The following is a 226,117-nucleotide window of genomic DNA, read 5'->3' on the forward strand; positions in this document are numbered from 1 at the left end:
TGATGAAGGTCGGCTTCATGCTGTCCCTGGCACTGGGCGTGGTGCTGATGGTGGCGGTGACCGTCCTGTGGCTCGTGCTCGACGGCCTGGGCGTCTTCGCCTCGGTCGGCGACACGGTCAAGGAGGCGACCCAGTCGGAATCGAGCGCCGGTTTCGACCTCCAGCACTTCCTCTCCCTGAAGAACACGCTCTTCTTCAGCGGCATCGTGGCCATCGTCGACGTCATCCTGGTGACCGCGTTGGCGACCCTCGGAGCCTTCCTCTACAACCTCACGGCGTCCTTCACGGGTGGCATCGAGGTCACCCTGGCCGAGGAGGACTAACGATTTTGGCGGCAGGCAAGCGGTGCGGTACGCTCTCTGAGCACGCACGCGGGCCTATAGCTCAGACGGTTAGAGCGCTTCCCTGATAAGGAAGAGGCCACAGGTTCAAGTCCTGTTAGGCCCACAGATGAAGTGCCAGATCAAGAGCCCCTTCCCCATGATCGGGAAGGGGCTCTTGATCGTTTGAGGGGATTGCGTGACCCGCGCGCCGAAACCCCGGTGTGCCACCCCGGGCCCCGGCACACCGGGGCCCGGGGCCGTGGGTCGTCTTCCGTAGGGGCCCCCGTCGGGCGGGACGTCGGCCTTCAGGCTGCGGAGTTCGCGGGAATCGCCCTTGAGGTCATCAGAGAGGGCGACGGGCTCTGACTGCTCTGGGAACCTTCGATGGCCTCGAAGATGTCGGAGTCGGTCTCCTGCTGCCAATCAGGCAGATCCGACCAGTCCGCGACGTAGCCCGGCTTCGGGTCCTCGAAGTGCTTGAACATCTGAGCCGTCCAGCAGGTTGCGACGAAGCGTCCCTTCTGTTCGCGCGTCAATCTGGCCGCGTGCCGGCACTCACTTCCAGGAACTGACGGACCTGGTCGAAGACGGCGCCCGCAGCTTCGCGTTCCCACTCTGGGGTGCCGTCCCAAGGAGTCACGTACCCCGGCTTCGGTTCGCCCGGGAAGCACTTGTGAACGCTTGAGATCCACGTCTCGCGGAACAGTCGTGCCCCATGGTGCTCCGACATGCCTACCCCTCTCGTTACGCCATGTTCAGTGCGATGATCTCGGCTTGCAGGTCGGCAATGCGACCGTCGTGAGCCGGTTGACCGAACTCTCCCAACAGCCCTTGGAGCCTACGGGCGACGTATCCGGACGAGGACTCACGGGCGAGTTGAAGAGCTTCCCGACCGTAGGTCACCACTTGGTCCGGGTCTCGGCGCTTCGCACCGATCGCTGCAAGGTCCGTCAGTACGGCCGCGCGTCGCCGAAAGGATTGCCCTGGTGCGAGCGCGCCTTGAGCCAAGGCGCCGACCAGGACGTTCTCCGCTCGGTCGAGGTGCCCGAGTTGTACGTAGCGGGCACCGCGTTCCTCTGCGAGCCGGGAGCCATCGAACCGAAGCCAACCGCCGTTGTGGCCGGGGCCGTCGAGTTCGGCCACTTGCTCCGCGTTGTCGAGCGCGGGGAGCCGGCTTCGAGGTCGACACGGAACTGTGGGCGGTCTCCGAGGCTGGTGACTGTTCACAGTGCCACCAGGGATGCAGCGACAGTCCGTGAGCAAGTGAGGGTGCTCCGGGGTCGGGTCGTTGCCCGGCCCCGGGGCAGCCCCGTGAAGGTAAGGAGAGGCATGCGCCGGCAATGGGCGGAACTTCCACGGGATGCCCGTGACGCGATCGAACGACAGATCGGCCTTGTTCGTTCGGTCGCCACGCCCGATCTCGGGGTGTCGTCGGAGTTCACGGCGATTTTGACCACCGACTGCGAAAGGGTCTTCTGCAAGGGCATTCGGGCGGACGGGCAGCGGGCGTGGATGCACCGCAACGAGGCCGCGGTGTCTCCTCACGTTCCCGCGGAGTGGTCTCCGCCGCTTCTGTGGGAACTGGTGGTCGCGGGATGGCTGTTGCTCGGGTTCGAGTACGTGCCGGGATCGCATCCCGACCTGTCGCCGAACTCCGCCGATCTCGGCCCCGTGGCGGAGACCGTGGCGGCGTTGGCGGACGTGCTCACTCCCTGCCCTGCCGCGGCGCGGTACCAACTGGGTGACCGGTGGGGTGGCGCTCTCGGGTGGGCCGCCTTGTACGGCAACGCCCCGGACGACCTGGACCCGTGGGCGCGGCGGCAGATCGCGACTCTCGCCACGTGGGAACGGACGGCCTGGTTGAGCGGGGACACGCTGGCGCACGTCGACCTCAACCCCGGGAACATGCTCGTGACCGACGGGCGCGTACGGGTGGTCGATTGGGCATGGTCCGCCCGCGGCCCCGCGTGGGTGGATGCGGCCTACCTCGTCGTGCGACTCGTACACAAGGGCCACGCCCCCGAGTCCGCCGAGGCGTGGGCGCGGCAGGTGCCGGCGTTCGCGAAGGCCCCGGAGCCCGTCCTCACCGCGTTCGCCGCGAAGCTCGCCGGCATGTGGGAGTTCACCGCGCGCAGCCCCAAGGCCAGACCGCACGCCCGAGCACTCGCCGACGCCGCGCGGGTGTGGGTCGCGCACCGACTCCAGTAGCCCGGCCGAAGGCGGTTCGTCCGCGAACTTCGGACATGAAAAGTGCCCCGGCAGTCGATTCCAGCGACGTCCGGGGCTGCCCTCAGAACCCGAGCGAGCCTCAGGAGCTGACGACATGACGAACCCTATTACCCGCTTTTGTGGGGGCCCTGCGCCTGCTCACCCCCGCACCGACCGGCAAGCGCGCCATCCGCGCCGATCGAGCCCACCAATCGTTCAGCCTCGGAAAGCCGACGCGGAGTCCGCGATGGACCGAGTGGCGCGACTTCGTACCCGCAGCCGCGACGGCCCCGATCGACGAGGCGCCCATGGAGGACTCGGCAACGGTCGTCCGGCCGTACCTGATGACGCCGGAGGAAATCGCCGAGTGGCGGCAGCGAGGCACCGATGCAGACCGGCAGCGTGAACGACGCGACATGCCGGCCGAAACCGTAAGCCGCCCCATCCGAGACTGGACCAACGCCGCGCGGACCCCTTGGGTCGTCGCGTGATGCTCGCGCCCTCATACACATGCTGCGACTGCGAGACCGAGACACCCGATGCGCGACTCATCCGGGTTCTCGACACGTGCGAGCACTCGGACCCCATATGGCGCCTGTACGGCTGCGGGAACCGTTTCCCGCATCTGGAGGACGTTGCTCACCTCTCGGGTGCCGAGGGTGACCCGCAGCCGCCGGTGACGCTGTCGCCCTAGCTGCTAGATGCGGTCGAGGAGTGTGCGGAGCCGCAGTCCCACTGCGTTGACGACGTCCTGCGGATACCAGGGGCGCCATTCGCCGAAGTAGAACCAGTCGTCATGCGGACCGGGCACGTCGAGAACCCTGAGATATCCCGGGGTGTACACGACTTCGCCAAAGGGTTTCGCGGCCCAGCGTGTTCGGACCGTGTCGCAGGCAAGCTCCATCGTCTCGCGAGTGACCTTCCACGCCTCAGACGAGGGGAACTTCACCGGGCGCAGGAGCAGCACGACGTCGGCGCCGTCGAGTCGGGGCGCGAGTCCCTCGGCCCATGCTGCTGCGGATTCGCCGATCCGCGGCAAGGCACGGGCATCGATGTTGATTTCGTCGCACCGCAACCCGAGACGGCGGACACTCTCGGCGAGCCACGTCCGCATCCGGTCACCCGGGAAGTGCGGCCGTGTGCCGAGCGAGACCAGCGCAACCAAGGGACGGTCTCCGGACGAAGAAGAACTGGCTTCGCGCTGCCTGCCACCACGCCACGGCCATCGTCTCCTGAGCATGAGCGAGGATGCTACAGCCGCTGGCCCGTGGCGTCCTGCGGGATAAAGCCGCTCCGACGCGGCGCCGCCGAGGCGGGGTGACAACTTGCTGCCGTCGTGGGGATTCAGCGGGTACGGCAGCTCGATCGAGGTGCGCCGGCGAAGCGATCTTCTCCCCTATATACGGAGGGGAAATTTAGGGGCGGGGAACCGGGCGGAATGCGTCGGAACGCGTCGCAGTCCGGGGCATCAAGCCTTGTGAGAGACGGGGCGTGTGGGGTGCCCCAGGTCAGAGGGGCTCGTGATTGTCCTCCGTCGGGGGAAGCGGGCCGCGAGTCGAGTGCGTCGGTCGCCGCCGAACACCAAGGGCGAGCCGTTCCGGCGGGCTCCGCGTTGGCGCCGGTGTGGGCCGACCGGTCGCGGGCCGCGACATCATGTGGCTTACGAGGGGCCCTTGGTCGGCTACCGACCTGTTATTGTCGAGCGCAACCCCGACCGCGGTGCCCCAGGCCTGCGGTGAGGTGCACGAACGTCACTCGCAGGACGGAGAGGCCACGCTGATGAAGAAGCTGATCCTGGTGGCTTTGGCTGCTGTAGGCGGCCTGTTGGTCTACCGGCAGATCCAGGCGGATCGGGCCGAGCAGGATCTGTGGACCGAGGCGACGGACGCGGTTCCGGCGGGCACTGCCACCCGCTGAGCAGATCTTGCAGGAGAGCCTGCAGAAGTTTGAACCCACCCGTGTGGATGGACGTTTCACGTGAAACGTCCATCCACACGGGTGAGGTGTTGTACACGCCGATCCCGATTACCGGTAATCTGGACCAGCAAATCGCGGGGCCTTAGCTCAGCTGGTAGAGCGCTGCCTTTGCAAGGCAGATGTCAGGGGTTCGACTCCCCTAGGCTCCACCCTCCGCGACACGACGAAGGGCCCGCCGCACCCGATGGTGCGGCGGGCCCTTCGTCGTGTCGCGTCCGATCGCGTCAGTCGGTCTTCGGCTTCTTGCCCGGCGTGGTCGAGCGGAACTCGTCCTCGGGCTTGACCTCGTTGTCGAGCGACTGTGCGGGCTGGGGTGTGGTCGCCGCGCCCTGGAGCGTCGGGTCGGGCTCGTCGGTCAGCCATTCGGGCTGCGCGTTGCGGCGCCGCCACCACGTCCAGGCGGCGTAGCCGGCGCCGGCCGCGAGGGTGAGCGTCAGGAGCTTGCGCCGCTGTCCCCTGCGCTTGCGCTTGCGGGTGACCTCGGCGATCTCGTCCGCGGTCACCTCGCCCTTGATGACGGCCAGCGCGGCACCGGCCCGGGAGAGGGCCTCGTCGCGGACCGGCTCCGCCGCGATCCGGGCCTGGTCGACCACCAGGTACACGCGCGGAACGACGTCGTGGCGAACGCGGTGCCGGGCCGTCTCCATGGCGTGTTCCACGTGCGGCGCGGCGCTGTCCATGGCGTGCACCAAGGCGGGGACCACGCGTTCGCGGGTGGTCACGATCGCCCGGTCGCGGGCCGCTCCCGCGTACAGGACGGCCGCTTCCTTGGCGTGGGCGGCATGTGGGGCGAGCCGCTCCCTGGTCTTGCCGGTCGCCTCACGTACCGGATCCATGCGGGTCACGACATCCTCCTACTCGCCGGGTTCATCCGCTATGTGTTCCCGACGATCCCGGGATCATGCGCCGCGCGTTCGCCCGCGATCCGTACGGTGGAGTGTCGGCGCGAGCGGTCTCGTGGCAGGAGCCGCCCGCGGCATGCGAGGATTTCGAGGATTCAAGAAGAAGACCGTCCGTGTAACCGTATGGAAGGCGCATTCGTGGCCGAGGATCTTTTCGCCACCATCAAGACCAACCACGGGGACATCCGTATCCGGTTGTTCCCGAACCACGCACCGAAGACGGTCGCCAACTTCGTGGAGCTGTCCCAGGGGCAGCGTGAGTGGGTCCACCCGGGCTCGGGTCAGAAGACCACCGCGCGCCTGTACGACGGCACGGTGTTCCACCGCGTCATTTCCGGCTTCATGATCCAGGGCGGTGACCCGCTGGGCACCGGCACCGGCGGCCCCGGCTACCGCTTCGCCGACGAGTTCCACCCGGACCTCGGCTTCTCGAAGCCCTACCTGCTGGCGATGGCCAACGCGGGACCGGCGACCAACGGGTCGCAGTTCTTCATCACCGTGGGCGCGACGCCGCACCTGAACTTCAAGCACACGATCTTCGGCGAGGTCGCCGACGCGGACGGCCGCAAGGTCGTCGACGCGATCGCCGGCACCCAGACCGACATGCGTGACCGTCCCTCCTCCGACGTCGTGATCAACAGCGTCGAGGTCGAGACCCTCAAGTCCTGAACCTGAGTACGACGCGGGCCGGGACCTTCGGGTCCCGGCCCGCGTCGCGTGGCAGAAGGTGAGCATGAGCCCCGACGAGCAGCCTCCGGGCCCCCCTCGGTCCGACCCGACCGGTCCGTCCGTGTGCTACCGGCATCCCGATCGTGAGTCGAACATCCGCTGTACGCGCTGTGAGCGGCCCGTATGCGGTGATTGCATGGTGAGTGCGTCCGTCGGCTTCCAGTGCCCGGATTGCGTGCGTCAGGGCAGTCGTCAGGTGCGCGAGGCGCGTACCGTGGCCGGCGGTCGGGTCGCGCCCGCGAACGCGATCGTCACCAAGACCCTGATCGGGCTCAACATCGCGGTCTTCCTGTCGGCCCTGGTGATCGGCGACGATTTCGTCCGGCGGATGTTCCTGGTCGGCCGGTTCTTCGGCGAGGGCGAGTGGCAGGGCGTCGCCGAGGGCGAGTGGTACCGCCTGTTCAGCGCGACGTTCCTGCACCAGGAGTTCTGGCACATCGGGCTCAACATGGTCGGCCTGTGGATGCTGGGACCGTCGTTGGAGGCCGCGCTCGGCCGGATCCGGTTCATCGCGCTGTATCTGGTGTCCGCGCTCGGCGGCAGTGCGCTCTCGTACCTGATCATGGCGCCGAACGGCGCGTCGCTTGGTGCGTCGGGAGCGATCTTCGGCCTGTTCGGGGCGCTGATCGTGCTCGGCCGCCGGCTGGACTACGACCTGCGACCGCTGGTCGTCCTGCTGGTGCTGAACCTCATGATCACGTTCTTGAACATGGGCACGATCGACTGGCGCGCGCACATCGGCGGCTTGGCCGCGGGGACGCTCGCCGCGCTCGGGCTGGTCTACGCACCGCAGCGGAATCGGACCTTGATCCAGGTGGCGAGCCTGCTCGCGGTCTCCGCGGTCATCCTGGTGATGGTGCTGGTCCGCACGGCACAGATCGTCTAGAACCACCGGAACGGATTACCCGGGCTCGATCACTCAGTGAATCATCCTAATGACCTAGAGTGATGAATCCGGGATGTGAGCCGTTACCCACATCCCGGGCACTCGTTGGACCATTGCGGGTTATCCACAGAATCCACGTGGTTATCCCCACTGTGGATAACTCTGTGGAGTCTTCCCTGGGAGCTCGCTGAGCTGCGCGAACGCGCTACTTCCACTGTGTGGAGACGCCGAAGCCGGCGGCGATGAAGCCGAAGCCGACCACGATGTTCCAGTTCTTCAGGGACTCGACCGGGAAGCGCATGTCGGTCACGTAGAAGACGACGATCCACAGCAGGCCGATTGCGAAGAGGGCCAGCATGAACGGCGCCACCCAGCGGCGCGAGTCCAGCTTTATGGTCGTCTTCTTGGGCGGCGGCGGAGTGAAGTCGTCCTTCTTACGGATCCGGGACTTCGGCACGAGAGTCTCTCCTGTCGATGTAGCCGGACGAGTGGGTGCGCAGCACACGCGACACGATCCGGTTGATGTGTCGGTTAGCGTAGTCGCTGTCAGGTCCGGAAGGAGGCTACGGCGACGTGCGTATCTTCGCCATGCGGCCGTCCGGGATGACTTGGCGTGCGATCGTACCCCGGTTGTCCGCTCTTGTGGTGTTCGCCCTGGCCGGTCTCCTCTTTTGGATCAGTGCCGACACGTCGCACGGCACCAATCTGCGCAGCGATGCCCAGATGTTGCGGTTGTCCGACGTCATCCGGGACCAGGGGCGGCGCAACGAGAGCGCGCAGCAGGACTTGTCCAAGCTCCAGAAGGACGTGGACGGACTCGTCCAGGAACAGGCCAACGACCCGCAGGCGCGCGGTCGGATGGACGCGGTCGCCGAGCCGGCCGGGATCACCCCGGTCTCCGGCGAGGGGCTGACCGTCACTCTGACGGACGCACCACCGGACGCGAAATCTCGCGTCCCCGGGGTGCGCGAGCCGACCGCGGACGACCTCGTGGTGCATCAGCAGGACATCCAGGGTGTGGTGAACGCGCTGTGGGCCGGCGGTGCGCGCGCGATCCAGATCATGGACCAGCGAATCGTGGCCACGTCCGCCGTGCGGTGTGTCGGCAACACGCTGATCCTGCACGGCCGGGTCTACTCGCCGCCGTACGTCATCTCCGCGGTCGGCGACACGGGCGCGTTGCGGCGCGCCCTCGACGAGAGTGAAAGCGTGTCCAACTACACGGATTACGTCGAGGCCTTCGGGCTCGGCTGGAAGGTCGAGGACAAGAAGCGCCTCGACGCACCCGGGTACGCCGGTCCGCTCGGCCTGGAGTATGCGAAAGTCTCCGGGACGTGACCGGCACCGGTGAACCGAGGGGAGTCTGACGACTGTGTTGCGGACCACGATGCGGGGCCTCGGGGAGGTCTTCATCACGCTGGGCATCGTCATTCTGCTGTTCGTCGTATATCAGCTCTACTGGACGGGCATCCTTGCCGACCAGGCGCGTGCCGACGAGATGCGCAAGCTCGAGGAGGCCCGCAAGCGACTGGTGGCCTCGCAGCCCAAGGACCAGCCCGTGTCGCAGAACCCGGCCAAGCAGCCGCCGTACGAGGACGGTGAGCCGTTCGGCACCATGTACGTGCCGCGGTTCGGCAGTGGTTGGTACAAGACCATCCGCCCCGGCACCACGCCGAAGGAACTCCAAAAGGGTCTCGGCTGGTACAAGGGCAGCGCGCAGGCCGGAGACGACGGCAACTTCGCGATCGCGGGACACCGCAAGACCTACGGTGACCCCTTCCTGAACGTGCCCAAGCTCCAGGTCGGCGACAAGGTCGTGATCGAGGGCGTGTCGGAGTGGTTCGTCTACTCGATCGACAAGCCGGTCAGTCTCTCCGGGGAGAAGGCGGTCCTGAAGACCATCCCCGAGGATGTGCACGTGCTGGACCCGGTTCCGGAGAAGGCCTACACAACGCCGGGAAAGTACATCACCCTGACCACCTGCGAACCTGAGTTCGGCAGCACGCACCGGCTGATCGTGTGGGGCCACCTGGAGTCGCGTACTCCGCTGGCGGCCGGCAAGCCCGCGGCGCTGCAGGGATGAGCGAGTCGAGCCGCGCCGGCGGCGAGCGAGAGAGGGCTTGGGCCTGATGTACGGGTGGATCTGGCGCACGCTGCCGGGCAACGTGTGGGTGAAGCTGTTGCTTTCCGTGCTCCTGGTGGTGGCGATCGTGTACGCGTTGTTCACGTGGGTCTTCCCATGGGCGGAACCCCTGCTGCCGTTCAGTGATGTGACGGTTGATCAGGAGAACGTCACGAACCCGAACCCCGGTGTGGGCGGTGCGCCGCAGCCGGCGGGTGCGGGCGGCGGCACGTCGCCCTCGGCCCTGCCCTCGGGAAGGCTGCCCGGATGAGCGCGCGCATTCTCGTCGTGGACAACTACGACAGCTTCGTCTTCAACCTCGTCCAGTACCTGTACCAACTGGGCGCGACCTGCGAGGTCCGGCGCAACGACGCCGTGACGGTCGAGGAGGCCGAGGAGTTCGACGGCGTGTTGCTGTCCCCCGGCCCGGGCACGCCCGAGGCGGCCGGCATCTGCATGGAGATGGTTCGGCGCGAGGGCGGGCGGGTGCCGGTCTTCGGGGTCTGCTTGGGGATGCAGTCCATCGCGGCGGCCCACGGCGCTACCGTTGGCCGGGCGCCCGAGCTCCTGCACGGCAAGACCAGTCCCGTGGTGCATGAGGGGGCGGGCGTCTTCGCCGGCCTGCCGTCGCCCTTCACCGCGACGCGCTACCACTCGCTCGCGGTGGATCCGGACACGATTCCGGCCGAACTGGAGGTGACCGCATGGACCGAGACCGGCGTGATCATGGGCCTGCGGCACCGCGACCGACCGGTCGAAGGCGTGCAGTTCCACCCGGAGTCGGTGCTGACGGAGTACGGCCACCGGATGCTGGCGAACTGGCTGGTGGCATGCGGCGACACGGACGCCCCGGCGCGGTCGACGGGCCTGGCGCCGGTCGTGGGGCGCACGCCGATCCCGGCCTGACCGACGGCTCGATACCCGACGGCGGGTACGGATCCGGCGAGCTCGCCCCGTACGTGCCCGGAGAGTACGCGGCCGACCTCGTCGAGCCCGGATTCGCGGCGCCGCCCACAGCGGTGCTCCCGGCTGTTCCGGACTCCGCTCCCGCTCCCCTTCCCGCGCCCGCTCTCCCTCCCGCGCCCGCTCTCCCTCCCGTTCCCGCGCCCGGCGGCCGTGCGGCTCGTCGGCGCGCGGCCCAGGCGGCCCAGGCCGGGACCCGGGAGACGGGGCCCGGGGCGGCCGTCGAGCCCTTCCGGGGCACGCCCGCCGAGGTGCTCCCCGCGTCGGGGGACACGCCGGACGCGTGGTTTCGCCCCGAGGGGCCGCCGGCCGTCGAGGCCGGGGCCGTGCGGACCCGAGCCATCGAGCCACCGACCGGCCGGCGGCGGGCGATCGAGGCCGGGGGAGCGGTGCGGGCGCCAGTGGCGCGGGCGCGAGCGGTGTGGGCGCGAGTGGTGTGGGCGCGAGCGGTACGGCCGAGATCGCGGTCGTGCCGGGCGGTCGCGCGGCGCGCCGCAAGGCGCAGCAGAAGAAGGGCGGCCGGCCCCCGACGCGGGCCGCCGCGGGCCCCGAACTGCCCGAGAACGCGGGTCGGGCCGCGCGTCGACGGGCGGCCAAGCCGTCGCTCGGTTCGCGCGTGCTCACGGCCAGTGCCCGGCTCGTGGGCGAACTCGCGATGACGGTGGGCGTATTGCTCGTCCTGTACGTCATCTACCTGACCTGGTGGACCAACATCGTGGCGGCGGAGAAGGCCCGCGACGAGGCGAAGGACATACAGCACAGCTGGGAGGCCCCGGGGCAGGTCGTCGATCCGCGCAACCCCGGACAGTTCGTCCTCCCGAACAGGGGCTTCGCGCTCCTGTACATCCCCAGGATCGGCATGGAGCGGCAGGCGGTGGCCGAGGGTACCGATCGGGCCAAGGTGCTCAACAACGGCCTTGTGGGCCACTACACGGACCCTGCGACGGCAATGCCGTGGGACGCCCAGGGCAACTTCGCGCTCGCGGCGCACCGCAACGGACACGGTGAGCCGTTCCGGTTCGTCAACAAGCTCAAGCCCGGCGACAAGATCGTCGTGGAGACGGCCACGACGTACTTCACGTACACCGTCGACGCGGACCTGCCGCAGACCTCGCCGCAGCACATCGAGGTGATCGATCCGATCCCCGACAAGGGCCCGTACAAGAAGCCCGGCCGCTACATCACGCTGACCACGTGCACGCCGGACGGCGCGTCCACGTACCGGCTCATCGTCTGGGGGCACCTGGAGGAGGAGCGGCCGCGGAGCCAGGGCAAACCGGACGCGCTGCTCGGCGGCAAGTGACGACGCATCACATTCCAGTCTCCGAGGGCTGACCGAACTTCTTGGCTGTGCCAAGCTGTCGGCTCATGGGCGTTGTGCGCAAGACGATTCGAGTCGGGGCGGAGCTGCTCCTGACCCTCGGTCTGGTCGGCCTGCTGCTGTGTGTACACCAGCTTTACTGGACCAACTTCGAGGCCAGGGCCGAGGCCAAGAGCGAAGTGGCGCAGCTGCGCAAGGACTGGACCAAGGCGTCGGAGCCCCAAACGCCGGAACCCGAGCCGCCCGCGGCGCTCCCGCCGAGCGATGTGCAGCAGGGCGCCACCGATGTGAGCCTCGACGGCGGGAAGGACGGCCAGGCGGTCCCCGGCTCGCGCGGCAGCATCCGCGGCCGGACGATCGCGATCCTGTGGATCCCCCGGCTCGGCGCGAACTGGTACCAGCCGATCATCGAGGGATCGAGCCTGGAGTCGCTGTCGAAGGGCGTCGGCCACTACACGTACCCGCCGTACGTCGGGCCCGGCCAACAGGGCAACTTCGCGCTCGCAGGGCACCGCAACGGGCACGGCGAGCCGTTCCGGTACCTCAACAAGCTGCACCCGGGCGACAAGGTGGTCGTGGAGACCAAGACCCAGTGGCTCACCTACACGATCGTCAAGGGCCCGTACATCACCAAGCCGTCCAACGGCTCGGTGCTCACCGCCCGGCCGCCCGGCCTGGACGTGCCCGCCGGGAAGAGCCTGATCACCCTGACGACGTGCGATCCGGAGTTCACGTCGAAGAACCGGATGATCTATTGGGGCACCCTCACCACCACCGACCCCAAGCAGGGCGACACCAAGCCGGCCGCCCTGCGTCGCTAGCCGGGAACACGCGCGGCCGCCCAACCATCTTCGAAATGTTGATCAAGGCTTCGCACCCGGCATAGCCTCATGAAATGGTGCGAAGTGAGGAGAATGACGTAGTCGGCTATCTGGCCGGGATGCCCGAGGGACGCAGGGAAGCCCTGACCAGGCTGCGGCAGCTGTGCCGAGCGGAGCTGACGGGCTTCGACGAGGTCATGGCGTACGGGATGCCGGTGTATGAGCGGGACGGCACCGCCGAGATCGCGTTCGCCGGCCAGAAGCACTACATCTCCTTCTACCTCATGCGCAGCGACGTCCGCGAGGCCTTCGAGGAACGGCTGGCAGGCCAGGACATGGGCAAGGGCTGCCTGCGATTCCGCAGGCCGGAGAGCATCGACTTCGACCTCCTGCGAGATCTGCTCAAGGCCACCGCGGCCCGCCCGGGCAAGGTCTGCTGACGACACGTCATCGCCGCCGCGGGTCACCCGCGGCGCCGGCGAGGTGGACAGCGTCTGCCGGACGGTCGCGCAGCAGCCGCCGGACGCCCTCGCACGTGCGATACGGCGCCTGGAACTGCGATACGAGGCCGCCTCGTGCATCGGCGCCTCGCTGGACGCCACCCGCACGGCCCGGTGCGCCTGCGGCTGATCCGTGACCGCGTGCTCGTGTGCGAGGTCTCGGATCCCAGCAACACGCAGCCGCGGATGCGCCGCGCCCGGACCACGGACGAGGGCGGCCGAGGCCTGTTCCTGGTGGCCCAGCTCACCGCCCGCTGGGGCAGCCGCTACGGCCTGTCCGGGAAAACCATCTGGACCGAGCAACCCCTGGCCGCCCGAGCGGTGACGCCGACGCCCGCCTCCAGCCGCAGCGGGCGCTGAGCGGGCCGGATGCCAGTGACGTACTCACGGTGTCCGACCTGCCGTTGGCCGCCCGGTGTACAGCCGGCGATTGCCCGGGCGGGACACCTTCGTCCCAGAGTCGCGCTTTGCCATTGCAGCAACAATAGTTGCGGTCCCGGGCGCGGTGGTCGCAGCCTGATGCTCGGCCAAAGGCCGTCGACAACAATCAGGAGGCCACACGATGACCACCCACGAAGGCGTCGGATCCGCACTGAGCGCGGACGGCAACGGGTCGCTGGGCAGCCGCGTCCACCACGTTCGAGCCGGCGAGTTGGATGGCCATGCCGCCATCAGTGGCGGCACGGTCGGCTCGAAGAAGCTCTGGATGGGCCTGGTGGAGAACGCGCCGTTGAGCGCAACGGACAACCACCATCACGGCGAGTCGGAGGCGGGGATCTACGTGGTCAGCGGCCACCCCGTGTTCGTTTTCCACGATGGCATACAGGAGGTACGGATCTCCGCCGATCCTGGCGACTTCCTGCTTGTCCCCCCGTTCGTCCCGCATCGCGAGGAGAATCCCGACCCGAACGAGCCCGTGGTCGTCGTGATCGCACGGACCACGCAAGAGCCGATCAAGGTCTCCGTGCCCGAGCTGTACCAAGTCGAGGAGACAGGCACGCGGTAGGAAGAAGACGTGGACCGACTGATCGGGTGAAGCACCCGCGCCCCGTTCCAGACGCTCCCGTCGAATTCCTACCCTGTGGATGATCGGTGTCGGCTCCACCGTCACTCAGAGGGAGCCCGACGCAGCGACCCCGGAAGCCCGACCGGTGCGACCGGGGTCGCGCGGCCATTGGTGCGAAGCGCAGGGATCCGGACCAGGTCGTGGCCTACGGTCGCGAAGCTCTTCGGCTCGCCCGTGAGGCTTGGGTGCCGGACGCGGTGAGGTGGAAGCGGTGTCACGTGGGGGGCCGTTCCGGGGGTGGGCGCTTCGACATCGCCCGTAAGGGTGGACTTGGCTTGAACCGGTGGACGACTGGTTTGTGTGTCGTGGCCGTGGAGATATCACCGGATGCTCACCACTGCGGACGCCGCCTCGCGGTCCGCTTCCCTGGTCCATGGAGGCTGTTCATGCCCGATGTCACGGGTCCGTACGCACCCGGCACTCCCTGCTGGACGGACCTCATGGTGCCCGATCAGCAGGCGGCCCTCGACTTCTACCGTGACCTCTTCGGTTGGCAGGGCGAGGTCGGGGCGCCCGAGACCGGCGGGTACGCGGTCTGCTCGCTGAACGGGAAGCCGGTGGCGGGCATCATGTCCGCGATGACACCGGATGGCGGGCCGACGCCACCGCCGGCATGGACCACCTATCTGGCGACCGCCGACGTGGACGCCACCGAGAAGAAGGTCGTGGGTGCGGGCGGCTCGGTGCACATGCCGGGGATGGACGTGCTCACGCTCGGCCGGATGTCCGTCGTCTCCGACCCCACCGGCGCGGTGGTCGGGCTGTGGCAGGCCAGGGACTTCCCCGGCGCGGGCGTCGTCAACGAGCCCGGCGCGGTCATCTGGAACGAGCTCGGCACCAGCGACGCCGACGCCGCCTCCACCTTCCTCTCCGCCGCCCTGGGCATCCGGGCGGAACCCATGGAGGGCGCGGACGGCTACTACGCGCTCAACGTCGACGGGCGGGCCGTCGGCGGGATGCAGGGGCTCGACCCGCTCCCCACGGGCACGCCCTCGCACTGGACTACGTACTTCGCGGTCGACGACACCGACAGCACGGTCGACGCGCTGATCCGGGCCGGAGGCAATGTCCTCAAGCCGCCGTTCGACATGATGGCCGGCCGGATGGCCGTCGTGCAGGACCCGCAGGGCGGCACGTTCGCCGTCATCAACGCGGCCGGACCCACATCCGGCTGACCTGGGCTCGCGACTGCACGCGGCGCGGTCGACGCGACGTGGTCGCGCGGTCGCGCGGTCGACGCGGGAGACCGGCTCGGGCAGCCGCGATCGAGGCGATCGAAGATTCGTCGGACCGAAAAGGGCCGAGGCCCCGGGAGCGTGTGATCCCGGGGCCTCGGCCCTTCGTGTGTTTCGGCGCGGTCAGTTGTCCAGGTCGCCGCGGCCGCCGCGGAGGTCGCCGCCCACGATGGTGCCGCCGCCCCGGGGGCCGCCGCTGGCGGGCGGGGTCCCGCTCGGCGAGCCGGTGTTGCCGCCGGGGGTGCCGTTGCTCGGCGGGGGTGTCGTCGTGACCGGCTGTGGGCCCTTGGACACCGTCAGGTTGATGGTGTTGCCCTCGGTGACCGTCTTGCCCGGGTCGGTGCTCTGCTTGATCACCTCGCCGGCCGGCTTGTCGGCGCTGAAGGCGTCGACCTTGCTGACCTTGAGTTCGAGGTTCATCAGGATGGCCTGCGCGTCCGCGTACGACTTGCCGACGACGTTCGGCATCTCGTGCTGCGGCTTGCCGCTCGCGATGTTGAGGGTGACCTTGTCACCCTCCTTCGCCGCGGTGCCGGACTCCGGGTTCGTCGAGCACACGGTGTCGCGCGCACACGTCAGCGTCTGGCTGCGGTTCACCTCGACGCCCAGGCCCGCGTCCTTGAGCTTGGCGGTGGCGGCCTCCTCGGTCAGACCCTTGAGGCCGGTGGGGACGGTGGTCTTCTTCGGACCGCCGAACAACCAGACCTCGATCGTGACGCCCTTCTCCGAGTCCGCCTTGGGGCCGGGGGTCTGCTTGCAGATGGTCCCCTCGACCCGGGTCTGACTCTCCGGACACTGCGTCGGGTCGTCGTTCTGGTGGATCTTGAAGCCCGCGTTCGACACGGCGACGTTGGCCTCGGTCATCGTCTTGCCGATCAACGACGGAGCCTGCGCCGACTTGTCCTCGTCGCCGCCCATCAACGCCTTGCCGACGAAGAACGCCGCGACCAGGACCGCGATGCACGCGAGCGCCAGCAGCGCCCACGCGCCGCCCCGCGAGCGGCGCGGCTCGTCGGGGTAGCGATCGTTGTCGTCCAGCTCGTACTGGCCCGTCCCGGGCGCGCGGCCGTGCGCCGGGATGACCTGGGTGGCCCCGCCCGCCGCGGTCGGCGGCAGGTACTGCGTCGCAGGGTCGGCGCCCATCGGGGCGGCCATCACGCTCGGCGCGCCCACCGGGAGCCCGTGCAGGGCCCGCTCGATGTCGGCGCGCATCTCGTCGGCGCTCTGGTACCGGTTGTCCGGGTTCTTCGCGAGCGACTTGAGCGCGATCGCGTCGATGGTCGGCGAGACCTCGGGGTCGAACGTGCTCGGCGGCAGCGGGTCCTCGCGGACGTGCTGGTAGGCCACCGCGACCGGCGAGTCGCCGACGAACGGCGGCCGCTCGGTGAGCAGCTCGTACATCAGGCAGCCGGCCGAGTAAAGGTCGGTCCGGGCGTCCACGGTCTCGCCCCGGGCCTGCTCGGGCGAGAGGTATTGCGCGGTGCCGATCACGGCCGCGGTCTGCGTCATCGTCATGCCGTTGTCGGCCATGGCGCGCGCGATGCCGAAGTCCATCACCTTGACCGTGCCCTGCCGCGTCAGCATGACGTTGGCGGGCTTGATGTCGCGGTGGATGATGCCGTTGCGGTGGCTGTACTCCAGCGCCTGGAGCACGCCGGCCGTCATCTCCAGCGCACGCTCCGGCAGCAGCCGGCGGCCGGAGTGCAGCAGTTCGCGCAGCGTCGAGCCGTCGACGTACTCCATGACGATGTACGGGATCGAGATCCCGTCGATGTAGTCCTCACCGGTGTCGTAGACCGCGACGATCGCCGGGTGGTTCAGCGAGGCAGCGGACTGCGCCTCGCGTCGGAACCGGGCTTGGAACGTAGGGTCACGGGCGAGATCGGCGCGCAGTGTCTTGACCGCGACACTGCGTCCCAGGCGTATGTCACGGCCCATGTACACCTCGGCCATGCCACCACGGCCGAGGACCGCGCCGATCTCGTACCGGTCGCCGAGGCGACGCGGCTCTTCCATAACTTCCAGCCCTTCCCTTACCGGTCCACGGCCTTCGGTCTTCGGCCGGCCGGGACCGAGGCGGTTGCCCGACCGGTCCGGCGCGTTCTCCGACACGGTACCGGGGTGATGGCCCGAGGGGCCGTCACACCCCGTTCCCGAGGGCACGTCGATATCTGATTGCAGTAGTGATCGCGCTGACTATTGGTGTGATCGTGGGCCATGGCTCACTTCTTGACCACGGCTTCCATGATGGCTTTGGCGATGGGACCGGCAATCCTGCCACCGGCGATGTCGCTGCGGTCGATCTCGGTGTCCGGCTCGACCACGACGGCGACGGCGACCTTCTTGCCGTCGAGTTCCGCGTACGAGACGAACCACGCGTACGGCTTCTTGCCGTTGTTGAAGCCCTGCTGCGCGGTCCCGGTCTTGCCGCCGACCTGGACGCCCTGAATCGCCGCCGGCTTGCCGGTGCCGTCGTCGACGACGCCCTGCATCATCTCCTTCATCTGCGCCGCGACCTCGGACGAGATGGCCTGGCTGGCCAGGGCCGGCTGGGTCTTCTCGATCACCGAGAGGTTCTGGGCCTTCAGCTCGTCCACGAGGTAGGGCTTCATGACCTTGCCGTTGTTGGCGATCGCGGCGGCGACCATGGCCATCTCCATCGGCGTCGCCGCCACGCTCTCCTGGCCGATCGAGGAGCGCATCAGCTGCCCGCCGTCCTTCGTCCCGGGGAACAGGCTGGCCTCGACGCGGCTCGGGATGTTGAGCGCGGTGTCCGCGCCGGTGCCCTTGCCGAAGTTGTTGAAGCCGAACTTCTCGGCCTGCTCCTTCAGCTTGTCCGCGCCGACGTCGACGCCGAGCTGGGCGAAGACCGTGTTGCAGGACAGCTCGAGCGCCTTCTTCGTGGTCGCGCCGATGCAGTCCGGGTGGTTCTTCTCGCTCAGGCCGAGGTTGGACGAGGGGTAGAACAGGGTGTCGCCGTTGAGCGGGACCTTGGGCGCCTCGTTCGGCTTGGCCTTGCCCTCGGACAGCGCGGCCGCCGCCGTGATGAGCTTGAAGGTCGACCCGGGCGGATAGGTGGACCGGATCGCCCGGTTGTCCATCGGCTTCCTCGGGTCGAAGACGTCGTCCTTCTCGTCCTTGTTGAAGGTCAGGGCGTCCCAGGCGTCCGAAACCTTCTTGTTGTCGTTCTGCGCCAGGACGTTCGGGTCGTAGGACGGCGTGCTGACCATCGCCAGCACCTTGCCCGTGTCGGGGTCGAGCGCGACGGCGGCGCCGGTCTTGTCCTTGAGCGCGTTGTACGCGGCTTCCTGGGCCTTCGCGTTGATCGTCAGTGCGACGTTGCCGCCGCGGCTGCCCTTGTTGGTCACGGTGTCGAGGACCTTGCGGACGAACAGCCGGTTGTCCTTGCCGCTGAGGATGTCGTCGTTGAGGTTCTCCAGGAGGCTGCTCCCGAAGAACGGCGACAGATAACCGGTGACCGGGGCGTACATCTCTCCGGCAAGGTACGTGCGCAGGTACTCGTACTGCTTGTCGTCGGTCTTCTCGGAGCCGGTGATCGGCTTCCCCTCGACCAGGAAGTCGCCGCGCGGGTGCGAGTACTTCTCGTACTGCGCCCGCCTGTTGTGCGAGTTGTTCGCGTAGTCGTCCGCCTTGACGACCTGGACCCAGTTGGAGCGCAGCATCAGTGCCGCGATCAGGATCAGACAGAAGACGGAGACCCGCCTCAAAGGCTTGTTCACGGTATGTCCCTCCCCTGTACGAGCGTCGGCGCCGTCACGAGTGTCCGCCCGAGCCTTGGCCCGGCGGGCCGTACGGCGCGCCACCGCCCGGATTCGGCGGGGGTACGAATGGTCTGGGTGGCAAGCCGGCCCCACCGGAAGCGGGCGGTCCGCCCGGTCCGGGTGGACCGGGTACGCCCGGTACGCCGCCGGCCACGGTCAGCGCCTCGGGCGAGGCGGACTCGCTCTCGCGCTCCGGGTTCGGCGCATCCGAGCCGCCGGCCGGGGTGCGATCCGGGGCGACCGACTGCGGGCCGCGCCGCGGCGCGACGCCCTCGCTCGGGTCGAAGGCGCCCGTCGACGGGGCGGGCCTGCGGGCGGTGTCGCTGACCCTGATCAGGATCGCGACCAGGGCCCAGTTGGTGATGACGGACGACCCGCCCTGGGCCAGGAACGGCAGCGTCATGCCGGTGAGCGGGATCAGACCCGTCACACCACCGGCCACGATGAAGACCTGGAGCGCGAGGACCACGGACAGGCCGGCCGCGAGCAGCTTGCCGAACGGGTCGCGGGCGGCCAGCGCGGTGCGCAGGCCGCGTTCGATCAGGAGCGCGTACACCATGAACAGCGCCATCATCCCGGCCAGGCCGAGTTCCTCACCGACCGTGGTGAGGATGAAGTCGCTTCGGGCGGCGAACATGATCTCGGTGGGGTGGCCCTGGTTGAGGCCGGTCCCGAGCAGGCCGCCGGTGCCGTAGCCGAACAGCGCCTGGGCCAGCTGCTCGGACTGGACCGTGCCGGTGCCGTTGTAGGCGGCCAGCGGATCCAGCCAGGCCGCCACGCGGTCGTGCACGTGCGGCTCGAAGGTGCCCACGACGGCCGCCCCGCCGACGGCCATGATCACGCCGAACAGCAGCCAGCTGGTGCGTTCGGTGGCGACGTAGAGCATCACGACGAAGACGCCGAAGAACAGCAGCGAGGTACCGAGGTCGCGCTCGACCACCAGGATCATGATGCTGAGCGCCCACACCACGATGATCGGACCCATGTCCCGACCGCGGGGCAGGTAGATCCCCATCACCTTGCGGCTCGCCAGCGCGAGCGCGTCGCGCTTGGCCATCAGGTAGCCCGCGAAGAAGATCGTGAGCACGATCTTGGTGAACTCGCCGGGCTGGATCGAGAACGGGCCGAGCCGGATCCAGATCTTCGCGCCGTACGTGTCGCCGGGGAACGGGATCGGCGAGACCAGCAGGACGAGCGCCAACGCCATGAAGGAGTACGTGTAGCGCTGCAGGAGGCGGTGGTCCTTGAGCACGACCACGACGAGGCCGAACAGTCCGACGCCGATCGCCGAATACATCAGCTGCGACGGCGCGGCGGCCGAGCCCTTGATGTTGTTCGGCAACCCGATCCCCTTGATCAGGTCGATGTCGAGCCGATTGATCAGCATCAGGCCCATGCCGTTGAGGAACGTCGCCAACGGCAGCAGCAACGGGTCGGCGTACGGCGCGAACTTGCGCACCAGCAGGTGCGCGATGCCCGCGAAGACACCGAGCCCGAGGCCGTACTTGACGATGTTGCCCAGCGGCAGTTCGCCGTCCCCCGCCAGTCCCACGTTGGCATAAGCCAGCACCGGAACCAGGACCGCGAAGCCGAGCATCATCAGCTCGGTGTTGCGGCGGTTCGGGGCGGCTTGGGGGGTGATCGTCGTGTTGCTCACGGCGCTCCCCTCAGTTCGTTCCGGTGGTTCCGGCCGGTCGCGGATAACACTGCTTGGCGAGCTCGGCATCGTCGGCGGACAGCGCCGGCGCCGCCGGGGTCTCCTGGGTGACCGGTGGCGGCGAACTCGGTGGCGCCGAGCTCGCGGGCGTGCTCGGGCCCGCCGTCGAAATGCCGCGACCCTTTCCGCCCGGTTCGGTGGGCGGTGCGCTCGAGCGCCCGCTGCGGGACGCGGCGGTGGGCTGGCGCTTGCCGGTCGGGGCGCTGGTCTGCGACGCGGAGGGCCCCTGGTTCTGCTGCGGGATGGTGTCCACGCTGCCTGCGGGTTGCCCGGCGGGGGTGCCCGTCGCCTTCTTGGCGTCCTCGGCCGCGTACGCCGTGGCGCACACGTCGGACTGGTGCTTGAGCCGGTCGATCGTGTGTCGCGCCTCGTCGAGGTTCGCGGTGTCGATCGTGCTCTTGACCGCGTCGCTGTTGGTCTCGCCGATCATGGTGAGCTTCACGTTGTCGAAGCTCTGGTAGGTGCTCGCCAGGTTCAGGCCCAGGATCTTCGAGTCGATGCCCCGGTAGATCGCCACGTGGTCGCCCTTGTCGGCCACGAAGTACTGGGTCTGCGTCCAGTAGTACGCGCCGCCCAGGCCGGCCATGAGCACCGCCACGCCGCCCCAGATCGGCAGCGTCTTGCGCAGCGTGGACTTCGGCTTGGGCTTGCGCCGGCTGCCGGGCTCGGAGACCAGGGCCTCGGTCTCGTACTCGCCGGCCGTGAGCTCACGGGCCCGCGACGCAGGTGTGGTGGGCAGCGTCGTCGTGTCGTCGACGACGGTGGCGACCGCGCCGACCACGATCGGGCTGTCGGACGGCTGTTCGCCCGGGTCCACGACATCGGCGACGATGCACGTGATGTTGTCCGGGCCACCGCCGCGCAGCGCGAGCTGGATCAGCTCCTGGACGGCGTCGCCGGGGTTGCCGTAGGTGAGGAGGGTGCCCTCCATCGTCTCCCGGCTGACCACCCCCGACAGGCCGTCGCTACAGATCAGATAGCGGTCCCCGGGGCGGGCCTCGCGGACCGAGAGATCCGGTTCGACGTGACCGCGTCCGTCCAGGGCACGCATCAGCAGCGAGCGCTGCGGATGGTGGTCGGCTTCCTCCTCGGTGATGCGGCCCTCGTCGACGAGGCGCTGCACCCACGTGTGGTCCTGGGTGATCTGTTCCAGGGATCCGTCACGCAGGAGATAGGCACGGGAGTCGCCGATGTGGGCGAGGCCGAGTCGGCTCCCCGTCCACAACAGCGCCGTCAACGTGGTCCCCATGCCCTCGAGCTGGGGATCGTCGTCGACCATCACACGCAGTCGGTCGTTGGCGCGATCGACCGCCGAACGCAGGGCGTCCAGCAGGTCGGCTCCGGGCACGTCCTCGTCGAGTTCGACGATGGTGGACAGGACTTCGGAGCTGGCGACTTCGCCCGCTGCCTGCCCGCCCATGCCGTCGGCGACCGCGAGCAGGCGAGGTCCGGCATAGCCGGAATCCTCGTTGCCCTCTCGGATCATGCCCTTGTGGGATCCGGCGGCGAAGCGGAGAGAGAGGCTCATTCAGGCTACCTGCGCAGCTCGATAACGGTCTTGCCGATGCGGATCGGCGCACCGAGCGGCACGGGGGTCGGACCGGTCAGGCGCGTACGGTCCAAATAGGTACCGTTCGTCGACCCGAGGTCTTCGACCACCCAGCTGCCGTCGGGCGCAGGGTAGATGCGGGCATGCCGACTCGACGCGTAGTCGTCGTCGAGCACGATGGTGGAGTCGTGCGCACGACCGATGGTGATCTGCTGATCCGTCAGATTTATCGTCGTGCCGGTCAGCGAGCCCTCGGTGATGAAGAGCTTGCTCGGATTGTTGCGCTGGCCGCGGCGGGGCCGCGCCTGTTGCCGCTGCGGAGGCGGGGCCGACTGCGCCTGTTGCGGCGGAGCGGCACCTCCTCCAGCGGCGGCGGGCGCGGCGGTTCGGCGCCGCGCCGGTCGTTGGGTCACGCGAGTACCGAAGAGGTCGCTACGAATCACCTGTACGGCGACGATCACGAACAACCACAGCACAGCGAGGAAACCCAACCGCATAACGGTGAGGGTCAGCTCAGACATGCGCCCGTTGTCACCCCTCGGCTTGGCGGAACACGACAGTGGTGCTGCCGAGCACGATGCGCGATCCGTCGCGCAGGCCGGCACGCTGGCAATGCTGGCCGTCGACAACGATTCCGTTCGTCGAACCGAGGTCCGTGATCGACGCCGGGGCGCCGATTCGGATCTCGGCGTGGTGCCGCGAGACGCTCGGGTCGTCCACGCGAACTTCCACATCGGTGCTACGGCCCAACTTCACGACCGGGGCGGTGAGCTCGTGACGCACCCCGTTGACCTCCAGCCAGGTACGCAGCCGTGGTGCCGGCGGCGGATTCTGGCCGTAGGGAGCCTGCTGCTCCCCCGGCTGCTGCCGGGGAGGCGTCGGCATTCCCGGGGTCCCCGGCGGGCCGAAGGGTGGTGGCCCGGGCACCCCGGACGGGGGTTGCCCGCCGGGAGGACCGTATCCATAACCCTGTGCCGGCTGCGCCGGTTGCGGCCCCCCACCCGGGAAGGGTGGTTGCGGGGGCTGCGGTTGTTCATGGTGCGACTGACTGCCCGCGAGTGCCTGACTGCGCACACGGTACAGACCGGTGTCCAGATCGTCGGCATGCTCGAAGTGGACCTCGACCGGTCCGATGAAGGAGTAGCGCTGTTGTTGCGCGTAGTCCCGCACCACGGTCGCCAGCTCGCCGCCGAGTTGTTGTACGTACGGACTGAGGCGCTCGTAGTCGTGTTGACCTAGCTCGACGACGAAGTCGTTCGGGACCATCGTTCGGTCACGGTTCCAGATCGTCGCGTTGTTGTCGCACTCGCGCTTGAGCGCGCTCGCGATCTCGACGGGCTGGACATCCGACTTGAACGCCTTGGCGAAGGCGCCGTTGACCAGGCCCTCGAGCCGCTGCTCGAACTTTTTCAGGGGACCCATGGGCACCTCCTTCCGTACGCGATCGGCCGGTCCGGTCCTACAGTCTGCTCACTGATCGTATCCACGCGTGGGAAACGGGCGCGGTTCCCTACCGTGGCCACTGTAAGGAGTGTTGGCTTTCACAGGGATTCCTACACCCTGTTGCCCCCTCAGTGGCTCGCTTGCAGTAGTTGTGCCGCGACCGTGTGCGTGGATGGTGTCGAAGCCCGTTCACCGTACGGTGCAGGGCAAGCATGCCGGAGAGGCGGGGGTCGTGGGGATGCCGGCCCGGAAAGATGAACCGTTGGTTGCACAGGGTGTCCATACGGATGCTCATGGTGTGAGGGGTGGGGCCCACGGGTAAGGATTCGTATCGGGCCTTGGGCCCGTGCTAATCTTTGATTGCTCGCGCGGGTGGCGGAATAGGCAGACGCGCTGGATTCAGGTTCCAGTGCCCGAAAGGGCGTGGGGGTTCAACTCCCCCCTCGCGCACCGAGCAAAGGCCCCAGGTCATCGACCTGGGGCCTTTCTGCTGTCCCGGTTCGGTCCGTGCCGCGGGCCGGTGTGCCGCGGTCTGTAGGTCTGTGTGTCGTGCGCTGTGTCCGGAGAGGATCGGTACATGTCGGGGACTTGGGTGGGGCGGGATTTTGTGGTCCCGGGGTTTCGGAACAGGTCGGACGAGGCGTCGAAGGCGCTCGGCAAGGGGCTGCGGGACCGGGTCTCGCGGGCCGAGCACGCGGTGTTCGAGCCCGCGCCGAACCGGCCCGACGTGGTGGAGAGCGTCGAGCGCGCCAACGCCGGTCGGCTCGAACACCTGGTGCCGCTGCGGATCGGGCGGATGGCCGCGTCGCCGTTCGCGTTCCTGCGCGGTTCGGCCGGGCTGATGGCGGCGGATCTGGCCGCGGCGCCGGTCACCGGAGCGATCGCGCAGATATGCGGTGACGCGCACGCGGGGAACTTCGGGGTGTTCGGCACCGCCGAAGGGCGTCTGGTGATGGACGTCAACGACTTCGACGAGACCGTGCAGGGCCCGTGGGAGTGGGACCTCAAGCGGCTCGCCGCCTCGCTCGTGGTGGCCGGTCGGGTCGGCGGTCTGGACGCGGACGCGTGCCGGGTCGCGGCCTATGACGCCGCGGGGTCGTACCGCCGGACGATGGCCCTGCTCGCGAAGCTGCCGGTACTGCAGGCATGGGACGCGATCGCCGACGAGTCGCTGGTGGCGCACGCGGACGCGGCGGACCTGTCGGGGCTGTTGAAGCAGGTCTCGGCGAAGGCTCGGCGCAACACGAGCGCGCGGTTCGCGGCCAAGGCGACCCGGCGGCGGTCGGACGGCACCTGGCACTTCGTCCCGGAACCGCCGGTGCTGACGGCGGTGGACGACGAGGTCGCACGTTCGGTGGCCGGCGGGCTCGCGGGCTACGTGGCCACGCTCTCGCCCGAGCGGCGTCCGCTGCTCGCGCGGTTCGCGGTGGAGGACGTGGCGTTCCGGGTGGTCGGGACCGGCAGTGTCGGATCGCGGGCCTACGTCGTGCTGTTGCTGGGCAACGGTGACGAGCCGCTCGTGCTCCAGGTGAAGGAGGCCCGGCCGTCCGCGCTCGCGCCCTATCTGCCGCCGGCACGGGTCGAGCACGAGGGGCGGCGGATCGTGCTCGGGCAGAAGTGGATGCAGGCCGGGACGGATTCGCTGCTCGGGTGGACCTCGATCGGCGAGCGGCCGTTCATGGTCCGACGGTTTCGGAACATGAAGGGCAGCATCGACCCGAGTGTGCTGGCCGCGCACGAGATAGACGACTACGCGCGGATGACCGGCGCGCTGCTGGCGCGTGCGCACAGTCATTCCGTGGACCCCAAGGTGCTCGCGGGGTATTGCGGCAAGAGCGACCGGCTCGACGACGCGCTCGCGCGGTTCGCGGTGCGCTACGCGGATCGCACCGAGGCCGACTACGCGCAACTGCTCGCGGCCGTGAAATCGGGTCGACTGCCCGCCGAGACCGGGATCTGACCCGGGCTCAGCGCGGAACGCGGAACAGCGGCCCCAGGAGGGCGGCTGCCGGGACGCCGGCGGGCAGGTCGGACACCTGCCCGTCGCCGACCTCGACGACCCGCCACACGCCGTCCTGACGCTGCGCCAGATCCGTTGTACAGAACGGTGATCCGAGCGCCGTGACGGCCGCACCGACGGCGTCCAGACCGGTCGGGTGGGCCGACTCGGCGGGGGTGTCGGGGTGCGCGGTGGTCAGGACGGGGTCGCCGTCGACCCACCACACGCGGGCCTCGGCGCCGGTGAAGGACTCGAAGGCGCGGTAGACCACGGCGCCCTGTAGTTCGGTGCCCTGGCGCTCGACGAAGGTGCGGACGACGGACGCGGTGTGCGCGGTGTCCGCGACATCGGGCACGAAGCACGCCTCGTGCCACTCGTGCTTGCGCGACTTCACCCAGTCCTTGACGATCGCCGCACCGCTGCCCAAGAGCGCGGGATCGTCCACCGTGTGCGGGGTCAGTGCGCGGAAGTGCTCGTACCAGCCCGGGAGTTCGTGTGCGGCCCGATACCGCTCGGGCGGTGTGGCCAGGCTCGCCCCGCGCGGACGCAGCGCCGCGTCCAGCTCGGCGTATCGCGTCGCGGGGATCATCCAGCCCCGGTAGCGCAGCGGTCCCTGGTCGAGCGGGACGCGCCGTACCGCCTCGTGCGCGTCGCCGCGCACGAGGGCGTCGTGATCCACGCGCGCGACCGGGATGCCGAGCGCGAGCGCGGCCTCCGCCTCGGGGGCGAAGTGGGGGTCGGTACGGCGTGGATTCAGTGGATCCGCGGGGACGAGCAGGCCCGCTGTCGCGCCTTCCCGGTACGGGGACGTCATGGGAAGGACTGTAGGGCGTGGGCATGCCGGATGAAGGGCGGCCCCTTCATCCGGCCGTGCGCCCTATGACTGCTTCATCGACGCGATCGACGCTCGCGTGAATTCGATGAGGTGTTTGCGCCGGTTCTGCTGCGCCTCCTCGGATTCCGAGTCGGCGCCGAGCAGTACCCGCGACATCTGCGGCATCGTCTGTTGCCAGGCGGCGACGCCGATGAGCGAGAACAGCAGCTGGGCGACGTCGGGCGAGGGCTTCACGCCGAGGTGGTCGGCGAACTCCTGAAGTTTGGCGGCATAGCTCGTGACTCGCCGCTCCTCGTCCGGAACCGGGTCGTGCCCGTAGTACAACGCCTCCCACACCAACAGCCGGAGCAGTTCCGGCCGGGCGCAGTAGAAGTCGTAGACCTGGGCGATGTACTCGGCCGGGTCGTCGTTGGGCATCGTGACGACCGTGTTGAGCTCCTGGAGCGACTCCGTCAGCACGTGCTGGAAGAGCTGCTCCTTGTTGCCGAAGTACGCGTAGATGCGCTCCTTGTTCACCCCGGCGCGCAGGGCGATGCGGTCGACGCGGGCGCCGGCGATGCCGTGCTCGGCGAACTCCGCGCGGGCGGCGTCGAGAAGTTTGGCTCGGGTGCGTGCGGTGTCGGGCGGCATGGCTGGATCTTATCCCCTCTAGCCAACTGCTTTGTTGGATCGACTGGCCAGGGACGGCCTGACCATGCTGCCCTACCACATAGGCTGCTGGGGGGTGTTGCGAGTGATTTGATCTTCAAAGTCCGACAGACGCGCCCGCCGACCGGTGCCGCGTGGGAACAGAACAGCACACAAGGGACGTGATGGACGAGGTCAGCGCGCCGACCCCCTGGTCGGACCCCGAAATCGCCGAGTTGGAACAACAGGTCGCCGTGGCGGAGACCGCGCTGCTCGACGACGAAGTGGACGTGACGACGCTTCAGGTCGAGCTGGACAACCTGGCGATCGTGCACCACCGTCGGCTCGGACCGCTGTACGAGCGGCTCGACGAGCTGGACGCCTTGATCGCCGAGGCGATCGCGGCGCACACCGGCGACCCGGCGGACATCCGGCGCGCGGTCGAATTGCGTGGTGTGGTCACGGACATGCCGGACCTGGACTCGCTTCTGGGCGCGCTGGACTCCGCGAACGGCGCGGGCGGCGGCGGTGCGGCGGCGGACGAGCAGGAGCCCGTGCCCGTGCCCGAGGTGCATCGGGTCAGCCCCGGGGCCGAGGCGCGCAAGCTGTTTCGCGAGCTGGCCCGCCGGGCGCACCCGGACCTGGTCCAGGACCCGGAGGAGAAGCAGCGCCGCGGCACCTTCATCGCGCGGGTGAACGCGGCCTACGCGCGCGGCGACGTGGCCGAGCTCCTGTCGTTGGGTACGGAATGGGCCACCTCCCCGGAGGGCGCGACCGGTCCGGACGCGGAGAGCCGGGGGCAGTGGTTGCGCAGTCGGCTCGCGTGGCTCACGCACCGACGCGCGGAACTGGCGACCCAGCGCGAGCAGCTCATGGAGGGCGCGATGGGTCAGCTCCTGCAGCTCGCCCCGGAGGACCCGGACGGCCTGCTCGAGCACCTGGCCGACCAGCTCCTGCACGACATCGCGGAGAAGGAGAAGGTGCTCGGGACCCTCGTGCGGCCCTGATCCGCCCGCGGGTGCCCGCGCGCGGCGATCAGCCCTCCCGGGCCGGCCGGATGGGCGTCGGTCGGCCCGGAAAGGGTTGCTGCACACCCTGCTCGTCGGTCCGGCACACAGCCGTCATTTCGGCCGCGTGTCGAGGGTGACGGGCGGGGTTCGCTCTTTCGAGGCGCGTGCCCGCGGCGCGGATGACCGACAATGTGCGATGAGCGTGGCCGGACGGGTCCCGCACGCCTGACACCTCGGAGATCCGATGCACCTGTCGCCCCCGCCGGCCGTGGCCGCCGCCGCGGTCCCCGACGACGCCTTCGTACTCGATGTACGGGAGGTGGACGAATGGGATGCCGGTCATGTGGCCGGAGCCCGGCACATCCCCATGAACACGCTGATCGAACGCATCGAAGAGGTGCCCCACGACACGCGCGTGTACGTGATGTGCCGAGTCGGTGGCAGGTCCGCCCAGGTGACCCACTACCTGGGCCAGCAGGGCTGGGACGCGATCAACGTCGACGGCGGGATGCTCGCCTGGGAGGCCGCGGGCCGTCCCATGGTGAGCGAGACGGGGACGGCCCCGGCGGTGGTGTGAGCCCCCGCCGAGGCGCTCGGGTCCCGGGCCTCGCCCGGGACACGCCCGGGACGAGCCCTACCGGACCCGCCGCTCCGCGATGAAGACCGCGGTCGCCTCGGCGGTCACCTCTCCGTCGGCGCGGATCTCACCGGTCGCGAAGCTCTTGCGTCCTTCGCGACCGGTCCAGCGCCCGGTCAGCTCCAGCGGCACGCCATAGGGCGTCGCCTTGCGGTAACGGATGTCGAGCCCGGCGGTCAGCCCGGGCGCCCCGGCCGCGGACGCCGCGACGCCGAGCAACTGGTCCAGGATCACCGCCACGATGCCGCCGTGCGCGCGGGCGGGCGGACCGCCGTGCGCCGCGGTCAGCACGCACCGCGCGTGGATCTCCACCACCGCCGGCTCCGCCGTGACGTCGGCCCGTTGCGGCACCTCCTCGAACACCAGCCGGGGCGCCTGCGGGTTGAGTCGCCCCGAGCCCATCTGGGTCAGATGCTCCAGCCTGCCGTCCGGATGCCGGATCAGCGATACCGCCTGCTCGCGCCGGGCCGCGCCGAGCGCCGCGGTCACCGCGGCGATCCGCTCGGCCGCGTCCTTGCGGACCGCCGCGTCGACGTCGGTCAGCACGACGGCCTCGACCAGGTCCCGCACCCGGTCCGCGAGTTCGAGGGCCTCCGGGGTCACGCTGGAGGAATCCGGCAGCGTGCCCGCCATCAACTCGGCGAGGGCGGTGGCCGAGGCCGGCGGCAGCGGCCTGGTGTTCGAGTTCATACCCGTACCTCCGTGACACTTTTCTTGATCTTGCCAAGAATGCGGGCAAAGAATATGACGGTGCATCAGATCTAACGGTCTATCAGATCCGGCGGGCCGGATCTCGGTGAGGGAGTGCGGCATGGTGACGATCGCGGAACTCGTCCACGACCAGTGGGACGACCGGCGGACCGGGCTCTACTTCGAGGATCGGACCTGGACGCACCACGAACTCGCCCGCAACGCCGCCGCCCGGGCCGCGTTGCTGACCGACCTGCTGCCGCGCGGTGCCGAGCCGCACGTGGGGGTCCTGCTCGACAACGTGCCCGAGTTCCCGATGTGGTTGTCCGGCGCGGCGGTGGCCGGTGCCACCCTCGTGGGAGTGAACTCGACGCGTCGGGGCGCGGAGCTGGCACGCGACATCACGCACGCCGAGTGCGGCGTCGTCGTCACCGAACGCGCGCACCTTCCGCTGCTGGCCGGGCTTGACCTGGGGATCCCGGCGGAGCGGATCCTGGTCGTCGACGATCCGGCCTACGACGAGTTGCTGAAGCCGTACGCGGACGCCGTGCTGCCGCCGCTGGTCGCGGACCCGGCGGATCGGCTGCTGATCGTGTTCACGTCCGGATCTACCGGTGCGCCCAAGGGCGTGATCTGCTCGCAGGGGCGACTCGCCGGCGCCGGGACGGCGCTGTCGAACCAGTTCGGCTTCGGGCCGGACGACGTCAACTACATCTGCATGCCGATGTTCCACGGCAACGCGCTGATGGCGAACTGGTCGCCCGCGTTGCGGGCGCGCGGCGCGGTCGCGCTGCGGCGGCGGTTCTCGGCGTCGGCGTTCCTGTCCGACATCCGCCGCTACGACGCGTCGTACTTCACCTACGTGGGCCGGGCGATCTCGTACCTGCTCGCGACGCCCGAGCGGCCCGACGACCGCGACAACCCGCTGCGGGCGGGCTTCGGCACCGAGGCCGGTGCCGTGGACATGGCGCGTTTCGAGGCCCGGTTCGGCTGCGCGTTGACCGAGGGGTACGGCTCGTCGGAGGGCGGGATGAGCGTCAACTGGCGGCCCGGCACACCCGCCGGCGCGGTCGGCCCGTGTCCCGAGGGCGCCGCCGTGCTCGACCCGGCGACCGGCGAGGAGTGCGCGCGCGCCGTGTTCGACGCGGCGGGCCGGCTCGTCAACGGCGACGCCGCGATCGGGGAACTGGTCAACACCGGGCGCAACGGGTTCGAGGGCTACTGGCGCAACGACGAGGCGTCGGCGGCGCGGGCCCGGGGCGGGCAGTACTGGACGGGCGACCACTTCTACCGGGACACGGCCGGCTTCCTCTACTTCGCCGCGCGCTCCGACGACAAACTGCGAGTGGACGGCGAGAACCTCGCGGTGGCCACGATCGAGGGCATCCTCGCGCGGTTCGCGCCGTTCGAGGTGGTCGTCGTGTACGGGGTCCCGGATCCGGTGACCGGCGACCAGGTGATGGCGGCGGCGCAGATCCGGGCGGGGGCCGTGTTCGATCCGGTCGAGTTCGCCGGCTTCATGGCCGGACAGGAGGACCTGGGCACCAAGATGTCGCCGACCTTCGTGCGCGTGGTGGCCGAGGTGCCGACCACCGCGACGAACAAGGTCAACAAGGTGGGTCTGCGGCGGGCCGGATTCCGGGCGGACGGCGAGGTGTGGTGGCGACCCGAGCGCGGCGCCGGCTACCGGCCGCTCGACGACGCGGGGCGCGCGGAGTTGATGGCGCGCTACGTCGCGCACGGCCGCGAGGGCACCTTGGACCTGTGACCCGATCCGCCGGGGTGGTACGGCCCCGTCCCCTGTACGCCCGCACCCCCGTGACGGACATCGCCGGGGGCGGGGCCGCACCGGCGCTCAGGGTAGAACACGTTCTATGGTCACGGAAACCGTCCACACAGGGTGGTTGGTGGTCGTTTCGGTACGTCCGGCGGACCGAACCCGGTAGCGTGCCGGCAGCACGGGTCCCGATGGGGACCCATCGACCACGGGAGAGGCATGCAGTCGCCTGACGACGCGATCCCGGGGCAACGGGTGGATCGGTCGAAGCCCGTGCCCGAGACCGGGGCGGCGGTCGACACCGCCCGTCCCGAAGCGGCGGAGGAATCGGAGCGGTCCGAGCAGCCGGAACGATCGGAACGGTCCGAGCAGCCGGAGCCCGCGGAACGGTCCGAGCCGGTCGAACCGTCCGGGTCCGCGGATCGATCCGAGCCGGCGCGGCGATCCCCCGTGGACGAGCCGGTCCTCGCGGCGATAGCGGGGGACGAGCCCCGGTCGACCGCGGTGCGCGCCGTCTCGGCGGTGATCGCGGTGGCCGCGATCCTGGTGACGCTCGTGCACGTGGCCTTCGTGTTCCTGCACGTCGCCCCGTCGAACGCGCTGTCCCAGGAGTACCAGGACGAGACGAACACCTGGATCTATCCGTACTTCGAGCAGAACTGGGCGCTGTTCGCGCCCAACCCGATGTCGGAGAACTTCCGCGTGCAGGCGCAGTCGCGGGTCCGCAACCCGGACGGCACGATCACCGAGTCGGGCTGGTCCGACCTGACCGGCGACGACCTCGACCACATCCGACACAACCCCTATCCGAGCAAGGCCGACCAGAACCTGATCCGGCGCGCGTGGTCGAGCTACGCCGACAGCCACGACGCCCAGGACGAGAGCGCCACCGGTTCGCGGGGCGCGCTGACCCAGCTCTATCTGCGCCGGATCGTGGTGCGGCGCTTCCAGGACGCGGGCCTGAACCGCAGGCTCGAAGCCGTCCGGGTCCGGGTCGCGACGACCCCGATCGGGAAGCCGAACGCGTCGCCCAAGCCGGAGACCTCGTACCGCATGCTCGGTTGGTGGGAGACGAAGCCCGATGACTTCCGTTGAGCCGAAGCCGTCCGTGACGGGCGGGTACCGCCGTGTGGAGGACGCCGTCGGGCAGTGGATCGTGAACGCCTTCGACGCGTTCACCTTGCGCACCTTCGCGGTGCACCAGGCGGCGCTGCTGCGGATCGGCTACGGCCTGGTCTTCCTGGTCAGCCTGGTGCGCGAGTTCCTCAACCGCCGCGAGATCTGGGGCGACCAGTCGGCGTGGTCGCCGGACATGGCGCGTGAGCTGCTGACCGGCATCGACGGCGTGAGCCTGCTGCTCGCGAACGACTCGCGCTGGTGGTTCGAGGGCACCTACGTCGCGGCGATCGCGGTGAGCGCGTTGTTCGTGCTCGGGTGGCACACCCGGGCGATGAGCGTGCTGTTCGCCGTCATGGTGGTGTCGTTCAACAGCCGCTCCATCCTGATGACCGACGGCGGCGACACGGTCCTGTTGCTGATGGCGATCTATCTCGCGTTCACCGCGTGCGGCCGGGTGTGGTCCCTCGACGCGAGGCGGGCCAGGCGCACCGGTCTGGCCCCCGGGACCGGTCCCGGGCACGAGATCGGAGTGCTCGTCGCGCTCGTCGCGATGGTCACGCTCGCGACCACGTGCCGGTGGGACCGATGGGAGTGGCACCCGCAGTTCTCGTTCACGTTCGTGTGCCAGTGGGTGTGGGCGCCGGGCATCGTGGTCGCGCTGGTCGCGCTGTGGCGGCTGCCGCGCGGGGCCGAGCAGGTGCGGTCCGCCCTGGTCAATGTCGTGCACAACTGCGCGTTGTTCGTGATCGCCGCGGAGGTGTGCTTCATCTACGGCGCGGCCGGGCTGTACAAGGTGCAGGGGTCGTACTGGCAGGACGGCACGGCGATGCACTACGTGCTGAACCTGGAGTACTTCACGCCGTGGCCCGGGCTGAGCCGGCTGCTCGCGGCGAACACCGAGATGGGCGTCCTGGTCGGCTACCTGACCGTGTTCATCCAGGTCGGCTTCGTCTTCATGCTGTTCGCGAAGCGGGTCAAGTACGTCGCGATCGTGGTCCTGCTCGGGATGCACTTCGGGATCGCCATCCTGCTCGGGCTGCCGGCGTTCTCCGCGTCGATGTCGGTGGGCGACGCGCTGTTCCTGCCGACCGCGTTCCTGGTGTGGACCCGCAGCCGGGTCGGCGCCCGTCTCGGCCGCCGATTCCACCGCGAACCGACCACACCCGCACCGCACCCGACCACCGCCCCACCCCCGAGCCCACCTGCCCCGACGCCCGACGAGACCACCCCGACCTTCGCCCACTGACCCGCCGGGGCGGCGGGCCGGCTCGGGCGGGGTGGGTCGTGGTGACGGCGCTCGGGGCTCGGGGTTCTACGCTGCCGGTATGGACGAGCGTGATGTCGAGGCTCTCGCGGTGTGGCGGGAGGCGTTGCCCGGGGCGGTGCTGCTCGACGGGTTTCACGCGGTCAAGCACGCGGTGCGGTTCGGGGCCCGGATCCGGGTCGTGTTGACCAGCGACCGACAAGCCGTGTGCGCGCTCGCCGACGAGCTCGCCGGTGACGTGCGCGCGTATATAGAGGAGACGGCCCGGGACGTGTCCGCGTCGTTGGTGCGCGACCTCGTCCCCCGGGGCAGCCCGACCGGGGTCGTCGCGCTCGCCGAGCCGGGCGAGGGCGAATTCAGGACACCGCGCGCCGCACCGATCGTGCTGTTGGAGAACCCGCGCAACCTCGGCAACGTCGGTGCGGTCGTCCGGCTCGCGGCCGGATTCGGGGTGGCCGGCGTGCTGACCACCGGCGAGCTGGATCCGTGGCATCCCAACGTCGTACGGGGCAGCGCGGGGCTGCACTTCGCGACGACCGTGGCGCGGGTGGCGCTCGACGAGCTGCCGGCCGGGCCGATCTACGTGCTCGACCCCGAGGGGGCCGACCTGCGGACGACCGCGATCCCGGACGACGCGGTCCTCGCGTTCGGCACCGAGCGGCACGGCGTCTCCGCGGAGCTGCGTCGGCGTGCCGACCGGCTCGTCGCGATCCCGATGCGGCCGAGGGTCTCCAGCTACAACCTCGCCACCAGCGTCGGGATGACCCTCTTCCGGTGGTCCATGGCGTCCGCGAACGCCCCCGGGTGAGCGGCTACGACGCGGTGATCCTGGCCGGCGGGGCGGCCCGGCGGCTGGCGGGCGCGGACAAGCCGGGGTTGCTCGTGGGCGGGGTGTCGCTGCTCGACCGGGTGCTCGGCGCGGTGGCCGGGGCCGGGCGGATCGTCGTCGCGGGCCCGACCCGGCCGACCCGACGCGAGGTGGTGTGGGTGCGCGAGGACCCGCCGGGCGGTGGTCCGGTCGCCGGGCTCGCCGCCGCGTTGCCGCGGGTCCGGGCCGACGTCGTGGTGCTGCTCGCGGCCGATCTGCCGTTCGTGACGGCCGGCTTGATCGAACGTCTGGTCGCGGAGGCCGGGCCGGCCGGCGTGGCCGGCGCGGTCGCGGTGGACGCCGACGGACGCGATCAGATCCTGCTCGCGGCGTACCGGACGGACGCCCTCCGGGCCCGGGTCGCGGCGCTCGGCGAGCCGGCCGGCGCACCGCTGCGCCGGGTGGTCGGGCCGCTCGCGCTGCGCCGGATCCCCGCCGATCCCGACGCCGTCTTCGATTGCGACACCTGGGCGGATGTACGCAGCGCGCGATCACGGTCGGGGAGGATGGGAACAGCCCCCAAGAGGAGAGACATGACTGGCCTGGAAGAGTGGACCGAAGCGGTCAAGCAGGAATTGGGCATCGAGCTGGACGTGGACATCGCAGCGGTGCTCGACATGACCCGGGTTGCGGCACACAACGTGCAGCGACCGGCCGCGCCGCTCACGTCCTTCCTCGTCGGATACGCGGCGGCCAGTCGGGGCGGTGGCGCGGCCGCCGTGGCCGAGGCGTTGCGCCAGGCACGGGAACTCGCCGAGCGCCACGTCGACGGCGCCGAGCCGGGCGCCTGATGATCCCTCGGGAGAGCCCCGCCATGACCCGCGTCGAGTCGCCCGAACCGCCCGGACACCCGGCCGTCGGCTGGCCCGAGGCCCGCGCGACCGCCCGCGCGGCCGGGCGACCGCTGCCCGCGGTGTCGCGCACACTGCACCACGCGCGCGACCACGTGCTCGCGCGGCCGATCGTCGCGCTCACCGACCTGCCCTCCTTCGACACCTCGGCGATGGACGGGTGGGCGGTCGCGGGTCCGGGGCCGTGGCGGGTTCGCGGCCGGTTGCTCGCGGGCGACCCGGGCGAGGACATCGGCATGCTGCGCGACGGCGACGCGGTCGAGATCGCCACCGGCGCGCGCGTGCCGCACGGGGCCACCGCCGTGCTGCGCAGCGAGCAGAGCCGGGTCGAGGGCCGCACGCTGTTCGGCGACGTGCACATCCAGCAGGGCACCGACATCCGCGCGTGCGGCCAGGAGTGCCGCCGCGGCGACGAACTGCTGCCCGCCGGCACCACGGTCACCCCCGGGGTCACCGGGCTCGCGGCCGCATCCGGGTACGACGAGCTGGTCGTGATCGATCGCCCGCGGGTGGAACTCCTGGTCCTGGGCGACGAACTGCTCGACGCGGGCCTGCCGCGCGACGGCCGGATCCGGGACGCGCTCGGCCCGCTGATCACGCCCTGGCTGCGCACGCTCGGCGCGGACCTGCTGCGGGTGCGCCGGGTGGGGGACAACCTGGACACGCTGCGCGGCCACGTCACGGCGTCCCGCGCCGATGTCGTGATCACCACGGGCGGCACCGCCGACGGTCCGCGCGATCACGTCCACCGACTGCTCGCCGACCTCGAAGCGGACGTGCTCGTGGACGGCGTCGCGGTCCGCCCGGGGCATCCGATGCTGCTCGCGCACCTGCCCGGCGACCGCCCCGGCGCGGGGCGCTACCTGGTGGGCCTGCCCGGCAATCCGCTCGCCGCGGTCGCGGGCATGCTCACGCTCGCCGTACCGCTGCTGCGCCGGCTCTCCGGCCGCCCGGAACCGCGACCGCGTCGGATCCGGGCCGGCGTCGACATCGCCGGCCACCCGCGCGACACCCGGCTCGTGCCGATGCGCGCGGACCGGCCGCTCGCGTTCTCGGGCCCCGCCATGCTGCGCGGGCTCGCGGTGGCCGACGGCATCGCGGTGGTGCCGCCGGGCGGGGTGCGCGCGGGCGATCGGGTCGAGGTCCTCGGGGCGCCACGATGAAGACCGTGCGCTTTCCCGACGACCGGCCCGCCGACCGGCGCGGCCGTGCACATCCCCAAGGAGCGGCCCGGGCCGCTGATGCAGGTGCTGCGCCGGTTCGGGATGGCGCTCCTGGTGCTGGCCGTGACGATCCTGATCGTCTACCTCGACCGCGCCAACTACCGTGACGCCGTCGACGACAACGTCTCGCTGCTGGACGCGGTCTACTACGCGACGGTGACGCTGTCCACGACCGGCTACGGCGACATCACGCCGGCCGGCGACGGCGCGCGCCTGGGCTGAGCGCGGGCGACCGACTCGTTGTCATCAAGTCGCACAAGGCACGGCCCAAGCCGGGCGACTCATAGTCTGGTGGCATGTACGCGATCACGATTGCCGAACCGGGCGGACCCGAGGTACTGAAGTGGACCGAGGTCCCGGACGAGACACCCGAGCCCGGTGAAGTCCTGGTGGAGGTGGCCGCCTCGGCGGTCAACCGCGCCGACCTGATGCAGCGGCAGGGCTTCTACAACCCGCCTCCCGGCGCGTCCCCTCACCCCGGCCTGGAGGCATCGGGCCGGATCGTCGAGGTCGGCGCGGGCGTCTCCGGCTGGGCGGTCGGCGACCAGGTGTGCGCGCTGCTCGCGGGCGGCGGGTACGCGGAGCGGGTCCGGGTCCCCACCGGCCAGCTGCTGCCGGTGCCCAAGGGGGTCGACCTGGTCTCCGCCGCCGCGCTGCCCGAGGTGGTCTGCACGGTGTGGTCGAACGTGTTCATGGTCGCCCACCTGCGCAAGGGCGAGACCTTCCTGGTGCACGGCGGGTCGAGCGGCATCGGCACGATGGCGATCCAGCTCGCGACGGCCGCCGGGGCGCGGGTGCTGACCACCGCGGGGTCCGCGGCCAAACTGGAGCGCTGCCGCGAGCTGGGCGCCGACGTCGCGATCAACTATCGCGACGAGGACTTCGTCGCCCGGGTCAAGGAGGCCACCGACGGCACGGGCGTCGACGTGATCCTCGACAACATGGGCGCGAAGTACCTGGACCGCAACGTGGACGCGCTCGCGGTCAACGGCCGGCTCGTGGTGATCGGCCTCCAGGGCGGCGCCTGCGGCGAACTCGACCTCAACAAGCTGCTGATGAAGCGGGCCGCGGTGGCCGCGACGTCGTTGCGCGCGCGCCCGGTCGCCGAGAAGTCCGCGATCGTGGCGGCCGTGCGCGAGCACGTGTGGCCGCTGGTCGAGGCGGGCCGGATCAAGCCGGTGATCGACCGGGTCATGCCGGTCGCCGAGGCCGCCGAAGCACATCGCGTGGTCGAGGAGAGCGGGCACATCGGCAAGGTCCTGCTGCGCGTGCGTTGAGGCGCGGACGCGCGGCGGGCGCGGCGGGCGTGCGTCCGCCCGCGTGTGCTGACGGCGTCCGCTCCGCTCCACTCCGGGCGGGCCGGTCGCTGCCGCCGGACGAATGAAAATCGGATGAACGCACCGGCATGGCGAACGTCGATGAACGGGGCTTTTGTCGATTTTCCCTAGGCTGACGGCATGCCTACCCCCGGCGGCTTCGCGCGGCGACTGGCTGCCGGGGGCGTGCTCGCGGCGGCCCTGGCCCTGCCCGGAGCGTCCGCCTCCGCGCTCGCGTCCGCCTCCGCCTTCGCGTTCGCGAGCGCGTCGTCCGAGCGCTCGGGCGAGCCCCCGTCCGACCGCGTCCCCCGGCCCGACGACCGCGACACCGCGTCGGCCGCGCCGCGCGGCCTGGCTCCTGGCGCTCCCAAGCTGCGCCCGGATCCGCCCGTGGACGTGAACGCGCCGCCGGAGCCCGCCCGCCCGCCGAGGCCGGCACCGGGCACGGATCCGCCCACGCAGCAGGAGTGGGACGGACTGCTCGACCGGCTCGCGGCGCACGGCGCGCGCCCGGTGACCGACGAGTCGGGTCAGGCGATCCTGGACGTCGATCGGCAACTCGTGCTGACCGGCGGTGCCGAGGGGCTCGACGCACTCAGGTCATGGGGGGCGGAAGTGGCCCAGGACGGCAAGCCCGGGGTGTACGCCGTGCGCTCCGGCGGGCGCGGCGTCGCCGTGTACGTGTTGGAGCGCGAGCCGGCGGTCGAGTCGCAGGCCTCCGCTCCGGTCACCCCTCCGGCCTTCGATGCGCCGCCCACGCTGCCCCGAACCGGCCCGCCGGTTGCGAATTTGACGCTGATCGCCCTCGGGGGAGCCGGTATCGTCTGCGCCGGTGGACTGCTCGTCCGGTGCTCCCCACCGCCGCGACGACGATAAACGACAGGGCCGACGTCGGTCGGCCACGGCAGACTGTGTGTCTGGCGCATCGCGGATGAAGGGTGCAGGCTCGTCAAGGACGCGGATCGTAATTGTGCGATACCTTCCGGCAACGTCCAACGGGTCCGGGGGGAGGAGGCGTGATGTGGTCGATCCGCAGGTTTCACCGGCGGATACCTCTGGGACCGACGATCATCGCGTTGGCTCTCATCACGCTGCTCGTGCTGACGAATGTGTACGGCCCCGCCGGTGACGTTCAGGCCCGACGCGACGGATCGACACCCTCGCCGGCCGAGATCCCGCCGCAACTGCCCGCGCAGGACCAGAGCACCGAGGCCACGCCCGGACAGGCCGGCGTGACCACACCCGTGCCCGGTGCCTCGCCGGCCCCGGGCGGGCAGACCCTGCCCGGGCCCACGGTGACGGTGACCACCACCGCGACGGTCACCGCCCCGCCCGCCAACGCCTCCGGCCCCGACAACCGGCCCCAGTCCGGGAGTTCCTCGTCCACGCCGAACCAGCCGCCGGGCGGATCCACGGTCGGCGGCACCGGTGGGAACGCGAGCACGCCGCCGCCCACGCCGGGCGGAATGCGGGTGACCGACGTCCGGATCGCGAGCGACCGCGGCAACGGCAGCTACGTCAAGTGCGACGGCCTCGACCAGGTGTACCTCGCCGGGACCGTGCTCGTGGACGGCGGCGTCGGCGACGTGGTCTACCAGTGGGTGTTCGACCGCGTGTTCCGCTGGCCCCAGGACATCCTGCACTTCACCGGTTCGGGGCCGCGACAGCAGACCCTGCAGGTCCCGTGGCGGGTGCCGGCCACGATCGGCGGGGTGAGCGGCACGATCGAGTTGTTGATCTATCAGCCGATCGCCAATGCGCAGACCGAGCGCTATTCGTTCAACTTCGTGTGCAAGCCGCTGCTCTCGCTCTCCTGACTCCCTTGTTTCCGGTGCTTCCGGTGTTTCCGGTGTTTCCGTGTCCTTCGTCGTCTCCGCGGGCCCGTCGGCGCGATCGGTTCGCTCGGCGCCGCTGACTCCCTCGTTCGGCCGAATCGCCCTTGCGCTTTCGAGCATACCGGGTATACATACTCGGTATGTCTATCAAACACGGCCTGCTCGCGCTCCTCGACCAAGGACCGCGATACGGCTACCAACTGCGCAGCGAGTTCGAGGCGCGTACCGGTTCCACCTGGCCGCTCAATGTCGGCCAGGTCTATACGACGCTCGGCCGACTCGACCGGGACGGGCTCGTCGAGCCCGACGGCGAGGACGCCGACGGGCACGTCTTCTATCGGATCACCGAGAGCGGCCGGGTCGAACTGCGCGCCTGGTTCGAGGCGCCCGTCTCGCGTACCAGCCCGCCCCGCGACGAACTCGCGATCAAGCTCGCGATGGCCGTCACCGTGCCGGGCATCGACGTCTCCGCGGTGGTCCAGGGCCAGCGCGCGCACACGTTGCGGGCGCTGCAGGACTACACCCGGCTCAAGACGCGCGCCGGCGAGGACGACATGGCGTGGCAACTCGTGCTGGAGTCGCTGATCTTCCACGCGGAGGCCGAGGTGCGCTGGCTCGACCACTGCGAGGCCCGGCTGGCCCGTCGGGCGGCGGAGCGGGTGCCGGACCCGGTGCCGGAGGCACCCGCACCCACGCGCGGACGCAAGGCACGCCGATGACCACCTCGATCGACGCACGCTCAGGGGGCACCGTGGAACCAGTGTTGGAACTCAAGTCGGTGGGCCGGATCCACGGCAGGGGCGATGTGCGCGTCGAGGCCCTGGCCGGGGTGGACCTGGCGGTGGCACCGGGCGAGATGCTCGCCGTGATGGGGCCGAGCGGATCGGGCAAGTCGACCCTGCTCATGCTCGCGGGCGGGCTCGACAGCCCCACCAGCGGCCAGGTCCTGGTGGAGGGCCAGGTCCTGGGCACGCTCAACCGTCGCAAGATGGCCGCCATGCGTCGACGCAGCGTCGGCTACGTCTTCCAGGACCTCAACCTGGTGCCCGCCCTGACCGCGGCCGAGAACGTCGCGCTGCCGCTCGAACTCGACGGCGCCTCGATCCGCAAGGCGCGGACCGCCGCGCAGGAGGCCCTGACCGAGGTCGGCCTCGCGCACTTCGGCGAGCGCTTCCCCGACGACATGTCCGGTGGTCAGCAACAGCGGGTCGCGATCGCCCGTGCGCTGGTGGGCAAGCGCCGACTGGTGCTTGCCGACGAGCCGACGGGCGCCCTCGACTCGACCACCGGCGAGGCCATCCTGCGCGTCCTGCGCGGGCGTTGCGAGGCGGGCGCGGCGGTCGTCCTGGTCACCCACGAGGCCCGGCACGCGGCGTGGGCGGACCGGATCGTGTTCCTGCGCGACGGCCGGCTCGTGGACGACACGGGTCCCTCGGCCGATGCCGAGTCGCTGCTGTCCAAGGGCGGTACCCGATGAGCCTCGGCCCGTGGCGGGCCGCGCTGCGCATAGCCCGCCGCGACGCGTTGCGGGCCAAGGGCCGCAGCGCGTTGATCGTCGCGATGATCGCGATCCCCGTGCTCGGGATGAGTGCGGCCGACGTGACGTTCCGAAGCGTGCAGCTCGATCCGGACGAGATGGTCTCGCGCGAGCTCGGGCGGGCCGACGCCCGGCTGCAGGACACCGGCTACGGACTGAACGGACGAGCCCATGGGGTGCCGGAGGCGATTCGGCAGACCCCCAACGCCGACGAATGGCAACCGGCCGTCGCGCGGCAGCCGTCGTTCGAGGAGTCGTCCCAGCCCGAGTCCACCGAGCCTTCGGACCCGCCGGCGCCGCGTGATCCGAGCACCCTGGTCCCCGGCGTGACCGAGTGGCTGACCGACCGGTCCGCCTACGCGAACGTGACCACCGCGCACGGGCGGACCGACGTTCCGATCCGCGAGTTCGACTACGCGGCGCCGCTCGCGAAGGGCATGGTCCTGCAACGCAAGGGCCGGGCTCCCCGCGCCCCCGACGAGGTGGTCGTCACCGAGGACCTGCGCCGGGCCGCCGGATACAAGGTGGGTGGACAACTGACCGAGAAGTCCACGGGTCGGACGTTTCGCATCGTGGGCACCGTCGACCTCCCGAACCAACTGAACGACCGGACGGTATTCGCCCGACCGGGCAGCGTGGTCGACGCGATGCTCGCCGCCCCGAACGCGGTCATGCGCACCCCCGCCACCGACCGCGTCCTGGTCCGCGTCCCCGGCGGGATGCCGTGGTCCAAGGTCCTGGAGGCGAACAAGCAGGGCATCGTGGTCAAGTCCGCCGAGGTCCTGAAGAACCCGCCGCCCAAGTCCCAGCAGCAGTTCGAGACGCCGCGGCAGTGGGCCGACTCGCGCGCGCTCCGGCTCGGCGGCATCGGTCTGGGTCTGGGCCTGATGGAGATGATCCTGCTCGCCGGCCCGGCCTTCGCGGTCGGTGCGCGGCGCAGGAGGCGTGAGCTCGGCCTGATCGGGGTCGCGGGCGGCAGCCGTCGGCACGTCGGCGGGATCGTCCTCGGCGGTGGAGTGGTGCTGGGTGCCGTGGGCGCCCTCGTCGGCACGGGGCTCGGCCTCGTGGTCGCGGCCCTGATGCGGTCGTGGTTCGCCGAACGGTCCGGCAAGCTCCTGGGCCACTACGACGTGCGCCCGCTCGAACTGCTCGGCATCGGCGCGGTCGGCGTCGCGGTCGGCGTGGTCGCGGCGCTGATCCCGGCGTACCTCGCGGCCCGTGAGGACATCGCCGCGTCGCTGACCGGGCGGCGCGGGGTCCGGCACGGTTCGCGCGTGCTGCCGATCGTCGGGGTCGCGATCGCCGCGATCGGCGTCGCGATCGCGTTGTACGGCGCGAACCGGGCGGACGACAAGGTGATCATCGCGGGCGTGGTGGCGGCCGAACTCGGCCTCGTCGCTTGTTGCCCGGCGTTGATCGGGATCACCGCGAAACTCGGCCGCTTCCTCCCGCTGAGCCCACGCCTGGCACTGCGTGACGCGGCCCGCAGCCGACCGCGCAGCGCGCCCGCCGTGGCCGCGGTGATGGCCGCCGTCGCGGGTTCGGTCGTGGTCGCCGTCGTGTGGATGAGCCAGAGCGCGGACGAGCGGAACATGTACAACCCCAACGCCCAGGAGAACCACGTCATCGTCGGCTTCCCCGGGCTGCACCCGATGGGTATCACGGGGGAGCAGACGGGCATGACCAAGGCCCAGGCGGCGGACGCCCGGAGAACGCTCGAACGCATTCTGCCCGAGGCGAAGGGCGGTCCGATCGGCATGCTGAAGGGAACGTGCAAGGAGCCGAACAGGTGCGTCGACTACCGGGCGGAGAAGCTCCCCGAGTTCCAGTGCCCGCAGGGCGATCAGCCCGCGGATTTCGAGCGCTGGCGCAACGACCCGAGATGCTTCGGGTCCTCCGGTAGAGGCGGCTTCTTCATGTCGGCCGTGGGCGACGCGGACACGCTGCGGAGGTTGACCGGCGCGGACGACCCGCGGGCGGCCGACGTGTTGGCTCGGGGCGGCATCGTGCTGTTCGAGGAGGGATACGTCGCACCGGACGGGAAGGCCACGGTCAAGGCGGGGGAGTCGGTGAGGTTGACCGGCCCGGTCCAGAGGCCCCCGGCCCCGGGCCAGGAGGCCGAGCAGCGGGATGTCGTCACCCGGCTGCCCGCGGTCTCGGTGCGGGCGCCCTTCGGACTGCCCGGGATCTTCGCCTCGCCCGAGGCGGCCGCCGTGCTCGGCGCGACGGTCGAGCCGGCCGGCCTCGTCTACGACGCCGGCCGCTCGCCCTCGGACAAGCAGACGCAGAAGCTCGAGGACGAGATGAACAAGTTCTCCGAGCAGACCTTCGTCTTCATCGAGCGCGGCTACCAGGCCAGGGACGACGCGCGCATGCTGCTGCTCGCGGTGTTCGCGCTCGTGATCACGATCGGCGCGTCCGGTGTGGCCACCGGGCTCGCGCTCGCGGACGCGCAGAAGGATCTCGCGACGCTGGGCTCGGTGGGCGCTCCGCCGGGGGTGCGGCGCCGGTTGTCGGCGTTCCAGAGCGGGGTGATCGCCTTCCTGGGTACGGCGCTCGGGCTCGCGGCCGGGGTGCTCGCCGGCGTGATGGTGCGGCGCGGCCAGAAGTCGGCCGTGTGGGACGCGATGCCGGAGGGGGCACAGCGTGGGCTGCCCGCTCCCGAAACGGTCATCCCTTGGACTGAGCTGGGTCTGGCGCTGGTCCTGCTGCCGCTGCTCGCGGCTCTGCTCGCGGCGGTGCTGACGCGTTCGCGCTCCGTGGTGCGCGGGAGGACGGCATAAGCGCGCGGCGCTCCTAGGATGAGATGCATGGAAACGCCGAACAGCGAAGCGAATGGTGAGAACCCGCAGGTGGTGATCGTCGGGCCGGATGGCATGGCGCTCGGCGGTGGCCTCGGCGAAGAGGGCGGTGAACTCGCGGTGACCGACATGGTCGAGCAGCCCGCGAAGGTCATGCGCATCGGAAGCATGATCAAGCAGCTGCTCGAGGAGGTGCGTGCGGCTCCTCTCGACGAGGCGAGCCGAGTGCGCCTGAAGGAGATCCACGCCAGCTCGATCAAGGAGCTGGAGAAGGGGCTCGCCCCGGAACTGGTCGAGGAACTGGATCGACTCTCGCTCCCGTTCACGCACGACTCGGTGCCCAGCGAGTCCGAGCTGCGGATCGCGCAGGCCCAGCTCGTGGGCTGGCTCGAGGGGCTGTTCCACGGCATCCAGACCGCGCTCTTCGCGCAGCAGATGGCGGCGCGCGCGCAGCTGGAGACGATGCGTCGGGCGCTGCCGCCCGGCGTCGGCCCCGGTGGTCCGGGCGAGCCGCCGCACACGCAGTCGGGGCCCTACCTCTAGGACCCCTCCCGGGCCGAGGCCGAGAGGTCCCGGCCCGGTGCGCTCCCGTCGTGTCTCTGACAGGCTGTCAGCGGTGCGGCGGGAGCGCTTTTCGGTAGGCCGAATCGTTGCGGATGTCGTGCGCGAGGCGTAGAGCGTGGAGGGCGGCCTGACGGTGACCGTTTCGGGGGACCCGGCTCGGGCGAGCGGGCGTGTCTTCGGCGGCGGGCGATATCGCACCGGGCGTCGGATCGGTGGCGGCGGCATGGCCGTCGTGCACGAGGCGCACGACCTGATGCTGGATCGGATCGTCGCGGTCAAGCGCCTGCGCAGCGACCTGGCCGAGGACACCATCGCGCGCTCGCGGTTCGCCCGCGAGGCCGAGCACGCGGCCGGGCTCAACCACCCCACGATCGTCACCGTGTTCGACACCGGCGCCGACCCCGGCGAGGACGGCGTGCTGGTGCCGTGGATCGTGATGGAGCTGATCGAGGGCCTGACGCTGCGCGACCTCCTGGAGGCACACGGCCCGGTGCCGTGGCCGCGCGCGCTGGCGATCACCGCGAGGGTGCTCGACGCCCTGGAGTACAGCCACGCGCGTGGTCTGGTGCACCGCGACATCAAGCCGGTCAACGTCATGATCACGCCGAGCGGCGCGGTCAAGGTGATGGACTTCGGCATCGCCCGCGCGCTCTACAACACCGACGGCGCGCTCACCGACCCCGGCCGGATCATGGGGACGCCGCAATACTTCTCGCCCGAACAGGCGTTCGGCCATCCCGCGTCCACCCGCAGCGACCTGTACTCGGTCGGCTGCCTGCTGCACGAGCTCCTGGTGGGTGTCCCCCCGTTCGACGGCGGTACGGCGGTGCACATCGCCTACCGGCACATGCGCGAGGAGCCGTCCCCGCCGTCGGCCTACCGGCCCGACGTGCCGGGCTCGGTCGACGAGCTCGTGCTGCACGCGCTGCGCAAGGATCCGCAGCTGCGGTTCGAGACCGCGGGGCGGATGCGCGAGTGGGTGCGGCGGATCCTGCCCGAGGACGTGTGGGATTCGGTCCTGTACGGCGCCGGGGGGCCCGCCCGGTCCGGGGAGCCGGTGGGGCCGCCGGGGTCGGCGGGATCCGTGGGGCCGGTGGGGTCGGCAGGGCCGATGGGTCAGCCGGGCCAGGCGGGGCATCGGCCGGAGCGCGCGGTGCCCGGCGGTCCGCCGTGGGCCCGGGTGCTGTCCGGCTTCGGGCCGCGGGCGCGGTCGGCCGGAGCGCACAGCGCGCCCGGCGCGTACTCCCGGAAATCCGGCACGGGCGCCGCCTTCGCGGCGACGGTCCTGGGCGTGCTGGCCGTCCTCGCGTCGATTCTGGTGCTGCGATGAGCGCGCCCGGCCGAATCTCGTGCCGGGCCCGGTTCGGCCCGGGCGACGCAGCGGCGGGAGTCCGGAATCCCGTTACCATGGGCACTCCGCACCGGAGACCGCTGATCCCGATATCGTTTCGGGTCCTGAGGCGAGGATGCACCACATTTCATCTGCACATGGGCGCGGGCCCGCAGCCCGGCGCCACGTGAGGGGACTGCCGAGGATGAGTGTCGAGTCCCCGGCCACAACCTTCACGCCCCATGCGGCGTGCCTTTGTGGCCGACCGATCGTTGGAACCGTCGTGCTCCCCCGCTTCCGTGGTGTTCTCCGCTCTCGTCTGCACACGGCGGACCCGGTCGCCACAGTTCGGCGGCCCCGGGTGGGCCGCCCCGACGCGCAGGGCGAGGAGCGATGACCCCGCCGCAGGGACCGGACGACCGTGAGGCGGCCGGCACACAGGTGAAGACCGTCGGCTCCGGCCGCTACGAGCTCGGCCGGCAACTCGGCCGCGGTGGCATGGCCGAGGTGCTGATGGCCCACGACGTGCGGCTCGGTCGCACCGTCGCGGTCAAGACGCTGCGCCCCGATCTGGCGCAGGACCCCGTCGCGCGCTCGCGGTTCGGCCGCGAGGCGCAGAACGCGGCGTCGCTCAACCACCCCGCGATCGTGTCGGTCTACGACACGGGCGAGGACCAGGTCGGCGCCGAACTGGTGCCCTTCATCGTGATGGAGTGCGTCGAGGGCCGTACGGTCCGTGAACTGCTCGGCGAGGGCAACCCGATACCGCTGGAGCAGGCGCTGCGGATCACCGAGGGGATTCTGGAGGCGTTGGAGTACAGCCACCGCCACGGCATCATCCACCGGGACATCAAGCCCGCCAACGTGATCATCACCAACTCCGGCGCGGTCAAGGTGATGGACTTCGGCATCGCCCGCGCGATGCACAGCGCGGCGACCACGATGACCCAGACCGGCATGGTCATGGGCACGCCGCAGTACCTGTCGCCGGAACAGGCCCTGGGCCGCACCGTCGACGCGCGCAGCGACCTGTACTCCAGCGGTTGCATGCTCTACGAACTGCTCGCCCTGCGCCCGCCGTTCAACGGTGACACCCCGCTGTCGGTGGTGTACCAGCACGTCCAGGACGAGCCGCGTCCGCCGTCGATGATGGACCCGCGGGTACCGCCGCACCTGGACGCGATCGCGTTGAAGGCGCTTGCCAAGAACCCGGACGATCGCTACCAGACGGCCGACGAGATGCGGATGGACATCCGCCGCGCGCTGGCCGGTCAGCAGGTCTCGGTCGTGGTTCCGCCGCGGGTGCCGACCCAGGCGCAGCAGCGGCCCGAGTTCGGCTCGTGGAGCCAGGCCTCGGCCGGTCCGGCGGCCACCGGCTCGACCGAGGCCACGGCGGCGATGCCGCCACTCGCGGGTCGCTCGAACACGCAGGCGCAGCAGCGCCAGGCCGCCAACGACGGCGGTACCGGGGCGTTGCCGGTCGTGCAGCCCGACTCGGGCGGTCGGCGCAGGCTGCCGCTCTACCTGGTGGCCGCGCTCGCGGTGGTGCTGGTCCTGGTCGGCGGGGTGTTCCTGGTCAAGGGGTTTGCGAAGGACGACAAGGACGGGACGGGCGAGACGGGCGGCGGCCAACAGATCCAGCAGGTCGATCCGGGTGCCGGGCAGCGGCCCGGGACGGCCGACCCGAACCCCGTGAATCCGGACACCAAGGGGACAGCGGGCACCACCCCGACCTATTCGCCCCCGACATACCGGTCCTCGTCGTCGCCCCCGAACTCGCGCGAACCCGGGACGACCACGGGTCACTCGGCTTCGTCGACCCCGTCGCAGACCGGCAAGCCGTCGGACACCGGGCTGCCGACGAGAACGGCCACCTCCCCGCCCGGCGACACCACCAAGGGCAACACGAGCACCGGCCAGACGCCGCCGCCGGGCAACCCGGCGGGCGGCTCCATCGGCGATCCGGCGGGTGGCAGCGGCACCACACCTTGATCCGGGAGCCGGAGCCGAGGTCTCGGGTCCGACGACACCGCGAAACCCGCGTGCGCCACGATCGGTGGCGCACGCGGGTTTCGTCGTCTCGGCGGGGGCGGCCGGTGCTCGGTCAGCCCAGGAACGCCTTCAGGACCTCGTCGTAGGCCATCGTCCACCACACGATCAGCGCGGCGGACGCGGGAAAGAGCGGGTCGCAGCGCAGGTCGTGCTCGACGTAGTGCCGGGTGAGCATCCAGAAGTCGTTCAGCCGCTCCCACCACAACCGGTGCACCGCCGCCGCGAGCTGGGTGGGCCCGGGATCGACGGCTTCGCGATACCCGCGCACGAAGCTGCGGACCCGGTCGAGGTCGAGCGTTCCGGCGATCCGATCGGTGAAGAAGATCAGCGCCGCGCGGACCATCTCCTCGGTGTCGGGCAGTGCCGCGAGCCGGTCCCAGTCGATGATCGCGACCGGGTCGTGGCCGCGGTAGAGCAGGTTCAGCGGGTGGAAGTCGCCGTGCACGTAGCCCGTGCGCGGCGCCTCGTGATCACGCGGTCGCCGGTGCGCGTGCCGCAGCAGCAGCGCGCGCCGCTCGATCAGGCGCAGTTCGGCGAGCCGGTCGAACGGGTCGGCGTCGGGGCGGGCCCGGATCCGGGTGAGCAGGCGCTCGATGGTGGCGAGGGACTCGTGCGGGTCGGCGGTCGGCACGAGCAGTGGTTGCTGAATGGGTGGCAACAACCGCGCGAGCATGACGTGCACGCCGCCGAGCAGCGTGCCCACGCGCGCGCATCCGTGCGCGTCGAGCTCGGCGCCGCGTCGATGGGTGCCCTCCACCCAGGGGTACAGGGCGAACCAGCGCCCGCGCGAGGAGAGCACGGTATGTCCGCGCCGGTCGGTCACGGGTGGGACCGCGGGTATGCCGCAGGCCGCGAGCCGCTGGGTCGTGCGGTGCTGGAAGCGGATGGTCTTCGGTGGTTGGTCCAGATAGTGCTTGAGGAACCAGCGTCCCCTGGTGGTGACGACCTCGTAGCCCCGATTGAGCAGGCCTTCGGAGACGGGCCGGAACGACACGGTCTCGCCGACGCGGTATCGGTCCATCGCCACAGCCAGTGGGGACCCTGGCCGGGAGGGTCTGTGCACAGCGTCAATCTATGTCACACATAGCAAGCGTATAACTACCCACAGCAACCTTCACGCGTAAGCGTGCCTCGGTACCACGCGTTCGGGGAGGCGCCTGGAGCGTACACGGATACCGGGCGGTCCGCGGGCGGTTCAGCCGAAGAGCTTTTCCAGCACCTGGGCGACGCCGTCCTCCTGGTTGCTGCCGGTGTGCCGGGCCACCGCGGCCAGCACGTCCGGGTGCGCGTTCGCGACCGCGTACGCCTGCCCGGCCCACGCGAGCAGCGGCAGGTCGTTCGGCATGTCGCCGAACGCGACGACGTCCTGGGTGCGGATCCCGCGCTGCGCGCAGAACCAGGCGAGCGTGCTGGCCTTGCTGATCCCCAGCGCGCTGATCTCCACCAGGGCGATCGACGACGAGTGGGTGAACTCGGCGTGCGCGCCGGCCCGCTCGCGGGCGAGCGCGAGGAACGCGTCGGGGTCGAGGCTCTCGTGCCGGGCGAGCAGCTTGAGCACAGGCCCGGTCAGCAGCTCGTCGACGGGTCCGACCGCGTGCACGATCGACACGTCGCGTTCGAGCGCGGGGTAGTTCGGCTCGTGCATGAAGCCGGTCGCCGTCTCGACCGCGAACGTCACGTCGGGCACGGCCTCGCGGAGCAGGTGCACGACCTTGCGGGCGGCGGTCACGTCCATCGTGTGGGTGCCCACGACACGTTCGGCGCGCAGGTCGTACACGACCGCGCCGTTGCCGCAGATGGCCAGGCCGTGGTGACCGGTGACCTCGGCGACGCGGCTCATCCAGCGCGGCGGCCGGCCCGTCACGAAGACCACCTCCGCGCCGGCGGACTCGACGAGTTCGAGCGCGGCGAGGGTGCGGTCGGAGATGGACCCGTCGTCGCGCACGATCGTGCCGTCGAGGTCGGTGGCCACAAGGCGTGGGCGATTCGTGATCGTCACGGGTACATCCTCGCTCAGAAACGATTCGTCGTGTCGGGTGGCCTGGGAGTTAGGCTCTTTGACCATGCGCGCCGGAATTGTGATCTTGCCAGTGGACCGTTGGAGTCGAGCCGCCGAGTGGTGGCGGTGGGCGGACGAGGTCGGGTTCGACTCGGCGTGGACGTACGACCACCTGTCCTGGCGGAGCTTTCGGGAGCAGTCGTGGTTCGGGGCGGTGACCACGCTCACGGCCGCGGCGGCGGTGACCCAGCGGATCCGGCTCGGCACGATGGTGACCTCGCCGAACTTTCGCCACCCCGTGACGCTGGCCAAGGACGTCATGGGCATCGACGATGTTTCGGACGGCCGCTTCACGCTCGGCGTGGGGGCGGGCGGCACCGGCTTCGACGCGACCACGCTCGGGCAGCGGCAGTGGTCGGCGCGCGAGCGGGCCGACCGGTTCGCCGAGTTCGTCGAGCTGACGGACCGGCTGCTGCGCACGGACGCGACGACCTACGAGGGGCACTTCTACAGCGCGGACGAGGCGCGGATGATCCCGGGCTGCGTACAGACGCCGCGCGTACCGTTCGCGATCGCGGCGACCGGCCCGCGGGGGTTGCGGTTGGCCGCGCGGCACGGGCAGGCGTGGGTCACGTACGGCGATCCCAAGCGGGCGGGTGAGCTGCCGGTGGAGGACTGCCCGGGGGTGGTCGCGGGGCAGCTGGGGCGGCTCGCCGACGAGTGCGCCGCGGCGGGCCGCGACGTCAAGGAGCTGGACCGGATCCTGCTGACCGGCTCCACGCGGGAGCGTCCGTTGGAGTCGGTGGACGCGTTCGTCGACTTCGCGGGCCGCTACGCGGAGGCGGGGATCACGGATCTGCTGGTGCATCGGCCGATCGCGGACAGTCCGTTCGCCACGGATCCGGCGGTGTTCGAGCGGATCGCGAGCGAGGGCCTGGCGCAGATCAGGGACCTGTAGCCCGCGCGTTCGGCGCCCCCGCGTCGGCCGGGACGGGTGGAACGAACCGGCCGTCAGGCCGGCCGACCCACGCGCACGTGGGTCGGCCGGGAGGCGCCGACGCCGCAGGCCATGGCGCACGCCGACAGCACCAGCATCAGCGCGATCGGGACGGTCCAGCCGCCGGTGGCCTCGTGCAGCGCTCCGGCGGCCAACGGCCCGAACGCGGCGACGACGTAGCCGACGGCCTGCGCCATCCCGGACAGCTGCGCGGCCGTGTTCGGGTCCGGCGACCGCAGCACGATCAAGGTCAGCGCCAGCGAGACCGCGCCGCCCTGGCCGAGGCCCAGGATCGCTGCCCACAACCAGGCCCCGCCTGCCGGCGCGACCATCAGACCCACGTACCCGGCCGCGACCAGGCCGACCAACGCGACCACCAGCGCGCGCTGGTTCCGCATCCGGCCGGCGATGATCGACACCCCGAGCGAGGCCGGGATCTGCACGAACGTGCTGAACGCGAAGATTGCCGCCGCGGTGCCCTTGCCGATCCCGTGGTCGGTCAGGATCGTCGGCATCCACGCGAGCAGGACGTAGAACAGCAGCGACTGCAGACCCATGAAGCCGGTGACCAGCCAGGCCAACGGCGACCGCCACAGTCCGGGCACGTGTGGCATCGCCGCCGCGACCGTCCCGCGCCGGCGCCGCACGTGCGGCAGCCATACCGCCACCGCCGCGAAGGCGAGCAGCGCCCAGAAGCCGAGGGCCGGCTGCCAGCCGTGCCCCATCGCGTTCTCCAACGGCACGGTCGCGCCCGCCGACACCGCCGCGCCGAACACCATGGCCGCGCTGTACACGCCGATCATGGTCGCCGCGCGGTCGGGGAACTCGCGCTTGACCACCCCCGGCATCAGCACGTTGAGCACCGCGATCCCGGCGCCCACGAGCGCCCCGCCCGCGAACAGCGCGCCCAGATTCGGCACGACCCGCAGCAGGATTCCGGCGCCCACCACGACCAGCGCGCCGAGCAGCACCGTCTCGGTTCCGAACCGGCGCGCCGCGATCGGCGCGAGCGGCGAGATCAGGCCCAGGAACAGCACGGGTATCGCGGTGATCAGGCTGCCCGTGGTCGCCGACAGGTGGAACACGTCGCGCAGTTCGCCCACCAGCGGGGACACGCTGGAGAGCCCGGCCCGCATGTTGAGCGCGATCAGCACGATGCCCGCGAGCAGCAGCGCGCCGCCGGTCGCCTTGGCGCTGCTCGTGCTGCTCGTGGTGGTCGCGGAGGTCGGGGGTATCCGCAGGTCGGTCGTGCTCATGCGTCGTGCTCCGTGGTGTCGTGCAGGAGTGCGTCGAGGGCGACGACGGCGGGTTCGAGGATCCGGCGCACGGCCGACTCGGCCGCGTCGGGGTCGCCCGCCTCGATCGCGTCGGCCAGCGCCACGTGCAGGGCGTGCGAGGCGTCCGGCAGCGTGCCGTCGCCGACCACCGTGCGGATGGCGCGCCACAGCGAGTCGCTGAACCAGCGGTAGGTCGCGACCATGGCCGAGTTGTGCGACGCGATCGCGACCGCCGTGTGGAAGGCCACGTCGTTCTCGACGAGGTCGTCCAGTTCGCCGTCGGGAACGTCGCCCCGGTCGAAGTCGTGCGGCTCGGGGGTGTCCGCTCTGCCGTCGGTCGCGCCGCGCCGGTGCAGCGTCGCCCGGATCCGGTCGAGGTCCGCGGCGTTGCGGCGCTGGGCGGCCAACCGGGCGGCCTCGACGTCGAGCGCGCGGCGCATCTCGAAGATGTCCCGCAGGTCGGCGTGCTCGATCCGGCGGACCAGGTCGCCGGGGTCGGTCGTGGAGCGGACGTAGGTCCCGTCGCCCTGTCGCGACTCCAGCATCCCGGCGTGCACGAGCACCCGAATCGCCTCGCGCACGGTGTTCCGGCCGACCCGCAGCCGTTCGGCGATCACGCTCTCGCTGGGGATGCGCGAGCCGATCGGCCAGGTGCCGGCGGTCAGCTGGGCGCGGAGCTGGTCGATCGCGTCGTCGACGAGCGAACGCCGACCGGCTGCCTGAAGCGACATGGACTCTCCCGAATTCGTGGGGTTGCCCAGTCATCCTACAAGTAGCTGCATCATGCACGCGATGGGGTACGAGAAAGCCGGCGGCCGCGGTTCGTGCCCCGCGTCCGCCGGCTCGGCACACCGGTGGCGGACCCTCACACGACCCCCTGCAGGACCGGCGCCGGCGCATCCACCGCGGTGCGGCCGAAGGCTTCGGCCAGGAGCTCGTACGAGCGCACCCGATCGGCCGGGTCGTGGGTGAGCGTGTTGACCACGATCTCGTCGACCCCGTGCGCGCGGGCGAGCTCGTCGAGACGGGCCCGGATCCGCTCGGGCGTACCGGTCAGCACCGCGCGGGCATTGTGGCCGGCCCGGTCGCTCTCGTCGCCGGTCCAGCGGTGCGCGCGGGTGCGCGCGCGGTCGGGGAACGGCTCGTCGAAGCCGAGGTCCTTGCGGCTGCGCCACAGCAGGTACGCCGTGCCCAGCTCGGTCGCCTCGGCCTCGGTGTCGGCGACGATCGCCCGGACCGCGAGTGCCGAGCGGGTGCGGTCGGAGCCGGTCGGTCCGGCGCGGAAGGCGTCGAGCGCGCCGATCCCGAGGCCGGGGTTGAAGAAGTGCGCGAACGCGAAGCGGGTGCCCAGCTCGGCGGCGAGTTCGGCCGAGCGGGTCCCCGCGCCGAGCAGCCACACGGGCGGGGCCGTGTACCCCTGGTACGCCTGCGCCGGGTCGGTCAGCCGGCGCAGCAACTCGGCCACCTGCTCCGGGAATCGGTGCGCGGGACCGCCCGCGCGGCCGACGCCCAGGTCCACCCGGCCCGGGTGCAGCGCGGCGAGTACCCGAAAGACCTCGGCCACCTTCGCCGGCGCGTAGCGCGGCAGCAGCACGCCGCCGGTGCCCACCCGCAGCCGCCGGGTGTGCCCGAGCAGCGTCGCCACCAGGATCTCCGGGGCGGTGCCGGCGAAGCTCGGCGAGCCGTGGTGCTCGGCGACCCAGTAGCGGTGGTAGCCGAGTCGGTCGGCGGTCCGGGCGAGCCCGAGGGTCGCGGCGAGCGCGTCGGCCGGGGTGCCGCCGGCGGGGATGGGGGACTGGTCGAGGAGTGACAGGCGCAGGGTCGTGGGGGCGGTCGTCGGAGTGGTCATCGGGATGCTCCGTTCGTGGTGGCCGGGACGATCCGGAAGTCGCGGCGGAAGACGAGGTTGTGCAGGTCGGCGGCGGCGATCGCGCGGAGGGTGGGGAGTTCGGCGGCGGCCTGGTCGGGGGTGAACACGTTCAGCGGCCATTCGCGGACCGTGCCGCCGCGCAGGTGCGGGTGATGGAAGCCGGCGCCGTAGAAGGCCCGGAGGGTGATCGGCGGGATGTCGCTCGCGCGCTGCTCGGGCCAGGACAGCGCCCAGACCGCTTCGAGGCCGCCGTCCGCCGAGCGCACGACGCCGGTCGCGGTCTGCCGGCCGGTGCCGAGGAGCAGTTCGGCGTCCAGCTCGGCGAGCGCCCGGTGGGCGTGCGGGTCGAGCAGTGTGACGGCCGCGCGGAAGAGCCGTTCCTTGTCGGCCCGGGAGGTCGCGTCGCCGTGTGTGCCGTCGCGCAGGTCGGCGAAGTGGCGAAGCAGGGCGGTGCTCATGAGGTCCTCCGCGGGGGTGCGTGGTGGGTGGGGATGTCGGTGCCGGACGGGTGCGGTGCGGGAGCGGTCGGGTGGGTCGCCGCGTAGGCGGTGCCGAGTCGGTGCCGGAAGGCCGGGTCGGAGAGGAAGGCGCCGTGCCCGATCCCGGCGACCTCGTGCAGGTCGACGGCCACCCCCGCGCTTCGGAGCCGGTCGGCGTAGGCGCGGACGTCGTCGGCGACCGGGTCGAGTGCGCCGACCGCGAGGATCGCGGGGGCGACTCCCGTGAGGTCGTGGCTTTCGTGGGGAGTGCTGTACAGCCGGCCCGTCCCGGCGCCGGAGGTGTCGGCCGCGGCGGCCGGGTGGATCGCTTCGACCCCCCGGTAGCCGCGCCACGCCGCCGCCAGTGCGGCCCGTCCGGGGAAGGCTCCGGGGTGCCGACGGTAGGACGCGGCCCCGCACGTCGGGTCGAGCGGCGGGTACGCGAGCACCTGCGCGGTCAACGGGTGTCCCCGGTCCCGCCACGCGAGCGCGGCCGACGCGGCGATGGTGGCGCCCGCGCTGTCCCCGCCGACCGAGATCGGGACGTCGCCGGCCTGCTCCCGGGCCCGGTCCATGACGGTGAGGAAGTCGATCAGCGCGGCGGGGTGCGGGTGTTCGGGCGCCAACCGGTAGTCGACCGCGAGCACGGTCGCCGAGGCGATCGCGGCGAGGTCGGTGAGGGCCGGGGCCCACGCGGCGGCCGAGCCGGAGTGCCAACTGCCGCCGTGTGCCCACACGAGCAGGCCGTGCCGGATCGGGCCGCCCCGGAACACCCGGACGGGCACGTCGTGTTCGCGTCCGGGGATGGTGATCGACGGGGGCAGGACGTCGGCGCCGTGGTTCTGGAGTGTGGTCATCACGGGACTCCTCGGTTCTGTGCGGGGCTGGGCTGGGCTGGGGGGCGGGGCGAGGTGGTGGGCGATCGAGTCCGCGTCGGCGGCGGTCGGTGTGCGGCCGGCCGGTCAGGCGGCGTCGGTCCGGCGGGCGCGGCGCGGGGCCAGGAAGAGGCCCGCGAGCAGGGCGCCGAGCAGGACCAGGGCCGAGTTGACCAGGATCGCGACGGCGACCCCGGACAGGACCGCGTCGGATCCGGTGGTGCCGAGCGAGTTCATCCGGGCGGTCGCGATCGCGCTCATGATCGGGATGCCCATCGTGATGCCGACCTGCTGGGTCATCGTCGCGAGGCCGGTCGCCAGGCCCTGTTCGTCGTCGGGGAGGCCGGACGTGGCGGTGACCATGAAGCCGACGATCATCAGCATGTTGCCGATCCCGCCGACGAACGTCGCGGCGAGCAGCAGCCAGATCCAGCCGCCGGACGCGCCGAGCGCGACCAGCGAGAGGGTGGCCAGGGCCTGGACCACGCCGCCCGCCACGATCGTGGCGCGGGTGCCGAACCGGCCGACCGCGCGGCCGCCGAGCGTGCCGCCGATCACGGTGCCGATGCCCAGGACGCCGAACGCGAGCCCGGTGGACAGCGGCGAGTAGTCCAGGACCTCCTGGAGGTAGAGGGTCAGCAGGAAGACCAGCGAGGTCTCGGTGACGAACGCGATCAGGCCGGTGATGTTGCCCCACAGGACGGTGCGGCGCTTCATGATGCCGACCGGGACGAGCGGAGAGGCGGAGCCCTTCTCGATGAACCAGAAGGCCACGAGCAGGATCGCGCCGGCGGCGAGCGAGACCAGGGTCGAGACCTCGCCCCAGCCCTTCGCACCCGCCTGGGTGAGGCCGAACACGAGGGCCAGCAGACCGCCGGTGACCGCGATCGCGCCGGGGACGTCCAGCTTGGCCCGGTGCGCCGGACGCGAGTCGGTGATCACGGACGGCGCGAGGACCAGCACGAGCGCGGCGACGGGGACGTTGACGAAGAAGGCCCAGCGCCACGACAGCATGTCGGTGAGCAGCCCGCCCAGCACCGCGCCCGCGGTGAAGCCGGCCGACATCAGCGCCCCGTTGAGGCCGAGCGCCCGATCCCGCAGCGGCCCCTCCTTGAACGCCGTGGTCAGCAGCGACAGGCCGGCCGGGGTCACGGCCGCGGTGGCCAGGCCCTGCAGCACCCGGGCGATCAGCAGCATCTCGGGCGAGGTCGCGAAGCCGCCGAGGGCCGAGGACGCGCCGAGGAGGGCCATCCCGCCCAGGAACAAGCGCTTGCGGCCGAACAGGTCGGCGACCCGGCCGAACAGCAGTGTGAAGCCGGCGGCGGTCAGGGCGAACGCGGTGGCGATCCACTGCAGGTTGTTCAGGGAGAAGCCGAGGCCGTCGCCGACCACCGGCAGGGCGACGTTCAGGATCGAGAAGTCCACCGCGATCATGAACTGGGCGCCGAGGAGGAGGGTGAGGACCAGCTTCTGATGTCCCGTCATCCGGTTGCCGGCCGGTTCGGGGAGCGGCGCCGACGGAGCCTCCAGGGGCCTCGTGCGCTGATCGAGTGTGGACATGTGAACCTCCCGAGCCGATCTAACGGGTCTGTTTTCCCGTTAGGATGCAGTGAAGGTAGCACGATGGATCGACCTAATGGAACAGGAGTCCCGTTATGACTTCCGACAGCTCCGCCGCCGACGCTTTCGAGCGAGCCCACGCGGAGGGGGCCGAGCCCGGTACGGTCCGCCCCGGCGGCCGCACGGCCCGAGTTCGCGAGGCCGTACTGCGCGCGGCCGGCGACGTGCTCGCCGAGAAGGGCTTCGCCGGCCTGGACCTGGCCGAGGTCGCGCAGCGCGCCGAGGTCGGCAAGACGACGGTCTACCGGCGCTGGGGCAGCACGACGGGGCTGGTCGCGGATCTGCTGGCGGAGATGGCCGAGAGCTCGGTCGCGCGGACCGAGACCGGCTCGCTGCTCGGCGACCTACGGGCGAACGCACATCTGGTGCGCCGTACGCTCACCGACGCGCGGCAGGGCGCGCTGTTCAAGGCGATGATCGCGGCGGCGACCTGCGACGCGCGGACCGCGGACGCGCTGCACGCGTTCTACGCGACCCGGATCGGCGAGTGGGCGCCGTGCGTCGAGCAGGCGATCCGGCGCGGCGAGGTGCCCGAGGGGACCGACCCGCACGAGGTGATCAGGGCGGTGTCGGCGCCGCTGTACTACCGCCTGGTCGCCAGTGGCGATCCGCTCGACGAGGCGAGCGCCGAACGCGCGGCGGTCGCGGCCGAGGCGGCGGCGCGGGCGGGGGCGTACACGCGTTAGGGATGGGTGTGCGGACCCCGTCGCGGGTCGCGAGGGTCAGACGTCCGGGAAGAGCCGTTCGAGGACGACCGCGACGCCGTCCTCCATGTTGGAGAGGGTGACCTCGTCGGCGACCGCGAGCAGTTCCGCGTGCGCGTTGGCCATCGCGACGCCGTGCGCGGCCCACTTGAACATCGTGACGTCGTTGGGCATGTCGCCGAACGCGATCGTGTCACCGGCCTTGCGGCCGAGCCGGCGCGCGGCGATCGACAGGCCCACGGACTTGCTCAGCCCGATCGGCAGCAGCTCGACGATGCCGGTGCCGGCGTGCGTGACGTCCACGATGCCCGCGCAGACCTTCCGCGCGAACGCGGTGAGTCGGTCGTCGTCGTACTCGTCGTGGTGCAGGTAGAGCTTGAGGATCGGCTCGGACCACAGCTCGTCGCGGTTGTCGACGGTGTGCACCGGCAGCGGCGAGGTGTACCGGTAGCCGTGCTCGATCACGACCTCGCCCGCCAGGCCGTCCCGGCTGACCGCGAAGCGCACGCCGTCCAGCTCCTCGGACAGCCGCTCGACCGCGAGGCGGGCCAGTTGCCGGTCGAGCGTGACCGACGTCAGCAGCCGCTCCTCGCCCGCGTGGTAGACCTGCGCGCCCTGCCCGCACACGGCGAGCCCCCGGTAGCCGAGCGAGGCGAACACCGGCAGCGTCCACGCCACCGCGCGACCGGTCACTATGACGTGGTTCGCGCCCGACGCGGTGACCCGCGCGAGCGCCGCGCGGTTGCGGGCCGAGACCGTATGGTCCTCGCGCAGGAGCGTGCCGTCGAGGTCCGTCGCGACCAGCGAGAAGGTCACGCCCGCACCGGTTCCAGCACCTCACGGCCGCCGAGGAACGGGCGCAGGGCCACCGGTACGACGACCGAACCGTCGGCCTGCTGGTGGTTCTCCAGGATCGCCACGATCGTGCGCGGGACCGCGCACAGCGTGCCGTTGAGCGTGGCGAGCGGGCGGGTGCCCTGCTCGTCGCGCATCCGCACCTGGAGCCGACGGGCCTGGAACTCCGTGCAGTTGGACGTGGACGTGACCTCGCGGTACTTGCCCTGGGTCGGGATCCACGCCTCGATGTCGAACTTGCGCGCGGCCGACGCGCCCAGGTCGCCGGACGCGACGTCGATCACCCGGTAGGGCAGTTCGAGCCGGTTCAGGAACTCCTTCTCCCACGCCAACAGGCGCCGGTGCTCCGCCTCGGCCTCCTCGGGCGCGACGAAGCTGAACATCTCGACCTTGTCGAACTGGTGCACGCGGATGATGCCGCGGGTGTCCTTGCCGTACGTACCGGCCTCGCGGCGGAAGCACGGCGAGAACCCGGCGTAGCGCACCGGCAGTTCGGCGGCCGGGAGGATCTCGTCCATGTGGTACGCCGCGAGCGGGACCTCGGCGGTGCCCACGAGGTAGTAGTCGTCGGCCTCCAGATGGAACACGTTCTCCGCGGCCTGGCCGAGGAAGCCGGTGCCCTCCATCGCGGCCGGGCGCACGAGCGCCGGCGTCAGCATCGGCGTGAAGCCGGCCTCGGTCGCCTGCGCGATCGCCATGTTGACCAGCGCGAGTTCGAGCAGCGCGCCGATGCCGGTCAGGTAGTAGAAGCGCGAGCCGGACACCTTCGCGGCGCGCTCGACGTCGATCGCCTTGAGCATCCGCCCGAGCTCGACGTGGTCGCGCGGCTCGAAGCCCTCGGCCGCGAAGTCGCGCGGCGTGCCGATCTCCTCGAGCGTGACGAAGTCTTCCTCGCCGCCGATCGGAGCGTCGGGGTCGATCAGGTTCGCGAGCGCCTTGAGCAGCCGGTCGGTGTCGGCCTTGGCCTCGATCTGCTCCGCGTCGGCGGTCTTGACCTCGGCCGCGAGCGTCTGGGCGCGGGCCAGCAGCTCCTGCCGCTCGTCGCCCTGGGCCTTGGAGACCTGCTTGCCCATCGTCTTCTGCTCGCTGCGCAGCGCGTCGAAGCGGGAGCCGGACGACCGGCGGCGCTCGTCCGCCGCGAGCAGCGCGTCGACGATGGTCTCGTCCTCGCCGCGGGCGCGCTGCGAAGCGCGGACACGGTCGGGATCCTCACGGAGCAGTCGCAGGTCGATCACACGCAAAGACTACCGGGGCCTCGCCAACGCATTTTCGCGAGCGCGGGCGATACGTGGGGGCGAGGTACCGAGAGCCGCGTGGGCGATGTCACGAGCCGGGCACGCGCGATGCGCGGTGGAGGTGCACGTACCGCCGGGCATTCGGGTTATGAATGGGGGATGACCTCCACCGTCGGCTGGGCCAAGAGACGCTTCGACCCGGATCGGCGGTTCGGTCTCAGACTGACCCTGGTCGCGTTGGCCCTGTTGGTGGGCGCGGTTCCGTTCGCCCTGCTCGCGCTGCTGGTGGAGACCAAGTGGTCGCCGCTGCTCGACGTCGACAAGGACGTCGCGAAGAGCCTCAACGACTGGGTCCGGGCGCGTCCCGACTGGCAGCACGCGCTGCGGATCCTCAGCGACTGGGTCTGGGATCCGAACATGTACCGCGTGCTGGTCGCGATCATGTGCGGGTGGCTGTGGTGGCGCGGCGCGCGCCGGCTCGCGGTGTGGTCGGTGGTGACGCTGGTCATCGCCGGTCTGCTCGGCGCGCTGCTCAAGCTCGTCTTCACCCGGGCCCGGCCGAAGCTGCCCAATCCGGTGGACCACGCGGGCGGATGGTCGTTCCCGTCCGGCCACGCGTTGATGGGAGTGGTCGGACCCGGGGTACTGCTGCTCGCGCTGCTGCCGCTGGTCCCGCGCGCCTGGCGGCCGGTCGCGTGGGTGGTGGCGATCGGATCGGCTGTGGGGGTCGGCTTCACCCGGGTCGCGCTCGGCGTGCACTACGTGACGGACGTGGTCGGCGGGTGGGTGCTCGGGCTGGCGGTGCTCGCCGCGACGTCCGCGGTGTTCGAGTGGTGGCGTCGGGACGCGGGGCTGCGGCACGTGGACGCGACGAGCGAGGGCCTGGAACCGGAGATAGAGGGACACGACGAAGATCCGGAGATTCCGCACAATAGGCCCGGAACCGACGGGCACTCCTCCGATCCCCGGAACTGAACGATCCGCGGCCGGGTAAGAATGTCGGTCATGCTGACCGAAGCAGGACGGTTCCTGCGCCGTATCGTCCTGCCACTGCTGATATTGACGCTGGTCCTGGTGGGCCTCGGTCTGCTGATCACCCGGACGCTGGACGGGGTTTGGCCGTTCACGGTCGAGGACGACCTGGACCGCACCTTCGCCGAGCACCGCTCCGGCGACTGGAACGCCCTCACCGAATTCTTCTCCACGCTCGCAAATACCGGTGTGATCATCGCCACGACGCTGCTCGCGGCCGTCGTGGCCCGGATCGTCGGACATTCGTGGCGCGGCCCGCTCTTCCTGGCCGGCGCGGTGACCGGACAGGCGCTGGTCTTCTGGTTCGTCCAGCTCTTCGTTTCGCGCGACCGGCCGGACGTACCGCGCCTGGAGCAGGCCGCCGCCACGTCGAGCTTCCCGTCGGGCCACACCGGCGCCGCCTTCGCGCTGTACGGGGGGCTGGCGGTGCTGCTCGCGAGCCGGCTGCACAGGCGCTGGGCGGCCGTCCTGGTGTGGGTGCTGCTCGGCGCGGTACCGCTCGCGGTCGCGGTCAGCCGGATGTACCGGGGCATGCACCACCCGAGCGACGTCGTCACCTCGCTGCTGTACGCGGGGGTGGTGCTGGTCGTGATGAGCCGGGCGCTGCTGTCCCCGAAGTCGGTCTGGGGCCATCCCTCCCGGCAGCGCGGGGCGCCCGCGGGGGCGGACGGCGGGCGGCCGCGCGCGGCCCTGATCGTCAACCCGATCAAGCTCGACATCCCCGAGTCCCGGGCCCGGATCGACCGGATACTGCACGACGCGGGGTGGGCCCCGCCGCTGTGGCTGGAGACGACGGTCGCCGACCCGGGCGCGGGCGTGACCGCGAAGGCACTGGCCGACGGGGTGGACCTGGTGATCGCGGCCGGCGGCGACGGCACGATCCGCGAGTGCGCGGGCGCGATGGCCGGCACCGACACCCCGCTCGCGGTGATTCCGGCGGGCACCGGCAACCTGCTCGCCCGCAACCTGGGCGTGCCGATCGACCTCGCGGACGCGGTGCACGTGGCGCTGCACGGGCGCGACCGGCGGATCGACCTCGGCACGGTGGACCCGGACGACGATTCGGCCGACGACCCGACCGGGACCGGGGGCGGTGAGCCGCGCTGCTTCACCGCGATGGCGGGCATCGGCCTGGACGCGGCGATGGTCGCGGACGCGCCGGACGCGCTCAAGAAGAAGGTCGGCTGGCCCGCCTACGTGGTCTCGGGCGCGCGGCACCTGCGCGACCGGCGGATGCGGGTGACGCTGCGGGTGGACGACGGCGAGCCGATCAAGCGGCGGGCCCGGATGGTCCTGGTCGGCAACGTGGGCGCGCTCCAGGCGGGCATGCAGCTGCTGCCGGGGGCCACGCCGGACGACGGGCTGCTCGACGTCGTGGTGTTCGCGCCCTACGGGATGACGGGCTGGGCGCACGCGACGGTGCGGGTGATAGGCCGACGACGCGACCAGGAGCCGGCCGTGGTGCCGGTCAAGCAGCAACGGCTGCGCCCGATCGAGCACTTCACCGGTCGGCGCGTGGTGATCGAGACGGACCGGCCGGAGCCGCGCGAACTGGACGGCGACCCGATCGGTCCCGGGACCCGGCTCGCGGTCCGGATCCGGCCGGACTCCCTGACGGTGCGCGTCCCCTGACCGGTGCCCGGTGCGGGGCGACTCAGATCTCGCCGCCGCGGGCGCGCGCGAGCCACTCGCTCGCGTTCGCGAACTCGACGTCGGAGGTGCCGCGGCGCAGGATCGGGCGGACCCCGTCGGCACGCGGGTAGGAGCCGAGGAAGCGGACGGCAGCGCACACCCGCCGCAGCCCCATCAGGGCCTCGCCGACGCGGGCGTCGGCCACATGACCCTCGGCGTCCATCGAGAAGAAGTAGTGCCCGAGGCCGTCACCGGTGGGCCGCGACTCGATCCGGGTCAGGTTGACCCCGCGGACCGCGAACTCCTGGAGGATTTCGAGCAGGGCGCCCGGGTGGTCGTCCACGATGTACGCCACCACCGTCGTGCGGTCGGCGCCGGTCGGTGCGGTGGGCCGGTCCGGGCGCTCGACCAGGACGAAGCGGGTGACCGCGCCCTCGACGTCGTGGATGTCGGTGATCAGCGGCACCAGGCCGTACGGCGCCGCGGCGAACTCCCCGGCCAGGGCCGCGTCGTAGCGCCCATCCTGGACCAGGCGCGCGGCGTCGGCGTTGGAGGCCGACGAGTACCAGTGCGCGTCGGGCAGGTTGGCCGCGAGCCAGTTGCGCACCTGCGGCTGCGCGTGCGAGTGGCTGGAGATGGTCTTGATGTCGTCGAGGTACACACCCGGGCGCACCAGCAGCGCGAACGCGATCGGCAGCAGGATCTCGGCGGTGATCACGAGCGGTGCGCCGGTGGCGAGCTCGTCGAGGGTGATCGACACGGCGCCCTCGACCGAGTTCTCCAGGGCCACCACCGCGCCGTCGGCGTCGCCGCGGCGGACGGCGTCGAGCGCGGCCGGCACCGACTCCATCGGGGTGGCCTCGGCGTGCTCCGCGCCGGGCAGCGTGCGCAGGGCGGCCTCGGTAAAGGTGCCCGCGGGGCCGAGGTAGGTCCAGCGGGGCGCGGCGGCGGGCGTGCGGGCGTCGGACATGCCGTCACTGTACTGAGCCGGCCGGCGTGCCCGGGGCCTGTTCCGTGCTGTGGACCCCCGAGCTGCGCGGTACCGCCGGGAGGGTGAGGCTGAGCCTGTGGAAAACGCGGCGACACTGCTCCCGGTGACCCCGACCCTCGGGGTCGTCGCGGTACTGCTCCTGCTCGTCGCCGCGGCGGTCGCCGGGGCGGCCCGGCTCGGGCACGGCCGGGCGGTGGTGGTGGCCGGGGTGCGGGCCGCGGCGCAGTTGCTCGCGGTGTCGTTCGTGATCACGCACGTGGTGGATCGGCTCGGGCTCGCGGCCTTGTTCGTGCTGATGATGTACACCGTCGCGGCGCTGACGGCGGCCGGGCGGGTGACCGCGAACCGGCGGCTGCTCTGGCCTGCGGTGCCGATCGTCACGGCGACGGCGCCGACCCTGGTACTGCTGTGGGCAACCGGTCTGCTGCCGGCCAAGGGCATCGTGCTGATCCCGATCGCGGGCATCCTGATCGGCGGCGCGATGACGGCGACGGTGCTGGCGGGACGGCGCGCGCTGGAGGAGTTGACACAGCGTCGCGGCGAGGTGGAAGCGGCTCTGACCTTGGGTTTCACCGATCGCGACGCCGCGATGGAGATCTGTAGGCCGGCCGCGGCGGGGGCGTTGATCCCGGCTCTGGACCAGACCAGGACGGTGGGTCTGGTGACCCTGCCGGGGGCATTCGTGGGGATGCTGCTGGGCGGCGCCACGCCGCTGCAGGCGGGAGCGGTTCAGCTGTTCGTGTTGGTTGCGCTGTTGCAGGTCCAGGCGGTCGCGGTGACGCTGACCATCGAGTTGGCCGCACGGGGGCGGCTGGTGCGGGCGGCGCCGGGTCAGGGGCTTGCGGGGGGCTCGGGCACGTAGCGGTAGGTCTGGCCGCGGACCGCCGCGCGCATGGTCGAGTCGCTCACGCTGTGTTCGCGGGCGAGCCGGTAGACGGACACACCGTCCCGGGCCCGGCGCCGGCACTCGGCCACGACCTCGGCGCTGAGGCGACGCCGATCACCGGCTGTGGGAAGTTGCACAGACCTGTGGATAACCCTGTGGATATCGCTGTGGAGAACTGGGGTCTCGCTGTGGGTTTCCGAGGTGGGAGGGGGGTCTGTGGATACCGGGGGGAGGCCGGCGGTCAGACGGGCGACGGCCAGGGTGTTGATTTCCACAGCCTTGGTGAGGTCGCCGGTCCGGTCCGCGAGATCGGCGATTGAGCCGATGGCGCGGGAGAGCAGGGCGTCCATGTTTTCGCTGGTGGCGGGGGTGTAGCGGCCGGTACGGCGGATGGTGGGGAGGACGTCGTGGGTGACCCAGCGGCGGAAGGCTTTGGCGTGCGGCTTGTTGCTGCGCATGATCAGTGAGTAGAGACCGGACTCGCTGATGAAGATCATGTTCGGGTTGCCGCCCAGGGTTCCGTAAGAATTGTTTACAGAACCCCCTTGACCTGCGGTTCTCTCGACGCGAATCGTGGTTTTCTCGTCCGGGTCGAGTTTCGTCACCGCCATCCGCGAGTTGGTGTGCGCCAGCACTGTGCACACGTCTGTCGCGCAGAACCACGGGTTGCCGTCGGTCATGACGACGCGCACCTCGTTCTCGCCCGCGTAGGTGAAGATCTCGACCACGTTGTCGTGGCTCATCCCTGCCCCCTCACTCGTTCGGGCCGGCCCGATTGACCATTTGCCCCGATTAATTCCGTAAGGATTTCTTACGGTATTCGCCTGACCTGCGGTTTTGTGGACGCTGCCGGTGATCCTCCCGCTCGAACCGAAGAGGTCGATCCCCCGGCGCGAGTGTGATGCGCTCCCGGCATCTGCTGCCCATTGCTTCGAGCGTCGTGTCCCCCGGACGGCTCAGCGTGTTCGTCCATACGTATGAACGAGTGCAGGGGCGGGCGGGTTACGTGTTGGTTGGCGGCCCTGTTCGCCCTTGGGGGATTCGCGGGATCGGGCGGCCGGCTGATGGTTTTCGGTGGGTATCGTCTGATCTCATTGAGTGATCGGCGGGTCACTGGGAGGGATCTTGGCTGGTGGTGGCGATGGTTCAGGGGGCGGCTCGGCGCGGATTCGGGTCGAGACGGGGGCGTTGCGCCAGGGGGCGGCGGCGGCTCGGGAGGTCGCCGGGGCGCTGCGTGGTGCGGCCGGGGGGCCGAGCGCGGCGGTCGCTGGGTGTCCGGGGTTCGCGGTGGTGGGGGTGGTGGGGACGCTGACGGTGGCGTGGGCGGATCACGTGCGGGGGCTTGGGGCGGCGTACGGCGGGGTCGGTGACGCGTTGGCGGCCAATGCCGATGCGCACGATCGGACCGAGCAGGCGGTCGCGGGGGCGTTCGCCGGGGGTGGGTCCTGATGGTGACGCTGCCTCAGCTGCGGGACGCAGCACTGGGCGGGCTCGATCGGGCGGTGGCCGAGTGGACCGAACTGGCGGCGGCGCTGGACAGGTTGGTCGGGCGCGCCACCACGGGCGTCGGCGGTCCGCTGCGGGCGTCGCACTGGGCGGGCGCGGACGCGGAGGCGGCGGCCCGGGGGTTGGCCGAGCGTGGTGAGCAGGTCAGGGTGGCGGCGCAGGAGGCGCGGTACGTGGTGGCCGTGCTGGACACGGCGGTCGATCAACTTCGCGGCGCGCAACACGACTTGCGGGCGGGGTTGGACGAAGCGGCGGCTGCGGGGTTCACGGTCTTCGACGACGGGCGGCTCGAGGCGGCGGATCCGGCGGCCCGTGCGGACGCGGCGGTGCGGGCACGGCAGTTCGAGTTGGAGCGGCGCCTGGCCGAGCCGGTGCGGAAGGCGACGGAGGCCGACACGCACTGTGCGGAGACCTTGGCCCGCCTGTATCCGACCGGGACGGCCGACTGGGCGGACACGGCAGCGGACGGCGCGTGCGTGACGGCCTTGACCGGCCTGGACCAGGCGACGATCCCGAGGGGCGACCCGGCCGCGGCGGCGAAGTGGTGGGCGGGGCTGACCACATCGGAGCGGGCGATGTACCTGGCGGCGTATCCGGCCGTGCTCGGCGCGTTGGACGGCCTGCCGACGGAGGTCAGGGACCGCGCCAATCGGGTCGCCTTGGCCGAGGCGAAGGCCGCGTTGCTGGCGGAGCTGGCGACGACTCGGGCAAAGCGCGATGCGGCGGACCGGACAGGGGACGCGAAGCTCCGCTTCCGGGTCACGGAGCTCAAGGACCGCCTCGCCGCCATCGAGGCGTTGGAGGCGACGCTGCGCTCCGGCGATGACATGTACCTGATGGGCTTCAGCGCAAAGGGCGACGGCCGCGCAATCGTCGCCATCGGCAACCCGGACACGGCAGCCCACACGGCGGTGTATGTCCCGGGCACGGGGGCGGAACTGGCGGGGATTGGCAGTCACGTCAGCAGGATGCGGAGCCTTTGGCTGGCTGCGCAGCAGGTCAAGGATCCTGGTGAGGTATCTGCGATTGCGTGGGTCGGATACGACGCCCCGGACACGCTTGTGCATGCGATGGTCACGTCATACGCGGATAATGCCGCGCCGGACTTCGTGAGGTTCTTGAGAGGTGTCGGCGTGGCGCAGGGAATTGACTCGAATAATCATGTGACAGTCATTGGGCATAGTTATGGTTCTGTCGTTCTAGGGCAGGCGGCGCATCAAAGTGGGGGTTTGGCGGCGAAGGACATCATTGTTGTCGGAAGCCCCGGTATGCACGTCAAGCGAGCGGCTGATCTTCACGCCGACCCGAAACATGTATGGGTCGGAGCGGCGCAGGGTGATGTCGTTACCGATATTGGATCCGGGGCCCATGCTCCGATCGTCAATCATGGAGGAATTAAGCGGCGAGTCACTCCGGATGACGCGGATTTTGGTGCCAATCGCTTCACGTCTGACGGTGCCAAAGGGCACAGTGAGTACTGGTCAACGAGCCACTCTGCAAGCCTGGACAATCAGGCAGCAATCGTCGCTGGAAACTATGAGGATGTTCGACTCATCTGGGGAGATCGCCCATGAGGCGCTGGTTTTATCTTCTGTCGCTCGCGGGTCTGATTGTCGGATGCTCCGGGGATGCTGGAAAGCATATTGAAGAGAACGATCCGGCCTATGTGCAAGCCCAAGAGTTCTTGCGGGCCGCTTCCAGCAGGATCTTGGATGGCCTGGAAATTCGCGGGAGCCATGAATCCGTGGATACATTCCATGTTTCTGATTGTGAATCCGCACCGAAAGACGAAGAGTCAAAACGGTGGGAAGTGGCGCACTTTTGGCAGGTAGATCATGTCGCTGGTGGCGAGACTCAACCAGCCATTGAACGTCTTCGTCGAAGTCTGGAAAGTCAAGGATGGCACATTGTTGATTATGCCGTTCCACCCGAGGTTAAGAATCCCATGATCAGAGCCGAGGACACCAAATCTGGTTACGTAGTTCGGGCCGTAGCGGTCGAGGACAAGAATCGTGTCGCTGTTCGTGTCTCTGCGCCGTGTTTTACGACGTCGAAGACGGGTTCGTGACTGGCCTGAGGCGGAAGATTGCCCAGAACAAAAGGGAGGCCGTTGCGGCGGTGCCGAAGAGGATGGTGGAGCGGAGCCACATTTCTCGGGTTGCTCCACCCGCGGCGCCCGTGGGGTCCACGAGGACGAGGACGAACAGGAACAGGGCCAGCGCGTAGACCCCGGCCCATGCCCACCGATTCCACTGCCACAACGCGTGCCCGTCCATGAATTGCATCGGCAGCAGCCCGAAGACCAGCCCCACCACCGCGGCCACGAAGCATTGGGTCAGCAGGTCCTCCGCGAAGACCCACCCGAACGGTGCGCCGTCCGACTCGTTCAGCACGTGCGTGACCGGGATCCGCCACACCCACGCGACCACCGCGAGCCCCGCCAGGGACCACGCGCCGAGCGCGACCGCGCGGCCCTCGTCCTCGGGGGACATCCGCCGCAGTCCGGCCGACGTGAAGGCCAGGAACAGGCCGTAGACGTAGCCCGGCGTCAGGTCCAGCAGCCGCGACGCCACCGCCAACACCGCCGCGACGCCGAGTGCTCCCGGGACCAGTCGCGGCAGGGCCCGGATCCGCGAGACGCGGCGCCGATACGCCTCGGCCGAGCCCTCGTACACGAGCACCCCCAGCGGCACTGCCGCCAAGAGCGCCAGCGCCAGCGCGGCCGTTCGCGCGTCCCAGCCCGTGTTCGGCTCGACCGCGACGCAGAACGCCGCCGAGAGCACCACGAAGACCAGTACCTGCAACTCCGGCAGCCGGGGCTGCGAACGCGGTCGCGCCGCCCCCGGCCGCAGGCGGCGCCGGATCCGCATCCGGTTCTGCTCCCACGTCTTGTTGAACAGCTCCGCCGAGAAGCCGAGAACCGGCAGCGCCAGCACCGCGGTCGCGCCCGCCAGGACCACCGGGCGTGGTTCGTCGAACAACGCGCTCGGGCTCGGCAGGTTCGCCGCCGCCTCCGACCGATCGCCGGCCGCCTCCGGAGCCGACGCGGCCGACCCCATCACCGCCAGGCTCACCGCGACGTTGCCGTCGTAGCCGCCGCCCGTCGCACACGCGATGGTCAGCGTCCCCTCGCCGCCCGGGAGTTCACGCGGCACGCGCACCTCGCCGGCGAACCGCCCGTCGGCCCCCACCGGCACCTTCCCCAGCACGGTGGACCCGTGACGTACCGTCAGCTCTCCGGCGGCACCGTCGACCGGTCGACCGCACGTCGCGAACCCGCTGCCCGCGACCCGCAACGACTCGCCGGCCGCGGCCCGGGTCGGCGTCACCGTCAACTCCGGTGCCGGCACCACGAATTCCGTCCGCAGCGTGACCCCGTTGTCGGGCATCCCCGCGCCCTGCGCGAGGCAGCTGATGGTGACCGGCCGCGATCCGCGGTCGGGACCGTCCGGGACGGTGAATCGATACGACTCCGCGTTGTCGCCCTGGATGCTGAGCTGGGTGAGCTCCTGCCCGCCCCAGGTAACGCGCGCGTCGTCGCTCGCGTTCGCGTCCCCGCACCGGAGGTCGGTCCACAGTGTGACCTCGGTACCGGGCAGGCCGGTCGCCGGCTGGAGGACGATTCGCTTCGCGGCCAGGTCGGCCGGTGGCGTCCGAGTGTCCTCGGTCTGGAACTGGTTGATCTCGATCGCCGTCGACGCGATGGCGTCCTTGGCGCCGACACACCGCACGATGATCCGGTTGACCGGCCCTTGCACGTTCGCGTTCCCGTTCGTGCTGTACACCGGGGTCGGCACCGGGTGCCGGAACGCGATCGAGTCCCCGTTCGCGGTGTCCACCGGCAGCCCGGCCGCGAGCAGGTCGAGGTAGCCGCCGGAACTCCCGCCGTTGTCCGAGGCGAGGTACACGTCCACCTTGTTCGCGGGGCAGCCGGTCAGCCCGGTGCCACGGATCGTCACCAGGTCCCCGGGGCGAGCGGGGCCGGGCGGCACGGTGACCGAGGCCGCCCCCGGCGCGGCCGAAGCCGTCGACGCGAACGGAACCAGCGCGAGCGCCACCGCCCCGATCCCCATCGCGAGCGCGGCCCGCGCCCGCAGCAGTGTTCTGTTCATGTTCCCCGTCCCCGTTCCCCGTGGCCGACGACCGACGACCGACGATGATGCCGGCCGGACGCCCGTCCGGGGGCATTCCACCTCGGAGACGGCAATAAGCCGATGGAGCACGCGGATCGACGGCGCCGCCCTACGAGCGCTGGTCGATGTACGACTCCAGGCCGTCGAGGAGGCGCTGTAGGCCGAACTCGAACACGGCCTCGCCGTCCGTCGTGTACGCGTCCTCGGCGAGAGCGGCCAACCGCGGGTAGCGGCCGCTCGCCATCGCGGCGTTCAGGACGGGGGCCTGGGCGCTCCAGAACTCCTCGTCGCTGATGCCGGACCGCTGGGCCGCGTGCACGGCGTTGAGGTGGATGCGGGCCAGCCCGCCGACATAGCCGCCGTCGATGATCGACAGGACGGTCATCTTCTCGCGGTCCGACAACGGGGCGTCGTGGATGGCGTCGAGCGTGATCTCCAGCGCCTCCAGCGAGTTGGGGCCCAGGACCGGTCGGGCCTGATCGACCCCGAGCAGCCAGGGATGCGTGGTGTACAGCCGCCACATCCCGCGCGCGACGTGCTCCAGCGCGCCGCGCCAACCCAGACCCGGCGGGAACTCCGCGTCGCCGGGGCCGTTGACCCGGTCGATCATCAGGTCGAGCAGTTCGCCCTTGCCGGGCACGTGCCGGTAGAGCGACATCGTGCCCGCCCCGAGCTCGGTGGCGACGCGCCGCATCGAGAGCGCGTCGAGACCTTCGGCGTCGGCGATGGCGATGGCGGCGGTGACGATGCGGTCCAGGGTCAGCCCCGGCTTGGGGCCCCGGGTCGCCTTCCGGTCGAGGCCCCACAGCAGTTCCAGGCTGCGGGCGAGGTCGCCGCTTCCCGCGTGATCGGTCGTCGTCATGGTGTCTCCATCGTAGGAGTCCCGGTCCGGGCGACCGCCTTCGGCTAAAAATGGGTACGGCGTACGCATCATCGGGTACGGTGTACCCAGTTTGGAGGGACGGACATGCGAACGACGAACGACGCGGTCCTCGCGGAGGGCCTGACCAAGCGCTACGGCGACACACACGCGCTCGACGACTTCGACCTGACGGTGCCTCGCGGCACGGTCCAGGGCCTGCTGGGGCCGAACGGCGCCGGCAAGACCACGGCGGTACGGATCCTGTCCACCCTGCTTCGGCCGGACGGCGGGCGGGCCCTGGTCGCGGGCCACGACGTGGTCCGCGAGGCGCGCCACGTCCGGCGGCGGATCGGCTTCGTCGGCCAATACGCCGCACTCGACGAGAGCGTCACCGGACGCCGGAACCTGACCCTGTTCGGCCGCCTCTTCCACCTGGACAAGCGGCACGCCGCCCGCCGGGCCGACGAGCTGCTGGAGCGGTTCTCCCTGACCGAGGCGGCCGACAAGGGCGTCAAGGAGTACAGCGGCGGCATGCGCCGGCGACTCGACCTGGCCGCGAGCATGATCCTCGCCCCGGAGGTGCTCTTCCTGGACGAGCCGACCACCGGACTCGACCCGCGTGGTCGCAACGAGGTGTGGGAGGCGGTGCGTTCGCTGATCGCGGGCGGGACGGCCGTGCTGTTGACGACCCAATACCTGGACGAGGCCGACAAGCTGGCGGACCGGATCGCGGTGATCGACCGCGGCCGCAAGATCGCCGACGACACGCCGGACCGGCTCAAGCGCGAGTTCGGCGGCGACCGGATCGAGGTCGTGGTCCGCGAGTCCGTCGACGTGCCGCGGGCGGTGCGCGTGGTGGCCGGCGTGGCCGTGGGCGGCGTCGAGCCGGTGGTCGCCGCCGAGGAGCGCCGGGTGACCGCCCCCGTCGACGACCGCGTCGCGGCGTTGACGCGGGTCGCGCGGGAGCTGCAGGACGACGGGATCGTGATCGAGGACATCGGCGTGCGGCAGCCGACCCTGGACGAGGTCTTCCTGCGCCTGACCGGACATCGCGCACACGAGACGGGACCGGAGGAGGAAAAGGACCGGGACCGGGTCGAGGACAAGGGTCGCGACAAGGGCGACCAGGACCCCGGCCGGGGTCACGGCACGGGCCACGACAAGGACCAGGACAAGGAGGTCGTGGCCAAGTGAGCGCGACGACGAGCCCCACGACGCAACCGGCACCGCCGTCGGAGCCGCCCGAGCGCCGGGTCTACTGGGCGATCGCGGACTGCCTGACCATCGTCCGCAACGAACTGGTCCACATCGCCCGCCAACCCTCGATCATCGCGTGGCAGTTGGGCTTCCCGATCGTGTCGGTGCTGCTGTTCGTGTACGTCTTCGGCAGCGCCATGGAGGTCGGCGGCGATGTCGACTACAAGGACTACGCGCTGCCCGGCATGTTCGCGATGACCATGGCCCAGGGGTTCATGAACACCGCGTCGGTGATGGCGATCACCAAGGAACTCGGCGTCATGGACCGCTACCGCTCGATGCCGATGGCGCCCTCGGCCGTGGTCAGCGGACGCGGGGTGGCCGACGTCGTCGGCGCGTGCGTCGACCTCGCGGTGCTGGCGGGGATCGCGCTCGCCGTCGGCTGGCGGCCCGACGGTACGCCCGCCGAGACCCTGGCGGCGTTCGCGCTGTTGATCCTGCTGCGGTTCGCGCTGACCTGGGTCGGGGTGTACCTCGGCCTGCTCGTGCGCAATCGGGAGGCCGCAGGCAGCCTGTTTGCCGTGGCCCTGCCCTTCGGGATGGTCTCCAGCGTCTTCACGCCGCCGTCGATGATGCCGGATTGGCTGGGCGCGGTGGCGATGTGGAATCCGGTCTCCTCCACCGCGACCGCGATCCGCGACCTGTTCGGCAATCCGGCTCCGCACGGCGGGAGTTGGATCGAGGAGCACGCGACGCAGATGGCCGTGGTCTGGCCGTTGATCGTGACCGCGGTGTTCCTGCCGATCGCGGTGCGGCGTTTTCGGGGGCTGAGCCGCTGAGCCGGCGGGCCGTCGACACCGGGCCGCCCCCGCCGGGACGGCCGCGTGGTGTCGGCGGCCCGCCGCGATCGACCTCTCACGTGAAGATCTACTTCAGAACAATCTATTGCCTTACCTAATTTTGTTACGCTGGACGCATGACCGCCGAGAGCCTGAACACCGAGAGCCTGACCCCCACGGCCCTGGACCTGACCGGCATGTTCGTGCACGCCGGGCACGTGATGACCACGCGCATGGCGGCCGCCCTCGCGGCGATCGACGTCACGCCGCGCAACTTCTGCGTCCTCGCGCACGCGATCGACCTGGACCTGACCCAGGCCCAGGTCGCCGAGCTGGCCGACCTGGACAAGACCACCATGGTCGTCACCATGGACGAACTGGAGAAGGCCGGTCTGGCCGAGCGGCGACCCGCGCCGACCGACCGGCGGGCCCGGATCATCGTGGTCACCGAGGCCGGCCGCGACCTGGTGCGGGCCGGGCGCGGGATCGTCGACGGTGTGCACGAGGAGGTGTTGGCCGTGCTGCCCGAGGACGAACGCGCGGTGTTCTCGTCGGCGATGCGACGGCTCGTCGGGGGCCTGCTCGCCAAGCCCGTCGAATCCGAGGCGACCGTGCGGCGGGCCCGCACGAGCAAGCGGTAGATCCGTACGAGACCGATCCATAGAAGATGAGTCTCTAAAAGAAGAGTCCGTAAGAGATCGTCTACAATAAAACTATCTGCTAATGTCTCTCTTGTTGGTCGGTCGTTCCGCCGGTCGGTCGTTCAGGGGAGATGAATCGCATGTCGCGCACGGTTGGATCCACGGACAGGTCACGCTGGTCGGCGCTCGCGGTGCTGTGTGCCGGGGTGCTGATGGTGGTCCTCGACGGCACGATCGTCACGGTGGCGCTGCCCGCCATCCAGAGCGATCTGGGCTTCTCGCAGTCGGGCCTGGCCTGGGTCGTGAACGCGTACGGGATCGCCTTCGGTGGTCTGCTGCTCCTGGCCGGCCGACTCGGCGACCTGATCGGGCGGCGCCGGATGTTCATCGGCGGGATGATCGTCTTCACCGTCGCGTCGCTGCTGTGCGGCGTGGCGACCGGGCCCGAACTGCTGATCGCCGCCCGGTTCCTGCAGGGCATCGGCGGCGCGATGTCGTCGGCGGTCGCGATCGGGATGATCGTCACGCTGTTCCCGGACCCCAAGGAGCGGGCCAAGGCGATCGGCGCGTTCAGCTTCGTCGGCGCGGCGGGTGCCTCGATCGGGCTCGTGCTCGGCGGTGTGCTCACCGAGGCGTTCAACTGGCACTGGATCTTCGTCGTCAACCTGCCCATCGGCGTCGCCGCCACCGCGCTCGCCTTCCGTCTCCTGGTCGCCGACCGCGGGCTCGGTCTCGAGGCGGGGGCGGACCTGTGGGGCGCGCTGATGATCACGTCCGGCCTGATGCTGCTCGTCTACACGATCGTCGAGGCGGACTCGTACGGCTGGGCGTCGGCGCACACGCTCGGTCTCGGCGCTCTGTCGCTGCTGCTGATCGCCGCGTTCGTGGGGCGTCAGGCCAAGGCCCGGACGCCGCTGCTGCCGCTGCGGGTGTTCCGGTCCCGGCAGGTGTCGGGGGCCAACGCGATCCAGATGCTGATGGTCGGCGCGCTGTTCGCCTTCCAGTTGATGATCGCGCTGTACCTGCAGCACGTGCTCGGGTACGGCGCCGCCAAGACCGGCTTCGCGATGGTGCCCTCGGCGATCGTGATCGGGATCATCACGCTCGGCTACTCGGCTCGGATCAACGCCCGCTTCGGCGAGCGCAACGTGGTGATCGCCGGGCTCGGACTGCTGCTGCTCGGGCTGCTGTTCCTGGCCCGGGTGCCGGCCGACGGCCACTACTTCACCGATGTGCTGCCCGCCATGCTGATGCCGGCCGGCTTCGGCCTGGCCATCCCGGCGCTCACCACGCTGGGCATGTCCGGTGCCACCGCCGAGGACGCCGGCGCGGTCGGCGGTCTGTTCAACACCACCCAGCAGGTCGGCGGCGCGCTCGGCCTCGCCGTCCTGAACACGCTGTCGAGCGCGAAGGCGGACACCCTGCTCGCCGAGGGCAGGTCCGGCGCCGAGGCGCTGACCGGCGGGTACAGCCTGGCCTTCGGGATCGGCGCGGGCCTGATCGCCGCCGCGATCGTGCTGACCCTGCTGGTGCTGCGCTCACCGAGGCGGGAATCCGTCCTGGTCGCCGAGGGCGAGTCGGCGGAGACCGCGGCCCGGACCGAACCGGTGGTGCACTGATCCGACCGCCGGCCCCGACGCCGGCACCACCGTTCCGGAAGCCCCTCGTCGCACCCGCGGCGAGGGGCTTCCGCACGACCGGCGCGACGCGTCGTCAGACCGGTGCGGGCCGGCTCGTCTCCCGCTCCGCGTAGGCGGCCTGCGCCGCCGCGATCGCGTCGATGTTGCTCTCGGACCACACGCGGATCTCCTCCATCAGGCCGCTGACGCTGTCGCCGAGTGTGGTCAGGGAGTACTCGACCTGCGGTGGGACGGTGGGGTAGACGGTTCGCCGGACCAGGCCGTTGCGTTCCAGGTCGCGCAGGGTCTGGGTGAGCATCTTCTTGGTGATGCCGTCGAGTCGGCGGCGCAACTCCGAGAAGCGCAGGGTGCCGGGGCGCAGGGAGCCGATGACCAGGGCCACCCACTTGTTCGCGATCAGGTCGAGTACGGCACGCGAGGCGCACGAGCTGAGGTAGGCGTCCGCGCCACCGAAGGGCCGCAGGTCGGGAGGGGTATGCATAAGGTACCCAGGTACCAGGAAGGTGCCTTCTTCACAACAGTGACCGTGGCGTCGATGCTTGCCCGCATGACGACGAACATCGCTGTGAACGCCACGAAGAACACGACGACCACCATGCGGACGGTGCACCAGGACGCGCTCGGCGGCCCCGAGGTGCTCCGCGTGATCGAGGCCCCCAGGCCCGCGCCAGGACCCGGCGAGGTACTCGTCGAAGTGCGCGCCGCGGGGGTCAACCCCATCGACTGGAAGATCCGCGCCGGCGGCATGTGGCTGACCCCGCCGTTCACGCTCGGGTGGGACGTGTCCGGCGTGGTCGCCGGGGTCGGACCGGGCGTCGAGCGCTTCGCGGTCGGCGACGAGGTGTACGGCATTCCCGGCTTCCCGCAACTCTCCGGGGGTTACGCGGAGTACGTCGTCGCCGCCGAGGCGTCCTTCGCGCCGAAGCCGGCCACGCTCGACCATGTGCGGGCCGCCGCGCTCCCGGTGTCGGCGTCCGTCGCGTGGCAGGCGCTGGTCGAGGCCGCGCGGGTGGGGTCCGGCGATCGGGTACTGATCCACGCGGCGGCGGGCGGCGTCGGTCACCTGGCGGTACAGATCGCCAAGTCCCGGGGCGCGTACGTGATCGGGACCGCGAGCGCGGCCAAGCACGCGCTGCTGCGCGAGCTGGGCGTCGACGAGGTGGTGGACTACGCGAGCACCGACTTCGGCACGGCGGTCCGTGACGTCGACGTCGTGCTCGACCTGATCGGCGGGGACTACGAGGATCGTTCGCTGGCGACCCTGCGACCGGGCGGCGTGCTGGTGAACATCACCAACCCGCCCGCGGCGGAGGCGACCGCGGCCAAGGCGGCGGCGGCCGGCGTCCGCGGCCTCACGGTCGACCTGGACCCCACCCCGGAGCGACTCGCGCTGATCGCCGCAGCGGTGGACGCGGGCGACCTCCGCCCGATCGTCGCCCGGACGTTCCCGCTGGCCGAGGTCGCGAAGGCGCACGAACTGGGCGAGGCGAACCGCACGATCGGCAAGATCGTCCTGACCCCGTGAGCGGGGAGACGGCACGACCCGGCGGCCCGTAGCCTCGCATGACCGACCGGGTGCCCAACCCGAGACACGGGCCCGGAATGGGTAACGCCCGACGTGCCGCCCGGGAACCGTCCGTGGGCCCGCCCACGGCCCGGTCCGGCCCGCCCCCCGCCCGGACCGGCCCGGGCGCACCGCTCAGTCGGTGATCTCGATCGTGCCCGCCATCCCGGTGCCCACGTGGTACATGCAGTTGAAGGTGTACGAGCCCGGCTTGCCGAAACTCAGCTTGATGTCCTGGGACGTGCCGCCCGCGGACGGCGCGACCGGCGCGCCGCCCGGCAGGATCATCTGGTGCGGGGTGATCCCGGTGTCCGCGAGCGTGATCACCAGCGGGCCGGTCCTGGCCCGGATCACCGACGGCGAGAAGCGCAGCTTGTCGTCCACCCGCAACTCGATCCGCTGCACGCCGTCCGCGCCCTCGACCGCGACGCCCTCCGACGCCGCGGCGGTCGCCTCGGCCTCGCTCATGTACGAACCGGGACCGCCTTCCGCGCCCCAACTCCCGCATCCCGCCAGCAGGAACGGCAGGGTCACCGCCCCGGCCAACCAACGACGCCGCCCGAGCATCAGCCCTCCAACAGGGATTGGCCGACGTACCCGCCCCGCGCGCACCCCGGCGGGATCACGAACATCGCGCTCGCCTCGTGCCGCAGGAACGGCGACAGCGCGTCGCCGCGGGCCAGCTTGCGCTGGATCGGCACGAAGCCGTCGTCGGGGTCGTGCTGCCACGCGACGAACAGCAGGCCGGCGTCCGGCGCGCCGTCCGAGCCGAAGCCGTCGTGGTAGGAGTAGCCGCGCCGCAGCATGCTCGAACCGCGGTTGAACTCCGGCGCCGCGACGCGCACATGGGCGTTCGCGCCGATCACCAACTCGCCGTCGGGGCCGCGCTTGCCGAAGTCGGCGGCGCTGTGCTCGCCGCCGCCGCTCAGCGGTGCCCCGGTGTCCTTGGAGCGGCCGATCACCCGCTCCTGGTGGGCCTTGTCGATGCCGTCCCACGCGTCGAGCAGCATCCGGATCCGACGGAAGACCACGTACGTGCCGCCGGTGAGCCACTGTTGCTCGGGGCTCGGGGCCGCCGCCTCGGTGACGAAGATCTTCTCGTCGAACTTCGGGTCGGATTCCTTCGGGTTGTTGGTGCCGTCGATCTGGCCCATCAGGTTTCGATGCGTCATCGGCTTGGCCGTGGCGCCCGGCGAGCGGGCGAATCCGTTCATCTGCCAGCGGATCCGGGCCACCCCCTTGGCGAGCTTCTGTAGCGTGCGGACCGCACCGAACGTGACCAGGCCGTCGTCCGCGCAGATCTGGGTGAACAGGTCGCCGTCGCTGCGGGCCGGGTCCAGCGCGTCGTCCGGGAACGGCGGGAGCGGCTTGAGCGCCGCCGGCCGCCGCGCGGCCAATCCGAGCTTGTCGAACAGCGTCCCGCCGAACCCGAACGTCACGGTCAGCGAACACGGCCCCGCGTCCGCCGCGACCTGGTCGTCCCCGTCCACCGGGTGACCCTGCGTCAGCCGCGCGGCGGTGTCCGACCAGCGCCGCATCAGCGCCGCGACCGCGGCCCGGTCGGCACCCGGTTCGAGATCCCAGCCGAGCAGCACGGCCTTGGCCTGGGCCGGCGTGGTGATGCCGGCCTGGTGCCTGCCGAAGAACGGCACGGTGGTCGCGCCGACGTGGGTCAGCGCGGTACCGCCGCCGTCGCCGGACTCGCCCGCGAACGCGACCGCGCCGCCGGCCGCGCCGACCACCAGGCCGCCCGCTCCGGCGGCACCCGCCACACCGACGAATCGGCGACGCGAGACGGCCGAGTGATCGGTCGCCCGATCGGAGGCTTCAGGACTCATCACAACTTCCCTCGCAGGTTCTTCCGCGGCGTCCACACCGTCCGCCGCCACACGCGGCCCCCGCCGCACCACCACGACCAGCGCGAGCGCCGCGCCGATCCCCGCGCCCAACACGAGCACGGTCAACGCCCGGTCCAGGACCAGGCCGCCCACGAACGGCGACGACGACCGCCACAGCACCGGCAGGTCGTACCCCGCGACCCGAAGCGCCAGCACCCCCAGCGCGGGCGCGGCCAACCACGCGCCGCCGACCCGGCCGCGGACCAGCAGCACCGCGCCCGCGAACGCCACGACACAGGACAGCAGTTGCAGCAGGTTCCCGGCGAAGAACGCGCCCGCCCGGGCGCCGAAGCCGCCGGCCCGGGCCGCCGCCACGAGCGCCAGGTGCAGCACGCTCGCCCCCGCGACCACGCCCGCCAGCACCCCGTACACGGGCAGCGCGCGACGGAACACCGGCCGCAGCCACACCGCCCCGAAGACCAGGATCGCGAGCCCGGCGGATCCCACGATGCCGGGCCACGGACTGGGCCCCGGCTTCCAGGTCAGCTCGCCGGTCGCCGCCAGCTCCCGGTCGCCGAGACGCATCGGGACCGTCCACGACTGGACCTTGTGGGTCCGGTCCGGTTCCGCCATCACCCGTGGTGGCAGCCGCTGTTGGACGATCCAGTGCACGCGCTGGTCGTACCAGCGCGCGACCGGCTCGGTCGAGATCCGGTGCCACTGCGGGGCGCCGGTCGGCCGCAGGTTCGACTTCTCGTCGACCGAGCCCCAGCGCTCGCTGCTCAACTGCACGGCGGGGGACTGACGGTTCTCGAACACCCCGTCCCGGCCGATCCGCAGGAACGGCTCGCTCATGTAGCCGAGCACGATCACCTCCTGCGGACCCGAGTTGCGCACCTCCACGCGCGCACCGTTCTCGATCACCCGCACCGTCAGGCCGGGGGCGAGCGCCGACGGCGACGTCATCACGGTGTGGAAGTTGCTCGGACCCTGGCCCGACAACTCCTGCGCGTACGCGCTGCCCGCGGGGGCGAGGCAGGCCACCACCCCGACGAACAGCAGCAAGAGGCGGCGTACGTGCCTCACTTGACCTCCACGGGCACCGGCACGGTGATGCGGTCGACATCGGAGGTACGGATCGAGAACGACAGCTCCCAGCGGCCCGCCATCGGCAGCGGCAGGTCCCCGAACCAGTGGCCCGGCCCCGCCCGATGGACCGGTACGTCCGCGCCGTCGATCCCCTTGCCCGGCAGGGCCATCGAGACCGTCAGCTCCTCGACCTCGCGGATCTGCCCGATCGGGTCCGCGAAGTAGATGTGCAGCTCGTTCGGGCCGACCCGGGCCGGGTCGACGGTGACGTCCAGCCTGCCCTTGCCCGCCGTGCCGCCCGCGTCGAACGGGACGCTGCGGCTGACCGGTCCCGCCGCCGCGGCCTGCTTGCGCTCGTGCGCGGTGCGGCCCGGCTCGGTATCGGTGAGCACGGTCGTCACGCCGAGCACCGCGATCGCCAGCGCGGCCTCGATCGCGACCGCCTTGCGCAGCACGGCCCACTTCGGCTTCGCGGTCGCGCCGAGCTGCCGCGCCAGCCACCGCCGGGCGACCCAGGCGCCGGCCAGCATGAGCAGCACGAGGTCGACCTTGAAGACCAGGAGCAGGCCGAACGTCGTGTCGAACAGCGCGCCGAAGGAGCCCACCTGGCGCCAGGCCGCGTACAGGCCGGTCGCGACCAGCAGCGTCACCGACGTGAACGCGGTCTTCGAGAAGATCCGTACCGCCGGTACGTCCAAGGCCGCCTCCGGCGCCGGATCGCCGGGCCGCACGATCAGCGCGACCACGATCGCCAGCCCACCCAGCCAGCCCGCCATCGCGAGCATGTGCAGCGTGTCCGCGGTGATCGCCAGCGGCACCTGACGACCCACCGACGCGTGGTCGGCGATCGGCCAGGTGACCGCGATCGCGGCCATCAGCGCGACCCACGCGCCGGCCAGGATCCGCCGGGTCCGCGTCGACGCGTGCGCGAGCGTGGCGACCAGCCACCCCAGCAGCGCGCCGGCGGCGCCGAGCAGCAGCACCCGCGCCGAGATCGCCTTGCCGAGCCGGGTGTCCAGGGTCGCGCGCAGCACGTCCGCGTCGAAGGCGGAGGTGAGGCCCAGCCCCGAGGCGTTCGGGCCGTGCAGCATCAACACCGCGAGCGAGGACACCAACAGGCCGCCCCACGCGCCCGAGAGCAGCAGCCAGACCCGGAAGCGGGACACCGCGGCGGGGCGCGCGATCAGCAGGAACAGCACCGCGCCGCCGAGCACGGCGAAGGTCAGGTAGGCGGCCCCGCTCGCGGCCCGTTCCAGGACGTCGGCCGCGGTCGAACCCTGGTCGGTCAGGTCGGAGACCCGCACGCCGCCGGAGGCCTGCCCGATGTTGAACGTGAACGCACCGGAGATCGGGTGCGAGTCGGCCGAGACCGCGCGCCACGCGACCGTGAACGTGCCGGTCGGCAGGCCGCCGCGAAGCGGCGTGACGACGCTCGTGTCGCCGTCGGGGCCGTGCTTGCTCTGGTTGGTGTCGACCCGCTTGCCGTCCGGGTCGAACACCTTGACGCCGCCGAGCCCGATCTCGACGCCCTCGCTGAACTTCAGCGTGACCGTCGCGGGTGCGACCGAGAGCGTCGAGTTCGAGGCCGGGTTGGACGACTGCAGGACGGCGTGCGCCGACGCGGCCCCCGCGCCGCCGAGCACGAGCGCGGCGAGCAGCAGGGGCAGCGCGAGCAACCAGGCGAGCGCGCGGCGACCGCCCCCGCCCCCGGCACGCACCGGGGACGAGGGCGGGGCCGGGGCCGGCCGGGCCGCCGGGTCAGTGACCCGCATGGCCCGAGTGGTCTTCCGCGGGCGCGCCCGCCGTCGAGGCACCGCCGGCCGTGGTACTCGCCGCCGGAGCACCCGCCGTCGCGGAACCCGCGGCCGGCGTGTCGCCCGGTCGTTCGGTCACCCCGAGCACGGGCACCTGCACGGTGATCGGCCCCGAGCGCTGGAAGGTGAGCGTGAGCGGCACGGTGTCGCCCTTCCGCACGGCCGTCGTCGGATTCATGAACATGATGTGGTTGCCCCCACGCGCCAGCACACCCTTGCCGTGGGCGGGCACGTCCAGGCCCTCCACGTGTTGCATCGAGTTGCCACTGGTCCGATGCAGCATCACCTCGCCGGACAGCGGGCTGGCCACCGAGAGCAGCCGGTCGGCGGTGTCGCCGTCGTTCTGCACGATCAGATAGCCCGCCGCGACGTCCGTCGAGGAGGGCTGCGGGATGTAGGGGTCGACGATCCGCAGCAGCGGGGCGCCCTTCGCGGCGCCGGCGTTCGTCGGGGCCGCGGGGCTGCCGGCCCGATCGGCGGCGGAGGCCTTGTTCGAGTTCCCGGAATCGGAACAGGCCACCAGCACGCCGCCGATCCCGAGTGCCAACACGCCGCCGACGGCGAGCGGAACGGCCTTGCGGGGGAGGGGGAAGAGCTTCACTTCTTGGCGTCCTCAGGGTGGATCAGCAGCGGCAGGTCATGGGCGAAGTCGTCGGTCGAGTTCCCGTTCGGCATGCCGTCGGGGTTCAAACCGCTGCTCGCGCTGTACATGACCGGCCCCTCGTTGTTGGGGGCGAAGGCGATCACCTGCGTGCCGTGGGTGCTCACGACCTTGCCGTCCGGTCCCGTCGTCGGCGGCTCGATCGAGACCCCGACCTGCCGTGCGGCGGCCTGGATCTTCTCGAACGGGCCGGTCAGGCCGATGAACGACTTGTCGAGCGAGTCGAGCCACTCGCGCAGGGCCGCCTGGGTGTCCCGCTCCGGGTCGGTCGTCACGAAGACCACGTCGACGGTCGCGCGGTCCTTGGCCGGGAGCTTGGTGAGCGCGCGCACGATGTCCCCCATGACCGTCGGGCACGCGTCCGGGCAGTGCGTGTACCCGAAGTACAACAGCGTCGTGCGCCCGGCCGTCTTCGCCCGGAAGTCGTACGGCTGTCCCGACGTGTCGGTGAGGGTCAGGTCCGGCTTGGTCCACGGCGGGTCGACGGCGATGCCCTTGTAGATGGACTTCTGCTCGCGCACCTTGGCCGGCGCGCCGCCGCCGGACCCGTCCGAGTCGGTGCTGCATCCCGTGGCCACCAGCAGCCCCGCCGCGGCCAGCGCGGCGAGGCGGAGGCCGGTGCGACGGACCCGACCGGGGGACTGCGTTGCGTTGCTCATCGTTCTCCAGGTCTTTCTTGCCGAAAGGCTCGTGCGTGAGGCTCGTGCTCGAAGCTCGTGCGTGAGGCTCGTGCGGGCGAGAGGGCTCGGGACGCTCGGGTCGGTGGCTCCCGGCCGATGGCGTGAACCGGGATCCACGCCATCGGCCGGGGCCGAGGAGTTCGCGCCAAGAGCCCGTACCGAGACCTCGGCCCGAAGGGGGAGCACGACGATCAGGCGGACGTGCCCCGACGCGACGCGCGCAGGACGCCGAACACACCCGCGCCCAGACCCAGGACACCGACGACGATGCCGACCACGCCGAGCGTGCGCGCGGTCGAGTCGCTGTCGTCCGCGGTCGTCGCGGAGACCGTGGCCTTGTTGTCGGTCGTCGCGGGGGCGCCCGTGGCGGCGGCCGGCTTCGTCTCGCCGCCCTTCGGGACGAGCTTGAGCGTCGGCGCCGGGTACTGCGCCTCCTTGCCGTCCGCGCCCGGGACGTCGATCCAGCGCACGACCTCGCCGCTGTCGTAGGTCTGGACGGCCTTGAAGACGAGCTTGTCGGTGTCGGTCGGCAGCTTGCCCATCGACACCTCGAAGTCCTCGAACGTGCCGGGGTTCACCCGGGTGCCAACGTCGGCGGTCCAGGTGATCTTCGAGACGACCTCGGTGAGCGGCTTGCCGTGGTTGTCGATCGGCGTGGCGAGCTTGGTCTTCTCCACCGTCGCCTTCCAGCCCGGCATCGCGCGGGTCTGCACCGACGTGAGCGGCTTGTCGGCGGGCAGGGTCACCTCGAGCTTGGTCGTGCCCGCGTCGTCGCGCTCGTTGGGGACGCGGAAGGAGACCTTGGAGTACGAGCCCTGCTCGGCGGTGCCCGGCTGCACGCTCACGTGCGCCGACGCGGAGCCGGCGAGGACGAGGACGCCGGCACCGGCCGCGGCGGCAAGCACGGAGAGTCGGCGACGCGCGTTGGTCATGGTCATGGGGTGTCTGCTCCACGGGGGATGCGTCCGCGGGCGCACAGGGATGCGCCGCGGTACGGAACGGAACGGCGGGAGGCGGATGCACGCCTGTCACCCCCGATCCGGATACGACACCGGGAACGACGGGATCAGCAGGCGAGCGCGTACTCCGCCGGCGGTCCGCGCCGGGTCACCGCGTGCCGCAGCAGCGTCTGATGTGTCGTCAGGTCCGGCTCCGCGCCGGTGCGCCGGACCCCGCCCGGCGTCTCGACGACCGGGACCGGGCCGTACAGGACCGCGAGCACCACCCGCAGGGGTGCCGCGGCGAGAGCGATCAGCGCGAACAGCGCCGCCTCGCCGCGCCGCAGCCACCACCCGGTCAGCCCGGCCGCCGCGAGGTGCGCGCACAACATTCCGGCGCCGCCGTCGAAGAGCATCGGACCCGAGCCGTGCAGGTGGTGGTGTCCGGACGGCGCGTTCTGCGCGAACCGCGTCGGATCCACCCGAGCGTTGCGCACGATCTCCTCGGGCGACCAGCCGGCCGGCAGCAGGATGTGCCCGGCGGAGTCGCGCGGACCGCACAGGAATCGGTCGATCAGGCCGCCGGCTCCCGAGGACCCGGAGGCGCCCGAAGCGGCGGGCACCGCGGCCGCGGCGGCCCACGAGAACAGGGTGTGCAGCCCGAGCTGGCCCACCGCGAGGAGGGCGGTGATCGACCCGAGCGAACGCTGCCGACCCGCTCCCGCGAAGGCCGCGACGAAGACCGCGCCGAAACCGGCCGCGGGCGCCCACAGGGGCAGCGGCTCGGTGGACATCCAGGCGTGGCCGCATGCCGCGAGCGCGGCGCAGACCGCCGCGAACACGGCGGCGCGCACAGCGCGGAGAGGTACGGACACGGCCTGCATGACGCCCCATCGTCTCATCGCGGGGTGGCCCCTCTTCCCCGGGGCCGGGATTCGCCGGCCCCGGGACCGAGGAGCCCCGATGCGCCGAATGAATCGTCTTTACGGTGTATTGACGACCGATCACGGGATGTGCGCATACAGGGACCAACCGGCGGCAATAAAACCAGGTGTGATCCGCCGGACCCAGCCGGACTCCGAGTGAAGTCGAAAGGCCGCTCATGGACATGAGGTGGACTGTCCACCTGCCCCGGGAGTCGGCGAGTGTGCCGATGGCGCGCAGGCTGCTGGTCGGTGCGATGGAGACGGCGGGGGTCGACCGCGAGATCGCGATGGAGATCGGCCTGGCCCTGTCCGAGGCGTGCGCGAACGTCGTGGAGCACGCGCGCGGCGGGTCGCACACCGAGTACCAGATCCGGGCGGGCATCACCGGTGACTGCTGCCGGGTGGAGATCATCGACGGCGGCCCCGGCTTTCCGGTGGAGCGCCTGCGCGGGGTCGCCACGGTGGCCGGACCGGGCGCGGAGAACGGGCGCGGGCTGATGCTGATCCGGGCGATGACCGATCACGTCCAGCTGAGCAACCATCCGCGGCGCGGCGCGGTGCTGCGCTTCGAGAAGACGCTGCGGTGGCGCGAGGACGCGCTGGTCTCGGTCTCCTAGCCACCTGTCCGCCCTTGGCCCGCACCCCTGGCCCGCAGCTGTCTGTGGTCGCCCTCGAGGGCGCCGACGCGGGTGGGGCCGGCGGAGCCGGGGTTACGATCGGCCGAGTGGACCGGTCCGAGGTACGGGAATTGCTCGATCGTGTGGCCGCCGGCGAGGCGGGCGTGGACGAAGCGCTCGCGCATCTCGTTCGCGGGCCGACGGCGGGCTTCGCCGACCTGGGCTTCGCGCGCGTGGACACCCATCGGGCGCTGCGCACCGGTGACCCCGAAGTGGTCTTCGCGGCCGGCAAGACCCCGGACCAGACCGTCGCGCTCTTTCGCCGACTCCGCGAATCGGGCGGTCGTCCCGCGCTCGCGACCCGGGCCTCGGCCGCCGTCGTGGCCGCGGTGTACGCGGCCTTCCCGGGCGAGGCGTACACCGACGACAGCGGCACGTGCGTCGCGGTGGGCGCGCCGCCCGCCCCGCGCGGTCTGGTGCGCGTGGTGGCGGCGGGCACCTCGGACGCGGCGGTCGCGGGCGAGGCCGCGTTCACCGCGCGCCTGTTCGGTGCCGACGTCGAGCGGATCGACGACGTGGGCGTGGCCGGCATCCACCGGCTGCTCGCGGTGCACGCCGAACTCGACTCCGCCGACTGCCTGATCGTGGTCGCGGGCATGGAGGGCGCGCTGCCCAGCGTCGTGGCCGGGCTCGTGTCGGTGCCGGTGCTCGCGGTGCCGACGAAGCGTGGGCTACGGCGCCTCGTTCGGCGGGCTCGCGGCGCTGCTGGCGATGCTCAATTCGTGTGCGCCCGGGGTCGCGGTGTGCAATATCGACAACGGTTTCGGGGCCGGCGTGTTCGCGGCCAGGGTGGCGCGGGCGGCGCGCGGTCGGACCGGCGAAGCCCCGGAACCAAGCGGGCACTGAAGCGGAAGAAGGCGGTCTCTTTCGGTCGCTTTGCCGTTTTCCCGGCGGGAGCCCATTCCGGCTGCGACAGTGGCCGGAACAGGAGGTATCCGCTTGGCAACCGCATGGTTTCAATGCCAGGCCGGTGCGAGCGGCGACATGCTGCTCGGGGCCCTGCTCGACGCCGGCGCCCCGCTGGAGGCCGTCCAGCAAGCCGTCGACGCGGTGGGCGTCGAGCCGATTCTGATCACCGCCGAGCCAACCGATCGACACGGGATCGGTGCCACCCACGCCAAGGTCAAGACCGCGCACAGCCACGTGCACCGCACCTGGGGCGACGTGCGCGACCTGCTCGACCGGGCCGACCTGGCCGAACCCGTCCACGCCCGCGCGCACGACGTGTTCGGCCGGCTCGCGCACGCCGAGGCCCGCGCGCACCGGTGCTCGCCGGAGGAGGTGCACTTCCACGAGGTCGGCGCCCTCGACGCGATCGCCGACGTGGTCGGCACCTGCACCGCGCTGCACGCGCTCGGGATCGTGGACGCGGTCGGCTCGCCGGTCGCGCTCGGCAACGGCAGCGTCCGGGCCGCGCACGGCATGCTCCCGGTGCCCGCGCCCGCGGTCCTGGAACTCATGCGGGCCGCCGCCGCCCCGGTGTACGCGGGCCCGGCGCCGTACGAGATGTGCACGCCGACCGGCGCCGCGCTGCTGACCTCCGTGTGCGGGACCTGGGGGCCGATGCCGGCGCTGCGGATCACCGCCGACGGGACCGGGGCGGGCACCCGCCGGGTCGACGAGGTGCCCAACATCCTGCGGGTCGTGCTCGGCGAGCGCTATACCGCGGGCGAGCCGCCCGCGCCGACCGGCGAGGTGCTGATCGAGACCAACGTGGACGACCTCGACCCGCGCCTGTGGCCGGCGGTGCTGAACAAGCTGCTCGCGCTCGGCGCCGGCGACGCGTGGCTGGTCCCGATCCTGATGAAGAAGGGCCGGCCCGCGCACACGCTGTGCGTGCTGGTCCCGGCCGACCGGGTGGACGCCGCGCTGCACACCGTGTTCCTGGAGACCTCGACGATAGGGGCGCGGATCGTGGCCGTCGCGAAGCGGGCCCTGGAGCGCGAGTTCGACACCGTGCGGGTCGAGGGCCTGCCGGTCCGGGTCAAGACCGCGCTGTTCGAGGGCAGGGTGGTCAACGCACAGCCGGAGTACGAGGACGTGGCCGCGGTGGCCGAGTCGCTCGGGCGTCCGGTGAAGGTGGTGATGGGGGCGGCGACGGCGGCGGCGTACGCGGCGGGCCTGACGCCCTGAGCGTGGCGGCCGGCGCAGGCGCATAGCCTGGGGCGATCATCCGTCCCCGTGTATGCCGCGTATGTCGAGGAGCAGGCACCCGTGATCGCTCGTCCCCTCCGGTTGCTGCTCGCCGTGCTCGCGGCGGTGATCACGCTGTCGGCCGTGCCCGCACCCGCCTCGGCCACACCCGCCCGCACGGCCGCCACCGAGCACGTCGTACTCCTCGGGATCCCGGGGCTGACCTGGGACGACATCGATCCCCGGGGCACTCCGGCGCTGGCCGGGCTGAGCGCACACGCGACCTCGGCCGCGATGTCGGTGCGGACCGTGCACCCGCGCGCGTGCCCCGTCGACGGCTGGCTCACCACGGGCGCCGGCGCCCGCTCGACCGACGAGCGCACCAGCGCGAAGAGCGGTGAGCCGTGCGCGGCGCCCGTGCCGCCGGTGATCGCCGCGGACGGATCGGCGAGCGTGCCGGACATGCGCGCGATCGTCGAGCGCAACGAGAAGTTCGGGTACAACCCGCGGTTCGGGCAACTCGCGGCCTCGGTCGCGGACGCCGGGCGCGCGGTGACCGCGGTCGGCCCCGGCGCGGCCTACGCGAGCGCCGACGCCTCCGGGCGCGTGCGGGCCGCGTACGTGCCGGACCCGGCCGCCGTGGACACCGCGCTGATCGAGCGCTCGGCGCTGACCCTGGTCGACCTCGGCGGCCTGACCGGGCCCGGCGTCGACCGCGCGGAACGGCTGCGGGTGGTGGACGCGCAGGTCGCCCGGATCGCCGCCGCGCTGCCGCCGCGCACCCAGCTCGTGGTGGCCGGCCTCGCCGACGACACCGGCACCCCGCACCTGCGCGCGCTGCTGGTGAGCGGGCCCGGCACCAAGGCCGGCGCCCGCTTCGAGTCCGGCTACCTGACCGCGACCTCGACCCGCAACGACGGCCTGGTCCAGCTCACCGATCTCACCCCGAGCCTGCTCGCGCCGCTGGGCATCGACGCGCCGAGCGCGCTGGTCGGCGCGGTGTACACCCGCGTCGGCGGCCCGTCCGGGACGGCCGCGGTCGAGGAACTGCGGCTGTTCGACGCGGGCGCGCAGGCGTCCCGCACGGTGCGCGAGGTCTGGTACTTCTTCACCTGGCTCACGCTGCTGCCGATCGTCCTGGCGGGCCTCGCGCTGTGGCTCGCGATCCGGTTCGGGCGGACCGGGAGGACCCGGGCGCGGGGCATGGTGATAACCGGCGCGACCCGCGTCGGCGTGCTCTTCGGGGCCGTTCCCGGCGGGTCGTTCCTGGTCGGGCTCGTGCCCTGGGAGCGGGCCGGCGACCCCGCGTGGACGCTGCTCGGGCTGACCGCCGCGTTCTCGGCCGCGCTCGCGGCGATCGCGCTCCTGGGTCCGTGGCGCGGGCATCCGTACGGCCCGGCCGGTGTGGTCGCGGCGGCGACCGCGGTGATCCTGGCCGGTGACGTGATGGTCGGCTCGCCGCTTCAGCTCAACACCCTGTTCGGGCTCTCCCCGCTGATCGCGGGCCGGTTCTACGGCTTCGGCAACGTCGCGTGGACGATCTTCGCGATGGCGGTCCTGCTCGCGGTCGCGTGGCCGACCGGCCGGCTGATCCTGGCGAACCGGCGCCGCGCGGCGATCACCGTGCTCTCGGCGGTCGGCGCGCTCGCGGTCGTGGCCGACGGGTGGCCCGCCTTCGGCAGCGACTTCGGCGGCGTGCTCGCGCTGATCCCCGGGCTGGCGATCCTGGGCCTGCTGCTGACCGGCACGCGCGTCTCGTGGGCCAAGGTCGGCCTGGTCGGGCTCGGCGCGGTCGTGGTGATCGGCGCGATCGCCGTGCTCGACTGGCTGCGCCCGGCGGCCGATCGCTCGCACCTGGGCCGGTTCGTCCAGGAGATCGTCGACGGTGACGCGGGCGACACACTGCACCGCAAGATGATGGGCAACCTGCACTCGTTCACCACGCCGTTCACGCTGATCATCCCGGTCGTGTTCGTGCTCCTCATCCTCGCCGTGCGCAACCCCGAGAAGTGGCGATCGCCGTCCCTGGCCCGGTCGTTCGAGGCCGTGCCGTGGTTCCGCTCGACGCTGGTCGCGTGCTGGCTGACCGCGGTGGTCGGCTACGCGGTGAACGACTCCGGCATCCAGATCCCGGCGGTCGCGCTCACGATCGCGGCGCCGCTGGCGATCGCCGTGATCGCGGCCGCGGAGGCCCGCCCAGTCGCCGACTGACCAGCACGACGGCGACCAGGATCGCCGCGCCCGCCCACGGGCCGACGGTCCCGCGCAGGGTGCGCTGGAAGGTGTCCACGGCGTCGGGCAGCGGGACCACCCGGCCCGGGACGTACGCGCACACCAGCAGCGTGCTGCGGGCGAGCAGCAGCGGGTCCAGCGCGGAGGGCGCGAGCAGCACCAGTGGCGCCCACGCGGCCACGTCGTACCAGGGCAGGCTGTACGGCGTCGTCACCAGCCACGCGAGGGTGAGCAGGGCGGCCGCCGCGGCGCTGTCGCGCAGTACGTGGTCCATCGCCGCGGGTCGCGCCCGGGCGGCCGTCCGCGCGAGCAGCCAGGCCACGAGCCCGGTCAGGATCCAGCCCAGCAGGCCGATCAGCGAGCGTGCGGTGTCGTGCCCGAAGAGCGACTCCATCGGCCCCAGCACCAGCCGCAGCGGCACCGCGAGCGAGACCAGTCTGGTGTTCTCGCGCATCTGGTCGAACGCGCCGAAGCCGACCGGCAGATAGGTCGCGATCCCGACCGCGAGCGCCGAACCGACCAGCGCGGCGAGCGCGCGCGGGCGCCCGCGCAGACCCCACGCCAGGGCCAGGACGTACAGCCCCAGCGAGATCTTGGCCGCGCAGGCCAGCCCGACCAGGACGCCGGCGAGCGCGGGGGAGCGGCGGACCGCCACCAGCGCGGCCACCGCGAACGCCAGTGCGAACGCGTCCAGATGCCCGGCGTTGACGGCCACGAACAGCAGCAGCGGGTTGAGCGACCACAGGATCGCCACCCGGGCCCGGGCGGCCCGATCCGGCCCGGCCGCGCGCTGCAACAGCAGTCCGGTCAGCACGAACGCGGCCGCGCCGAGCAGGGTGAGCACGAGCACGATGGTGTGCACCGACGTGCCGCCGATCCGGGCCGCGAGCCACTCCTCGGCGGTCGCGACCGGCCCGTACACGGACGGGATGTCGGTCCACGGCGCCTCGACCGCCGCCCCGACCGGGTCCCCGTCCCGCACCAGCGTCGCCGCGGTGTCCCGGTAGGGGTCGCCCCCGGTCGCCGCCAGCCGCCCGTAGGCGGCGTACACGAGGTGGTCGGCCGAACCCATCGGCGGCACGCACACCACCGCCAGTGCGGCCACCGCGCCGGCGATGGTGAGCCGGCCCGGATCCGGCGCCCACCCGCGCGCCAGGGCGCGCAGCGCGAGCCAGAGCCCGCCCGCGCCGACCAGCGCCGCGGTCAGCAGCAGCCCGGTCACGAGCCCGGCGGCGGGGTGCGTGTCGAAGCGGTACGGCGGCAGCCACGACGGACCGCCCGGGATCGGCGGTTGCGCGGCCGAGGGCCCGAGCAGCCCGGTGAGCACGATCAGGCCGATCGCGACCCCGAGCAGCCCGAGCGCGATTCGCCCAAACGGATGTTCCACGTGAAACATCGAGGTCCGACGGTCCGCCACCGGTGGTCCCGACACCGGGTCAGCCACGGCCGCGGAGCGCCCCGGGCAACGCCCCGGCCGCCCCGCGCTCGGCCAACGCCCTGGCCACGTGCGCGTACTGGCGGGCCCGGTGCCGCTGCGCGGCGAAGTCCTTGCCGGTCACCCGGTGGTGCAGCTCGACCTCGACCTCCTCGACCACGAAGCCCTGGCGGACCAGGTCGATGGTCAGCCCGGTCTCGACGCCGAATCCGGCGGCCAGCGGCAGCGCCGCCTCGAACGCCTCGCGGGTCAGGCAGCGCTGGCCGGAAAGCGGCTGCGTCGCGGTGAACCCGGACGCGCGCGCGATCCCGTCCCGCGCGGCGCGCACGACGAATCCGTGCCCGCCGCCGGCCCGCAGCTGCGGCGGCAGCACCGCGATCGTCATCGCCGCGGCCCCGGCCCGGACCGGGGCGATCAGGGCGCGCCGGCGGCGGCCGTCCGCTCCAGGTCGGCGTCCAGGAACAGCAGGTGGCGGGGCCGGGAGCGGCCCTCGCGCACGTCCACCGCGGCGACCACCGCGGCACCGGTCTCCATCGCACCGGCCTTGCCGCGATTGCGGCCGTGCCGCGCGACCACGGCCCCGGCCGCCCGGGCCAGCCCCGCGGTGTCGTCGGTGGACCCGTCGTCGACCACCACCACGAGGTCCACGCCCGCGATCGAGCGGGCCGCCTCGACCGTGGCCGAGACGCGTTGTTCCTCGTCGTGTGCCGGGATCACCACGGCCGTATCGCCGGCCGGTGTGCCGGTCGTGTGCTCCGCCATGGCGTGATCCTACGAGCCGCCGCGCGCGCCGGGCGTTTCCACCCGTACTGCCCAACGCTCCGGCGCGGCGGCGTGAAGGTCCGGAGAGTTGGGGGTACAACGGAGGGGAGAGCCACATCGCGGGAGTGTTCTCGGACCCTGTGATCACGGTCTCGTGACATCTGCGGAACCTCCGAGGGCCGGCCGTTCGTCGTCCTCGGTGAACGGTGTTGGATCAGAACCGTGCTGGATCAGGCGAATGCTGGACCAGGCAGAGACCAACCAGACCCAACCGCAGCGCAAACCGCAGCATTGGATGGCACAAGGTCCGCTCGGGAGCCCCCATCTCCCGCCTAGGCTCGATTCGCGAGTGCACCACCTGTACGGGGCGCCGTAATTCGCCACCCCTGCGCCACCTCGCGCCATGTGCCGCCAAGAGGGCCCCTCATGGTCGGCTGCGGAGTACCTGAGTATCACGCATAGTGCTTCCACGTTCACGGAAAGGAACGAGCGCATGCTGCGCGAGATCCTCGGAAGACGACGGAGGGAACGCACCGCACTGCTGTCGGCCGTGCTGACGTGTGCGAGATGGCGCTGGCCCGTGGTTCCCGGCATCGGATACGACCGCTGGTCGGGCGTATGTCGTTGCGGTGCCACCGATTGCCGCGTGCCGGGCGCCCATCCGGGTGAACCTCCCCTGCTCGCGGCCACATGTGACGAGCGAATGGCGCGCTGGTGGTGGCAACAGTCACCGGACGCGTCCGTGATCCTGGCGACCGGTGGACGGGTGGCGGCACTCAGCGTGCCGTCCGAGGCCGGCGCCCGCTCCTTGGACCAACTCGCCCGGCTCGGTGTGCGCACCGGTCCGGTCGTCGCCGCACCGGGGCGCTACGCGTTCCTGGTCGAGCCGTACGAGTTCGGCGAACTGGGTGAGTTGCTGGACCGGTACGGACTGGACCGGTACGGCATGGTGCCCTCGACCCTGCGCTTTCACGGCGACGGCGGCTATCTCGCGCTGCCGCCGTCGCGGGTGCAGGGCGGGCTGTTGCGTTGGGCCAGGCCACCGGCACCCTCCGGGGATCCGACGGCCGGCGGGCCGTGGTTGCCGGCCGTCGCCGATCTGGTCCGCACGCTGGTGGACACGTGCCGGCACGCGGAGCCCAGGGCCTGATCGAAAGCGCGCCGTCACGCGGTGGAGTGATCGTTGTGGCGTAACCGCAACATGTGGTGATCGCTGCACGTCGTGGCGGCGCGATAGGCTCTGCGCGTCGATCATTTCGGCCCCGTTCCGCATCCGAACCCCGCCCTTCGGGGAGCGTGCGGAAGGGGGCCTTTCGCCCGCCGGGAGACACCATGCAGCGCCCACGCACGGGTCACATTCGTACGGTGGCCCTGGGCGGGGTCGTGGGCCTGTGCCTCGTCGTTCCGCTGGCCGCCGCGTCCGCCGACTCGGCGGGCCCGGACAAGGGCAGGCACACCGTCGACGCCGGAGCGATCACGCGCCCGGGCGAGGACAAGTCCGCCGATTTCGGCAACGGCATCGCCGACGGCGACCGCTCCGGCTCGACCGGCCTGCTGGAGCTGATCGGCGGCAAGCCCACCGCGAAACCCTCGGCCAAGCCCTCGACTTCGTCCGCCCCCACGGTGCAGAGCGTGTGCGGCAAGGCGATCGAGGGCCCCAAGGGCATCCGGGCACAGACCTGCGTCGAGCGGGACGGCTCGGAGGTGTGGGGCCGGGTCTACTACCGCAACCCCACGCCCGACCCGATGCTGCTCGTGATGAGCGTGCTGCAGCCGGGCGGCAACACGCTCCGGGTGACGTGCACGGTCGCCGCGAAGGACACCGAGGGCCGCTGCGAGAGCCCGCGGGTGCGTGCGCCGCAGGGCGTCGACGGCTGGTCCGCGGTCGCCGAACTGGCGTCCCAGGACGGCCGGACCAAGCTGCTGCGCTCGGGGTCGACCACGGCCCAGCGCTGATCCGCACGACCCTCGCGGGTCCCGCGAAGCGCCGGTACAACGGTTCGGGAAACGTCCGGAAATGCCGTGGTGCGGACCGCGCGACAAGACCCGAAAAACTCTTGGTCGGGTTCCGGAAAAGCCGTGAAAAAGGCCCCGGGAAAGTGAAAGGCCCGGCCGCTGAAGACGGGGGATGCATCAGCGGCCGAGCTGGATCAACGGTAACAACAAGCCGCCGGATCTCCAATCCGGGGCATGCTATCGACCGTTCATGACCGATCCCGCACGCCCAATGACGGGCGTGCGGGCGGTTTTTGTTTGCCGATTCAGGGTGAACCGACCATGCGCATCGCTGACCTGCGGGGGCGCCCGCCGAATGGTCTGACCAGCGGAAATGCCTTCCGGTGGTGTTCGCCGGCCGGCAGCATTTCTGCCGGCCGCGGCGTCGGCCGAGCACCGGGCGGCGCCCCCCGATCCCCTACAGGCTGGGCGTCAGGACCTTCTCCGCGGTGTCCCCGGTGGTGCCGGGCGTGGCGGTGGCGGGCCGCTCGGGCGGGTCCACCGCCAGGTGCGGCAGCCGCTTGTCGAGCCACGCGGGCAGCCACCAGTTGGCGCGTCCGAGGATGTGCATCACGGCGGGGACGAGCAGCATGCGCAGGATGAACGCGTCCAGCGCGACCGCGCCCGCCAGGCCGAGACCGGCCATCATCGCGCCGCGGTCGCCGCTGAGGACGAACGAGCTGAACACGAAGATCATGATGAGCGCGGCCGAGTTGATCACGCGCCCGGTCCCGGCCTGGCCCACGCGTACCGCACGAGCGTTGTCGCGGGTGTGCAGCCATTCCTCGTGCATGCGGCTGACCAGGAAGACCTGGTAGTCCATCGAGAGCCCGAACAGCAGCGGCAGCATGATCACCGGCAGGAAGGAGATGATCGGCCCCTCCTTGCCCAGCCCCAGCAGGTCCATGCCCCAGCCCCACTGGAAGATCGCGACCAGCATGCCGAACGACGCGCACGCCGCGATCAGGTTCATCAGCGCGGCGGTCAGCGGCACCAGCAGGCTGCGGAACGCGACCAGCATGAGCAGCGCGCCCAGCCCCACGATGAGGGCGATGAAGCCCGGCATCCGATCGCCGACCACGGCGGCGAAGTCCTTCTGCATCGCGGTCTCGCCGCCGATGTGCACCTTCAGGGTGCTGCCCTTCGCGGCGGCGGGGACGGTCTTGTCGCGCAACGTGTCGATCAGCTTGTCGGTGGCCTCGGCCTGCGGGGACGTCGCGGGCACGACCTGCACGGCCCGCGTGCCGGCGGCGAGGCCGCGGGCGTCGGCGGGCACCGGCGCTTCGACGACGCGCACGACACCGGGGGTGCGGCGTACGTCGGCGATCAGCGTGTCCAGCGCCTGCCGGTCCTGCGGACCGTTGAGCTCGGCGACCATGAGCAGCGGGCCGTTGAAGCCGGGGCCGAAGCCCTCGGCGAGCATGTCGTACGCCTGCCGGACGGTCTGCGAAGTCGGCTGGTTGCCTTGGTCGTTGGCGCCCAGGCGGAGCGAGAGGGCCGGGAACGACAGCGCCGCCATGACGGCCAGCGCGACGAGGCCGAGGACTCGGGGCCGGCGTTGCACCAGGCTCGCCCAGCGCATGGCGGTGCGCCCGGCCTCCTCGGACTGTGGGGCGACGGTGCCGCCGGCGGACTTCGCGGCCGGTTCCCGGCGTTCGCGGCGGCTGAGCGCGCGCGTGCCGAGGAGACCGAGCAGCGCCGGCAGCAGGGTGGCGGACGCGAGCACGCTGAGCACCACGACGAGTGTGGTGCTGATCGCGATTCCGTCGAACAGGGTGATGTCGACGGTGAACAGCGCGAGCAGCGCGACGCACACCGTGCCGCCCGCGAACACGACGGCCCGGCCGGAGGTGTCCAGTGCCCGTACCGCGGCCTCTTCGGGGGTGAGGCCGGCCTTGAGGCCGTTGCGATGCCGCGTCACGATGAACAGGGCGTAGTCGATGCCCACGCCGAGCCCGATCAGACTGCCCAGCAGCGTCGCGGTCTCGGGGATGTCGGTGACGTGGCTGAGCAGGATGACCGTCGCGATTCCGGTGCCGACCGCGAACACCCCGCTGACCAGCGGGAGCAGCATCGCGAACAGCGATCCGAAGGCGAGGAAGAGGATGACGCCCGCCGCGACGACGCCCACGGCCTCGGCGAGCCCGGCCGGGGGTTCCTGGGCGGCCTCGATCGCGGGTCCGCCGAGTTCGACGCGCAGCCCGGGCGCGCGCGCTTCCTCGGCGCGCTCGATCAGGTGCTCGAGATCCTTGGTGTCCAGCTCGAACTGCTGCTTGACGAAGGTCACCTGGGCGAACGCGATGTGTCCGTCGGCGCTGACCTGCGCGGCACCTTCCGGGTCGTACGGGCCGACCACGCGGCCGACGTCGGGCATGCCCGCGATGTCGGCGAGCAGCGCGGTCATGCGGTCGCGTACCGCGGGGTCGTGCACGGTGCCGTGCTCGGTCCGCCACACGACGTTGTCCACATCACCGGCCGTGTCGGGGAAGGCCTTCTGCAGGCGCTCGTACGCGGTCGACGACTCGGTCCCGGGAATCTTGAACACGTTGGAGTACGCACTGCCCGCCACCACGCTCGCCGCGACGCTTCCGAACAGCGCAACCACCCATAGCAGGAGCACCGTCAACCGGTGATTGAGACACCATCGCGCCCAGGCCGCCATAGCCGTTTCCTTCCTCGTGCGGGCCTCGCGGCCCGGTCGTGCGTCCTCAGCCAGATTCGGTCGGTGCGGGGGCGGTACGGCGGGCGGCCGGCGGACTCACAGGAAGCTCACAACCAGTCCCCCGAAGTTCCGCAGACTTCCCCCGGATACTGGGGACATGAGCAGCAGTCAGCCGCGCGCGGGCGCCACGGTCCTGGTTGTCGAGGACGAGCCGAGCATCGCCGACGTCCTCGCCATCACCCTGCGGTTCCACGGATTCGAGGTGGTCACTGCGGACGGCGTGCACGCGGCCCTCGCCGCCGCACGCAGGGTGCGGCCCGACGTCGTGCTGCTGGACATCTCGCTCCCGGACGGCGACGGACGCCAGGTGTGCCGCGTGCTGCGCGCCGAACGACCGGAAATCGCGGTCGTGTTCCTCACCGCCCGCGACGCGCCCGCGGACGTCGTCAAGGGGCTCACCCTCGGCGGCGACGACTACATCACCAAGCCGTTCAACGTGGACGAGTTGGTCGCGCGTACGCGCGCGGTGCTGCGCCGCACCCGGCCGACGCCGGACGAGAGCGCGCCGCCGGTCCCGCGTCCGCCCGTACTGCGGCACGGCGACCTGGAGTTGGACGAGGCGACGTACACCGCGAGCCGGGGCGGGCGCGGCGTGGAGCTGACCCCGACCGAGTTCGCGCTCCTGCGCCACCTGATCCGGCACGGCGACCGGATCGTGCCGAAGGAGCAACTGCTGCGCGAGGTGTGGCGGTACGAGCACGTCGTGGAGTCGACGGTGGTCGAAACGTACATCAGCTATCTGCGCCGCAAGCTCGACCCGCTGGTGCCGGACGGGCCGCCGCTGATCACGACGCGGCGGGGCGTGGGGTACGGGCTCCGGGCGGCGGACTGCGGGGCATGACCGGCGGCCTTGAGGAGCGGAGCGACATGGGCGGGCTGGACGGGCGACCGGGCGGACGACCGGGCGGACGACTGCGCCGGCACGGGAAGGCGGGCGGGCCCGGGAGTGGCGGCGAGGCCGCGCGGACGGGCCGGGTCCGCCGGGGGTTTGCGCGGCGTGCGCGCAAGCGTCCGCACATCGTCGCCATGCGGGCGACGCTGGCTCTGAGCAGCATCGCGGTGCTCGCGATCGGGCTGGCGCTGCTGATCTGGTTCAGCATGATGGGGGTTCGGCATTATCTGGAGTCGGGCGTCGACGACGACCTGACCATGGGCCGGGCCGGCATCGAGCGGGCCGGCATCACCCGTGCGCAGCTGTCCGAACCGGGCCCGACCGCGGCCCTGCGCGACGTGCTGATGTCGGTCGGGCTGCACGGCAACACCTTCGTGATGGTCGATGAGCAGGGCATGCCCCTGCCGGTCGCCGACCAGGCGCCGGACGCCCTGCAACGTGCCTTGGCGGCGGTGGTCCGGGACCCGCGCGGTATGAAGCTGCACGACAAGCCGCGCGGCATCTCCCTCGCGGGGGACGACTACCGGGCCGTCGCGGCGCGCCTCGGCGACGGCCACTACATCCTGCTCGCGCGCTCGACCGAGGACGTCGACGGTGTGGTCGACCAGGTCGTGCACTTCGAACTGCTGGCCGGCGGTGCCTTGCTGGTGCTGCTGGGCGGGTCCATCTACTTCGTCGCCTGGTGGCGGCTGCGGCCTTTGGAGGACATGGTCGAGACGGCGTCGGGCATCGCCGAGGGCGGTCCGGACCGGCCCGATCTGTCGGCGCGCGTGGCACCGCGCAAGAGGTCGTTCAGCGAGGTCGAGCAACTGCGTACCGCGTTGAACGCGATGTTGCAGCAGGTCGAGTCGGCGTTCGAGATACGCGAATACGCGGCGACGCACCTCAAGCGGTTCGTGGCCGACGCGTCGCACGAGCTGCGTACGCCGTTGGCGGCGATTCGCGGCTATCTGCAGTTGTACGAGAAGGGAATGCTGGCGTCGGAGGACGAGCGCACGCGGGCCCTGGGCCGCATGGGAGTGGAGTCCGAGCGGATGGCCCGGCTGGTCGACGAGCTGCTGGCGCTGGCGCGGCTGGACCAGCGCCCGCAGTTGTTGCCGCGTCCCATCGACCTGGTGTCCGTGGTGCGCGGGGCGGTCGCCGACCTGCGCGCGCAGCAGGTGGCTCGGCAGGTGCATACGGACGTGCCGGACGCATGCGTGGTGCTGGCCGACGAGGCGACGCTGTGTCAGATCGTCGGCAATCTGTTGGCCAATGTGCGGGCGCACACGCCGGTGTCCGCGGATGTGCACGTGTCGGTGTCCGAGTCCACGGGCGACGGCGGGGAGCGGCGTGCCGTGCTACGCGTACGCGACGAGGGGCCGGGAATGCGACCGCAGGACGCCGAGCGTGTCTTCGACCGCTTCTTCCGGGCCGCGCGGGAGGGCAGCGGGAACGGCACGGCGGGCGGTGTCGACGCGGGGGGTGGTTCGGGTACGGGCAGCGGGCTCGGCATGGCCATCGTGCAGGCGGGGGTGGCCGCGAACCGGGGCAGTGTGCGGGTCGAGACCGAACCGGGGGCGGGCCTGACCGTCATCGTCGAGCTGCCGGCCGCGGACGCCGACGTCGACGTCGACGCCGACGCGCAGCATCACGACAGCGCGGCGGACGGGACGAAGGGCGGCGCTTCCGGCACGCGACTGCCGTCACTCGTGTCCCGAACCTCGGAATCCCTGTAGAGCTGTCCGGTCGATCCTGTGACTGTCGGATCGACGGTCCAGGCATCCGTCAAGGCGCTCCTCGACGAGGGCCTCGGGCCGTCGACCGGGCCTTCTTCAGCCCGGCCGACGGCCCGGAATCAATCCCGGGTGCCCTACCTGCGCCCCTGGGTGGTGAGAACCCGTGTTTGCGCAGGTCGGCAGGGAATCACCCTAGTTCAGGGTGATTTGCCGGTTCAGTAGACCGTTGCGGGCGCTGCGCTGACGCGGCGTCAACGGGCTGGTGTCGGCCATCGCCGCGGCGAGGCGTTCACCGAATTCGCGGGCCGGCTTCTCCACGTCTTCCGCGGTCATCGCGGTCGGCAGGTCCCACACCGGGACGAGCAGGCCGTGCGCGCGGAACGAGCCGACGAAGCGGGTGCCCTCGCCCAGGCTCGACTCGCCGGCCGCGTGCAGGCGTGCGATCGCGTCGAGCAGTTCCTCCTCGCCGTGCGGCATGACCCAGCGCAGGTGGTTCTTCTCGGTCGTGCCACACCAGTAGGCGGCGTCCACGGAGGTCAGTCGGACCGTCGGCATCGCGGCGGCGTTCGCCCGCTCGAGCGAGGCGCTCACCTCGGCGTTCATCGCGGCCGGGTCGTCCACCCAGAAGTCGAAGCCCTGGTGGACCGTGATCTCCAGCGGCTTGGTCACGTCGAGCAGGTCCTGCAGGCGGTCGCCGGACTCGGGCAGCGGGCCGGGGGTGACCGACGTGCCGTCCTCTTGGACGAGCGCGCGCTCGAGGGCGTGCGCGACGTCGCGGCTGACGTCGCCCGAGCTGGTGTGGGTCTGGAGACCGACCAGGATCGTGCCGTCGGCCCGGCGCAGCGCGGGCCACGCCATCGGCAGCACGGTCGCCAGGGTGACCTTCTGCCCCGCGTGCTCACCCGTCAGGGTCAGCTGCGCGGTCGCGGCCGGGACGAGCTCGCGCAGCGCGATCCAGTCGCACTCGTTCGGCAGCCCCTGGAAGGGACGCAGGACGAGCGTCTCGGCGGCGGTGGCCGCCTCGCGCCCGTGACATGCCTTGTACCGGCGGCCCGAGTTGCACGGGCACGGTTCGCGACCACCGACGACCGGGACGGATCCCGTTGCGGCTGCGGTCTGGGTCTTGTTGCCGGTGTGGCCCTTCAGCGCGGCCTTCTTGCCCATGCTGCGGTCTCTCCGCCTCGGTGTCGGGGGGATGGTGGTCGACGACTCACCAGGTCCGAGGGTACTGAGTTCTCCGGGCACGGGTTGACGCTCGAACGCGCGGGCGATCGAGGGTCGGATGGACTGGACGGCGACCTCAGTCGAGCGGGTCCACGGCGTCCAGGTCGAACTCGTCCCACAGCCGGTCGCTGCCGTCGCGCTGCTCGATCGGCACCAGCGCCCAGACCGTGACCTCGTCGGGGGTGCCGCGCACGCCCCAGTCGGCCGCGAGGGTGCCGATGATCGACAGGCCCCGGCCGCCATGCGCGCTGAGCGAGGGGCTGGCCTGACGCGGGCGGGTGGAACTGCCGCCGTCGGTGACCTCGATCGCGAGCAGCCCGTCGGGCCGCACCCACCACGCCGCGCGGACGTTGCCGGACGGCAGCGCGCGGGCGTGCCGCAGGGCATTGCTCAACAGTTCGGACAGGATCAGCACCGCGTCGTCCACGACGTCGCAGCCGATGCCGCGCGTATCGAGGTCGGTGGCCAGGCGGTGCCGAGCCGCGGACACACCGACCGGAGCGTGCGGTACCAGTACCGCCGCGGAATCGGGCACTCCACGGGCCACGACCATTGCCACCCCCGGCCTCCTTAGTGCACACGCCTGCCTCGCGCGCATGTCTCGCGCGTCGGGCTTGAGATGCCCGATGCCGACGGACGGGAAACGGCGGTGCGTCACGCGCTCCGACTCGCCCAGGGGCGTATAGGGGTATGCGATCACGCCAAGACGGATATAACGGCTCGAAAGGCTACCAGCGTACGCCCCCTAATAGGGTCTAACCGGACAGCTGGGTGATTACTTGCCGTGGCCGATTCGTGATGATGGCGTCGACGCCCAGGCGCAGGCACAGCTCGACGTCCTCCGGGGCGTCCACGGTCCACACGTGCACGCGGTGGCCGGCCCGGTGCAGGCGGGCGACGTAGCGCGGGTGGGCGCGCACGATGTCGATGCTGGGGCCGGCGATCCGGACGTCGCGAGGCAGGGTGCCGTCGCGGAACAGGAGCGGGACGTGTTCCATCAGGAACACCGTGGGCAGCTCGGGCGCCATCAGGCGCATCCGGCGCAGCGAGAGCTGGGAGAAGCTCATCACCCGGATCGGGGACGGATCGTCGCCGGTGGGGCTGGAGAGTCCGAAGCGGTCGAGCAGGTCGACCAGGCGGCGCTCGACCAGGCCGGCGTACCGGGTCGGGTGCTTGGTCTCGATCGCGAGCCGCACCGGGCGGGGCGCGTCCACGACCAGTTCGAGCAGGCGTTGCAGGGTGAGTACGGACGTGCGGTCCCAGTCGGGTGCCTCGGGCTCCTCCGGGCGCTCGCGCTCGACCCCGGATTCCTTCCAGGAGCCGAAGTCGAGCGCGGATAGGTCCGCGAGTTCGAGCGTCGAGACGATGCCCTTGCCGTTGGAGGTGCGGTCGACCTTGCGGTCGTGGACGCAGACGAGATGGCCGTCGGCGGTGAGTCGGACGTCGCATTCGAGGGCGTCGGCGCCGTCCTCGATGGCCTGGAGATAGGCCGCGAGCGTGTGCTCGGGGACGATGTCGGACGCGCCTCGATGGGCGACAACCTGCACGTTGGCGCGCAGCGGGCGCGCCCCGATGGTGGACACGGAACAATCGTGCCATCCCCGGGTGAGCACAGGGTGACCACGGAGTGTCCGGCGGCCTGTGTCCCGGGGGGTCGCGGGTGCGCGGTGTCGCCTCGCCGGCGTCCGCGCGGGTCGCGGAGTACTTTTCTTGGTGGGTTCGGCGGCGTATTTCTTCTTTGGGCAGGCCGCGCGACCTGCGCGGATAACCGCCGGATAAGCGGGGCGAGGCGCCGAGGGGCCCGGCTCTTACGGTGTTCAGACAGGGCGTCGGGAAGTCTGTGGGCATCAACTATTCCGATGTGTGTGGGAGGAAGTCCGTGAGCGACGACCGCGACGTGACCGGCGGCGAAGTCGGTTCACCGGTGCCAGGGGAGGCCCACGGTTCGTCTCCCGCCACACCCGTTCCGGCCGAGCCGGAGATCCGTCCCGAGGTTCCGGTCAAGCCGGTCGAGGCGCCCGCCGTGGGTCTGCCGCACGGTGCGGCGACGCCGTCGGGTGCGCCGGACACGACCCCCCTTCCGCCGGTCGGCGAGCCGTCGGCCGAGGTGCCCGCGGCGTTCGCCGCCGCGGCGCAGCCGGGCGCGGGCGGTGCGGGGCGGTTCCGCCGTACGGGGCGACCGGGGCCTATCCGGGCTACCCGGGTTACCCGGGCTTCGGGGCCGCGCCGGCGCCGCGGCCCAAGCGCCGGCCGTCGGGGATCCTGGTGGCCGCGGTCGTGGCCGCGCTGCTCGCCGGCGGGGTCGGTGGCGGCGTGGGTGCGTGGCTCGTGGACGACAACGACAAGCCGGCCTCTGCGGGCGTCAACTCGTCGTCGCCGCCGGTGGACCCCGCGTCGCTGAACCGCTCGCCCACGAGCGTTGCGGGCATCGCCAAGCAGGCGGTCCCGAGCACCGTGACGATCAAGACCAAGGGCGGCTCCGGCGCCCAGGGCACCGCGACCGGCACGGGCGCGGGCTTCGTCTACGACAAGCAGGGCCACATCCTCACGAACAACCACGTGGTCTCGCTCGCCGCCGACGGCGGCGAGCTGACCGTGACGTTCTCCGACGGCACGACGCTGCCGGGCAAGATCGTCGGCCGGGCCGAGGGCTACGACCTCGCGGTCGTCAAGGTCGACAACATGCCGGCGAACGTACAGCCGCTGCCGCTCGGCGACACCGAGAAGGTCGCGGTCGGCGACCCGGTCGTCGCGATCGGCGCGCCGTTCGGCCTGGACAGCACCGTGACGACGGGCATCGTGAGCGCGAAGGACCGTCCGGTGGCCTCGGGCGACCAGAACCAGGTCTCGTACATGAACGCGATCCAGACCGACGCGTCGATCAACCCGGGCAACTCGGGCGGCCCGCTGCTGAACGCGGGCGGTGAGGTGATCGGGATCAACTCGGCGATCCGCTCGGTGCCCAACAGCGGCGGCCAGTCGCCGTTCGGCGCCCAGCAGCAGGAGTCGGGCAGCATCGGCCTCGGCTTCGCGATCCCGATCAACCAGGCCAAGTGGGTCGCGGACACCCTCATCCAGGGCGGCAAGCCGGTCTACGCCCAGATGGGCATCCTGCCCGACTCGCGCTACACGGGCACCGGCGCGCAGATCGTCGCCCAGAGCCCCAACGGCCAGGACCCGGTCACCGCGGGCGGCCCGGCGGCCAAGGCCGGCCTCAAGCCCGGCGACGTGATCACCAAGCTCAACGACCGCGCGATCGGCTCGTACGAGGACCTCTTCAGCGAGATCTGGAGCCACCGCCCGGGCGACAAGGTCAAGGTCACCTACCAGCGCGACGGCAAGCAGGCCACCACGGAGGTCACCCTGGGCCAGCGGGTGGGCGACAACTGACATCCACCCCGACCACCGACCCGAGGACGTGTCGGCCCGGAATCCCCGGTGATCCGCAGCATCGCTCATGAGAGACTGATGCCGCCCGCGACCGGTAACGGTCACGGCACTGGAGGACTCGCCTAGTGGCCGATGGCGGCAGTCTTGAAAACCGTGAGCCTGTGTATCCGGCTCCGTGAGACTTCCTCGTTGAAGCCCCACCCGTGACCAGCATCGGAACCCCTTCCGGTGCTGGTCACGGTCGTTTCGAGCCTTCCCCGCGACCTCTGATGAGTGATCGCTGATCTTGCGTCACTTCGCGTCGTCTCGCGACGCTTCTCGGGGTCTTGCGGCCAATCTGCGGCCAGTATCCGGCCTGTTCTGACCTCGTCTTCGTACGACTGAGCCGACCTCCGTTACAGCGGTGGCCGGCTCGTTACGGAGTCGAGGATGTTGCAGTCATCCCCGGGCACCGCGTCGGCACCTTTCGAGGGTGGGCGCGCGGTTGGCCTCGGTCAAGCTGAATGGGAAAAGGAATCCGACGCGCTTGCGCAGCGTCGGACGGCGGCGGGTCGGGCGGTGGAGGACTTCGCCTGCCAACGGCCCTTGACCGCCATGGGTCTTCTTGCGGACGGCTCGACTCGGACCGTCCCGATTCGCTGCGGCAACCGGCGGGCGTCGGAGTGCCCTTCGTGCTCCAAGCTGTACAAGGGCGACGCGTCCCGTCTGATCCGCACGGGCGCGCTCGACATGGACCCCTCGGCCGTGTTCGTCTTCGTGACGCTGACGGCTCCGAGCTTCGGTGCGGTGCACCACGTGCCCAAAGCCGGCACGAAGGCACGTCCTGGTGAACGTCGTAGTCCTCGGCGGTGTCGGTGCGGTGCGCATCACTTGGTGGGCGATTCGCTGCGCGGTGTGCCCGTGGACATGCGCACGTACGACTACGACCGACAGACGCTTTTCAACCTGCACAGTGGCCGGCTGTGGCACACGACGCTGCAACGGTGGTCGCGACTGCTCGGGGATCGGCCTGACTACCTCGTGGTTCGAGAGTGGCAGGCGCGCGGCGCGATCCACCTTCACTGTCTCCTGCGGCTGCCCTCCGCTCCTGCGGATGTGGATACCTTCTGTGGGGGCCTGGCTGCGGCTGCAACGGCCGTACGCAGCAAGGTGCTTGACCACTCGACCGGTGAGGTTGTGTCCCTCTCCTGGGGGCCGCAAGTGGACGTCCGCTACGTCGACCCCACTCGGCGCGGTCGGTCCCATGCTCGGGTCGTGGCGGGTTACCTCGGCAAGCTCACGACGTACGCCGCGAAAGACCTCGGGGCGGACCTTCCCAAGACTGAGGAGACGGCTCCGGCCCGGCTCCATCATCGTCTGGCCGAAGGTGCGGCCATGGAATTGCAGTGCTCGGCGAACTGTTCGGGCGGGCGGTCGTGCACTGGGCGTGCGCACAAGGGATGGGGCTTCCGGGGGCACGTGCTGACACAGTCACGTCCTGGTCCTGGTCGTGATGCTGTGCCGGCTCGTCCGCACTCGGGGCCGGTCCGCTGGGCGAAGGAACGACCTGCGGTGCTGCCGCGTCTGCGCAAAGACGGTCGGGGGTTGACGAAGGGGCGCGCTGCTGTGCCGGCTCGTCCATGCAAGCTGCGTTGGACTCGGCCGCGTCCTGCGGTGCGTGCGCGTCCGGGTTGGTCGGGCCTCACCTTCCGGGAGCTGCGGGCCGTTCGGAGGGAGCACAATCAATCCGGGGTGACCTCTGAGAATCTGGAGGTGCTTCGGTGGGTCGTCGTCGGCCAGGAGCGCAAGGACGATGCGGCTCGGGTGCGACGGATGCTGCTGGAAGCCGGGGATGCGGCTCCGCCTTGGTTCGCGGTGGGCCAGTCGGATGCATGACCAGCTCGGGGCGCGGCCCTTGTTTGTCCTGTGGAACTCGACCGAACGCCGGTTGGCAGAGACGGTGGTCTCGGTGGGGCACTCAAGACGAGCAAGAAGTCTCGTCCCACCTGAGATCACCCCGCTACCTGGTTTTTGCCCCAGCCATCCGATGCGTTCCGCATGCGCGTCTCTGACGTGGCCGGCTCCTTGCCCGGTCCGGCCCGCCGTGCCGAAGGCTAAGGCGAGCCGGTGCCGGGCACGTGGGCCGGCCGGGCGCCCCCTGGGGCGCCCCTTGATCCGGTACAGAAACTCTGCACGCGAGCAACACAGCACACAGCCCCGACCGGATGGGGCTCCGATCGGGGCTGGTCGGTGCTCACTTCTTGTGCACGCGCTTCCGTACCGACTTGGGCGGATCGTCGTACCCGGGATCCGCCCGCCAACCGCCAGGCGGATCTTTGTAGGGCGAACATTCGCCGCAGCGTCCGCACGCCCAACGTCCGTGTAGTCCGTCCACCTGCGATCCGCATTTGGGGCACCGGTGCGACGTGTAATACGGATCGGGCACCGAACGCCCGACACGCGTTATGCGAGGCGACCGGATCACTTCGGGCTCCTGGCTCATGCCCCTATTGTGCCCCGGGGCCCCGACGACGCGCACCTACCACGCACGCGGACAGAAACATGACAGCAGCCAGCAAGACGGCGGCTCCGCCCGCGAACGGCTCGGAGAGAATCCAGCCGCATCCGTTGTTACACGTCCACGTGTTCCCCCTGCGGGTCGCGGTGCCGCCGCAATTTCCGCAGGTTGTGGTGTCCGCTTCGCATGTTCCCAAATCTCTCGTCACGGCTGTACCTCCTGTTGAGATATCCCGGGTCTTGGCTGAGCCGCACCGCGCGCGCCGGGAAGACGGGCACGGTCGATAAGGGAGAGTGGCCGTGTCTGCGGCGGCGCCAACTGGCCTACTCCATATGGGACTTCGTCAGCCCATCGGCTAGTCCCCGTAGGTGTGCACGATCACGCCATCCGGGCAGCAGTGCGTGTGCGCTCGGCGGATGACGTCGGCGGTCTTCTTGCGAAAGGCGTCAAGCTCGATCCGGTCGAAGGGTGCGCGCCACTCCTTGACCGCTCCTGAGCTGTCGTACGCCGTGTGGGGCCTGACGATGGCCTAGCGGTGACTCGTCCGCTGTGCGGCCGATCAGCACCCCGTGAGGGTGCTCCTCGTCGGCTTCCTGCGGAATGCCTTGCTCGTCTAACCACACAACCGGGTCACCATCGCGGATGGTGCTGTCCCCATAGGTGATGGTCGGCACGAACTCTCGCCACACTGCGTTTGCCTCTCACTGGGTTGGGGCCTGCCGCTCGGCGGGCTGGACGCTGTCGGCAGGCATGGTCCACATGACGCCTCCGTCGAACGGCTGCACGGTGAGCCGTTGGCCGGCGGGAAGCGGCTGAGCCATGAGGATTTGGCCCGGATGCCGGACCTCTCGCGCGGCCGGATTGATCGGCTCCACGTAGTCACCCTCGCGATACGTCGGCACTCGCGTTCCCCTCCTGCGGCGCCTCGTCCACGTACACGAGCACCCGAAGGTCGTCCAACCGGAACCGAAAGGTGCTCATGCCCAACGCCAACGTCACGCGCTGCCCGTCGCGGGCGACCAACTGGCCTTCCAACCCGCTGCGTTCGTCCCGAACGTGGACCGTGTCAACGCGCCGTATCAGCTCGTCAACCTCGTCTCCGGTCCACTGCTGGGTAAGGGGGAACAGACGTCTGGGCATGGCGCTACCTTCCGGTTGCCGTAGGTGCTGATCCGGCCACTCTGTGGAACAAGCTTCATGCCGGCGGCTACGCTGCAACAGCCGTCTGCGTTTACGGAACTGTCCGTAAAGGGGGATGCATGGACGACGAGGCCCAAGACGCAATGCCACTCGCAGACTTGTTCGGCCGGATGGTTACCGTGCTTCGGGAAGCAGCCGGGTATCGCCAGGCAGAGTTAGGGCGCGCCATGCACGGTCTTGGCGGCACACGCCTAAATCAGATCGAACGAGGGACCCGGCACCCACCGACCCTGGCGAACGCAATGGAGCTCGACGCCACGCTGAAGGCCGGCGGGCTCCTTACCGATCTGTGGTCGCACGTGAGCCGTAGGACGTTTCCCGCGTGGTCACAGCCCTTCATAGAACTTGAAGGCGCTGCACGCGAGATGCGCATGTACGTAGTCCAGGTGATTCCTGGTCTTCTCCAGACCGAGGACTACGCACGGGCTGTCCTGCGGAAAGGGCGTTCGCTTCGCGACGAAGCCCATCTTGAAGAACGCGTCATCGGTCGGCTAGGTCGTCAAGAACGGCTCAACAGTCCGGACGCGCCATACCTGTGGGTGGTCCTTGATGAAGCCGTCATCCGGCGGCGGGTCGGCGGGCCGGATGTAATGAGACAGCAGCTCGCGCGCCTACTGGCAACCGAGCACGATCCCCACATCAGCGTTCAGATACTCCCGTTCTCCGAGGGGGAACACGAAGGCATGGGAGGCTCGTTGACGGTGCTCACGACAGGCGACAAGCGCGAGGTTGCGTACACCGAAGGTGCCGACGTCGGACGTCTGATTGAAGATCCGGACGAAGTTACGCAGTACGCCGTGACCTACGATCGGCAACGGGCACGAGCCCTACCTACAGGCATGTCCATGGACATGATCCGAGAAGTAATGGAGGGCCTAGACAGTGGTGCACGCATCCCAAGCTCAGCCCAAGCCCTGCGCATGGCGAAAGTCCAGCTACAGCAACGCCGAAGGGGGTCAGTGCGTCGAAGTCGCCGGCGACTTCCCGGGCCTCGTCCCGGTCCGTGACAGTAAGGACCTGAGCGTTGGTCACCTCGTGGTCGGGGCCGCGTCATGGCGAGCCCTTACGGCGGCGCTGAACGCCTAGGGTCTGTTTGAAAGTGGATCTTGGTCATAGCCATTCGCCGATGGCGGCGATGGTGACGGTGGCTTGGTAGCGGACGGCGAGTTTGTCGTATCGGGTGGCGACTGCGCGGTTGCGTTTGAGGCGGTTGATGCCGCATTCGACGGCGTGGCGGGCCTTGTAGTCCTCGCGGTCGAAGGCCGGCGGGCGTCCGCCCGCCGGCCCGCGGTTCTTGCGGTTGCGGATCTGGTCGGCGGGTTCGGGGATGGTGCAGGCGATGCCGCGTCTGCGCAGCAGTGCGCGGTTCGCGCGGGAGCTGTAGGCCTTGTCGCCGCGCACCCGCCCGGGGCGGGTGCGGTCTCCCGGGTCCGGTCCTGGGGACGCGGATCGCGTCGAGGAGGTTCGCGAACTGCGGGGAGTCGCCGCGCTGTCCGGCAGTGAGCAGCACCGCGAGCGGGCGCTGGCCCTGCTCGGCCACGAGGTGGATCTTCGTGGTCAGCCCGCCGCGGGAGCGTCCGAGGGCGTGGTCGGCAGGCTCGTCGGCGAGGCCGCCGGGCGCCTCGCGCTGCAGATCCCCTTTTTCCGCGCCCCGGCCGCGTGCTGGTGCGCCCGCGCGATCGTGGAGTCGACGTTCACGTCCCAGGTGATCAGCCCGGCCGCAGATGAATGAGTCCAAGGGTTTGCCTGCGGACATGGAGCGAGGGCGTCCATGGTCAGTCTGTGACGAACAACCTGGACACCCTCGCAACTGCACTGTACGTGAAGGTCGATGATGCGTTGAAGGCTTCGCCGCAACTGGCACCGTGGCGTCCGCGGATCGGGATCAAGCCCACGCTCGGTGACTCCGAGCTGGTGACGCTCGCGGTGATGTCGGCACTGCTCGGCTACACCTCCGAGCGGCGCTGGTTGCGTCGTGTCGGCCGGGACTTCCGCCGCCTGTTCCCTTACGTGCCCGGGCAGTCCGGCTACAACAAGCGGCTGCGCGGCGCGTGCGAGCTGGTCAGGCACATGATCAGGATGCTCGCGTCGGACACGTCGCTGTGGGGCGACGACGTGTGGGTGGTCGACTCGACCCCGGTCGGCTGCGGCTGTTCCCGGGAGACGGCGAAACGCTCGGACCTGGCCGGTTGGGCCGAGTACGGCTACTGCGCGTCGCACTCCCGGTATTTCTGGGGCCTGCGTCTGCACCTGGTCTGCACGCTCGGCGGACTCCCGATCCTGTTCGCGCTCACCGGCGCGAAGGCCGACGAGCGCGAAATCCTGCGCGGCATGCTCGACACCGCGCCCGAGGTCGGAACCACGCATCCCGGGCCAGACGATCATCGGAGACAAGAACTACTACGGCCGCGCGTTCGAAGACGACCTCACCCAGCGTGAGCTCGTCCTGTTGCGCCCGGCCCGCAAGGGAGAGCCCGAGCGGGCCGGATCGCACCTGTTCAAGCCGCTGCGGCAGGTCATCGAGTCGATCAACCAGACCTTCAAGGGACAGCTCGACCTGGAACGACACGGCGGCAGGACCCCGGCGGGCGTGACCGTCCGAGTCCTCACACGCGTCCTCGCACTCACCGCCGCGATCTGGCACAACGACAAGACCGAGCAGCCGATCAAAAGATCACTGATCGCCTACGATCACTGACCGCGACAACACCCCTTGGACTCATTCATCTAGTCGTCGTCTTCGTCGTCGAGAGTGTCGGTGCCGACCGGATTCGCGTGGGCGTGGTCGACGATCCGGGCGGCGGGGGCGAAGTGCCGGATGACCGTGACGAGTTCACGCAGGTCGTCGACGTCGCCCTGCCATGGGGTGGTGAAGGGGGAGACGGTGGCGCCCGCGCCGGCGTCGTACGCCGCCCACGACCAGTTCATGAACCCGCCTGCGGGCCGCGTGATGGTGGCGCGGTGTTCGGGGTCGGCCACGACGCCGAGGCCGCGCAGGCCGCGCCGGCCCTGCTCGTCCATCGACCACACGACCACGGCGTTGACGTGCGCCCAGGGGACGGTACGCGCGGTCTGGAACGCCGGGCGGAGGGCCAGGCCAGTGGCGTCGGCCCGCACGACGACGCGCCGGGACGAGACCAGGGCGAGGACGACGAAGACCAGGCCGACGGCGCCCACGCCGATCGCCAAGGGGACGCCCCAACCGTCGGCAAAGGGCACGGTGGCGACGCCGATCACCGTGACGACCGTGGCGACGATGAAGCCCGGGATCGTGGACCCGCCGTGGCGGAGTCCGTAGGAGTGGGACGCGGGGGAAATCGGTTCTGTACGGCTCATTTGGTGATCTTGCCAAGCGAATCCGATTCCGGCGCCAGGGACTTCCCTGACATTCGAGGCGGCCGCCCGGAAAGCCGGTGGCCGGGTCGTTCCCGGTCACCGGCTGTCCGCGACGAGCGTTCAGAGCGCCGGGCTCAGTTCATGCGTCTAGGGTCTGCTTGAAAGTGGATCTTGGTCTGGGATGATCTTCTGGTGGGACGGGGAGATCTGACCGAGGGTCAATGGGCTGTGCTGGAACCGTTGTTGCCGGCCGCGCGCAAGCGCGGCCGGCCGACGCAATGGACGCGTCGGGACCAGATCAACGCGATCCGGTGGCGCGCCCGGGCGGGCACGCCGTGGCGGGACATACCCGAGCGGTACGGGCCGTGGGAGTCCGCCTACAGCCTGTTCCGGTGCTGGCAGCGCGACGGCACCTGGGCCCGGATCCTCGAACAGCTCCAGGCCCGCGCTGACGCGGCCGGGCTGATCACCTGGGACGTGAACGTCGACTCCACGATCGCGCGGGCGCACCAGCACGCGGCCGGGGCGCGGAAAAGGGGGATCTGCAGCGCGAGGCGCCCGGCGGCCTCGCCGACGAGCCTGCCGACCACGCCCTCGGACGCTCCCGCGGCTGGCTGACCACGAAGATCCACCTCGTGGTCGAGCAGGGCCAGCGCCCGCTCGCGGTGCTGCTCACTGCCGGACAGCGCGGCGACTCCCCGCAGTTCGCGAACCTCCTCGACGCGATCCGCGTCCCCAGGACCGGACCCGGGAGACCGCGCACCCGCCCCGGGCGGGTGCGCGGCGACAAGGCCTACAGCTCCCGCGCGAACCGCGCACTGCTGCGCAGACGCGGCATCGCCTGCACCATCCCCGAACCCGCCGACCAGATCCGCAACCGCAAGAACCGCGGGCCGGCGGGCGGACGCCCGCCGGCCTTCGACCGCGAGGACTACAAGGCCCGCCACGCCGTCGAATGCGGCATCAACCGCCTCAAACGCAACCGCGCAGTCGCCACCCGATACGACAAACTCGCCGTCCGCTACCAAGCCACCGTCACCATCGCCGCCATCGGCGAATGGCTATGACCAAGATCCACTTTCAAACAGACCCTAGCCGCACCCGCCCCTGCCCCGTCTGGCCGTTCGTGGCCCGGCGGGGCTTTGTGCTGTCCACAGGACCCCTCCTCGCCCTGCCGCCGATGTATCCATGTTCGGTTGATGAGCAACAAAAAGCGCCACTGGCGATATGCCGTGGCGCCTTTTCGTTTCGCATCCTCTAGCTTCTTTCCTTGTCTCTTTCCTTTAGCGTGTTGTGTAGCAAGATGTCGTCTCTCAACCCCTCCGCCTGTACCTTTTCGAAGCTCAGAACGCCGTCTTTGGCGTCTAGCATTTCGCCGTGGTAGGCCGCTGACCTGCTGCGCAAGGTGTTTGGGGCGACGCCGGCAATCTCGGCACATTCGCGATTGCTTACGCCTGCCTCGTTGACTGCATATGACGTGATGACACCTGCTAGGCGGTTGATTTCCGCGCGCGCGCCTTCAAGCGCGGTTAGCACCATCTTTGACCAGTAGTCGTCGGTGGCGGTGAACGGACGTGACCTCTCGCTGGCAACAGCCAGTAGCCGGGTTGCCACTTGGATGTGATGCAAGGCCCACTCGTCCAACTCCGAGGGGACCGGTTGGGCTGGACGCCCCATGGCGGCGCCCTCCTCTCTGTTCGCGTGCTCCCAGCATCCCATGTCGAGCCACTGCGCCCCCATGTCTGCACGTCGTAGATTCTTCTTGACCATAGTGTGCAGATCTTGCACGTTGAGTTCAAGTGTTGCGCCGCCCTTCGGGTTGGCGGGATGCCGTCTCGAAATCTTTTTCGGACGTGTCACACGGGCGTCGCCGCTCGCACCTCTAAAGGGTGACGCGGAAACCCCGCGCCGCGCGACGTCTCGACTCAAGGAGTGGGCTCCATGGCTGTTGAAGGTTTCCCGATCGTGCTCACCGACGTGATGGTCTTCCCGTTGGCCGGGGCGACTCGTGAGCAGACCGACAAGCGCACGGGTGAGATCGCCTTTCACGTGGACGTGAACGTGATGGTGGCCGGGGCGAGCAAGGCGGTTCCGATGCGGCTCACGCTGCCCGGGGCTGCGGCGGACCTCGCGCTGATGATGCCGCACCGGTTGACCGGTCGGGCGTGGATCGATGGCTGGTCCGGCAAGGACACGTACGGCGTCAACTGGTCCGTGAAGGCTGAGGGCCTGGCTCCGGTGGACGGTTCGGCTCCGGCTGGCAAGAAGTCGGCGGGTGCCTGATGGATAGCCGTGCGGATTACTACGCGTGGCGGTTGTTGCAGATTCCCGTAGTGCGCGGGTCAGTGCTGTTCGTGCTCGGGACGCTGCTGTTGATGGTGCTCGGCGTTCCGCTGTTCCCGGTGTACGTGGGCGTGCTCCTGGTGCTCCTCGTCGTCTGGGGTGCGCGGGCCTTGGTGCGGCGTCGGCGGTGGGCCGCGCTCGTCCGGACACACGGTGAGGTCGGGGCCGGCGTGGTCAGCTTCGTCTGTGGCTGCTGGCCCGAACTGATGGCCTCGCTTCGGCTGGCGGTCGACAAGGGCCGGCCCGGTCCGACGGGTGAGGAAGTGTGGCGGTCCACGCTCTCCAAGGAGGAGCACACGCGGTTCATGATTCGGCTTGCTGAGGCTGAACCGGTTGTGATCCTGCCGGAGTTGGTGGACGTACAGCCCTCGGCGGTCGGTCCTGTCTTCCGGTTCCGTCCGGTGGCCGGCGTCCCTGTGGCGCGGTATCTGTCGGCGGAAGTCTGCGATGAGCTGCGGCATCACTGGGGCATCTCCGGGGTGTCGGCTCGGGAGGTCGCTCCGGGCCTCCTGTCGTGGACGGCACGCGTAGCCGACCCCTTGGCGGCCTTGATCGGGATCGAGACATGGCCGGTGTCGCCCGACCTGTTCCGCTGGACGGCGGCTCTCGGTGAAGACGGTGTTCCGGTGTCGCTGCCCTTGGCGCACACCCTGTGCGTGGGCGGTACGGGTGCCGGCAAGGGGTCAGTGCTCTGGGGGATGGTCAACCATCTCCGGGGCTTGGCGCTCTCGGGTCAGGCAGAGCTGTACGGCATCGACCCGAAGCGTCAGGAACTGCGCGCGTGCCCGGACGTCTTCCGGCGCCTGGCTCACGATCCCGAAGAGTGGGCGGCTCTGTTGGCGGATCTCGTGGTGGAACTGAAAGAGCGTCAGAAGCGCCCCGGGCGTGACTTCGTGGTCTCCAAGTCCATGCCGGTGGTCTGGCTCGCGATCGATGAGTACGCGTCCCTCGGCGTGCTCGACAAGGACAAGAAGCGGCGGGACCAGACGAGTGCTGACCTGCTGCTCTTACTGACTCAGGGTCGATCGGTTGGCATGTACGTGATGGCTCTGGTTCAGAGCGGCCTGAAGGCGTTCGCGGCCGAACGGGACTTCTTCCTCGTGCGCATCGGTCTGCGCTTGGCCTCCGACTCCGAGACGGACATGGTCCTCGGTGACGGTGCCTCGGACCGAGGGGCGGCCTGCCACTTGATCACGCCCGCGACTCCGGCGAACCGCTACGCCACTGCCGGTGTGGCGTACGTGGTCGTGGAGGAACACGGGCCGGTGCCCGTCCGTGTGCGCTTCCCCTACTCGCCGGATCACACGCTGGTGGATTGGGCGGCTGAGGCGGATTACCAGACCTGGGCGGTGAAGTCCCAGTGACGGAACAGCTCTCGCTGTTCCCCCTGTTGGGTGCCCCGGCTTCGGCCGGGGCACTCGGCCCGGAACAGATCGACGGACACGCCTGCCTGCTCTGCGGGCGCCTCGACCTTCCGATGGCGCCGGTCGGCTACCTCGCCGGTGGTCAGGTCTTCGTCTGTGACGACGACTTGCCGGCCGTGTCGGGGGCGAAGCAATCCGCCGTGCGTTCGGGGATCTCGGCGGACGTGCGTTGGACGGAGGACGTGTCGTGAGGACTCGACAGAAGATGCCGGCCGTTCTCTGGACGGCGGAAGAGACGGCGGAATACCTCGGCGTGGAGGTCACGACGCTCTACGCGTGGCGGTACAAGCGGCAGGGTCCGGCGGCCTACAAGGTCGGTCGCTGGCTGCGTTTCGATCCGGAAGACATCCGGGTCTGGCTCGGGGGACGGGTGGCGGCCTGATGACGTCCGGACACATCAACAAGCGTGGGGACAAGTGGCGGGCCCGGTACCGGGGGCCGGACGGCAAGGAGCGGTCCAAGACGTTCGGTACCAAGCGTGAGGCGCAAGCCTGGATCACTGCACAGCAGTCCCGGCAGATGCGCGGGGAGTGGGTGGACCCGGCGCGCGGAAAGGTCGCGTTCGGAGAGTTCGCGACGGCGTGGCTCGGGCGGCAGGTCTGGAGCAAGCCGAAGTCCAAGCAGGGGGCCGCGTCGTTGCTGCGGTCGCGACTGATGCCCGAGTGGGAGCACATACCGATCAACAAGATCGACTACGAGGGCATCACGGACTGGATCGCGCGCATGAGTAGTGAGGTCTCCTCGTCGCGCACGCGTCAGGCGGTGCACATGCTCGGCCGCATTCTGGATGACGCGGTGAAGGGCGGGCGCCTGGTGCGCAACCCTGCGCGGGGCCTCGACCTTCCGGGCCTCACGACGACCCGTGTCGTGACTCCGATGACGATCGACGTCGTAGAGGAACTGGCGGGGAAGATCGGTGGTGCCTACGGGACCCTCGTGCGCCTGCTCGCCTATACCGGCATGCGGTGGGCTGAGGGCATCGCGATCCGTCCCGTGGATCTCGACTTCGACCGTGCTCGGGTGGACGTGGTCCGAACCATCTCCGAGGTGGGCGGCAAGTTCTTCACGACCGACACGAAGACGCATCGTCGCCGCTCGGTCCCGCTGCCCGCGACCCTCGCCCCTGAGCTGAAAACCCTTGTACAGGGCATGGCTCCGGGTGATCTGCTGTTCGCGTGGGGTAAGCACCCTCGGCCGCCGCGCTCCTCGGAGTTCTTCCGGGCTGCCTGGGGGCCGGCACGGTTGGCCCTGGATCTTCCCGACATCAGGGTGCACGACCTGAGGCACACGTGCGCCTCGCTGCTAATCTCGATGGGTGCGCCGGTAACGGTGGTCGCTCGGATCCTCGGACACTCGAAGCCGACAACGACCCTCGCCATCTACGCGCACCTGTTCAAAGACGAGACGGACACGTGGGGCCAACGGCTCTCCGAAGATGTCTCAACCACCTGTGCGGCCAAATTGCGGCCAGACGAGGAGCCTCCGGGCTCGTCTGCTGGGTAAGTGACGAGGTCGGAACGGGTGTGGAGGACTCGCCTAGTGGCCGATGGCGGCAGTCTTGAAAACTGCTAACAGGGGTGACCTTGTTCGTGGGTTCGAATCCCACGTCCTCCGCAGGAAGCAGTCCGGGCATGCAAAAACGCAGGTGGGCGGCGGTACCCGAGTCAATCCGGGTCCCGCCGCCCACCTGCGTCATGTCCAGCCATGTTCAGCCAGGATCGGCTCTCTACGGCCGTCCACGGCGAATACGCGGCGAAGTTTCGCCGCGCTCGCCGGGGCGAACCGAGGGGTCAGGAGTCTTCGAGGGCATCTCGGAGCGCCGCGTCGATGAGCCTTCGGGCGCCCGCGTCCTGACCGACGATGCACTTGGCGTAGACCCGCAGGAGCACCGCGACACTGTGGCCGGCCCACTCGGCCACCTGCGCGGGCGGCACGCCCGCGTTGAGCCAGGTCGACACTGCGGCGTGACGCAGGTCGTACGGTCGGGCGGCGAGCGGTGAGGCGCACTCCTCGTCTGTCAGTGCCGTGCGGCGGGCCGCACGCCACGCCGGGAGGTAGCTCGACTCATCGAGCAGCCCGCCGAGCGGTCCGACAAACAGCAGACCCTCGTGCCCGTACCCGAACTCTTCGACGTGCGAGCGAAGGCGTTGGACCAGGGCCGGGGGAGCGGGGACGACGCGGGTCGTCTCGTCCGATCGGTGCTTGAGGCTGCGTTCCTCCCGTGACGTCCCCGAATCCGTCCAGCGAGTACCCCCGCGTGGGTTCGAGCGAGTGAGCAGCAATTCGCCCCATCCCTCTTCAGGGAGCGCGGCCATGTTCTTCCGGCGCAGGTTGATGGTCTCGGCAGGCCGTAGAGCCGCGTAGTACTGCGTCGCGAAGAACGCGGCGAGTCTGCGACCGACTTCCCCCTGTGCTTCGACCGCCGCGAGCAGACGCTCGGCCTGTTGCCGGTTCACCACGCAGCGACGATCCACTTGGTCGTCCTGCTTCGGGCGCTTCCACGCGATGCCATCGACAGGGTTGCCGTTCAGCCTGCCGAGTTCCACCGCGTAGTTGAACGCGTTTACGAGCACGGCACGCTTGCGCGCGACCGTGTTCGCCGCTGCGGATTTGCCGTCCAGACGCTTGGATAGCGCGTCCAGCGCGGCTCTGACGAGTCGCGCACCATCGTTGGGCTCTTCGAGATCGGCCACGTGAACGGTGTGCTTCTCCAGCCAAGCGAGCGCCGCCGCGAACTCGCCCGGCGGGGGACCGGCAGCCCGTTTCGGTGTCACGAACGCCCACTCGGAGAGCGCCCGCCGCAGCAGCTCGGCATCAGGGCGCCCGCGATCGTCCGTGATGAACGCGGGCATCACCGTGACCAGAGACTCGGCGATGTTCCGGCGGCTTCCCGCAGCTGCGACGGGCCATTTCATGTCCACGTATTCGCAGGCATGGGCGTACCAGGAACACGAATGGGTTTGCCGGTAGACCGGCTCCGGCAGACCCGTGCCCACGTGAAACGGCGTGCCGCGCTGGGCGTACGCGAGCAGGTCCGCCCGCTCGGCTTTGGCGAGCGTGCTGGTCGAGAACGGGCGCCGGTGTTCGTGACCAGCCACCACCCACCTGACGGTATAGCTCGTCTTGCGGGCACCTCGGTACACCCGTACGTCCCAGATCCGCACGTCCCGGGAGAACTGACGGCCGGTCTCCAGCGGTCCGCGTGCATTCCGACGAAGCGTCATGCGGCCTCTTCCAGGGATTCCAGCCAGGCGTCCAAGACGCTTCGACGCACGCGCAGTTCGCCGTTGGGCAGCCGGATGCAGCGGGGCGCCTTCCCGAGCTGTCGCCAGTAGTAGAAGGTCGATCGGCTCACGCCGATCTCTTCCAGGACTTCGGGGAGTGTGAGTTTGTCGCTGGGCTTGAGCGGGCGGGGCGCGGTGGACTTGAGAGGACGGATCCGGCTGTCAGTCATCGTTCGCTCCGTGGTCGCGTGGGCCGGTGGCGGCCGTGGGCGGTGCGACGGTCAGGTAGACGCGGCAGAGGTTCGAAGGCGGGCGGTCGGCGTAGTGGCGGCTGGTGTCGAGGACTTCGAGCACCTCGGCGAGGACCGCGGCTGCGCGGTCGCACTCGTCCGGGGTGCCGTGGAGACGGATACGCACAGTGGCTCCCAAGGGGTTGCGCACCCTTGGGGACGCGCACAAATCGCTAAATTCGAGATGTGGCTCTGACCTGCGGTTTCGCGGATCCTTAAATCGCGCACAAACCGCGCACAACTCGCGCCAAATTCCGGTGGCCCTCGTGCGGACGGGCATGTTCGTCACCAGGAGTGACCGGGGTTGGCGGAGGGTCGGCGGCGCCGGGATCCGGGGCCTGCTGATTTTGGCGCGAGTTTGGCGCGGTTTGTGCGCGATTTAGCGTCCGACAAAACCGCAGGTCAGGGGCCTGTTTTGAATTTAGCGATTTGTGCGCGGATCCCTGAGGGTCGGGTGGAGTAGGTAGCGCTTCGCTGGCGGTCGCCCTCGGCCCCGCTTGTCCGGCGGTGGGACCGGTTGGAGCCACCCGAACTCCTCCAGCGTGGTCAGCGCCGGGTCGATCGAGCGGGACGTCATGTAGTCCCGGCAGCGCACGCCCTTGAATACGGCGGTGTGGCTCACCTCGCGTGCCGGGTTGGCCTTGAGCCACCCGTGCACGAGCCGGGCCCCGATCAGGTCGAGGTCGACGTCGGTGCCCATCAACTCGAACGCTGCCAGGGCGTGCGCGACGAAGTAGTCGCCTGCGGCGATCGCCGCGGCCATGCTGTCGGCGTGCACGGGCCGGTCCCACCCGTCCGTCAGGTGCTCGGCGAGGTGGAGCAGTCCCGCGATGCGGGCCACCGCCCCGGCGAGCTTGCTCGCCCACGTCGCCACGTGCCCCAACGCCCCGTCACGCGGTCGGAGCTGCGGCTCAAGCCGTTCCTGGAACGCCTTGAACAGGACGCCCGCCTCGGGCGAGACCGTGATAACGGCGGGCTCTTCGGCGTCGGTCGTGGCGAGGCTGCGGGTGAGTGCGGATAGGTTGCGGTGGTAGGTCTCCAGCACCGCCGCGGGGATCGGGTCGGGGTCCAGGTCGCGGTACCCCACCCACGACTCGGGAATCGAGTACAGGAACCGGGCGAGCAGGCCGCGCCCGGCGAACTCGCGCTGATCGCCGATCGTGCGAAGCACGTCCGGCTGACAGGCGAGACCAATGGTCAAGGCCGGGTTGCGCACGTACTCGCGGCGGCTGTGCCGGTTGACCTTGATCATGTCCCCGGCATGCCCTTTGAGGTACACGTCGAGGTTGGCACTGCCGGAGGAGTACCGCCCGGCGATGATGTCGAAGATCCCACCCTCGGCGGAGAGCACCGCCAACCTCCCGCCGTGCGTGGCGAGCAGGGTGGCCACGGTCTCCGGCGTCGAGTCGTCCGCGACGAGTTGCGGGATGACCGGATCCGCCATCGCGGCGGCTGCCTGGGCGAGATCGAGCGCTTCGGCGGTCAAGTAGGCGCGCTTTTCGGCGTCCGCGTTGGCGGCCTTCGTCGCGGCCTTCTGCGCCGTCTCCTCCGCGACAGCCCGCAGCGCCTTCGCCTCGATCACGGCGGCCTTGGCCTCTTCCTCCATGGCCTTCTCCACCGCGAGGATCGGGCCCGTCATCAGGTCGAACACCGCCGACTTCCGGTTGCCGGGCGGGAGCGCGGCGGCGGTGAACAGGTTCAGGGGCTCGCACCACTGCCCCTTGACCCGCACCACCACGCGACCACCCGCCGCCGTCGCCAGACACGACAGGCCCACCACGGCGGCCAGATCCGGCGGAGTCTGCGTCTCCTCCGCGACCGCCGCTACGAACTCGCCCACCCACGGCGGGAAGGAAGCAACGGGGAACGGCGGCAACAGCGCGGCACCGCCCAACGGGATCGGGTCGGGCCACTCCTCACGCACCGACTCTGTGACCGCCCGCAATTCGTTTGTTGCGACGCGATGTGCTTCGTCCGGATCATCCGACCCGGCGGCTTGGACAAGCCGAACGCCTGCTTCGGCGATGCGCCGCAGCCGGGCCTGTTCGGCGACGATCCGCGCGTAATAGGGCCCGTTGGCGGCGGTGGGTACCGAGCTGATGCAGGTGTGCAGGTACGGGGCACCGCCGACGCGGGAGATGACGCCCGCTCGGGTCAGGTGGGCGGCTACGGCTACCGCGTCGGTCGGTTCCCCGGCCGCGACCAGGTCGCGGATGGCGCGCCAGATCGAGGCGTGCGCGGGCCGGTAGAACGCGGTGTCGGGGGCGCCGAGTTCGGTTTCGATCTCGGGGATGACCGCCGCGTCGAGCATGGCAGCGCCGAGCACGGACCGTTCGGCGTCGATGTCGCAGGCGACGCCTTCGGTTGGCATGTCGTCCGGAGCGCCGGGGCGTTCAAACGGGATGGCGGTCACGCCGCAGCCTCCCCGGTGTCGGTGGTCACGCGGTCGGCGAGCAGAAGCCGGAGCGCGGCGGCGGCCTGGGCGGGGATGACGCCGTTGCCGAGGGCCTTGAGTTGGGCTGTGCGGGAGAGGTCGGGGACGTCGGTGACGTGTCCGGGCGTGAGACCCATGAGCCATTCGACGAACGCGGGGTTCAGGCGGGGCTGCCCGTCGCGGTTGGGCGCGGTGTGCGCGGGTGCCGGGCGATCGGTCACACGTTCCCACCGGGCGACGGCGGCCGCGTACTTGCCCCATCGCTCGGGCTGCACCGCCGCCGGCAGCGCGACGTCGTTCGCGCGGCGTCCTCGTTGGTTCGGTCCGCCCTTGTCGCCGTCCGTCGCGCGCGGTGTCGGCAGCAGGGACACCGTCGTGCGCAGGTCCGCCCCGCCGCTCCCGTGCAGCCCGGTGCCGTTGGCGTCGGACACGCGCGGGGTAGGCAACAGACTCAGTCCTGTGGCAGTTCCGCTACCGCCGTGGGGAGTTGGCCGCGTTGTCCCCCGCCGCGCCAGTCGCGGGCCGCAGGTGTCGGAAGCAGGCCAGGCGGTGATGAAGACGCGGCGCCGTAGGTGGGCGGCGCCGACGTCGGCGGCAGATAGAACCCGGTAGCGTCCCACGTACCCGAAGTGGGCCAGTCCGTGAACGACTCGGGCCATAGCGTCGCCGTTGTCGACAGTGAGCAGCCCGGGGACGTTTTCGAGCACGAGCAATCCGGGTCGTGGGTCCAAGTCGCGAGCAGCGTTGAGGATCGCATCGAATATCCACCTCTCGTCGGCCATCCCGGCCCGCTTGCCGGCGACGCTGTTGGGCTGACAAGGCCACCCGGCGGTCAGGACGTCCACCGGGGCCACCGTGCGGAAGTCGAGCGCGGTGATGTCGCCCAGGTTCGGCACAGTCGGCCAGTGATGGGCCAGGATCGCCCTCGCCCCGGGGTCGTTGTCGGCGTGCCACGCCTGCCGGCCGCCGAGCACGGCGCGCACGGCTTGGTCCAAGCCGCCGTATCCCGTGCACAGCGACCCGATCCGGGGCCCGATCGTGGTGGCGAGGGGCGGGTCGGAAGTGCTTTGGTCCATGCTGGTGTTCTCCTGTTCGCTGGTGTGGTGCGGGAGCCCGGGGCGACCGGTTCTTGGTGGAAGGGGTCGCCCCGGGGCTGGTCGGCGGTCGATTCAGTTCCAGGTGCCGTTGAGCCGGTGCTCGGTCTCGGCTTCGGCTTCGGTGATGTCGCCGGATCCGACGCGGAACTCGATGTCGTCCGCGATGGAATCGCGGCAGCCTTCGCAGGAGCGGCACATGTCGTTCGGGTCCACGGCGCCGCAGTCGTATCGGTCGTCGTCGTGGTGGTGCTCGTTGGTCACGAGTCCTCCGTGCTCGGTGCGCGGGGCGGCCGGGCCGGCCGTCCTCCACCACCCCGGGCCTGCGTGTTCCGGGGTCATGGAGTGCGGTCGGGTCAGGCGACGGCGCCGGTGACGGCGTCGACTCCGGCGTGGACGGCGCGGTCGGCGACCTGGGAGAGCGAGGCGGCGATCTGGGTGCCGGAGAGCATCACTCCGGCGGCGAACGCGACGGTGGCGAGGAAGAGCACGCCTTTGCGGTGGGCGAGGATCAGGGCGAGGATCGCGACGACGATTCCGCTGCTGATCGTGACCGCGGTGCCCGTCGTGGCGCCTTGGGTCGGGGTCTGGCCGATGGTTTCCGCGTGGGCGGCGATCGGGGTTGCGAGCGTGAGGGCGACGGCGGTCGCCGAGACGGCGAGCGCTTTGCCGAGCTTCGCGAGCGTGGTGCGCATGGGGTCCTCCAAAGAGGTTCGGCCGGGCTAAGGGTTCGTGCGCCCGCGACCCGCCCGCTCCCACCTCGGGGAGCGGGCGCATCGTGGGGGCAGGACGTCACCCCAGGACGTGCGCGAGCACGAACAACGGCACGGTGAGGCCGAGTTGGAGCAGGGCCGCGCGGATCAGGTGGTATTTGCGGGTGGCGATCTCCGAAAGCACGACCAACTCGCGGGCGAGGGCCCGGGGTTGCTCCAGGTCGCTGACGGCGAGCAGGACGTCGCCCATGTCGGCGTCGCGTGAGGCGCGGATCGACAGGGAGCCGCGCGGTGCCAGTACGAGTGCGAGCAGCACGGCGGCGGAGCCGAGCGAGGCGGCCGCGCCGACCGCCACCGGGCGGTGGTCGATGCCGCCGATGGAGGCGGTCGCGAGTCCGATCCCGGCGAGCAGGACGGCGGCCTTTTGATCGGCCGCCCGCAGGTTGCCGATCACGTCGCCGATGCGGCGGTGAAGAGCGGCGATCGTGTCCGGGTCCAAGCCCGGGTCGGGCGTGTCGACGGTGGCGTCGTGAGTCATGAATGCCCCCTAGGGCGATTACGGTGCGTGATGGCATATGGGCGTGGGTGTGCGCACGGTGCGAGCGTGCGCACGGGTGGGAGTGGGCCTCAACGCGCGCGCGTACGCGCGAGGCGGGCGGGTGTGCGCACGGTTTCGCACGCGTGCGCACACCCCGCCGCACCAGTTACGCGGCGTAGTCCTCGTATTCGTCCTCGCGCGGCACGATCAGCCAACTGCCGACCTTGCCGCCGGGGTTCTCGGCGACCTCTCGGCCGCTGTCGCCCAGGTCTCGCAAGGCCCGGGAGATCCAGCTCCGGGAGCGCCCGACCCGGGCCCTGGGGAAGTCCTTGGGCGAGCAGGTGGCCGCGCCACCGTCGCGCAGTTCTTGGAGGATGAGCAGCATCTCGGCGAGAGCCTGCTCCGGGTCGCGGTCGCGCGCGGCGAACTCCGGCTCGGACACCTGCATGACCGCGCCGGGCTCCTCAAGGTCCGAGTCGGGGTCGGCTTGGGTGTCGAGGTCGGTCTCGTGGGCCACCTCGTACGGGTGCTCCATATCGCCGGAATGGTCGGTGGTGTCGATCGGTTCGGCGTCCACGACTTCCGCCTCCTGAAGATTCGCGGGCACCCTCGGCCGCTCGGCGAGTGCCGCCCGCAGCGGGCCCGGCGCGCGCGGTGTCTCGCCCGCCGCGTGCTTGGCGGCGGACGTCTTGTACGCGGCGTACCGGGGCCCGGCGGCGGTTGCGGTGACGTCGTCCACACCCTGTGGGCGAACCGTCCCGTACATGGCCACCAGGCGGCGCAGTTCGTCCGCTTCGGGGAGCCGGAAGGCGCGTCCGGGGACGGCCCATCGTTCGACCGGTACGCCCGGTGCCTGGAGGTAGAGGCAGCCCGGTTGCGAGTTGGCCCACACCTCGGGGGAGGCGCCGGCCTCCTTCGCGCGGTCGTCCAGCATGAACGAGGCGTCGGCGTCGTCCTTGGCGCCGAACACGAGCGCGGTGCCGAACTGTGAACGCACCTCGGTGGAGATGCCCGCGTACGACGCGCGCTGAAGGCTCACCGACAGCACCACGCCCGCGCTCCGAGCCTGCTTGGCCGCGGTCACCAAATTCGGGTGATCGGCGACGGCTTCGTCGCTGGACTCCTCGAAGTGGACGAGCAGCAAGGGGATTCCGTGCTTGCTCCAGCACTCGGGGACCCACTGCTTGTAGCCGAGTCGCCCGAGTTGGTCGGCGCGCCGCTTGACCACGGTCACCAGCACGTCGAGCATCGCCCCGACCCCGGCCGGGGTGGTCTCGCACCAGTCGAGCCCGCTCCGGATGTCGCCGAGGGTCTGCCGGCCCTTGGACGGGTCGCCCACCCACACCACGACGTCGGACCGGGTCATGGCCTCCACCAGCACGATCACCATCGACTCGGACTTGCCCGCGCCGGTCATGCCGGTCTCGGCCATGTGCGACAGCGGGCGCGGCTCGTCGCGGTCGTCGCTGCCGGGCAGCCACACCAGCATCGGGCGACCGTCCTGGTAGACGCCGAACCGGATCGGCCGCGCGATCGACTGCCCCGGCAACTGCGGCCCCGGATACGGGATCGCCTTGCGAAGCTGATCGACCGGTGTCACCGACAACGCCACGCGCGAGTGATCGTCCCGGTTCTTGGTGACCCGGATCGCCGCCGGGCTCGTCCGCAGCGCGGACGCCAACTCCGGGATGCGCTGCTCGACATCCTTCGGGGTCATCTCGCCCGGCGGGAGCTGGATGTCCGCGCGCACCTCCCCACCGACCACCTCACCCTTGACGACCTGCGCACGGGCCAGACCCACGAGCCCGAGCAGCCCGTCCCCGTCGCCCTCGGACGCGCTGTTGCGAAGCCCGTGGCGCAGGTTCCACCACAGCGACAGCGCGGCGCCGCCGACCACGTGCATCAGGGCGACCTGTTCGGCGCCGGGCCCGGCCACGGTCGCCGCGGTCAGGTACGCGCTCGCCGCGCCCGTCGAAACCGTCGCCATGGCCTTCAGACGCGGGCTTCGCTTGGACGCCTCCGACCACGCCGCCACCGTCACTCCGGCCCCGGCCGCGCCGATCACGGCGGTAGCCGCCGGGTTCGACCCGATGGTGGCGTGCCCGATGGCCGCCGGGATGGTCAGCCCCGCCGTGACGATCCACGGCGGCAGCAGCGGGGTTGCCTTGCTCGTCAGGTGCTTGGCGGCCTGATCGGCCGGGGCGGTGGCCACCGCCGCCGCCCGTGAACGCCTCGATTTCCTGGCCACGGTCTCTCTCCTCACGCCTCGAACTTGAACGTCGGCTTGGCCTTCGGCTTGGCGCCCGCCGCTTCCAGCTCGGGCGCGTAGTTCTTCTGGAAGCTCGCGTACGCCTTGGCCATTGACCCGGCCGCGTAGCGCAGCGCCTCGGCGGCGATCGTCAGGTGACGCGACACGTCCTTCGCGCGCTTGCGCCCGGCCCGCCCGGCCATCCGGGCGTCCACCGGGCGGATCTGGGACAGGACCGCCTGCAACTCCTCGGCCGCCATGGCGATCTCCAACGAGCCGTCCCGGCAGAACAGACGTCCCGCGTTGCAGTAATCGCGGATGCTCTTGTTCGTCATGAACTCCGGGTCGCCCAAGATTTCCTGAGCCGACCCCTTACGCCGTTGCTGGGCCATCAGGCCCTCCCTCGTCATCGCCGGTGAGCCGTTCGAGCAGGGCTGACCCCGCTTCCCCCGCCCCCGAACCGGTGCGGTTCGGGGGTGAGAGGAGCCGGTCAGGCCGACTTCGGGTACGCGCGCCGGGCGAGCGTGGTGCGCTGGGCGACGGTCAGGCCGCCGCGGATCGCCCACTTGTCCCGCTCGGCCATCGCCGCGTCCAGGCACGCCGCTCGGACCGGGCACACCGCACACACGGCCATGGCCGCGCGGGTGGCGAGCTTGACCTCGGCCTTGCTCATGCGCCGCCCGTTGGCGGCGGCATCGGCCGCGTGGTCCACGAACGTCTCCGGATTCGTGCCGCGACACGCGGCCTTGTTCTGCCAATGCATGACGAAATCCCCTCGGGTCGATCAATCGAATGTGATTCCGGCGGTCGATCAGCCGGGCGGATCAGAACAGCGAGTCGGACTCGAACCGTTCGACACCCGCCGCCGCGGCGGCCTTGGTCGCGGCGGACTTGGCCGGCTTGTGGCAGCGGTCGCACCAGGTCGTCAGGTCGGCCGCGCAGAGCGCCACCGCGACCGCGAGCGGCACGGCAAGGTCACGCGGCGCCACGATCAGCCCGTCGTGCCGGTTGCACCGACCGCCGCCGTCCGCGTGACGTTTGCCGCACTCGCCCGTGCACCCGCACGTCGATGCCTCGCGCGTCATCACGGCGGTCCACAGCGCGCCGCCCACGATCGGCGGCTGCGCGTTCACCGCGGTCATGCCGACGCTCCTGCGGTCGGGCTCGCTGCGGGCTTCCCATCGGTGTTCCCGGTGGCGCCGAGTTCGGGGGCGACCAGGTGCAGGGCCGGGGCGGCAGGCGCTCCGCCGTTGTGCTCGCGCAGCTCCTGATAGCGGGCCGAGACCCACCCGATCGACCAGCCGCACAAGTCGGCTGCGGACCGCACCGGAACAGCCTCCTCGAACGCGGCCAACACGATCGCCCGCGCTCGCTCCTCGGGGAGCTTCTGCGGCGCCGGTGGACCGTTCAGCAACGCGGCCCGTTCACGCCGCGCGGCTTCCTCACGATCGCGCCGTTGCCGCTCGCGGTCCGCCGCGTACTGCTGTTCACGACGTTCACGCTCGCGTTCAAGCCGTTCACGCTCGTGTTCACGACGCTCGCGCTCGGCCCGCTCCTCCTGCTCGCGGGCGAGCGTCCGCTCGCGCTCGTCCCGGCGTGCGCGCTCCTCGCGTTCGGCATGTTCACCGGCCAACCGACTCTCGTGCTCACGCTGTTCACGCGCCACCGCGGCCCGGTGTTCACGCTCCTCGCGCCGCGCCCGCTCGGCCGCCTCGCGCCGCTCGGCCGCGGCTTTCTCCCGCGCCTCGCGATCGGCGCGTTCACGGGCGTCCAGCTCGGCCCGCGCGGCGGTGATGGCCCGCCGATACGCCAGACCCGTCTCGGCCGTGACGATCAACAACAGCGGCGCCACCGCGTGTACCGCGGCCCCTACCAGGTCTTTTCGCAACGCGCTGTCGGCGACGTTCAGCGCGAGGGTCATGGTGCCGGTCATCCACCGCAGCACGATCGGCCACCCGCCGCCGTGCCCACCCAACCGAGCGAGCGCGGCATCCAAGCGGACCACGATCACCACCGCGGCATCGACCACCAACGGCAGGATCGGCGCCGTCCACGCCCACCGGGCCGAGGTGTGCTCGGCGGCCAAGGGAGTGACGGTCAGCACCGAGTACAACATCGCCCCGGCCACGATCAGCCACGTCCCCACGCTCAGCGCCTGCTCGGCTGAACGCACTTGAGCGGCGTTCACCGCCCGTCCCCGTCCGCCTGCCGGACCGCGGTCGAGGCGATCAGCCGCACCGGCGACGTGTCGTCACCGGGCACCTCGGCGTCTTCCTCCCAGCCCCACCCGGCCCCGTCCGTGAACACGAAACCGAGCGCGTTCAACACCCGTGAACGCTCCGCCGCAGTCGGCAGCGCCGCACCCCGGGGGAAGCCGTGCACCGGCCACCGGGACACCAGCCCGGGCGATGCCACGAACAGGTTCCAACGCCCGTCGCGAAACGACATCAACGCCGTGTACGTCACGCCGCCCACGCCCCCTCGCGCACCTTGACGGCGGCGACCGGCGCCGGCGCGGACCCCATCACCAGCAGCTCGGCGTACACCGCCGTCCCCACATCCACCGCCCACAACCCGACCAACATCCGCTCCACCTGCCGGGCCAGATCGCGATCCGTCGCCCACAGGTCCGCGAGGATGTCCCGCGCCGCATCCACACGCGCGGCCCCCTCCTCACCCGTCTCGCCCGGCTCCCCGTCGAACAGGGCCCAGTCGATCCCGAGCGCCAACTCGGCGAACTCGGCGGTCGTGGCCGCGTGACGGCCAGCAACAATGGTTCTCACGGTCGTACTCCCCTACTCGGAGGAACGACCCACGGAGCGGCTGCCACGCCTTCGCCGGTTGGCAGCCGCTCCGGCACACATCGGTGTGCCTCATCTCGATCTCACGAGACGAGTGGCCATGACCCTCGGCCCGCCCGAAAGGGGCCGGCCGGGGACCAAAAGCACTCGTTCGTTGTCCCCTTCGGGAGCGCGCCCCCGTTTCAGGCAGGGACTGGCCTTTCGGCCTCTGTGCCCTCCGGTTGACCAGGGATCCGGGACCCTCAGCCCCCTCTGTCCGGGGCTCCTTGTGGTGCAGACGACGGCTCTCGGGCAGCCCAAATAGGGCCTTCGTGGGCCGTCGTGTAGCGCGTTGTTGCAGGCCACACACTCTGTGGAAGCAACACTGCGAACGTACTCGCAGAGAATCTGCGAGTCAAGAGAAACTGCTAGTCGCAGGAAATCAGCGAGCGTGTGAGACTGGCTGTGCCCTGTGAGAGGAGCAAGAGGTGGCCTTCGGCCTGACCGTGCGCTTCACCGCCCGCGACGACGCGGCGGTGCGCGCCTTTGACGACCTGACGGCAGAGACCCTGATCGGCATCCGGGACTTGGAGCCCGGAACTCTCGTGTACGTGAGCCACGCTGTAGAGGGACAGCCGCTCCAGCGGATCTTCTACGAGCTGTACGCAGACCGCGCCGCATTCGAACTGCATGAGACCCAGCCGCATGTACGACGCTTCCTTGCCGCGCGCGAGCAGTACATCGCCGCGGTCGAAGTCGACTTCATGGAAGCGGTCGCCGGGAAGGGCGTCCCCGGCTCGGTGGCTTCGTGACTCCTGACGAAGAGCGCCGGGCATTTGGTGCGCGAATTGCGGACCTGCGGAAGCGGCGGGACTTGACGCAAACCGAGTTGGCAGCCTTGATCGGCAGGACTGCGAGCTGGGTCTCACAAGTCGAACGCGGCGTACAACCCGTTTCGCGTCTCGACGTCCTTCAGCTTCTGGCCGATGGACTTGGGACTTCAGTGCAAACGCTGAACCCTTCGGCGCCGCCGGTCTCCGCGCCACCTCCGACGACAGTCGAGGGGCCGAACGACCTGGATGCTGCCCGCCTCATGATCTCCGGGCATCCCGCCCTCGGAGTGCTGCTCGACAAGAAGGCGTCTTCGAGTCAGCTCACGTTGTCTGAGCTCAACGACCAGGTCGGTGAGGTATGGGAACTGACCCACGGCGCGAAGTTCGCGGAACTTAGCGCCTTGGTCGGTCCTGTTCTCGACCGCCTGGAATCGGCGGCTCGCGTCGCACGTGTGGAGGACAGAGCAGCCATCCAGGCCCTGCTTGCCAGGGCCTACCAAGCGCTTGCTGCCGCGTTCGTTCGCCAGGACGAGGCAGACGCGGCGTGGGTTGCAGCCGACCGTGCAATCCGAGCCGCTGAGCTGGCGGGCGAGTCCTTGCCGGTCTTCGTCGGGATCTACCGCTTGGCCCAAGCATTCGTGCGGCTCAAGCACTTGGACCAAGCAGAGCACGCGGCAGCCACCGCGGTACAAGCGCTGAAAGCACACGGTGACGCCGAGCTGGCGACTCCCGAGGGCCTTTCGGTCCTCGGATCGCTTCACCTCGTTTTGGCGTTGATCCATGCACGATCGGGAAGCAGGGATCGAGCCCGGACCGAGATTGGTTATGCCCGAGCGGTTGCGCAACGTCTGGGGGTGGACCGTAACGACTTCAACCTTGAGTTCGGGCCCACCAATGTCGAGATCCAAGCCGTATCGACTGCTGTCGACCTCGGCGACGCAGGCGAAGCGTTGGACATCGGTGCGGGCATCGACGCCGCAGCGTTGTCGCCTGAGCGGCGCTCACGCTTGCTGATGGACTTGGGCCGTGCTCACGCACAGCGGCGCCATGTAGGGGAGGCCGTAGACGCCTTGCTTCGGGCCGAAGCGCTCGCTCCGGAGACAGTTCGCAGCCACATCGCCGCGCGCAGCGCGATCCGGGAACTGGTCCTCATCGCCGGACGCGCCGCTCCGGCCGAACTGCTCGCGCTCGCCGAGCGGTCGGCGGCGATGGACTAGCCGGTGCGCAACGCAAAAAGGGGCCCACCGACGCGTCGTCGGTGGGCCCCTTGAGGCATTCGGACCATGATCCACGGCGAATACGCGGTCAAGTTCGCGCGTGACACGGCATCCATGCTGGTCAGGGCGATTCTGGCGGTCCTCTTGAAAACTGCTAGCAGGGGTGACTCTGCTCGTGGGTTCGAATCCCACGTCCTCCGCGGGACGCGGTGAATGGCATGGATGTGTGGGCCGGCGGCACCCCCGAGGGGACTCGGGTGGGTGTCGCCGGCTTTTGTGTCTCGGGTTGCGGGTGGGGGTCGGTCGGGCCGGGCGGCCGTGCGGGCCGGGTGACCGGGTGGTGGGCAGGGCCTTCGGCGGGGTCGGTTGGGGCGCGTGGGCGGAATGATTGCGTCGGGTCGGTGTCGATGTGGGAGGTGCGCCCGCGCGTGATCCCGCGCGTGATGTCGACCGGGTTCGGGTGCGCCCCTGGCAACCGGAAGAGCGCCCCTATATATAGGGGAGTGCCTCGGCGAGCGCCGCCCGTGGCTTTCGGTTCGCGGAATCCGCTTTCCCGGCTGCCGGGGCTCGTGATATCGGCTCGCTTTCCGGGCCTCGGGGTTCCGGAAGGACGCGTTCCGCGCACACTCCCCTCGAATCGGGTGGAAAAAGCCGCCCGAGAGGGTGAAAGTGGCGGGGGTCACAGAGGAGAGTGTGGCCTGGATCGCATTCCGCATACTTTTCCGGCCGGTGGCGGGGTGCTTCCGTAGAGTGAATATTCGCAGGCTGGGAAGGGTGTCCCGGGCGGCGGGCGGCCGGTTATACCCGGTGGCCGTGCCGACAACCACCGATGGAATTGTGACCCCGCTCACCACGTGGGATCAAATTGGACATAAAGGCATTTAAAGCCCGATCGAAATAGGGCTTTCGGCCTGCTCGATCATGTGTTCATCCGGTCGCCTTCGGTGATAATTCGACAGTGCGTCATGATCGGGTCGCAGACTGTGTATGGCCATGGGCCAAAAGGGGCAAAAGGTTCCCGTGTGTCGGCGTCGGTAAACCCGAATCCGGCGCGGAAGAGCGCCGGCGGGCCGCGTACGGGCATTTCGAATACCTATGCTGACCTGCATAAATGCCCGAGCGGGTTGATAACGGCCGGATAACCTGTTTATGGTCCTCGCGATGTGCAAATCGCACCTCCTGGGTTCCCGCCGGCACGGCATGGCGGAACTCGCGGTCTGGGAGGGCCGCGGGGTTGCGGCATCGGACATCGCGTCCTGGACGCGGAAGTCCGGTTCCGGGCAGGGGTGATCCGCAAGGATCGCGCCGGTCCATCCGCCCCAGGGGAATTCCGAGAGGAATGTATGTCTCTCCGCAACGCTTTCGGTCGCACCAACTCGCACCGCGGCATGGGTCGTACCCAGCGTCGTCTGCGCACCGCGACCATCGTCGGCGTCGTCGCCGCCACCCCGCTCGTCGGGCTCGCGACCGCGACCTCGGCGAGCGCTGCCAGCACTTCCACTTGGGACAAGGTCGCCCAGTGCGAGAGCGGCGGCAACTGGTCCATCAACACCGGCAACGGCTTCTACGGCGGTCTGCAGTTCACGCAGAGCACGTGGCGCGCCAACGGCGGTACCGGCAGCCCCCAGAACGCCTCGAAGGCCGAGCAGATCCGGGTCGCCGAGAACGTGCTCAAGACCCAGGGTCCGGGCGCCTGGCCCGTGTGCTCCAAGAAGGCCGGTCTGACCCGCGGTGGCGGCAGCCCGTCCACGGACTCCGGTTCCTCGACGTCGACCCCGAAGAAGGCCACGACGCCGAAGAGCACCACCCCCAAGAGCACCACCCCCAAGAGCACGCCGAAGAAGGTCGTCGTCGCGCCGCAGGACAGCGCGCCGAAGAAGGCCGCCCCGGAGAGCAAGCCGGCGTCGGCTCCGACGACCGCCACCACCTCGACGGAGGGCACCTACACCGTCAAGTCCGGTGACACGCTCAGCGGGATCGCCGCGGCGAACAACGTGAGCGGTGGCTGGCAGTCGCTGTACGCGAAGAACCAGGGCGTGGTCGGCAGCAACCCCGACCTGATCCTGCCGGGCCAGCAGCTGGTCCTGCGCTAGAACTCCCCGGGGCCTCGGTCCCGAGAGCTCGGCGCGCAACGAACGGTGCGTAGTACGAAAACGGTCGGGGGCGGCCGTATCTCCTGTGCGAATTCCGGGAGATGCGGTCGCTTTCGGCCTTTTTGCACCCCTTTGCACCTCTTTCGAGGGGCGGGGCGCATCGGTGTCGCCTCGGCGACGGTCGGATCACGACGCACCGCGGAGGGGATGGTGCGTCGCGGGGCCTTCACGGCCCCACGCAGGGCCCTGGTGGCGCCGTCAGGTGCAGCCAGGGCCTCGCTGCGTCGCGGCCGCCTCGGCGGCGCACAGGAGTTCCAGCCGGCGGGCGATCGACGCCGCCCGCTCGACCAGCAACCGGGCACGCTCGTGCTCGGCCTCGCTCCACTCGCCGGGGTCCGCGCGGCCTGTGCCCGCGTGATGACCGTTGTTGCCCATAACCGCTTGGTTCCCACCGGATGGGGGCGATCATTCACGATGTGACGGTCCATCACCCGTGATGCCGATCACGTTGGTTTGGTCACGGGTCGGCGGATCTCTGCGGCAGGGCGTCGATTCGGGCCACACTGACGTCCATGACGACTCTGATCGCCGGGGCCAACGTCCCGGTTCCGGCGGGCCCGCTGACCCTGGTGATCCGCCGCGCGGCGGACGCGCCGACCGCGGACGCCTCGGCGCTGCTGCTCGGATCGGACGGGAAGGTCCGCTCGGACGAGGACTTCGTGTTCTACAACCAGCCCGCCGCGGCCGCCGGCGCCGTGCGGCACATCGGTCCGACCGCCGGCGGCGAGGCGGTGGTGGTCGATCCGCAGGCACTGCCGGCCGATGTCGAGCGGGTCGTGCTCGCCGCGTCGGTGCACGAGGGCACGTTCGCGGCGGTGGCCGGGCTCGCGCTCGCGGTCCTGGACGCCGCGGGCGCCACCGCGGCGACGTTTCCGGTGGAGGCCGGCGGCAGCGAGACGGTGATGGTGCTGGGCGAGCTGTACCGGCGGCAGGGCGCCTGGAAGCTGCGGGCGATCGGCCAGGGCTACGACACCGGGCTCGCGGGCCTGGCGGGCGACTACGGGGTCGACGTGGCGGACGAGGACGACGCGGCGGACCTGCCGGCCGGGACGCTGCCGGTCGCGCCGGTGGGCGCCACGCCCGGGTGGGAGCCGCCGCCGTACAGCGACGAGCCGACGATGCGGCTGCCGGCACCGGCGGACGACCCGCAACTCGCGGGGCTGCCGCCCGAGGTGGGCGCGCGGGTCTCGCTGCGCAAGGAGGCCGTGCGGATCACGTTGGAGAAGAAGGGCCTGCGCGACGTCCGGGCCCGGGTCGCGATCGTGCTCGACCGCTCCGGCTCGATGCGGGAGCTGTACGGCAACGGCGCGGTCGGCCGGCTCGTCGAGCGGATGGCGCCGATCGCGGCCCGACTCGACGCCGACGGCGAACTGGACGCGTGGATCTTCGCGGACGAGTTCGCGCCGCTCGACCCGGTGCGGATTCCCGAACTGCCGCGCTGGATCGCGGACAACGTGTACATCGACGGTCGCGGCAACAAGCCGCAGTCGCCGCCGCGGCCGGACGGGTCGCAGCGCGTCCCCGACCACCTGTCGGGCGTGTTCGGCGGCAACAACGAACCGGCCGTGATCCAGGACATCGTCGAGCGCTACCGACGCGAGCCGGGGGACCCCGTGCTCGTGCTGTTCTACTCCGACGGCGGCGTCAACCGCAGCAAGCAGATCCAGCGCCTGCTGACCGATGCCGCGGGCCTGCCGATCTTCTGGCAGTTCGTCGGTCTCGGGGCGTCGAACTACGGGATCCTGGAGAAGATCGACACGATGCCCGGCCGGCTCGTGGACAACGCCGGGTTCTTCCAGGTCGACGACATCGACCGGATCTCCGACGTCGAGCTGTACGAGCGCATCCTCTCCGAGTTCCCGCAGTGGCTGACCGCCGCGCGGGCGGCCGGCGTCGTGCGCTGACCGATGCCTGGAGGCCCGATGCCCGGAGGCCCGATGCGCGCCCGATGCCCGGTCGACGCGGCTCGTGCCCGCTCGGGGTGAGCCCGATGTGATTGGGGGCTGACGCGACGTCACCAGGACGGCCACAATGGGACATTGCGCCGTTCTTTCGCACCGCGTCGCCGTGCAGTCGAGGTTCGGGGAAGGGGTTCCATGGCGGTATCGGGCGAATTCGCCGATTGGGCCACAGAACTGACGATGCGTCACGTCCCGTTGTCGGTACGGCGGGCGACGTGTCGCGGGATCCTGGAGGCGATCACCGTCGGGGTCGGGGCGGCCCGGGTCGGCACCGTGGACCCGGCCGTGCACGTCGCGGTCGGGATCGGCGGCCCGCCGGAGGCCGAACTCATCGGGCACGCCGCGGGGCGGCTCGCGGCCCCCGCGGCGGCGCTCGCGAACGGCATGCTGATCGGGGCCGGCCGCGCCGAACCCGATCCCGTGACGGGGGCGTTGGCCGTCGTGCTCCCGGTCGCGCTCGCGGTGGGCCAGGAGGTCAAGGCGCGTGGCGACGAGGTGCTGCTCGCGGTGATCGCCGGGCACGAGACGGCGTGTCGGCTCACCGCGCCGGGTGACGCGCGGGCCGGCGGGCTCCTCGGCGCCGCGTTGGCGGCCGCCCTGCTGATGGCGCTCGATCGGTCCCGGATCCGCGACGCGGTGGGCATCGCGGGCGAGTTCGCGAGCGGGCCGGGAAGCGGCGGTGGCACGCTGGGGGTCGGCGAGGGGGTCGCGGCCGGGAACGCGATCATCGCGGCCCGGCTCGCCGCGTCGGGGGCGAGCGGACCCGACGTCGGGATCGACGAGCTGTGCCGGGCCCGGCGGTTGGCGCCCGGCGCGGTGCTCGACGGGCTCGGCGAGCAGTGGTCGTGCGGGCGGAGCCCGGCGGCGAAGATGACGGATCATCAGTTCGACCTGGAGGCATGCGAGAGACTGGGTGGCCGCCGCCGGGACGCACGGGCGCTGATCGCCGAGATTCGCGCGCTGGCGTTCGCGCCGTCCCTCGACTCGATCCTCGCGCTGACCGTACGGGTCGCCGCCGGCACCTGACGTCCACGGGCCGACGTCAGTGTGCCTGACGTCAGCGTGCCTGACGTTCACACGCCTGACGTTCACACGCCTGACGTTCACACGCCTGACGGTCCACGGGCCTGACGTCCACACCCCGTGGACGCGGCACCCACCCGACGATGTGCATAAGTTGTCCACAGGCTGTGGATACTTTGGGGGCGCGATGTCGATTCCTGTGGACAAGACGCGCCCCATGGTGGGTCGAGGCCGGCCCTGCCGACCCGGGGACACGCCGTCAGACGCCCTTGCGCGGCGGCACCTCGTGCGGGTCCAGGCGGCGCATGTCGGCGAATCCGTCGCCGGTGGAGTAGCTGTCCTCGCACAGCACGAGCGCCTCGTCGTCGAAGCCCCACACGATCGCCATCTGCGTCTCGTAGAGGTAGAACGCGTCGACGTCCGCGACCGGCCGGCCCATCCCGGCCAGGATCCGACCCGGGTAGGCGATCCGCAGGACGCCCTCGGTGACCACGGTGTCCCGATCGACCGTCAGCCGGTCGATGTGGTGCGCGAGTCGGCCGCAGTCGTTCGCGACCACCGCGCGGTAGAACTCGCGCACCTCGGCATGGCTCTTGGGCGCGCGGTCCACCGCGGACGCGCCCCACTGGTGGTAGACGGCACCCGGCGAGACGGTCGCCATCAGCGCGTCCAGGTCGCCCTCGTGCTCGGCGCGCATGTGCGCGACCAGCGTGGTCAGGATCGCGTGCCGACGCGGTTCGGTCTCCGCGGCCAGTCGTTTCTCGGCGAGTTCCCACGTGCGTCGCGCGTCGATGAGCTCGGTCATGTGGCCGCCTTCCGCCGGTGGTCGCGTCGCGGGACACCTTGCACCGAACTAGTTGACTGTGCAATACAAATCACGACACGTGCCGCACCGGCACGCGCGAGGGCCGTGCGGCGCACGGCGGTTCAATCGACGAGGTGCACATGAGCGGTGGAGCGCAGGGACGGGACGCCAACGCGATGTTCGACCTGACCGGCCGGGTCGCGATCGTGACCGGCGGCAGCCGCGGGATCGGGCGTGCGATCGCGCACGCCTACGCCGCGGCGGGCGCCGCGGTCGTGATCGCGAGCCGGAAGGCGGACGCGTGCGAAGCGGTGGCCAAGGAGATCACCGACGCCGGCGGCCGGGCGCTCGCGGTGCCCACGCACTGCGGCGAGTTGGAGCAGTTGGCCGCGCTGGTGGACGCGACCGTCGCGCACTTCGGCGGCATCGACATCGTGGTCAACAACGCCGCGAACGAACTCGCCCAACCGATCGGGGAGATCACGCCCGCGGCCTGGGAGAAGTCGTTCGCGGTCAACCTGCGCGGCCCGGTCTTCCTGGTCCAGTACGCGCTGCCGCACCTGATCGCGTCCGGCCGCGCGTCGGTGCTCAACGTGGTGAGCGCGGCCGTGTTCACCCGCGCCGAGGGCAAGGGCCTGTACGCCGCGGGCAAGGCCGGCCTCGTCGCGTTCACCCGCACGATGGCGGGCGAGCTCGCCGAGCACACGATCCGGGTCAACGCGATGGCCCCGGGAGCGGTGGAGACCGACATGGTCCGCAAGACCGGCCCCGAGGCGATGGCCCGGATGAGCGGCGCGTCGCCGCTGAACCGGATCGCCGCGCCCGAGGAGATGACCGGCCTCGCGCTGCTGCTCGCGTCCGACGCGGGCAGCTTCATGACCGGACAGATCGTCAGCATCGACGGCGGGCTGACCGTGCACTGAGCCGGGCGGCGGTGGTCAGCCGGGCGGAGTCGCCCCGATCACCGGCACCAGCTCGGCCGGGAGCGGGTACGCGCGCTCGGCGGGCACCAGGGCGGCGGCGTCGTCGAGGTCACCGGCGCGGACCAGGTCGTGCACGCGGTGCGCGAGCGCGGTCACGTCGGTGATCCGGCGCGTCCACTCGTCGGCGTAGGCGCGCGTGGCCCACCCGGCCAGCCCGAGCTGCAACGAGCGGTGCGTCAACGGTCGCAGGCGCAGGTCGCGTTCGGGGTCCCACTGGATCCGCACGGTGGTCGTGTGCAGCCGGGTGCCCCACGCGTCCCGGTCCGGATAGGTCGTGTGGTCGTAGTGGCTCAGACAGGCCCCGGCGAGCGCCGCCTCGAAGCCCTCGCGGCTGATCTCCAGCGCCAGCACGCGCTCCTGCTGCGGCTTGGTCGCCCATCCACAGCGGTACATCATCCAGGTGAAGCTCGGCTTGACCCAGGTCATCCGCTCCCGGCTCCAGGTGTCCGGAAATCGCTGATCGCGGACGGCCGCCTCGGCGATCCGCGGCTTGTACGCCTGGTACACCGTGACGGTCTCGTCGGTGTACCCGGCGCGGATCTGGCGGTTCGGTATTTCCATGCCGCGCAGTGTGGCCGTCCCGTGCGCGGGCGGACCACTCGTTTTCGCCGTCCCTCGGGAGGTGGACGAAGGGGTGAATCGGACGTGATTCGGCTCCCCATAAAATGCTTGATATTGACAAGCGATCCCGAGTCGGAGAGATTCGATGTTGCCGGGCGACACGCGTTCCCGGTCCATACCGATGTGCAGCGCGGGGCAGACCCGACCGCGACCCTTCCGTGCCCGGCGGGCGTCGACCCGCGTCGCGACCCACGCGATCCACGCACGTGAAGGAGCAGCGACGTGCATCTCGCCCCGACCCCCGCGCAGGACGCTCTACGGGCAGAGCTGCGGGACTATTTCACCCGCCTGATCACCCCCGACGTCCGAGCGGAACTCGACCGCGAGGGCGAGGCAGGCGGTGCCACCACCCGGCGGGTGCGTCGGCAACTGGGCTCGGACGGCTGGCTCGGCATCGGATGGCCGCTCGAGTACGGCGGCCAGGGCAAGGGCCCGGAGATGCAGTTCATCTTCTTCGACGAGGCATACCGCGCCGGCGCGCCGGTCTCGATGGTCACGCTCAACACGGTCGGCCCGACGCTGATGAAGTTCGGCACCGAGGCGCAGAAGAGCTACTACCTGCCGAAGATCCTGGCGGGCGAGATCATCTTCGCGATCGGCTACAGCGAACCGTCGGCCGGCACCGACCTGGCGTCGCTGCGCACCCGCGCGGTGCGCGAGGGCGACGAGTGGGTGATCAACGGGCAGAAGATCTTCACCTCGACCGCGCAGGGTGCCGACTGGATCTGGCTTGCGTGCCGCACCGACGTGGACGCCCCCAAGCACAAGGGCATCACGATGATCCTGGTCCCGACCACGGATCCGGGCTTCTCGTGGACCCCGATCGTCACCGTCGGCGGGATGACCACGACGGCGACGTACTACGACAACATCCGGGTGCCGTACGACAACCTGGTGTTCGAGGAGAACTCGGGCTGGAAGCTGCTCACCAACCAGCTCAACCACGAGCGGGTCGCCCTCGCGGCGCTGGGCATGCAGGCCGAGGACTTCTTCGACGAGGTCCTGGCGTGGGCCCGCGAGACCGAGGTCGAGCCGGGCGTCAAGGTCGTCGACCAGCCGTGGGCGCAGCTGAAGTTCGCCGAGACCTACGCCCGGCTCGCCGCCGTGCGGATGTTCAGCTGGCGGCTCGTGCACGACGTCGGCAACAACACCCTCAACGCCGGTGACGCGTCCGGCGTGAAGTTCTTCGGTACCGAGGGCGCGATCGAGGTGTATCGCAACCTCATGGAGATCGTCGGTCCGGACGCGACGCTGCGACCGAGGTCGCCCGGCGCGTTCAGCGACGGCCAACTCGAAGCGATGAACCGCCGCGCGCAGATCAACACCTTCGGCGGCGGCGTCAGCGAGGTCCAGCGAGAGATCGTCGCCATGGTTCGCCTTGGCATGACGCGAGTGAAGCGGTGAACGACGACATGACCGACCCCACCAGCCACGACAAGGCCGCCTTCCTCGCGGCCGTCAAGAAGTACGAGGGCGTGCACGACGTCTCGGGCGTGCTCGCGCTCGACCCGGTCAACGGGCCGATGATCCGGCACTGGGCCGAGGCCATGGGCGACACGAACCCGGTGTACACCGACCCCGAGGCGGCCGCGGCAAGCCACTACGGCGAGGTGGTCGCGCCCGCGACCATGCTCCAGGTGTGGATCATGCGCGGCATGGACGCCGGCACGACCGTGAACTCGACCACCGGTGAGCTGTACAAGCACTTCACCGACAACGGCTTCGGTTCGGTCGTCGCGACCAACTGCGAGCAGGAGTACGTCCGGCCGCTGCGGCTCGGCGAGGTGGTCGAGTACGACCAGCTGATCGAGACCGTGTCGGACGAGAAGACCACCGGACTCGGCACCGGTCACTTCATCACCACGCTGACCAACATCTACGTGAGCGGCGAGGGCGGTCGCGAGCTGATCGGCACGCATCGCTTCCGGATCCTGCGCTACACGCCGCACAAGAAGAAGGCGCCGGCCGGGTCCGCAGCGCCGGCCGCGCCCGCGCTGCGGCCGCGCAAGGTGGTCAACAAGGACAACCAGGCCTACTGGGACGGCGTCGACGCCGGGAAGCTGCTGTTCCAGAAGTGCACGGACTGCGCCACCCCGCGCTTCCCGTTCGCGCCCGGCTGCAACAACTGCGCGTCCCTCGAGTGGGAGACCGTCGAGTCGACCGGCAAGGGCGTCGTCTACTCGCACGTCACCATGCACTACCCGAAGTTCCCGGCGTTCGACATGCCGTACGCGGTCGGCCTGATCGAACTCGAAGAGGGCGTGCGGATGCTCGGCAACGTGATCGGCGTCCCGCACCAGGACGTGCGGATCGGACTCCCGGTCGAGCTGGAATTCGTCACCCACGACGCCGAGCTGACCGTGCCGGCCTTCCGAGCGGTTGGGGAGAACTGATGGATTTCAACCTCACCGAGGACCAGCGGGCGCTGACCTCGCTGGCCGAGGAGATCTTCGCCGACCAGTCCACCGACGAGCGGCTGAAGAAGCTCGCGCAGACCGACACGAACCTGGACGTCGAGCTGTGGGGCAAGGTCGCCGAGGCCGGTCTCGTCGGCGCGATCATCGCCGAGCGGCACGGCGGCGGCGACCTGGGCATGGTCGGGCTCGCGCTGCTCCTGGAGCAGCAGGGCCGGTTCACCGCGCAGATCCCGCTGCTCGACACCGTCGTGTACGGCCTGCTCCCGCTCCTGGAGTTCGGCTCGGACGAGCTGATCGAGGCCGACCTGCCGGCGCTGCTGGACGGTTCGCGGATCGTGGCCGGCGCGCTGGCCGAGGTCGGTACGGGCCTTCCCGCCGTACCGAAGGTGACCGCGCGTGCGGACGGCGACGCGTATCGCCTGGACGGCGAGAAGCGGGCGGTGGCCTGGCTGACCGTCGCGCACCGCGTCCTGGTGACCGCGTCGGTCGACGGCGTGCTCGCGGTGTTCCTGGTGGACCCCCAGGCGCCCGGCGTCGCGATCGAGGCCGCGCCGACCACCGCGCCGTGGGCCTCGGGCAACCTGCGCCTGGACGACGCGCCCGGCCGGCTGATCGGCACCGTCGAGCGCGGCGCCGAGATCGCCGCCTGGATCGTCGACCGCGCGCGCGTCGCGCTCGCCGCGCAGCAGGTCGGCGTCTGCGAGCGCGGGCTCGCCCGCACCGTCGAATACGTCAACACGCGTGAGCAGTTCGGCAAGCCGCTGTCCACCAAGCAGGGCGTCATGCTCCGCGCCGCCGACGCGTACATGGACACCGAGGCCATCCGGGTCACCACGCTGGAGGCCGCGTGGCGGATGGACCAGGGCGAGGCCGCCACCGAACAGGCGCTGGTCGCCCGCTGGTACGCCTCCGAGGCCGGCAAGCGGGTCGTGCACGCGTGCCAGCACCTGCACGGCGGCATGGGCTCCGACATCGACCACCCGATCCACCGCCACTTCCTGTGGGGCCGTCAGATCGACGTCACCCTGGGCAGCGGCATCCAGCAGCTCGCCGCGCTCGGCAAGCTGCTCGCCCACGTGCCCGCCCAGGGAGGCAGCCGATGACCACCGCGGACCTCAAGAGCCTCACCCACGCGGAGGTGTCCGTCGGCGACGAACTGCCGCCGCTGGCCATCCCGCTGACCCGCACGCTGATCGTCTCGACGGCGCTGGCCACCCGCGACTTCCAGGACGTGCACCACGATCCGCAGCTCGCCGCGGACAAGGGCTCGCCGGACATCTTCATGAATATCCTGACCAGCAACGGCCTGGTCGGGCGCTACATCACCGACTGGGCGGGACCCGAGACCGAGCTGCGCAAGGTCGCGATCCGGCTCGGCGCCCCGAACTACCCCGGCGACACGATGACCCTCACGGGCACGGTGACCGCCAAGACCACCGCCGAGGACGGCACCCCGCTCGTGACGATCGCGGTCGTCGGCGCCAACAAGCTCGGCAACCACGTCACCGGCACGGTCACGGTGAAGCTGCCGGAAGGAGCCGAAGCGTGAGCCTCAAGCACGCCGACAACCTGCGCGGCAAGGCCGCCATCGTCGGGATCGGCGCGACCGAGTTCTCCAAGGCGTCCGGTCGCAGCGAACTGCGGCTGGCCGTCGAGGCGGTCAAGGCCGCGCTCGACGACGCCGGCATCGCGCCGTCCGAGGTGGACGGCCTGGTCAGCTTCACGATGGACACCAACCCCGAGATCGCGGTCGCGGCCGCGGCCGGGATCGGCGACCTGACCTTCTTCAGTCGGATCCACTACGGCGGCGGCGCGGCCTGCGCCACGGTCGCGCAGGCCGCGATGGCCGTCGCGACCGGGGTCGCCGACGTCGTGGTCTGCTACCGCGCGTTCAACGAGCGCTCGGGCCGCCGGTTCGGCTCCGGCGTGCTCCAGCGCGACCCCACGGTCGAGGGCGTGGGCCTGGGCTGGAACATGCCGCACGGCCTGCTGACGCCGGCCTCGTGGGTGGCCATGTTCGCCCAGCGCTACCTGCACGTGTACGGCGCCACCACCGAGGCGTTCGGCCACGTCGCGGTCGCCGACCGCAAGCACGCGGCGAACAACCCGAAGGCGTACTTCCACGGCAAGCCGATCACGCTGGAGGACCACCAGAACTCGCGGTGGATCGTCGAGCCGATGCGGCTGCTCGACTGCTGCCAGGAGACCGACGGCGCGCAGGCGATCGTCGTGGTGAGCGCGGAGCGGGCGAAGGACCTGCCGAAGAAGCCCGCGATCATCAACGCGGCGGCGCAGGGCGCGGGCCGGCTGCAGGACCAGATGACCAGCTTCTACCGGGACGAGATGACCGGTCTCGCCGAGATGGGCGTGGTCGCCAAGCAGCTGTGGCAGACGTCGGGGCTCACCCCCGACGACATCCAGACGGCCGTGCTCTACGACCACTTCACGCCCTTCGTGCTGATGCAGCTGGAGGAGTTCGGCTTCTGCGGCCGCGGCGAGGCCCCGGCGTTCGTTGCGAACGGCGGTCTGGAGCTGGGCGGCAAGCTGCCGACGAACACACACGGCGGGCAGCTGGGCGAGGCGTACCTGCACGGGATGAACGGCATCGCCGAGGGGGTCCGCCAGATCCGCGGGACCTCGGTCAACCAGGTCGAGAACGTGCACAACGTGCTCGTGACGGCCGGCACCGGTGTGCCGACGTCGGGCCTGGTGCTCGGCGTGGAGTAGTCCGGCGGGTTTCTGGGCCGTCCGGGTGACGCTTCGGCGCGTCGCCCGGGCGGTTCCGGGCGTGGCGGGGTATCGATGCGCAGCGTGGACGGACAGCCTCGTTCGCTCGCGTCAGGAGATCCCGTGCGTCCTTCGCTCACCCGTCGGGTCGCTGCCACCGTGTCGCTCGCCGCCGTGCTCGGCCTGCTTCCGGCCCAGATCGCGCAGGGCGCCAGGCCCACGCCCAAGGTGGGGCGTTCGGTCACCGCGCTCGGCTTCGACGCCTGCGAGGCGCCCACGACGCAGACCATGCGGGCGTGGCGGGACTCGCCGTACACCGTGGTCGGGATCTACATCGCGGGGGACAACCGCGCGTGCAAGAGCGAGCGGCTCACCCGCGAGTGGGTGGCCACCGTGCACGCGCAGGGCTGGGACTTCCTGCCGATCCAGGTCGGCCTGCAGGCGCCGTGCACGACCTCGAAGAAGCCGGGCCGGATCGACCCGGCCCGCGCCGCCGAGCAGGGCGTCGCGGACGCGAACGACGCCGTCGACCGGGCCGCCGCGCTCGGGTTCAAGCCCGGCAGCGCGGTCTGGTTCGACATGGAGGCGTACGACAACCGGAACATCGCGTGCCGGGACGCGGTGCTGAACTTCGTCTCCGCGTGGTCGGATCGGGTCCGCGTCCGCGGCTTCGTGGCCGGCTACTACAGCAGCCTCGACTCGGGTATCCGGGACATGATCGAGGCGGTCGGCACGCGTTCGGTGCCGGACGCGGTCTGGTACGCCCGCTGGGACAACCTGGCGGTGACCACCGGCGACGGCGCACTGCCCGACGGCTATTGGCGCAACCGCCGCGTCCACCAGTACACCGGCAACGTCGCCGAGACGTACGGGGGCGTGAAGATCACCATCGATCGCAACGCGGTCGACGGGCCGGTCGGGGTGCTCTGACCGCATGCGCGGCCGGTGGCCCCAGGGAGCCACCGGCCGCCGCATCGGCGAACCGCTCAGCCGCGGTCGAGCTCGTCGACCTCCAGGGCGCCCTCGGCGTACTGACGCCTGATCACCTTCTTGTCGAACTTGCCGACGCTGGTCTTGGGCACGGCGGCGATCAGGCTCCACCGCTCGGGCACCTGCCAGCGGGCCACCTTGCCCGCGAGGTAGTCGCGCAGCTGCTCCACGGTCGTCGCGGCACCCGCGCGCAGGACGACGGTCGCGAGCGGGCGCTCGCCCCACTTGTCGTCGGGCACACCCACGACCGCCGCCTCGACGACATCGTCGTGGCCCATCAGCGTGTTCTCCAGTTCGACCGACGAGATCCACTCGCCGCCCGACTTGATCACGTCCTTGGACCGGTCGGTCAGCCGCAGGAAGCCGTCGGCGGTGATCGTGCCGACGTCGCCGGTACACAGCCAGCCGTCCTTGAACCGGCCGCCGCCGCTCGCGTCCGCCGAGCCCTCGTCGTCGATGTACGCGCCCGCGATCCACGGCCCGCGCACCAGCAGTTCGCCGACCGCCTCGCCGTCGAACGGGACGTCGACCCCGTCCGGGCCGACCAGGCGGGCCTGCACGGAGGCGGGCAGGCGCCCCTGCGAGATCCGGTACGGGAACGCCTCGTCGCCGGTCAGCCCGGCCGGCGGGCGGGCGACCGTGCCCAGCGGCGAGGTCTCGGTCATCCCCCACGCGTGCACGATCCGTACCCCGTGCCGCTCCTCGAACGCGCGCATGAGCCCGGGCGGGCAGGCCGAACCGCCCACCACGACCTCGCGCAGCGAGGACACGTCGGTCTTGTGCACGTCGAGGTAGTCGAGCAGGCCGGTCCAGATGGTCGGTACCGCGGCGCCGAACGTCGGCTTCTCGGCGACGATCATCGCGGCGAGCGGCTCGGGCTGGAGGAACCGGTCGGGCATCAGGATCGAGGCGCCGCTCATCATCGCCGCGTACGCCAGGCCCCACGCGTTGACGTGGAACATCGGCACGACCGGCAGCAACAGGTCGGCCGGCCCCAGGCCGAAGCCCTCCACCATGCACACCTGCATGCTGTGCAGATAGGTCGAGCGGTGGCTGTACACGACGCCCTTGGGGTTGCCCGTGGTGCCGGAGGTGTAGCACATCGCGGCGGCCTGGCGTTCGTCGATGTCCTCGTCCCAGTCGAACTCGGTCGGCCGGCCCGCGAGCAGTTCGTCGTAGCGGTGGATCTCCTTGCCGGAGTCCTGAAGCGGCGTCAGATCCGTGTCGGCGCCGGTGACCACGACGTGCCGGACGGTCTTGAGCTGCGGCAGCAGCGGGGCGGCCAGCGCCGCGAGCGAGCCGTCCAGGACCAGTACCCGGTCGTCGGCGTGGTTGGCGATGTAGATCAACTGCTCGGGCGGCAGCCGCAGGTTGAGGGTGTGCAGCACCGCGCCCATCGACGGGATCGCGAGGTAGCACTCGAGGTGTTCCTGGTTGTTCCACAGGAACGTGGCGACCCGCTCGTCACCGGTGATGCCGAGCTCGCGCAGCCCGTGCGCGAGTTGTGCGGACCGGCGGCCGACCTCCGCGTACGTGGCGCGTCGAGGGGCGCCACCGGTCCAGGTGACCACTTCCGATCCGCCGTGCACGGTGGTGCCGTGCCGCATGATGCGCGCGATCGTCAAAGGCACGTCCTGCATCGTGCTCAGCACTGTGGGGCCTCCCTGGATTCGCCGGACGGACACCGGACGAGGTGAGGGGATTCTTTCTCCCCGATCGGGTGCTTGTCAGCCCCCGGAGCGTGGGGTTCCGGACCGGTGTCGGGCTCCGTCGTGCGCGCCCGCCGTGATCCGACGTGCGCCCGTACGGGTGAACCGGGCGTGGCGATCGGCCGATCGGGCTACCCGAGCGGAAGAATACGAAGGTATCCCGGTTGCTCCGGATGGCGCACCGTTTCCGACCGACCGTCGCGGACGTTCCGTAACTCCCGCTTTTCCGCTCTTCCGGAGGGGGACCGGCGAGCCCTCGATTCCCCCCTGGAGGGCGCCCCATGTATCCGTTGGAGGTGCGATCCGAACCGCACCGACCGTACGACGTCGTGCTGCCGGACGCGCTCGGCCATCCCGTTCTCGGCTTCCGGGACGGCTATTGGTTCCGCCTCGGCCAGGACGGTCCGCCGCGTCCGTTGTGCGCGCGAACCGCGATCATCGGACATCCGGAGTCCGCCGGGCCTATCGTGCAGGTCATGTGTTGGTGGATGCGCGAACACCACGATCACCCGCAGGCGATGGACCTGGGCACCGAACTGGCCATGACGGTGGGTGAGATGAGCCGCAGGCTGCACGAACAGGGGCCGGCGGCATGGTGAGGCGCTGTGGTTCCGTGCGCATACGGCGGGTGCCGTGTGGACCCCGGGTGCCGGCGATCCGGGTGCGGACATGCGTGATTCCCCAATGCCGGACCGGGCCGCGACGGTTGTGCGGATGATCCCCGTACGGGTGGTCGCCCGGGCGGGCGTGGGCGGACCGGTCACCCACGTGGGTGACGGGGCGGTGCGTGCCGGGGCGCGCCGATCGCCCGAGTGACGCGACCGCCCGGGTGACGCCACTCCTGGGGTGACGCGACTGTTCGGGTGACGCGACTACTTGGGCGAGGCGATCTTGCCGAGCAGGTCGACGATGCGCTGTTGGACGTCCTCGCGGGTCGACCGCTCGGCCAGGAACAGCACGGTCTCCCCGGTCTGGAGCCGGTGCAGGTCGTCCTCGACGAGGTCGAGGGTCGTGTAGACCACGATCGGTGTCGAGTGCAGGCGCGCGTTGTTGCGCAGCCAGTCGACGACGCCGACCCGGCGACGGCGCACCAGCATCAGGTCGAGCACCACCAGGTTGGGCTCGACGCTGGACGCCTTGGACACCGCCTCGCTCTCCGAGGCGGCGTGTACGACGTCCATGCCACGCCGTTCGAGGGACGCGGTGAACGCCGTCGCGATGTCGGGGTTGGCCTCCACCAGGAGCACGCGCGAGGCGTGTCCGGCGCTGTCCGCAGGCGCGAGCGAGCGCAGCAGCACGGCGGGGTCGGCGCCGAACGCGGCGTCGCGGGTGGCCTGCATCAGCCCGGCCGTGACCAGGACGGGGATGTGCGCGGCGGTCGCGGCGGTGCGCAACGACTGCAACGCGGTACGGGTGATCGGGCCGGTCAGCGGGTCCACGAAGAGCGCGGCCGGCTGCACCGGGACGCTCGCGTCGACCTCCTCGCGCGAGCGCACGAGCAGCGGACTCCAGCCGCGCGCGGTCAGCGCGCCGGCCGTCGCGGTGTCCGGCTCGGGCCACACCAGGAGCCGCGCGGCTGCCCGTCGGGCGCGGGGGCGACCATCGTCGGCAGGTCGGCGCCGGACATCGCCTCGGCGTCGCCGGGCGGCGCGGCCGGGAAGCCCGATCGTCGGCCCTGGATCGGGATGGCCTGGTCGGGCGCGGCCGGGATCGGCGGGAGCAACTCGGTGGGCATGTCGGCGCCGGCCGGTCGGCCGGGGCGATCCTGCACGCTGGTCGTGCGGCCCTGGCCGTCGGATGTCCGGCCCTGCGCCGGAATCGGCGCCGGCGGCGTGGACAGCCGCCTGCGTGCCTGGGCGCCCTGCGGCGTATGGCTGCCGTTGAGCCGGCCGGCCGCCGCGGGCGCGGGAGGGGCAGCGGGTCGCGGGGGCTGCGCGGCCGGTTCGCCCGGCTCCACCTCGCCGGGCCCGGGTGCGGTCGACCCGCTCGCGCCCGATCCACTCGCGCCGGGCCCGGCCGCCCCGGTCACGCCCCGGTGCGACCCGGACGGCCCGGCGGCGGACTCGTTCGCGTCGTGCGCGTCCCGCGAGGGCCGACCACGGCGCGAGCGCGGCGGGTAGACGGCCTCGAACGCGCCGCTGTTGTTGCGCGCGGCCTCCTCGGCCTCGTCGATCACGTCGGCGTCGGCCCGCTCGTGCTGCCCCTCGGCGGAACCCGCGGCCGCGGGCACCAGGGGCACCGGCGCGACCGTGCCCGGCGGCAACGCGAACGGGCCCTGCGGCGCGGCGGCCACCGAACCGGGCGGCGGCGGGGCGGGCACGGGCGGGGTGGACGAGCCGACCGGTTCGAGCCGCGCCCGCGCGGGCTGCGCGCCGCGCCCGCGCACGGCGAGCTCGACGCCGGCACCGGGAGCGGAGGCGCGCCTGGCGCCGGTCGAGCCCGGGGTCTTCGCGGCATCGCCGCCCTTGGCATCCGCGGCATCCGCGTCCGCGGCACGCCCGGCGGCCGGTGCGGCCTTGCCGTCCGGCACGGCGGCGGCGTCCTCCGCGTCCGCCGAAGCCCGGTCGTCCTTCGGCTTCTCGTCCTCGTCGGTCGGCTTCGCGCCGGCCTTCGCGTCCCGCCCGCCCTTGTCCCCGGCCGCGTCCGCCCGACCCGCAGGGCGCGCGCGGCGGCCCTTGGCCGCGCGGTGCTCGCCGGAACTGCCGGCCTGTTCGGCCGCCTCGGCGTCGGCGGGCAGTTCGACCACGTACGTGCTGCCGCGTCCCGGTGTGGTGTGCGACTCGACCGTGCCGCCGTGCGCCTCGACGACCGCGCGCGCGAGCGGGACCCGGACGGCGCTGCCCCGGCTCTCCGGACCGCGCACCTCGATCCGGGCCAGGTCGCCGCGCTGCGCCGCCGCGACCACGACGGTGGACCCCTCGGGGCCGGCCGCGACGGTGTCGGCGAGCAGGTGTCCCAGGGCCCGGGTCATCGCGTCGACGTCCACGCGCACCCCCACGGGGGAGGCGTTCACCACGAACTCCACGCCCGCGCCGCGCGCGAGGTAGGTGACGGTCTCCATGGCCCGGTCGACCAGATCGTCCACCGTGGTCGGCACACGTTCGGAACCGGCTTCGGGGTCGGCGTCGTCCCGATCGCCGGCCGTCTCCTGGTGCGCGAGCACCTCGCCGGCGAGCTCTTCGAGGCTCTCCAGTTCGCCCGCGACCTGACGCACCATCCGCCGGGCCCCGTGGCCGATCTCGCCGGTCGCGCCGTCGGCCACCTTCTTGAGCCGGCCGCGCACCGCCTCCAGTCGGCCGAGCATCTCGGCGCCGACCAACTCGGCGAGCTGCGCGCGCCGTTCGGTGGACAGCTTCTCGCGCCCGGTGTCGCTGAACGTCATCACGGCGCCGACGACGGCGCCGCCGAGCAGGATCGGGGCGGTGATCATGTCCACCGTCACGTAGCCCTTGTCGCCGCGCCACAGGATCTGGTCGCGCAGCCGCTGCCGGCGGCCGTTGCCCAGGGTCACCAGCGGCGGGCACTCGGCGGCGGGCAGCGGGGTGCCGTCCGCCCTGGTGTGCATCAGCAGCTCGTGTACGTGCTTGCCGCCGAGCTCGCTCGCGCGGTGCCGCAGGATCTTGGCGGCGGCGGGGTTGGCCAACACGATCTGGCCCTCGGCGTCGATTCCGATGATGCCCTCGCAGGCCGCGCGCAGGATCATCTCGGTCTGCCGCTGCTGACGCGCGAGTTCGGCCTCGACGTCGACCTTCCCGGTGAGGTCGCGCACGACGATCATCAGGAGTTCGTCGTCGTAGCCGGCCGGCAGGTTGGCACTGGTGACCTCGACGGGGAAGACGCCGCCGTCGGTGCGGTGCGCGGACATCCGGGTCGGCTTGGTCCGGGTGTCGCGCGGATCGTTGGCACGCACGGAGCCCGGGATGCGCCGGTGGTCGAACGAGGGCAGCAGGTCGAGGAGACCGCGGCCCACCACAGGGGTGCCCGGCGCCTCGAGGACCTCCAGTGCCATGGCGTTCGCATTGACGACGGTGCCGTTGCGATTCACCAGCAGGAGAGCATCCGGCAGGGCGTCGAGTATGGCGGCGAGGCGAGCAGCGCCTCGGGATGGCCTGCTGCTCACGAAGCGCGTACCTCCTCCGGTCCTCGGACTGAGCGACGGCCATCTTGCCCGTCGTCGCCGAGGCATGTCACGACCGACTATCCCATTGTTTTTGCAGTCACGTTGACGAGCCTAGTAATCTGTTCGTCGTCGGCAAACACCGATGGAGGCTTCGCCTAGTCCGGTCTATGGCGCCGCACTGCTAATGCGGTTTGGGGTCAAACCCATCCCGGGTTCAAATCCCGGAGCCTCCGCTTCACGAACAGCCCGTCTGGTCCCACCAGGCGGGCTGTTTTGCGTTCATCCAGGTGACGTTTCGGTGATCATTCGACGACCCCGGGTCACGACCGGAAGCGTGATGTCCGGTATGAGGCTCTTTCCCGAAGCGACCGTTCCAACCATTCGGTTCATGATCGCGTGCTCCGCTCGAAGGTCCCGACCGATACCCGCGACACCCTCCGACGCCACGCGCGACCGTTCCTTCTCGCACCTTCAAGGCGATATATCCAAAATGAGCAATTCAGCTCACAGCGAACACAGTCTGACCGGACCCCGCGCGCGTCGCCCCTCGACCCCTCGCCCGATCCCGAACCGGATCAACCCGACCCGATCCGCGCCGGCGGACCGGATCCCGAGCCGTCGATCGGCGGACTCCGGAACCCCCCATCGGGGACCTCGTCCGCACCTTCGAAGCCCGCCCCGCCGGCACCCGCCCGAAGCCCCATCACCCCCCGAAATGAAGGCGTTTAGGCAGGTGGTGCCCCGTTTTGGGGCAGGGTCGAACAATGGATTTCACCCCCGGCCGGGGAACATGTATTGTTGACCTCGGTCAAAGCGACCAAGCGCTCGTAGCTCAACGGATAGAGCATCTGACTACGGATCAGAAGGTTGCAGGTTCGAATCCTGCCGAGCGCACAGCAGCGCAGAAGCCCCGCCCGGGAAACCGGGCGGGGCTTCTTTCGTGAGTGGGTGAGTAGGGGGTCCGCGCCTGTGCGGGGGATCACTTCCGGTTGTACAGCCGCATCGTGAGCGTTCCGAAGATCGCGGTGATCAGGCCGCCGGAGACCAGCACCCAGGTCAGTTCGCCGCCGTCCCAGCGCCCGTCCATCAGGGCGCGCACCGCGGCGACCACGTGCGTGATCGGATTGACGTCGACGAACGCCTGGAGCCAGCCGGGCATCGTCTCGGGGTCGACGAAGACGTTGCTGAGGAAGGTCAGCGGGAAGAGCACCATCATGCTCACGCCCATGACCGACTTCTCGCTGCGCAGCAGCAGCCCGAACATGGTCCAGATCCACGAGAAGGCGAACGAGAACGCCACGAGCAGCGCGACGCCGGCGACCACGCCGAGCACCCCGCCGTCCGGCCGGAAGCCCAGGATCAGTCCGAGCACCATGATCGTCGTGGAGGCCAGGACGTAGCGCAGCAGATCGCCGAAGATCATGCCGACGAGCGGGGAGGGCCGCCAGATCGGCAGGGTCCGGAAGCGGTCGAAGACGCCCTTCTCGATGTCGGTGTTGAGCGAGACGCCGGTGTACATCGTGATCATCACGACGCTCATCACCATCACGCCCGGCAGCACGAACTGCAGGTACTCGCCGGTCGATCCGGCGAGTGCGCCGCCGAACAGGTACGTGAACATCAGCGTCATCATGATCGGGAACGCGGTGACGTCGAAGAGCTGTTCGGGGACGTGCTTGATCTTGAGCACGGCCCGCCACCCGAAGGTCAGCGACGTCGACAGCGCCCCCGGACGTGCGGGCCGGGCCTCGCGTTGCAGCACCGCGGCCAGGTCCTGCGCCGCGGGGACATCCGGGTCGAGGTCGGTGTCCTTGACGAAGGTCGTGCTCATGCCGACGGCTCCTTCTCGGTCGTGCGGCGGGCGGGACTGTCGGTCAGGGCGAGGAACACCTCGTCCAGGCTGGGCTGACCGAGCGAGAAGTCGGCGACGGTGATGCCGGCCCGCGCCAAGTCGGCCAGAGCGCGCGCGGCTTCCTCCGCCGCACCCTGCTCGCTGCCGTGTCCGGGCACGGCGGCGGTCAGCGCCACCGGATCGGCGTCGAGTTGTACGGACGAGCCGAGCGCCGACGCGAGCAGGCGTTCGGCCTCGGCGCGCTGCCCGGGATCGCGCAGCCGCACGTGGATCGAGCCCGCGCCCACCGACGCCTTCAACTGGCCGGGGGTGCCCTCGGCGATGACCTTGCCGTGGTCGATGACCGCGATCCGGGACGCCAACCGGTCCGCCTCGTCCAGGTACTGCGTGGTCAGCAGCACGGTGGTGCCCTGGGCGACGACGGCTCGGACGATGTCCCAGACCTGATTGCGGCTGCGCGGGTCGAGGCCCGTGGTGGGCTCGTCCAGGAAGAGCAGATCGGGCGTGTTGAGGATGCTCGCGGCGATGTCGATCCGGCGCCGCATGCCGCCCGAATACTTCTTCACCTGGCGGCCGGCGGCCTCGGTCAGCCCGAAGGCCGCGAGCAACTGCGCGGCCCGGTCGCGGGCGGCCGGCTTGCGGTGACCGAGCAGGCGGCCGAGCAGGATCAGGTTCTCCGCACCGGTGAGGTCCTCGTCGACCGAGGCGTACTGCCCGGTCAGGCTCACCCGAGCGCGGACCGCGTCCGCATCACGCACGACGTCCTTGCCGAACACGCGCGCCTCGCCCCCGTCCGGGCGCAGCAGGGTGGCCAGCATCCGGACCGCGGTGGTCTTGCCCGCTCCGTTGGGGCCGAGCACGCCGTACACCGTGCCGGCCGGAACGGCGAGGTCGATGCCGTCGACCGCGCGGTTGTCGCCGAACACCTTGAGCAGCCCGTTCGTCTCGATCGCCAGTGCGGCCCTGTCCTCGCTCATCGCGTGTCCTTGCGTCGTGGGCGTCGTGGCCTTACCTGGTGATGACCGTCGCACCGCCGGGAAGTCATCGCACTTCGGCGCGAAATCCCGTGGATCCGCCGTCCGCCGTCCGCGGCCCGCCGCCGATCGGGCCGAATGGCTGAAGCGCAGTTCGATACCGGGACGTTGGGGCACCGGCCCCTCCTCAGGACATATTCGTCCCCAGGGAGGCCGGATTGCCCGCCAACCACTCTGCGCCCCGGCCTCAATGGGGAGTGCTGCGGACGAAGCCCGTGGACGCGATCCTCGCGGAGAGCGGCGGCGGGGAGGGCGAGGGCGGCGGCTTGCGCCGGACGATGGGCCTGCTCGCGCTGACGTTCTTCAGCGTCGGGGCGACCCTCGGCACCGGGATCTTCGTGATCCTGGGCGAGGCGGTCCCCAAGGCCGGTCCGGCCGTGGTGCTCTCGTTCGTGCTCGCGGCGGTGACCGCGCTGTTCTCGGCGCTGTCGTACGCCGAACTCGCCGGGACGATTCCCGTCTCCGGCTCGTCGTACTCCTACGCCTACGCCACACTCGGCGAGGGCGTCGCGTGGGTGTGCGGCTGGTGCCTGCTCCTGGAGTACGGCGTGTCGATCTCCGCCGTCGCGGTCGGGTGGGGTCAGTACGTCAACGAACTGCTCGACTCGGCCTTCGGGGTCGGCCTGCCCGACTCGATCAGCCAACCGCCGGGCGACGGCGGCACGTTCAACATCCCGGCCGTGATCGTGGTGCTGCTCGCGGTGATCCTGCTCGTGCGTGGTGTGTCCGAGAGCGCCACGGCCAACACGATCATGGTCTTCATCAAGCTGCTCACGCTCGCCTTCTTCTGCGCGATCGCGTTCACCGCGTTCGAGGCCGGCAACCTCTCGCCGTTCGCGCCGCTGGGCGTGGCCGGCATCAGCGCCGGCGCGTCGCAGGTGTTCTTCTCCTATATCGGCTTCGACGCCGCCTCCACCGCGGGCGAAGAGGCCAAGAACCCGCGCCGCGACCTGCCGCTCGCGATCCTGATCTCGCTGGCGATCGTCACGGTCGTCTATGTCGCCGTCGCGCTCGCGGCGCTCGGCGCGCTGCCGTGGCAGGAATTCGAGGGCAGCGAGGCGACCCTCGCGAAGATCGTCACCGACGTCACCGGCGGTTCGTGGGCGTCCACGATCCTGTCCGCGGGCGCGATCATCTCGATCGCGAGCGTCGTGCTGACCGTGCTCTACGGGCAGACCCGCATCCTGTTCGCGATGTCGCGCGACGGCCTGATCCCGCCGATCTTCGCGAAGGTCCACCGGCGCACCCAGAGCCCGGTCGCGAACACGCTGATCACCGGCGCCTGGGTCTCCGTCCTCGCCGCGCTGGTCCCGCTCGGTCGGCTCACCGAGGCGACCAGCATCGGCACCCTGTTCGCGTTCGCGCTGGTCAACATCGGTGTCATCGTGCTCCGCCGGACCCGCCCGGACCTGCCGCGCGGCTTCACCTCACCGTTCTTCCCGATCACACCGCTGCTCGGCGTGGGCTTTTGCGTGTACCTGATGGTCCGGCTCTCCGGGACCACGTGGGTGGTCTTCCTGATCTGGATGGCGGTCGGCGTGGGCATCTACTTCCTGTACGGCTACCGCCACTCGCGCTGGCGTGCCGAACTCGCGGCCGAGGCCCGGTCGTGAGCGGGGACGGCGCGAGCATGCGGATCGTGATCGGCTGCCAACCGAACCCGCGCGGCGAGGACGCGCTCGCACTGGGCATGGTGCTCGCGCGGCAACTCGGCGCCGGCGTCGTGCTCGCGCACGTGCGCCCGCCCGCGCTGCCCGGTGTCGGGGTCGGCGCGGTGGACGCGGAGTGGCGCGCGTTCGTGCGCGAGGAGACCGAGCGGCTGCTGGACGACGCCGAGACCCGACTGCGCGCGTGGGCCCCCGGACTCGTCGTCGAGCGCGCGATCGGCAGCACCCGGGGCAGCGGCCGCGGCCTGGCCCGGATCGCCGAGAAGCACGGGGCCGCTCTCGTGGTGATCGGCCCCGCGGTGGGCGGCCGTGCCGCGCGGGTCGCCGTCGGCAGCACCGCGGACCAACTCCTGCACGGATCACCGGTGCCGGTCGCGCTGGCCCCCCGCGGCTTCGGTGACCGCCCGCCGCCGGGGATCGCCCGATGCACGATCGCCTACCAGCGCGAGCCGCAGCTCACCGGCGTGCTGAACTGCGGTGTCGAGTTCGCCCGCCGGCTGCGGTGCGACGTGCGGCTGCTCACGCTCGTCCTGCGCCCGGTCCGGTTGTACTCGGGCCGGCAGCACCAGGCGGCCGAACACCAGGTGCTGCGCGCCGCGCGCGATCAGGCCGAACAGGACCTCGCCGTGGCGCTGGCCGAGATCGCGATCCCGGCGGAGGGCGAACTCGCCGAGGGCGCCGACGTGCACACCGCGCTCGACACCGTGGCCTGGGCCGACGACCTGCTCATCTGCGCTTCCAGCACGGTGGGCCCACTCAAGCGCGTCTTCGTCGGCGACGTCTCCCACAAAATCGTCCGCAACGCCCGCACCCCGGTCATGGTCCTCCCCAGAGGCGTACTACCGGACGCCTGGGACACCCCATGACCCTTCACAGCCCGTCCCACGCCACCCACAGCCCGTCCGGCGCCACCCACAGCCCGTCCGGCGTTTGAGGACGAATCGGCCGAAGGGCCGCCCCGAATCAGCCCGGCCGGCGCTTGAGGCCAAAGCAAGCCCGTCCGGCGTTTGAGGACCCCCCACCCCTCAAGCCGCCGGCACCGCCGCCGCGGACTCCCGCTCCACCACCGCCACCGAAGCCCACCGCGCGGGCTCCGCCGCCACCTCACGCCACCACGGCTCGACGTCGAGCCCATCGACGAGCCCAGGCTCGACCAGCGCCCCGGGACGCGGAACCACCAGCCCGCTGCCCTGCGCACGGGCCGCCGCCATCGACCGCTCGGCCGGCTCCTCCCACGCGTGCGGCGCGAGGTCGAACGTGCCCCAGTGGATCGGCAGCATCAACCGCCCGTCGAGCTCGACGTGGGCCCGCACCGCACCCTCCGGGTCCAGATGCACCTCGGGCCACGCCTCCGCGTACGCCCCGGCCTGAATCATCGTCAGGTCGAACGGCCCGTGCTCGCGCCCGATGTCGGCGAAACCCGGGAAGTAGCCGCTGTCGCCGCTGTGGAAGACCCGGTGCCGCGGCCCGGCGACCACCCACGACGCCCACAGCACGGTGCCCAGCACGCGCGCGCCGCGATTGCAGTAGTGCCGGGCCGGCGTCGCGGTGAACGTCAGGCCCGCGACCTCGCCCGCCTCGTGCCAGTCCAACTCGGTGATCCGGTGCTCGAGGACGCCCCACCGCTCCAGGTGCGCGCCGATGCCCAGCGGCACCACGAACTCGACGTCGCGCTTGGCGAGCGCCTTCACCGTGGCCATGTCGAGGTGGTCGTAGTGGTCGTGCGAGATCACCACGACGTCGAGCGCCGGCAGGTCGGCGAACCGCACCGGCACCGCGTGCAGCCGGGCGGGGCCGAACGCGACCGACGGCGAACAACGCGTGCTCCACACCGGATCGAACAGAACCCGTCTGCCGTCCAGCTCGGCCAACACGGTCGCGTGCCCGAGCCAGCTCACCCGCAGGCCGGTCTCCGGCGCCCGCGCGTAGTCCAGCGGGGACGGCGTCACCAACGGGATGGCGCCGGCCGGGCGGCGCAGCCCCGAGGCGGCCTTCTGGGCGCGCAGCATCTTGCCCATCGCGCCGGGGCTGCCCCGGCGGGTCGGCACGGGGTTCTGGAACGCGCCATCCCGAAAGTGCGGCGATCTGCGGATCCGCTCCAGGCGCTCGCCGGTGGGCCTGGCGCCGAAGGCCGCAGGGCCCAATGACGTGAAGATGTGCCCGGCCACATGGACTCCTCGGGCAAGCGGGGCCTTCGGCCGACCGTTTTGGGGCCGGACCGGCGACCGGTGATCGGGATGAGTGGAGATTAACCCGGGGTCCGGCGCTGAAACGTCGTCCCGGGGGAGGGACTCCGCCGGTCGCGGTCCTCCCCGCGGAGTAGGTGATCGGCCGCGCCACGATCGTTTTGCCCGACAACGGCCCCGTCGATCCCGGGTTGGCCCGTCCGGGTGAACCACCCTCCTGCCGCCCTCCGGCAATCCACGCGCCGTCCGCCCACCGGCTGTCGGCTCGCGTGAGTAGGGTCGAGCCATCGCCACAGGGGATGACGGGGCATCAGTCCCCTTGTATGGCAGGGTTTTCCCGCCCCGTCACGGCACATTCGCACACCCGTCAGACCAGCCGACCGAGGAGTCGTCATGTCCGAGACCCGTACCTACCTCGAGCTGTCCGAAGAAGGCGACGGCGCGCACAAGTACTACGAGGTCGTCGTGGACGGCGCCGATGTCACGGTCACCTACGGCCGGATCGGGGCGAAGGGCCGAACCGACACCACGACCCACGCGAGCCCGGAGAAGGCCGCCGCGGACGCGAAGAAGAAGGTCGCCGCCAAGCTGCGCAAGGGCTACGAGCCCGCCGTACAGGGCGTGCGTCAGCCACGCTCGATCACCCGCCGCGAGATCGTGTCCCGCCCGACCACGGCCCGCAACTCGGCGCCGGTGCTGTGGCGCTACCGCACCGGGTCGTCCGCGTTCGGCATCTTCGTGGACGCCGAGCGAGTGCTGGTCGGCAACCAGCGCGGCGACGTGTGGTTCCTCGACCACACCGGCGACGTGACCGGCCGCTACCAACTGCCCAACGGCGTCAAGTGCATCGTCGCGGACGACTCGTGGATCTACGCCGGGTGCGACGACGGCAACGTGTACGACGTCGGTGGCAAGGCCCCGCGCGTGGCGTACGAGATCACCGACAACATCGACATCTACTGGCTCGACATCCACGACGGCGTGCTCGGCGTGTCCGACTCCAACGGCGGCTGTACGACGATCGACCACGAGGACGAGTCGCTGTGGGCCGCCGCGACCGCCGGCACCGGCGCGTGGATGGTGCGCTGCGACGAGAACGCGATCTACCACGGGCACAGCGCGGGCGTGCAGGCCTTCGCGGCCGGCGACGGCAAGCCGCTGTGGCACACCCGGACCAAGGGCGGCGTGCTCTTCGGGTGGCAGGAGAAGGACGACGTGTACGCGGGCACCTCCGGCAACAAGGTGCACCGCATCGCGAAGTCCGACGGCACGATCCGCACCACGTACGACTGCGACTCGTCGGTGTTCTCGTGCGCGACCGCCGAGAACGGCAAGTACGTCTTCGCGGGCGACAGTTCCTCGACGGTGTACTGCTTCGCCGCGGACGGCAAGCGGCTGTGGAAGCTGGGCACCACGTGCGGCTCGGCGTACTCGATGCAGTACCACGACGAGCGGCTGTACATCGTCACCACGGACGGCTCGCTGGCCTGCATCGACGTGAGCGAGGCGGCCATCGAGGCGGCCCAGGTCGGCACCGTCCCGCAGGTGCGCGACGTCAAGGCGGCCACCATCGAGGCGGTCGTGCCGACCACCGAGGTGGCGACCACGACCGACGCCGGCACCGGCGTCGTGGTCGAGTGCGTCGACCAGGGTGGCGGCCGACTGCGCGTGCACGTCGTGACGCCCGGCTACGAGAACGGCTGGAACGTGCAGTTCCCGAAGAACGTGCGCGTCGCCGGCGCACGCTACGTCGTGGACGCGGTGCGGCCGGCCGACCGCGGCGGGTTCTACCGTGTGCGCGGCGAGATCCGGCGCCTGGTCTGAGCCGAGCGGCATCCGAGCCGACCACGCGAAGGGCGGCGCTCCCCGGTGGGAGCGCCGCCCTTCGGCGTCCTTCGGCCACGCGTCGGAGCCGTCAGGGCTGCTTGTGCTCGGCCGGCTCGCGCTGCTCGGCGACCCATCCGGTCAACGGCGGGGTCGCCTCGGCGGCCTTGCGCTTGGCCAGGACGGCGGCGCGCTGCTCGTGCCGGCGGCCGAACAGCTGGGGCAGGGTCGGGGTGGTCAGGAAGCCCTCGGCCCGGGCCGCCGCGATGCCGATCCGCGGCAGCTCGCTCGCCTTGCGGAAGCAGATGTAGCGCGGCTCCCAGATCGGGCGGTACTTCTCGTTGGCCCGGTACAGCGACTCGATCTGCCACCAGCGCGAGAAGAACACCAGGACGGTGCGCCACAGCCGCAGTACCGGGCCGGCGCCCAGCTTGTTGCCGCGCTCGAACACCGAGCGGAACATCGCGAAGTTGAGCGAGATCCGTTCGATGTCGATCGGCGAGGACACCTCGGGCTCCGCCTCGGCGGGCTTGCCCTTCCCCTTGCCCTTGGCGGGCTTGGCGTTCGCGGCGGCGTACGCCTTCGCGCCCTCTATGACGTCGAGCACCATGAACTCGATCAGCCCGTTGTCCGAGTCGCGGTCGCGGCGCATCAGGTCGAGCGAGACGCCCTTGCAGCCCCACGGCACGAAGCTGAGCACCGCGCGCAGCCGGCCCTCCTCGTCCATGCACTCGACCATCAGGCAGCGCCCGTCGTCGGGGTCGCCGAGTCGGCCGAGCGCCATCGAGAAGCCGCGCTCGGTCTGCCCGTCCCGCCAGTGGTCGGCGAGGTCGAGCAGCTCGCGCATCTCGCTCTCGGGGATGTCCTCGTGCCGGCGCACGCGCGTCGTGTACCCGGCCCGCTTGACCCGGTTGTACGCCTGCCGGACGCCGCGCATCGCGCGACCCTCCAGGCTGAACTCGGCGACCTCGACGATCGCCTCGTCGCCCAGTTCGAGCGCGTCCAGGCCGTGCCGGGCGAGAATCGTGCCGGCCTCCTCGCTGGCGCCCATCACCGCCGGGACCCACGCGCGGTCCTCGGCCTCGGCCAGCCAGCGGTCGATCGCGCCGGGCCAGGCCTCGGGGTCGCCGATCGGGTCGCCCGACGCGAGCGAGACACCGCCCACGACCCGGTACGCCACCGCGGCCTTGCCGCTCGGCGACCACATGACGGCCTTGTCGCGCCGCAGCGCGAAGTAGCCGAGCGAGTCGCGCTCGCCCTGCTTGTCGAGCAGCTCGCGCAGCAGCACCTCGTCGTCGGGGGTGAGCAGTTCGCGTCCCTTGGGCGCGCGGAAGAGCACGTACAGGACCAGCAGGAACAGTCCGAACCCGGCGATGTTGATGACGATGTCGACCCAGCGCGGGACCGAGACCGTGTCGAAGTCGCTGTCCGGAGCGAGGGTGAACACCCGCAGCACGGCGTACAGGATCCGGTCGCCCAGGGCGGAGTCGGAGATCCGGTCGGTGGCGGACACGAGCGTCGAGCCCAGGACGACGCCGACGGCCCCGCCGGCGGCGAGCACGAGCCCGGCCTTGAGCACGTTGCCCCGGTCACCTTTGGCGCCGAACTCGGCGAAGCTCAGCCCGAGTGCGACGCACACGAGCAGTGTGATGCTCGTCGAGAACCAGTTGAACGGGTGTTGACGCAGCTCGTCGAACCACAGCGCCCAGATGTAGACGGCCGTGGAGGGGATGAGCAGGATCGCGGTGAACGCCCACGCGGCGCGTTTGCGCCGACCGAGCATGATCGCGAGGAACGCGGCGAGCGCGGCCGACGTGAAGCCCGACGTGACGAGGAACGGGGTGTAGAACTCGCCCGTGTCGTGGTGTCGCACGCGGTCGCGCAGCGGGACCGAGATCGCCGAGATGAAGTCGAGCGCCGCCACGATCCGCAGGTACCAGATCAGTACCCCCGCCGCGATCCCGCGCACGCGCTCGGCAGCCGGGGTGCCGGTGCCGTTCTTGTTGTGGCCGTTCGCGGCGGCCCGCGTCGTGGCAGACACCGTGCTCCTCGGTTGTGGGGTGATGGAAGAGTCTCCTGTGTCCTATGTCCAGGATTGCGACTCTTCGTAACGCTCGCAGAACAGCGTAGACACCCACGAAGTGTTTGGGATGCGCACGACGGCCCTTTGGTACGTCATCCCCGGGAGGGATCTCCGATCGATTGCTAATCCCAATGGTGGAGAAACCCGGTGCGGACAAACGGCGGGGCCGGTGCGGCATCAATGGACACGCCGCACCGGCCCCGCCGGTTTCACTGGGATTCGAACAGGTTGAATCAGCCGCTCAGCGGGAGCCCGCCCAGGGAGGGAACGGCCGGAGCCGCCGGAACGCCGCCGCTCGTGAGCTGACCGGCGGCGGGAGCCGCCTGACCGAGCGTGTCGCCGGCGGCCGGAGCGGCCGCCGCAGCGCCCTCGCCGACCGTCTCGTTCGCGCCGGACGCCGTGGTCCCGGCGGTCTGACCTGCGGTCTTGGTGGCCGCGGGGAGGCTCTGCCGGGCCGCCCCACCGGCCGCGTCGCCGGCACCCTCCGAGGCGGCGGGCACCTTGTCGGCGAGCCCGCCGACGTCCGGCTGGGTCAGCCCGCCGAGGCCGCCGGTGGGCAGTTCCGTCGCGTGCGCCGCGGAGGCGCCCAGGATCGGGGCGGCGCCGGCGGCGATGAGCAGCGCGGCCTGGGCTACGCGGCGCGAGATGTGCGACATGGTGCTCCTCGTGGTGTCACTGGAAGTCGGGCCCCTCCGGCACCGACCACAGTGACTACCGCTCGAAGCATCATCGGGATGCGGGCTTTGTTGGCAAAGTATTGGCAATGTCGGGGTGTGTGATCACTATTTGTGACTGACGGGTTGTTTGTCAGGATCATCTGTGACGTCGGAATTACTCTGCTTTGACTCCAACGAATGGGTGATCACCAGCGACTCCCGACCCTGCGTCGGTAGCGCTGTGCTATCCCCGGCCCGGGCATCGGCGGCGACCGCTGCCGAGCCGGACGCCGCGGCCGGCTCGACCGAGAAGGCCGAGCGTCCGGTCAGCATGTACTGCACCGCGAAGCCGAGCATGACCACCGCGGCCCCGCCGACCGCGTCCATGATCCAGTGGTTCGCGGTGCCCATCACGACCAGCGTGGTCGACAGCGGGTAGAGCAGGCCCAGCCAGCGCCAGCCCTTCGGGGCGATGGCCAGGATCATCAGGCCGCACCACAGCGACCAGCCCACGTGCAGCGACGGCATCGCCGCGTACTGGTTGGAGATCTTGGTGAGCGCGCCGAAGTCCGGATTGTTCAGGTCCTGCACGCCGTGCACGGTGTCGATGTAGTCGTAGCCGGGCATCAGGCGCGGCGGCGCGAGCGGATAGAGCCAGAAGCCGACCAGGCCGGTGATCGTGGCCACGCTCAGCACGGTGCGGGCCGAGCGGTAGGCGGCCGGCTTCCGGATGTACAGGATCGCCAGGATCGCCAGCGGCACGATGAAGTGGAACGTCGTATAGAAGAAGTTCATGCTGCTCTGCAGCCAGCCGACCTTGGCCACGTAGTGGTTCAGGCCCCGCTCGACGTCGATGTGCAGGAACTTCTCCAGGTCGATGATCTGCTGCGCGTGCGTCTCGGCGACCTTGCGCTGGTCCGGCACCGACGCGCGGATGAACGAGTAGACCTGGTAGCCGACCCGGATCATCAGCAGTTCGAGCAGCAGGTTCGGCCGGGTCAGCGGCCGCCAGCCGAACGGCAGCGCCGGGACCCAGGAGAACCGGCCCGGCGCCGCGACCGCCTGCGGAACCGGCAGCGGGGCCCACTTCTCGGACGCCTTGGTGATGAACGGGACCACGCACGCCGACGCGATCGCCAGCAGCAGCGGTCCGTTGTCGGCGGCCACCCTTATCGCGGACAGCCGGCCGGGGATCAGCGTCTCGCTGTCGAACGTCATGATTATGAAGACCGCGACCGGCCACACCATGCGGTCGGTCTGCTTGGCGCCCAGCCGTCCGGCGGCCAACAGGAGGATCCACAGCTGTTGGTGCTGCCACGACACCGGGGCCACCGCGACCATCACGCAGCCGGCGAGGGCGACGCCCAGGACCGCCTGGCCGTCGCGGGCGTAGGCCACCGCACGCGGCAGCCCGAACCACAGCACGGCCACCGACAGTGCGACCACGAGGGTGATCTCCAGCGGGCCCGAGAGCCCGATCCGCAGCAGCGCGCCGTGCAGCGACTGGTTCGACAGCGCGTCGGCGTCGCCGCCCAGGCCTGCGCCCGCGACGTGGTGCACCCAGTAGGTGAACGAGTCCTGCGGCATCGCGGACCACGCCAGCGCGGTACACGCCGCGAACGTGCCGGCCATGGACGTGGCCACCCGCCGCTTGCCCGTCATCCACACGTAGACCGCGAACAGCAGCATCGCCGGATGCAGCGCCGCGGCCACGCCCGCCGCGACCGCGGCGACCTTGCCCGGCGCCGGCTTGAGCATCGCGGGCAGCACGAGCAGCACCGGGAGCAGGCTCATCTGCCCGAGTGAGAGGTTGCCGCGCACCGGCAGGGACAGCACCAGGAAGCTGATCGCCAGCGGCGCGGCGAGCAGCCGTGCGCGCCGGGTGCCGAACACCGGGAGGGCATGCGTGACCAGCACCCCGATCGCGGCGACGATCAGCAGCGTCGCGACGGTCCACGCGACGCCCAGGGCGTGCTCGGCCGCGTTGGTCAGCGGGTGCAGCACCCAGCCCGCGAACGGCGTTCCGGTGAACGAGGTGCCGCGCGCTTCGGTGTCGTACAGGGAGCCGGGCAGGTGCAGGACGCCCTGCGGACCGAGCCACGCGTCCAGATCGGGCAGCCTGCGGTCCTGGGGTTGGTCGAGTACCTCGTTGGCCTGCCGAATGGCGACGCATGCGGCGAGCAGCCACAGACCCACCAGGGCCAGGGAGATCCTGGTCCTTCGTATGTCCAGCAGCCGGCGAACGCCTGCCCTCACCATGTGCGGCTTCTCCCGTTTTCCTATGGCTTGTCGCCTGATGGGCCTCGATCCGTGGCGGGTCCACCGGGTTGTCACGCTTCGGACACCTTGTCACCGCCCGAGCGCGACCGAAAGCGGAGGGCCCCTCGCCGAACCCGCGTCGTACGCTCGGGGGCGGCATGGAAGACCTTGCCGAATCGACGAGGGGCGAGAACAACAATGGTGCCGCAGGACGCGTCGACACGAGCGCAGGAGTCGCCCGCAGGGCTCATCCCCGTCTCCTTCCGTCAAGCCGGATCAGCCGATATCCCTGCCCTCGTGGCGCTGATCGAGTCCGCCTATCGGGGAGACGAAAGTCGTCAGGGCTGGACCACCGAGGCCGATCTGCTCGAAGGGCGGCGCACCGACCCGGACGGGGTCGCGGCCGTGCTCGACGGGGCGGACAGTGTGATGTGGACAGCCGAGCACGACGGCGCGCTGATGGGCTGCTGCCAACTGGAGCGTCGCGCGGACTCGGTCGTCTACTTCGGCATGTTCGCCATCCGGCCGGGCCACCAGGGCGGCGGACTGGGGCGGACGCTGCTGACCGAGGCCGAGCGGGTCGCGGCGAACGTGTTGGGCGGCAAGTGGATGCACATGACGGTGATCAACGCGCGCGAGGAGCTGATCGCCTGGTACGAGCGGCGCGGATACCGCCGTACGGGTGTCATGTCGCCGTTCCCGTACGGCGACGACCGGTTCGGTGTGCCGCTGCGCGACGACCTGGAGTTCGAGCTGCTGACCAAGGAGCTGTGAGCGCGGCGGGCTCGATCGGCCTCGGCTCTCCCCGGGTCGGTCCCGCGATTCCCCCGATTCGGTGATCACTTTGCCTGGTCTTCGGTAGACCGGCGCCTTCGCGTCCGGATCGTGACAGCATGGGTGTTCGGGGATAGTTCGGCCCCGACACCGGTCGCCTGGGGGAGTCGAAGCCGTGTCGCACCACGAACCGCCTTATGCGCAGCAGCCGCCTCCACCGCAGCGCGGCGGCCGGCGGACCAACCCGTTGATCACGCTCGTGATCGCGCTCGTGGTCGTGGCGGGTGTGGTGACCGCGATCATCCTGATGACGCGTGGGGACGACGACGACGGCGATCCCAAGAAGACCCCCGGCACGCAGGCCCCGCAACAGCCCGGACTGCCCTCCGGGTTGCTCCCGTCCGGCCTGATCCCCTCCGACCTGGACATCCCCTCGGGCCTGCTGCCGGATCTCGGCTAGGGCGTTCGCGGTCCCCGGACACGCCCCGGCGGTGGGTTCGTTCTCCTGTGTGCGTTGGGGCAGTCGGGTGATTTCGCGGCATGCCGCGGCCTCGGTCCCGAAATCGGGTCGGGTGCTGCCTACCGTCGACTGACATGGCCTTCAAGATGATCGGATCATCTGTCCTGTTAGTGCTCGCCGGTGCCGTGAGTGCCGGGCTCGTCGTGGGGGCGGCCGCCCCCGCGGGCGCGGTCTCCGACGACACGTGGGACCGGATCGCGGACTGCGAGAGCAGCGGTCGCTGGAACCTCAACACCGGCAACGGTTACTACGGCGGACTCCAGATCCTGCCGAGCACATGGGACGAGGCGGGCGGGCAGGAGTACGCCACCCGCCCGGACCTGGCCACCCGCCGGGAGCAGATCATCGTCGCCGAGGAGATCCTGTTCATGCAGGGCTGGGAGGCCTGGCCGCAGTGCGCCCGGCAGATCGGCCTGCTCGGCGCGAAGTACACCGTCAAGCCGGGCGACACACTGTCGTCGGTCGCGCGCGACCTGGGCGTGGTCGGCGGGTGGCCGGCGCTGTACGAGGCGAACCGCGACGTGATCGGCCCGGACCCGGATCTGCTGATCCCGGGGACGGTCCTGAACGTGCCGAGGACCGCTTACCGAAGCGGCCCTCGAATGATGCGGATCGAACAGATGATGGGTGCTCACGACTGGGATCGAACCAGTGACTTCCTCGGTGTGAACGAGGCGCTCTCCCGCTGAGCTACGCGAGCATGCGTAGGTTGCGTGCACATCCTAGCCAGTAGTGCGTGAGTGGGTCGCCCCCTCCCCGTGTCGGGGCGGCCCGCTCGCGCTCACCGCCCTTCGGCGGAGTCTCCACAGTGCGGCTTCTCGGGTGGTCGGTTCAACCGGTTTTTCCCACCGGGCCGGCCGTGCAGGGCCACGAGCAGGCCGGACAGACCGAACACCAGGGTGGTCAGCGGCGCCGGCCGGCGGAGCAGCCCGATCAGGTCGACATCGGCGGAGAATCCGTACAACCGGCCCGCCGCCAGACACAGCACGGCACCGGCGACGGCGCAGACCGCGCAGGCCGCGAGCGGGGCCGGGATCGAGCGCCTCCGGTCGGTGCGTTGTGGTGTCACGACTGACTCCCGAACGGGATGGTGGAGCTTTCCCCCAGCCTGTCGGGAGGGCCCGCGCCGGACCAGGGAGCTGCCTGGTGGATGGGGGGTGGGGCAAACCCCACCCCGGACCGGGCGTGGCCCCGGTCCGGGCCGCGATCCGGGAAACCCCTGCCGTGTCGGTGTCGTGTGCCTATCCTGGGCTGCCCTGTGATCGCCGACCGGAGGCGTCCCGCTCCATGAAGTTGCTGCACGCCGCCGACCTGCACATCGACAGCCCGCTGCGGGGGCTTTCGAGCTACGAGGGGGCACCCGCGGAGGAGATTCGCGGCGCGGCGCGGCGGGCCGTGGCCAACCTGGTCGACCTGGCCCTCGCCGAGTCCGTGGACGCCGTGCTGCTGGCCGGCGACATCTACGACGGCGACTGGAAGGACTACCACACCGGGTTGTTCTTCACGGTGCAGATGCGGCGCCTGGACGAGGCCGGCATCCCGGTCCTGCTGGTCGCGGGCAACCACGACGCCGAGAGCCGGATCACCCGCGAACTGCGGCTGCCGGACAACGTGCACCGGTTCTCCACGATGCGCCCCGACACCGTCGCGTTCGAGGACATCGGGCTCGCCGTGCACGGTCAGGGCTTCGCGATCCGGGACGTGACCGACAACCTCGCGGTGACCTACCCCGCGCCGCGCGGCGGGATGTTCAACGTCGGGCTCCTGCACACCGCGCTGGCCGGGGCCGAGGGCCACGCGACCTACGCGCCGTGCAACGTCGGCGACCTGGTCTCGCGCGGCTACGACTACTGGGCGCTCGGCCACGTGCACGCGCGCGAGGTCGTGCACGAGGCGGAGCCGTGGATCGTCTTCCCCGGCAACATCCAGGGTCGGCACGCGCGCGAGACCGGGCCCAAGGGCGCGACCCTGATCACGGTCGGCGACGACGGCCGGGCCACGATCGAGCACCGCGACCTCGACGTGGTGCGCTGGGCCCGGCTCGACGTGGACGCGTCCGGCGCGACCGGGATGGAGGACGTGCTCGACCTGGTCCGCCATCGGATGGCCGAGGAGCGGGCCGCGGCCGGCGACCGGCTGCTCGCGACCCGGGTCCGGGTGACCGGCGCCACCGACGCGCACGAGGCGCTGTGGCGCGACGAGAGGCGGTTCGTCTTCGAGAGCCGCGCGCTCGCCGGCGAATTCCCCGGCGTGTGGCTGGAGAAGGTCCGCCTGGAGACCCGGCACGTCGATCTCGGCGACGCCGGGCCCGAGTTGCCCGCGCTCGTGGACGACCTCGCGCGCACCGCCAAGGCGTTGCGCGCCGACCCGAGTGCGCTGGAGCAGCTCGTCCGCGGGGTCCCGGGGCTCAAGACGCTCGATCCCAAGGTCGCCGAGGAGGGCATCGCGCCCGCGGACGCGGCCTGGCGCGCGGATGTCTTCGACCAGGCCGTCGACCTGCTCACGGCGATGATCACCGGGACCGACGGGGAGCCCGCATGAGGATCGACCGCCTGGATCTGACCGCGTTCGGCTGCTTCACCGACCGCCGGATCGAGCTCGGCGCACCCGGCGTACACGTGGTCGCGGGCCCCAACGAGGCCGGCAAGTCCACCGTGCGGCACGCCCTCGACCAGCTCCTGTACGGGATAGACCGGCAGACCTCGTACGACTTCGTGCACGCGATGCGCGATCTCAGGCTCGGCGCGCTGGTGCGGGACGAGCGCGGCACGGTGCTCGACATCGTCCGGCACAAGCGGGACAAGAATCCGCTGACCCGCGCGGACGGCACGGCTCTGGCCGAGGCCGAGCTGACCCGGCTGCTCGCCGGGGTGGGCCGCGACGACTTCCGGCACGTGTTCGCGCTGGACCACGCGGGCCTGCGCGAGGGCGGGGCCGAGCTGCTCCGGGGCGAGGGCGACGTCGGCCGGGCCCTGTTCGAGTCGCGTTCCTCGGCCCGGCTCGGCGAGGTGCTGACCCGCCTGGAGGAGCGGGCCGCCGAGCTGTACAAGACGCGCGGCAAGAACCAGCGGATCAACGCGGGCCTGACCGAGCTCGTCCGACTGCGCAAGCGGGTCCAGGAGGACGGGCTGGCCCCGGCGGTGTTCGGCGAGGCGGTCAAGGACGTCCAACGCGCCGAGGAGGAGCGCGACCGGCTCGGCCGGGACCGCACCGAAGCGCGGATCCTGGTGGCCCGCCTGGAGCGGGTCCGGCAGGCGCTGCCGGTGCTCGCGCGGCGGAACGAACTCGGCGGCGAGCGGGACGAGTTGATCGCGATGGGGCGGCCGGCCCCGGACGGGCTCGCGGCGGAGCTGGCGGCGATCGACGAGCGCGTGCGGGACGCGGCCGCCGAGGCCGAGCGGGCCGGCCGGGATCTGGCCGAGGCCCGCCGCGAGTCGGCCGAAGTGGTGGTGGACGGCGCCCTGTTGGCGCGGGCCGCCGCCGTCGACGCGCTGCACGCGGACATCGCCGCGATCCGCGACGCGGTCCGCCTCGCCGACGACGCCGAGGGCGAGGTGCTGGGGGCTCGTGAACGGGCCGCCGAACTGCTCGCCCGGGTGCGCCCCGACCGGGCCCTCGACGACCCCACCGCCTACGACGTGCCGGCCGGTGTCGGCGAGCGGGTCACCGCGCTGCGGGACGCGCTCAAGGGGTGCGAGGCCCGGCTCGCCGGCGCGGCCGAGCAGGTCGCGCACCGCGACGCCCGGTTGGCCGCCGCGCGGGCGGCGTGCGAGCTGACCCCGGCGCCCGCCGACCCGGCCGTGCTGCGTGCGCTGCTCAAGGCCGTGCCGGGCAACCTGGTCGACGACATCGCGCGGGCCGAGCAGCGCGTCGCCGATCTCGAGCGCGAGGCGGGCGACCTGCGGGCGCGGTACGGCCTCGACGGCGTCGACGCGCTCGCCGCCGACGGTCCCGCCCGGGTGCGCCTGCCCGGCCGCGAACGCGTCGCCGACCACGTCGAACAGGTGACGCGGGTGCGGGACGAGCTGGCGGCCGCGACCTCGGCCGAGGACGAACTGCTGGCCGAGCACGACGCCCGGCGGCGGGAGCTGGACGTGCTGCTGAGCGCCGAGCCGCCGCCCACCCCCGCCGAGTGGACCGCCGCCCGGGCCGAGCGGGATCGGTTGTGGACGCTGATCTGCGCGAGCCCGCCGCTGACCGACGACCGGATCGACGGGTACGAACGCGCGGTCGCGGCCGCCGACGAGATCGCCGGGCGGATCGCCGCCCGGGCCGGCGACGCGATCCGCCGCGGCCGACTGGAGGTGGACGTCGCGCACGACGGGCCCGCGCTGGCCCGACTGGCCGACCGGCGGGCCGAGCTGACGGAACGTCAGGCACAGCTCGTGGCCGGGTGGACCCGCGCGTGGGGCCGGCCGGGATACCCGCCCCGGACCCGCACGACGCCGCCGCGCTGCTCGACGCCGTCCGCGACCTCGCGGGGATCGAGACCGAGGCACGCACCGAGCGCGCGCGGTTGGAGGGGCGCCGCCGGCATGCGGCCGAACTCGTCGAGGCGTTTCGCGCCGCGCTGGCCGAGTCCGGCGCACCGACCACCGCGAGCGGGCTGGCCGCGCTGATCGAACAGGCCGACGCCCGCCGCGACGCGCTCGGGGACGCGCTGCGGGTGCGCGACGCGAAGGTCGCCGCCGTGCGCGAGGCCGAGACCGAACTCGCCGAGGCCCGGGCCGAGGTGGCTCGGGTGGAGCGCGAGCGCGCCTCGTGGGACCGGAGCTGGCACGACCTGGTGCACGGCCTGGACCTGCCCGAGGGCGGGCCGGACGCGGTCGCCGAGGCGGTGGCCACGCTCGCCGAGGTCGCCGCGACGGTCGGACACGGGGCGGAGGCGGAACGGCGTCGGGTCGGCGCGGCCGACCGGATCGCCGGCTTCGGCACCCGCGTGGCCGAGGTGTTCGCGGCCTGCGCCCGCCCGGTCCCCGCCGACGAGGACGGGCGCCCGCCGTTCGCGGCGGCCACCGCGTTGTACGAGGAGCTGACCCGGGCCCGCAGCGCCGCCGAGGCACGGGCAAGGCTCGCCGAGCGGATCGCCCGCCTGGAGCACGCCGTCGCGGCGGCGCGCACCGAGGCCGACCGGGCCGGGATCGAGCTGGCCGCGCTCGTCGCGTCCGCGGACGCGGGCGATGTCGCCGAGCTGCGGGCCGCCGTCGAGCGGTCCGCCCGGGTGCGCGAGGTCGAGCGGGCGCTGACCGAGCACCGCGCGCTGCTGTCGCCCGAGATCGAACAGGAGGCCGCCCGCTACGACCCCGAGGAACTCGACATCGAGGTCGAGGACGCCGCGCGCCGAGCCGAGGAGGCCGAGTCCGCGTACGCCGCGGCCGGCGAGACGCTGGGCCGGCGCCGGCAGGTCGTGCTCGACATGGAGCGGGAGTCGGTCGCCGCCGCACGCGCACAGGAGGAGGTGGCCGGCACGGTCGCCGCGATCGCCGAGGACACCGAGGAGTTCGTTCGGCTGCACCTGGCCCGCGAGGTGCTGCTGCGCTGCATGGAGGACTACCGCAAGGAGAACCAGGCCCCGGTCCTGGCCCGCGCGGAGGAGGTCTTCACCGCGCTCACCGCCGGCCGCTTCGATCGCCTGATCGTGGAGACCGACGGGCGCAAGGGCGCGCCGGTGCTGCGCGCGCGCCGCGCGGCCGGCCCGGCGGACGGGTCGGTCGGCGTGGACGAGATGAGCGAGGGCACGCGCGACCAGCTCTACCTGGCGCTGAGGCTGGCCTCGCTGGACGCGTACGCCGACGCGGGCCGGGCGATGCCGATCGTGCTCGACGACATCGCGATGACGTTCGACGACGGGCGCACGCGCGCGATGCTCACGGTGCTCGACGCGATGGCCGACCGGTTCCAGGTGGTGCTGTTCACACACCACCCGCACCTGGGCCGGCTCGCCGTGGACACCCTCGCGCCCGGTCGCGCGCACATCCACGAACTTCCGGTGTACACGGCGCCGTCGGCCTGATCCCGGTTTCGGGGGTCGGGGGGGCATCGCGAGGGGGTCAGGCGGTCATCGCGAGCCGAAAGCGCACGCACTTGCCGCCGGGCTCGGGGACCGACTCCCAGCCGTCCGCCAGCGACTCGACGAGCAGCAGCCCGCGGCCGCCGGTGTCGTCGTCGGTCGCCTCGACCACCTCGGGCGTCCGGGGGTCCGTGTCGTGTACCTCGATCCACACGCACGATGTGCCGTCGGGCGTGCGATCTCGGCGCACCACGACGCTGAACGGGCGGCCCAGGCCCGCATGGCGTACGGCGTTGGTCGCCAGTTCGGAGGCGAGGAGTACGGCGATGTCGGACAACGCGTCGAGGTCCCAGACCGTCAGCGCCACGCGGACATGCTCCCGCACGGCGGACACGCACGCGGGCATCGCCGGCAGCGTGATGGTCGGGCTGACCTCGTCCTCTGCGTCCGCCACTTCCGGATCGGCCAGGGTGGTCATGCTGCTACCTCCTGTTGCGTGGGCTGCGTTTGCCCCCGCAAGCGGCCCCGCCCCGTCCCGTCGCTTTAAGTGATCTTGTCAGCGCGTAAAGTGAGGGTGCTCGGTAGGATGCTCCTCGAAACCCGGCGGTGCAACTCTCGCCGCCACTCAGGTGTCCGCGTGTACACGGTTCACTCGATCGGGCGATGTCCCTGGCCCTCACATGGAGGATGCGGGTTCGTGTCGCTCGCCGACGGGACCTCGATCAGTCAGGGGTGACGGGCCGATGGCGACCTTGTCGCGGGAAACTCACGCGCCGACGTGGCGACGGAGCACGTACAGCAGCGTGCAGGGGAACTGCGTCGAAGTCGTGGGTCGTCCCGCCCGGGTGGTGGCGGTGCGCGATTCGAAGCAACGCGGCTGCGCGGTCCTGCGGTTCACCGATCGCGAATGGACCCACTTGTTGGTTGCCCTTGTCGGGCAACGGAGTTGACGATCAGTCACCCTCCGTAGGCGTGATCACCGGCGACTCGCTCCAGCGGAAGACGTGGGCGAGGCGCGGCTCGACGATCGCGCCGGGTACCTCGCCGTCGAACCAGCGGTCCACGTGCGCCCAGTGGTACGGGTTCAACAGGTACTCGCCGGTCAGGCCCTCGACCGTGGCGTACTCCTGCTCCCACGCGTGCGTCCACGGCGTCTCCGCCGCCGCGTGGTCGACCCGCGAGAGCGCCCACGAGCGAATCGTCGTGATGTGCTCGGGCATCGCCATCAGATCCGACTCGAACTCCGCGAGCACGTCGGCGGGCGTGCCCGCGCGCACGGTCAGCAGCAGAGTGCGCTTCACACGCGGCCCGTCGAGCGGTACGAAGCGGGCGCGGATCGGCCGCAGCGCGACCGCGTCGGCCGTCCCGGGACGCTCGGGAGCGGCGTCGGCGTCGAGGTCCCACGAGTAGCCGAGCCCGCCGACGCTGCCCGGCAGGTCCGGGCCCGCCGACCCGCGGATGCTTCCGGGATCGGGCATGGTCGGGGCGAGGACCACCCATCGGGTCATGCGCTTGCTCCGCTCGGGTGGGCGAGGGTCTCCCGCGCGGGGGTGTCCGCCGCGGTCCTGGACAGCGGCAACGTCGGTTGCAGGGCCCGGCGCTGCCGGTCGACCGCGTAGCCGTCGGTCGCGGCCCAGAACGCCGCGACGCTCGGATCGGCCGCGGCCGCGCCGCGCATCGCGTAGAAGGCGCGGATCCCCGGGAGGGCCCACAGGATGTGCACGGTGGTCGCGTCCCGGCCCGAGGGGGAGCGCCACACCCGTTCGAGCCGCATTCCCCGGCGTTGCGCGCCCGGGAGGTAGCGATCGTGGAACTGGCCCAGCCACAGCGCGACCTGATCGTTCGTCAGGGTCACGTGGTCGAGGATGTGCACCTCGTCGTCGGTGCTCACAGCTTGTCCAGGATGTTCTCGCGGTACTGCCCGATCCGGTCTCGCAACGCGTCGAGCCCGCGCGGACCGGCGAGTTCGGCCGGGTTCGGCGCGAACACGAGTCGGGTGGCGCCCGCGTCGGTGAAGCGGCGGACCCAGTTCACGTCGTGTTGCAGGTCGCGGTCGCACGAGCCGGGCCACGCGGTGATCTCGACGGCGTCCTCGGCCCGACCGGCCGAGCGCGCCGACGCGCGCAGCAGCTCGGCACGTGTCGCGAACTCGTCGGGGGCGATCGTGTACGGGAACCAGCCGTCGCCGATCCGGCCCGCCCGACGGACGGCCGGCTCGCTGTTGCCGCCCAGGATCACCGGCACGGCGCCGGTCTCCGGGCGGGGCAGGCAGTGCACGCGCTCGAACGAGGTGAACCGGCCGTGGAAGGTCGCCGGGGCGTCCGCCCACAGCGCGCGCATCGCGCCCACGCACTCCTCCAGACGGGCGCCACGCTCGGCGTACGCGGCGCCGACGGCGGCGTACTCCTCGCGCTGCCACCCGATGCCCAGTCCCAGCATCAACCGGCCGCCCGAGTGCCGATCGATCGTCGCGGCGCGCTTGGCGAGCACGACGGGGCTGTGCAGGGGCGCGACGACCATCGCGGTGCCGAAGCGAAGTGTGCTCGACGCGCCCGCGAGGAACGCGATCGTCTCCAGCGGATCCGGCATCGGCACCACGCCCGCGGCGCTGGGCGTACGACCGGAATCCGAGTAGGGGTAAAGGGGTTCGTAGTCCTCGGCGACCACGACGTGTTCGACGGTCCAGGCCGACTCGACCCCGCACTCCTCCAGCGTGCCCGCGAAGTCGCGCAGGAAGCCGCCCGAAGTGATCAGACCGTCCGCGAAGGGCGCCATCACGCCCAGCTTGATCGCCATTCTGACGCCCTTTCAGATCCCGTGTCCGCACCTTGCCTCGGCCGGCGTGCGAGTGCAAGACCCGACCGACGGTGTCGTTGGACACGCCGGGTCGGGGCAGGTGGGAGGGGAGTTCGGCGGCATGACGCGGCCGCGTGCGCCCGCCATCGGGGCGCGGGCGCACGCGGTCTGTGCGGGCGGGCGGAAGGGGCCGAACGGGCGAGCGCGGACTAGCCGAGCTCGACGAGTTCGTCGTGGCGGTAGAGCGGGCGCAGCCCGTCCGCGAAGCGCACCGAGTACCACTGGTACGGCGACAGCGGCGGTCGGTGCGCGTCCGCGAAGACCTCGCACACCTCGCCGATGTGCCCGGTGCTCAGGCCCACCTGTACACGTACGCGGGTGCCGACCTCGAAACCCTGCCAACGGGTGGATCCGCCGCGAGTGTGGTCCGGGATCCTCGTCGTCGCGTCGCTCATGACGAGCACCGCCCTTCTGCCGATGGGAAGTTGACACTGTCGAGAACTCGTCCCTTTTTCCGGTATCGGCTCCGGCGGACCCGCGCTTGAGACGAGGACTCCTTTCGCGCGCGGACTTCACCCGGAAGGAGCGCCCGAGTGGCGCGGTCGAGCCGGCAGGCTTTCGCTGTGGACGTCTTGCTGTGGATCACCGCCGTGTCCGGTCTCGCCTGGATCCATCTGACGCTGTTCCACGGGTGGTTCTGGCGCACCGACGTACGGCTCGCGGCGCCCCCCGTCACGCCGTCGGGCGCCGCGTCGGTCGCGGTGATCGTGCCCGCGCGCGACGAGGCGGCGGTGCTCGGCGACAGCCTGCCCACACTGCTCGCGCAGGACTTTCCCGGCCGGGCGACGGTCGTCCTGGTGGACGACGGCAGCACCGACGGCACGAGCGAGGTCGCGCGGCGTCTGGGTGCGGCCGTCCGGGTGCCGCTGACGGTGACCTCGCCCGGCGAACCGCCCGCGGGCTGGACCGGGAAGCTGTGGGCCCTGCGGCACGGCGTCGAGTCGGTCGGCGACGTCGACTGGATCCTGTTCACCGACGCGGACATCGCGCACGCGCCCGACTCGCTCGCCCGCCTGGTCGGCGAGGCCGAGCGGGACCGGCTCGACCTGCTCTCGGTGATGGCCCGGCTGCGCACGCACACCCGCTGGGAGCGGCTGATCGTGCCGGCCTTCGTGTACTTCTTCGGCAAGCTCTTCCCGTTCCGCCGGGTGAACCGACCCGGCTCGCGCACCGCGGCCGCCGCGGGCGGGTGTGTGCTGGTCCGGCGCACGGCCCTGGAGCGGGCCGGCGGCGTCGCCGTGATCCGCGACGCGGTGATCGACGACGTGTCGCTCGGCACCGCGATCAAGCGCGCGGGCGGCCGGATCCGGCTCGTGCTCGCGGACGGCCCGATCCGGCACGTGGACAGCGTGCGCCCCTACCCGGCGTTGGCCGACCTGTGGAACATGGTGGCGCGCAGCGCGTTCGCGCAGCTGCGGCACTCGTGGCTGCTGCTCGCGGGCACGGTCGTCGGGCTGGCCCTGGTCTATCTCGCCGCGCCGGTCGCGCTGGTCGCCGGCGGCATCGGCGGCGACGTCCCGCTCGCGCTGCTCGGGCTCGCGGTGTGGGCGCTGATGAGCGCGACCTACGTGCCGATGGTGCGGTACTACGGGCGGCCCGCGATCGAGGCCGTGCTGCTGCCCGTCGCGGCGACGCTGTACCTGGGGATGACCGTCGACTCGGCGATCCGGCACGCGCGCGGGCGGGGTGCCGCGTGGAAGGGTCGAACGTACCCGGCCCCGGCCGAATAGGCTCCGTTCGTGCCCAGTCCAGACTCCACGGCCCGCCCGTATCGCGACGGCGTTCCCGAACACGGCCGTGTGCCCAAGTCGTACACGGTCAAGATGCGCCTGCTCCAACTCATGGACGAGTTGGGCGAGGACGCGCTGCTGCCCTCCGAACGCGAACTCGCGGCGACCTACGGCGTCGCGCGCAGCACGCTGCGCGCGGCGATCGGCGAATTGGTGATGGAGGGCCGGCTGCGCTCGGCCCGCGGCCGGGGTACGTACGTCGCGCCGCCCAAGCTCATGCAGCCGGTCAGCCTCGGCAGTTACACCGAGGCCGTCCGCTCGATGGGGCTGACCCCGACCCGGCGCGTGGTCACCCTCGAACACCACGTCGCCCAGCCCGACCTCGCGACCCGATTGCGGATCAGGCCGGGGGACCTGACGGTCCATCTGGAACGGGTGCTGCTCGCCGACGACGAGCCGATCGGTCTGGAGAGCACCTACCTGCCGCTGGACCGCTTCCCCACCCTCCTGGACGTGCTGCGCCCGGAGGGATCGCTCTACCTGTGCCTGCAGAAGGACCTGGGCGTGGTCTTCGCGGAGATAGACGAGACGGTCGAGACGGTGCTGGCCGCGCCGCGCGAGGCGCTGCTCCTGGAGACCAACCCGGCGTTGCCGATGCTGCTGGTCATGCGCACCTCGTACGACCCCGACGGGGTGCCCATCGAGCGGGTCCGGGCGCTGTTCCGGGGCGACCGGATGGGCTTCGCGACGCGGCTGCGCGCGTAGCCGGGCGTGGCTTTATAACGAGAAGATAACAGGTTCGGACCTTAATGGACTGTTCATCCGGACGACATACGGCCTCCGCATGCTCGGCATCGACCGCTCCCAAGCTGGTCGCATTCGCCCCCGAGAACCACGGAGGAAGCCGGTGCGAGTCATAGTCGTCGGAGGTGGCGTGCTGGGGACCATGCACGCCTGGCAGGCCGTCGACCGAGGCCACGAGGTCGTGCACATCGAGCGCGAGCGCGAAGCGCGCGGTGCCTCGGTGCGCAACTTCGGCCTGGTGTGGATCGGTGGCCGGTCGAGCGGCGACGAGCTGGACACCGCACTGCGGGCCCGCGAGTTGTGGGAGCGGATCGGCGCCGACGTGCCCGGTACCGGCTTTCGCCCGGCCGGCTCGCTCACCGTGTGCCGGGGCGCCGAGGAGGTCGCGGTGGCCGAGGCGGCCCTCGCGCTGCCGGACGCCGCCGAGCGCGGCCTCAAACTGCTCGCGCCGCACGAGGCCCGCGGCCACAACCCGGCCCTGCGCGGCACGTTCGACGCGGCCCTGTGGTGCGAACGCGACGGCGCGGTCGAGTCCCGGGTCGCACTGCCCGCGCTGCGCGCCCACCTCGCGGCGACCGGCCTCTACACGTGGCTGCCCGGGCGCGAGGTGCGCGACCTGCTCGTGACCGGCACCGGCGTCCGCGACGACCACGGGCACACCCACGAGGGCGACCTCGTCGTGCTGTGCACCGGCGCGTGGCTCACCGGCCTGGTCCGCGAACTCGCCCCCGAACTCCCGGTCCGGCGCGTGCGGTTGCAGATGATGCAGACCGACCCGTTGGGCGAGGCATTGACCACCGCGGTGGCCGACGGGGACAGCTTCCGCTACTACCCGGCCTACGCCGGCACCGCGCTCGACGCGCTCGGGGCCGCCCGGCCGCAGGGGCCGGTGGCCACCGAGCACCGCATGCAGCTGCTCATGGTCCAGCGCCTCGACGGCGGGCTGACCATCGGCGACACGCACGAGTACGACGAGCCGTTCGCGTTCGACGTCGACTCCGCGCCCTACGAGCACCTGGTCGAGGTCGCCGAGGGGCTGCTCGGCCGGCCGCTGCCGCGGATCCGCCGGCGTTGGGCCGGCGTGTACGCGCAGACCGTCGACACGACACGCGTCGTACACCGCGAGGAGGTCGCCCCGGCGACCTGGCTGGTCACCGGCCCCGGTGGGCGCGGAATGACCTGCTCACCCGCGATCGCCGAACACACCGCGAACCTCGCCGGTCTCTGACCGGCCTCCGTCGCCTCCAGCCCCGCCCGCCTCCGACAGCCCACGGGAGCACACCTCATGACGCACTATCAACTCGCCGTACTGGACATGGCCGGCACCACCGTCGCCGACGACGGCCTGGTGGTCGAGGCGTTCACCCGCGCGATCGGCGCGGCCGGCGTCGAGCCGGGAAGCACCGACTACGACCGCAAGCTCGCCTACGTCCACGACACCATGGGCGAAAGCAAGATCACCGTCTTCCGGGCCCTGCTCGACGACGACGAGGAGCGGGCGCGAGCCGCCAACCTCGCGTTCGAGGCGGCCTACGCCGACCTCGTCGCGGCCGGCCGGTGCGCGCCGATCGAGGGTGCCGAGGACACGATCCGCGCGCTGCGGGCGGCCGGCGTCAAGGTCGCGCTCACCACCGGGTTCGGCCGACCGACCCAGGACGCCATCCTCGCCGCGCTCGGCTGGACCGATCTCGCCGACCTGACCCTGTGCCCGGCCGACGCCGGGCGCGGCCGGCCGTACCCGGACATGGTGCTCACCGCCGTGCTCCGCCTGGCCGTCGAGGACCTGCGGGCGGTCGCCGTCGTCGGCGACACCGCGTTCGACGTGCTGACCGGCCTGCGCTCCGGGGCCGCCGTCGCCGCCGGCGTGCTCACCGGCGCCCACGATCGGGCCGCGCTCGAAGCGGCCGGCGCCACCCACGTACTCGGTTCCATCCGCGACCTCCCAGCCCTGCTCCAGGGCTGATCCGTGTTCTCGAAAGGGCGATTCCCCATGCGACGCATCCTCGGCCTCACCGCCGCGGCCACCGTGGTCGTGCTCTCCGCGACCGCCTGCGGCGGCACCGGCGGGAGCGGCTCGGACGACACCAAGCCCGCCGCGAACGCCGCCCCCGCCAAGGGCTCCGGCAGCGTCACCGTCTACTCCGTGGACGGCCTCGCCGACTGGTACACCAAGCGGTTCGCGGACTTCGAGAAGAAGACCGGGATCAAGGTCAACCTCGTCGAGTCCGGCTCCGGCGAGGTGGTCACCCGGATGGAGAAGGAGAAGGGCAACCCGCAGGCCGACGTCGCGATCACGCTGCCGCCGTTCATCCAGCGCGCCGCGCAGGCGAACCTGCTGACCGCGTACACCCCGGCCGGCGCCGAGAAGGTGCCCGCGGGGTCGAAGGACGCGCAGGGCCGCTACGTCGCCGTGGTGAACAACTACGCGTCGTGGATCCACAACCCGGACACCGCCAAGCCCGCGCCGACCAAATTCAAGGACCTGGAGGACGGCCGGTTCAAGTCGAAGCTCCAGTATTCGACGCCCGGCCAGGCCGGTGACGGCACCGCCGTGCTCATCCAGCTCCAGCACCTGTACGGCAAGGACGCCGCGCTCGCCTATCTCAAGAAGATCGAGTCGAACAACGTCGGCCCGTCCTCCTCCACCGGCAAGCTCCAGCCCAAGGTGAGCAAGGGCGAGCTGAGCGTGGCCAACGGCGACCTGCAGATGAACCTCGCGTCGATCCACAACGACAAGTCGAACTTCAAGGTGTGGTTCCCGGCCGACGACGCCGGCAAGCCCTCGACGTTCGCGCTGCCCTACTTCATGGGCCTGACCTCGGGCGCGCCGCACGCCGACGCCGGTCGCAGGCTCATGGACTACCTGCTCTCCACCGACGCGCAGAACGCGGTCTCCGTCGAGGCGCTCGGGCTGCCCGCGCGCGAGGACGTCAAGCCCACCGACGCGAACGCCGCCGAGATCACCAAGGCCCTGGCGGGCGTGGAGATCTGGACCCCGGAGTGGGACACCGTCCTCAAGGACCTGGACGCGGACCTGGTCGCGTACAACAAGGCCGTCGGCCGCTGACCCGGCGCAGCCCGTGCGCCCTCGAGCAGACCCGTACACCCGAGAGAACCGCGGACAGGGAGGGAACCCGCATGACCGCACCAGCCATCGAGCGCACCGAACAGGTCGCCGCACCCACGGGCAGGGATGGATCGGCGATCGGCATCCAGGATCTGACGGTCCGTTATGGATCCGTCGTGGCCCTGGAGGGGCTGAGCCTGGAGGTCGCGCGCGGCGAGACGCTCGCGCTGCTGGGCCCGTCGGGCTCGGGCAAGTCCACCGCGCTCAAGGCGGTCGCGGGTTTCCTCCGGCCCGCCTCGGGGCGGGTCACGCTCGCCGGCCGCGACGTGACGTACGAGCCGCCGAACCGGCGCGGCATCGGCGTCGTCGTGCAGAACTACGCGCTGTTCCCGCACATGCGGGTCGCGGACAACGTCGCGTTCGGCCTCAAGGCCCGCCGCGTACCGCGTGCCGAGGTGGCCCGCCGGGTCGCCGAGACGCTCGACATGGTGGGCATGGCGGGCTACGCCCGGCGCTATCCGCGCGAGCTGTCCGGCGGGCAGCAACAACGGGTGGCGATCGCCCGGGCATTGGCGATCCGGCCGCCCGTACTGCTGCTGGACGAACCGCTGTCCGCGCTCGACGCGACGCTGCGCGCCGACCTGCTCGGCGAGTTGCAGCGGCTGCGGGCCGACCTGCCGGACGTCGCGATCATGTACGTGACGCACGACCAGACCGAGGCGCTCGCGCTCGCCGACCGGATCGCGGTCATGCGCGACGCCCGACTCGTGGACCTCGACGCGACGGACCGGCTGTACCGGCGTCCGCCGAGCGAGTTCACCGCGTCCTTCCTCGGCGCGGCCAACCTGCTGCCCGCCGACGTGTCGGCGACCTGCGCGGCCGGGGACGACGCGGTCCGGGTCGTGGTCGGCGGGCTCACCGTCGTCGCCGACCCCACGTGCGCGTTCACCAAGGGACAGCGGGCGATGCTGGTGGCCCGTCCGCACTCCCTCGGCGTGACCGCGGTCGACCGACCGGGCACGCTGCCGGCGCGCCTGGTGGCGACCCAGTGGCGCGGCGCCGACTACCGCCTGACGTGTGTCCTCGAAGGCGCGGCGGAGTCGGAGATCCGGATCGACGTCACCGACCTCGGCGCGGTGCCCGCGCTCGGCGAGCGGCTGGGCGTCGCACTGCCGAGCACGCCGTGCGTCCTGGTGCCGACGGGGGCGTCCGGATGACCGCCACGCTCGCCGAGCCGCCGGTCGCGATCGAGTCGGTCGCGACCGGTCGGAGCCGCGGCGGCGCATCCCGTGCGCTGTGGGTGCTCCCGCCGCTCGTGCTCGCCGCCGGGTTCTTCCTCTATCCGCTCGCCCTCGTGGTCAAGCAGTCCTTCGTGGACAAAGAGGAGAACGTCGGCTTCGACGTCTGGCACGCCGTGCTGACCTCGCCCTCGTTCGGCGACGCGCTCCGGAACACGGTCGAGATCGCCGTCCTGTCCACGCTCGGCTGCCTGGTCGTCGGGTTCTTCCTCGCCCTGGTGCTGTCGTTCGTCCCGTTCCCCGGCGCCCGCGCGGTCGGCCGGATCGTGGACACGGTGTTGGCCTTCCCGTCCTTCCTGATCGCGCTGGCCTTCACGTTCCTGTACGGCACGGCGGGCGTGGTGAACGCGGCGGCGGACAAGCTCGGCCTCGGCGAGCCGCTCGTGGGCTTCCTCTACTCACCGTGGTGCGTGGTGCTGGCCGAGGTCACCTTCTATACGCCGTTCGTGATGCGCCCACTGCTCGCCGCCTTCGCGCTGGTGCCGCGCGACCGACTCGACGTCGCGGCCTCGCTCGGCGCGGGACCGCTGCGGGTGATCCGGCAGGTGCTGCTGCCCGAGGCATGGCCCGCACTGGCGGCCGGCGGCAGCCTGACCCTGCTGCTCACGCTCAACGAGTTCGGCATCGTGCTGTTCATCGGCGCCAAGGACGTCACGACGCTGCCGATGCTGGTGCACGCCAAGGGCGCGGTCACGTTCGACTACCCGGGCGCGTGCGTGGTCGCGGTGGTCGAGGTCGCGCTGTCGCTGACGCTGTACTCGGTGTACCGATTCGTCTTCTCCCGGACAGGAGCAGGCCGTGCTGGTCTGGTCGCGTAGCGGGCGCGCCCTCGTCTGGGCGCTCTTCGCACTCCTCTTCGCCCCGCTCGTACTCGCCCCGCTCGCGATCCTGGGCATCGCCGCGTTCGCCGGCGACTGGAACAGCGTGCTGCCGGCGTCGTGGACGAGCGAGAACATTCGCGAGGCCACGGCGGGCACCAACCACGACAGCCTCGTCGTCAGCATCGAGACCGCGCTGGGCGCGTCGCTGATCGCGATCGTCGTCGGCACCTGGGCCGCGATCGCCGCGCGCACCGCCCCGCGCTTCGTCCGCCGCCTCACCGACGCGGTGTTCCACCTGCCGGTGGCGGTGCCCTCCGTGGTCGTCGGCCTCGGCATGCTGGTCGCCTTCAGCGACGGCCCGATCCTGCTCAACGGCACGAAGTGGATCGTGATCGCGGCGCACGCGGTGCTGGTGGTGACGTTCGCGTACTCGACCGTGTCGGCCGGACTCGACCGCACGGACGCGGCGTTCGCCGACGTCGCGGCCTCGCTCGGGGCGGGCGCCGCGCGGGTCATGCTGCGGGTACGGCTGCCCATGCTGCTGCCGTCGATCACGGCCGCGGCGAGCCTGGCGATCGCCCTGTCGATGGGCGAGGTCGGCGCGACGATCATGGTCTACCCGGCGGAGTGGCGCACGCTCCCGGTCTCGGTCTTCACCCTCACCGACCGCGGCAAGGTCCTGCTGGGCTCCGCCGTCACCGTGGTGCTGCTGGTCGCGACGCTCGTGGTGCTCCTGGTCGTGGGGCTGTTGAAGGGCCGCGTGGAGGAGCGCGAGCGATGACCGCCGGCATGGCCGGTGGTGAACGCCGTGCCGAGTCCGCTCTGGTGCGGCTCTAGTTCCTGCCGAATGTGTGTGCGGGCGGCGCGGGCGACGGGACCGCCTCGGCATCGTGTACGACGGCCGCGCCGCCGGGGAAGTCGGCCAGCGCGGGGCCGTGCTCGACCCGGCCGGGGAACGGGTCGGAAGCGGTCCGCCGGGCCAGCTCCGCGGTCGGCAGCTCGCCGTGCGAGGCCACGAGCACGACGTTGCCGAATCGGCGCCCGCGCAGGATTGCCGGATCGGCGATCAACAGCAGGTTCGGGAACACCGAGCGCACGGTCGCGACCTGCGACCGGACGAAGTCGAGCCGCCCACCGTCGGCGAGGTTCACCGCGTACACGCCACCGGGTACCAGCGTGCGGGCCGCCTCCACGACGAATTCGGCCGAGGTCAGGTGCGCGGGGACGCGGGAATCGGCGAACACGTCGACCACGACCAGGTCGAACCCCGCGTCGGGGGCCTTCGCCGCCACCTCGCGCGCGTCGCCGGTGCGGACCCGGACCTGCCAGTTCTTCTCCAGCGGCAACTCGCGGCGGACGAACTCCACGAGAGCACCGTCGAGCTCCGCGACCTGCTGCCGCGACCGCGGCCGGGTGGCGGCCACGTAGCGCGCGAGCGTGAGCCCGCCGCCGCCGAGGTGGAAGACCCGCAGCGGCTTGCCCGGGTCCTCGATCAGGTCCACGACGTGGCCGAGCCGGCGGACGTACTCGAACTCCAGCCACGTCGGGTCGCCCAGATCCACGTGCGACTGCGGCGCGCCGTGCAGGCGCAGCGTCCAGGCCCCGGCCCGGTCCGGGTCGGGTTCGAGCTCGACGCTGCCGGAGCCCACCTCGGCGCGGATCGGCTCGGGGGCGCGACCGCGCCGGCGCTGCTTGTCTGCCATGGGGCAAGTATCGAGGGGTGGGTCTCGTCGATCCCCCCGCGGATCGACGAGGCCCACCCGTCAGGCTCGCTCGATGGCTCAGGAGCCGGTCTTGACGAACCGCTCCAGGCGGTTGTCCGCGCTGCCCTGGAAGGTGCGGTCACCGGTCGCGGCGGTGATGGTGATGTTGCCCTTGTTCAGCTCGGTCCAGTCGGCACTGCGCTTGGTCTCCGGACGGCAGAAGGTGCCCGGGGTCTTGCAGTCGCCCTGGCCGATCGAGAAGGTGTCGCCCTTGGGCGTGTACTGGACGGCGACCACGGTCTCGGTGCCGATCTCGGTCCACACCGGCTTGCCCGGCTTCTTGCCTGGGACGACGTTGGGGAAGTTGATGTTGACGACGTACTCGTCGGACAGCACCCGGCGGTCCTTGAGCCGCGACACGTAGGACGGCAGGAAGTCCGCGAAGGCGCGGTAGGTCTCCGGGGTCACCTTGAACGTCGCCATGTCGAAGCCGCCGCTGAGCGCGATGGCCGGCTTGCCGTTGTCGATCGCGGCGATGGCCGCGCCCAGGGTGCCGGAGTCGTTGGTGACCGAGGCGACGTTGGGGCCCGAGTTGATGCCGGTGAGCACCAGGTCGGGACCGTCCTTCCAGCCGACCTTGGCGGCGAGACCGCCGCGAAGCGCGAGCCGCACGGTGTCGACGGGGGTCGCGCTCGGAGTCGTCGGACCGCACGGGGCGTCGCCCTTGCAGACGCCGTAGACGACGCCCTTGCTCGGTGCCTTGGCGCAGTCGCCCTCGAAACCGGCCGGGAGGGCGGTCCGCTGGGACACGGTGAGCGCGCCGCCGCCGGTGGCCGCGGTGCCGAACCCGCTCATGTACTGCCACGGCGCCATGACCACGACATCCGCGCCGGCGGCGCACAGCGCGCGCCGGACCTCATAGATGCCGCGGCCGTCCGCTCCGTCGGCCTTGGCGTTCTGCATCGAGTCGTCGTTGCTCAGGAGGATCCTCATCCCGGCGACGGACGGACGGTCGGTGTCGCCGTGGCCGGGCGTGGCGTCGGCGCTGCCGGTCATGGCCAGGAGCAGGGCGCCGACACCGATGGCTGCGGGCAGGGCAGCGAAACGCTTCTTCTGAAGCTTCATGGTTCCTCGACTCGACTTCGTACCAAACACGGAGGAATCGACGAACAGATGTTCAAGACTTGAACACTCGTCACCGATCCCGGGTGCGAGTGAACGTAGAAGGTAAACCTATTGAGTAAAAGGTTTGAGACCTAAGCGTTACCAATGAGCCGAAGGCGGGGACTCTCCGTAGGCGGAAGGGCACGCCACGAGCAGCTCTCGGCGGCGAAGAAGCACTGCGATCGGCCGACGACGTCGCCGGCGTCGACGGGCTCGTAGGCACCGGGTCCGTCGACGGGGTCGAAGTCCAGATAGAAGAGGTCGCCGTACGTCTCGTCGGTGAAGCGGGACAGCACCGGGTCGAAATAGAGCATTCCGGAGAATCCCTTGCCGTGCTCCACCCGGTAGTCCCGAAGTCCCGAAAGGGTGAATTCGACGGGAATCCACGGCCAGCCGTGTTCCCGGTCCCGGGCGTCGACCAGGACGCGTGCCGTGGCACCTCCCGGACTGAACGGGTCGTCGATGTGTACTCGGGTGACACACCCGTTCCCGAAATCGAACAAGCCCAGGAGATCGCCCAGGCTGTCCGGGGTGAGCAGCGACATGGGGCCCTCCGGTCGGCGGCGGTGCAGTTCGGTTTCTCTGCACCAATCATCGCGACTGGTGCGCCGCCACCGTACGGAAGTCTCGGGTCGGGCGGGTCGAGGTCAGACCCGGCCGACGAGGCGGGAGATCAGCGCACCGGCGGCGAGGTAGACCACCGCGGCCAGTCCGAAGTTCGCCGCGACCCGTGCCTTGACGTTGTCGGGAGTGAAGAGGTCCTTGGCCCAGCGGGTGAGCCACTCCGCCCAGTCGGCGATGGTCTCCACCGCGCCGTTGGTGGGGTTGGCCTCGAAGACGAACAGAACGATGTGCAAGACGATGATGACTGCGATCGCTGCGGCCACGACACTGACCACCGTCGCGATCGGGTTCACTCGCCGTGATGTAGAGGTCACCATGCCCGGAGTCTGCTCGCGTTCGAACACCTGAAACGGAGCCACCATGCGCCGGTTTGCGGTCGGCCCCGGGCCCCGGTAGGGTCCTCCAAGTTGCCCGACAGGGAGACCTGAGACAGATGCGAGCCTAGGAGCTTGCGCTGGCTGGTCCCGGGGTGACCATTCCGATCACATGAACCAGGTGTGGTGCGCACGCGCATCACACCGTCGTCCTGTGCACGGGTGTCCCCGGTGGATTGCCGGAACGCAAATTGCCCGCCGATTAGACGGTGCGAAATGCGATCCGCTAATGTTCGGGGCGTCGCAGAAAGCAACGGGAAGAACAAATTTCCGAAGCCGAAGCGGTGAGCGAAGCGGGTCGAAAGACCTGGTAAGCTCGAAGAGCCGGAAGCCAAGGAAACGAAAGTTTCGAAGGCCGAAAGCAAAGGGCGAAAAGCGGGTCGCAAGATCTGCTAGAGTCTGAAAGGCGGAAAGCGCGGAAACGCGCCGGACGCCGAAAGCGAGGAAAGCGAAGCGGCCGAAACGGTGTGCTAAGCTGGAGACGCGAAAGAGAAACAAAAGCAACACAAACTGAACGTTAAACGCCCGGAGGGCGCGGTTGATTCCGCACCGAAGGAAGCGTCCGTTCCTTGAGAACTCAACAGCGTGCCAAAAGTCAACGCCAAAGATACACCCCCGGCGCTGGAAGCCCCATCACAAGGTGGGTCGGACAGTGTTGGTGGTTCCTTTGAAGAAAATCCTGGGTTCCGTCAGTGGGCCCAGGTCACAGCAAGGACGCCGGCGACATACCCGGACTATTCCTCTGGGAGAGTCGCCGCTCACTTATTGTGTTCCACCGGATTACCGGTGAACATCAATGGAGAGTTTGATCCTGGCTCAGGACGAACGCTGGCGGCGTGCTTAACACATGCAAGTCGAACGCTGAAGCCCTTCGGGGTGGATGAGTGGCGAACGGGTGAGTAACACGTGGGCAACCTGCCCTGCACTCTGGGATAACTTCGGGAAACCGGAGCTAATACCGGATAACATCCTCCTCCGCATGGTGGGGGGTTGAAAGTTCCGGCGGTGCAGGATGGGCCCGCGGCCTATCAGCTTGTTGGTGGGGTAGTGGCCTACCAAGGCGACGACGGGTAGCCGGCCTGAGAGGGCGACCGGCCACACTGGGACTGAGACACGGCCCAGACTCCTACGGGAGGCAGCAGTGGGGAATATTGCGCAATGGGCGAAAGCCTGACGCAGCGACGCCGCGTGAGGGATGACGGCCTTCGGGTTGTAAACCTCTTTCAGCAGGGAAGAAGCGAAAGTGACGGTACCTGCAGAAGAAGCACCGGCTAACTACGTGCCAGCAGCCGCGGTAATACGTAGGGTGCGAGCGTTGTCCGGAATTATTGGGCGTAAAGAGCTCGTAGGCGGCCTGTCGCGTCGGATGTGAAAACTCGGGGCTTAACCCCGAGCCTGCATTCGATACGGGCAGGCTAGAGTTCGGCAGGGGAGACTGGAATTCCTGGTGTAGCGGTGAAATGCGCAGATATCAGGAGGAACACCGGTGGCGAAGGCGGGTCTCTGGGCCGATACTGACGCTGAGGAGCGAAAGCGTGGGGAGCGAACAGGATTAGATACCCTGGTAGTCCACGCCGTAAACGTTGGGAACTAGGTGTGGGCGACATTCCACGTCGTCCGTGCCGCAGCTAACGCATTAAGTTCCCCGCCTGGGGAGTACGGCCGCAAGGCTAAAACTCAAAGGAATTGACGGGGGCCCGCACAAGAGGCGGAGCATGTGGCTTAATTCGACGCAACGCGAAGAACCTTACCAAGGCTTGACATACACCGGAAACACCTGGAGACAGGTGCCCCTTTTGGTCGGTGTACAGGTGGTGCATGGCTGTCGTCAGCTCGTGTCGTGAGATGTTGGGTTAAGTCCCGCAACGAGCGCAACCCTCGTTCTGTGTTGCCAGCATGCCCTTCGGGGTGATGGGGACTCACAGGAGACTGCCGGGGTCAACTCGGAGGAAGGTGGGGACGACGTCAAGTCATCATGCCCCTTATGTCTTGGGCTGCACACGTGCTACAATGGCCGGTACAATGAGCTGCGATACCGCGAGGTGGAGCGAATCTCAAAAAGCCGGTCTCAGTTCGGATCGGGGTCTGCAACTCGACCCCGTGAAGTCGGAGTCTCTAGTAATCGCAGATCAGCATTGCTGCGGTGAATACGTTCCCGGGCCTTGTACACACCGCCCGTCACGTCACGAAAGTCGGTAACACCCGAAGCCGGTGGCCCAACTCGCAAGAGGGGGAGCCGTCGAAGGTGGGACCAGCGATTGGGACGAAGTCGTAACAAGGTAGCCGTACCGGAAGGTGCGGCTGGATCACCTCCTTTCTAAGGAGCACATAGCCGAATGTGACCATCTGTGTCACACGGTTGCTCATGGGTGGAACGTTGACTATTCGGTCCGTGACTGGACTCGAACCTGCAAGTACTGCTCTTCGGAGCGTGGAAACACAGGGTCGGGAAAGGGAGCGGGTCGGGCACGTTGTTGGGTCCTGAGGGAACGGGCCCGGCCCCACAGTCGTATGGCTGTTGGGGCTGGTCTGTTGTCTCGGGAAGGTTCCGATCCTCGGATGAATGGTGAACCACCGGACGGTTTGTTCCGGTAGGCCTGTTCGGATATTCGGTGGAATCGGTTGTTGTTTGAGAACTGCACAGTGGACGCGAGCATCTGTGGCCAAGTTGTTAAGGGCGCACGGTGGATGCCTAGGTACCAGGAACCGATGAAGGACGTGGGAGGCCGCGATAGGCCCCGGGGAGCTGTCAACCGAGCTGTGATCCGGGGGTGTCCGAATGGGGAAACCCGGCAGTCGTCATGGGCTGTCACCCGCACCTGAATATATAGGGTGTGTGGAGGGAACGCGGGGAAGTGAAACATCTCAGTACCCGCAGGAAGAGAAAACAACCGTGATTCCGAGAGTAGTGGCGAGCGAAATCGGATGAGGCTAAACCAGTCACGTGTGATACCCGGCAGGGGTTGCGTGGTTGGGGTCGTGGGAGTGTGCTTGATCGGTCTGCCGGCCGGTCGGCGAGTCAGAAACCGTATGTGTAGTCGAAGGACATGCGAAAGGTCCGGCGTAGAGGGTAAGACCCCCGTAGACGAAACATGTACGGCTTGCTTGCGCATTTCCCAAGTAGCACGGGGCCCGAGAAATCCCGTGTGAATCTGGCGGGACCACCCGCTAAGCCTAAATATTCCCTGGTGACCGATAGCGGACTAGTACCGTGAGGGAAAGGTGAAAAGTACCCCGGGAGGGGAGTGAAATAGTACCTGAAACCGTGTGCCTACAAGCCGTGGGAGCGTCGTCATCCGTGTTTACACGGGTGGCCGTGACTGCGTGCCTTTTGAAGAATGAGCCTGCGAGTTTGCGGTGTGTGGCGAGGTTAACCCGTGTGGGGAAGCCGTAGCGAAAGCGAGTCCGAACAGGGCGATTGAGTCGCGCGCCCAAGACCCGAAGCGGAGTGATCTAGCCATGGGCAGGGTGAAGCGCGGGTAAGACCGTGTGGAGGCCCGAACCCACCAGGGTTGAAAACCTGGGGGATGACCTGTGGTTAGGGGTGAAAGGCCAATCAAACTCCGTGATAGCTGGTTCTCCCCGAAATGCATTTAGGTGCAGCGTCGTGTGTTTCTTGCCGGAGGTAGAGCACTGGATTGTTGATGGGCCTCACCAGGTTACTGAGATAAGCCAAACTCCGAATGCCGGTAAGTGAGAGCGCGGCAGTGAGACTGCGGGGGATAAGCTCCGTGGTCGAGAGGGAAACAGCCCAGAGCACCGACTAAGGCCCCCAAGCGTGCGCTAAGTGGGAAAGGATGTGGAGTCGCACAGACAACCAGGAGGTTGGCTTAGAAGCAGCCACCCTTGAAAGAGTGCGTAATAGCTCACTGGTCAAGTGATTCCGCGCCGATAATGTAGCGGGGCTCAAGCGCACCGCCGAAGTCGTGTCATTCGTGCATACAGCCAAGCCTTCGTGGTTCAGGCGTACGGATGGGTAGGGGAGCGTCGTGCAGCGAGTGAAGTCGCGGTGGAAACCAGCGGTGGACGCTGCACGAGTGAGAATGCAGGCATGAGTAGCGAATCACACGTGAGAAACGTGTGCGCCGGATGACCAAGGGTTCCTGGGGCAGGCTAATCCGCCCAGGGTAAGTCGGGACCTAAGGCGAGGCCGACAGGCGTAGTCGATGGACAACGGGTTGATATTCCCGTACCCGCTACGATGCGCCAGCGCTGAACCTCGTGATGTTAAGGCCGTGAAGCCGCAGGGATCCTTCGGGTGAACTGTTTTGGTGGAGCCGCCGAACCAATCGGGTAGTAGGTGAGCGATGGGGTGACGCAGGAAGGTAGTCCAGCCCGGGCGGTGGTAGTCCCGGGGTAAGGGTGTAGGGCGAGAGATAGGCAAATCCGTCTCTCACATAGCCTGAGACCTGATGCCGACCCGATTGTGGGGAAGTGGATGATCCTATGCTGCCGAGAAAAGCCTCTAGCGAGTGTCGTGGCGGCCCGTACCCCAAACCGACTCAGGTGGTCAGGTAGAGAATACTAAGGCGTTCGGGTGAACTGTGGTTAAGGAACTCGGCAAAATGCCCCCGTAACTTCGGGAGAAGGGGGGCCATTGTTGGTGAGGAGACTTGCTCTCCGAGCTGGTGGTGGCCGCAGAGACCAGCGAGAAGCGACTGTTTACTAAAAACACAGGTCCGTGCGAAGTCGTAAGACGATGTATACGGACTGACGCCTGCCCGGTGCTGGAACGTTAAGGGGACCGGTTAGCTCTTCGGGGCGAGGCTGAGAACTTAAGCGCCAGTAAACGGCGGTGGTAACTATAACCATCCTAAGGTAGCGAAATTCCTTGTCGGGTAAGTTCCGACCTGCACGAATGGCGTAACGACTTCTCGACTGTCTCAACCACAGGCCCGGTGAAATTGCACTACGAGTAAAGATGCTCGTTTCGCGCAGCAGGACGGAAAGACCCCGGGACCTTTACTATAGTTTGATATTGGTGTTCGGTTCGGCTTGTGTAGGATAGGTGGGAGACTGTGAAGCGGACACGCCAGTGTCTGTGGAGTCGTCGTTGAAATACCACTCTGGTCGTGCTGGATGTCTAACCTGGGTCCGTGATCCGGATCAGGGACAGTGTCTGATGGGTAGTTTAACTGGGGCGGTTGCCTCCTAAAGGGTAACGGAGGCGCCCAAAGGTTCCCTCATCCTGGTTGGCAATCAGGTGTCGAGTGTAAGTGCACAAGGGAGCTTGACTGTGAGACCGACAGGTCGAGCAGGTGCGAAAGCAGGGACTAGTGATCCGGCGGTGGCTTGTGGAAGCGCCGTCGCTCAACGGATAAAAGGTACCCCGGGGATAACAGGCTGATCTTCCCCAAGAGTCCATATCGACGGGATGGTTTGGCACCTCGATGTCGGCTCGTCGCATCCTGGGGCTGGAGTAGGTCCCAAGGGTTGGGCTGTTCGCCCATTAAAGCGGTACGCGAGCTGGGTTTAGAACGTCGTGAGACAGTTCGGTCCCTATCCGCTGTGCGCGTAGGAGTCTTGAGAAGGGCTGTCCCTAGTACGAGAGGACCGGGACGGACGAACCTCTGGTGTGCCAGTTGTTCTGCCAAGGGCATGGCTGGTTGGCTACGTTCGGGAGGGATAACCGCTGAAAGCATCTAAGCGGGAAGCTTGCTTCGAGATGAGGACTCCCACCAACTTCGGTTGGGTAAGGCCCCCGAGAGACGATCGGGTTGATAGGCCGGGTGTGGAAGCCCTGTAAGGGGTGGAGCTGACCGGTACTAATAGGCCGAGGACTTGTCCTCAGTTGCTACGCGTCCACTGTGTGGTTCCCGAACCGCAATCGGTTTCGGGGAACCCGTTTGATAATTGAATCACCGCATGTGATTTCTGGTTCACCGATGTACCTGGTTGATTTTCAGGTTCGATGGTTTTCCGGTGGTCTTGGCGGAGAGGAAACGCCCGGTCTCATTCCGAACCCGGAAGCTAAGCTCTCCAGCGCCGATGGTACTGCACTCGAAGGGGTGTGGGAGAGTAGGACGCCGCCGGAATCTTCGTGTGAAAGGCCCGCCCCCGATAAAGGGGGCGGGCCTTTTGCGTTTTCGGGTGCGGTATGGTCTTGCGCATGCCTGACAACGAGATGGATCCCGCAGCCAGTACTCAGATGTTCCGGGCCTTTGTCGCCGAGGATCGCCCCGCGGCCCCCGGCGAGCCTGCCCGCCGCAGTACCCCACCGGTGCTGTTGATCGCCGGTGTCGTGGTCGCGATCATCGTGGTCGCGGCGGCCGTGCTCATCGCCGTCAGCTGACATACCGACGGGCGGGCCCCGAATGCTCGGCCCGCCCGCGGGTATGCGGCGAATTACCTTTCCAGCTGTTCCGTGGTCAGGCCGAGGGCCACAGCGCGACGACGCAACCGTCGTCCTCGCGCAGTCGAAGTCCCTCGTCCACATCGCGCAAATAGTCGAAGAGTGATGGCGGAGTACGCCAGTCCTCCGCGAGACGTGGTGCGAGCCCGGCCGTCGGTTGACCGAGCGCCTCGGCGAAGCCGCCGGTCATCATGACCAGGACGTCGGTCGGGCGCCACGTCGTCCGGCAGATCCGGAGTTGGTCGTCGCCGGCCTGGTCGGGAATCGCGGCCGGAGCCGCGTCCATCGACGTGTCCCGGATCCCCAGTGGGGCGCGCCAGCCGCCCTGGGCGAGCCGGAGCACGGTGCTGTCGCCGAGTACGGCCATGTCGACCCGGTCGTCCTCCAGCGGATCCGCGGCGGTGACCAGGATCGCCAGCCTGGTCGCCGGTTCCGAGCGGCCCAACTCGTGCGCGCGGTCGGCCGTCGCGGCGAGCCGGACGCGCAGGTCCTCCTCGACCTCGGTCTGTACGCCCGCCCAGTCCCAGTTCTCGTGCCGCTCGCGGGCCACCATCCTGGCCACCGTGCGGTAGGCGCTGCGCACCGCGATCTGGGCGGCGAGTTCGGAGGCGTGCGCGTTGTCGATGCCGTCGCAGACGATCGCGATCGTCCACCTGGAACTCGGGTCGGGCCCCACCGCGAAGCAGTTCTGGCGCGGCAGCCCCTGTTGCTGGTGCAGTTCGCCGCGGACGCCCGCGGCTCGGACGTTCAACCGCCCGAGCCGACCGCCGTCGACGACCATCCCGCCACCGTCGGCGAGCGCGGGTGGCGGCAGCATCCGCAGCATCCGACGCGGGACCTCGTCCACGGCGCCGTCGTCGGGCCCCGAGCGATACGGGGTGCGTGGAGCCGGCGGCACCGGGACGAACGTCGTTCCCGTCCCGCCGTCGTCGTCGGCCTCCCCGTCGCCGAGCCGGTCACGGCGCCGGTTCTCTGCCTGGTCGTCGACCGGTGCCGCGGCCTCGGTGGCCGAGGGTCGATCGGACTCCGCCGCGGGGGCGGGCCTGCGGTTGGGGATCGGCGGGTACGCGATGCGTCGTTCGGACGACGGAGTCGGGCCGGGGTCGAGCGGGTCGACCGGATCCATCGGGTCGGCGGGTTCGACGTCGTCGTCGAGCTCGGGCTGCCAACGCGTGGCCTCCTCGCGGCGTCCCGGGCGGGACGTGCCGCGTGTGGGGGGCAGGGTGCCGGGTGGTTCGCGGTGCAGCCGGTCCGGCGGCATCGTGTCGCCCGGAATGCTGTCCGACATCGGCGTGCCCGGCGACGGTGACGAGCCGAGCATGACGTCCTCCCAGTGTGACGATCCGGTCCGCCGGCGGGTACGTCCCGACGTCGGGGCCGGGGCGGCCTCGAAGTCGCCGTCGTAGTCCGCGTCCTGGTCCCGGCCGTAGTCGTACACCCCGGTGTCGGCCTCGTACGGATCGCGGCGGCCGAAGCCGGGCCGGCGGTCGTACGGATCCGGTTCGTCCTCCTCGGGCGGCGCGCCGAAGCCGAACCAGTTCGCGACGCGACGCGCGCGTCCGGACCGGCGACCGGCCTGATCCTGCGTCAAGTCGGGGAAACCGAGCGGACCTTCGACCTGTTCACCGTTGTGGTCGTATTCGGGGTCCTGACGTTCGCGGCCGGTCGGGCCGGGACGACGTGGATCCGGTGCTCGCGGGATGGGCTCGGCCGGCGAACCATCGCCGGGGGTGTGGCGCTTGCTGGTACCGTCCGGCACGGCTTCCTCCTTCGCGTCGGGCCGGCCGGCGAGCCGGTCCCGTCGTGTCGCCGGTGGGCGTACTTCCTACCACCTGTGCGACAGGTATCAACAGGTATAGCGTGCACGGCCCGTGCCCCGTGTGCGCACGCGCGCGCATTCGTCCCCACTTTGCGCCAAGCCCGCCCGACTGGCATGCGGATTGCGGACTCCTACCCGGAATCCCGGTGCGCGGTACCTATGTGACGGGCTATCAGGGAAACTCTCGAACGGTGTGTCGGCGTTCCCCACTCGGCGTGCCCGTGTGACGTCGGCCTCGATCCGCGCCGTCGAATCCCGAACTCGCGGGCCGATTCGACCCGTTCGTATACCCCTCGTGGGGGCGGTCGGTCCCGCGTGCGTGCGATCCGGGTCTCCGAGACGAGGGCCGCGTCTCTCCATACGGCACCGTCTGGAGTGTGCGGGTGGTGATCACTACAGTGGTCCCGCGCGTGGTGGCAACGACCGGTTGTTTTCCGGGTTCTTCCCACGTGCTCACGAACACTTCCTCCTCGGGAGCAGAACCGCATGCGCATACGCACCACCCGCCTCGCGACCATCGCCGTCATGGCGGCGCTCACGGTCGGCGGTACCGTCGCGGTCACCTCGGCCCAGGCGTCGGCCGACGCGGGCATCGCCGAGGCCAACGTCTCGGCACGCGGTGGCCTCGGCATCGTCAACAGCGCGTCGGCCGTGGCCAACCCCGACGGCACGTACACCATCTCCTGGACCGATCGCCGGCCCGGCCCGATGCACGTGTACGCCTCCACCGACGTGGATCGCTTCACCCAGCTCGTCGGCACCACCACCGGCGACTCCCTGACGGTGTCCGGCCTGGACCCGGCCAAGCGCTGGTATTTCAACGTCAGCCCGTCCGGCCCGTTCATCGGCGTCGTCACCGCCCCGCGCTCGCTCGGCCTCAAGAGCGCGCCGAACGCCCGGGACATCGGCGGCTACCGCACCGGCTGGGGCCTGACCGTCAAGTACGGCCAGGTGTTCCGTACCGACGCGCTCGGCAAGGCGACCGAGGCGGACGTCGCGCGGCTCGCGAACCTGGCCCCGGACGTGTCGGCGGACTTCCGTACCGACGTGGAGATCGCCCAGAACGGCGTCAACAAGGTCCCGGCCGGCACCCAGGTCAAGAACCTGCCGATCGCCGACGGCAACCTCACCAACATCACCAACGCCGCGGTCGGCAGCAAGGACCCGGTCAAGCAGCAGGAGCTGCTGGGCGACGGCAAGGCCGCGGCCGCCCTGGAGGCCATCTACAAGGGCTTCGTCGACGACCCGGCCCAGCGCGCGCAGTTCACCACCGTGCTCAAGGACATCGCGGACGGCAAGACCGTGATCTACAACTGCACGGCCGGAAAGGACCGCACCGGCTGGATGAGTGCGATCATCCTGAAGGCGGTGGGCGTCGACGACGCCACCGTCTACAGCGACTTCCTCGCCAGCAACGACAACCTGCGGGCCCGCAACGAGGCCACGAAGGCCGGTCTCCTGGCCGGTGGACTGATGCAGAACCCGAGCCTGATGGACCCGCTCCTGTACGTGCAGAAGTCGTACCTGGACACGGCGTTCGCCGCGGTCGAGAAGAAGTACGGCTCGTTCGACAACTACCTGCGCACGGGTCTGAACATCGACTCGATCACCAAGCTCAAGCTTCAGGCACAGCTGCTCACCTTCTGAGTCGAAGGTCGAGCGGCCCCGCCCGCCCGCTCGATCCGCTGCCCGGCAAGGCCCCTGACGCATCGTCAGGGGCCTTGCCGCGTTTGTCGGGCAGCGGGGCGCGGGAGCGGCGGGGCAGCGGGCCGATCGGGCCCGCTCAGGCCGACAGGTCGGCGCGCAGGCGAGCCAGCGCGCGGGCGAGCAGACGCGATACGTGCATCTGCGAGATGCCGAGCCGTTCGCCGATCTGCGACTGTGTCATGTTGCCGAAGAAGCGCAGCATGATGATCTGCCGGTCGCGCGGGCTCATCCGCGCCAGCAGCGGCCGCAGCGCCTCGCGGTACTCGACGCCGTCGAGTGCCTCGTCCTCCTGCCCGAGTCGGGCGATCAGCGCGTTGTCGCGGTCGTCGTCGAGGTCGTGCGCGTCCAGCGAGGCGGGCGAGTAGGCGTTGGCCGCCTCCATGCCCTCGAGGATCTCCTCGACCGTCAGGTTCAGGTGCTTCGCCAGCTCGACCACGGTCGGGGCGCGGTCGTACTTGTGGTTGAACTGCTCGGTGGCCTCGGCGAGCGCCAGGCGCAGCTCCTGGAGGCGGCGGGGGACCCGGACGCTCCACGAGGTGTCGCGGAAGAAGCGCTTGATCTCGCCGATGATGGTCGGCACCGCGTAGGTGGGGAACTCGACGCCGCGATGCGGGTCGAACCGGTCGATCGCCTTGATCAGGCCGATCGTGCCCACCTGCAGAACGTCCTCGTACTGATCCGTGCGGCTGCGGAAGCGGTTGGCCGCGAAGCGCACCAGGGGCAGGTTCAGCTCGACCAGGGTGCTGCGCACGTAAGCGTGCTCGGCGGAGCCCTCGACGACATCGGTGAGGCGCAGCAGGAGGGTCCGGGACAGCGTGCGCGTGTCCTGGGGGGTGTCGGTGCCGGAACCCCTGACCGCGCGGGCGCGGGGGATGCCGGTACGGCGCGCGGGCGCGGCCCGATTGGTGGTCGAGCCGGCCGTGCCCTCGTGGGAAGCATCTCGCAGCAGCACTGGAGAGCCCACCTCCTCGTCGGTCCTGGAGCGGAACCTGGCCGCTGCCGGCCATGGTGGAACGGCAGCCGTCGTTCGCTAGCCCCTTACCGGCGAGGGGAACCGCCCCAAACCCCTTGCGACATCACCGATTTGTCAGGTGATGCGGGTGTATCTAGCGTCATGTCGACAGTATGAAAGCCGCGAATCACCGCAAAGAAAATTCGAGGTTTTACCAGCCCTTTCGTATTACCCGCCAGTCGGGCCGAACAGCTGATCGCACACCTTGAGGTAGACGGCGTCCGGGCGGGGGACGAACTCGACTTCCTTGAGGGGCTGATCCTGCCCGGCGGACTCCATCACGAACATTCCGTGCCCGAGCAGTCGGCCGCCGAGCGTGCGTCGGTAGCTCATGTCGGTCACCTTGGTCAGCGGCATCATGTTGACCCGCTTGCCGATCAGACCGGTGGTCAGGATGACCCGCTTGTCGGTCACGATGAAGTAGTCGTTGCGCCAGGTAAGGATGTGCCGGCCGGCCCACAGCGCGAGCCCCGCTCCGATCGGCCACGCGCCGAAGTGCACGGCCCGGTTCTCGGCCGGGAAGTACGCCAGCATGATCCCGAGCAGGACGAGTCCGGCGGAGGCCGTCGCGAGTGGGCGCAGGATCATCGCCCAATGCCTGCGCACGGCTATCACGCAGGTCTCCGTCGGCAGCAGGTACCGACGTATCGCGTGGGGGTCGACACCGGAGCCGGTGACCGGCGCCGCCCCGACCCTTCGACGCGCGCGCCTCAGCTCGCGAGTCCGCTGATCTGGTCGCCGCACCATTTGGCGGCCGACGACATCGCCTGGAACCACTGCGCGACGAGGTCGGCGGCTTTCTCCGGCGTGGCGATGATCGTGTAGATGACGAAAACGACCAGGAGCAGCGACAGGATCTTCTTGGTCTGCGCCTGCATCTTCCCCGCCTCCCCGATTGAGCTATCGGGGAGAAACAATAGGGGAGAGGGAGCGGCCGCGGGGGGACCGGCCACTCTCTCTCCCCAGTGGGACCCCCGCCGGAGCAAAGGTGGGTCGTACCTTCGCAGCATCGGCAAACAGTCCCGAGCGTGCCTGCGGGGCTCCTGCCCAGCCCCGGGCACACTTCCAGCATGCGCCGAGGCCGGGCGCCCCGCATCCGGCGTTCGGCCTGTCGGGGAGGGTCCTTGGTCCCGCAAGGGGCCTGCGATCCGGATCGTTCCCGAACGGCTGTACACGCGAGGTGCGCGAGTTATCCGGCGGTGCCGTAGAGCCGGTCGCCGGCGTCGCCGAGGCCCGGGACGATGTAGCCGTGCTCGTTGAGCCGCTCGTCGATCGAGGCGGTCACGACGGTGACCTGGGCCTGGGTGTCCTTGAACGCGTCCTGCATCACCGCGACCCCCTCGGGGGCGGCGAGCAGGCAGATGGCGGTCACGTCGAGCGCGCCGCGCTCCAGGAGCAGCTTGGTCGCCGCGATGAGCGTGCCGCCGGTGGCGAGCATCGGGTCGAGCACGTACGCCTGCCGGCCGCTGAGGTCGTCGGGCATGCGCGTGGCGTACGTCGACGGCTCGAGGGTGTCCTCGTTGCGGATCATCCCGAGGAAGCCGACCTCGGCGGTCGGGAGCAGCCGCACCATGCCGTCGAGCATGCCCAGGCCGGCGCGCAGGATCGGCACCACGAGGGGGCGCGGGTAGGAGAGCTTGACGCCGGTGGTCTCGCTGACCGGCGTGCTGATGGCCACCGGGTCGACGCGCACCTGGCGGGTCGCCTCGTACGCGAGCAGCGTGACGAGTTCGTCGGCGAGCCTCCGGAAGGTCGGCGAGTCGGTGCGCCGGTCGCGCAGCGTGGAGAGTTTGTGGGCCACCAGAGGATGGTCGACGACGTGAATCCGCATGGTGCGACAGTAGCCGTTTGACCTGGGTGTCAGCCTTGCGGGGCTCCCGGGTTCGCGGTGTGTTCCGGCTGAATTGGTCGCTTCGTGCGCGGCTCGTGCGTGGCGCGGGCCGGTCGGTTCGGGGAATGTCGGGCGAATTGGGGTCGTTGGTCCAAAATGTGAGCGCACATCCGGCATGGGGTGCCCGCTCGATGACTGAGCCGGCGTGTCCCGGGAACTACAGCCACGTCGGTTTCGGCGGCCTTTCGAGTCCTGGGGCGTGGTGATGGAGAGTCGAGAACCTCGAACGACGGCGGCCGAGCGCCGCGAGGAGGAGGCGGCGCGTCGGCGTCGGCGCACCCTCTTCCTGCGCGAGTTGGCCGAGGCGCGCGAGCTTCGGGCCCGGATCCAGCCGCGGCGCGTGCGCAACGAGCGACTGCGGCAGATGATGCGGATGCGTACGTTCCGTTACTGAACTCGACCATTCTGCGATCGTCCAGGCGACCTTGTTCGGCAACGTGCGCCAATTCCCGTTGTCGTGGTCCGGTATCTGCCACGATGCGAGAGACAACGTCGATGCGAACGATCTTGGAGAGTCCCGTGGCGTACTTCGCCGCAGTGCTCGTACGTACAGACGAGCAGTGGGAGGCCCGTGAAGCCGATCTCGACGACGTCGAGGACTCGGTGGGGATGACCGCGCTGGCACGCGCGGCGGCGGTGGACGACGAGCCGGTGCTTCTGTTCGTCGAACAGGAGGACATGTGGTTCGCGATCGTCCGAGTGGACGGTGAGGAGGACCCGCGCATCTACGTCTCGGATGTGGCCGCGGTCGCTCGCAGCGCCTACGCGGACGCCCTGCTGACGGCCGACGTGCTGGACGGCCTGGAGGAGGACGACGAGGCCGTGCTGCCGCCCGGTCCCGCCGGTGACGAGACGGTGCTCGTGGACCTGGGGGTGTCGGCCCAGTTGCTGGCCGACCTCGCGGGCGAGGCGGGCCTGCCGGCGGACGCGATCGCGGTGATAGCGGAACGCCTGGGCTGCGCGGACGAGTTGGAGACGGTCCGCTGAGCGCGACGCCCCCACCGGTGCCCAGGCCCGTGTTCGACCCCGCGCTGAGCCGGTACGAGCCGGCCATGCGGCTCGCCTTGGCGGAGGCGGCACTGGCGGTCGGGACGGGCGATGTACCGGTGGGGTGCGTCGTGCTCGGTCCGGACGGCACGGTCGTGGGCCGCGGCCGCAACGAGCGCGAGGCGGCCGGCGACCCGACGGCGCACGCGGAGATCGTCGCCCTGCGCGAGGCCGCGAAGGCCCTCGGCGAGTGGCGCCTGTCCGGTTGCACGCTGGTCGTCACCCTGGAGCCCTGCACGATGTGCGCGGGCGCGATCGTGCTCGCCCGGGTGGACCGCGTGGTCTTCGGAGCCTGGGACGCCAAGGCGGGCGCCGCCGGCTCGCTGTCCGACGTACTGCGCGACCGCGGCCTCAACCACCGCCCGGAGGTCGTGGCGGGCGTCGCCGAAGCGGACTGCGCCGCGATCCTGCGCGACTTCTTCGAGCACACCCGCTCCCCGGAATCCGGTTACGAAGCACACCCCGACATCCGGTAAGCTCTCTCTCGGTAGCGTGTCCGAGTGGCCTAAGGAGCACGCCTCGAAAGCGTGTGAGGGTGCAAGCTCTCCGTGGGTTCAAATCCCACCGCTACCGCTCTTTTTTGTCGAAGGCGCCATCCCGTCGGGGTGGCGCCTTCGTCGTTTTCGGGTGTGGTGTGGGTGGCGGACGTGCCGCTGCCGCGCCCGTGGAGCGCGGGCGCGGCAGCGGTGGGGTCGTGCGGTCAGCAGCCCGCAGGGCGGCTCGGGGGCGGCGGCGGGGGCGGGGACAGGATCGCGGTGACCTGTTCTGGGGTGGCGAGGTCCGTCCAGGCATCGCCGATGACCAGGTCGACCGTCGAGTCGGTGCGCTGGTCTTCCTTGTTGGTGCTGCCCGCGACCTGGGCCGCGACGACCTTCGAGGGCGTGCTGCCCGGGAAGCCGTGGCGGATCTCGGCGGTCGCGGCGATCGGTTGGTTGAGCGGGTCGTTGGCGACCTTGCCGATCGTGAAGCCGCGGGCCTTGAGCGCGTCGGCGACGGTCTTGGCGAGGCCGGTGCGCTTGGTGGCGTTGTACACGTTCAGCGTGATCGTCGCGGGCTCGGGTAGTTGCGCCGCCGGTGCCGCCACCGGGGCACTGGCCGTCGGGGACGGGCAGGCCACGGCCTTGGTGCCCTCGTCGGATGTGAAGTGGTAGACGCCCCACCCGGCCGTGGCCAGCACAACGAGCCCGACCACGATCGCGATGACGATGGGCATCCGTCGCCTGCGCCGTGTCATTCGCGGATAGACCTTGCCAGTGATCTCATACTGGCCTCCCATGCCGCGGGGAGTGAGCATGCTCATCGACGCGCCCCTGTCCTCCTCCTGCACGGCATGGCCGTGGTCCCGGTCGCCATGGAGTCGAGATTAGCGCCGACCTGGCGGCTTGCGTATCCGGGCAGGGCCGTCCGCGCGACGACCACCTGAACGGGCCGCCGAGGTTGCGCGCTCAGCCGAGTTCGAGCACGCGCGCGTGCAGTACCTGACGTTGTTGGAGCGCGGCTCTGACCGCTCGATGCAGGCCGTCCTCGAGATAGAGGTCACCCTGCCACTTCACGACGTGCGCGAAGAGGTCGCCGTAGAACGTCGAGTCCTCGGCGAGCAACGTGTCGAGGTCGAGTTGTCGCTTCGTCGTGATGAGTTGGTCCAGACGCACGGGCCGCGGGGCGATGTCGGCCCATTGCCGGGCACCCGACCTCCCGTGGTCCGGGTACGGTTTGCCGTCACCGATCCGCTTGAAGATCACAGGCTCAGCCTACCGGGATCGAGGTCCCACAACCCCCACCCGGAGCCGATGCGAGGGACCCGGTGGGCGGATCGGGCTGCTTCGGATGGACGATCCGCGTGGGCAATCGGGATATTTATTGTCCTATCGGTGTATTCGCCTTCCGCATCCCGGTGACCGGAGGAGCGCGCATGACCGAGCAGGAAGACACGATCTCGGCGATTGCGGCCGGGTACGCCTTCACGGGACCCGCGCTCGATCTGGGTGCGGTCGTCGTCGAGGGCGTCGCGCACCCGAAGGCGCAGGTGCGTATTCCGCTCGCCGTGCTCAACCGGCACGGCCTCGTCGCGGGCGCGACCGGTACCGGAAAGACCAAGACGCTCCAGCTGATCGCGGAACAGCTGTCCGCGCAGGGCGTTCCGGTCTTCCTCGCCGACATCAAGGGCGACGTCTCGGGGGTCTCCGCGCCGGGCCGACCCGGCGACCGGGTCGCCGCCCGCGCCGCCGAGGTCGGCCAGGACTGGCGACCCGCCGGCTGCCCGGCCGAGTTCTACGCGCTCGGCGGGATCGGTACGGGCATCCCGGTGCGGGCCACCGTCACCGACTTCGGGCCGACTCTGCTGGCGAAGGTGCTCGACCTGAACGAGACGCAGGAGTCCTCGCTCGGGCTGATCTTTCACTTCGCCGACCGACGCGGACTCGAACTGGTCGACCTGAAGGACCTGCGGGCGGTCATCCAGTACCTGACGGACGATCAGGGCAAGGCGGAGCTCAAGCAGATCGGCGGGCTGTCCCCCGCGACCGCGGGCGTGATCCTGCGCGCCCTGGTGACGTTGGAGAACAGCGGCGGCGGCGCGTTCTTCGGCGAACCGGACTTCGACACGGCCGACCTGCTGCGGACCACCGCCGATGGGCACGGCATGGTCTCGATCCTCGAACTCGCGGCGGTACAGGACAAAAGGGCGCGCCCACGCCGGTCGCGTGGACCCGGTTGCGGGCGCCGCTGTCGCTGATGGCGCCGATCGAGCCCGAGGCGATGCGGGCGGCGGTGACCGGGTCGCCGCTGTTCGCGAAGTACGGCACGGCCGTCGACCGCGAGTCGGCGTTCGAGAAGCTGACGGCCGCTCAGGCGCCGCCGGCCGAACCGGCGGCGGCGGCGCCCGAACCCGAGTCCGCACCCGGGCGCGAGAAGGCCGGGCAGGCCGAACGGGCCGGGAAAGCCGGGAAGTCGCGCAGCGTCGTCGAGCAGGTGATGGGCAACTCCGCGGTGAAGTCCATGCTCCGCTCGGTGGGCGGCCAGATCGGCCGCGAGATCACCCGCGGCCTGTTCGGGACCGCGCGCCGCAAGCGCTGACCCGCCCCGGCGAGGCCCTACTTGCGCGGCATCTTCGCGAACGCCTCGATCCAGAACCGCTGCTTGTCCACCGACTGGCCGACCAGGTAGCTCGACCGCAGCTTGGGCGGCAGCCCGGCGAGCAACTGCGCCACGGTGTCCATGTGTTCGCGCAGCTGGGACAGCTCCGCGTTGGCCAGCACCTGGTGCACGACGTCGGTGTCGTCGGTCCCCTCGCCGGACTCCTCGTTGGCCGCGTCCAGTCGGCGCACCCAGTCGGCGAGGTTGGCCGAGATGTCCCCCAGGCCGGTGGCCGGATTCTCGGCGAATCGGGCCTCGAGGGCGTTGAGCGGAACCGGCGCGTACTCGCCGTCGCCGAGGTAGACCTTGGCCATCTCCAGCGGCAGGTCGCGCCCGTGCAGCTTGATCAGCCGCTCCAGGGTGCGCTTGGTGATCCACTCGCGGCCCTCGTCGTCGATGTCGTTCTTCCACCACTCCAGGACGGTCTCGGCGACCGGACCGTAGGTCGAGATCAGCCACTCGTTCGCGGGGATGTCCTCGGGGCGGATGGTCAACGACGCGGTGAAGCGGGTGGCCTGGGCGATGTTGTTGCGCGAGACGAGCATCTTGCGGCCGAGATGGTACGGCGGGTTCTGCAGCGCGATCTGGGCGCGCAGGCCGGGGATCGACCGGCCCGCGATCGACCACTCCTGGGTGACCTCCATGAGCTTGGCGAAGGTCGACTTGTCCTTGGGCCGGTTGTACTCGTCCCAGACGATGACCTTCGAGCCGGGATCGGTGAACTTGGCCGCGAGCAGGTTCTCCAGCGAGCCGTCCGGCGTCGGGACGGGGGCGCACAGGTCCTCGACGTTGGTCACCGGCAGCGAGAAGTAGATCGGCTCGTGGCCGAGTTCCTCGCGGACCACGTCGCGCACGACCTCCGTCTTGCCGCACCCGGGCGGGCCCTGGATGAGCACCGACCAGCGGCGGTGGATCGCCTCGCGGACGATCCGGCGGACCGCGTCGGGGCTCTGGTCGGGGTTGCGCACGTTCAGGCCCGCGGCGATCCGGTCGAGGATCTCGTCGGTGCGGTCGGGGCCGGGCGAGCCGTCCTTCTTGGCCTCGGTCAGCGCCAGGCGGTCGCCGTTGACCAGCGGCAGACCCCACACGAGCGGGAAACCGGCCAGCGCGCAGTCGATGATGTGCTCCAGCGTGCGCGGGGACACGAGCTGGCGCATCGACGGGGACAGGCTCGTCCACACCTGGAACACCGCGGTCAGGTCGGTGGTGGGGAAGCGCTCGGCGAGCTTGTGGCGCCACGCGGTGTCGGTCGCGGTGATCTTGACCGTGACCATGCGGTCCAGGATCGCGAGGTCGGTACGCCGGGTCGCGGTCTCGGCGAGCGACTCGTTGTCGGTGAGGAAGACGCCCACGCAACCGAGTTCGCGCAGGTCGTGCTCGCCGAGCGTCCAGTTGCAGGCGATCTGCATGAGTTGCGACTGGATCGTCTCGCCCGCCTGGAGCGCGTCGTCGATGAGCAGCACGAACCGTTTCCCGGGCCGCAGTTGACGCATGATCAGCTGACGCAGCACCAGTTCGCCGGTGCGCTTGTCCCGGACGGGCGCGTTGATGAGCAGGTCGTCGGGGGTGAGGTTGGCGGCCGGTACGAAGACCAGGACCGTGTCGTCGGACCGGTCGGGGATGTGGCTGAAGAACGTCGCCGTCTTGCCGATGCCGTGTTCGCCGAAGATCTGGCCGGTCTGGCCGAGGTCGATCATCGCGTCGATGAACTCCTCGAGCTTGGACACGCCCTTCCAGCCCTTCGGCCGCTCGGGGTAGGTGGCGGTGACCTTCCACTTGGGCTCGGCGGCGGGTCGGCCGGCGCGCGTGGTGTCAGCGGTGATCGTCATGGTTCCTTCCGGGTGCTGCCGCACGGCGTTCTTCGGAGGGCCCGGAGGGCCCGAGGTCAGTGGTCGCCGGTGACGACACGGTGGCAGTCCATGGGCGGGTCGTGGCGCTCGGGCCAGTCGTCCCCGCCCTCGGTGATCAGCCAGATCCACTTGTCGGGGTCGGCGGGCGTGATCGCGGGCGCGTAGCCGTCGGTGAGCATGACCACGGCGTCGACGGACTCCTCGAAGCGGCCCACTCCCTCGATCTCGAGCCGGCCCTCCACGTAGTCGGCGACGTTTTGGAAGTTCGTCCCGCCACCGCCCAGGACGCGCTCGCCGGGCTTGAACGGCATCACCGTGCCGTCGAAGCTCAGCCAGTGCGTCTCGACGCCGTCGGCCTTGCCGACCAGTTCGGTCAGCCAGTTCACCACCTGGTCGGGCATCGAACCGGAGGTGTCGTAGGCGATCACGACGACCTTGGTGCGCTCCAGACCGCGGCGCGCGAGCATCGGATCGTGGCCGAGCGCCGCGAGCAGCGCGCCACGCTTCTTCGGGTAGACGAGCCGTTCGCCCTCACGCAGCTTGGACGCGAGCACGTCCACGAGCCACTGCTGCCACCACTCGACGCGCCGCGTGCGCTGCGTCTCGCCGCGCAGGAAGCCCGCGCCGAGGTCGCCCCACAGCTTGGTCGCGCGATCGGTCGCGCCGTCGGTGCGCGAGAGCAGGTCGAGCAGCTCCTGGCGGGCCAGCCGCTCGCCGCGGCGCGCGGCGAGCAGGACGCTGCGCAGCACCTCGGAGGCCACCCGGTCCACCGTCTCGCCGTCGAGGCCGTCGCTCATTCCGGTGCCGTCGCCGAGGATCACGTGCACGCACAGCGGCGGCGGCACCGGCGGGTTCTTCATCCGCTTGAGCTCGGCGTAGACCGACGCGTCGGTGTCCACGAAGTCGTCGTAGGGCAGCGAATCCAGGCCCTGGCCCTTGAGGTCCTCGACGTAGGTGCGGTGGATCACGCGCGGGTCGATGCCGGTGCCGTCCTCGATGATCGCGCCGGTGTCCGGATCGGGGCGGCGCAGGATCGGCAGCGACGTGCGGCCGAGGCGGGTCATCGCGACGTGATTGATCGTCACCTCGGCGGCGAGCGTGAACACCGGGTCGGCGCGCAGCTCGGACTCCGCGAACAGGTGCCGCTGGATCAGGTGCCGGGCCTCGTGGAACAGCACGAACTTCACGCCGTCCAGGCCGAGATCGCAGAAGAACTGTGGGTTGTACAGGAGCAGGCAGGTGCCGTCGCCCGAGGCCATCACCGCGGCGGTGTCGATGGCCGTGGTCGGAATGTGGTGGTGGCACTTGGTGTACAGCCACGAGGCGATCACCGACAACTCCATGCCGAAGTCGAGGAGTGCCTCTTCCTTGAGCTTGCGGGCTCGCGCGATCACGTCGTCGTCGGCCGGTCGCCAGGCCTCCAGCGCCCGACGGTCCGTCAGGCTCACGACCGGTGCTCTCGGGGCACGTTCGCCATATGCCACGTCCGTCACCTCCCCTCGGTGTCGTTCGATGATCCCAGTGCCGACCGACACCCGCTCGGGTGGTCCCGGACGTCTCCGCCGCCTCGCCCGTCGGTTCGATTCCACATTGTGTGCCGCCCCGGTGTCCCGGGTCAGCGGGTTTTCCCGCGATGCTTCGCGCAGTGGTGCTTCGAGTAGTGGTGTTTCGAGCAGCGGCACTTCGCGCAGCGGCAGTTCGCGCAGTGGCACTTCCGCAGTAGCACTTCACGCGGCGACGATGAACTCGCGTACGTGCTTGGCGAACTCCTCCTGCTGCTCGAACATGACGACGTGTCCGGCGTCGAGTTCGACGTACGCGCTGCCCGCGATCGCGTCGTGCAGCGCGCGGCTGTTCTCGACCGGGATGGTGGCGTCCAGCGCGCAGCCGATGATCAGCGTGCGAGCCTCGATCCGGGGCAGCAGCGCGCGGATGTCGAGCGTGAGGTCGTAGTCGACGTGGCGCAGGGTGCCTGCGGTCGGGGCCATGTTGCCGAACATCTCCTCGACCGCGTCCCGGCCGATCGCGTTCAGGAAGCCTCGGCTGAATCCGGTCATGGTCACGTTGCGGCCGAACGACTCCGCGTCGGTGCGGCCCAGGCGCTGCCACACGGTGAACAGGTTGCGCAGGTATTCGTCGCCGTCGGTGTGCGCCCAGCCGGCCACCAGGATCAGCCTCCGGACCAGGTCGGGGCGGATCGCGGCCACGGCGGCGGCGACCGTCGACCCCATCGAGAAGCCGAGCAGGTCCACGGGACCGGTGCCCGCGTCCTCGATCACGGCGATCACCTGGGCGGCGAGACCCTCGGTGGTCAGTGCGCCGCCGGCGTCGAAGGTGGCGTCGGTGCCGGACAGGTCCGGGGTGAGGACGACCCGGTCGTCGTCGAGCAGCGGGACGGTCGTGCCCCAGTTCAGCGCGCCGCCGGCCGAACCGGTGCCGTGCACGAGGACGAGCGCGGGGCCCGAGTCGGCGCCGGAGCGGGCGCCGGAGCGGGCGCCGGAGCGGGAGTAGTGGACCTGGGCGTCGGCGACCTGGACGACGGGCATGGCGGGCTCCTTTGGCGAGTGCTTGTTCATCGCGTTCGTCGCGTCGTTCGCGTGCGTGGCGTGCGTTGCGTGCGTCGCGTGCCTCGATCGGTGCGAGGCTTCGAGTGCGTCGTTCCTGCCGGGCGTTCGCTCCGGCAAAAGGAACTCTGCCTTCGGGCGACCAGGGCCGGGAGAGCCTCGCCGACCCTGGGATTGGGAGTCCCAGGCTGGGTGCCGGCGCGATGCGGCACGATGATTCCCATGACGATCGCTCGCAGTGACCTGGCCGACTTTCTGCGCCGGTCCCGCGCCCGGATCGGTCCCGAGGACGCGGGCCTGCCGGCGGGGCCCCGGCGTCGTACCCCGGGCCTGCGGCGCGAAGAGGTCGCCCAACTGGCCGGCATGTCGGCCGACTACTACATCCGGCTCGAACAGGCTCGCGGCCCACAGCCGTCGACCCAGATGCTCGCCGCGCTGGCCCGTGCGCTGCGGCTGAGCGACGACGAGCTGGACCACCTGTACCTACTCGCCGGACACCGCCCGCCCGCCGCGCGCAACAGGGGCGACGAGGTCGCGCCGGCGCTCCTGCACCTGCTCGACCAGCTGGACGCGACGCCGGCCCAGGTGTTGAACGACCTCGGCGACGTGCTCGCCCAGAACGCGATGGCACAGGCCCTGCTCGGCGGCGTGTGCACCGTCTCCGAGCACGGCCGCAACGTGGCCTGGCGCTGGTTCGGCGACACCCGTCCGCGGGCCGCCTACCCGGCCGAGGAGCACGACTACTACAGCCGCCTGCACGTGGCCGACCTGCGGGCCGCCGCCGCCCATCGCCCGAACGACGCCGCCGTGACCCATCTGGTGGCCCGACTCCGGGCGGCCAGCGACGAGTTCGCCGAGCTGTGGGACCGGCACGAGGTCGCCGTCCGCCGGCACAGCCGGATGCGGGTCCTGCACGGCGTACTCGGCCCGGTGGACCTCGACAGCCAGGTCCTGCTCACCCCGGAGGGCAACCAGCGCCTGATCCTGCTCACCCCGCCGCCGGGCAGCGACCTCACCGAACGACTGGCCGCCCTGCGCCGGCCGGCGGGCACCGACACGATGGCGTTCACCTAGTGCCACGCGGGTCAGTCGCGCAGGAGGGCGTTCAGTTCGCCGTAGTCGATCGCGTCGGTGAGGCCGGTGTACGTGCCGGTGGTGAACAGCTCGCGGGCCGAGCGGCGGACCTCACGCCCGAGGACGGGTGGGTGTTTCGCGCGATCCGTCCCGGCGACGGCGGGCGGGCGGCCGTTACGAGACGCGGAACGGGGGACGGGTTTTCGCCTGGGCGCCTTCCGGCGTCCATCCGCGCGCGACACAATCGCCGCCATGGCGATCACCGAGACCGGCAAGCCCGCCCCCGTTCGGCCGGCGGCCCTCGCCCGTGGATTCCTCGGCGGTGCGCTGTTCGGTGCCGCGGTGGCGGGCCTGGTCGTCGGATCGATCACCGAGCGCATGTACCTGATCGGCGTCGGCATCGGGCTCTTCTTCCTCAACGTCGCGATGATGGCGGTCGGGGCGTACCGGGAGCGGGCGGCGGGCACCGAGCACCTCGCGACGCGACCGGCGCTCGCGCTGATCGAGAGTCGACGCGCCATCGGCGGCGAGACGGCGAACGTCCCGGTCGAGTTCGTGCTGACGGTCGCGCCGGACGACGGCGCGGCGTACCGGGTCAAGATGTCGCAGAGCATCAACCTGGTGGACATCCCCGACTACCGGCCGGGCGGCGTCATCGTCGTCCAGTACCGCCCCGCGCAGCCCTGGCACGTCGAGATCGTGGACCGGCCGACCCAGGAGTGGCACCGGCGGGCGGCCGGTGAATCGCTCGACTCCGCCCCCGAGTCCGCCATGGTGGCCGCGCCCGCCGAGGGCGGATCGTTCTGCCTGCTCGGTGTCGTGGGCCTGCTGATCGGCGCGGCGGCCGTCGTCCTGCCGTTCCGCGCGGAGCTGTTCACGGACGACACCCCCACGAAGCCCGCGTCGTCCTCGTCCTCGTCCACGTCGTCCACGTCGTCCTCGACCATCACCATGGGCACCTTCTCGTCGACCAGCACGCTCTCGGGCTCGGCGACGTCGGACTCGACGCTGCGCAAGGGTGAGATGCGCCGCGTCGCCGAATCCCTGATCGCGGGGATGGGCACGGCGAACGCGCTGCGCCTCGACATCGACGAACACCTCATGTCGGTCGAGGGCGCCGTCGCCCCCGCAACGGACACCCCGGTGATCGACCTGCGCGCGCTTCCGTACGAACGGCTTCCCGCCCTGGTCCGCGAGGCCCAGACCACACTGGGCATCGGCACCCCGAAGTCCTGGCGGATCGGCTTCGCCCACGACGCGAAGACCGGTGCCCTGCTCATCCGCGTGTCCGTGACCGGCGATCGAGGCGACGCTTCCCTGGAGGCAAACCCACAGGGAGACGTCACCCGACGAAACCCGCGCTGACACCGGCCCTCCCGAGCCTCGCCGACGGGGCGCCGCCGGGCGGCGTGGTGCCCGGCGGCGGTGACGACGAGGTCGGCGACGACATCGGGCCGGCCCAGAAGTGCGGGCCGACGTACGGTCGTTCCGGCCGGCCGAACCGACATCGCCGAGCGTTGTCGACTCACCCCGTCGACCGCGCCGACCCCGCGTCGCAGGCGGCCCCGCGTCGCGGGCGACCGGCGCGGTGGAGCCGGACATCTTGTCTGACATGATCATCCGATGGGCGATCCGACACCGAGAACGACGTGAGTACGACGTGAGTACGACACGAGTGGTGCGGGTGTGACCGGCGTGGGCGTCGGTTGTCTGGCGGTCGTGGGATGGCCGTTCCTGGTGGCCCTTCGGCTGTTCCGTCCACAGACCGAGGCCGACAGGGAGATCGCCGCGCTGCAGTACATGCGCGTGTCGATCGGGCTCCTGGTCGGGCTGACGGTCTGGTTCCGGGACGGCGAGTTCGAGTTCGACCTGGACGCCGCGCTGATGAAGATCGTGTACGGCCTGGTGTTCGCGGTTCCCATCTGGGTCCCCGTGACGCTGTTCCTGGTCGTCATGTCGTCGGGCGACCGGCCGGGGACCTGCAAGCGCCTTGCCGCCGGCTCGGGGCTGCCGCTCGCGATGGTCGGCCTCGTGGCCCTCTACTACTTCCAGGGTGACGGCATCGTCGGGGACACGCTCCGCGACGCGAGCGGGGGTTCGTGGGTCCTCGACATCCCGCTCGCCCTGGTCGGCCTGCTTCTCCCGCTCTGGGGTGGCCTGTTCGCGTTGAGCGCCGCGTTCCTCGGCTACAAGAACATGTTCAACGCCAACGACGGGCATCCCCTCCTGCCCGCCCTGCTCGCACCGTGGTTCGCGATCGCCTCCACCGGCTACGAGTTGGCCGCACCCGACGGGGGAGAACACAGCCCGTTGTCGATCGGCCTGTCCGTCACGGGCTGCCTGGCCATCATAGGGTGCTCGATCTACGAGTACCGCTTCGTCGCCGTCAGGCACAACGTGAGCCTGAAGAGCGGTCCGCCGCCACGGGAACCGGCCACCGAGTCCGGCCGATTCACATGGGGCTCGCACCCGCTTGCGCCCCCGCCGCCGACCTGGGCCCCGCCGCCGTACCCGCCGACTCCGCCGCCCCTGCCGGTCCACAACCCGTGGATCGGCTCCTGACGGCCGAGCGGTAGACCCCGGCACCGATCGCGACCACGGCAACGCGAGCCCGAACCATCGAAATGGTCCGGGCTCGCGTTCGGATCGCCCTCGGATGCCTTACAACCTGCTCGCCACGCCGTTCGAGATGCGGTGCCCGACGGCGTCGGATGCCGGGTGAGGGAGTCCCGGAGGACTTGGTGTGTGCGGTGCGATGAAATGATCGCCTGCCAGGGGTACTTGCGGGCTCATTGAAGCCCTGTAGTGCCTCCTGCGGACTGCGCGTCGCCGACGGGCGGGAACTCTGGAGCCTACGGGGGAACGGGGCATGTGGGGTCGAGGCACAGTTCTGAGCAGCCGGTACACGCTGACCGAGCGGCTGGGCGGCGGCGCCATGGGCGAGGTGTGGCGCGCCGACGACGGCGTACTCGAGCGGCAGGTCGCGGTCAAGATCCTGCTGCCGGCGCTGCTGGCCGACGCCAAGTTCGCCGAGCGGTTCCGGCGCGAGGCCAAGGTGCTGGCCGCGCTCGACCACCCCGGCATCGTCGACGTGCACGACTACGGCGAGAGCGGGTCGGAGCCGCGCGTCGCGTACATCGTCATGGAACTCGTCGACGGCCGCCCGCTGGACGCGGTCCTGGGTGAGGATGATGCCGCCGACGGCGATGTCGCGGGCATGCCCGTCGACCGGGTGCTCGGCATCGCCGCCCAGGCTTTGGACGCACTGCACGCGGCACATCTGCGGGGCATCGTGCACCGCGACGTCAAGCCGTCGAACCTCATGATCGGCGCCGACGACCGGGTGACCGTCACCGACTTCGGCATAGCCCACTCCACGGCCGAGACCAAGCTCACCGCGTCGCACGCGGTGCTCGGTACGGCTCGCTACATAGCCCCCGAGCAGGCCCTGGGCAACGGCGCGGTTCCGGCGTCCGACCAGTACGCGATCGGCGTCCTCTGCTACGAACTCCTCACCGGCGAAGCGTTGTTCACCGGTGACGCCGTGCTCGAGGTGTTGCTCAAGCACATCAGGGAGCCCGCGCCAGAGCTCCCGGCGGAATTCCCCGAAGCGGTGCGCGTCTTCGTGGCGAAGGCGCTGGCCAAGGCGCCGGAGGACCGGTACGCCGATGCGGCGCAGATGGCAGCGGCGGCGCGCGGGGCGATGACGGGTGGGTCGGAGGCGGCAGCGGCGGTCACCGGCGACGCGGCGGCGGGCAACGCGCTTGCGAGCAAGGCGGACTCCGGTAACGCGGTTGCGAGCAAGGCGGCTTCGGGTGGTGCGGCCGCAAGCAGCGCGGTCGAGGCCGAGCCGACCCCGGACGGGGCCGGCTCCGACGAGGCGGCGGCGCCTGACGGCTCGGCGCCGGAAGCCACGACGGACGACGCTCCGATCGTGCGGGAGGCGTTGGCTCCGGCCGCGTTGCCGCCCGCGGGACCTGCCGCTGCGGACGTGCCTGGCCCCGCCCCCGCCCCCGCCGCCGTTCCCGTAGCCGTTCCCGTCGCGGAGCAGTCTCCGACGCCTCCGGAGTCGAGCCCCGACACGCGCGATGCGCCCGAGGGCACTCGGGCTTGGAAACGGCACGGCATAGCCGCCGCCTTACTGGTGCTGGGCGTCATAGCCGGAGTCGTGGCGACGGTCTTGTACGTCAGGCCCTCCGTCGGCCCGTCCGACGCGGACGGCAAGGCGCAGAACGCGCAATCGGCCACCTCCGGGAGCCAGATTCACGCGACAGGCGCATCGGGTGATTCGGGCGCGAACTCGGCGCCGCCCTCGGGTGCTGCCGGGACCGGCACCCCGAGCCCGAATGCCGGCGGCACCCAGGCCCCGGGCGCGGCCCAAGGCGGGACCGGAGCATCACCGGGCAGCGGCAGCACAACCGGCGCCGTACCGCCCCCCGGAGGGGGCAACGGCGGTGGCTCCAATGGCTCGGCGTCCGGCGGGGCGGGCGCCTCGCCCGGTGGAAGCAGCACTGGCAGCGGCACGAAACCGAAGCCGCCCGCGTCCACTCCGCCCCCGGCCCAGAGCATCCCGCAGGGCTGCGGCGGCGACCGCTGGGGCGCCATCACCAGCGTCGCCGACGGGGTCAAGATCGGCCTCGTCGCCGACGGCCCCAGCGCGGGCAAACAAGTGGTCATGGGCGGTCACACGCAGTACGGCTGGGTCCACTCGGTCTCCACCTGGGACACCTTCAACCCGTGCAGCCTCAGCGGCCCCGCGCTCGGCCAGCCGTACGGCAATAGCCAACACCCGGAACTCGCTGCCGGATACGCGTACTCCACCAACTGGAGACTGGCCGACGCCCCCACTTCGGGCGCGGTCTACATCAAGGACTACATGGGCAAGAACTGCCTGACCAACAACGGCGCGGGCAAGCCGCTGTCGGTCGTGGAGTGCACTCCCGGAATCAGGTCCCAGCAATGGTGGATCCCGTAGCGACACACAGGCCGCCCGCCGTGCTCGGGCCGCCGTGCGGGTGTCATGCCTCCGCGGGGGGTGTGGGGGTGCTGCGGGGTCGACGACGCCGGATGAGCAGGGCTGCGGCAATCAGTAGTGCGCCGACCACGCCCACCACGATGGGCAGGATGGTACCGACGAGCATGATGACGTCGTGGCCGTCATTGGCGTCGTCCGCGGCGGCCTTCACGGACTCGGGGGTCTGCTGGTAGAAGACCTCGGAGACCGGCAGCAGCGGGAGGAAGGCGCCGCTGCTCGGGGCGATGACCCCGGCCACGCGCTGCTGGGACCGCTGCGTGTCGACCACGATGCCGGTCTCGGGTTCGATCCAGAACGTGTCGGCGCTCGCCAGCGTGTAGGAGAGCGGCACCGGGTTGCCCAACGTCGGTAGCAGAGCGGCCAGTTGCTGCTTGGCCGCATCCGAGAGGGTCCCGAGTTGGGCGACCAGCGCCAGGGTCGTCTGCGGGACGGCCGGCGGCAGACCGGCGAGCACCTGGGAGTCGGTGATCCGGGTGGGCGGCAGGCTCGCCTCGTACACGTACGTGCTGACGCCCGACTTGCTCTCCGTACGCGTGTACGTCAGCGGCGTCGTGGTCTTGGTCTCCGGCCGCCAGCCGGTGTACGTCCGCTTCTTCGCGCCGAGCGGCCAACTCACCGTCAGGCCCTGGGCGTCGACCACCGTCCAGTCCGCCGGATGGCTGGTGACCGGCTGGAGTGTCTTGCGGTCGACGGCGTACTTCCAGTCCGTCTTCTCGACCGGGTTGCCCGCGGCGCTCGTCGTCCGGGTGTCGCTGACCAGGGCCTTGTCGCCCGAGGTCTCCTCGACCTTCACGGTCCGCTCGACGGCCAGGGGGACGTCCCGCTTGACGGCCGCCACAAGGTTGCCCTTCGCCACCTCCTGGGCGTCGAGCAGGGTCCTGAAGCTGCCGGCGTAGGAGCGCTTGGCGTCGGTGTCGTCGGGCACTCGGACCACATAGTTCGGCGTAATAACGTACGCGAGCACGAACGCGCAGGCGATCAGGACCAGACCCACCGCGACGCCGACGCCGCGGAGCACCGTGTTCGTCCGCATGATCCCCTCTCCCACTGAACTAGATCCGTGATCACCCTCCGTCTGAGCCCAGTGTTCCCGAGACCTCCCGCCACCGCGCCCCCCGACTGCCATCCGTGTGACGACACCGCCGACGGCGCTCCGAGCGCTTGGGCCCCTGCCGGCCCGCCACACGCCGAACGATATGGACGAAGCCGTTCGCGAAGTCGGGCGTGATACCGCGGTACGGGTTCGTGATACCGCGGTACGGAGTGTGAAACGGCTCCGGAGCGGGAGGCGGTATACGGCTGGGCGGTCCTAGCGTCGCGGTATGACTTTTCGACGGCATGCGCGGATGCGGTACACCGACGGCCGCCGCGGTTCGATTTCCGTCCGGTCGGCAGCGGTCACGCGAAATGCGGGAACAGCGGTGGCACTCCTGCCCAGGGGCCTGTGGGCGCTCGGCCTGACTCTCGCCGGCGACGGCGAAGGCGCCCGCCGGCGCGCGCTTCGCGTCGCGCCGGCGCCGGCCGGGGCAGCGCCATCGACCACGGCGCGTCTGCTGCGGCAAGCGGCGGCGGCCGTGTTGCTCGGCGCCCTGGCACTGGTGGCGGCGGGGGTGTTGGGGATGATGCTCACCCGAGGTGTCTTCTACGGTCTTGTCGACCAAGGCCCCTACGACGACTCCTGGGGCGGCCCTTCCTTGGCCGGCGCCTGGCTCGCCCACTTCGCCGCGTCGCTGCCGGTCGACGTCCTCGCCGTGGCTCTGCTCGATGTCCTCGCCCGCCTGCACCGGCACCTGACCGCGCCTTTGCGCGCCGAACACCGCCCCGCCTGGGCAGTGCCCGTCACGGTCTCCGCCGGCATATTCGGTCTGCTTTTCGTCGTGGCTTTCCTTCACCAACTCTGAGCCCCACCCCGGGTGGGTCGTCCGGGCGGTGGCATCGACACCGGGGCCCGTGCCGACCTCCCTTGAGACCAGCCGACGCGCAGGTGTCAGGCGTCAGTGTCCTTCGGATGCCGGGTGGAGGCGCACACGAGGTGGACGGTACGTCCGACCTCGTCCACGAGATAGCGCACGCGGCCGCCGGCGGTCACTTCGAATTCCCATTGCGGCCGCTCCCGGCCGCCCAGGATTCGGGTGGCGAGACGACCGCGTAAGCGGTGCTGTCGGTCCGGGTCGCGAGTGGACAGTGGGTCGGTGCGGAGGGACTCGAAGCAGCGACGGGCATTGGCCGCCGCCTCGGCACAGAGATCACCCCAGCCCTTGGCGGCCTCGGTGGTGGCGAAGCGCAATCTCCACTCGTCACCGATGGGCGGCGGCGGGACATCGTCACCGCGTTTCGGACTCAAGGCGCGAGTACCTCACCGTGGTCCTCACCCTGCAGCGACCCGGTGAGTTGGGTGGCGAGCTCGGGATCGGCCAGAATCCTGGCGGTTGCGCGCCACTCGACGATGACACGATGCAGTGTGGAGTGCACATCCAGTTCTGCAGCGTCGCGCGTGGCATCCACGAGGTCCACGACGAACTCGCGGACCTCCTCGGCGGACAAGTGTCGAATCCACGGGAAAACCGTCGGCATGGCGAGGAGTACCGCTCGGGCGCCCTCGTCGGTACCGATCAGCGCGGCAAGCAGTCGGGAGGTGACATCTGCGGTTTCCTCCCGCTGGCGATCATGACGCTCAGTGGTCAGATAGAGATCCTCGCCGTCCCGACGCGTGACGTGGACACGCTGGGCCTGTTCGACGGTCTCGGCGACTCGCTTCGAGTTCTTCGACAAGTCGGAGAAGGCCACGGTGAGAGTGGACATGATCCATGCTACTTCGGAATGTGTTCCGAAGTCAAAGCTCTGGGTTGGACGGGATGACCGGCTGCGGGTCTTGACGCACGTCCTGCGGCGCGTGCGAACGACCAGTCGTGGGCGGGGTCGTCGCAGCCGCACACTCAGGATGGCTGTCCCGGTGTTTCCGCGGCGTTTCGGCTTTCGGATACGGCGGGGATATCTCCCAACGCCTCTAATTCCGTTCGCGGCCGGAGCTTGCCCGGTCGCGACGACCGAGAGGCAACCGCATGAATGTCGCCGCACCATCCTTGGCCCTGGACTATCGGCCAGGCCGGCCGCACGGCTGGTTCGATCCGGGCAGGCCCATGACCTTCGGCGGACACACGGGCGCCGAGGACTTCGTCGTTGGCGATCGGTCATACCGGATCAGCCTGCTGCCGTTCGACCAGCCGACCGACCGGCCGCCGAATCCGGTCTACGCGGAAACCCCCTCCGACCCCGCCCTCCGTTTCCGGGAGACCCTCGCGGCCGCCTTCGGGGCGCACTACACGTTTCGCTACCTGAGCCGGTTGCCGGGCCGAACCCGGTTCAGCGTCCAGTCGTACAGCGTGTCCACCGCGGAGCCGTCCGAATCCGAGCCCATGCGGTTCGGCGCCGATCTGTACGTGGTGTACGACTGTGACCCGCAACCCGGTGGGCGACGCGGTACCGGAACGATGCGTTGGATCCAGGTCAGTTCGTCGGTCGGCCACCTCGGCGGCCCGCCCCCGCAGACCGGCGACCCCGGTCAAGCGGGGAACGACGGTGCGCCGCGAGTCGACGGCACCGGTCCGGGCAACCCGTTCTACCGCTTCGGAGGCTCTACGTCGGTTCGCGGGCAGCGGGTCGGCAACTTCACCTACGGCGTCGAGGTCCCGTACCTGCCGCTGCCCGGTGAAGGCGACTCGGGGGCACTGTCGTTCCTGTTCACCGCCGAGACCTTCCTCGCGCAGGACACGGGCCACAAGGACGCCGCCGGGCGCGAGATCGTCGACATCTTCGGCGGCATCAAGTACGGCTGGCAGTTGCGCGAGACGTCCGGGGGGCGGGCATGACGGACATCTCACGCCGCTCCGTGCTGCGCGGTGGCGGCGCCCTCGGCCTGACTGTCCTGGCCGCAGGCGCCACGGGCGGGTTCGGCGCCGAGCCGGCCGCTGCCGCGCCTGGTACGGACGTGGCCCCCGCACGGCACCTCGTGCCGGACTATCGCCCGAGTCAACCCACCGGATTGCCGATGATTCCGGGGCAGTCGCTCGGGGTCACTCTCGGCGGGCACACCCCGTTCAAGGACTTCGCCTACAACGGGAAGCCGCACCGGATCAGCCTGCTCGGCGGCGCCCGGCCGGGCGCCGCGCCCCATCCGGTGTACGAGGATGTGCCGGCCGTACCGGAGCTGCGCTTCCAGGAGACACTCGAACGCGCCTACGGCGAACACTATGCGTTCCGCTACAAAGGTGGATTCCGCGGCCGCGACGAGTTCCGCGTCCAGTCCTACGGAGTGGTCACCCGGGAGCCGAACCCGCACGAGCCGGTGACCTTCGGCGGCGGCATGTACGTCGTGTACGAACCGGACCACCATCGCGGTGATCCGTCCGTCAGCGACACGCTGCATTGGATCCAGGTGGCGGCGCTCCTCGGATCCCTGCCCCGACCGGCCGAGGTGGACGCGGGCATTTCGCACCCGTTCTTCGCCTACGGCGGCCTGACCTCGGTGAACGGCAACGAGGTCTTCAACTTCCACGACATGCCGCAGACCGGGGTGATGGGCGTGGGCGCCCTGGATGTCCGGTTCGTGGCCGAGACCTTCCTGGCGCAGGACACCGGCCGGAAGGATGCGGCCGGCCGCGACATCGTCGACATCTTCGGTGGCATCACGTTCGGCTGGCAGGTCCACGAGGTGTCGTAGGCCCCACAGGCAGGTCGACCGTGCCGTCCGAACTCCACTACAGACCGGGATGAACCCGGCTTCACACGTGCCTGTGGCCACCCAGCGAGGCCATGGGCGAGGGAGAGACATGCGTACCAAAGCACTGCCCGTCCTCGGCCTTCTCGTGGTCCTCGGGGTCACCGTCGGGTGCGATGGCGGCGGGGAAGACAAGGACAAGGTCGCCTTGGCGGGGACGTCCACGGCGAGCGCCGGCTCCTCGGTGGGCGGGGACAAGGGCAAGGGCAAGGGGGGTGAGAAGGAGGCGCTGCTGAAGTATTCGCAGTGCATGCGCGAAAACGGCGTCGCGAACTTCCCCGATCCGCAGTTCCAGGACGGCGGCGGCGTCTCGCTGGACGTACCCGACGGCGCCGATCCGCAGCGCGTCAACGCGGCGCAGCAAAAGTGCAAGTCCCTGATGCCGAACGGCGGGGAGAACCAGAAGGTCGACCCGAAAGTCACCGAGCAACTGCGCAAGTACTCGAAATGCATGCGGGACAACGGCGTCACGCAATTCCCCGACCCTGGGCCCGAAGGTGGCCTGCAGATCAACAACGACCAACTCGGCATCAGCGTCGACGACCCGAAGTACATAGCAGCCGAGCGGACTTGCTCGCAGCACATGCCCAAGCCGCCCGGGGGCGGCGAGGGCACCCAGACCCACGGCGCCGGGGGCGGCGCGTGACCGACAAGCCGAGCAAGAAGCGGAAGAAGAGGCGTACCGGTCGCGTCATGGGCGCCCTCGCGGTGCTTCTGGCCGCCGCTGGTGTCGCGGTGGCGACCACGGGAATCGGACTTCCCGCCAAGGAGGACGACTCGCCGGCACGGGGCACGCTGCCGCCGGCGACCGGAACCGTCACGAAGCAGACCCTGGTCGAGACCACGTCGGAGACCGGTGAACTCGGTTACGGCGACGCCACGACAGTCAACGCGGGAAAGCTGACCGGCACGTTGACCTCGATCGCCGCACCAAGCTCGATCGTCACGCGCGGCAAGCCGCTGTACAGGGTCGACGACAGCCCGGTGCTACTGCTGTACGGGACACTCCCCGCGTACCGCGACCTCGCCGTGGGCACCGACGGCGCCGACGTGGTGCAGCTCGAACAGAACCTGAAGGACCTCGGGTACACCGGTTTCACCGTGGACAAGAAGTACAACGAGGCCACTGCGGCGGCCGTGCGGAAGTGGCAGAAGGCCAACGGCCTCACGCAGACGGGCACGGTCGAGCTCGGGCGTGTGTTCTACGCGCCCGGTGAGTTGCGGGTCGAGTCCGACAAGGCGGCGCTGGGCGACGCGACGCAGCCCGGTCAGGCCGTACTCACGTACACCGGGACCAAGCGCGTCGTCGTGGTCGAGTTGGAGATGTCCGCCGCGCGTCTCGCCAAGACGGACACGCCGGTGGCGCTCAAACTGCCCGATGGCAAGACGGTACCCGGCAAGGTCGTCAAGGCCGTGACGGTGATCGATCAGGGCGAGGAAGGCAGCGCACGCGCCGCGACGCCGACGACCAAGGTCAAGGCGACCCTGGCACTCGAGGACGAAGGAGCGGTCGCCGGGCTCGACCAGGCTTCCGTGGATGTCGCGTTCACCGCGTCGCGCCGCGAAAACGTCCTGACGGTGCCGGTCGCCGCCCTGCTCGCACTCAGCGAGGGCGGATACGGCCTCCAGGTCGTCGAGGGCGCCGGGACCCGCATCGTCCCGGTCGAAACCGGCCTGTTCGCCGGCGGCCGTGTCGAGGTCTCCGGGGCCGGGCTCACCGAGGGCATGACAGTGGGGATGCCCTCGTGAGCACACTCCGGGAGATCGCGCCCGACGGATCCTTCGCCGGCGCGGACGGATCCGGCGGCACCCTGGTCGAACTGACCGATGTGGGCAAGGAGTACCCCGGCGGCGTGGTCGCCCTGCGGGGCGTGAACCTGGTCATCGGTTACGGCGAGTTCGTCGGTATCGTCGGCCCGTCGGGGTCCGGCAAATCGACCATGCTGAATCTGATCGGCACCCTCGACCGGCCGTCGTCGGGCACGGTGTGGGTCGAGGGCAACGACATCGCCGCGTTGTCCGACCGCCGTGTCTCCGCGCTACGCGCCCACCGCATCGGGTTCGTCTTCCAGCAGTTCCACCTCGCACCGGGACGCACCGCGCTCGACAACGTCGCCGACGGACTGCTGTACGAGGGGATCCCGGTGCGCGAGCGCCGCCGTCGGGCCGAGGCCGCACTGACCCGCGTCGGGCTCGCCGAACGCCTGGCGCACCTTCCGCACGAACTGTCCGGCGGGCAACGGCAGCGCGTCGCCATCGCCCGCGCGGTTGTCGGGGAGCCCGTACTGCTGCTCGCGGACGAGCCCACCGGCAACCTGGACACCGCCTCGGGACAGGGCGTGATGGCGCTGCTGCGCGAACTTCACGCCGCCGGAACCACGGTGGTCGTCATCACGCACGACCGGGACATCGCGGCGTCGCTGCCCCGGCAGGTTGCCATGCTCGACGGGACGGTGGAGTGACATGACCACGACGTATTCCTCCGCGCGCCTCAGGCCACGCGACGTCCTCGCGGTCGGTGGCGTCGGATTGCGCACCCGGCCGATGCGGGTGTTCCTGTCCGCTCTCGGCATCGCCATCGGCATCGCGGCGATGACGGCGGTCGCCGGGATCTCGTCGTCGAGCCGCGCCGACCTCGACGCCTGGCTCGCGGCGCTCGGTACCAACCTGCTGACCGTCGCTCCTGGCAACTCCCTGAGCGGCGGTGAAGCAACGCTGCCGGCCGATGCGCCCGCGATGGTCGCGCGCATCGGCCCGGTGGACAAGGTGGCGGCGACCGGGACGCTGAAGAACGTCAAGGTGTACCGCAACGACCGCATACCGGCCGCCGAGAGCGGCGGCATGTCCGTCCAGGCAGCCAATCCGAAGCTGCCGGAGACCGTAGGCGCGCGTCTCGCCGACGGCGTGTGGTTCAACGCCGCCACCGAACGCTATCCGGTGGTCGTCCTGGGGACATCCGCGGCAGACCGACTGGGCGTAGGCAAGGCCGGGCCGGACATTCAGGTCTACATCGGCAACACGTGGTTCACGGTCATCGGCATCCTCGACCCGGTGCCGCTGGCACCGGAGTTGGATGCGGCGGCGCTCGTCGGCTGGACCGCTGCCGGCACATATCTGGGCTTCGACGGGCACCCGACCACGGTGTACACGCGTTCCGCCGACGCGTCCGTCCAGGACGTACGCGGCGTGCTCGCGCGAACCGTCAACCCGCAGAACCCCAACGAGGTCAAGGTGTCCCGCCCGTCCGACGCGCTGGCCGCGCGGCAGGCGACCGACAAGGCGTTCACCGGACTGCTGCTGGGCCTCGGCGCGGTCGCGCTCCTGGTCGGCGGGGTCGGCGTCGCCAACACGATGGTCATCACCGTGCTGGAACGCCGCGGCGAAATCGGCCTGCGCCGCTCGCTCGGCGCCACCCGCGGCCACATCCGCACCCAGTTCCTCGTCGAATCACTCATGCTGTCCGCCCTGGGCGGCATCGCCGGTGTCACCCTCGGCATGGCGGTCACCATCGTCTACGCGAGCAGTCAGGGCTGGGCCGCGGTCATCCCCGCGTGGGCGACCGTCGGCGGTCTCGGCGCGACCTTGGTGATCGGCGCGATCGCCGGCCTCTACCCGGCCGTCCGCGCGTCCCGCCTCCCCCCGACCGAGGCACTCACCGCCGCGCCATGAGCGGACAGCGTTGCCTTCGGACGATCTCTCGGCTCTTGGTGCTCAGGAGCCCGTGCCGACCGACGCACCTCAACCACAACTGCCAACCATCATCGTTCACTTGCCGGCGGCCGGCCCGTACCACTGCAACGCCTGTCCCGTAACGGCGGCGATGCACTCGAAGTCCCTGTCCCTGTGGAGGAGCGTCAGGCCCTGCAACTCCGCCGTCGCGGCCACCACAAGGTCCACGGGACCGGCGCTCCGGTGCTGCCCTCGTTGGGTCAGCGCCTCCTGCACCTGCCAAGCGCGGTCGTATGAGCGATCGTCGACCGGCACCCAACCGAACAGTGCACGGATGTCCTCCATCCCCTGTGCGCGGTCGGCGGCCGAGCGGGCGCTGTAGAAGAACTCCAGCTCTGTGATTGGGCAGACCGCGATGAGCCCGGCTGCTGCTGCCTGATCCCAACCGTATGGCTCGGCGTCCTTGTGCATGAGGCGCGCAAGGGCGCTGGTGTCGATCAGGAACTGAGCCGCGTTCACCGGCGGTAGTTCCTCTTGTCCTCCAGGAGCTCCAGATCGAACGCACCCTCGTTGGCCGCGGCCCGGAGTCGAGCGAGCGCCAGGGCCCGACGCCGGTTCTCGAGCACCTCGCGGAGAGCCGTGTTGACGGTCTCCTTCTTTGTGCTGGTGCCGAGCGCCTTGGCCACATCGGCGACCAAGTCATCATCGAGGTCGATCACAGTCCGAGCCATATGCACCTCCATTGATATCAACGATACCTTGAATGATATCTCAGGTGCGAGGGGCTTGATCCGCGTGTAATGGTCAGGATCCCCGGTTTGGGCGGCCGGCGATCGGCGCCCCCGGACCCGGATGCCAGAGGAGCGGGCCGACGGGGCGGGTGGGTCGTAGATGGTCGAGACCGGTCACGTCCGGGCCGCCCAGTTCGCTGCGGGTCAGGTTCTGGCCCCACTCGCCCCTGCGAGCCGAACACACCCCTGTGAGGGCAGACACGATCCCGATCGCGTGTGTGGTCCGCCGAAAATGGGTTGTTGCATTGGGGTGGATTGCCCGATTTTGGCCGGCTGATCACGATCACGATGACGACCAACGGCCGGTCCGGGCCTCGGGCATCGCCCGTGCCGTGGGTTACACGGGTGGTTGGGCGTGGGCGAGTTGATCGGTGGCGGAGCCGGTGCGGTGCATGCGGTGCCAACGCAGGCGGCTGCCGAGGACGGCGGTGACCACGGACTGGATGACGATGAGGTACATCAGCTGCCGGTAGACGAACTGCTGGAGCGGCAGTGTCCAGATCGGGCCGAGCTTCTCCTTGTCGAGGCGCAGCGCGTATATCGCGGTGAGGACCTGGGCGAGGAGGAACGCCGCCCAGACGGCGAGGGTGCTCCACACGTCGAGGAAGACCAGGCCGTACAGCGCGAAGACGTCGACGACGGGCGCGAGGAGCGGCAGGACGACCTGGAACAGGAACAGGTACGGCAGGCCGCGTCGGCCCAGGTGCCCGGCGGGGCCGCGTTCGACCAGGGCTCGGCGGTGCTTCCACATGGCCTGGAGGGTCCCGTAGCACCAGCGGTAGCGCTGGCGCCACAACTGGCGCAGGGATTCGGGGGCCTCGGTCCAGGCCAGCGCGGTCTCCTCGTACACGACCCGCCAACCGGTGCGGCACAAAGCCATGGTCAGGTCGGTGTCCTCGGCGAGAGTGTCCTCGCTGAGGCCGCCGACGCCGGTCAGCGCGCTGCGGCGGAAGCCGCCGATGGCGCCGGGGACGGTGGGCATGCACTGTAGGACGTCGAACATCCGGCGGTCGAGGTTGAACCCGATCACGTACTCGAGGTGCTGCCAGCGTCCCAGGACCCGGCGACGGTTGCCGACCTTGGTGTTGCCGCTGACGGCGCCGACGGCGGGGTCGGCGAACGGCTGGATGAGCCGGTGCACGGCATCCGGTTCGAAGACCGTGTCGCCGTCGATCATCACGATGAGTTCGTGGGTGGAGCGTGCGATCCCGAGGTTCAGCGCGGACGCCTTGCCGCCGTTCGGCTTGCGGATGACGACCACACCCGGGAGGGCGAGGGCTTCGACGATGTCGGCGGTCCCGTCGTCGGACCCGTCGTCGACGACGACGATCTCCACGTCCGGGTGAGTGGAGGCGACCAGGGACCGGATTGTCGCCTCGATCCCGGCGGCCTCGTTGTAGGCGGGGACGATCACCGAGACGGGTTCCCACACCTCGGGCAGCCGGTTGCGGCGTCGCTTGGCGCGGCGAACTCGGCGGACGTGGACCCGGGCAAGCACCACGAGGACGAGCAGCCGCAGCACGGTCAGCGCTCCGGCGACAGTGAGCACCCAGGCCATCGCGACGGTGAAGCCGTGCGCGCCGCGTTGGGCCCAGATCAGGGCGGTGCCGCTCAGCTCGGTCCCGGTGTCGGCGTCGGCCTCGGGCGGCAGGCCGAGCCCGCCGGAGACGGTGGTGAACCGGTATCCCTGTGCTTGCAGTTCCGTCAGGAGACGATCCAGGCCCTCGACGGTCTGGGCGCGGTCGCCGCCGCCGTCGTGGAACATGACCACCGCGCCGCGGCCGTCTCGCGGGGTCGCGGCGGCGGTGATGGCTGCGGCTCCCGGGCGGGTCCAGTCCTTGGAGTCCAGGTCGGTGGTGACGGTGAGGTAGCCCGCTTCGCCGGCCCGGTGTACCGCGTCCCAGGTGCCTCCGCACAACGCGGACGGGACGGAGGAGTACGGCGGGCGCAGCAGCCGGGTCTGGACGCCGGCCGCCCCGGCCAGTGCGTTCCGGGTGAGCGACAGCTCCAAGTCAGCCCGCCACGGCGCTACTTTGCCCAGGTCGACGTGGGTGTAGGTGTGCGAGCCGATCTCGTGGCCCGCGTCGTGGACGCGGCGCACCAGGTCGGGGTGCGCGGCGGCATCCGCGCCGACCATGAAGAACGTGGCCTTGGCGTCGTGCCGCTCGAGGACCTCCAAGACGCGCGGGGTCCAGGTCGGGTCGGGGCCGTCGTCGAAGGTCAGCGCCACGGTCCGGGTGGGAAGCCATGCCGACTCGGTGCGCCCGTCGGTGGTGCGTATCACCGGCCCACCGTCACGAATGGCGGCCGGCGCGGGTCTGCATGACGCGTCACCACCGGTGCCGGGGCTGCCGACCGCGTGCCGGCTGAAACCCTCCAGGAGCAGTGCGCCGGCGACTACGAGAAGGCTGAACGCGAGGAGGACCCAGTGTGCGCGCGCATCGCGGCGGCGCCCACGCCGCCCGGCCACTCAGTTGGCCCCTCGCTTGTTGGGGTTGGCTGCGGTCGGCCGGTTGGAATGACCGGCGGGCGCGAGGGGGGCGTTCCCGGGCCTGGTGTCGGTCGTGGCCGACGGCGTCGCCGGCCCAGTGTTCTGGCCCCCGGCCGGGGAACCTGCGGCAGATGTCTGTCCCGCGTCGGTGGCCGGCGGAGTGCCGCCTGCCTTCGGCGCCCGTGTCGCACCGGCGACCGGCTTGGCCGGGCCCGTCGTGCGGGTCGAGGCCGACGGTGACGCTACGCCCTGCGCGCCACCTGGCTTGAAGTCGTTGTCCTGGACGTCGTTCTTCGGTGGATCCTTGGCGACCCACGGCGGCGCGCCGACGGGCGAGGAGGTCACCACACCGGTGGCCAGAAGCCCCAGATAGGCCGCCATCGGTAGGCATGCTCCGATGACGACGCGCCGGGTCCAACGCTTCCGCCGACCGCTGGCGTCGACGAATATCGGGTCATCCGACGAGTCCATGGCGCCGTAGTCTAGCCACACCGCCCCCGCGCTCCGCCGGCCTGCGACATATGGCTCGGAGGCGACTTCACGCCACACCGGGCACGGTCGGCCGTGCGGGATCATCCGGGATCATCCGGTATCTCCGTCGGAGAGTTCGCCGAGAAGCGCCCTGACGTACTTGTCGATCGCCTCGCGGATCCCGCGGACCGCGGCGATGCTTCGGGCCGGGCGGCTCCACCGCAAGCCGTCCGCCCGGCGCCGCCGCCTACCACAGCGCCCCGACCGCCGGCGGCGCTGTCGGTGCTGACTCGCTGCTGTGAGCGGAGGGGGCTTTTGGCCACCGGAGGACTCCCTAGGTCGCTCCGCTGGTCAAGTTCCTGTTGCCCAAGCGTCTTTGACCAGCGGCTCATTGACTGAGAGTCGCTGTCCCAACGAGAAACGGCCCGACCTGCATTTCAGCAGGTCAGGCCGCGTCTGGCGGAGGATACGAGATTCGAACTCGTGAGGGTGTGAACCCAACACGCTTTCCAATGGTCACCTGCCCGTCCGGCGGGCCTCGTCGGCGTCCTGAACTGCGGTGCCGCGCCCGTTTGGGTTCTTGACGGACGCCCTCGAACGGCGCTGAATACAACCAGAACTGCAACCAAGCTGCCAGGCCCGCTGGTTGCATTCAGCCTGCTCATAAGCCCTCGCGGTTCAGTGCGTTGACGGCGGTGGTGGCCGAGTTGGCGGAGAAGGCGGCCGAGCAGGCGAGGGCGGGCGCGTACGCCCCGGGCTGATGCTCGCGGAGGTGGAGGTCCAGACACACGTACCTATTGGGTGGCGGCGCGGGCGGAGATCTTTCCGGTTTTGTCGGCGTGGAAGAGGGCGTCGTTGTAGTGGCAGCCGGACGGCACCCACTCGAAGGTCTTTTCCTCGGAGAACTTGTAGTACAGCGCGCGGCGGCCGGCGCTGGGGCCGGTCGGCGGTGGGGTGCTGTGCATGATGTCGCCGAAGTGCAGGGTGAGGTCGCCGGGCTCGGTCTCGATCTTGACCACGGGCAGGTCGCCCTCGTCGCCCCACTTCAGCCAGTGGTTGGCGTAGCGGTGGGAGCCGGCCAGGACCATGAGCTGCCCGTTGGCGGGGTTGGCGTAGTCGAGTTGGATGCCGGCCTGGATCAACGGGCACAGAGCGGGGTGGCCACCGATGCCGTCGTCGGTGTGCCAGCCCAGGTTCCCGTCGCCCTTGACAATGTTGGAGGACTTGATGAACACCATCGGGCCGTCGAGGCGATCGTCACAGACACGGAACTCGGGGTTGGCCAGGCGGGCGAGCTCGGTCATGCGGGGCTCGAAGCACAGCTCTTGGAGTGCCTCGGAGTAGCGGCCGAGGTAGTTGATCCGGGTGACAACCTCTTCACCGTCGACGTTGAGCGACCACCACGAGAAGCGGTCACCCGGAGTGGTCCGGGAGCGCACGTGCTCGACCTCTGCACCGAACCGTGCAACCTCAGCCTCGGCATAGACGCCCTTGATATGCAGGAACCCCGTGGTGTTGAGGAAGTGCCGCATCTCCTCACGGCTGCCGTCGGCCGGGAAGCTGCGGTGCAGGTCCAGCGGTTCGCCGTCGCGGTCGACCAGGGTCTC

The 226,117-nt window shown here is 70.5% G+C and carries 212 protein-coding genes, 8 tRNA genes, 3 rRNA genes and 9 pseudogenes (2 of these 232 running past the window's edge); 125 read left to right on the forward strand and 107 right to left on the reverse strand.

The window, feature by feature from the left end; all coding sequences use genetic code 11:
• Together OG928_RS17120 and OG928_RS17125 are read left to right on the forward strand one after the other, a co-directional pair.
• On the forward strand, positions 1–323 hold the 3' portion of the coding sequence (locus OG928_RS17120; RefSeq protein ID WP_406284553.1) for a DUF3566 domain-containing protein. The gene continues 253 nt to the left of window position 1, outside the view; only the last 323 of its 576 coding nucleotides appear in the window; the start codon falls outside the window, past its left edge; the stop codon is at positions 321–323.
• Between the two features lie 50 nt (positions 324–373).
• Positions 374–447 (forward strand) — tRNA-Ile (locus tag OG928_RS17125).
• Between the two features lie 181 nt (positions 448–628).
• Here the strand turns inward: OG928_RS17125 and OG928_RS17130 are convergent.
• Positions 629–1,053, reverse strand: a pseudogene (locus OG928_RS17130) (hypothetical protein).
• Positions 1,054–1,067: 14 nt separating this feature from the next.
• On the reverse strand, positions 1,068–1,466 hold the full coding sequence (locus OG928_RS17135; RefSeq protein ID WP_406284555.1) for a tetratricopeptide repeat protein: 399 nt from the start codon (positions 1,464–1,466) through the stop codon (positions 1,068–1,070).
• Positions 1,467–1,652: 186 nt separating this feature from the next.
• Between OG928_RS17135 and OG928_RS17140 the strand changes: the two genes are divergently transcribed.
• The gene (locus OG928_RS17140) at positions 1,653–2,531 is read left to right on the forward strand and encodes a phosphotransferase family protein (RefSeq protein ID WP_406284557.1); all 879 of its coding nucleotides are present in this window, start codon (positions 1,653–1,655) and stop codon (positions 2,529–2,531) included.
• Between the two features lie 308 nt (positions 2,532–2,839).
• Complete coding sequence (locus OG928_RS17145; protein ID WP_406284560.1) at positions 2,840–3,022, forward strand: hypothetical protein; 183 nt, start codon at positions 2,840–2,842, stop codon at positions 3,020–3,022.
• Between the two features lie 206 nt (positions 3,023–3,228).
• On the opposite strand, the gene OG928_RS17150 is transcribed toward OG928_RS17145, so the two are convergent.
• Entirely contained in the window at positions 3,229–3,696 is a 468-nt protein-coding gene (locus OG928_RS17150; protein ID WP_406284561.1) for a hypothetical protein, read from the reverse strand.
• A gap of 614 nt (positions 3,697–4,310) precedes the next feature.
• On the opposite strand from OG928_RS17150, the gene OG928_RS17155 reads away from it, so the two are divergent.
• Complete coding sequence (locus OG928_RS17155; protein WP_020557117.1) at positions 4,311–4,448, forward strand: DLW-39 family protein; 138 nt, start codon at positions 4,311–4,313, stop codon at positions 4,446–4,448.
• A 136-nt stretch (positions 4,449–4,584) separates the two neighbouring features.
• Positions 4,585–4,657, forward strand: a tRNA-Ala gene (locus OG928_RS17160).
• A gap of 75 nt (positions 4,658–4,732) precedes the next feature.
• Here the strand turns inward: OG928_RS17160 and OG928_RS17165 are convergent.
• The gene (locus OG928_RS17165) at positions 4,733–5,344 is read right to left on the reverse strand and encodes a DUF5324 family protein (RefSeq protein ID WP_406291041.1); all 612 of its coding nucleotides are present in this window, start codon (positions 5,342–5,344) and stop codon (positions 4,733–4,735) included.
• 204 nt (positions 5,345–5,548) lie between these two features.
• Here OG928_RS17165 and OG928_RS17170 point away from each other — a divergent pair, with 204 nt between their 5' ends.
• Positions 5,549–6,079, forward strand: a complete 531-nt coding sequence (locus OG928_RS17170; protein WP_406284563.1) for a peptidylprolyl isomerase — start codon at positions 5,549–5,551, stop codon at positions 6,077–6,079.
• 64 nt (positions 6,080–6,143) lie between these two features.
• On the forward strand, positions 6,144–7,025 hold the full coding sequence (locus tag OG928_RS17175) for a rhomboid family intramembrane serine protease (protein WP_406284566.1): 882 nt from the start codon (positions 6,144–6,146) through the stop codon (positions 7,023–7,025).
• Between the two features lie 205 nt (positions 7,026–7,230).
• Here OG928_RS17175 and crgA read toward each other — a convergent pair whose 3' ends face one another.
• Positions 7,231–7,482 (reverse strand): cell division protein CrgA, encoded by a 252-nt coding sequence (gene crgA, locus OG928_RS17180; RefSeq protein ID WP_020557121.1) that lies wholly within the window; start codon positions 7,480–7,482, stop codon positions 7,231–7,233.
• 131 nt (positions 7,483–7,613) lie between these two features.
• On the opposite strand from crgA, the gene OG928_RS17185 reads away from it, so the two are divergent.
• The 10 genes and pseudogenes from OG928_RS17185 (at position 7,614) to OG928_RS17230 (ending at position 14,993) form a co-directional block, all read left to right on the forward strand.
• Positions 7,614–8,363: a DUF881 domain-containing protein gene (locus OG928_RS17185; protein WP_406291043.1), complete on the forward strand. Its 750-nt coding sequence runs from the start codon at positions 7,614–7,616 to the stop codon at positions 8,361–8,363.
• Positions 8,364–8,397: 34 nt separating this feature from the next.
• Complete coding sequence (locus OG928_RS17190; RefSeq protein WP_406284568.1) at positions 8,398–9,108, forward strand: class E sortase; 711 nt, start codon at positions 8,398–8,400, stop codon at positions 9,106–9,108.
• Positions 9,109–9,145: 37 nt separating this feature from the next.
• The gene (locus tag OG928_RS17195; protein ID WP_406291336.1) at positions 9,146–9,418 is read left to right on the forward strand and encodes a hypothetical protein; all 273 of its coding nucleotides are present in this window, start codon (positions 9,146–9,148) and stop codon (positions 9,416–9,418) included.
• Positions 9,415–10,053: an aminodeoxychorismate/anthranilate synthase component II gene (locus OG928_RS17200; RefSeq protein WP_406284570.1), complete on the forward strand. Its 639-nt coding sequence runs from the start codon at positions 9,415–9,417 to the stop codon at positions 10,051–10,053. Before OG928_RS17195 ends, OG928_RS17200 begins: the two co-directional genes overlap by 4 nt.
• Before the next feature lie 478 nt (positions 10,054–10,531).
• Positions 10,532–11,413 (forward strand): class E sortase, encoded by an 882-nt coding sequence (locus OG928_RS17205; protein WP_406284571.1) that lies wholly within the window; start codon positions 10,532–10,534, stop codon positions 11,411–11,413.
• A 65-nt stretch (positions 11,414–11,478) separates the two neighbouring features.
• Positions 11,479–12,252 (forward strand): class E sortase, encoded by a 774-nt coding sequence (locus OG928_RS17210; RefSeq protein ID WP_406284574.1) that lies wholly within the window; start codon positions 11,479–11,481, stop codon positions 12,250–12,252.
• Between the two features lie 74 nt (positions 12,253–12,326).
• Positions 12,327–12,692, forward strand: a complete 366-nt coding sequence (locus OG928_RS17215) for an iron chaperone (protein WP_406284576.1) — start codon at positions 12,327–12,329, stop codon at positions 12,690–12,692.
• A gap of 150 nt (positions 12,693–12,842) precedes the next feature.
• Positions 12,843–13,112, forward strand: a pseudogene (locus OG928_RS17220) (ATP-binding protein); the annotation flags it as partial.
• A 202-nt stretch (positions 13,113–13,314) separates the two neighbouring features.
• The gene (locus tag OG928_RS17225; protein WP_406284578.1) at positions 13,315–13,758 is read left to right on the forward strand and encodes a cupin domain-containing protein; all 444 of its coding nucleotides are present in this window, start codon (positions 13,315–13,317) and stop codon (positions 13,756–13,758) included.
• Positions 13,759–14,204: 446 nt separating this feature from the next.
• A complete protein-coding gene (locus tag OG928_RS17230; protein ID WP_406284580.1) occupies positions 14,205–14,993 on the forward strand; it encodes a VOC family protein in 789 nt (262 codons plus the stop codon).
• A gap of 183 nt (positions 14,994–15,176) precedes the next feature.
• Here the strand turns inward: OG928_RS17230 and pknB are convergent, their stop codons facing one another.
• The 6 genes and pseudogenes from pknB to OG928_RS17260 form a co-directional block, all read right to left on the reverse strand.
• The gene (pknB, locus tag OG928_RS17235; protein WP_406284583.1) at positions 15,177–17,069 is read right to left on the reverse strand and encodes a Stk1 family PASTA domain-containing Ser/Thr kinase; all 1,893 of its coding nucleotides are present in this window, start codon (positions 17,067–17,069) and stop codon (positions 15,177–15,179) included.
• Between the two features lie 206 nt (positions 17,070–17,275).
• The gene (locus tag OG928_RS17240) at positions 17,276–18,793 is read right to left on the reverse strand and encodes a peptidoglycan D,D-transpeptidase FtsI family protein (protein WP_406284586.1); all 1,518 of its coding nucleotides are present in this window, start codon (positions 18,791–18,793) and stop codon (positions 17,276–17,278) included.
• Between the two features lie 337 nt (positions 18,794–19,130).
• Positions 19,131–20,561 (reverse strand): annotated as a pseudogene (locus OG928_RS17245) (FtsW/RodA/SpoVE family cell cycle protein); the annotation flags it as partial.
• Positions 20,503–22,080, reverse strand: a complete 1,578-nt coding sequence (locus tag OG928_RS17250; RefSeq protein ID WP_406284588.1) for a PP2C family protein-serine/threonine phosphatase — start codon at positions 22,078–22,080, stop codon at positions 20,503–20,505. The pseudogene OG928_RS17245 and the gene OG928_RS17250, both read right to left, overlap by 59 nt.
• A gap of 5 nt (positions 22,081–22,085) precedes the next feature.
• Positions 22,086–22,622, reverse strand: coding sequence for an FHA domain-containing protein (locus OG928_RS17255; RefSeq protein ID WP_406284590.1), 537 nt, complete (start codon positions 22,620–22,622; stop codon positions 22,086–22,088).
• A gap of 10 nt (positions 22,623–22,632) precedes the next feature.
• Positions 22,633–23,523: an FhaA domain-containing protein gene (locus tag OG928_RS17260; protein ID WP_406284593.1), complete on the reverse strand. Its 891-nt coding sequence runs from the start codon at positions 23,521–23,523 to the stop codon at positions 22,633–22,635.
• A gap of 387 nt (positions 23,524–23,910) precedes the next feature.
• Here OG928_RS17260 and OG928_RS17265 point away from each other — a divergent pair.
• Positions 23,911–23,994, forward strand: a tRNA-Leu gene (locus OG928_RS17265).
• A gap of 127 nt (positions 23,995–24,121) precedes the next feature.
• A complete protein-coding gene (locus tag OG928_RS17270) occupies positions 24,122–25,504 on the forward strand; it encodes a DUF2252 domain-containing protein (protein ID WP_406284595.1) in 1,383 nt (460 codons plus the stop codon).
• Between the two features lie 7 nt (positions 25,505–25,511).
• Here OG928_RS17270 and OG928_RS17275 read toward each other — a convergent pair whose 3' ends face one another.
• Positions 25,512–26,357 (reverse strand): ATP-grasp domain-containing protein, encoded by an 846-nt coding sequence (locus OG928_RS17275; protein WP_406284597.1) that lies wholly within the window; start codon positions 26,355–26,357, stop codon positions 25,512–25,514.
• Between the two features lie 63 nt (positions 26,358–26,420).
• Positions 26,421–27,008, reverse strand: a complete 588-nt coding sequence (locus OG928_RS17280) for a TetR/AcrR family transcriptional regulator (RefSeq protein ID WP_406284598.1) — start codon at positions 27,006–27,008, stop codon at positions 26,421–26,423.
• 182 nt (positions 27,009–27,190) lie between these two features.
• Between OG928_RS17280 and OG928_RS17285 the strand changes: the two genes are divergently transcribed.
• Together OG928_RS17285 and OG928_RS17290 are read left to right on the forward strand one after the other, a co-directional pair.
• Positions 27,191–28,012 carry a hypothetical protein gene (locus OG928_RS17285; RefSeq protein WP_406284600.1) on the forward strand — a complete coding sequence of 274 codons (822 nt, stop codon included), beginning with the start codon at positions 27,191–27,193 and terminating at the stop codon, positions 28,010–28,012.
• 247 nt (positions 28,013–28,259) lie between these two features.
• The gene (locus tag OG928_RS17290; protein ID WP_406284601.1) at positions 28,260–28,592 is read left to right on the forward strand and encodes a rhodanese-like domain-containing protein; all 333 of its coding nucleotides are present in this window, start codon (positions 28,260–28,262) and stop codon (positions 28,590–28,592) included.
• Positions 28,593–28,649: 57 nt separating this feature from the next.
• On the opposite strand, the gene OG928_RS17295 is transcribed toward OG928_RS17290, so the two are convergent.
• Entirely contained in the window at positions 28,650–29,342 is a 693-nt protein-coding gene (locus tag OG928_RS17295) for a PaaI family thioesterase (RefSeq protein ID WP_406284603.1), read from the reverse strand.
• 121 nt (positions 29,343–29,463) lie between these two features.
• On the opposite strand from OG928_RS17295, the gene OG928_RS17300 reads away from it, so the two are divergent.
• From OG928_RS17300 to OG928_RS17375, 16 genes and pseudogenes are all read left to right on the forward strand, one after another.
• Positions 29,464–31,110, forward strand: a complete 1,647-nt coding sequence (locus OG928_RS17300; RefSeq protein ID WP_406284606.1) for an AMP-binding protein — start codon at positions 29,464–29,466, stop codon at positions 31,108–31,110.
• A 459-nt stretch (positions 31,111–31,569) separates the two neighbouring features.
• Positions 31,570–32,214 (forward strand): DUF5819 family protein, encoded by a 645-nt coding sequence (locus OG928_RS17305; protein ID WP_406284607.1) that lies wholly within the window; start codon positions 31,570–31,572, stop codon positions 32,212–32,214.
• Positions 32,201–33,484 (forward strand): HTTM domain-containing protein, encoded by a 1,284-nt coding sequence (locus OG928_RS17310; RefSeq protein ID WP_406284609.1) that lies wholly within the window; start codon positions 32,201–32,203, stop codon positions 33,482–33,484. Before OG928_RS17305 ends, OG928_RS17310 begins: the two co-directional genes overlap by 14 nt.
• A gap of 79 nt (positions 33,485–33,563) precedes the next feature.
• Positions 33,564–34,310, forward strand: a complete 747-nt coding sequence (locus OG928_RS17315; RefSeq protein WP_406284610.1) for a TrmH family RNA methyltransferase — start codon at positions 33,564–33,566, stop codon at positions 34,308–34,310.
• On the forward strand, positions 34,277–35,161 hold the full coding sequence (locus tag OG928_RS17320; protein ID WP_406284612.1) for an NTP transferase domain-containing protein: 885 nt from the start codon (positions 34,277–34,279) through the stop codon (positions 35,159–35,161). Before OG928_RS17315 ends, OG928_RS17320 begins: the two co-directional genes overlap by 34 nt.
• 23 nt (positions 35,162–35,184) lie before the next feature.
• The gene (locus OG928_RS17325) at positions 35,185–36,384 is read left to right on the forward strand and encodes a molybdopterin molybdotransferase MoeA (RefSeq protein ID WP_406284614.1); all 1,200 of its coding nucleotides are present in this window, start codon (positions 35,185–35,187) and stop codon (positions 36,382–36,384) included.
• Between the two features lie 45 nt (positions 36,385–36,429).
• Positions 36,430–36,660, forward strand: a pseudogene (locus OG928_RS17330) (potassium channel family protein); the annotation flags it as partial.
• Between the two features lie 80 nt (positions 36,661–36,740).
• Entirely contained in the window at positions 36,741–37,721 is a 981-nt protein-coding gene (locus tag OG928_RS17335) for an NAD(P)H-quinone oxidoreductase (RefSeq protein WP_406284616.1), read from the forward strand.
• A gap of 180 nt (positions 37,722–37,901) precedes the next feature.
• The gene (locus OG928_RS17340) at positions 37,902–38,636 is read left to right on the forward strand and encodes a hypothetical protein (RefSeq protein ID WP_406284618.1); all 735 of its coding nucleotides are present in this window, start codon (positions 37,902–37,904) and stop codon (positions 38,634–38,636) included.
• A gap of 200 nt (positions 38,637–38,836) precedes the next feature.
• The gene (locus tag OG928_RS17345; protein ID WP_406284619.1) at positions 38,837–39,577 is read left to right on the forward strand and encodes a hypothetical protein; all 741 of its coding nucleotides are present in this window, start codon (positions 38,837–38,839) and stop codon (positions 39,575–39,577) included.
• A gap of 158 nt (positions 39,578–39,735) precedes the next feature.
• A complete protein-coding gene (locus tag OG928_RS17350) occupies positions 39,736–40,314 on the forward strand; it encodes a PadR family transcriptional regulator (protein WP_406284622.1) in 579 nt (192 codons plus the stop codon).
• Positions 40,311–41,072 (forward strand): ABC transporter ATP-binding protein, encoded by a 762-nt coding sequence (locus OG928_RS17355; protein WP_406284624.1) that lies wholly within the window; start codon positions 40,311–40,313, stop codon positions 41,070–41,072. The genes OG928_RS17350 and OG928_RS17355 overlap by 4 nt, the downstream gene beginning before the upstream one ends.
• Positions 41,069–43,915, forward strand: coding sequence for an FtsX-like permease family protein (locus OG928_RS17360; RefSeq protein ID WP_406284625.1), 2,847 nt, complete (start codon positions 41,069–41,071; stop codon positions 43,913–43,915). The genes OG928_RS17355 and OG928_RS17360 overlap by 4 nt, the downstream gene beginning before the upstream one ends.
• Before the next feature lie 27 nt (positions 43,916–43,942).
• Positions 43,943–44,476, forward strand: coding sequence for a bacterial proteasome activator family protein (locus tag OG928_RS17365; RefSeq protein ID WP_406284628.1), 534 nt, complete (start codon positions 43,943–43,945; stop codon positions 44,474–44,476).
• Between the two features lie 136 nt (positions 44,477–44,612).
• Complete coding sequence (locus tag OG928_RS17370) at positions 44,613–45,827, forward strand: protein kinase domain-containing protein (RefSeq protein WP_406284630.1); 1,215 nt, start codon at positions 44,613–44,615, stop codon at positions 45,825–45,827.
• A gap of 393 nt (positions 45,828–46,220) precedes the next feature.
• On the forward strand, positions 46,221–47,819 hold the full coding sequence (locus tag OG928_RS17375; RefSeq protein WP_406284632.1) for a protein kinase domain-containing protein: 1,599 nt from the start codon (positions 46,221–46,223) through the stop codon (positions 47,817–47,819).
• A 112-nt stretch (positions 47,820–47,931) separates the two neighbouring features.
• Here OG928_RS17375 and OG928_RS17380 read toward each other — a convergent pair whose 3' ends face one another.
• Both OG928_RS17380 and OG928_RS17385 read right to left on the reverse strand, forming a co-directional pair.
• On the reverse strand, positions 47,932–48,900 hold the full coding sequence (locus OG928_RS17380; protein ID WP_406284634.1) for a phosphotransferase enzyme family protein: 969 nt from the start codon (positions 48,898–48,900) through the stop codon (positions 47,932–47,934).
• Between the two features lie 174 nt (positions 48,901–49,074).
• Positions 49,075–49,851: an HAD family hydrolase gene (locus tag OG928_RS17385; RefSeq protein WP_406291046.1), complete on the reverse strand. Its 777-nt coding sequence runs from the start codon at positions 49,849–49,851 to the stop codon at positions 49,075–49,077.
• A 91-nt stretch (positions 49,852–49,942) separates the two neighbouring features.
• Between OG928_RS17385 and OG928_RS17390 the strand changes: the two genes are divergently transcribed.
• Positions 49,943–50,836, forward strand: coding sequence for an LLM class flavin-dependent oxidoreductase (locus OG928_RS17390; protein ID WP_406284637.1), 894 nt, complete (start codon positions 49,943–49,945; stop codon positions 50,834–50,836).
• Between the two features lie 53 nt (positions 50,837–50,889).
• Here OG928_RS17390 and OG928_RS17395 read toward each other — a convergent pair whose 3' ends face one another.
• The 6 genes from OG928_RS17395 to OG928_RS17420 all read right to left on the reverse strand — a co-directional run bounded on the left by OG928_RS17395 (position 50,890) and on the right by OG928_RS17420 (position 56,936).
• Positions 50,890–52,131, reverse strand: a complete 1,242-nt coding sequence (locus OG928_RS17395) for a CynX/NimT family MFS transporter (RefSeq protein WP_406284639.1) — start codon at positions 52,129–52,131, stop codon at positions 50,890–50,892.
• Positions 52,128–52,883, reverse strand: a complete 756-nt coding sequence (locus tag OG928_RS17400; RefSeq protein ID WP_406284640.1) for a FadR/GntR family transcriptional regulator — start codon at positions 52,881–52,883, stop codon at positions 52,128–52,130. The genes OG928_RS17395 and OG928_RS17400 overlap by 4 nt, the downstream gene beginning before the upstream one ends.
• A gap of 134 nt (positions 52,884–53,017) precedes the next feature.
• Positions 53,018–54,001, reverse strand: coding sequence for an LLM class flavin-dependent oxidoreductase (locus OG928_RS17405; RefSeq protein WP_406284641.1), 984 nt, complete (start codon positions 53,999–54,001; stop codon positions 53,018–53,020).
• Positions 53,998–54,480 (reverse strand): hypothetical protein, encoded by a 483-nt coding sequence (locus OG928_RS17410; protein WP_406284643.1) that lies wholly within the window; start codon positions 54,478–54,480, stop codon positions 53,998–54,000. Before OG928_RS17410 ends, OG928_RS17405 begins: the two co-directional genes overlap by 4 nt.
• A complete protein-coding gene (locus OG928_RS17415; RefSeq protein WP_406284644.1) occupies positions 54,477–55,358 on the reverse strand; it encodes an alpha/beta hydrolase fold domain-containing protein in 882 nt (293 codons plus the stop codon). Before OG928_RS17415 ends, OG928_RS17410 begins: the two co-directional genes overlap by 4 nt.
• A gap of 105 nt (positions 55,359–55,463) precedes the next feature.
• The gene (locus OG928_RS17420) at positions 55,464–56,936 is read right to left on the reverse strand and encodes an MFS transporter (RefSeq protein WP_406284646.1); all 1,473 of its coding nucleotides are present in this window, start codon (positions 56,934–56,936) and stop codon (positions 55,464–55,466) included.
• Positions 56,937–57,031: 95 nt separating this feature from the next.
• On the opposite strand from OG928_RS17420, the gene OG928_RS17425 reads away from it, so the two are divergent.
• The gene (locus OG928_RS17425) at positions 57,032–57,682 is read left to right on the forward strand and encodes a TetR/AcrR family transcriptional regulator (RefSeq protein ID WP_406284648.1); all 651 of its coding nucleotides are present in this window, start codon (positions 57,032–57,034) and stop codon (positions 57,680–57,682) included.
• A 36-nt stretch (positions 57,683–57,718) separates the two neighbouring features.
• On the opposite strand, the gene OG928_RS17430 is transcribed toward OG928_RS17425, so the two are convergent.
• Both OG928_RS17430 and serS read right to left on the reverse strand, forming a co-directional pair.
• Positions 57,719–58,516 (reverse strand): HAD family hydrolase, encoded by a 798-nt coding sequence (locus OG928_RS17430; RefSeq protein WP_406284650.1) that lies wholly within the window; start codon positions 58,514–58,516, stop codon positions 57,719–57,721.
• Positions 58,513–59,790, reverse strand: coding sequence for a serine--tRNA ligase (serS, locus tag OG928_RS17435; protein ID WP_406284652.1), 1,278 nt, complete (start codon positions 59,788–59,790; stop codon positions 58,513–58,515). The genes OG928_RS17430 and serS overlap by 4 nt, the downstream gene beginning before the upstream one ends.
• 159 nt (positions 59,791–59,949) lie before the next feature.
• On the opposite strand from serS, the gene OG928_RS17440 reads away from it, so the two are divergent.
• Positions 59,950–60,765 (forward strand): phosphatase PAP2 family protein, encoded by an 816-nt coding sequence (locus OG928_RS17440; RefSeq protein ID WP_406284653.1) that lies wholly within the window; start codon positions 59,950–59,952, stop codon positions 60,763–60,765.
• A 30-nt stretch (positions 60,766–60,795) separates the two neighbouring features.
• The gene (locus OG928_RS17445; protein WP_406284655.1) at positions 60,796–62,454 is read left to right on the forward strand and encodes a diacylglycerol kinase family protein; all 1,659 of its coding nucleotides are present in this window, start codon (positions 60,796–60,798) and stop codon (positions 62,452–62,454) included.
• A 22-nt stretch (positions 62,455–62,476) separates the two neighbouring features.
• Here the strand turns inward: OG928_RS17445 and pheA are convergent, their stop codons facing one another.
• Entirely contained in the window at positions 62,477–63,424 is a 948-nt protein-coding gene (gene pheA / locus OG928_RS17450; protein WP_406284657.1) for a prephenate dehydratase, read from the reverse strand.
• A 115-nt stretch (positions 63,425–63,539) separates the two neighbouring features.
• Here pheA and OG928_RS17455 point away from each other — a divergent pair, with 115 nt between their 5' ends.
• A complete protein-coding gene (locus OG928_RS17455; protein ID WP_406291049.1) occupies positions 63,540–64,307 on the forward strand; it encodes an ABC transporter permease in 768 nt (255 codons plus the stop codon).
• Here OG928_RS17455 and OG928_RS17460 read toward each other — a convergent pair.
• Positions 64,277–65,074 carry a BRO family protein gene (locus OG928_RS17460; protein ID WP_406284659.1) on the reverse strand — a complete coding sequence of 266 codons (798 nt, stop codon included), beginning with the start codon at positions 65,072–65,074 and terminating at the stop codon, positions 64,277–64,279. The genes OG928_RS17455 and OG928_RS17460 overlap by 31 nt on opposite strands.
• Positions 65,075–65,779: 705 nt before the next feature.
• On the opposite strand from OG928_RS17460, the gene OG928_RS17465 reads away from it, so the two are divergent.
• A complete protein-coding gene (locus tag OG928_RS17465) occupies positions 65,780–67,411 on the forward strand; it encodes an alpha/beta hydrolase (RefSeq protein ID WP_406284660.1) in 1,632 nt (543 codons plus the stop codon).
• A complete protein-coding gene (locus OG928_RS17470) occupies positions 67,408–67,905 on the forward strand; it encodes a hypothetical protein (RefSeq protein WP_406284664.1) in 498 nt (165 codons plus the stop codon). Before OG928_RS17465 ends, OG928_RS17470 begins: the two co-directional genes overlap by 4 nt.
• Here the strand turns inward: OG928_RS17470 and OG928_RS17475 are convergent.
• Both OG928_RS17475 and OG928_RS17480 read right to left on the reverse strand, forming a co-directional pair.
• Positions 67,880–69,949: an FGLLP motif-containing membrane protein gene (locus OG928_RS17475; protein WP_406284666.1), complete on the reverse strand. Its 2,070-nt coding sequence runs from the start codon at positions 69,947–69,949 to the stop codon at positions 67,880–67,882. The genes OG928_RS17470 and OG928_RS17475 overlap by 26 nt on opposite strands.
• A gap of 130 nt (positions 69,950–70,079) precedes the next feature.
• Entirely contained in the window at positions 70,080–70,832 is a 753-nt protein-coding gene (locus tag OG928_RS17480; protein WP_406284668.1) for a TetR/AcrR family transcriptional regulator, read from the reverse strand.
• A 105-nt stretch (positions 70,833–70,937) separates the two neighbouring features.
• Between OG928_RS17480 and OG928_RS17485 the strand changes: the two genes are divergently transcribed.
• The 4 genes from OG928_RS17485 to OG928_RS17500 all read left to right on the forward strand — a co-directional run bounded on the left by OG928_RS17485 (position 70,938) and on the right by OG928_RS17500 (position 75,128).
• Positions 70,938–72,026: an ATP-binding cassette domain-containing protein gene (locus OG928_RS17485; protein ID WP_406284670.1), complete on the forward strand. Its 1,089-nt coding sequence runs from the start codon at positions 70,938–70,940 to the stop codon at positions 72,024–72,026.
• Positions 72,023–72,868 (forward strand): ABC transporter permease, encoded by an 846-nt coding sequence (locus OG928_RS17490; protein WP_406284673.1) that lies wholly within the window; start codon positions 72,023–72,025, stop codon positions 72,866–72,868. The genes OG928_RS17485 and OG928_RS17490 overlap by 4 nt, the downstream gene beginning before the upstream one ends.
• Before the next feature lie 137 nt (positions 72,869–73,005).
• Positions 73,006–73,509, forward strand: a complete 504-nt coding sequence (locus OG928_RS17495; RefSeq protein ID WP_406284676.1) for a MarR family winged helix-turn-helix transcriptional regulator — start codon at positions 73,006–73,008, stop codon at positions 73,507–73,509.
• Between the two features lie 131 nt (positions 73,510–73,640).
• Positions 73,641–75,128: an MFS transporter gene (locus tag OG928_RS17500; RefSeq protein ID WP_406284678.1), complete on the forward strand. Its 1,488-nt coding sequence runs from the start codon at positions 73,641–73,643 to the stop codon at positions 75,126–75,128.
• 94 nt (positions 75,129–75,222) lie between these two features.
• On the opposite strand, the gene OG928_RS17505 is transcribed toward OG928_RS17500, so the two are convergent.
• Positions 75,223–75,630: a winged helix-turn-helix transcriptional regulator gene (locus tag OG928_RS17505; RefSeq protein WP_406284680.1), complete on the reverse strand. Its 408-nt coding sequence runs from the start codon at positions 75,628–75,630 to the stop codon at positions 75,223–75,225.
• Between the two features lie 66 nt (positions 75,631–75,696).
• Between OG928_RS17505 and OG928_RS17510 the strand changes: the two genes are divergently transcribed.
• A complete protein-coding gene (locus OG928_RS17510) occupies positions 75,697–76,674 on the forward strand; it encodes an NADP-dependent oxidoreductase (protein WP_406284682.1) in 978 nt (325 codons plus the stop codon).
• A gap of 174 nt (positions 76,675–76,848) precedes the next feature.
• Here OG928_RS17510 and OG928_RS17515 read toward each other — a convergent pair whose 3' ends face one another.
• The 7 genes from OG928_RS17515 to OG928_RS17545 all read right to left on the reverse strand — a co-directional run bounded on the left by OG928_RS17515 (position 76,849) and on the right by OG928_RS17545 (position 84,608).
• A complete protein-coding gene (locus tag OG928_RS17515; protein ID WP_406284684.1) occupies positions 76,849–77,280 on the reverse strand; it encodes a hypothetical protein in 432 nt (143 codons plus the stop codon).
• Entirely contained in the window at positions 77,280–78,551 is a 1,272-nt protein-coding gene (efeB, locus tag OG928_RS17520; RefSeq protein WP_406291051.1) for an iron uptake transporter deferrochelatase/peroxidase subunit, read from the reverse strand. Before efeB ends, OG928_RS17515 begins: the two co-directional genes overlap by 1 nt.
• A gap of 1,082 nt (positions 78,552–79,633) precedes the next feature.
• Positions 79,634–81,412, reverse strand: coding sequence for a copper resistance CopC/CopD family protein (locus tag OG928_RS17525; protein WP_406284686.1), 1,779 nt, complete (start codon positions 81,410–81,412; stop codon positions 79,634–79,636).
• Positions 81,399–82,055: a copper chaperone PCu(A)C gene (locus OG928_RS17530; protein WP_406284689.1), complete on the reverse strand. Its 657-nt coding sequence runs from the start codon at positions 82,053–82,055 to the stop codon at positions 81,399–81,401. Before OG928_RS17530 ends, OG928_RS17525 begins: the two co-directional genes overlap by 14 nt.
• Positions 82,052–82,774, reverse strand: coding sequence for an SCO family protein (locus tag OG928_RS17535; RefSeq protein ID WP_406284692.1), 723 nt, complete (start codon positions 82,772–82,774; stop codon positions 82,052–82,054). The genes OG928_RS17530 and OG928_RS17535 overlap by 4 nt, the downstream gene beginning before the upstream one ends.
• Positions 82,775–82,986: 212 nt before the next feature.
• Complete coding sequence (locus tag OG928_RS17540) at positions 82,987–83,733, reverse strand: YcnI family protein (protein WP_406284695.1); 747 nt, start codon at positions 83,731–83,733, stop codon at positions 82,987–82,989.
• A gap of 128 nt (positions 83,734–83,861) precedes the next feature.
• Complete coding sequence (locus OG928_RS17545; protein ID WP_406284698.1) at positions 83,862–84,608, reverse strand: hypothetical protein; 747 nt, start codon at positions 84,606–84,608, stop codon at positions 83,862–83,864.
• A gap of 233 nt (positions 84,609–84,841) precedes the next feature.
• On the opposite strand from OG928_RS17545, the gene OG928_RS17550 reads away from it, so the two are divergent.
• On the forward strand, positions 84,842–85,276 hold the full coding sequence (locus OG928_RS17550; protein WP_406284701.1) for an ATP-binding protein: 435 nt from the start codon (positions 84,842–84,844) through the stop codon (positions 85,274–85,276).
• Here OG928_RS17550 and OG928_RS17555 read toward each other — a convergent pair.
• On the reverse strand, positions 85,273–85,890 hold the full coding sequence (locus tag OG928_RS17555; RefSeq protein ID WP_406284703.1) for a hypothetical protein: 618 nt from the start codon (positions 85,888–85,890) through the stop codon (positions 85,273–85,275). The genes OG928_RS17550 and OG928_RS17555 overlap by 4 nt on opposite strands.
• A gap of 112 nt (positions 85,891–86,002) precedes the next feature.
• On the opposite strand from OG928_RS17555, the gene OG928_RS17560 reads away from it, so the two are divergent.
• From OG928_RS17560 to OG928_RS17570, 3 genes are all read left to right on the forward strand, one after another.
• Entirely contained in the window at positions 86,003–86,182 is a 180-nt protein-coding gene (locus OG928_RS17560; RefSeq protein WP_406284706.1) for a hypothetical protein, read from the forward strand.
• A 93-nt stretch (positions 86,183–86,275) separates the two neighbouring features.
• Positions 86,276–87,469: a nickel pincer cofactor biosynthesis protein LarC gene (gene larC, locus OG928_RS17565; protein WP_406284708.1), complete on the forward strand. Its 1,194-nt coding sequence runs from the start codon at positions 86,276–86,278 to the stop codon at positions 87,467–87,469.
• Between the two features lie 81 nt (positions 87,470–87,550).
• Complete coding sequence (locus tag OG928_RS17570) at positions 87,551–89,680, forward strand: hypothetical protein (protein WP_406284710.1); 2,130 nt, start codon at positions 87,551–87,553, stop codon at positions 89,678–89,680.
• Here the strand turns inward: OG928_RS17570 and OG928_RS17575 are convergent.
• Genes OG928_RS17575 through OG928_RS17585 form a run of 3 tightly spaced genes read right to left on the reverse strand, consistent with a single transcriptional unit; the run spans position 89,613 to position 91,898 of the window.
• Positions 89,613–91,088 (reverse strand): hypothetical protein, encoded by a 1,476-nt coding sequence (locus OG928_RS17575; protein WP_406284712.1) that lies wholly within the window; start codon positions 91,086–91,088, stop codon positions 89,613–89,615. The genes OG928_RS17570 and OG928_RS17575 overlap by 68 nt on opposite strands.
• Positions 91,089–91,137: 49 nt before the next feature.
• Positions 91,138–91,521 (reverse strand): hypothetical protein, encoded by a 384-nt coding sequence (locus OG928_RS17580; protein WP_406284714.1) that lies wholly within the window; start codon positions 91,519–91,521, stop codon positions 91,138–91,140.
• A gap of 29 nt (positions 91,522–91,550) precedes the next feature.
• A complete protein-coding gene (locus tag OG928_RS17585; RefSeq protein ID WP_406284716.1) occupies positions 91,551–91,898 on the reverse strand; it encodes a glycosyltransferase in 348 nt (115 codons plus the stop codon).
• 493 nt (positions 91,899–92,391) lie between these two features.
• Between OG928_RS17585 and OG928_RS17590 the strand changes: the two genes are divergently transcribed.
• Positions 92,392–93,048: a bifunctional DNA primase/polymerase gene (locus OG928_RS17590; protein WP_406284719.1), complete on the forward strand. Its 657-nt coding sequence runs from the start codon at positions 92,392–92,394 to the stop codon at positions 93,046–93,048.
• A gap of 182 nt (positions 93,049–93,230) precedes the next feature.
• Positions 93,231–93,854 (forward strand): hypothetical protein, encoded by a 624-nt coding sequence (locus OG928_RS17595; RefSeq protein WP_406284721.1) that lies wholly within the window; start codon positions 93,231–93,233, stop codon positions 93,852–93,854.
• A gap of 457 nt (positions 93,855–94,311) precedes the next feature.
• Here OG928_RS17595 and OG928_RS17600 read toward each other — a convergent pair whose 3' ends face one another.
• The gene (locus OG928_RS17600) at positions 94,312–96,555 is read right to left on the reverse strand and encodes an MMPL family transporter (RefSeq protein WP_406284723.1); all 2,244 of its coding nucleotides are present in this window, start codon (positions 96,553–96,555) and stop codon (positions 94,312–94,314) included.
• 157 nt (positions 96,556–96,712) lie between these two features.
• Between OG928_RS17600 and OG928_RS17605 the strand changes: the two genes are divergently transcribed.
• Both OG928_RS17605 and OG928_RS17610 read left to right on the forward strand, forming a co-directional pair.
• Positions 96,713–97,456, forward strand: coding sequence for a response regulator transcription factor (locus OG928_RS17605; RefSeq protein ID WP_406284725.1), 744 nt, complete (start codon positions 96,713–96,715; stop codon positions 97,454–97,456).
• Entirely contained in the window at positions 97,453–99,225 is a 1,773-nt protein-coding gene (locus OG928_RS17610; protein WP_406284728.1) for a sensor histidine kinase, read from the forward strand. The genes OG928_RS17605 and OG928_RS17610 overlap by 4 nt, the downstream gene beginning before the upstream one ends.
• A gap of 192 nt (positions 99,226–99,417) precedes the next feature.
• Here OG928_RS17610 and OG928_RS17615 read toward each other — a convergent pair whose 3' ends face one another.
• From OG928_RS17615 to OG928_RS17625, 3 genes are all read right to left on the reverse strand, one after another.
• Positions 99,418–100,389, reverse strand: a complete 972-nt coding sequence (locus OG928_RS17615; protein WP_406284731.1) for a DUF5926 family protein — start codon at positions 100,387–100,389, stop codon at positions 99,418–99,420.
• 136 nt (positions 100,390–100,525) lie between these two features.
• Positions 100,526–101,002 (reverse strand): ATP-binding protein, encoded by a 477-nt coding sequence (locus OG928_RS17620; protein WP_406291053.1) that lies wholly within the window; start codon positions 101,000–101,002, stop codon positions 100,526–100,528.
• Positions 101,003–101,204: 202 nt separating this feature from the next.
• A complete protein-coding gene (locus tag OG928_RS17625; protein WP_406284733.1) occupies positions 101,205–102,032 on the reverse strand; it encodes a glycerophosphodiester phosphodiesterase in 828 nt (275 codons plus the stop codon).
• Between the two features lie 682 nt (positions 102,033–102,714).
• Between OG928_RS17625 and OG928_RS17630 the strand changes: the two genes are divergently transcribed.
• Together OG928_RS17630 and OG928_RS17635 are read left to right on the forward strand one after the other, a co-directional pair.
• Positions 102,715–103,839, forward strand: coding sequence for a S1C family serine protease (locus OG928_RS17630; RefSeq protein WP_406284735.1), 1,125 nt, complete (start codon positions 102,715–102,717; stop codon positions 103,837–103,839).
• A 429-nt stretch (positions 103,840–104,268) separates the two neighbouring features.
• Positions 104,269–105,714: a replication initiator gene (locus OG928_RS17635; RefSeq protein WP_406284737.1), complete on the forward strand. Its 1,446-nt coding sequence runs from the start codon at positions 104,269–104,271 to the stop codon at positions 105,712–105,714.
• Between the two features lie 1,323 nt (positions 105,715–107,037).
• Here OG928_RS17635 and OG928_RS17640 read toward each other — a convergent pair.
• Both OG928_RS17640 and OG928_RS17645 read right to left on the reverse strand, forming a co-directional pair.
• On the reverse strand, positions 107,038–107,211 hold the full coding sequence (locus tag OG928_RS17640; RefSeq protein ID WP_406284738.1) for a hypothetical protein: 174 nt from the start codon (positions 107,209–107,211) through the stop codon (positions 107,038–107,040).
• 4 nt (positions 107,212–107,215) lie between these two features.
• Positions 107,216–107,476, reverse strand: a complete 261-nt coding sequence (locus tag OG928_RS17645) for a hypothetical protein (protein WP_406284740.1) — start codon at positions 107,474–107,476, stop codon at positions 107,216–107,218.
• Positions 107,477–107,595: 119 nt separating this feature from the next.
• Between OG928_RS17645 and OG928_RS17650 the strand changes: the two genes are divergently transcribed.
• Positions 107,596–108,543 (forward strand): helix-turn-helix domain-containing protein, encoded by a 948-nt coding sequence (locus OG928_RS17650; protein ID WP_406284742.1) that lies wholly within the window; start codon positions 107,596–107,598, stop codon positions 108,541–108,543.
• Positions 108,515–108,622, forward strand: a pseudogene (locus tag OG928_RS17655) (DUF397 domain-containing protein); the annotation flags it as partial. The gene OG928_RS17650 and the pseudogene OG928_RS17655, both read left to right, overlap by 29 nt.
• A 24-nt stretch (positions 108,623–108,646) precedes the next feature.
• On the opposite strand, the pseudogene OG928_RS17660 reads toward OG928_RS17655, so the two are convergent.
• Positions 108,647–109,498, reverse strand: a pseudogene (locus OG928_RS17660) (IS5 family transposase); the annotation flags it as partial.
• Here OG928_RS17660 and OG928_RS17665 point away from each other — a divergent pair.
• A pseudogene (locus OG928_RS17665) lies at positions 109,394–110,234 on the forward strand (IS982 family transposase). The pseudogenes OG928_RS17660 and OG928_RS17665 sit on opposite strands and share 105 nt — an antisense overlap.
• A 29-nt stretch (positions 110,235–110,263) precedes the next feature.
• Here the strand turns inward: OG928_RS17665 and OG928_RS17670 are convergent.
• Positions 110,264–110,872 carry a hypothetical protein gene (locus OG928_RS17670; RefSeq protein ID WP_406284744.1) on the reverse strand — a complete coding sequence of 203 codons (609 nt, stop codon included), beginning with the start codon at positions 110,870–110,872 and terminating at the stop codon, positions 110,264–110,266.
• A 192-nt stretch (positions 110,873–111,064) separates the two neighbouring features.
• Here OG928_RS17670 and OG928_RS17675 point away from each other — a divergent pair.
• Positions 111,065–111,939, forward strand: a protein-coding gene (locus OG928_RS17675) for an IS5 family transposase (protein ID WP_406284745.1) whose coding sequence is annotated in 2 segments (ribosomal slippage) — positions 111,065–111,409 and positions 111,412–111,939 — 873 coding nt in all. Because the reading frame shifts where the segments join, the coding sequence is not laid out codon by codon here.
• Positions 111,940–112,129: 190 nt separating this feature from the next.
• Here the strand turns inward: OG928_RS17675 and OG928_RS17680 are convergent.
• Positions 112,130–112,801, reverse strand: a complete 672-nt coding sequence (locus OG928_RS17680) for a hypothetical protein (protein WP_406284747.1) — start codon at positions 112,799–112,801, stop codon at positions 112,130–112,132.
• 12 nt (positions 112,802–112,813) lie between these two features.
• Here OG928_RS17680 and OG928_RS17685 point away from each other — a divergent pair, with 12 nt between their 5' ends.
• From OG928_RS17685 to OG928_RS17710, 6 genes are all read left to right on the forward strand, one after another.
• Positions 112,814–113,155: a hypothetical protein gene (locus OG928_RS17685; protein ID WP_406284749.1), complete on the forward strand. Its 342-nt coding sequence runs from the start codon at positions 112,814–112,816 to the stop codon at positions 113,153–113,155.
• A gap of 62 nt (positions 113,156–113,217) precedes the next feature.
• The gene (locus OG928_RS17690) at positions 113,218–114,579 is read left to right on the forward strand and encodes an FtsK/SpoIIIE domain-containing protein (RefSeq protein WP_406284750.1); all 1,362 of its coding nucleotides are present in this window, start codon (positions 113,218–113,220) and stop codon (positions 114,577–114,579) included.
• Positions 114,576–114,830: a hypothetical protein gene (locus tag OG928_RS17695; protein WP_406284752.1), complete on the forward strand. Its 255-nt coding sequence runs from the start codon at positions 114,576–114,578 to the stop codon at positions 114,828–114,830. Before OG928_RS17690 ends, OG928_RS17695 begins: the two co-directional genes overlap by 4 nt.
• Entirely contained in the window at positions 114,827–115,021 is a 195-nt protein-coding gene (locus OG928_RS17700) for a helix-turn-helix domain-containing protein (RefSeq protein ID WP_406284754.1), read from the forward strand. The genes OG928_RS17695 and OG928_RS17700 overlap by 4 nt, the downstream gene beginning before the upstream one ends.
• Positions 115,021–116,142 (forward strand): tyrosine-type recombinase/integrase, encoded by a 1,122-nt coding sequence (locus tag OG928_RS17705; protein WP_406284756.1) that lies wholly within the window; start codon positions 115,021–115,023, stop codon positions 116,140–116,142. The genes OG928_RS17700 and OG928_RS17705 overlap by 1 nt, the downstream gene beginning before the upstream one ends.
• Positions 116,143–116,164: 22 nt before the next feature.
• A tRNA-Ser gene (locus OG928_RS17710) sits at positions 116,165–116,253 on the forward strand.
• 176 nt (positions 116,254–116,429) lie between these two features.
• Here OG928_RS17710 and OG928_RS17715 read toward each other — a convergent pair.
• The 15 genes from OG928_RS17715 to OG928_RS17785 all read right to left on the reverse strand — a co-directional run bounded on the left by OG928_RS17715 (position 116,430) and on the right by OG928_RS17785 (position 127,963).
• Entirely contained in the window at positions 116,430–117,740 is a 1,311-nt protein-coding gene (locus OG928_RS17715) for a tyrosine-type recombinase/integrase (protein WP_406284758.1), read from the reverse strand.
• A gap of 119 nt (positions 117,741–117,859) precedes the next feature.
• Positions 117,860–118,093, reverse strand: a complete 234-nt coding sequence (locus OG928_RS17720) for a helix-turn-helix transcriptional regulator (RefSeq protein ID WP_406284759.1) — start codon at positions 118,091–118,093, stop codon at positions 117,860–117,862.
• Entirely contained in the window at positions 118,086–118,280 is a 195-nt protein-coding gene (locus tag OG928_RS17725) for a hypothetical protein (protein WP_406284762.1), read from the reverse strand. Before OG928_RS17725 ends, OG928_RS17720 begins: the two co-directional genes overlap by 8 nt.
• A 294-nt stretch (positions 118,281–118,574) precedes the next feature.
• Positions 118,575–120,566, reverse strand: coding sequence for a DUF3987 domain-containing protein (locus tag OG928_RS17730; protein WP_406284765.1), 1,992 nt, complete (start codon positions 120,564–120,566; stop codon positions 118,575–118,577).
• On the reverse strand, positions 120,563–121,663 hold the full coding sequence (locus OG928_RS17735; RefSeq protein WP_406284767.1) for a DNA cytosine methyltransferase: 1,101 nt from the start codon (positions 121,661–121,663) through the stop codon (positions 120,563–120,565). Before OG928_RS17735 ends, OG928_RS17730 begins: the two co-directional genes overlap by 4 nt.
• 93 nt (positions 121,664–121,756) lie before the next feature.
• The gene (locus OG928_RS17740; RefSeq protein ID WP_406284769.1) at positions 121,757–121,945 is read right to left on the reverse strand and encodes a hypothetical protein; all 189 of its coding nucleotides are present in this window, start codon (positions 121,943–121,945) and stop codon (positions 121,757–121,759) included.
• A gap of 92 nt (positions 121,946–122,037) precedes the next feature.
• A complete protein-coding gene (locus tag OG928_RS17745) occupies positions 122,038–122,376 on the reverse strand; it encodes a hypothetical protein (protein WP_406284771.1) in 339 nt (112 codons plus the stop codon).
• A gap of 97 nt (positions 122,377–122,473) precedes the next feature.
• The gene (locus tag OG928_RS17750; RefSeq protein ID WP_406284773.1) at positions 122,474–122,932 is read right to left on the reverse strand and encodes a hypothetical protein; all 459 of its coding nucleotides are present in this window, start codon (positions 122,930–122,932) and stop codon (positions 122,474–122,476) included.
• A gap of 166 nt (positions 122,933–123,098) precedes the next feature.
• The gene (locus tag OG928_RS17755) at positions 123,099–125,180 is read right to left on the reverse strand and encodes a hypothetical protein (protein WP_406284775.1); all 2,082 of its coding nucleotides are present in this window, start codon (positions 125,178–125,180) and stop codon (positions 123,099–123,101) included.
• A gap of 11 nt (positions 125,181–125,191) precedes the next feature.
• A complete protein-coding gene (traA, locus tag OG928_RS17760) occupies positions 125,192–125,572 on the reverse strand; it encodes a plasmid transfer protein TraA (RefSeq protein WP_406284778.1) in 381 nt (126 codons plus the stop codon).
• A 98-nt stretch (positions 125,573–125,670) separates the two neighbouring features.
• Positions 125,671–125,943, reverse strand: a complete 273-nt coding sequence (locus OG928_RS17765; RefSeq protein ID WP_406284780.1) for a WhiB family transcriptional regulator — start codon at positions 125,941–125,943, stop codon at positions 125,671–125,673.
• Positions 125,944–126,004: 61 nt separating this feature from the next.
• Positions 126,005–126,322 carry a hypothetical protein gene (locus OG928_RS17770; RefSeq protein WP_406284782.1) on the reverse strand — a complete coding sequence of 106 codons (318 nt, stop codon included), beginning with the start codon at positions 126,320–126,322 and terminating at the stop codon, positions 126,005–126,007.
• Entirely contained in the window at positions 126,319–127,368 is a 1,050-nt protein-coding gene (locus tag OG928_RS17775) for a DUF2637 domain-containing protein (protein ID WP_406284785.1), read from the reverse strand. Before OG928_RS17775 ends, OG928_RS17770 begins: the two co-directional genes overlap by 4 nt.
• Positions 127,365–127,655: a DUF6303 family protein gene (locus OG928_RS17780; RefSeq protein WP_406284788.1), complete on the reverse strand. Its 291-nt coding sequence runs from the start codon at positions 127,653–127,655 to the stop codon at positions 127,365–127,367. The genes OG928_RS17775 and OG928_RS17780 overlap by 4 nt, the downstream gene beginning before the upstream one ends.
• A complete protein-coding gene (locus tag OG928_RS17785; protein WP_406284790.1) occupies positions 127,643–127,963 on the reverse strand; it encodes a hypothetical protein in 321 nt (106 codons plus the stop codon). The genes OG928_RS17780 and OG928_RS17785 overlap by 13 nt, the downstream gene beginning before the upstream one ends.
• 485 nt (positions 127,964–128,448) lie before the next feature.
• Between OG928_RS17785 and OG928_RS17790 the strand changes: the two genes are divergently transcribed.
• From OG928_RS17790 to OG928_RS17800, 3 genes are all read left to right on the forward strand, one after another.
• A complete protein-coding gene (locus tag OG928_RS17790) occupies positions 128,449–128,772 on the forward strand; it encodes a putative quinol monooxygenase (RefSeq protein ID WP_406284792.1) in 324 nt (107 codons plus the stop codon).
• Positions 128,769–130,010, forward strand: a complete 1,242-nt coding sequence (locus tag OG928_RS17795) for a helix-turn-helix domain-containing protein (protein ID WP_406284794.1) — start codon at positions 128,769–128,771, stop codon at positions 130,008–130,010. Before OG928_RS17790 ends, OG928_RS17795 begins: the two co-directional genes overlap by 4 nt.
• Positions 130,011–131,353: 1,343 nt before the next feature.
• Complete coding sequence (locus tag OG928_RS17800) at positions 131,354–132,103, forward strand: transglycosylase family protein (protein ID WP_406284797.1); 750 nt, start codon at positions 131,354–131,356, stop codon at positions 132,101–132,103.
• Between the two features lie 258 nt (positions 132,104–132,361).
• Here the strand turns inward: OG928_RS17800 and OG928_RS17805 are convergent, their stop codons facing one another.
• The gene (locus OG928_RS17805; RefSeq protein ID WP_406284800.1) at positions 132,362–132,538 is read right to left on the reverse strand and encodes a hypothetical protein; all 177 of its coding nucleotides are present in this window, start codon (positions 132,536–132,538) and stop codon (positions 132,362–132,364) included.
• A gap of 137 nt (positions 132,539–132,675) precedes the next feature.
• Here OG928_RS17805 and OG928_RS17810 point away from each other — a divergent pair, with 137 nt between their 5' ends.
• Together OG928_RS17810 and OG928_RS17815 are read left to right on the forward strand one after the other, a co-directional pair.
• Entirely contained in the window at positions 132,676–134,067 is a 1,392-nt protein-coding gene (locus OG928_RS17810) for a VWA domain-containing protein (RefSeq protein ID WP_406284803.1), read from the forward strand.
• Between the two features lie 192 nt (positions 134,068–134,259).
• On the forward strand, positions 134,260–135,150 hold the full coding sequence (locus OG928_RS17815) for an MmgE/PrpD family protein (protein ID WP_406284804.1): 891 nt from the start codon (positions 134,260–134,262) through the stop codon (positions 135,148–135,150).
• Between the two features lie 256 nt (positions 135,151–135,406).
• On the opposite strand, the gene OG928_RS17820 is transcribed toward OG928_RS17815, so the two are convergent.
• The gene (locus OG928_RS17820; RefSeq protein ID WP_406284806.1) at positions 135,407–135,952 is read right to left on the reverse strand and encodes a nuclear transport factor 2 family protein; all 546 of its coding nucleotides are present in this window, start codon (positions 135,950–135,952) and stop codon (positions 135,407–135,409) included.
• Positions 135,953–136,092: 140 nt separating this feature from the next.
• Between OG928_RS17820 and OG928_RS17825 the strand changes: the two genes are divergently transcribed.
• On the forward strand, positions 136,093–136,875 hold the full coding sequence (locus OG928_RS17825) for an SDR family NAD(P)-dependent oxidoreductase (RefSeq protein ID WP_406284809.1): 783 nt from the start codon (positions 136,093–136,095) through the stop codon (positions 136,873–136,875).
• 15 nt (positions 136,876–136,890) lie between these two features.
• On the opposite strand, the gene OG928_RS17830 is transcribed toward OG928_RS17825, so the two are convergent.
• A complete protein-coding gene (locus OG928_RS17830; RefSeq protein WP_406284810.1) occupies positions 136,891–137,496 on the reverse strand; it encodes a DUF4291 domain-containing protein in 606 nt (201 codons plus the stop codon).
• Between the two features lie 282 nt (positions 137,497–137,778).
• Here OG928_RS17830 and OG928_RS17835 point away from each other — a divergent pair, with 282 nt between their 5' ends.
• From OG928_RS17835 to OG928_RS17860, 6 genes are all read left to right on the forward strand, one after another.
• Positions 137,779–138,960: an acyl-CoA dehydrogenase family protein gene (locus tag OG928_RS17835; RefSeq protein ID WP_406284813.1), complete on the forward strand. Its 1,182-nt coding sequence runs from the start codon at positions 137,779–137,781 to the stop codon at positions 138,958–138,960.
• Positions 138,957–139,949 carry a bifunctional MaoC family dehydratase N-terminal/OB-fold nucleic acid binding domain-containing protein gene (locus OG928_RS17840; RefSeq protein ID WP_406284814.1) on the forward strand — a complete coding sequence of 331 codons (993 nt, stop codon included), beginning with the start codon at positions 138,957–138,959 and terminating at the stop codon, positions 139,947–139,949. The genes OG928_RS17835 and OG928_RS17840 overlap by 4 nt, the downstream gene beginning before the upstream one ends.
• Positions 139,949–141,076 carry an acyl-CoA dehydrogenase family protein gene (locus OG928_RS17845; RefSeq protein ID WP_406284817.1) on the forward strand — a complete coding sequence of 376 codons (1,128 nt, stop codon included), beginning with the start codon at positions 139,949–139,951 and terminating at the stop codon, positions 141,074–141,076. The genes OG928_RS17840 and OG928_RS17845 overlap by 1 nt, the downstream gene beginning before the upstream one ends.
• Positions 141,073–141,522, forward strand: coding sequence for a MaoC family dehydratase (locus tag OG928_RS17850; protein WP_406284819.1), 450 nt, complete (start codon positions 141,073–141,075; stop codon positions 141,520–141,522). Before OG928_RS17845 ends, OG928_RS17850 begins: the two co-directional genes overlap by 4 nt.
• Complete coding sequence (locus tag OG928_RS17855) at positions 141,519–142,700, forward strand: lipid-transfer protein (protein WP_406284821.1); 1,182 nt, start codon at positions 141,519–141,521, stop codon at positions 142,698–142,700. The genes OG928_RS17850 and OG928_RS17855 overlap by 4 nt, the downstream gene beginning before the upstream one ends.
• A gap of 123 nt (positions 142,701–142,823) precedes the next feature.
• Positions 142,824–143,630: a glycoside hydrolase domain-containing protein gene (locus tag OG928_RS17860; protein WP_406284823.1), complete on the forward strand. Its 807-nt coding sequence runs from the start codon at positions 142,824–142,826 to the stop codon at positions 143,628–143,630.
• Between the two features lie 56 nt (positions 143,631–143,686).
• Here OG928_RS17860 and OG928_RS17865 read toward each other — a convergent pair whose 3' ends face one another.
• Complete coding sequence (locus tag OG928_RS17865; protein ID WP_406284824.1) at positions 143,687–145,342, reverse strand: long-chain fatty acid--CoA ligase; 1,656 nt, start codon at positions 145,340–145,342, stop codon at positions 143,687–143,689.
• Positions 145,343–145,680: 338 nt separating this feature from the next.
• Here OG928_RS17865 and OG928_RS17870 point away from each other — a divergent pair, with 338 nt between their 5' ends.
• Positions 145,681–145,998, forward strand: coding sequence for a hypothetical protein (locus OG928_RS17870; RefSeq protein ID WP_406284826.1), 318 nt, complete (start codon positions 145,681–145,683; stop codon positions 145,996–145,998).
• A gap of 70 nt (positions 145,999–146,068) precedes the next feature.
• On the forward strand, positions 146,069–146,215 hold the full coding sequence (locus tag OG928_RS17875) for a hypothetical protein (RefSeq protein ID WP_406284828.1): 147 nt from the start codon (positions 146,069–146,071) through the stop codon (positions 146,213–146,215).
• 56 nt (positions 146,216–146,271) lie between these two features.
• Here OG928_RS17875 and OG928_RS17880 read toward each other — a convergent pair whose 3' ends face one another.
• Complete coding sequence (locus OG928_RS17880) at positions 146,272–146,961, reverse strand: response regulator (RefSeq protein WP_406284830.1); 690 nt, start codon at positions 146,959–146,961, stop codon at positions 146,272–146,274.
• Positions 146,922–149,519: a PAS domain-containing protein gene (locus OG928_RS17885; protein ID WP_406284832.1), complete on the reverse strand. Its 2,598-nt coding sequence runs from the start codon at positions 149,517–149,519 to the stop codon at positions 146,922–146,924. Before OG928_RS17885 ends, OG928_RS17880 begins: the two co-directional genes overlap by 40 nt.
• A 144-nt stretch (positions 149,520–149,663) precedes the next feature.
• Here OG928_RS17885 and OG928_RS17890 point away from each other — a divergent pair.
• Together OG928_RS17890 and OG928_RS17895 are read left to right on the forward strand one after the other, a co-directional pair.
• A tRNA-Ser gene (locus tag OG928_RS17890) sits at positions 149,664–149,752 on the forward strand.
• Positions 149,753–150,340: 588 nt separating this feature from the next.
• A tRNA-Arg gene (locus OG928_RS17895) sits at positions 150,341–150,413 on the forward strand.
• A gap of 85 nt (positions 150,414–150,498) precedes the next feature.
• Here OG928_RS17895 and OG928_RS17900 read toward each other — a convergent pair.
• Positions 150,499–151,350, reverse strand: coding sequence for an ABC transporter permease (locus OG928_RS17900; RefSeq protein ID WP_406284833.1), 852 nt, complete (start codon positions 151,348–151,350; stop codon positions 150,499–150,501).
• Entirely contained in the window at positions 151,347–152,348 is a 1,002-nt protein-coding gene (locus OG928_RS17905; RefSeq protein WP_406284836.1) for an ATP-binding cassette domain-containing protein, read from the reverse strand. Before OG928_RS17905 ends, OG928_RS17900 begins: the two co-directional genes overlap by 4 nt.
• Positions 152,349–152,563: 215 nt before the next feature.
• On the opposite strand from OG928_RS17905, the gene OG928_RS17910 reads away from it, so the two are divergent.
• Together OG928_RS17910 and OG928_RS17915 are read left to right on the forward strand one after the other, a co-directional pair.
• Positions 152,564–154,018: an amino acid permease gene (locus OG928_RS17910; RefSeq protein ID WP_406284838.1), complete on the forward strand. Its 1,455-nt coding sequence runs from the start codon at positions 152,564–152,566 to the stop codon at positions 154,016–154,018.
• Positions 154,015–154,938, forward strand: a complete 924-nt coding sequence (locus OG928_RS17915) for a universal stress protein (RefSeq protein WP_406284841.1) — start codon at positions 154,015–154,017, stop codon at positions 154,936–154,938. Before OG928_RS17910 ends, OG928_RS17915 begins: the two co-directional genes overlap by 4 nt.
• A 159-nt stretch (positions 154,939–155,097) precedes the next feature.
• Here OG928_RS17915 and OG928_RS17920 read toward each other — a convergent pair whose 3' ends face one another.
• Positions 155,098–156,240 carry an MBL fold metallo-hydrolase gene (locus OG928_RS17920; RefSeq protein WP_406284843.1) on the reverse strand — a complete coding sequence of 381 codons (1,143 nt, stop codon included), beginning with the start codon at positions 156,238–156,240 and terminating at the stop codon, positions 155,098–155,100.
• A gap of 411 nt (positions 156,241–156,651) precedes the next feature.
• Here OG928_RS17920 and OG928_RS17925 point away from each other — a divergent pair, with 411 nt between their 5' ends.
• A complete protein-coding gene (locus OG928_RS17925) occupies positions 156,652–158,082 on the forward strand; it encodes a WGR domain-containing protein (RefSeq protein ID WP_406284845.1) in 1,431 nt (476 codons plus the stop codon).
• 91 nt (positions 158,083–158,173) lie between these two features.
• On the opposite strand, the gene OG928_RS17930 is transcribed toward OG928_RS17925, so the two are convergent.
• The 3 genes from OG928_RS17930 to OG928_RS17940 all read right to left on the reverse strand — a co-directional run bounded on the left by OG928_RS17930 (position 158,174) and on the right by OG928_RS17940 (position 163,080).
• Entirely contained in the window at positions 158,174–160,123 is a 1,950-nt protein-coding gene (locus OG928_RS17930) for a phosphatidylglycerol lysyltransferase domain-containing protein (RefSeq protein ID WP_406284846.1), read from the reverse strand.
• Positions 160,124–160,398: 275 nt separating this feature from the next.
• On the reverse strand, positions 160,399–160,821 hold the full coding sequence (locus tag OG928_RS17935; protein ID WP_406284848.1) for an ATP-binding protein: 423 nt from the start codon (positions 160,819–160,821) through the stop codon (positions 160,399–160,401).
• A gap of 126 nt (positions 160,822–160,947) precedes the next feature.
• The gene (locus tag OG928_RS17940) at positions 160,948–163,080 is read right to left on the reverse strand and encodes a bifunctional glycosyltransferase 87/phosphatase PAP2 family protein (RefSeq protein WP_406284850.1); all 2,133 of its coding nucleotides are present in this window, start codon (positions 163,078–163,080) and stop codon (positions 160,948–160,950) included.
• A gap of 198 nt (positions 163,081–163,278) precedes the next feature.
• On the opposite strand from OG928_RS17940, the gene OG928_RS17945 reads away from it, so the two are divergent.
• From OG928_RS17945 to OG928_RS17955, 3 genes and pseudogenes are all read left to right on the forward strand, one after another.
• On the forward strand, positions 163,279–163,854 hold the full coding sequence (locus OG928_RS17945) for a GNAT family N-acetyltransferase (RefSeq protein WP_406284852.1): 576 nt from the start codon (positions 163,279–163,281) through the stop codon (positions 163,852–163,854).
• A 175-nt stretch (positions 163,855–164,029) separates the two neighbouring features.
• Positions 164,030–164,314: a hypothetical protein gene (locus tag OG928_RS17950; protein WP_406284854.1), complete on the forward strand. Its 285-nt coding sequence runs from the start codon at positions 164,030–164,032 to the stop codon at positions 164,312–164,314.
• 146 nt (positions 164,315–164,460) lie between these two features.
• A pseudogene (locus OG928_RS17955) lies at positions 164,461–164,712 on the forward strand (transglycosylase family protein); the annotation flags it as partial.
• A gap of 290 nt (positions 164,713–165,002) precedes the next feature.
• On the opposite strand, the gene OG928_RS17960 reads toward OG928_RS17955, so the two are convergent.
• Positions 165,003–165,074, reverse strand: a tRNA-Val gene (locus OG928_RS17960).
• An 81-nt stretch (positions 165,075–165,155) separates the two neighbouring features.
• Positions 165,156–165,443: a hypothetical protein gene (locus OG928_RS17965; protein ID WP_406284856.1), complete on the reverse strand. Its 288-nt coding sequence runs from the start codon at positions 165,441–165,443 to the stop codon at positions 165,156–165,158.
• Between the two features lie 218 nt (positions 165,444–165,661).
• On the opposite strand from OG928_RS17965, the gene OG928_RS17970 reads away from it, so the two are divergent.
• Genes OG928_RS17970 through OG928_RS17980 form a run of 3 tightly spaced genes read left to right on the forward strand, consistent with a single transcriptional unit; the run spans position 165,662 to position 170,387 of the window.
• Complete coding sequence (locus OG928_RS17970; protein ID WP_406284858.1) at positions 165,662–166,915, forward strand: exonuclease SbcCD subunit D; 1,254 nt, start codon at positions 165,662–165,664, stop codon at positions 166,913–166,915.
• Positions 166,912–168,993, forward strand: coding sequence for an AAA family ATPase (locus OG928_RS17975; RefSeq protein WP_406284861.1), 2,082 nt, complete (start codon positions 166,912–166,914; stop codon positions 168,991–168,993). The genes OG928_RS17970 and OG928_RS17975 overlap by 4 nt, the downstream gene beginning before the upstream one ends.
• The gene (locus OG928_RS17980) at positions 168,891–170,387 is read left to right on the forward strand and encodes an ATP-binding protein (protein ID WP_406284863.1); all 1,497 of its coding nucleotides are present in this window, start codon (positions 168,891–168,893) and stop codon (positions 170,385–170,387) included. The genes OG928_RS17975 and OG928_RS17980 overlap by 103 nt, the downstream gene beginning before the upstream one ends.
• Positions 170,388–170,424: 37 nt before the next feature.
• Here the strand turns inward: OG928_RS17980 and OG928_RS17985 are convergent, their stop codons facing one another.
• On the reverse strand, positions 170,425–170,862 hold the full coding sequence (locus OG928_RS17985) for an ATP-binding protein (RefSeq protein WP_406284865.1): 438 nt from the start codon (positions 170,860–170,862) through the stop codon (positions 170,425–170,427).
• A 265-nt stretch (positions 170,863–171,127) separates the two neighbouring features.
• On the opposite strand from OG928_RS17985, the gene OG928_RS17990 reads away from it, so the two are divergent.
• Complete coding sequence (locus tag OG928_RS17990) at positions 171,128–171,334, forward strand: DUF397 domain-containing protein (protein WP_406284867.1); 207 nt, start codon at positions 171,128–171,130, stop codon at positions 171,332–171,334.
• 3 nt (positions 171,335–171,337) lie between these two features.
• Here the strand turns inward: OG928_RS17990 and OG928_RS17995 are convergent, their stop codons facing one another.
• The 4 genes from OG928_RS17995 to OG928_RS18010 all read right to left on the reverse strand — a co-directional run bounded on the left by OG928_RS17995 (position 171,338) and on the right by OG928_RS18010 (position 173,635).
• Positions 171,338–171,892, reverse strand: a complete 555-nt coding sequence (locus OG928_RS17995) for a Dabb family protein (RefSeq protein WP_406284869.1) — start codon at positions 171,890–171,892, stop codon at positions 171,338–171,340.
• On the reverse strand, positions 171,889–172,275 hold the full coding sequence (locus tag OG928_RS18000) for an NIPSNAP family protein (RefSeq protein ID WP_406284872.1): 387 nt from the start codon (positions 172,273–172,275) through the stop codon (positions 171,889–171,891). Before OG928_RS18000 ends, OG928_RS17995 begins: the two co-directional genes overlap by 4 nt.
• Positions 172,272–173,180, reverse strand: a complete 909-nt coding sequence (locus OG928_RS18005; RefSeq protein WP_406284874.1) for an LLM class F420-dependent oxidoreductase — start codon at positions 173,178–173,180, stop codon at positions 172,272–172,274. Before OG928_RS18005 ends, OG928_RS18000 begins: the two co-directional genes overlap by 4 nt.
• A 209-nt stretch (positions 173,181–173,389) precedes the next feature.
• A complete protein-coding gene (locus OG928_RS18010) occupies positions 173,390–173,635 on the reverse strand; it encodes a hypothetical protein (RefSeq protein ID WP_406284876.1) in 246 nt (81 codons plus the stop codon).
• A 168-nt stretch (positions 173,636–173,803) separates the two neighbouring features.
• Here OG928_RS18010 and OG928_RS18015 point away from each other — a divergent pair, with 168 nt between their 5' ends.
• The 8 genes from OG928_RS18015 (at position 173,804) to OG928_RS18050 (ending at position 181,741) form a co-directional block, all read left to right on the forward strand.
• Positions 173,804–174,970, forward strand: a complete 1,167-nt coding sequence (locus OG928_RS18015) for a glycosyltransferase (protein WP_406284878.1) — start codon at positions 173,804–173,806, stop codon at positions 174,968–174,970.
• 93 nt (positions 174,971–175,063) lie between these two features.
• Positions 175,064–175,735, forward strand: a complete 672-nt coding sequence (locus OG928_RS18020; protein WP_406291055.1) for a GntR family transcriptional regulator — start codon at positions 175,064–175,066, stop codon at positions 175,733–175,735.
• Between the two features lie 142 nt (positions 175,736–175,877).
• On the forward strand, positions 175,878–177,002 hold the full coding sequence (locus tag OG928_RS18025; RefSeq protein WP_406284879.1) for a TIGR03364 family FAD-dependent oxidoreductase: 1,125 nt from the start codon (positions 175,878–175,880) through the stop codon (positions 177,000–177,002).
• A gap of 57 nt (positions 177,003–177,059) precedes the next feature.
• Complete coding sequence (locus OG928_RS18030; protein WP_406284881.1) at positions 177,060–177,737, forward strand: phosphonatase-like hydrolase; 678 nt, start codon at positions 177,060–177,062, stop codon at positions 177,735–177,737.
• A 27-nt stretch (positions 177,738–177,764) separates the two neighbouring features.
• Positions 177,765–178,841, forward strand: a complete 1,077-nt coding sequence (locus tag OG928_RS18035) for a 2-aminoethylphosphonate ABC transporter substrate-binding protein (protein WP_406284883.1) — start codon at positions 177,765–177,767, stop codon at positions 178,839–178,841.
• Positions 178,842–178,912: 71 nt separating this feature from the next.
• Complete coding sequence (locus OG928_RS18040) at positions 178,913–180,058, forward strand: ABC transporter ATP-binding protein (RefSeq protein ID WP_406284884.1); 1,146 nt, start codon at positions 178,913–178,915, stop codon at positions 180,056–180,058.
• Positions 180,055–180,957, forward strand: a complete 903-nt coding sequence (locus tag OG928_RS18045) for a 2-aminoethylphosphonate ABC transporter permease subunit (RefSeq protein WP_406284886.1) — start codon at positions 180,055–180,057, stop codon at positions 180,955–180,957. Before OG928_RS18040 ends, OG928_RS18045 begins: the two co-directional genes overlap by 4 nt.
• Positions 180,938–181,741, forward strand: a complete 804-nt coding sequence (locus tag OG928_RS18050) for an ABC transporter permease (RefSeq protein WP_406284887.1) — start codon at positions 180,938–180,940, stop codon at positions 181,739–181,741. The genes OG928_RS18045 and OG928_RS18050 overlap by 20 nt, the downstream gene beginning before the upstream one ends.
• Positions 181,742–181,793: 52 nt before the next feature.
• Here the strand turns inward: OG928_RS18050 and OG928_RS18055 are convergent, their stop codons facing one another.
• The 4 genes from OG928_RS18055 to OG928_RS18070 form a co-directional block, all read right to left on the reverse strand.
• Complete coding sequence (locus OG928_RS18055) at positions 181,794–182,663, reverse strand: spermidine synthase (RefSeq protein ID WP_406284888.1); 870 nt, start codon at positions 182,661–182,663, stop codon at positions 181,794–181,796.
• A 78-nt stretch (positions 182,664–182,741) separates the two neighbouring features.
• Positions 182,742–183,788, reverse strand: a complete 1,047-nt coding sequence (locus tag OG928_RS18060) for a 5'/3'-nucleotidase SurE (RefSeq protein WP_406284889.1) — start codon at positions 183,786–183,788, stop codon at positions 182,742–182,744.
• 131 nt (positions 183,789–183,919) lie between these two features.
• The gene (locus tag OG928_RS18065; protein WP_406284890.1) at positions 183,920–184,372 is read right to left on the reverse strand and encodes a hypothetical protein; all 453 of its coding nucleotides are present in this window, start codon (positions 184,370–184,372) and stop codon (positions 183,920–183,922) included.
• 102 nt (positions 184,373–184,474) lie between these two features.
• Positions 184,475–184,744 (reverse strand): hypothetical protein, encoded by a 270-nt coding sequence (locus OG928_RS18070; protein ID WP_406284891.1) that lies wholly within the window; start codon positions 184,742–184,744, stop codon positions 184,475–184,477.
• Positions 184,745–185,618: 874 nt separating this feature from the next.
• Here OG928_RS18070 and OG928_RS18075 point away from each other — a divergent pair.
• From OG928_RS18075 to OG928_RS18090, 4 genes are all read left to right on the forward strand, one after another.
• A 16S ribosomal RNA gene (locus tag OG928_RS18075) occupies positions 185,619–187,142 on the forward strand.
• 344 nt (positions 187,143–187,486) lie between these two features.
• A 23S ribosomal RNA gene (locus OG928_RS18080) occupies positions 187,487–190,614 on the forward strand.
• A 129-nt stretch (positions 190,615–190,743) separates the two neighbouring features.
• A 5S ribosomal RNA gene (rrf, locus tag OG928_RS18085) occupies positions 190,744–190,860 on the forward strand.
• Together the 16S, 23S and 5S rRNA genes form the textbook arrangement of a ribosomal RNA operon.
• Before the next feature lie 74 nt (positions 190,861–190,934).
• Complete coding sequence (locus OG928_RS18090; RefSeq protein WP_406284892.1) at positions 190,935–191,117, forward strand: hypothetical protein; 183 nt, start codon at positions 190,935–190,937, stop codon at positions 191,115–191,117.
• Positions 191,118–191,193: 76 nt separating this feature from the next.
• Here OG928_RS18090 and OG928_RS18095 read toward each other — a convergent pair whose 3' ends face one another.
• Complete coding sequence (locus tag OG928_RS18095) at positions 191,194–192,936, reverse strand: protein phosphatase 2C domain-containing protein (protein WP_406284893.1); 1,743 nt, start codon at positions 192,934–192,936, stop codon at positions 191,194–191,196.
• A 546-nt stretch (positions 192,937–193,482) separates the two neighbouring features.
• Between OG928_RS18095 and OG928_RS18100 the strand changes: the two genes are divergently transcribed.
• Complete coding sequence (locus OG928_RS18100) at positions 193,483–194,643, forward strand: tyrosine-protein phosphatase (RefSeq protein WP_406284894.1); 1,161 nt, start codon at positions 193,483–193,485, stop codon at positions 194,641–194,643.
• Positions 194,644–194,779: 136 nt separating this feature from the next.
• Here OG928_RS18100 and OG928_RS18105 read toward each other — a convergent pair whose 3' ends face one another.
• From OG928_RS18105 to upp, 4 genes are all read right to left on the reverse strand, one after another.
• Complete coding sequence (locus tag OG928_RS18105; RefSeq protein ID WP_406284895.1) at positions 194,780–195,655, reverse strand: SigB/SigF/SigG family RNA polymerase sigma factor; 876 nt, start codon at positions 195,653–195,655, stop codon at positions 194,780–194,782.
• A 228-nt stretch (positions 195,656–195,883) separates the two neighbouring features.
• Positions 195,884–196,303, reverse strand: a complete 420-nt coding sequence (locus OG928_RS18110) for a PH domain-containing protein (protein ID WP_406284897.1) — start codon at positions 196,301–196,303, stop codon at positions 195,884–195,886.
• A gap of 122 nt (positions 196,304–196,425) precedes the next feature.
• Positions 196,426–196,593, reverse strand: coding sequence for a hypothetical protein (locus OG928_RS18115; protein ID WP_406284899.1), 168 nt, complete (start codon positions 196,591–196,593; stop codon positions 196,426–196,428).
• Positions 196,594–196,904: 311 nt separating this feature from the next.
• A complete protein-coding gene (gene upp / locus OG928_RS18120) occupies positions 196,905–197,546 on the reverse strand; it encodes a uracil phosphoribosyltransferase (RefSeq protein WP_406284901.1) in 642 nt (213 codons plus the stop codon).
• Between the two features lie 265 nt (positions 197,547–197,811).
• On the opposite strand from upp, the gene OG928_RS18125 reads away from it, so the two are divergent.
• The 4 genes from OG928_RS18125 (at position 197,812) to OG928_RS18140 (ending at position 199,226) form a co-directional block, all read left to right on the forward strand.
• On the forward strand, positions 197,812–198,000 hold the full coding sequence (locus OG928_RS18125; RefSeq protein WP_026219506.1) for a hypothetical protein: 189 nt from the start codon (positions 197,812–197,814) through the stop codon (positions 197,998–198,000).
• Positions 198,001–198,101: 101 nt separating this feature from the next.
• Positions 198,102–198,593: a tRNA adenosine deaminase-associated protein gene (locus tag OG928_RS18130; protein ID WP_406284904.1), complete on the forward strand. Its 492-nt coding sequence runs from the start codon at positions 198,102–198,104 to the stop codon at positions 198,591–198,593.
• A 17-nt stretch (positions 198,594–198,610) separates the two neighbouring features.
• A complete protein-coding gene (tadA, locus tag OG928_RS18135; protein WP_406284907.1) occupies positions 198,611–199,129 on the forward strand; it encodes a tRNA adenosine(34) deaminase TadA in 519 nt (172 codons plus the stop codon).
• A gap of 10 nt (positions 199,130–199,139) precedes the next feature.
• A tRNA-Ser gene (locus OG928_RS18140) sits at positions 199,140–199,226 on the forward strand.
• Between the two features lie 127 nt (positions 199,227–199,353).
• On the opposite strand, the gene OG928_RS18145 is transcribed toward OG928_RS18140, so the two are convergent.
• On the reverse strand, positions 199,354–199,866 hold the full coding sequence (locus OG928_RS18145; protein ID WP_406284909.1) for a LytR C-terminal domain-containing protein: 513 nt from the start codon (positions 199,864–199,866) through the stop codon (positions 199,354–199,356).
• Between the two features lie 232 nt (positions 199,867–200,098).
• The gene (locus OG928_RS18150; protein ID WP_020556786.1) at positions 200,099–200,395 is read right to left on the reverse strand and encodes a type II toxin-antitoxin system VapB family antitoxin; all 297 of its coding nucleotides are present in this window, start codon (positions 200,393–200,395) and stop codon (positions 200,099–200,101) included.
• Between the two features lie 170 nt (positions 200,396–200,565).
• On the opposite strand from OG928_RS18150, the pseudogene OG928_RS18155 reads away from it, so the two are divergent.
• A pseudogene (locus tag OG928_RS18155) lies at positions 200,566–201,728 on the forward strand (helicase HerA-like domain-containing protein).
• Between the two features lie 17 nt (positions 201,729–201,745).
• Here OG928_RS18155 and OG928_RS18160 read toward each other — a convergent pair.
• The 3 genes from OG928_RS18160 to OG928_RS18170 form a co-directional block, all read right to left on the reverse strand.
• Entirely contained in the window at positions 201,746–203,617 is a 1,872-nt protein-coding gene (locus OG928_RS18160; RefSeq protein ID WP_406284912.1) for an AAA family ATPase, read from the reverse strand.
• Between the two features lie 56 nt (positions 203,618–203,673).
• Positions 203,674–205,086, reverse strand: a complete 1,413-nt coding sequence (locus tag OG928_RS18165; RefSeq protein WP_406284914.1) for a DUF2201 family putative metallopeptidase — start codon at positions 205,084–205,086, stop codon at positions 203,674–203,676.
• Positions 205,087–205,365: 279 nt separating this feature from the next.
• The gene (locus tag OG928_RS18170) at positions 205,366–206,184 is read right to left on the reverse strand and encodes an alpha/beta fold hydrolase (protein WP_406284918.1); all 819 of its coding nucleotides are present in this window, start codon (positions 206,182–206,184) and stop codon (positions 205,366–205,368) included.
• 231 nt (positions 206,185–206,415) lie between these two features.
• On the opposite strand from OG928_RS18170, the gene OG928_RS18175 reads away from it, so the two are divergent.
• Positions 206,416–207,276 (forward strand): helix-turn-helix transcriptional regulator, encoded by an 861-nt coding sequence (locus OG928_RS18175; RefSeq protein WP_406284920.1) that lies wholly within the window; start codon positions 206,416–206,418, stop codon positions 207,274–207,276.
• A gap of 11 nt (positions 207,277–207,287) precedes the next feature.
• Here the strand turns inward: OG928_RS18175 and OG928_RS18180 are convergent, their stop codons facing one another.
• Complete coding sequence (locus OG928_RS18180; protein WP_406284923.1) at positions 207,288–207,530, reverse strand: hypothetical protein; 243 nt, start codon at positions 207,528–207,530, stop codon at positions 207,288–207,290.
• On the opposite strand from OG928_RS18180, the gene OG928_RS18185 reads away from it, so the two are divergent.
• The 3 genes from OG928_RS18185 to OG928_RS18195 all read left to right on the forward strand — a co-directional run bounded on the left by OG928_RS18185 (position 207,529) and on the right by OG928_RS18195 (position 212,251).
• Positions 207,529–208,641 carry a hypothetical protein gene (locus OG928_RS18185; protein WP_406284925.1) on the forward strand — a complete coding sequence of 371 codons (1,113 nt, stop codon included), beginning with the start codon at positions 207,529–207,531 and terminating at the stop codon, positions 208,639–208,641. The two genes, OG928_RS18180 and OG928_RS18185, sit on opposite strands and share 2 nt — an antisense overlap.
• Before the next feature lie 321 nt (positions 208,642–208,962).
• Complete coding sequence (locus tag OG928_RS18190) at positions 208,963–209,838, forward strand: hypothetical protein (protein WP_406284927.1); 876 nt, start codon at positions 208,963–208,965, stop codon at positions 209,836–209,838.
• 307 nt (positions 209,839–210,145) lie between these two features.
• Positions 210,146–212,251, forward strand: coding sequence for a serine/threonine-protein kinase (locus OG928_RS18195; protein ID WP_406284929.1), 2,106 nt, complete (start codon positions 210,146–210,148; stop codon positions 212,249–212,251).
• Between the two features lie 43 nt (positions 212,252–212,294).
• On the opposite strand, the gene OG928_RS18200 is transcribed toward OG928_RS18195, so the two are convergent.
• On the reverse strand, positions 212,295–213,344 hold the full coding sequence (locus OG928_RS18200) for a porin PorA family protein (protein ID WP_406284931.1): 1,050 nt from the start codon (positions 213,342–213,344) through the stop codon (positions 212,295–212,297).
• Between the two features lie 313 nt (positions 213,345–213,657).
• Between OG928_RS18200 and OG928_RS18205 the strand changes: the two genes are divergently transcribed.
• On the forward strand, positions 213,658–214,212 hold the full coding sequence (locus OG928_RS18205; RefSeq protein WP_406284933.1) for a hypothetical protein: 555 nt from the start codon (positions 213,658–213,660) through the stop codon (positions 214,210–214,212).
• Positions 214,213–214,298: 86 nt separating this feature from the next.
• Here OG928_RS18205 and OG928_RS18210 read toward each other — a convergent pair whose 3' ends face one another.
• Positions 214,299–214,598: a hypothetical protein gene (locus OG928_RS18210; protein WP_406284935.1), complete on the reverse strand. Its 300-nt coding sequence runs from the start codon at positions 214,596–214,598 to the stop codon at positions 214,299–214,301.
• A gap of 53 nt (positions 214,599–214,651) precedes the next feature.
• Entirely contained in the window at positions 214,652–215,113 is a 462-nt protein-coding gene (locus OG928_RS18215) for a prevent-host-death family protein (protein WP_406284937.1), read from the reverse strand.
• A 260-nt stretch (positions 215,114–215,373) separates the two neighbouring features.
• Between OG928_RS18215 and OG928_RS18220 the strand changes: the two genes are divergently transcribed.
• The 6 genes from OG928_RS18220 (at position 215,374) to OG928_RS18245 (ending at position 220,757) form a co-directional block, all read left to right on the forward strand.
• Positions 215,374–216,180, forward strand: coding sequence for a hypothetical protein (locus OG928_RS18220; protein WP_406284939.1), 807 nt, complete (start codon positions 215,374–215,376; stop codon positions 216,178–216,180).
• Entirely contained in the window at positions 216,177–217,031 is an 855-nt protein-coding gene (locus OG928_RS18225; protein ID WP_406284941.1) for a hypothetical protein, read from the forward strand. Before OG928_RS18220 ends, OG928_RS18225 begins: the two co-directional genes overlap by 4 nt.
• A 109-nt stretch (positions 217,032–217,140) precedes the next feature.
• A complete protein-coding gene (locus OG928_RS18230) occupies positions 217,141–217,734 on the forward strand; it encodes a hypothetical protein (RefSeq protein ID WP_406284944.1) in 594 nt (197 codons plus the stop codon).
• Positions 217,731–218,837, forward strand: a complete 1,107-nt coding sequence (locus OG928_RS18235) for a peptidoglycan-binding protein (RefSeq protein WP_406284946.1) — start codon at positions 217,731–217,733, stop codon at positions 218,835–218,837. Before OG928_RS18230 ends, OG928_RS18235 begins: the two co-directional genes overlap by 4 nt.
• A 62-nt stretch (positions 218,838–218,899) precedes the next feature.
• Entirely contained in the window at positions 218,900–219,550 is a 651-nt protein-coding gene (locus OG928_RS18240) for an ABC transporter ATP-binding protein (RefSeq protein WP_406291057.1), read from the forward strand.
• Position 219,551: 1 nt separating this feature from the next.
• Entirely contained in the window at positions 219,552–220,757 is a 1,206-nt protein-coding gene (locus tag OG928_RS18245; protein WP_406284948.1) for an ABC transporter permease, read from the forward strand.
• A 96-nt stretch (positions 220,758–220,853) separates the two neighbouring features.
• Here OG928_RS18245 and OG928_RS18250 read toward each other — a convergent pair whose 3' ends face one another.
• The 6 genes from OG928_RS18250 to OG928_RS18275 form a co-directional block, all read right to left on the reverse strand.
• The gene (locus tag OG928_RS18250; protein WP_406284949.1) at positions 220,854–221,276 is read right to left on the reverse strand and encodes a PIN domain nuclease; all 423 of its coding nucleotides are present in this window, start codon (positions 221,274–221,276) and stop codon (positions 220,854–220,856) included.
• Positions 221,273–221,488: a type II toxin-antitoxin system VapB family antitoxin gene (locus OG928_RS18255; protein WP_406284950.1), complete on the reverse strand. Its 216-nt coding sequence runs from the start codon at positions 221,486–221,488 to the stop codon at positions 221,273–221,275. The genes OG928_RS18250 and OG928_RS18255 overlap by 4 nt, the downstream gene beginning before the upstream one ends.
• Before the next feature lie 397 nt (positions 221,489–221,885).
• The gene (locus tag OG928_RS18260; protein WP_406284953.1) at positions 221,886–223,832 is read right to left on the reverse strand and encodes a bifunctional polysaccharide deacetylase/glycosyltransferase family 2 protein; all 1,947 of its coding nucleotides are present in this window, start codon (positions 223,830–223,832) and stop codon (positions 221,886–221,888) included.
• Positions 223,833–224,018: 186 nt separating this feature from the next.
• Positions 224,019–224,420 carry a hypothetical protein gene (locus OG928_RS18265; protein WP_406284954.1) on the reverse strand — a complete coding sequence of 134 codons (402 nt, stop codon included), beginning with the start codon at positions 224,418–224,420 and terminating at the stop codon, positions 224,019–224,021.
• 751 nt (positions 224,421–225,171) lie between these two features.
• On the reverse strand, positions 225,172–225,300 hold the full coding sequence (locus tag OG928_RS18270; protein ID WP_406284955.1) for a hypothetical protein: 129 nt from the start codon (positions 225,298–225,300) through the stop codon (positions 225,172–225,174).
• 4 nt (positions 225,301–225,304) lie between these two features.
• Positions 225,305–226,117, reverse strand: the 3' portion of a protein-coding gene (locus OG928_RS18275; protein ID WP_406284957.1) for a phytanoyl-CoA dioxygenase family protein. The gene runs 432 nt beyond the window's last position; only the last 813 of its 1,245 coding nucleotides appear in the window; the start codon falls outside the window, past its right edge — the gene reads right to left on this strand; the stop codon is at positions 225,305–225,307.

The sequence above is a fragment of the Embleya sp. NBC_00896 genome (assembly GCF_045207785.1).
Taxonomy (GTDB): Bacteria; Actinomycetota; Actinomycetes; order Streptomycetales; family Streptomycetaceae; genus Embleya.

What these genes read in the sequence shown, in the direction of transcription:
- OG928_RS17140 (WP_406284557.1), top strand. Translation starts at nt 1,653, where the DNA reads ATGCGCCGGCAATGGGCGGAACTTCCACGGGATGCCCGTGACGCGATC.
- OG928_RS17145 (WP_406284560.1), top strand. Translation starts at nt 2,840, where the DNA reads ATGGAGGACTCGGCAACGGTCGTCCGGCCGTACCTGATGACGCCGGAG.
- OG928_RS17155 (WP_020557117.1), top strand. Translation starts at nt 4,311, where the DNA reads ATGAAGAAGCTGATCCTGGTGGCTTTGGCTGCTGTAGGCGGCCTGTTG.
- OG928_RS17165 (WP_406291041.1), bottom strand. Translation starts at nt 5,344, where the DNA reads ATGGATCCGGTACGTGAGGCGACCGGCAAGACCAGGGAGCGGCTCGCC.
- OG928_RS17175 (WP_406284566.1), top strand. Translation starts at nt 6,144, where the DNA reads ATGAGCCCCGACGAGCAGCCTCCGGGCCCCCCTCGGTCCGACCCGACC.
- OG928_RS17185 (WP_406291043.1), top strand. Translation starts at nt 7,614, where the DNA reads ATGCGGCCGTCCGGGATGACTTGGCGTGCGATCGTACCCCGGTTGTCC.
- OG928_RS17200 (WP_406284570.1), top strand. Translation starts at nt 9,415, where the DNA reads ATGAGCGCGCGCATTCTCGTCGTGGACAACTACGACAGCTTCGTCTTC.
- OG928_RS17210 (WP_406284574.1), top strand. Translation starts at nt 11,479, where the DNA reads ATGGGCGTTGTGCGCAAGACGATTCGAGTCGGGGCGGAGCTGCTCCTG.
- OG928_RS17215 (WP_406284576.1), top strand. Translation starts at nt 12,327, where the DNA reads ATGGTGCGAAGTGAGGAGAATGACGTAGTCGGCTATCTGGCCGGGATG.
- OG928_RS17225 (WP_406284578.1), top strand. Translation starts at nt 13,315, where the DNA reads ATGACCACCCACGAAGGCGTCGGATCCGCACTGAGCGCGGACGGCAAC.
- OG928_RS17230 (WP_406284580.1), top strand. Translation starts at nt 14,205, where the DNA reads ATGCCCGATGTCACGGGTCCGTACGCACCCGGCACTCCCTGCTGGACG.
- pknB (WP_406284583.1), bottom strand. Translation starts at nt 17,069, where the DNA reads ATGGAAGAGCCGCGTCGCCTCGGCGACCGGTACGAGATCGGCGCGGTC.
- OG928_RS17250 (WP_406284588.1), bottom strand. Translation starts at nt 22,080, where the DNA reads ATGAGCCTCTCTCTCCGCTTCGCCGCCGGATCCCACAAGGGCATGATC.
- OG928_RS17255 (WP_406284590.1), bottom strand. Translation starts at nt 22,622, where the DNA reads ATGTCTGAGCTGACCCTCACCGTTATGCGGTTGGGTTTCCTCGCTGTG.
- OG928_RS17260 (WP_406284593.1), bottom strand. Translation starts at nt 23,523, where the DNA reads ATGGGTCCCCTGAAAAAGTTCGAGCAGCGGCTCGAGGGCCTGGTCAAC.
- OG928_RS17270 (WP_406284595.1), top strand. Translation starts at nt 24,122, where the DNA reads ATGTCGGGGACTTGGGTGGGGCGGGATTTTGTGGTCCCGGGGTTTCGG.
- OG928_RS17275 (WP_406284597.1), bottom strand. Translation starts at nt 26,357, where the DNA reads ATGACGTCCCCGTACCGGGAAGGCGCGACAGCGGGCCTGCTCGTCCCC.
- OG928_RS17280 (WP_406284598.1), bottom strand. Translation starts at nt 27,008, where the DNA reads ATGCCGCCCGACACCGCACGCACCCGAGCCAAACTTCTCGACGCCGCC.
- OG928_RS17285 (WP_406284600.1), top strand. Translation starts at nt 27,191, where the DNA reads ATGGACGAGGTCAGCGCGCCGACCCCCTGGTCGGACCCCGAAATCGCC.
- OG928_RS17290 (WP_406284601.1), top strand. Translation starts at nt 28,260, where the DNA reads ATGCACCTGTCGCCCCCGCCGGCCGTGGCCGCCGCCGCGGTCCCCGAC.
- OG928_RS17295 (WP_406284603.1), bottom strand. Translation starts at nt 29,342, where the DNA reads ATGAACTCGAACACCAGGCCGCTGCCGCCGGCCTCGGCCACCGCCCTC.
- OG928_RS17300 (WP_406284606.1), top strand. Translation starts at nt 29,464, where the DNA reads ATGGTGACGATCGCGGAACTCGTCCACGACCAGTGGGACGACCGGCGG.
- OG928_RS17310 (WP_406284609.1), top strand. Translation starts at nt 32,201, where the DNA reads ATGACTTCCGTTGAGCCGAAGCCGTCCGTGACGGGCGGGTACCGCCGT.
- OG928_RS17315 (WP_406284610.1), top strand. Translation starts at nt 33,564, where the DNA reads ATGGACGAGCGTGATGTCGAGGCTCTCGCGGTGTGGCGGGAGGCGTTG.
- OG928_RS17325 (WP_406284614.1), top strand. Translation starts at nt 35,185, where the DNA reads ATGACCCGCGTCGAGTCGCCCGAACCGCCCGGACACCCGGCCGTCGGC.
- OG928_RS17335 (WP_406284616.1), top strand. Translation starts at nt 36,741, where the DNA reads ATGTACGCGATCACGATTGCCGAACCGGGCGGACCCGAGGTACTGAAG.
- OG928_RS17340 (WP_406284618.1), top strand. Translation starts at nt 37,902, where the DNA reads ATGCCTACCCCCGGCGGCTTCGCGCGGCGACTGGCTGCCGGGGGCGTG.
- OG928_RS17350 (WP_406284622.1), top strand. Translation starts at nt 39,736, where the DNA reads ATGTCTATCAAACACGGCCTGCTCGCGCTCCTCGACCAAGGACCGCGA.
- OG928_RS17355 (WP_406284624.1), top strand. Translation starts at nt 40,311, where the DNA reads ATGACCACCTCGATCGACGCACGCTCAGGGGGCACCGTGGAACCAGTG.
- OG928_RS17360 (WP_406284625.1), top strand. Translation starts at nt 41,069, where the DNA reads ATGAGCCTCGGCCCGTGGCGGGCCGCGCTGCGCATAGCCCGCCGCGAC.
- OG928_RS17365 (WP_406284628.1), top strand. Translation starts at nt 43,943, where the DNA reads ATGGAAACGCCGAACAGCGAAGCGAATGGTGAGAACCCGCAGGTGGTG.
- OG928_RS17375 (WP_406284632.1), top strand. Translation starts at nt 46,221, where the DNA reads ATGACCCCGCCGCAGGGACCGGACGACCGTGAGGCGGCCGGCACACAG.
- OG928_RS17380 (WP_406284634.1), bottom strand. Translation starts at nt 48,900, where the DNA reads ATGGACCGATACCGCGTCGGCGAGACCGTGTCGTTCCGGCCCGTCTCC.
- OG928_RS17390 (WP_406284637.1), top strand. Translation starts at nt 49,943, where the DNA reads ATGCGCGCCGGAATTGTGATCTTGCCAGTGGACCGTTGGAGTCGAGCC.
- OG928_RS17395 (WP_406284639.1), bottom strand. Translation starts at nt 52,131, where the DNA reads ATGAGCACGACCGACCTGCGGATACCCCCGACCTCCGCGACCACCACG.
- OG928_RS17400 (WP_406284640.1), bottom strand. Translation starts at nt 52,883, where the DNA reads ATGTCGCTTCAGGCAGCCGGTCGGCGTTCGCTCGTCGACGACGCGATC.
- OG928_RS17405 (WP_406284641.1), bottom strand. Translation starts at nt 54,001, where the DNA reads ATGACCACTCCGACGACCGCCCCCACGACCCTGCGCCTGTCACTCCTC.
- OG928_RS17410 (WP_406284643.1), bottom strand. Translation starts at nt 54,480, where the DNA reads ATGAGCACCGCCCTGCTTCGCCACTTCGCCGACCTGCGCGACGGCACA.
- OG928_RS17415 (WP_406284644.1), bottom strand. Translation starts at nt 55,358, where the DNA reads ATGACCACACTCCAGAACCACGGCGCCGACGTCCTGCCCCCGTCGATC.
- OG928_RS17420 (WP_406284646.1), bottom strand. Translation starts at nt 56,936, where the DNA reads ATGTCCACACTCGATCAGCGCACGAGGCCCCTGGAGGCTCCGTCGGCG.
- OG928_RS17425 (WP_406284648.1), top strand. Translation starts at nt 57,032, where the DNA reads ATGACTTCCGACAGCTCCGCCGCCGACGCTTTCGAGCGAGCCCACGCG.
- OG928_RS17440 (WP_406284653.1), top strand. Translation starts at nt 59,950, where the DNA reads ATGACCTCCACCGTCGGCTGGGCCAAGAGACGCTTCGACCCGGATCGG.
- OG928_RS17445 (WP_406284655.1), top strand. Translation starts at nt 60,796, where the DNA reads ATGCTGACCGAAGCAGGACGGTTCCTGCGCCGTATCGTCCTGCCACTG.
- pheA (WP_406284657.1), bottom strand. Translation starts at nt 63,424, where the DNA reads ATGTCCGACGCCCGCACGCCCGCCGCCGCGCCCCGCTGGACCTACCTC.
- OG928_RS17460 (WP_406284659.1), bottom strand. Translation starts at nt 65,074, where the DNA reads ATGAGCCACGACAACGTGGTCGAGATCTTCACCTACGCGGGCGAGAAC.
- OG928_RS17465 (WP_406284660.1), top strand. Translation starts at nt 65,780, where the DNA reads ATGGTGACGCTGCCTCAGCTGCGGGACGCAGCACTGGGCGGGCTCGAT.
- OG928_RS17470 (WP_406284664.1), top strand. Translation starts at nt 67,408, where the DNA reads ATGAGGCGCTGGTTTTATCTTCTGTCGCTCGCGGGTCTGATTGTCGGA.
- OG928_RS17475 (WP_406284666.1), bottom strand. Translation starts at nt 69,949, where the DNA reads ATGAACAGAACACTGCTGCGGGCGCGGGCCGCGCTCGCGATGGGGATC.
- OG928_RS17480 (WP_406284668.1), bottom strand. Translation starts at nt 70,832, where the DNA reads ATGACGACGACCGATCACGCGGGAAGCGGCGACCTCGCCCGCAGCCTG.
- OG928_RS17485 (WP_406284670.1), top strand. Translation starts at nt 70,938, where the DNA reads ATGCGAACGACGAACGACGCGGTCCTCGCGGAGGGCCTGACCAAGCGC.
- OG928_RS17495 (WP_406284676.1), top strand. Translation starts at nt 73,006, where the DNA reads ATGACCGCCGAGAGCCTGAACACCGAGAGCCTGACCCCCACGGCCCTG.
- OG928_RS17500 (WP_406284678.1), top strand. Translation starts at nt 73,641, where the DNA reads ATGAATCGCATGTCGCGCACGGTTGGATCCACGGACAGGTCACGCTGG.
- OG928_RS17505 (WP_406284680.1), bottom strand. Translation starts at nt 75,630, where the DNA reads ATGCATACCCCTCCCGACCTGCGGCCCTTCGGTGGCGCGGACGCCTAC.
- OG928_RS17510 (WP_406284682.1), top strand. Translation starts at nt 75,697, where the DNA reads ATGACGACGAACATCGCTGTGAACGCCACGAAGAACACGACGACCACC.
- OG928_RS17515 (WP_406284684.1), bottom strand. Translation starts at nt 77,280, where the DNA reads ATGCTCGGGCGGCGTCGTTGGTTGGCCGGGGCGGTGACCCTGCCGTTC.
- efeB (WP_406291051.1), bottom strand. Translation starts at nt 78,551, where the DNA reads ATGAGTCCTGAAGCCTCCGATCGGGCGACCGATCACTCGGCCGTCTCG.
- OG928_RS17525 (WP_406284686.1), bottom strand. Translation starts at nt 81,412, where the DNA reads ATGCGGGTCACTGACCCGGCGGCCCGGCCGGCCCCGGCCCCGCCCTCG.
- OG928_RS17535 (WP_406284692.1), bottom strand. Translation starts at nt 82,774, where the DNA reads ATGAGCAACGCAACGCAGTCCCCCGGTCGGGTCCGTCGCACCGGCCTC.
- OG928_RS17540 (WP_406284695.1), bottom strand. Translation starts at nt 83,733, where the DNA reads ATGACCATGACCAACGCGCGTCGCCGACTCTCCGTGCTTGCCGCCGCG.
- OG928_RS17550 (WP_406284701.1), top strand. Translation starts at nt 84,842, where the DNA reads ATGAGGTGGACTGTCCACCTGCCCCGGGAGTCGGCGAGTGTGCCGATG.
- OG928_RS17580 (WP_406284714.1), bottom strand. Translation starts at nt 91,521, where the DNA reads ATGACGATCGCGGTGCTGCCGCCGCAGCTGCGGGCCGGCGGCGGGCAC.
- OG928_RS17585 (WP_406284716.1), bottom strand. Translation starts at nt 91,898, where the DNA reads ATGGCGGAGCACACGACCGGCACACCGGCCGGCGATACGGCCGTGGTG.
- OG928_RS17590 (WP_406284719.1), top strand. Translation starts at nt 92,392, where the DNA reads ATGCTGCGCGAGATCCTCGGAAGACGACGGAGGGAACGCACCGCACTG.
- OG928_RS17595 (WP_406284721.1), top strand. Translation starts at nt 93,231, where the DNA reads ATGCAGCGCCCACGCACGGGTCACATTCGTACGGTGGCCCTGGGCGGG.
- OG928_RS17600 (WP_406284723.1), bottom strand. Translation starts at nt 96,555, where the DNA reads ATGGCGGCCTGGGCGCGATGGTGTCTCAATCACCGGTTGACGGTGCTC.
- OG928_RS17605 (WP_406284725.1), top strand. Translation starts at nt 96,713, where the DNA reads ATGAGCAGCAGTCAGCCGCGCGCGGGCGCCACGGTCCTGGTTGTCGAG.
- OG928_RS17610 (WP_406284728.1), top strand. Translation starts at nt 97,453, where the DNA reads ATGACCGGCGGCCTTGAGGAGCGGAGCGACATGGGCGGGCTGGACGGG.
- OG928_RS17615 (WP_406284731.1), bottom strand. Translation starts at nt 100,389, where the DNA reads ATGGGCAAGAAGGCCGCGCTGAAGGGCCACACCGGCAACAAGACCCAG.
- OG928_RS17620 (WP_406291053.1), bottom strand. Translation starts at nt 101,002, where the DNA reads ATGGTCGTGGCCCGTGGAGTGCCCGATTCCGCGGCGGTACTGGTACCG.
- OG928_RS17635 (WP_406284737.1), top strand. Translation starts at nt 104,269, where the DNA reads ATGTTGCAGTCATCCCCGGGCACCGCGTCGGCACCTTTCGAGGGTGGG.
- OG928_RS17645 (WP_406284740.1), bottom strand. Translation starts at nt 107,476, where the DNA reads ATGCCCAGACGTCTGTTCCCCCTTACCCAGCAGTGGACCGGAGACGAG.
- OG928_RS17650 (WP_406284742.1), top strand. Translation starts at nt 107,596, where the DNA reads ATGGACGACGAGGCCCAAGACGCAATGCCACTCGCAGACTTGTTCGGC.
- OG928_RS17670 (WP_406284744.1), bottom strand. Translation starts at nt 110,872, where the DNA reads ATGAGCCGTACAGAACCGATTTCCCCCGCGTCCCACTCCTACGGACTC.
- OG928_RS17685 (WP_406284749.1), top strand. Translation starts at nt 112,814, where the DNA reads ATGGCTGTTGAAGGTTTCCCGATCGTGCTCACCGACGTGATGGTCTTC.
- OG928_RS17705 (WP_406284756.1), top strand. Translation starts at nt 115,021, where the DNA reads ATGACGTCCGGACACATCAACAAGCGTGGGGACAAGTGGCGGGCCCGG.
- OG928_RS17720 (WP_406284759.1), bottom strand. Translation starts at nt 118,093, where the DNA reads ATGACTGACAGCCGGATCCGTCCTCTCAAGTCCACCGCGCCCCGCCCG.
- OG928_RS17735 (WP_406284767.1), bottom strand. Translation starts at nt 121,663, where the DNA reads ATGGACCAAAGCACTTCCGACCCGCCCCTCGCCACCACGATCGGGCCC.
- OG928_RS17745 (WP_406284771.1), bottom strand. Translation starts at nt 122,376, where the DNA reads ATGCGCACCACGCTCGCGAAGCTCGGCAAAGCGCTCGCCGTCTCGGCG.
- OG928_RS17750 (WP_406284773.1), bottom strand. Translation starts at nt 122,932, where the DNA reads ATGACTCACGACGCCACCGTCGACACGCCCGACCCGGGCTTGGACCCG.
- traA (WP_406284778.1), bottom strand. Translation starts at nt 125,572, where the DNA reads ATGGCCCAGCAACGGCGTAAGGGGTCGGCTCAGGAAATCTTGGGCGAC.
- OG928_RS17765 (WP_406284780.1), bottom strand. Translation starts at nt 125,943, where the DNA reads ATGCATTGGCAGAACAAGGCCGCGTGTCGCGGCACGAATCCGGAGACG.
- OG928_RS17770 (WP_406284782.1), bottom strand. Translation starts at nt 126,322, where the DNA reads ATGACCGCGGTGAACGCGCAGCCGCCGATCGTGGGCGGCGCGCTGTGG.
- OG928_RS17800 (WP_406284797.1), top strand. Translation starts at nt 131,354, where the DNA reads ATGTCTCTCCGCAACGCTTTCGGTCGCACCAACTCGCACCGCGGCATG.
- OG928_RS17805 (WP_406284800.1), bottom strand. Translation starts at nt 132,538, where the DNA reads ATGGGCAACAACGGTCATCACGCGGGCACAGGCCGCGCGGACCCCGGC.
- OG928_RS17810 (WP_406284803.1), top strand. Translation starts at nt 132,676, where the DNA reads ATGACGACTCTGATCGCCGGGGCCAACGTCCCGGTTCCGGCGGGCCCG.
- OG928_RS17815 (WP_406284804.1), top strand. Translation starts at nt 134,260, where the DNA reads ATGGCGGTATCGGGCGAATTCGCCGATTGGGCCACAGAACTGACGATG.
- OG928_RS17820 (WP_406284806.1), bottom strand. Translation starts at nt 135,952, where the DNA reads ATGACCGAGCTCATCGACGCGCGACGCACGTGGGAACTCGCCGAGAAA.
- OG928_RS17825 (WP_406284809.1), top strand. Translation starts at nt 136,093, where the DNA reads ATGAGCGGTGGAGCGCAGGGACGGGACGCCAACGCGATGTTCGACCTG.
- OG928_RS17830 (WP_406284810.1), bottom strand. Translation starts at nt 137,496, where the DNA reads ATGGAAATACCGAACCGCCAGATCCGCGCCGGGTACACCGACGAGACC.
- OG928_RS17845 (WP_406284817.1), top strand. Translation starts at nt 139,949, where the DNA reads ATGGATTTCAACCTCACCGAGGACCAGCGGGCGCTGACCTCGCTGGCC.
- OG928_RS17850 (WP_406284819.1), top strand. Translation starts at nt 141,073, where the DNA reads ATGACCACCGCGGACCTCAAGAGCCTCACCCACGCGGAGGTGTCCGTC.
- OG928_RS17870 (WP_406284826.1), top strand. Translation starts at nt 145,681, where the DNA reads ATGTATCCGTTGGAGGTGCGATCCGAACCGCACCGACCGTACGACGTC.
- OG928_RS17875 (WP_406284828.1), top strand. Translation starts at nt 146,069, where the DNA reads ATGCGTGATTCCCCAATGCCGGACCGGGCCGCGACGGTTGTGCGGATG.
- OG928_RS17900 (WP_406284833.1), bottom strand. Translation starts at nt 151,350, where the DNA reads ATGAGCACGACCTTCGTCAAGGACACCGACCTCGACCCGGATGTCCCC.
- OG928_RS17905 (WP_406284836.1), bottom strand. Translation starts at nt 152,348, where the DNA reads ATGAGCGAGGACAGGGCCGCACTGGCGATCGAGACGAACGGGCTGCTC.
- OG928_RS17925 (WP_406284845.1), top strand. Translation starts at nt 156,652, where the DNA reads ATGTCCGAGACCCGTACCTACCTCGAGCTGTCCGAAGAAGGCGACGGC.
- OG928_RS17935 (WP_406284848.1), bottom strand. Translation starts at nt 160,821, where the DNA reads ATGTCGCACATCTCGCGCCGCGTAGCCCAGGCCGCGCTGCTCATCGCC.
- OG928_RS17940 (WP_406284850.1), bottom strand. Translation starts at nt 163,080, where the DNA reads ATGGTGAGGGCAGGCGTTCGCCGGCTGCTGGACATACGAAGGACCAGG.
- OG928_RS17945 (WP_406284852.1), top strand. Translation starts at nt 163,279, where the DNA reads ATGGTGCCGCAGGACGCGTCGACACGAGCGCAGGAGTCGCCCGCAGGG.
- OG928_RS17970 (WP_406284858.1), top strand. Translation starts at nt 165,662, where the DNA reads ATGAAGTTGCTGCACGCCGCCGACCTGCACATCGACAGCCCGCTGCGG.
- OG928_RS17975 (WP_406284861.1), top strand. Translation starts at nt 166,912, where the DNA reads ATGAGGATCGACCGCCTGGATCTGACCGCGTTCGGCTGCTTCACCGAC.
- OG928_RS17985 (WP_406284865.1), bottom strand. Translation starts at nt 170,862, where the DNA reads ATGACCACCCTGGCCGATCCGGAAGTGGCGGACGCAGAGGACGAGGTC.
- OG928_RS17990 (WP_406284867.1), top strand. Translation starts at nt 171,128, where the DNA reads ATGGCGACCTTGTCGCGGGAAACTCACGCGCCGACGTGGCGACGGAGC.
- OG928_RS17995 (WP_406284869.1), bottom strand. Translation starts at nt 171,892, where the DNA reads ATGACCCGATGGGTGGTCCTCGCCCCGACCATGCCCGATCCCGGAAGC.
- OG928_RS18005 (WP_406284874.1), bottom strand. Translation starts at nt 173,180, where the DNA reads ATGGCGATCAAGCTGGGCGTGATGGCGCCCTTCGCGGACGGTCTGATC.
- OG928_RS18010 (WP_406284876.1), bottom strand. Translation starts at nt 173,635, where the DNA reads ATGAGCGACGCGACGACGAGGATCCCGGACCACACTCGCGGCGGATCC.
- OG928_RS18020 (WP_406291055.1), top strand. Translation starts at nt 175,064, where the DNA reads ATGCGCCTGCTCCAACTCATGGACGAGTTGGGCGAGGACGCGCTGCTG.
- OG928_RS18030 (WP_406284881.1), top strand. Translation starts at nt 177,060, where the DNA reads ATGACGCACTATCAACTCGCCGTACTGGACATGGCCGGCACCACCGTC.
- OG928_RS18035 (WP_406284883.1), top strand. Translation starts at nt 177,765, where the DNA reads ATGCGACGCATCCTCGGCCTCACCGCCGCGGCCACCGTGGTCGTGCTC.
- OG928_RS18040 (WP_406284884.1), top strand. Translation starts at nt 178,913, where the DNA reads ATGACCGCACCAGCCATCGAGCGCACCGAACAGGTCGCCGCACCCACG.
- OG928_RS18045 (WP_406284886.1), top strand. Translation starts at nt 180,055, where the DNA reads ATGACCGCCACGCTCGCCGAGCCGCCGGTCGCGATCGAGTCGGTCGCG.
- OG928_RS18055 (WP_406284888.1), bottom strand. Translation starts at nt 182,663, where the DNA reads ATGGCAGACAAGCAGCGCCGGCGCGGTCGCGCCCCCGAGCCGATCCGC.
- OG928_RS18060 (WP_406284889.1), bottom strand. Translation starts at nt 183,788, where the DNA reads ATGAAGCTTCAGAAGAAGCGTTTCGCTGCCCTGCCCGCAGCCATCGGT.
- OG928_RS18065 (WP_406284890.1), bottom strand. Translation starts at nt 184,372, where the DNA reads ATGTCGCTGCTCACCCCGGACAGCCTGGGCGATCTCCTGGGCTTGTTC.
- OG928_RS18090 (WP_406284892.1), top strand. Translation starts at nt 190,935, where the DNA reads ATGCCTGACAACGAGATGGATCCCGCAGCCAGTACTCAGATGTTCCGG.
- OG928_RS18100 (WP_406284894.1), top strand. Translation starts at nt 193,483, where the DNA reads ATGCGCATACGCACCACCCGCCTCGCGACCATCGCCGTCATGGCGGCG.
- OG928_RS18110 (WP_406284897.1), bottom strand. Translation starts at nt 196,303, where the DNA reads ATGATCCTGCGCCCACTCGCGACGGCCTCCGCCGGACTCGTCCTGCTC.
- OG928_RS18115 (WP_406284899.1), bottom strand. Translation starts at nt 196,593, where the DNA reads ATGCAGGCGCAGACCAAGAAGATCCTGTCGCTGCTCCTGGTCGTTTTC.
- upp (WP_406284901.1), bottom strand. Translation starts at nt 197,546, where the DNA reads ATGCGGATTCACGTCGTCGACCATCCTCTGGTGGCCCACAAACTCTCC.
- OG928_RS18125 (WP_026219506.1), top strand. Translation starts at nt 197,812, where the DNA reads ATGGAGAGTCGAGAACCTCGAACGACGGCGGCCGAGCGCCGCGAGGAG.
- OG928_RS18130 (WP_406284904.1), top strand. Translation starts at nt 198,102, where the DNA reads ATGCGAACGATCTTGGAGAGTCCCGTGGCGTACTTCGCCGCAGTGCTC.
- OG928_RS18145 (WP_406284909.1), bottom strand. Translation starts at nt 199,866, where the DNA reads ATGCCCATCGTCATCGCGATCGTGGTCGGGCTCGTTGTGCTGGCCACG.
- OG928_RS18160 (WP_406284912.1), bottom strand. Translation starts at nt 203,617, where the DNA reads ATGACGATCACCGCTGACACCACGCGCGCCGGCCGACCCGCCGCCGAG.
- OG928_RS18170 (WP_406284918.1), bottom strand. Translation starts at nt 206,184, where the DNA reads ATGCCCGTCGTCCAGGTCGCCGACGCCCAGGTCCACTACTCCCGCTCC.
- OG928_RS18175 (WP_406284920.1), top strand. Translation starts at nt 206,416, where the DNA reads ATGATTCCCATGACGATCGCTCGCAGTGACCTGGCCGACTTTCTGCGC.
- OG928_RS18185 (WP_406284925.1), top strand. Translation starts at nt 207,529, where the DNA reads ATGGCGATCACCGAGACCGGCAAGCCCGCCCCCGTTCGGCCGGCGGCC.
- OG928_RS18180 (WP_406284923.1), bottom strand. Translation starts at nt 207,530, where the DNA reads ATGGCGGCGATTGTGTCGCGCGCGGATGGACGCCGGAAGGCGCCCAGG.
- OG928_RS18195 (WP_406284929.1), top strand. Translation starts at nt 210,146, where the DNA reads ATGTGGGGTCGAGGCACAGTTCTGAGCAGCCGGTACACGCTGACCGAG.
- OG928_RS18200 (WP_406284931.1), bottom strand. Translation starts at nt 213,344, where the DNA reads ATGCGGACGAACACGGTGCTCCGCGGCGTCGGCGTCGCGGTGGGTCTG.
- OG928_RS18205 (WP_406284933.1), top strand. Translation starts at nt 213,658, where the DNA reads ATGCGGTACACCGACGGCCGCCGCGGTTCGATTTCCGTCCGGTCGGCA.
- OG928_RS18215 (WP_406284937.1), bottom strand. Translation starts at nt 215,113, where the DNA reads ATGTCCACTCTCACCGTGGCCTTCTCCGACTTGTCGAAGAACTCGAAG.
- OG928_RS18220 (WP_406284939.1), top strand. Translation starts at nt 215,374, where the DNA reads ATGAATGTCGCCGCACCATCCTTGGCCCTGGACTATCGGCCAGGCCGG.
- OG928_RS18225 (WP_406284941.1), top strand. Translation starts at nt 216,177, where the DNA reads ATGACGGACATCTCACGCCGCTCCGTGCTGCGCGGTGGCGGCGCCCTC.
- OG928_RS18230 (WP_406284944.1), top strand. Translation starts at nt 217,141, where the DNA reads ATGCGTACCAAAGCACTGCCCGTCCTCGGCCTTCTCGTGGTCCTCGGG.
- OG928_RS18245 (WP_406284948.1), top strand. Translation starts at nt 219,552, where the DNA reads ATGACCACGACGTATTCCTCCGCGCGCCTCAGGCCACGCGACGTCCTC.
- OG928_RS18255 (WP_406284950.1), bottom strand. Translation starts at nt 221,488, where the DNA reads ATGGCTCGGACTGTGATCGACCTCGATGATGACTTGGTCGCCGATGTG.
- OG928_RS18265 (WP_406284954.1), bottom strand. Translation starts at nt 224,420, where the DNA reads ATGGCGGCCTATCTGGGGCTTCTGGCCACCGGTGTGGTGACCTCCTCG.